Below are 230,686 nucleotides of genomic sequence, written 5' to 3'. Positions count from 1 at the left end.
AAGTGCAGATAATTCTTCTGCAATTTCAACTGAATCATTTTCACCAGACATTAAACCGTACTCAAAACTAACACGCCGACCTGTTTTTTTTGTATAGTAGCGAACAGCTTCCATTAATTCTTCCAATTTATACGCACGTGCTATCGGCATTAACTTTTGACGTGCCTCTTGGTTTGGTGCATGTAGCGATACAGCAAAGTTAATTTGTAATTGCTCATCCGCAAATTGATAAATTTTCGGTACGATACCTGATGTCGATACTGTAATATGTCGAGCGCCAATATTTAAGCCTTTTTCATGATTGATGACTTTTAAGAAGTTCATCATCGCATCATAATTATCAAATGGCTCACCGATACCCATAATAACGATATGACTTACACGTTCGCCAACTTCATCCAACGTTTGTTGTACTTTCACGACTTGCTCAACGATTTCACCTGCTAATAAATGACGCTTTAATCCACCTAATGTAGACGCACAGAACGTACACCCAATACGGCAACCTACCTGCGTTGTGACACAAACGGAATTACCATATTCATGACGCATTAAAACTGTTTCGATTGAATAGCCATCTTGTAGTTGAAATAAAAACTTAATGGTACCATCTTTTGATTCTTGTTGAATAATTGTTGATAGTGTTGTTAAGGCAAAACTTGCCTCTAGTTTTTCACGTAAACCCTTTGATAGGTTAGACATTTCTTCAAAAGTTTTTACACGTTTATTGTATAACCAATCGAAAATTTGTGCTGCACGGAAGGGCTTTTCTCCATTGTCTTTAAGCCATTCTTCCAATTGCATCGGTTGCAATGAATAGACCGATTCTTTTAAATCTTCTTTTTCTTTTTTCGCACGTCTAACAGGCTTGTCTTCTACTTCTTCAACTAAGTCGTTAATACGTTCATTAAATTTCTCTTGATCCAGCATTACTGGGATTCTCCTTTTTTACGAAAAGCAGCGACGAAGAAACCATCACTACCAAAGTCTTGCGGGAAGACTTGAAGCATGCCATTTGCCTGCTTTTCCGCTAATTTTGTAGGTAAAGATTCTAGTTGTATTGCTTCCATTTCAGGATGCTCTCTTAAAAAGGCTTGTACTGTGCCTTCATTTTCTTGTTTGTCGACTGTGCATGTACTGTATACAAGTTTCCCTTCTTGCTTCAATACTTTTGACGCCGCATCCAAAAGCGCTAATTGGATTTTTTGCAGATTTTCTAAATCTTCCTCACGTTTTGTATATTTAATATCTGGCTTACGGCGCATAACACCTAAACCACTGCAAGGTGCATCGACTAACACTGCATCAAATGATGCCAATTGTAAGAATTCTGGTGCTTTACGTCCATCAATGGGTGCAGTCTCTACTATATTAAGGTCTAGACGTTCTGTATTATGGTCGATTAAATCTAATTTATGTGGATGTAAATCTGTTGCTAAAATGGAACCTTCATTATTCATTTTTTCGGCTAAATGTGTAGTTTTTCCACCGGGTGCTGCACACATATCTAAAACTCGCATACCTGCAGTTGGGTTTAAAACATTCGCTGGGATCATTGAACTCTCATCTTGAATCGTTATAAGTCCGTCTTTAAATGCTTGCGTGCGAGCAGGCTGGCCATTTGTTACATGTAAACACTCAGGTATAATGTCGCTTTGCTTTGCTGTTAAACCTTCTGCTTCTAGGCTTGCAATCGCTTGGTTCACTGTCGCCTTTGTTGTATTAACACGTACCGTTTGCACTGGCGGCACATTATTTTCATGGAGCATTTCTGTAGCTACTGCCATACCGTAATTTTCGACAAAGCGCTCTACTAGCCACTGTGGATGACTTGTTTCGATTGCAAGACGCTCAATTGGGTCTTTAATCTCGCTTGTAGGCTGCACGCCTTGTCGTAATATAGAACGTAAAACACCATTCACTGTAGATGCAATACCTTGGTGTCCACGACGTTTTGCAATTTCTACCGCTTCATTGACTGCAGCATGTGGTGGAATACGTGTTAAATAATGCATTTGGTATAAAGATAATCGTAATAGCCAGCGTACCCAATGATCTAATGTGCCGCGTATAAATGGTTCTAAATAAAAGTCGAGCGTCATTTTATATTGAAGTGTTCCATACGTAAGCTCTGTTAAGAGAGCACGGTCCTTCGTGTCTATTTTATGTCGCTTAATTGTTTCATGTAAAAGTAAATTACTATATGCTTGGTTTTTATCAACTGCTAATAAAATGGATAGTGCTGCATCACGCACATTACCATCCCAAATAACTACGCTTTTTTTACTCATTCAAACTGGTCCCCGATCTGTAATTTTGAACCGGTACCACGCAAATATTCCTCGGCAGTCATGCGTTTTTTACCAGCTGGTTGTACATCATAAAGTGCAAGTGCTGTTCCGTTCCCAGCCGCAACATCAAAATGGTCCTTTGCAATAGCTACGACAGTACCCGGTTTGACATCATGCATTGTTTGACCTACTTGGGCCCACCAAATTTTAAAATTACCTTCTTCAAATGTAGTATAAGCAACTGGCCACGGGTGAAGTCCTCGTACTTGGTTAAATAAAGACCTTGCATCCTTTGTCCAATCAATACGCTCTTGTTCACGCGAGATATTACTTGCAAATGTTACCTGTGCCTCGTCTTGTACTGTACGATTATTTGTACCATTTATAATAGAAGGAAGTGTATCTTTTAATAAATTACTTCCTACTACGCTTAACTTGTCGAATAAACTCCCCGTATGGTCATCCTCTTCAATTGGAATGGTCCTTTGTGAAATTATATCACCTGCATCCAACTTCTCAACCATATACATAATTGTGACACCTGTTTCTTTTTCACCATCAATAACTGCTTGATGAATTGGTGCACCACCACGATATTTCGGCAAAAGTGAGGCATGGACGTTTATGCATCCTAGGGATGGCGCCTCAAGCAAACTTTTCGGCAAAATTTGTCCAAATGCTGCCGTTACAACTAAGTCTGGTTGTAATGCAAGTATTTGCTGTAATTCTTCCGAACCACGAAGTTTTTCAGGTTGAATAACAGGTAATCCTAACTCTACTGCTGTTGCTTTCACTGCAGGTGGCGTTAACACACGTTTACGCCCAACTGGACGGTCTGGTTGTGTTACGACAGCCTTGATGTCATAGCCTTCATCATAAAGCATTCGTAATATTGGAGCGGAGAAATCAGGCGTGCCCATAAAAATAATTGACGTCATTTTATTCCTCCTCTTCAGCATACATTGCTTCTAGTTCTTCCTCTGTTAGAATACGTTTGATTTTTGTATCGAAAAGTATTCCATCTAGATGATCAATTTCATGTAAAATTGCTCGTGCATCGAAGCCACCAGCTTCTAGCTCATAAACACGACCCTCACGGTCACATGCCTCAATTTTCACATATTCTGGACGCTCAACTTCTCCATAGAGTCCAGGAAAGCTTAAACACCCTTCAATATCTACTTCGGCACCATCGGTCTTAATAACCGTTGGGTTAATCATTTCTAATATATCACGTTCCTCACCAAGCTCCACAATTGCCACACGTAACGCAACATCAATTTGCGGTGCAGCTATGCCAACACCATCATATTCCACCATCGTGTCATATAAATCATCTAGTAATGCAATGATGTTTTCGTTAATTTCCGAAACTTCCGCACATGGTGTTGATAATACTTTCGCTGGATGTTCTACAACTTTTTTAATCGCCATTTCCGTTCCTCATTTCTGCATTTAAGGCTCTCTTCGCCTTTTCTATATAGTAGACGGGTCTAAATCTACCGTCATTAAGATACCTTGTTTAATCCATTCCGCACGATACATCGCGAGTAAACGTTGTAATACCGGAATCAGATTTGGTTCAATTTTATATTTTATCAAACATTGATAGCGATATCTATTTTGGAGTCGACTGATGCTTGCCGTCGTTGGGCCAATAATCGCTACTTGATTCGACAAATTCCCACGAAGCCAATCCCCTGCTCGCCCTGCATACTCAGCCGCCATCAAAACGTCCTCATGTGATACTTGTACAAGTGCCACAAAATAATACGGAGGGTAGCCAGAACGACGTCGTAAGAACATCTCTCGTTCATAAAATGGGTCGTAATCTTGTGTTTTCGCTAATTCAATCGCATAGTGCTCGGGTGTATACGTCTGAATAATGACTTCCCCAGGCTTTTCATGACGCCCAGCTCTTCCACTTACTTGTGTCAACAGTTGGAATGTGCGCTCAGCTGCCCGATAATCTGGTATATGCAGTGATGTATCTGCACTTAGGACACCAACAAGCGTAATATTAGGAAAATCAAGTCCTTTGGCAATCATTTGCGTACCAAGCAAAATATCTGCTTGTCCTTCCCCAAATGCTTGCAAAATCTCTTCATGTGCCCCTTTATGCTTGGTCGTATCAACATCCATCCGTAATACTCTCGCCTCTGGAAAAAGCTTATATATTTCTTCCTCTACTTTTTGTGTCCCTGTGCCAAAATAACGAATATGCTCACTTTGACATTGTGGACATATTTGTGGCACTTGTTCTTCATAGCCACAGTAATGGCATTTCAGCTTTTCCGTTGTTCGATGATAGGTCAACGAAATATCACAATTTGGACATTGCACTACCGTACCACAATCACGACACAGTACAAATGACGAGTAACCTCGACGATTTAGAAACAACACCATCTGCTCTTTCCGCTCAAGTCTCATACGTATACCTTCTACAAGCTGTTCAGAAAACATTGAGCGATTACCTTTTTGAAGTTCCTCTCGCATATCAGCTACAAAAACAGTTGGTAATGCTTGATTCATAGCTCTTTGCTTTAATGTTAATAGTGTATAAACTTCTTTTTTGGCACGTGCAAAAGATTCAAGTGCAGGTGTTGCACTGCCTAAAATTACAGGACACTTGTAATATGCACTTCTCCAAATGGCTACGTCTCTCGCATGATAACGTGGGGAATCCTCTTGTTTGTAAGTTGATTCATGTTCCTCATCTAAAATAATGAGTCCCAAATTAGTAAAGGGTGCGAAAACGGCTGACCGTGCTCCAACGACTACACTCACTTTGCCTTGCTGAATTTTACGCCACTCATCATACTTCTCACCAACAGATAAACCACTATGCATCACAGCAACCATTTCACCAAAGCGACTACGGAAACGCTCCGTCATTTGGGGGGTTAAAGAAATTTCAGGCACTAGCATAATCGCTTCTTTGCCTTCTTCCAATACTTTTTGAATCGCCTGCAAATATACCTCTGTTTTCCCACTGCCGGTTACCCCTTGTAGTAAAAAAGTCGTTGCAGTTGGTGCTTCCATAGATTTTGTAATCGCATGTAAGGCAATAGCTTGTTCCTCAGTAAGTGTTAAGGAATGAGTCCGTGTAACATCCTTCGTAAAAGGGTCGCGGTAAACTTCTTCTTGGATAAAGCGAGCAGCACCCTTTTCAACCACAGACTGCAATACTGCGGAGGATACACCTGTTTCCTCATAAATTTGCTGAGGCTTTAATACCTCACCAAGATGTCCACGCATCCAATCTATAAGGGTACGTTGCTTAACAGCTCTTGTAGCCTCACGTAATGCTACATCCAAATTTTGTATGTCGTCTGTGACTTTCACCATACGAACTTCTTTCACATTTCCTTGTTGCTTAACGACATTGTCAATTTTCACGAGTCGATTTTCAATAAGTTCCTTTAATAACGGTAGTAATCCAAGTTTTTCAAACTCCTTGAAATTAACCTGTCGACGCTTACCAAAAATCGCTTGTGCTTCTTCCGGTAATATAGCATTGTCGTCCTGCAAATTGACGATTTTTTCATATTTTGCACGAAGGGCAGACGGGAGCATGACTTGCAAAGCATCAATCTCGTAGCATATTGTTTCATTTTTCAGCCACTTTGCTAAGGACAACATTTCTGCCGTTAATACAGGTTCCATATCTAAAATATGAGAGATTGGCTTTATCTTATTTGCTGGCACATCCGTATCATTTTTTAAGCCCACTACAAAGCCTAGAACATTTCTTGGGCCAAATGGGACCTTCACGCGACTCCCCGCTTCAATAACATTGGCCCATTCTGTAGGTACCGCATAGTCAAACGGTCGATCAACATGATAGGTCGGAACATCGACGATGACCTCTGCAACAGAAAAACTCATTTGGCCTCACCTTGTAATACGTATGTCCACAAAGATTTGGCAAATTGCTCTGCATTCGTCACTACCATTACCTGTCCACTTACTTCAGCCTTGTCACTAAAATCAATCCAGTCCTGTGATACGACTGTCAGTATCGCTTTACCAATAACCTCTTGTCCAAAAGTAACTGCTCTTGTTCCTTCAATAGACAATTTAGGCGTCCCCTCAATAGTAGGTGTATTTGCCGCATGAATAAAAAATGCATCTGGATGTTGATTCTTATAATGTTCTAGCTCATCAATAAGTTCATATATATCCGCTCCATGCTCGCCTACTAGGAATGCATTGGCGCCAAGTGCTTTTGCCTCTTCAACTAAAGCCACACCTATTTTACCGTTGGCTTTAGTACGAATAACATGTTGATTATCCATTGAAACAGAGACAGCACCAGCAGTCACGAGCACTGTTTTACCTGCAAGCGGCTGTGATTTAGGAGAAAAAAAACCTTTGACAAGCGCTGTAATTTTTTCTGGCTCTTCTAAACGACCTCTACCGACATAACCACATGCTAAAAATCCTTCCGACGGTTCAATAAATTGATAGCCATCTGCCGCAAGTTGTGCCAAATTCCGTTTTACGGCGGGATGATCGTACATATGCACATTCATAGCTGGTGCAATCCACACAGGGGCAGTTGTTGCAAGTAAGGTCGTAGTGACCATATCATCTGCGATACCATTCGCTAATTTACCAATGACATTTGCTGTTGCAGGTGCCACTAAAATTAAGTCTGCCCAATCCGCTAGATCAATGTGGGCAATCACATGTGAATCTTTTTCATCAAATGTATCGAAAAAGACATCATTTTTTGACATGACCTGAAAGCTCAATGGATTGACAAATTGGCGTGCCGACGCTGTCATCATCACCTTCACATTTGCACCTGCCTGAGATAGCTTACTAACAAGTGCTACCGCCTTATAGACAGCAATCCCACCTGAAACACAAAGTAAAATGTTTTTATTCATATACGATGTCGTCCTTTCAAACGATAAGCTCCCAAAGGAGGATTCCTCGGGAGCTCTCGGCGTTCTGTATAAAGAAAAAATTAAATCAGAGGACGATGCGAATGTTGCGATTTGGCAACACCATTTTGCAATCCCTCCATCTCCTCCGATTATTTGATGAGGCCCTCCGGATACAAATCACACTTTTGTTACCACATTAAACTTAAGTATGTGTTCGTTAATCGGGCACAAATGGGTGCTGAGTATCTCACTGACACGCCCATTGTATGGCTGTGGCTATTTTGGCATTCGTTGATATAGAATACCTGAAAACTCCTGAGTCAGCATTAGATTTCGTCTTCGTACACAGCCGACTCGTCTTGCGATACTTTTGTAAGTACACCCGCAGCTACTTCTTCAAGCGCTTTTCCTACATATTTATAGGATACGTATTTGTGTAAACGTTCTGTACCATCTTCCTCTTGCATTTGGCGAGCGCGTTTAGAAGCTAAGCTCACTAAAGAATACTTTGAATCAATTTCTTTTTTTAAGGCATCTACTGATGGGTATAACATAGGTTTATTCTCCTCTCAACATTGACAAATATCTTTTTTCGACACGTTCTCTACGACAATGTTCTGCTTTAATTATAGCATTGATGCGGTCACAGGCATTTGTTACTTCATCATTCTCAACAACATAATCATATAAACTCATCATTTCAAGTTCTTCGCTTGCGGTTGCAATACGCTTCGCAATAACATCTGCTGTTTCTGTCCCACGACCTACTAAACGATCCTTTAATTCCGTTAAACTTGGTGGTGCTAAGAAAATAAATAAGGCGTCTGGTGCCTTTTCACGAATTTGCGCAGCACCCTGCACTTCGATTTCTAAAAACACATCGCGCCCTGCATCAAGTGTCTCATTTACATAGGTTAACGGTGTACCGTAGTAATTACCTACAAATTCAGCATGCTCTAATAAGCCGCCTTGTTCAATTAACGCTTCAAATTCAACTCGCGTCTTGAAAAAATAGTCTACACCATCTACTTCACCTTCGCGAGGATTTCGTGTTGTCATCGAGATGGAATACTCATAATTCGTATTCGGCTGAGAAAATAATTCTTTACGCACTGTTCCTTTACCTACACCAGATGGGCCAGACAGAACAATTAATAATCCACGTTCTTTTATCATTTATTCTCTATATCTCCCTTAATTTATAACAGATGCAAGCGTATTATTCGATATTTTGAACTTGCTCACGCATCTTTTCTAAGATTGTTTTTGCTTGAACAACCGCCACAGAGGCTTCTGTTGATTGGTTTTTTGAACCAATCGTATTAATTTCGCGGTGTATTTCCTGCATTAAAAAGTCTAACTTCCGACCAACCGAAACCGTTTCAATTAACGTTTCTTCCAACTGTCCAAAGTGGCTGTCTAATCGGTCTAATTCTTCGCTAATATCCACACGTTCTGCAAATATTGCTACTTCTGCAAGCAAACGCTCTTCTAGCAATGCTCCATTCGCTACCTCTGCAATTCGTTCCAGTAACCGCGTACGATATTTTTCAACAGCAAGTGGGGCGTATGAACGTATTTGGTTCACCTGTTCCATTAACTGTTCTTTATATTGTAAAACGACTTCTTGCAACTCTTGCCCTTCGCGCTCGCGCATTTGTAACAGCTGATTAATGGCTTCAGCAATGGCCTCTTCGACAGCGCTCAGTAAATCCTCTGGCGTTAGCTGCGGTTTTTCTTGTACTAGAGCTTGCTCAAGCGATAATAGCTCTTGCATCGTCCATTTCTCTTCAAGTGGTACTTTACTTGCTAATTGTTCTTTTGCCTTACGATACGCTTCAATTAATGACCAATTAATTTCAATAGATTGCTCGACGTTTTCCAAGTCTTTCACATTCACCATTACGTCAATTTTGCCGCGTGACAAAGCTTGTGTAATCAATTTTTTCGCAAAAATTTCTGCTTCAAGCCATTCTTTCGGAAATTTTGCATGGATTTCTAAAAAACGATGGTTGACCGAGCGCATTTCTACGGTTAATTGAAAGTCTCTTGTTGTTGTGACACCTCTGCCAAAACCAGTCATACTACGCACCAAGGTTCGTCACACCTTTCTTTGCATACTGGGATTATTATAACATAAGCTCTGCCATTTATGACGTCTCACCATAAAAAATTACATCAATTTCGCCTTGGCGTAATTGCGTCCAGATTTTGAATTGTGCGGGCACAATTCATTCCTTTCAAAATCCGCGACATCCGCCGGAGGCTCTATCTTCATTCAGCAGGTGTTTAGACACCCACTGAAAAGGAACCACATCCGGATTCATCTCACCACCTTTAGAGGTGAGAGTCTTCTGCTGAATGAAGATAGAGCAAAAGGTAATTCTACCACATTTGTAGCTATAATTTAATATTCACCTAAAAAATGCTATGATAAACATACGAAAAGAGCATCCTTACCGCTTATGGCGGTTACATTGTCTTTTACGCTGGACAAAGTGCATGCGACAGATACTTGTGAACACAAAAGGATTGGCAATTCAGGTCACCAGATGACCTATTCGCTAGTCCAAGAGCACTCAGTTACAGCAAGCACCGGCACCAAAAAAATCACAAAAGAAATACAATGATGTTTTGCATCATTGGAAAGAGGAATTCATATGGCATTTGATGGCTTATTTACGTATTCGATGACAGCAGACCTTCAGCAATTAGTGGCAGGTCGCATAACTAAAATACATCAACCGAACGCTCAAGAGGTTGTCTTACAAATCCGTGCGAATGGTGGAAATCACAAATTACTGTTTTCCATTCACCCATCGTATGCACGTATCCACCTTACTGGGCAGACGATAGAAAACCCTGCAGAACCCCCTATGTTTTGCATGCTTTTACGTAAGCATCTTGAAGGTGGTTTTATTGCTTCTATTAAACAGCATGATTTTGATCGCATTATTATAGTAGAAATTGAAAGTAAAAATGAAATTGGCGATCCAATTGTACGTGAACTGCATGCGGAAATTATGGGCCGTCATAGTAATTTGCTATTAATAGATAAGGAACAGAAGAAAATTATTGATAGCCTAAAACATTTATCTCCTTCCATGAATAGTTTTCGAACGGTATTACCAGGACAGCCCTATATCGCACCACCTGCACAAAATAAATGGCATCCTTTAACAGTTACGGATGAACAAGTAACAGCGTTTTTCTCCGAACAGCTAACAGCAAAGGATGTAGTTTCTCAATTTGTCGGCTTCTCTCCGTTACATGCTGAAGAATTATTATTTCGTATCACAGCATCACCAAATGTAGTAACGTGCTTCAAAGAGTTTATGGCATTATTTAATGATGGTGGAAATGAACCAATGTATGTACTAGCCAATAACAAAACTTATTTCTCCCCGATTGCGTTAACACACTTGCAGGGTGAAGCGACAGTATATCCGAATGTACACGAACTATTAGACCGTGTTTTTTTTGCACGTGCAGAACGTGACCGTGTTAAACAACAAGCAGGTGATTTAGAACGTTGGCTACAAAATGAAATTGATAAATTAACTTTAAAAACGAAAAAATTAAATAAAGATTATGAGCGTGCCTCAAAACTAGATCAATTTCAATTGTATGGCGAACTGTTAATGGCCAATATATATGCCTTTGAAAAAGGTGTAAAGGAAGTAACTGTCACAAACTATTACAGTGAAACTGCCGAGCAAATTACCATACCTATCAGTGAGCGTAAAACACCGATTGAAAATGCACAAAGTTATTACACAAAGTATACAAAAGCAAAAAATGCACTGATTATGGTCAAGGAACAACTGGAAAAAACAAAAGAGGAAATTGCGTATTTTGAAATGCTTGCACAGCAAGTACAACAAGCTTCACCTGGAGATATTGAGGAAATACGAGAGGAATTAGCAGAACAAGGTTATTTAAAAATGCGTCACGCTAAGAAAAAGAAAAAACAATCGAAGCCAGAGCCGGAACGTTATATATCATCAACAGGTGTGCAAATCTCTGTCGGAAAAAACAACAAGCAAAATGATATGCTGACATTTAAAATTGCTAGACGTACAGATATCTGGCTGCATACTAAAGATATACCTGGCTCTCATGTCGTTATACATGCTAGCGAGCCAGATGATACGACCTTACGAGAAGCAGCAACACTAGCTGCATACTTTTCAAAAGCTCGAGACTCCTCATCAGTGCCGGTAGATTACACAGAAATACGACAAGTGAAAAAACCAAATGGCGCTAAACCTGGTTTTGTTATTTATTTTGAACAGAAAACACTATTCATCGATCCAGATGAAGCTGTCATTTTACAGTTAAAAAAACAGTCTTAAAGTGTGAAAATACGATGCATTTTGCATCGTATTTTTCTTTTTAATTAACGCCTATGTAATCAGCACTAGACAACTATTTAAAAATAGATTCCCTTATGGTTTCCTCAGTCGTTGTTTCCTAATTGATATTACGCGCAAAAAAAATTGTGAACAATCTGCACTGTTTATGCAAACCTTTATTGACTTAACCTCTTGTCAAAGCTAAATTTAATTCAAATTAGTAATATAAGAAAGGGCGTATACAATATGTCTGTAGGCAAAAAATTAAGCTTAGGTTTTTTCTCGATTATACTCACTTTATTTATTTCTTTAGTTATTCTGTTTTTACAATTTTCAAATATCGAGAGAAAAGTAGAAAATGCACTAGATAACCGTGTTGCCCTCGTCGAGCTAGCAGATAATATCCAATTTGAGCTAGCCATGCAAGGACTATTCATTCGTGCAATGTTTATTGAGGATACGGTCAACAATAAAGAGAACTTTGAAAATTACTCAACTATGTTGGATAAACACGTTGCAGAGATGATGGAAAAATCCGATTCTGCTCAAATGGACGTATTTGCAAAAGATCTCAATACATACAATGATGCCTTTAATGAAGCGGCTGATCAGGCCATTAATCTACATGATGCTGGTCGATTAGATGAAGCTTTACAAATTGTAAATGGTGGTGCCCAACTAGCAAACAAAGGACTATTAGAGGTGTCAGATGAAATAGTAACTTACCAAAAAACCCAATTAAGTAAGGTAACTGAAGCGTCTAAACAAGCAGTAAAAAGTGCTCAAATAATTTCGGTTATTGCACTTGTAATCGGAGTAAGTCTTGGATTATTCCTTGTCTTTTTTGTACAACGCACGATTTCTCGTCCTTTAAAAACAGTTGTAGCCGCTGCCAACAATATCTCGAATGGTGAATTATTCCACAAAGATATTTCCTTCCAATCTAAAGATGAAATCGGCCAACTCGCTGTGGCTTTTAATTCTATGAAAGGTAATTTACGAAGCCTATTAGCACATATCCAAGGTAATTCAGAGCATTTAACAGCTTCTGCTGAAGAACTCACTGCTTCTACAGAAGAAATTGCTGCGACCAACGATGAGGTGACAGTACGCATTGATGAAACAGCCGAAGCTGCGGCGACTGCTACAACAGCAGCCAATGAATGTGCACATGCAATGGATGAAACGGCAACAGGTGTACAACGTATTGCTGAAGCAACCCAACAACTTCACACTAGTGCAGTTGAAACATCTGAAGTGGCGAACATTGGTAATACAGCAATCGAAGAAGCACAGCAACAAATGAACGTAATTTATGATTCTACGCAAATTATTAATAACCTCGTACAAAAGTTGAGTAAGCAATCCGAAGAAATAAGCAATATTACAGCAGTGATTACTGCAATTACCGATCAAACCAATTTACTTGCACTAAATGCAGCAATCGAAGCTGCACGTGCCGGTGAACACGGGAAAGGCTTTGCTGTCGTAGCTGACGAAGTTCGTAAGTTAGCTGAAGAATCGAAGCAATCAGCTAATCAGATTGTTGCGTTAACTCAAGATATTCAACAGGATACGCAAAATGTGGAAAATGCAGTAAGTGACGGTCTCCAATCTGTAACAGATGGTGTGAAGATTATCAGCAATGCTGGTCAAGCCTTTGAATCAATCGTCACAGCGATTAGTTCTATGACAGATCAAATTGAAGATATTTCCGCCACATCCGAAGAAATTTCCGCCAGTGCCGAACAAGTGGCTGCATCTGTCGCTGAAATTGCACACGGAGCTTCTACAAGTGCAAGCCATACACAAATTGTTGCGGACGCTATGAAAGAACAAGCCGATACAATGCAACAAGTAAACTTCGTTGCAACAGATTTAAGTGAAAAATCTTTAGATTTACAAAGCCAAATAAATCAATTTAAGCTTTAAGCAAAAAAGCTGCGCATTTCATCCAATGAAATGCGCATTTTTTATATGATGTATGTTAAAAATACCCCCTCCAAATTATTTCAAAAAAATATAATTTGCTATTTCCCATCTTTAAATAATGTATTTTTCCTTAAAAATAGTACGTTTTTTTCTTATATTTTCTTTAATCTCCTTTTTTATCATTTTAAAAGCATAATCCTAGATAAATACAAAACAAGATTCTTATATATCATTAATAGATAATATTATTCAGGTTTTTCGATAAGGTGTTACAAAAAAATCCGCAATAAAAAAACCAAAAAACTTAGTTTTACAAAGATTTTCTACAAAACTATATAAATTTCTTAAGGTATTACAACCGTGACTTTTGATTCATTTTTCAAACAGTGATAATATTATCAAAAAAATAGGAATTTTCCGTATAGTAAGTCATTTTTTCGTTTTTATTTTATTTTTGATATTTGAAGTTAGAATTTATCAAATTTTCATCATTTAATCACTTTCGTTCATTAAAGTGGTAAATCGAAGAAAATTATTATTCTTGGCAATGTCAGATAATACTATATAAATTTGAATCTTTTTTATTTTGTACACAATGACTTTTTTGGTATATTAAATAGGAGCTTCACAAAAGGCTTAAAAATTGTATAAGGGGGATTCACATGAATAAGAACAAAAAGTTTTTATTACTAACAGTCCTTGCAGTGTTTTCTTTAGTACTTGCTGCATGCGGCTTCGGTGGAGATTCGTCAGATAATTCAAAAGACGGTAAAAAAGATTCTGGTTCATCAGAAACTGCTTCTTCTAAAGAGTTAAATTTAGTTGTAGCTTCTGAACCACCATCTTTACATCCACAACTTGCAACAGATTCTACATCTAGTGCAGTCTTAATTAATGTATTTGAAGGTCTAACTCGTTTAGATGCTGATGGCAAACCAACTCCAGCGATTGCTGAAAAATGGGACGTAAGTGAAGATGGTTTAACTTACACTTTCAATTTACGTGATGCAAAATGGACAAACGGAGATCCAGTAGTAGCTGGCGATTTCGTATATGCTTGGAAATGGGCTTTAAATCCAGAAAACTTATCTGAGTACGCTTCTGTATTTTACCCAATCAAAGGCGCTGAAGCTTATAATTTAGGCGAAGGTTCTGCTGATGATGTAGCAATTAAAGCTGAAGATGATAAAACTTTAGTTATTACTCTAGCAAACCCAACTGCTTACTTCTTAGAATTAACAGCATTCAAAACTTACCTACCTGTTAACCAAAAAGTTGTAGAAGGTAATGACGAGTGGTACACAGATGCTGGTGAAAACTATGTAACAAACGGTCCTTTCACGTTAGATGATTGGAAACACAATGATTCATTAGTACTTAAGAAAAACGCTGATTACTGGGATGCTGCGAATGTAGCATTAGAAACAGTAAATATCGGTATGGTTGAAAACGAATCAACTGCTGTTACAATGTTTAAAAAGGGTGAAATCGATTATTTAGGTTCTCCTTACCAAACTGTAGCTCTTGATGCTATCGACGGTTTCAAAGCTGATAAATCTTTACAAATTGCTGACTATGCAGCGATTTACTGGTACAAATTCAATACAAAAGATAAAATTACTGGAAACGCTAACATTCGTAAGGCGTTAACTTTAGCAATCGATCGTCAAGGTTTAATTGACAACATTACTAAAGGTGAACAAAAACCTGCATTAGGTATGGTTCCAGCTGCGATCTCTGGCTTTGAAGAAGACCGTGGTTATTACAAAGATAACGATATGGAAGGTGCAAAAGCTGCACTTGAAGCTGGTATGAAAGAGCTTGGCATTACTGATCCAAGTCAAATTAAAATCAATGTTTCATTTAATACATCTGAAGCACACGCTGCTATCGCTCAATACATCCAAGAAGGATGGAGCAAAAACTTAGGTATTACTGTTGGTCTTGATAACTCAGAATGGCAAGTTTACTTAGAGAAACTTAATGTTCTAGATTACCAAGTTGGTCGTATGGGCTGGATCGCTGACTACAACGATGCATACACATTCTTAGAAATGTATGACACAGCTGAGAACGGTAACAATGATACTGGTTGGGAAAATGCTCAATACAAAGATTTATTGAAACAATCTGTCGCTGAAATTGATCCTGCTAAACGTCTTGAACATTTAAAACAAGCAGAAGCAATTGCTATGACTGAATTACCAATTGCACCAATTTATTACTACACTAACCTTTATGTGAAGAATGATAAGGTACAAAATATGGCTCCTGACCGCATTGGTAATATCCAACTTAAATCAGTTGACATTAAATAATTCAGATTTTTTAAAATTAAGTATTATTTTGTAAAGCTCTACAGCGAAGAGCTGCCTCGTAGTCGACTTCGACTAGCGGGTCAGCTCTTTTTAAAATACGAAGGCATATATTTGTCTGAAAATTGACAAATAGAAGGAGGAGTTTCATGTGATTAAATATATTTTGAAAAGGCTGATGTATATACTTCTCGCGCTTTTCGTCATCGTAACGGTAACGTTTTTCTTAATGCGCCTTGCACCTGGTAGTCCATTTGCGAGTGAACGTAATTTCCCACCTCAAATTGAGGAAAAGTTAAACGAAACGTATGGATTAAATAACCCTTGGTATATTCAATATAAAGATTATTTAATCGATACGGCCACTTTCAATTTCGGTGAGTCTATGAAGTATAAAGCGCGTTCTACAAATGATATGATTTCTGAGAGCTTCCCTGTTTCTTTAACTTTAGGGATTGAAGCTATGCTATTGGCAGTTGGATTCGGTGTATTAATAGGCGTAGTTTCCGCGCTTTATCATAATAAGTTCCCGGATTATTTGGCAACGTCCTTTGCGGTGCTCGGCATTTCTGTACCATCATTTATTTTGGCTGGATTAATGCAGTATTTCCTAGCATACAAACTTAATTTATTCCCGACCAGTGGATGGAATGGCTTTATATATAGTATATTACCTGCTTTAGCCATTGCATTCACTCATATGGGCTTTATTGCTAAATTAACTCGCTCAAGTATGCTTGAACAAAACAATAGTGATTATGTAAAAATGGCACGTGCCAAAGGTCTTGGTAAATGGACGGTTGTCTTCCGTCATACATTACGTAATGCCCTTTTACCTGTCGTTACTTATTTAGGTCCATTAACAGCTGGTGTTGTTACAGGTAGTTTCATTGTGGAACAAATCTTCGCAATCCCTGGACTTGGTAAGCACTTCGTTCAAAGTATTACAAACCGTGATTATACAGTTATCATGGGAACGACAGTATTCTACTCAATCATCCTTTTATTTGCGGTTCTCATCGTAGATATTTTATACAGTGTAATCGATCCGCGAATTAAGTTGAAGGGAGCGAAAAAATAATGACGCAACAACAACCAATTGACAAAGATATGTTTAAAATTGTCGGTGGAAATCATGAGGCAACTGAAAGATTAGCAGATAAATCCGTTTCCTTCTGGAAAGAAGTTTTTATCCGTTTTTCACATAATAAAATGGCGATTTTTGGTTTAATCGCGTTAATTATTATTATTTTGATGGCCATTTTTGCCCCAATGTTATCTCAATATAAATACAGTGATCAACTTGGTGTTTATAATGCCCCACCATCTGCTCAATTTTGGTTCGGAACAGATGATTTAGGCCGTGATATTTTTGTTCGTATTTGGGCAGGTGCTCGCATTTCCCTTTTCATTGGGATTACTGCTGCCGTTATTGACTTAATCATTGGCGTGCTTTGGGGAAGTATTTCAGGTTTAGCTGGCGGTCGTGTTGATAATATTATGATGCGTATTGCTGACGTATTAACCGCTGTTCCTTACCTACTAGTTGTAATTGTTTTACTTGTTGTTTTACAACCAGGTTTAGTTCCTATGATTATTGCCCTTTCGATTACAGGTTGGATTAACATGGCTCGTATCGTTCGTGGTGAAGTATTATCCATTAAAAATCAAGAATACGTACTGGCTGCCCGTACTTTAGGTGCAGGCACAGGTCACTTAATCTTAAAACATTTAATTCCAAATGCACTTGGTGCTATTTTAGTAACGATGACATTAACAATTCCATCTGCTATTTTCACAGAATCATTCCTAAGTTACCTTGGTCTTGGGGTTCCTGCTCCGAATGCATCTTGGGGAACAATGGCATCGGAAGGGAATAAAGCGATTGCTAATGCTCCATGGCGTTTGATTTTCCCAGCAGTGTTCATCTCACTGACAATTTTTGCATTTAACGCAGTCGGTGATGGCTTACGTGATGCACTAGATCCTAAACTACGTAAATAAGGAGGTGGCTAAAAATGAGTAAAAAAATATTAGAAGTAAAAGATTTAAAAGTAAATTTTAAAACCTATGCAGGTATTGTACATGCCGTACGCGGTGTAAACTTTGATTTAAGTGAAGGTGAAACATTAGCGATCGTTGGAGAGTCAGGTTCTGGTAAAAGTGTTACGAGTAATGCGCTAATGAAACTAATCCCACAGCCACCTGGTATTTATGATTCAGGACAAATTTTATTTAATGGCCGTGATTTAATACCGTTAAGCGATAAAGAAATGTCAAAAGTACGCGGAAATGAAATAGCTATGATTTTCCAAGACCCAATGACAAGTTTGAATCCGACAATGAAGGTCGGACGTCAAATAACTGAAGTTATTTTACAACACAAAAAAGTTTCGAAAGACGAAGCTAAAAAACGCGCAATTGAACTTTTAACTCAGGTTGGTATCCCCTTCCCTGAAAAACGTTTTAACCAATACCCACATGAATTTTCAGGCGGTATGCGACAACGTGTTGTAATTGCCATTGCATTGGCAGCAGATCCAAAGCTACTTATTGCCGATGAACCAACAACAGCACTTGATGTAACAATTCAAGCGCAAATTTTAGAATTGATGAAAGAAATTCAAAAGAATTCTAAAACATCTATCATCTTCATTACACATGACTTAGGTGTAGTGGCCAATGTCGCTGACCGTGTTGCGGTTATGTACGCTGGTCAAATCGTAGAATATGGTACTGTGAACGATATTTTCTATAACCCGAAACATCCTTATACATGGGGATTACTTGGCTCAATGCCTGACTTAGATAATAATGCAGATGAGCTATTACGTACGATTCCTGGCTCACCACCAGACTTAATTCACCCGCCAAAGGGAGATGCGTTTGCGGCTCGTAATGAATTTGCAATGGCCATTGATTATGAACAAGAACCGCCTATGTTCCAAGTGAGTGAAACACATTTTGCAAAGACTTGGTTATTGCATCCTGATGCGCCAAAAATTCCACTTCCAGATGCTGTTGCTAAACGTATCGAGGGCTTTTTAGCAAAGGAGGAACAATTCAATGGCTAAAACCGGAGCAAAGAAAATATTAGAAATTAAAAACTTAAAGCAACACTTTGGAACGCCAAATAACCCTATTAAAGCAGTCGATGGCATTAGCTTCGATGTATATGAAGGCGAAACACTAGGACTTGTTGGTGAATCTGGTTGCGGTAAATCAACGACTGGTCGCTCTATTATTCGTCTATATGATATTACAGATGGCGAAATTATCTTCGACGGTCAAAACGTTCATGGGAAAAAGTCTAAAAATGACTTAAAGAATTTCAATCGTCAAATGCAAATGATTTTCCAAGATCCATACGCGTCATTAAATCCTCGTATGACAGCTGGTGAAATCATTAGTGAAGCTTTTGATATTCACGGTCTTTACAAAAACAAAGTAAAACGTCGTGAAAAAATCACCCAGTTGCTTGAAGCTGTTGGATTAAACAAAGAGCACGCTAACCGTTATGCGCACGAATTCTCAGGTGGTCAGCGTCAACGTATTGGAATCGCGCGTGCACTAAGCTTAGACCCTAAGTTTATCATCGCAGATGAACCAATCTCAGCGCTTGACGTATCCATTCAAGCACAAGTTGTTAACTTATTAAAACAACTACAAAAAGAACGCGGCTTAACGTATCTTTTCATTGCCCATGACTTATCCATGGTAAAATACATTAGTGATCGTATCGCTGTAATGTACCGTGGTCAAATCATGGAAATCGGTAAAGCAGATGATATTTATAATCATCCTGTGCATCCATATACAAAATCATTATTATCAGCTATTCCACTGCCAGATCCAATGTCTGAAAAACGTCGTCAACGTATTCCATATCAGCATACAGAAGTGGACGAGAGTGCAACATATCATGAAGTTGGTGAACAACATTATGTTTATGGTACCGCTGATCTTGTAAAAACTTGGATTGCTAAAAGATAATACAATATCCATCCTTCATTTTTGTTGGATGGATTTTTTATTTTGTTTTTGGCACAGCAAGTCTTGTAAAAAATGGGTAGTATAAATCAATAACGATTACTCGACATTTTGGGTATCCAGAAGACCACCACTTCTTAGATATCCATTTTTCTATATGGCTTCAATTCCTTCGGATATATGGCTCCCTTTATATACTTTATTTAATTATTTTGAGACTATTGATTGTTCCTTTGAACAAATCCTGCATAAATCGTTTTTTACCCATGGATTTTCAAATGTTATCTCCGAAGTCAAAAAGTTAATAATTGCCTTTTTTCCTAAAGAAATTGGCTCTGCTATCTGGAGATGTATTCGTAAGAATTCTGTTGTTATCATAGATGCAAGCATACTAATATTAGGAAGTATGGCTGCATTATAATCTATATTAGAATTTTCATAAGCTTCTAGGACTTGGCTATACTGATTTTTAATAAATGAATAATAACATTCTAAGCAAGGTGTTACTGATGGGATAATTGAGTAGAAGCTCCCACAAGTTAAACCTACCCCCCCTGAAAGAAAAGGAACATTATTTTTATTACAAATTTCATTTACCCAAGAATTTATAACCATGGGAGGATTATCAGCTGCACAGAATACAAAATCAATATCTTCAGTAATAACATTTTCTAAATCCTCAGGCGAATTTATTCTTTTATCAACCACTTCATAATTAATTGATGTATTAAAATCACTCAATCTATCAAAGCCTACTTTAGTTTTTCGATGCCCGATATATTTTTCCGAATAGAGTACTTGGCGATTTAAATTCTTTAATTCAACTTCATCGCAATCGAGAAATTTAATATTTCCTACTCCTAGCCCCGATAACTGCATTAAAAGATTACTACCTAATCCCCCCATTCCCAGTACTAGAACCTTTGTATCTATAAGTTTTTTTTGGTAAAATACACTATTTTGCCTTGTATTACTAAAAATATTAAAAAATTTTAGGTTGTTATTATATCTGATATGTTGCCATTCATTTAATTCTTCACTACTTTCGAAAGAACAATCTGTAATTAGACCAATTTCGTCCAACGTTTCAATAATATTTTTGAAATCTGAAAAATTTAAGGAAGGTTCATTAATCAAGTCAAAAATTTGTTCTGTATTCAGCTCACCATTTAATAAAGGTATGAGTTTGGTGACTATACCATCTGGATCGTTAATTTCAAAGGCATTATTAGGTTCATCACCAATTTGAATCGTTTGTTCATCTATTAATATAATTGGATAAAATTCTTTAAATTTCGGTTTCATATTAGTTCTCCTTTTATGTCAGCATTTTGTAAAAATAAGTTGAACTACAAATATACAAATAAACACTTAGAAGGCGATTCCTCAGTTAAAATCCTAAGTTAGATGATTAAGCCTTAGTTCTCTCAAGATAAAAGCATAAAATAATCATGTATAATTTTTCATCATAGTATTCAGTTGTTCTTTTACAATTAGAGCCTCATTCATCTTATTACCTTCTTGATCTAGCTGAAAGTATAGACGGCCCAGAAAATTCCTAACATTTGATATAATTATATATTCTTCATGCCATACCTCTGTTTTTTCCCAAAGGATAAAACTACATATCCATTGCTTGAACACATCTGAAGTAAATGTATTATTTTTCAAGATAGTCATCACAGCTGTTATTAGCCTTTCATCTTCTAAATTGGTATAAATCGTTTCTTTTGTACATATCGCTTTTTTTATAACATTTAAAAGCTCTAATTGATCTTCCATAGGTAGATTATATTTAGCTAACTCATTTAATGCATCTGCTGCATGGGCCAATGCATGTGCCCACCCTTTCTCATCTACATAGCCTCTTAGATCCTTTTCAGAATGGATATAACATATAATTCTTTTTTTAATAATTAAAATATCTTCAGAGTTTAGAAATTTGTTTTTTTGATCTGCCATGAGTATTAGAGGAATAAGCAACATAGAAAAAGATCGAGTAAATACTGAATCTGAATTTGATTCCCCAATATTATAAAAAAGGTGTTTATCTAAAATTGTTTCTAATATAATCTTAAGTAAATTTGGTGATACAAAATCTTTTAGTATCCAGTGAGAAAAAGTTGAGTAAATTAGATCATCTCTTAGTTCACTATCTGTAGATCCAATATTATCTAACATTGCTTCTATATAATTTCGAAGTACTGAATCATCAACTATTTTATACTCACTATCTTTTATATTCATAAGTTCTTTTTTTAGTAACATATTAATAAAACACCTCTATTCAATATAGGATAGTTCTTAAATACAAGCTAACAAGTACTAAAGTACAAGAAATAGAAAGCAAAATATAAAACACAAAAATAAACCCTTTTTTTAACTCCATAATTAAAATCCCCTAACTATTACGTTGTAGTAATCTCTCTTCTTAAAAAAATATCCTATTCAGTATTAGTGCACCTATATATTGCCTTTAACTGTCCTTTTTCTTAAATCTATTAATACATAGACAATTAAAATAACTATAGGACACAGTGTTAGAGTTCCCATCGCAATGCCGTCCCAATAAGAAATAGAAAATAAAGGATCTCTTAATGTTTTTTCGAGTGTTTGTTTGACCGAATATAAAGCAATAGGTATATCAATAACAAAAAATAAATATAATGAAACTAAGATTCCTATTAAACTACAAACACTATATATTTTCACAACTTTTCTTTCTTTAGCAGATAGATTGTTAAGCTTTGTACTTACCTTATGGAATTGTAAGGTTAAAACATTTTTAAAGATATATTTCATTGATTCATTCAGATCATCTATTTTTAAAAAATTGATAAGTACATAATATAAATCTGTGCGTAAAAATAGTAAAGTTTGAAAAACAATAGTCTGTAATTGCATCAAAATCGCAAACTTGAGTATTTTGATTACAAACTCATTTAAAAAATAAAATTGCATTAATGCACAAAATAATATTAATATACTCGTCCATGCTATACCTGCTAAGTAAATACCGTACCTTTTTCTTCTTGATACTGACCAAATATCAGCCACTTCAGTTTCAAGTACAAGAAAAACTAATCTATAACCCCATTTAACTTTTGCTCCAATGCCGACACTTTTAGCGGCACAGATATGCCCATACTCATGAAAAAAGATAACTATCCATGTACTTATTATTATGATTAAGATTGAAATAATTCCCGAATTACTAACAAAAAAATCCGACCCTTTAGGTCGTAAGGTTTCAAAGGTAAAAAACAAATATAAATTTGCAAACATTGAAAAAATATAAATTGTCCAGGCCACCTTTCCAAATATTAAACTGTAAAATTTAGAAGGTTCAACATTCAGATTTGGATTATCAGTCAAGCTCTCAGATATCTTTTGGCCATCAATAGTTTTTATAAAACCTGCATCAAGTAACACATCAACAAATTCTATAATGTCTTCTATTTGGTAATCATGATCACTATTTATTAAGGCTAGTTCAGCTATTGATTTATTTGAGGAGAAGCTATTATAAAGATTCAAAGTGTTTACATCAAATAATAAATAATCTGAGGTTCCAATACGTCGAATAGTAATTGAATCGTTATCGTTACTTTGATAAGTCTCAATATTATGTACTTCAACTATGGTATCTCCACTAATTTTCATTTCACTCATTGAATTGACTCACCCTTTTCTTCATTATTCCTACTTACCTCACTAAAATGCCTGCTTTTAAGAGCGAAGGCCCGCTTTAGAAGCGGACCTTTTCTATTTATATATCATGTAGTAGCTCGGTTAGCTGGAAGACCTACTTTCGGCAATACTTTCACTTTAATTTTAGCCATTTTTTCACCTCCTATATGTACTAGTCTACTTAAGATCATGTTGTAGCTCGGTTAGCTGGAAGGCCCACTTTCGGTAATACTTTTACTTTGATTTTAGCCATTTTTTTCACCTCCTATATAGTTCTAGTAATCTTTGTCTCATGTTGTAGCTCGGTTAGCTGGAAGACCCACTTTCGGTAATACTTTTACTTTGATTTTAGCCATTTCTTTCACCTCCTATAATTCTAGTAAACTTAGAATCCTGTAATAGCTTGTTAGATAGAAGACTTACTTTCAGCAAGACTTCAACTTCGACTTTAGCTATTTTTCAAATAATTCATTTATTCACTAGATTCTATAAAAAAGGAAATGTTTTAAAATATTTATTGAATTTATTTCCATAAATACCAAACATTAACTAATTACTATAATAATCCATAAATAGTAAAATGTAAACATTATTCTGAATAATAAAAGTTATCGGACTTAGACAATAAAGATACGTTTTAAAGAAAAAAAACAAGAGAATTTCCAGATTTTATTCAACCGCAAAACAAGCTGTTCGTTCCTCGAAATGAATTTGCTGAGTGAGGAAAGTTTCACTATGTTCCAAGTGAATGAAAAAACGTTTCAAATATTAGTTGACGCTTTTAAATGCAGTTGCTAAACGTTGGAGGCTTTTAGCGAAGTGAACAATTCAATGATTAAACCGGGTACAAAAAACTCTTGAAATCAAAAATTTTAAGCAATATTTTAGATCACGAAGGAATTCTATTAAAGCTGTTAATGGAATCTGTTTCTATGTATAGAAGAAAAGAAACACTTAGGGCTTGTAGGTGACTCTGGTTAAGTAAATCGATGACTGGTCATCTAATTATTCGAACTTGCAATATTGTTAGTATAATTTTATATATATATAGATATTTTTTACATAAAAAGCGATAATTAGAGCCTCCTAAGTCTTAACATTGGAGGCTCTAGTGCTTTAAGAAAAAACAGTCTTTCTCCACTGAAGAAAGACTGCTTTACTAGCGTCAGCTTATTTTAATGGAGCATCTGCTGTTAGTTCGATATTTTGCAGCTCTGTTTCATTTGCATAATCAACATTGTAGTTTTTCACACGTTTGTTTACTGGAATGATTTCCGTACGGAAGAATGTTGGGAATACCATTGCCTGTTCAGCCATATAATTTTGCCATTTACTAAATGCTTCTGCACGATATTCTGGCTTCATTGCTTTGTCAGAATCAATATCTTTTAACATTTCTGATAATTCAGGCGAAACAAAACGGCTAAAGTTAAATTCTGCACCTTCACTATATAACCCTGCTGGAGATGGGTTTGTTCCAGTTCCCCAAGCCGCCATATACATATCGATTTCAGGATCATCAGCCTGTACTTTATCGTAGAAACTATTAAATTCAATTAATCTTCCTGTCGTTAATTGAACATCTAAACCAACATCTTTCCAGTTTTGACGATAGTACTCTACAATTGCTTCATCCGTATCTGAACCCGCCATACTCGCAAGACGAATTGTGAATTTTTTGCCATCTTTATCTTCACGAATACCATCACCATCTGCATCTTTGTATCCTGCTTTATCTAGTAATTGTTTCGCTTTTTCAGCATCATAGTTATAGCCCTTTAAAGTTTCATCATAGTATGATGCAAATACTGGTGGAATCAATGAATTTGCTCGTACTCGTAGACCTTGATAGAATTTCTCTGTAACCGATTCAATATCCATCGCATAAGCCATTGCTTGGCGTAAATTAATATCATTCATTTTTGATTTCTCATCAAAAATATTTATACGATTTGCTTTATCATATTTCCCCAATTTAAATCCAACATAAGAGTATGCTAATTCAGGTCGACCTAAAATCGCTACATTAGAAAGATTTTTCAAACCATCATATTGATTTGTTGGGAACGATGTCGCGATATCATATTTTCCAGTTTTTAAAGCTTCACCGATTGATGTTGAAGGCACCACTTCAATAACTACTTTATCAATCTTAGGCTTCCCTTTGAAATAATGTTCATTTGCCACAAGTTGTATGGACTCACCATTAACAATTTTATCAATTTTGAATGCACCTAGTGTAACAGGGTTTTTACGTACTGCATCTGAAGAAATTAATTCTTTCATAGGAATAGACCCTAGCTGATGCTTTGGTTCTGCATAGCCCCACAAACCATCACCAAGTGAGTAGATTGCTGGTGATACTTTCTTGAACGTAATTTCAATCGATTTTTCATCTAATTTTTTAATACCTGAAATAGTGTCTGCTTTGCCATCATGATATTCTTCTGCACCAACAATATTTTTGAAATCATCATCATATCGTACACCCTCATAATCTGGATGACCAATAATTTCATATGGATAAATTAAGTCATCAGTAGTTAATGGCGTACCATCGGACCACTTAACATCTCCTTGAATTGTTATTTTTGCTTTATTATTTTCTGCATCGACTTCTAGTTTTGCAATGCCTGTATCTTTCACTAAAAAGTCGCCATCAAGCTCATAAAGAACATTTGAAGCATATTTCATTATTTCGGAATCATAGGCATCCTCATATAATTCCCAGTTAAAGATCCCTTGGAAAGGTGAATCCGTAACAAGAGCTACCTGTAACGTTCCCCCCTTAATAACATCCCCTTCATTTGTTATCTCCATCGGTATTGAGTTCGTATCCACCTTGTTATCATCTGTTTGAGCTGGTTTATCTTTGTTGCCATCATCCGTTTGTGCAGTATTTTTTTCAGCACTATTGCAAGCTGTTAATACAAGCATCACTGCAAAAATAACGGACAGCATTAACCAATTCTTTTTCATAGTAATTCCTCCCTTTTATCCTAATCTTTGTTTTGCGTCAGCTGCACGACGAAGTGCTTGACCGACGTAATTTATACCAAGCATCAATATTAAAATCAATAGAGATGCAGGTAACCATACCCACCATTTTTCTGATAGTACTAACGGATTTCTTGCATAGTTTACCAATGTTCCTAAACTTGGCGTTGAAGGGGGTAATCCGAACCCTAAAAAAGAAAGCCCTGTTTCAATACCAACGTTCCCTGCAAAGCTAAGGGTCAGATCTACAATTAAAATAGAGCTTAAATTAGGTAAAATCCCTTTAAACATTATGGAAAAATCACTTGTTCCCATCGTTTTTGATGCACTGACATAATCACGCCGCCCTTCTGAAAGTGCTTTACTCCGTACTAAGCGTGCAGTACCCATCCATTGAAATATCGTAATAATTAAAATCAACTCAATAACGCCATATTTAGGAATAATTGTGACCACTACAATGATGATCATCAATGTTGGCAATGTCATGAAGAAATCAATAATACGCATAAATAGATTATCAATAAAACCTCCATAATATCCCATGATAATACCTAGCGCTATGCCCGCAATACCAGCAATTACAGTAATCGAAATAGCGATTAAAATGGAATTCTTTGCTCCAATAATTAACTGTCCAAACATATCACGGCCTGCTTCGTCTGCCCCTAGTATATATCCATTTACACCAGGTTCAGTGTAACGCTCTAACAGCTTAATTTTCAAAACCTCTTCTTGATTGAGAATCATTGCTGCAATTAGAAGGGCTATTATCAGAAGTGTTATTCCTATAAATGAAAACATTGCTAGTTTATCTTTTTTAAACTCTCGTAAAACGACTTGAATTCCCGTTGGAGGAGAGCTTTCAAATTTGACTGCTTCTTTGTTTTGTTGTTCCATTTGAATTCACCTCTCCTTACACATTATTTTAGTAGTTAGTCTATGCGGATACGTGGATCAACAATGCTCATAATAATATCAGACAGTAGACTACCTAATAATGTTAAGAAGCCAAAAAGCATAACTAGCGCAGTAATAACGCTATAATCTCGACTCATTACTGAGCTGACAAACAAATTACCCATGCCCGGGAAACCGAAAATGGTTTCAATGAAGATAGCCCCGCCCAACAATCCGGTTATTGTAAACCCTAAAAATGCTGCAATGGGTAGCAACGAGTTACGGAAAATATGTCGAGTGTATACTTTACGCATAGGAATTCCTTTGCTACGCGCTGTTTTCACATAATCCTGAGTTTTTGAATCAATAATTTCGGAACGCAAATATTGAATAATGCTTGTTGTACCTAAGATAGCATACGTTATAGCCGGTAATAGCAAGTGATATATCTTATTCCAATAATATGCTGTTGTGCCTGGTTCAAGTCCTACATCGACGGTCCCACTGGTTGGGAACCACATGAGTCGATAACCAAAAATGAATAAGAAAATTAGTGATAAAACGAATGTAGGAATGGCATAGCTGATAAAACTGTATAGTATAATGGATTTATCTAAAAATGATTCTTGGTAGCGTCCAGCCAGCATCCCTAGTGGAATTGCAATCAAATATACAAGGATTGCACTGAGTAGAGATAGCCAAAAAGTATTTAAGCCACGTTCACCAATCAATGTGGACACCGCAATTTTATATGTATAGCTCTGTCCAAAATCTCCTTGTAGCGCATTCGTGATCCAATGGTAGTATTGAACATACCAAGGGTCATAGAAACCAGCTTGTATACGTAATTCCTCAATTCTTGAAGGATCTGTCTCAGGTGTAATAAGACCTGTAAACGGATCTCCTGGCATTTGCTTCGCCAAAATAAAAATAAAGAGACTTAACACAAACATTTGTGGAATCATCATCAACACACGTCTTAAAATTGTTTTCCACATACTATAAACCCTCCTGTTCAATCTCAGACATTGCTACTCTATGTGTTTCTGAGATAGATTTTAAGGGGTATACTTTCCCGTGCTCATCATAATATTTATGTTGTTCTTCATGATACTTCACTTCGACATCTTGGCGTTGTATTTTTCGCTCCATGCGAGTCTCAGGTTCAATATTCGGAATAGCTGACAATAAGCGATTTGTATAAATATGCTGTGGGTTCACGTAAATATCATTTCTAGTACCCGTTTCGACAAAGCGTCCCTTATACATAATAGATATGTGATCACACATATGTTTAACAACGCCTAAATCATGCGAAATGAATAAATAGCTAAGTCCAAATTCACTTTGAATATCTTTCATAAAATTAAGTACCTGTGCTTGTACTGACAAATCGAGTGCTGATACAGGCTCATCAGCAATAATCATTTTGGGATTACATGCAACAGCACGCGCAATACCAAGTCGCTGCTTTTGACCTCCAGAAAATTCATGAGGATATTTCAAAAGTACGTCCTCTGACATACCAACAATCGCTAATAGTTCTTTAATCCGCTTGCGCTCCTCCTGGTCGCTAAGCTTCATAAAGTTTCGAATTGGCTCGGCTAATATATCAAGTACCCGCTTTCTAGGATTCATGCTTGAATGAGAATCTTGGAAAATCATTTGGATATCTCGGTTATACGCTGAATTACGTTTTCGGCGCTGATTCGTTACGTTGTCTCCTTCATAGATGATTTGACCCGATGTTACTTTTTCTAAACCGATAATTGCCTTACCAGTTGTAGACTTACCAGAGCCCGATTCACCCACTAATCCATAAGTTTTTCCTTTTTCAAATTCCATCGTAACACCATCAACTGCATATACTTTATCGGTAATTGTATTAAAAAAACCCCCACGTATTGGATAATGTACGTTCAAATCTTTAATTTGCATAAAACTCATACAGTCCCGCCTCCTTCTTCACCTTCGAAATGAAAGTGTTTCCAGCAGGTACATCTAACAAAATGTCCTGGTGCAATTTCATGTAATTGTGGTTTTTTTTCATGTAAAGATTCATTAATCCATGGAATACGAGCTGAAAATCGACACCCTTCACGCGGCAAATTCATGAGTGATGGTACCATACCATGAATAACCTCTAGCTTGTCATTTTCATCATGCGTTTGCGGAATAGAATTTAAAAGCGAACGTGTATAAGGATGTTTAGCATTTCTAAACAACTCTTGGACAGGCGCTTCTTCAATTACTTGTCCTGCATACATCACAGCTACTCGGTCTGCCACTTCTGCTACCACACCCAAATCGTGGGTAATTAAGATAATACCTGCTTCTGTTTCGGACTGTAACGATTTTAATAAGTCTAATATTTGAGCTTGTATCGTCACGTCTAGAGCTGTCGTCGGTTCATCTGCAATAATGATCGACGGCTTACCAGATAATGCAATAGCAATCATGACTCGCTGTCGCATCCCGCCGGACAATTGATGTGGAAATTGTCTTGCTACTCGATTCGGATTAGAAATGCCCACTTGATTTAGAAGCTCTAATACACGCTCTTCACGTTGTTGTTTTGTTAGCTTTGTGTGATAAAGAAGACCTTCAGCAATTTGTTCACCAATACGCATTAATGGGTTTAAAGCCGAGAGTGGATCTTGGAAAATGAATCCGATATCATTACCACGTAAACGATTAAACTGTTCTTCACTTAATTGTGTTAAATTTTGATTATTATAAAGAATTTCTCCCGTAACTTTTGTATTGATTTCATTGTGCAAACCTACAATCGTCGTTGCTAATGTACTTTTACCACATCCAGATTCACCAACAATTGCTAAAACTTCATTTTTTCGAAGCGACAGCGAGACTTCTTCTACAGCAGCGTGATATTCGTCTTTAATACGAAAACTCGTAGTTAAATTTCTAATTGTTAATAAGTCCTTCGCTGTATTCAAACAACCTCTCCCCCTATTTCAATATTCTGAAAAATAATTACGTGTAGTCCTAATCTTATTTTAGAATTATATTAGCAAAAAAAATTATTAACCTCCTTTATTGTATTTGTTAACAAATTAATAATCTCTTTATTGCTCTTAATGTAAAAATAGCCATTTAATTACTGAAAGAATTATCTGACAATTAATTGTAGTTTTATTTTATCTAGAAATAATGCATTAAATCAAGTATATTTTTCAAATTATTACAATAAAAAATAAAATCCTACCATACATCTATTTAAAAAGAATTTCTAATTTTATATTAAAATGCTGTTAATTTTTTATCTTCATTTTTATTACTTTTCTAAAATGATAATATTTTGTTATTTTAAAATAATAAAAAACAAAGTAAATAACTAAAATTTTCAGTACAATTAGTTACCTTCTTACTATACCCATCATTATTTTGTGTATTTAAAAGTGTAAAAACTAATATTTCTATATTTACTAATAGTTCGATTTGCAAGCAATTGTTATTAATATATAATTTACTCAATTAATGTGTTACTAATTCAAATCATATTTTTCTACTCTATGAAAATTTTTACTTATTAATTAATCATACATACTTCTCCTCTCATTTATTTTATGCGTTTGCACAATATTTATTCCAAAAATTTCTATAAAAATATGTAATGGCTACATATATATAATTTCTTCAATAACTTATGAAGGTTTTAATAATTGAAATTGAATTTCTTTAATTTATTTATGAAATAAGAAATTAGAGCATGGAAAATTAAAATCTCTTCCCTAATCTATGATAATTCAAAATAAGGGGGCTATCATTTTGATTAAAAGGTTCTCACTGAGGTAGAATCAAAATATACCCAATAAAAGGGAGTGAAAAATGTGGTCAATATTATAGATACTTGGTTTACTGTAAAAGAAATTGACAAAAATACATTTGCAATAAGTGAATATGGGCATTGGGAAAAAGTCCATTCATTTTTGTTAATTGGAGAAGAGAAGTCAGTTTTAATTGATACTGGATTAGGCATTGATAATATAAAAAGGATTAGCAATCAATTAACATCATTGCCTATAATCGTCCTAACGACACATGTTCATTGGGATCATATTGGTAGTCATGGGGAGTTTGAAAATATTTATGTGCACCAAGAAGAAGTAGATTGGCTGAGAAATGGTATAAAAAAATTATCTATTACGCAAATAAGAAAAGATATAAGTCGCGATATTACACTACCAACTCCTGAAACATTTAAACCGGAAACATATCTACCATTTCAAGGACACCCCACAGGTATCTTACAGGATGGGGATATGATTGATATTGGAGACAGAAAATTAACGATCTTTCATACGCCCGGACACTCGCCAGGGCATATTTCTATTTGGGATAGAAAAAATGGCTATTTATTTACTGGTGATTTACTTTACGATAAAACACCTATTTATGCATTTTTTCCAACAACTAATCCAGTTGATTTAGTTAATTCCTTAGAAAAAATATCGAATATTCCGAATATAACTCGCGTATTTGGCTCACATAATACATTGGGACTTGATTCTGCCATTTTAATAGAAGTAAAAAATGCAGTTGAAACATTAAGAAAGAATGACCTTGTTAAATTTGGGACAGGAATTCATAAATTTAAAGGATTCAGTGTACAGTTTTAATGAAAATTTTTAAACTGTGTTGAAGCGAGGACGATTCGTTCATAACTACAAAAGCGTGGTACAAAAACAACTGTTTTCGTACCACGCTTTATTAAGCAATTTTTATTCACTTATTTGCTGTAATTTATTTCTCCATCCAAAACTATCTGATATTTTAATTCTTAAATAGAGAATCAGGTTTCAGGTTTATAGTTCCCCTGCTTTTAATTTCGCGTGCCAGTCTTTTAAGAATGGAATATCTTCTTCTTTAATAGCGCCTGATTCGTTTGCTGCTTCAATTAAATAATCGAAGTTTGTTAATGATACATATTGAATCCCTGCTTCATCAAAGGCTTGCTCAGCACGTGGTAGATTGTAAGTGTAGACACAAACAACGCCTAATACTTCACAACCTGCTGCACGTAAAGCTTCAACTGCTGTAATCGAGGAACCACCTGTCGAAACAATATCTTCGACAACTATAACTTTTTGACCTGCAGCGTATTTACCTTCGATTTGGTTGCCACGACCATGCTCCTTTGCTTTAGAGCGCACGTAGACCATTGGCAAGTCTAAAATATCACTTACCCATGCTGCATGTGGGATACCAGCTGTTGCTGTGCCCGCTACAACTTCTGTTCCTGCAAAATTTTCTTTAATTAGCGATGCAAGACCATTTGCTAACTGCTTGCGGATGACAGGATCAGAGATTGTAAGACGTGTATCACAGTAAATCGGTGATTTAATGCCTGATGCCCATGTGAATAACTCTGTTGGATTTAATTCGACCGCGCCTACCTTTAACATGGCGTGTGCGATTTCGTTTTGTAATGTTGTCATATTTATGCCTCCCATAATTCGCTTACGATTTTATATGCTGCCACTGGATCTTGTGCCCCTGTTACGGCACGACCGACTACGATTAATGATGATCCATCATGTTTTGCACCATCTGGTGTAGCGATGCGTTTTTGATCATGGGCATCACCACCTGCTAAACGAATACCAGGTGTAACACGTAAGAAATTTTCACCACAAGTTTCTGCAATCGCTTTTGCTTCATGCACCGAGCAGACAACGCCATTTAAACCAGCTTGTTGCGTCAATCTTGCATAGTGTAATACGGATTCCTGTAGTGATAAAGCAATTTTTTGCTCTGTCTGCATTTGCTCTTCAGTTGTCGATGTAAGTTGTGTTACTGCAATTAATGCCGCGCGTTCACGTCCTACAGGTGTACCCGCTTCAAGACCTTCAATGGCAGCTTCCATCATGGGACGCCCACCTGCAGCATGGACATTTACTAAATTTACACCTAGTTTCGCTAAACCCTTCATCGCAGAGCCAACTGTGTTTGGAATATCATGGAGCTTTAAATCCAAGAAAATATCATGTCCTAATTCCTTCACTTTTCGCACAATATCTGGACCTTCCTGCATATATAATTCCATGCCAATTTTCACGAAAAGTGGCTCATTAAAATGTTTTAAAAACTTGAAAACTTCTGCTTCCCCTGGAAAATCAAGTGCAAGTATTGGTTTGTTATTCATTAACGGTGGCTCCTTCCGATAATATCTGAAATATGCTCTACACCCAATGCGTCAAGTTTTGCTGGTAATTCCTCAATAATGTTCGGGCATACGAAATGATCTACAAAGTTAGCTGTCCCAACTGCAACTGCCGCTGCTCCTGCTGACATAAAATCAATGACATCCTGTGCTTCGCTGACGCCACCCATGCCAATGATTGGAATATTGACTGCTTTATATACTTCATAAACCATACGAATAGCAACTGGCTTCACTGCTGGACCTGATAAACCGCCTGTACCATTTGCAATTACAGGCTTTCCTGTTCGTTCATGTAGTCTCATACCAATTAGTGTGTTAATCATTGTAATACCATCTGCACCGCCTGCTTCAACTGCCTTCGCAATATCTACAATATTCGTAACGTTGGGCGATAATTTTACGTAGACAGGTACTTCAGATACGGCCTTCACCGCAGCCACAAGCTCACGTGCTGTTTGCGGATCGGTCCCGAATTGAATACCTCCACATTTCACATTTGGGCAGGAAATATTAAGCTCAAGCGCTTTGACATTTGGCGCAGCTGAAATACGGCGTGCCACTTCCACATAATCTGCGGTTTCAGTACCAGCTACATTCGCAATAATAGGTACATCATAGCCCTCTAAAAATTTTAATTCTTCATTCATTACTTTATCAATACCTGGGTTTTGTAAGCCAATTGCATTAAGCATACCTGCTGCTGTTTCCGCTACACGCGGTGTAGGATTGCCTGGTCGCGTTTCTACTGTTGTTGCTTTAATCATAATAGCGCCAAGCTTTGATAAATCATAAAGTTGAGCATATTCACGCCCGAAGCCGAAGCACCCTGACGCTGGCATAATTGGATTTTTTAAATCTAAGCCTGGTAACTGGATATTTAAACGACTCATAATGCCACCGTACCTTTCGGGAAAACTGGACCGTCAGAACATACTTTGACATAGTCTTTTTCAATTTGATTTGTTGTTTTACATACACATGCGAAGCAAGCACCAATACCACAGCCCATACGCTCTTCAAATGATAAATAGCCTTCTTTTTCAGGGTAGAAACCTTCTAATGCTTTTAACATAGGTAGCGGACCACAAGAATAAAATACATCAAATTCAGGTGCACGTGACTCTAACACAGTTGTGACAAAGCCTTTTGTACCTTTCGAGCCATCCACTGTCACATAGTGTGTTTCACCTAGTGCTGTGAATTCCTCCTCATAGAAACAAACATCCTCCGTTTGGAAACCTAACACATGAATTGTTTTGACACCGCGCGCATTTAGTTGTTTTGACAGCTCATGTAATGGAGGTACACCGATACCACCACCAACTAACAGTGCCGTGCCACCTTCTTTCACCGCATCTACAGGGAAGCCATTCCCAATCGGTCCAAGTACATTTACTAGCTGTCCTTCACGGTTTGTCGCTAAAACTTTAGTGCCGCGACCTTCCGCACGATAAATCATTGTAAATTCACTGCTGTCTTTGTCTATGTTAGCAATACTGATTGGTCGACGTAAAAGCGGCTCCAATGAATCAGACACCTTTACATGGACAAACTGGCCAGGAGTCATATCCTGCACCAGTTCTCCATGAAGGGTCAATTCGAAAATGTTTGTCGCAATTTGCTTTTGAGAGACGACCGTCATTTTCTCTTGACGAATCATATTAGTGTACTACCTCCGCTTTTGGCATTTGTTCTGCTGTGAATGTCATCGATTCGATAACACGCAGCATTGCTTCTGCTGTATCGAGTGAAGTTAAGCAAGGTACGCCGTTTTCTACAGACTCACGACGGATACGGAAGCCATCACGGGCAGGTTGCTTACCTTTTGTTAATGTGTTTACGACTAACTGTGCTTCACCATTTTGAATTAAATCTAGTAAAGTTTGTCCTTTTGCACCGATTTTACCAACTACATCCGTACGCACACCAGCTGCTTCAAAGCTTAGTGCTGTACCTTCTGTTGCCACGATGCGGTAACCTACTGTTGAGAAACGTTTTGCCAGTGCAATTGCTTCATCTTTATCTTTGTCGGACACTGTGAATAACACGGTGCCTTCTGTACGAATCTCCATACCAGCAGCAACTAAGCCTTTATAAAGAGCTTTTTCTAATGTTGCATCTTTGCCCATTACTTCCCCTGTTGATTTCATTTCAGGGCCTAATGTAATGTCAACGCGGCGTAATTTTGCGAATGAGAATACTGGTACTTTCACAAATACACCTTTTTGCTCAGCCGCTAAGCCTGTTGGGTAGCCTTGTTCCACGATGGATTTACCAAGAATCGCTTTAGTGGCAATATTGGCCATTGGAATATTTGTAATTTTACTTAAGAATGGGACTGTACGAGATGAACGTGGGTTAACCTCGATTACGAACACTTCCCCTTGTGAAATGACATATTGTATATTCATTAAACCTACAATGCCCAGACCTTTAGCTAGACGTGTTGTATAATCCACTAATGTATCTTTTTGTGCCTGTGTTAATTTTTGTGGTGGATAGACAGAAATCGAGTCACCCGAGTGAACCCCTGCACGTTCGATATGCTCCATAATCCCCGGAATTAACACATTTTCACCGTCGCAAATTGCATCAACTTCGATTTCATTCCCTGTTAAATAACGGTCTACAAGTACAGGATGATCTGGAGATGCTTCTACTGCATTTTCCATATAGTGTTGAAGTTCTTCTTCGTTATAAACAATTTCCATTGCACGTCCACCAAGTACATAAGAAGGACGAACAAGTACTGGGAAGCCAATTTCCTTGCCAATCACAAGCGCTTCCTCAGCTGAAGTAGCTGTTTTACCAAGCGGCTGTGGAATGCCAATTTCATGTAATGCTTGCTCGAACTTATCACGGTTTTCAGCACGATCGATGTCTTGTAAAGTTGTACCTAAAATTTTCACACCGTTTTCTTCTAACTTGTCAGCAAGATTAATTGCTGTTTGACCACCGAACTGCACGACAACCCCAATTGGTTGCTCAAGATCAATGATGTGCATTACGTCTTCGATTGTTAATGGCTCGAAGTATAACTTATCTGAAATCGAGAAGTCCGTTGATACGGTTTCTGGGTTTGAATTGATAATAATAGCTTCGTAACCAGCTTCCTGAATTGCCCATACAGAGTGTACTGTTGCATAGTCGAACTCTACCCCTTGCCCAATACGGATTGGACCTGAACCAAGAACGATTACTGATGGCTTATCAGATTTGATAGATTCATTTTCTTCTTCGTATGTGCCGTAGAAGTATGGTGTTTCCGATTCGAATTCTGCTGCACATGTATCAACCATTTTGTAGACAGGAATTATGCCGTTTTCTTTACGATAAGCGTAAATAGTTGCTTCATTTGTATCCCAAAGTTCCGCGACTTTTTTGTCCGCAAAGCCAAGACGTTTTGCTGTGCGTAATACCTCTTTATCGTTTTTATGGTCAGCAAGTGTTTGCTCCATATCTACGATGTTCTTGAATTTATTTAAGAAGAATAAGTCAATGGCAGACCATTCATGAATTTGCTCGATTGTCACACCACGACGAAGTGCTTCCCCAATGAAGAATAAACGCTCATCACCTGCTTTACGGATACGTTTTTCAATCCAAGAATCCGAATTGTCTTCTGCGTGTTTCAGCTCTAAATGTACTTGACCTGTTTCAAGAGAACGAACTGCTTTCAGCATCGCTTCCTCAAATGTACGGCCTAGTGCCATTACTTCGCCAGTTGCTTTCATTTGCGTACCTAGATTACGTTTTGCTGATTCAAATTTATCGAATGGCCAGCGTGGAATTTTCGCTACGATGTAATCAAGTGCTGGTTCAAAACAAGCGTAAGTCGAACCTGTTACAGGGTTTTTAATTTCATCTAATGTTAGGCCAACAGCAATTTTTGCCGCAAGTTTGGCGATTGGGTAACCTGTTGCTTTTGACGCTAATGCCGAAGATCGTGATACACGTGGGTTTACTTCAATTACATAGTAATTAAAGCTATATGGATCAAGAGCTAACTGTACGTTACAACCACCTTCGATTTTCAATGCACGAATAATATCTAGTGAAATATTACGTAGCATTTGGTTTTCACGGTCTGATAATGTTTGTGTCGGTGCCACTACGATAGAGTCACCTGTATGAATACCCACTGGGTCAACGTTTTCCATGTTACATACGACGATGGCATTATCCGAAGCATCACGCATTACTTCATATTCAATCTCTTTATAGCCAGCGATTGATTTTTCCAGTAAACATTGTGTTACTGGAGAATATTTCAATCCTGATGTTACAATTTCCTCTAGGTCTTGGTCATTGTAGCAAATACCGCCACCTGTACCGCCAAGTGTAAATGCCGGACGTACGATTACTGGGTAGCCAATGCGCGCTACTAATGCTTTTGCTTCTGTCATGTTATGGATAATGTCTGACTCAGGTACTGGAGCACCAAGTTCATACATTAAGTTACGGAATAAATCACGGTCTTCTGCTTTATGAATGGCATCTAATTTTGTTCCTAAAATTTCGATGTTCAATTCGTTTAAAATACCCGATTCGTCTAACTCGATGGCCATGTTTAGACCTGTTTGACCACCAAGCGTTGGCAGGATTGCATCTGGACGTTCTTTACGTAAAATACGTGATACGAATTCAAGTGTAATTGGCTCGATGTATACTTTGTCTGCAATTTCAGTATCTGTCATGATTGTCGCAGGATTTGAGTTAATTAAAATAACACGGTAGCCTTCTTCTTTTAATGACAGACAAGCTTGTGTTCCAGCGTAGTCAAATTCTGCTGCTTGTCCGATTACGATTGGGCCTGACCCGATTACTAAAATAGTTTCTATATCTGTACGTTTAGGCATGTTGTTTCCCCTTCCCTGCTTCTACTTCCATCATTTCGATAAATTCATCAAATAAGTGATTTGAATCTTCTGGACCTGGTGATGCTTCTGGGTGATATTGCACTGTGAAGATTGGGTATTTCTTATGGCGAACCCCTTCACAAGTACCATCATTTAATGCGATATGTGTTAATTCTAAATCTGTGTCTTTTAAAGAATCGATGTCGACTGCATAGCCGTGATTTTGCGATGTTAAATCTGTACGTCCTGTACGTAAATCTTTTACTGGATGGTTACCTCCGCGGTGACCGAATGGTAATTTGAATGACTTCGCACCACTTGCTAATGAGAAGATTTGGTGACCTAGGCAAATACCGAACATTGGCACTTTTCCGATTAAATTGCGCACTGTTTCGATGCCTTCTTCAACATCCTCTGGGTTACCAGGGCCGTTTGACAGCATAATACCATCTGGATGCCATGCTAAAATTTCTTCTGCTGGTGTATTGTAAGGTACAACAAGTACGTCACAGTCGCGTTTATTTAACTCACGCAGAATACCGTGCTTCATTCCATAGTCGATTAACACAACACGCTTGCCACGACCTGGTGATGGATAAGCAGCTTTTGGTGTAACTTCACGAACATGATGTGTAATCGCTGGTGTAGCTTGAAGCTTTGCTACGATTTCCTCAACATTTACTTCTTCGTCCGCCGCAGTCAAAATAGCTTTTACTGAACCTTTGTTACGAATAATACGTGTTAATTTACGTGTGTCGATGCCTTCAATCCCAGGAATATCCTTTGATGTTAAGTACTCATCTACAGTTAAATCACATCGGAAGTTTGAGGGTGTTTTTGCTAACTCACGTACAACGAATCCGCGAATTGCTGGTGTAATCGATTCGAAATCATCACGGTTGATACCGTAGTTACCGATTAATGGGTATGTTAACGTTACAATTTGTCCGTAGAACGAAGGATCTGAAATTGTTTCCTGATAACCTGTCATGCCTGTCGTGAACACAACCTCTCCTTGTGAAGCGCGCTCACTACCGAACGCTGTACCTGTGAATACTGTGCCATCTTCTAAAATAAGTAAACGTTTTTTCATTACTCTGCCTCCTGGTATACGATATTACCTTCAAAAATTGTTACAACCGGCCAACCCTTAGCCGCCCAGCCATTGAATGGTGTATTACGGCCTTTTGATACAAAACCTTCTGCATCAATTGTTTGTTCTTTCGTTAAATCAATTAAAATCATGTCTGCAGAAGCACCCACTTCTAATGTGCCATATGGTAAGTCAAAAATTTGTGCTGCCTTGACAGTCATCCAATCGATCAATTGCTTTAATGTCCACTTACCCGTTTCTACAAATTGTGTGTAGAGCAGTGGGAAAGCTGTTTCAAAACCTACAATACCAAATGGTGCACCCACCATGCCGCAGCATTTTTCTTCTACTGTATGTGGTGCATGATCTGTTGCGATGCAGTCAATCGTGCCATCTAGTAACGCTGCATGTAGGGAGTCTTTGTCATCTAGTCCACGTAATGGTGGGTTCATTTTCCAGTTTGCATCATCTGATGGGATGTCCATTTCTTCAAGTAATAAGTGATGCGGACAAACTTCTGCTGTTACGCGTATACCCGCTGCTTTTGCATCACGTACTGCGCGCACAGATTCCTTCGTTGATACATGACAGACGTGATAACGTGCACCTGCTGCTTCTGCAAGGAGAACGTCACGTGCAATTTGTACAGATTCACAAATCGACGGAATTCCTGGTAAACCTAGTTCAACATTGCGTTTTCCTTCATGCATAACGCCGTCATAAATCAGTGAGTTATCTTCACAGTGTGCCACTACGACCATATCGTGCTTTGCAGCCTCTTTCATTTGTTCATACATTGTCGAAGCTAGTTGGATGCCTACACCATCATCGGAAAATGCTACAGCGCCTTGAGCTTTTAACTCCTCAATGCTGGTACGAACTTCACCTGAAATATCCTTTGTTAAGGAACCATATGGTAATACGCGAATTATTGCGCTTTCCTTAATTAAGCCGTTAATTAGTTGCATATTTTCAACTGAATCAGGTACAGGCTTCGTATTTGGCATGGCACAGATTGTTGTGAAACCGCCCTTCGCTGCTGAAGCCGAGCCTGTTGCAATTGTTTCCTTATGTTCAAAACCTGGCTCTCGCAAATGTGTGTGAACATCGACAAATCCTGGTGCTACAACCAATCCATGTCCCTCGATGATTGTTGCGCCGTCTACATTTACATTTTGTCCTATTGCAGTAATTTGCCCATCAGCCATGGCGATATTTACTGTTTCAAGTTCGCCCTGTTCGTTTAACATTTGTACATTTCGAAGTACTTTTGCCATATTATTCTCTCTCCTTTAAAATGGTTTCAACAATTGCCATTCGAGTGAATACACCGTTGCGCACTTGATCAAAAATTCGAGAACGCTTGCACTCTACTAGCTCTGACACTATTTCTACATCGCGATTAACTGGTGCTGGATGCATAATAATCGCTCTATCTTTCATTTGTTTTTCACGTTCAATCGTTAAACCATACTTTTCATGATATTCTTCTTTTGAAAAGCTTTTGTTAACCTTATGACGCTCATGTTGTACACGAAGTAACATAATGACATCACTTATTTCGATTAAATCATCCCAAGAGTGGTGGGCTTTAAAGCTACCTGTCCATTCTTTTGGACATAGGAAGTGAACATTTGCTCCTAAACGCCGTAATGCAGTAGCATTTGATTTTGCAACGCGGCTATGTGAGATATCACCAGCAATCGTAATATTCAACCCTTCAAAAGATCCAAACTCTTTTTTTATTGTGTAAAGGTCAAGTAGTGATTGCGAGGGATGTTGGCCTGCGCCATCGCCTGCGTTAATAATCGCAACGTTAATGCCTTCAAGCAGTTCATTGTAATACTCATCCTCTTTTGCTCGAATGACCACTGCATCCATACCAATCATTTCCAATGTCTTTACTGTATCATACATTGTTTCTCCCTTTGTTACGCTGGAAAAGCTAGCATCAAACGGAATAACTGTACAGCCAACTTTGCGCTCTGCCATTTCAAAGCTCGTTTTCGTACGCGTACTTGGTTCAAAAAATAAGTTTGCTACGTTGTAGGTGCGAGATAACGATGATGCTTCTCCATTTTCAAAAGCATGCGCACGATTTAGGATATTGTTAATTTCTTCAGTTGTTAAATGTTCCATCGATAATAAGTCCTTCATCATGTACCTCCGTAAGGTTGTGTGTCATGAACGCCTATGTAGGACGTTCTTCATTATCCTACTCGCTGAATAACCTTCCAATTTGCCTCGGCGTATTTGAACCCACATCATAAATCTTCTTTGCATAATTAATGACTTTTTTAATTTACTTGGGTCCCTACGTTTTTGCGTAAAAATTATTCAGCAAGATGAATAATATAAAAGCCCCGCTGATGTCATCAACGAGGCATAAGGAGGCGTGACAAGTTAAAGTTAGAACGCATTCAAACTTTTACCTTGTCCACATCTTCCCCTTTTTTGCCTCTCTGGACAATTCATTAAAAGGTACTGCTTATTTAATTAATCATAGTTCGCAACTTCTTTATCTCGTCCCGGTAATGCTAGGTTTAAAATGACACCTATAATTGCGGCTAATGCCATACCTTCAATGGCGAAGGAATCAGTAAATTTAAGCGCCGCGCCGCCTATTCCGACTACTAAGATCACAGATGCAATAACCATGTTACGATTATTACCAAAGTCTACGTTGTTTTCAACAAGCATGCGTAGACCACTAGAAGCGATAATACCAAACAATAAGATTGAAATCCCACCAAGAACTGCTGTCGGTATTGTCGAAATTAATGCCATTGCTTTCCCGAAGAATGATACGACAATCGCAATGACTGCTGCCCCCATGATAACATATACGGAGTAAACACGAGTGATTGCTAACACACCAATATTTTCGCCGTATGTTGTTTTTGGTGGCCCACCGATAAAGGAACTTACTAACGTTCCTAAACCATCCCCTAAAATTGAGCGATGAAGACCAGGATCTTTTATATAATTACGGTTAACGACTTTCCCTAAAACTAACTGGTGCCCAATATGTTCAGAAATTGTCACGATAACAATCGGTACCATTGCAAGTAAAATTTTAGCTGTAATATTGAATTCATAGTCCACGCCAGGAATTAAGAAGTCCGGTAAAGCGAAAAATGCTGCTTCTTTTACTGGTGTGAAATCAATAATTCCGATGATGACTGAATAAATATATCCCACAATAAGTCCCATCAGGATTGGCATCGCACTTAAAATATTCTTGAAATATACTGTGAAAATAATGGCTGCAAATAATGTTACAAGCGCTGCTGTGAAGTGAAGGAAATTATATTCCCCGTCCACGTTCATCGCCATATTTACTGCTGTACCCGACAAGCCTAAACCAATTACGATTATAACTGGTGCTACTACGATCGGAGGCAGTAAGCGCATTAACCACTTATACCCTGTTTTCCATATTAATAAAGATACTATACCGTACACTAAGCCGACCGCCATTGCGCCTATCATCGCGTTTCCTGGACTTACACTTGCACCATCTTCAGTTAAACCATTAGCAGCAATTAAAATCGGTGAAATAAAGGCGAATGATGAACCTAAGTAAGCTGGTACTTTAAACTGCGTGACTAATAAGAATATAAGTGTTGCAATCCCACTTGTTAAAAGCGCAATTGCTGGGCTAAGTCCTACAAGTTGAGGTACTAAGATCGTTGACCCAAACATGGCAAACATATGCTGGAAACTTAATGTCACCAATTGTATGGGGGTTGGTTTATCATTAATATCTAATACTGCCTTTGACATATGGTTTCCTCACTTTATAGTTAATCTTCTTTATAAATTGTGACGCAATCTTCTCCATCTACCTCTTGTAAATGCACTACGATACGTTCAGTACCTGAAGTTGGTACATTTTTTCCAACATAGTCTGCTCGAATCGGTAGTTCTCGGTGTCCTCTATCGATCAGTACTGCTAGTTGAATTTGTGCAGGTCGTCCTAAATCCATTACTGCATCGAGTGCAGCGCGTACTGTACGTCCTGTATATAAGACATCATCGACTAAAATAATTTTTTGATTTGCTACAACGTATTCAATATCTACCTGTTCAACATGTGCCTGTTCGTTCTCATGCTTTGTCGATAAATCATCACGGTATAAAGTTATATCTAGCTCCCCTGTACGGATAGCTTTACCTTCAATTTTTTCAATACGTTCTGCTAAGCGTCTTGCTAGAAAAGCTCCACGCGTTTTAATGCCCACCAAAATACATTCATCAATACCTTTATTACGTTCAATTATTTCATGTGCAATGCGTGTTAATGCTCTTGTCATAGATGGGCCGTCTAATAACTCATTTTTTGTCACTATTGTTTCCTCCCCTCTTCTTATGTATTGTTGGCCATGTGTCCATTAACGAAACTTACATTGTCAGGAATTCTTTTTCATCCTGCCGATTATCATTAGTTAACAAATCAGGGTTTCGCGTTTGTTGCACGGAATTAAAAAACCTCTCGAGGCGAATAGCCTGAGAGGGTTATATACGTGTTCAAATAGCATGTTGAAAAATTTGCAGCACAAATTTTTGCAACACTATCACATGTACCTTCTCAGCCTCTCTGGACTGTTCTTAAAGGTGAATATTTAGTTAAGTTTTCATTCACTTTCGTTAGTATAGACCTTCTTTAAATATCCGTCAATGGTTATTTCTTAATTCAGCTAATAATTGCACATAATCAGCAGGAAGTGGTGCTTCATACTCCATATACTCACCAGACGTAGGATGATCAAATCCTAGTATACCCGCATGCAATACTTGTCCACCAAAATCAATGGTCTTTTTCGGTCCATATTTTGGATCTCCAACAAGGGGGTACCCTATATATTTCATATGCACACGAATTTGATGTGTTCGCCCTGTCTCTAGGCGACATTCTACAAGCGTGTAATCACCAAATCGTTCAGTTACTTGGAAATGTGTCACTGCATGTTTGCCATTATCCACAACCGCTTGTTTCTGTCTGTCTTTTTGGTCACGTCCGATTGGAGCATCGATTGTCCCTTTATCGTGTGCGATATGCCCATGTACAAGGGCCGTATATTTACGAGTTACGGTTTTTTTCACCAGCTGATCAACTAATGATTCGTGTGCCGTATCATTTTTTGCAACCATTAATAAACCCGATGTGTCCTTATCGATTCGATGCACAATGCCTGGACGCATTACACCATTAATGCCCGATAAATCTTTGCAATGATACATCAATCCATTTACGAGTGTGCCTGTCAAATGACCTGGTGCCGGATGAACGACCATCCCCTTCGGCTTGTTGACAACAAGTACATCCGCATCCTCATAGACGATATCAAGGTCTAAGTTTTCAGCTATTACATCTAAAGGCTCTGCCTCTGGCACAGTAATTTCGACAATATCGCCTGCTTTTACTTTGTACTTCGCTTTTACTATCTCACCATTTACTTTGACAATACCTTCTGAAACCCAATTGCCAATTTGTGTACGTGACCATTCTGTTTGCACAGTTGAAAGCGCCTTATCAATGCGCTCTCCCTGTTGCTGTTCTTCAATTGTATATGTTACTTGCGTCATTGTTTCACCTGTTTCTTTTCTTTTTTATCTTCGATGATTAAACCAATCATTAGGACAACTACAGCAACTGTTAATGCCGCATCTGCAATATTAAAGATAGGGAAATTATAATTCATCACTGGGATTAATACATCAACAAAATCGACTACTTCACCTCTAAATAAACGGTCGATAAAGTTACCTATAGCTCCGCCCAGCAATAGCATTAAGCCCACTTGGAAAATCGGTTTTCCCTTAGCTTCTTTGTGATAAAAGTAAATGATGGCAATAATAACGCCCACTGTCACAATCGTAAACAACCACATTTGTCCTTCTAACATTCCCCATGCTGCCCCTCTATTTCGATGAGATAGAATACCAAACCAAGGGTCCCACACAGAAATACGCTCACCATACTCCATATTTTTCACAATTAGCCATTTTGTCCATTGATCTAAAAGAATCACAAAAGCGGCCAATCCATAATATTTATACACAGCCATTCCTCCGTTCGCTCAACATCTTACCTATTCTACCATAAGAGCCTATATAGGAATAACTAATATATCATGAAAATATTGTTGAAAAAACAATAGGAGCAAGGTCAGCAACGCTCGGGGAGTCTCAAGCATCGCTCGGGTCTAGGTCAGCTACGCCCTTCTGTTTCACGATAGCCTTTGTTGACGCACTGCCTCTGCTAAATAATAGAGCTGCGCTATATAGGAGGTAATGTCATTCGCATTGTAAAATTTATCCTGCGAGAAGGCATATAATTCATTAATTTCTTCAATGGAAATCTGCGTTGCTTCCATAATTGCCAGAAGCTGTAGTTGAAAAGCAGTCACTTCCGACATCGTTTGATTCGTTGCCTGTTGAATGGCAGACATATTGGTAAATAACAATTGTTCTGATTGCTCGATTTTCTCAAAAAAGGTCATTGTATAGTTCGCCATATTTTGTGTTTCGCTAACAACTTGCGCCTCATGCTGCATTGTCGTAGATAGTAGCTCCATTCGTCCCACGATATCAGTCACTTTTGTCCGAATATGTACCAAAGCATCTTTACTTTGCTCAGCCAATTTCCGCACTTCTTGTGCCACAACCGCAAAACCTTTACCATGTTCATCCGCACGTGCAGCTTCAATCGATGCATTTAATGCAAGAAGGTTCGTTTGATCAGCGATATCACTAATCATTTTCGTAAATGCCATAATATTATTTGTTTCTATTTGAACATCTTTCAATGACTGTTCTAACCGATTGAACACAGCCATTACTTTTTCCATTTGTCCAAAAAGCTTCGTCATATTGTTATTGCTTTCTGCCACTAGACGGATGTTCTCCTTGCCCTGACCTTCTACATCTTTTGTGATTTCATGGACATGCTCTGTCTCGCTGACTATTCTCTCAGCACCTTCGCGGGAATCATTTAATGCTTGCTGTTGTATTGCAAGTGATTTCTTAATACCTGTTATCTGTTCGATAAATAAACTATCAGCTTTTGCATTTTTTTCGTTGGCTGTACTCAATAATCCGATTAAATCAAACATACCGTTTAAAATCATATCGCGCTCTTCTTTTTTTAAGCCATTAATTTCTAGTCTAAGCGCTTCTTCATGATGTTCGTCTTTAGGACGTATGAAAAATTGTTTTAGCATCTTCTTTCTCCCGTCATCATTTTCCAAAACCAATCAATATTAAGGTTTGGTTGATTAATGATTTATTTAACTGTTCACCGTAGCTACTAAATCCTGCGAGGTTCGGTAGTTGGCTTAATTCACTATTAAGCGCTGGAAATAACCGCTCCTCTTGAAACTGTAATTTTCGCAAAATACAATTACATGCAAGTACACCTTCAAGTCGATTAAATTTGTTAGTAAATGTAGCTAATGTCGTTTGTAAGGTTTCAACTGGATCCCTAGGTTCTAACAATTCCACAACAGCATCTTGGTACACTTGACAATAAAACGCAATAGCTCCATTGGATTCAACTCGGAATGGAGAAGCAATTAATAATTCTTCATTAAAGCAACGTCCTAGTGGATTTTTCATAAAATAACGAGGTAATTGTTGTTCACTCACGCCTAATGCTCTTGCATAAACTCTTGCCGCAGACTCATTATTAATTTCATAGACGATACGTTTTTCTGGATCAGCCTTTGTAATTTTCAATTCGATACCTGTACTTTTAAAAATATTCTCTTTTTGGATATAGAATTCGAGGTATGGTTTGATAAAAACAACGACTCCTCCTTTATCAGTTTGTTGACCGTTTAAGCTTACGATGGTTTTTTCAAATTTTTCATCATCGCCTGCTGTCCCACCAAAAATCGGAAAACCATCATGATGAAAAATGGAATTCACAATTGACAGCATTTTTTCTTCCCCTGCAACTAAGCCCGTTGGAAAAATAAAAGCCAGCCCCTCCTTGTCAATTTGTGGACTCTCTAGACGAATGCCTAATTTTTTTGCACTTTGTAACACCTTAGTACGATCAAAAATCGGGTACTTTTCAATATTGTTCATCAGCACAGCTTGTACTTGTCCAAAATCCTTGCTGTAACTTTGTGCACTTAAACTATGTTGTGAAAATCCTTGTGGACCAATTTCACCAGTCGTAGTGACACCCACCACATCACAATTCGAATACTTTTCGTTGAAATAGGAAGTTAATTGTTCAAAGGAATGGATTGTACTCGTAAAAAACAAAACGAGTGAAGGCTCTTTATGTAATTGTGCACTGACTTCTCTAAATGCCTGTGCAGTATCTCGTGTTGTAGATAAAGCTGAAAGTATATCTGACATTGGACATGTCTCCTTCTAGCATAATTTGTAAATATTACATAAAATAATACTACTATAATAAATAAAAAGCTATTTCTATCCTTTGACAAGTGATAGAAATAGCTTACATATCTCTTAAATAGTTTCAGATTCTTTTGCGTGTACGCGCTTCATGAAATCATTTACATCAGCTGGTACTTTTCTATCTAATAAAGACACTAAAATAACAGATAGGAAACCAACTGGGACAGTCACAATACCAGGGATTTTAAATTGTAAAAAGCTTGGTAGCGTTCCCGGAAGGAAGATCATCCACATGGATACACCCAGACCGATTATTAAGCCTGCTATTGCTCCTTTTTCTGTCATACCTCTCCACCAAATACCTAAAATAAAGATTGGTGTAAATGTACTCGCAGCAACTGTAAACGCTAATGCTACTAAATGACCAATCGAGGCATCTTTCACGAGTAAACCAAGCGCACCATAAAGTACACCTAAAATCACAATCGCAACCTTCCCTGCAATCACTCGTTGCTTTTGAGTAATATTTTTTTTCATGAAAGTTGCATATAGATCATGAGCCAATGCACCAGAGCTTGTGATAAATAGTCCCGATAAATTCGAGAAGATAGCTGCAAACGCCCCTGCAATAACAAGACCAAGTAACCAATTTCCTCCAAGTGCAAGCGCAGTCGTTGGTATAACCATATTATTCCCACCGAGTACTAAATCTCGCATTACCTCTTCACTTGCCGAACCAGAAATGAAAATTGCACGACCTACAACACCTAAGTATACCGCTAGTAAGAAGAATGCACTTGCAATACCAATTGCCATTAATGCCGATTTACGAGCTGCCTTCGCACTAGGGTTTGTATAAAAGCGCAATAAAATATGTGGAAGACCAATAGTTCCTAACGCTAATCCTATAGTCATACTAATTGTTTGCCAGAAAGTAGGGAAATAAAAGCCTGTCCCTGTCCATGCGGCACCGTCAAAATTAACATCACTTCCATCTAAAGCATATGGTGACGTCCCTGTAATAGGGCCACTGAAAGAATGAATGGCGGTTAAAATTTTATCGTAATGTAAACCTCCGTACATCGCGGCAATCAACATTACTATAAACGCACCAAGACGAATCCAAAGTTCTAATGCTTGGTTGATAGTCGTTCCTTTCATACCACCTATCCCTACATAGAAAATCATAACAATACATGTAAATATAATACCGAATTCATAGGAAGTCCCAAAGAACATACTTAATATTTGTGCCGCACCTAATAGCTGAGGTGCTGCATAGAATCCCGAAATTGCTAATACTACTAGAACAGCCGCTAGGCGTGCTCTTTTGCTATGAAAACGATAAGCTAAAAAATCTGCTACTGTAAATGCACCAAAACGTCTTAAAGGACCTGCAACAAAAATAGCTAAAAGTGTTAAACCAATAGAGAAGCAGAATGCATAATAGGCACCATCATATCCTAGTTGAAAAGTTAAACCCGCAATTCCAAGGAAAGTAGCGGCGCTTAAATAATCACCTCCAATTGCTGAACCATTTGTAAACCATCCGAAGCTTCGTCCCCCAACAAAGAAATCAGATGCAGTTGTATTTCTCTTTGTTAAATACGTAATGTAGACAATTGTCCCCATTAGCGCAATTGTTAACAGCATTTTCGGTTCTAGTAAAGCTTCAATCATTCAACATACCCCCTTTGGTCAAACTATTTATTTGTCATTTCGTACTTCTTTAAACGCTTTTCATACAATGTCGTATGCACGTATGCAATAACGAAAGCCATTGCCATCATCACAACTGTTGTTACAAACCAAGTGACTGTCATCCCGCCCCAAATTTTCTTAAAAGCGAAGTCAGGTGCAAACCAGTTCATAACCGGAATGCTAAAAATAAAAATGAAATAAAGTACAGTTAAACCCAAACCAGTTGTAAACTCATCTTTCATAATTTTATTTGTCGTCGAATCCAATGGTGGTAAATCTTTTACATCAACCGTTCCAGCTTCAACATAATCGTAATCATGACTCCCAGCCATATTTCTAACCCCCTTTTGTATACGTGAATAATTATCTGAAATTTCAAATTATTATTCACTACAACTATTCTATTCTATTTAGAAAATAATATAATTACAAAATATTGCTGTATTAGTACAAAATAGTACTATATTAAGTTAAAATATTTCTAATATTCCTTTTTCATTTTTGCAGTTAGAAAGGGGCAGTTGATCATTTTAAACGTTGTATGGTACGTTGAGAATTCAGTTGAAAAACAGCACATGATGGGTTGGCTAGAGGAATTTCTCCCTAATACGTTTGTTGTTTGTGAAGAACGAGCTGCTAACGAAGTGGCAATTTTCGTCTGCGAAATTAACCGCTTATTTGATTGGGTGAAGGTAAATCGTTTAAAGAGAAATTATCCTAACAGTATCATTGTCCCAATTGTTGCAGTACACTTAACCTATTCAACCGGCATTGCCATTGAATTAAATTTACAGGCACTTCTCATAAAGCCTTTGCAGAAGCAAAAATTTTTACGAATTGTAAAAAAGCTCTTTACATCCTTTAAGGAAAAGCAGGCGCATACACTTACCATGCTTGAACTGTCACAGCAAATTGCGCAAAATCATACGTCTCCATTTCGCGAAGCTTTTTTGAGACGATTGATTCGTGGTGAAATCGAAAACGAACAAGAGATTATACAAGCTTCCTCGTTTGTATCAACGGACTGTATACCAAATCTCGTCTTTTTGATTCAAGGTTATATTGATGTGAATCATAATCGCCCAGTACCTGAAGATGCAAGTAGTGTAATTACAAATGTCTTTCGTCAGTATTTTGCCGATAAAGCACCGCTGTCTTTTTTAAATTTTGAACGTTACTTATTGCTATTGATGCGTATTCCCAATGACTATACTTCATTTAAACATTGGGCTGAGGGCGTACTTTGTTTGCATGAGGTTATAGAAGTTTTGAAAAAAGACCATAGTATTCATCTATTTATAGGGATTGGTGGGGTATTTCACCAATCCCTACAAGTCAAGGAATCCTATAGTCAAGCAAGAAAAGCACGAAGAAAACCACCAGTTGATAATATTCATATCCGATTTTACGAGGATTTAACAAAGCATGAACAGCTTCAAAAAGCCCTCCACTATATAGAGGAGCATTATGATAAACAAATAACGATCAGCGATGTTGCTAATTACATTAACTTTAGTTCCACCCATTTTAGCCGGTTGTTTAAAAAAGAAACGGGACGCAATTTTGTAGATTATGTGGCCTTTACACGTATCATTAAAACACTCCCCTTTTTGCGAAAATACGATTATACTATTGAAAAGATTTCCGCAAGTTCTGGCTTTAATACACCTAATTATTACAGCCTTACTTTTAAAAAATACGTTGGACTTTCACCGACTGAATACCGTAATACCAAGGAAATTTTATTTAAATAAAAAGTTCTCTGTAGCCGATAATATTCGCGTCATTGCCCCCACAAAAATAAATTACTTCTTTTGCTCGAGGGTTTAGACCTTGAGCTTAAGACGCGAAGTAATGAAACAACATACATAAAAAAATGAGCAGCCGATTATAACATCGAGCTGCTCATTCCATCTTTTAAATGGACAATTTCATCCTGTTAAGGGACTGTTATCTTAAGGATGATTGTTGTATTTACTTTAGCTTATTATACGTAATACTTTTCCACTACTTCTGCACAACGTGCACAAACTGTTGGATGTGCTTCGTTCGAACCGACTGTTGGTGAAATTGACCAACAACGCTCACATTTTTCACCTGTAGCTTTCTCTACAACGATGGATGCATGCTCAAAAGCCAATGCTTCAGCAGTAGCCGCTTCAAATGGTGCTACCTCAAAGTCAGACACGATTGATAGTTGTGCAAAGTCAATATTTGCATCGTTCAATAATGCTGAAATATCTTCTTTTGCATATACTGTTACTTTTGCTTCTAGAGATTTACCAATTGTTTTGGCATTACGTGCTTCCTCTAATGCTTTTAAAATGTCATCGCGTACGTCGATTATTGCTTCCCATTTTGTGCGCAGACTTTCAAAGTTTTCTTGCTCCTCAACCTCTGGGAAATCAGTTAATTGAACAGATACTTCTTCTACCAAGCCTTGCTCGAATAAATAAGACCAAATCTCATCTGTTGTATGCGGAATAATTGGTGTCATAACTCTTACTAATGTCATTAATGTATCATAAATAACGGATTGCATTGCACGACGATCTTTATTGTCATGACCTTCAATGTATACTACGTCTTTCGCGATGTCTAAGTAGAAAGAAGATAACTCAACAGCGACAAAGTTATTGATTGCATGGTATACAGCTGCAAAATCATAACGGTCATAAGCCGCGCGCACTGTTTTTAAGATGTCTTGCAAGCGCATGTATACATATTGGTCCATTTCACGTAAATCTGTATATGCTACGCGGTCAGTCTGTGGATTGAAATCGGCAATATTCCCATGTAAGAAACGGAATGTATTACGGATTTTACGGTATACTTCTGAAACTTGCTTTAACATATCCATTGAAATACGTACATCGGCCGTGTAGTCAACAGATGCTACCCACAAACGTAAAATATCTGCACCATATTGATCCATCACTTTTTGTGGAATAATAACATTGCCAAGTGATTTACTCATTTTACGTCCTTCACCATCAAGCACAAAACCATGTGTTAGTAGCCCTTTATATGGTGCATAGCCATTAATTGCTACTGAAGTAATTAATGAAGAGTTAAACCAGCCACGATGTTGGTCAGAACCTTCTAAATAAAGATCAGCAGGATATTTCATTCCACGTTCTACTAGAACACCTTGGTGAGACGAACCTGAGTCAAACCATACGTCCATAATATCGTTTTCTTTTGTGAACTCACCATTCGGGCTTCCTGGGTGTGTGAACCCTTCTGGTAGTAACTCTTTTGCCGACTTTTGGAACCAAATATTTGAGCCATGCTCACGGAACAGTGCAGAAATGCGTGCGATTGTTTCTGGCGTTATAATTGGCTCACCATTTTCAGCATAGAAAATTGGAATTGGCACACCCCATGCACGTTGACGAGAAATAACCCAGTCCCCACGGTCGCGAATCATGTTATAAAGACGTGTTTCGCCCCAAGCTGGTGTAAATGTTGTTGATTTTACAGCTGCTAGTAACTCATCGCGGAATGCATCGATTGACGCAAACCATTGTGGTGTAGCACGATAAATAACTGGTTTTTTCGTACGCCAATCATGTGGATAAGAGTGCGTAAAGAAATCTAATTTTTCTAGTGCTCCGACTTCTGCTAATCGCTCAGTCACCATCTTGTTTGCATCATTATAGAAGACACCTTCAAAACCTGGCGCTTCATCTGTATAACAACCACGATTATCAACTGGGCTAAGAATTGGTAAATCATATAATTTACCAATATTATAGTCATCTTCCCCGTGTCCAGTAGCTGTATGAACACATCCAGTCCCAGCTTCAGCAGTTACATGCTCGCCCACCATGACAAGTGATTCTCGGTCATAGAATGGATGTTGTGCTACCAGGCGATCCAACGCTTCCCCTTTTACTTCCTGGACAACTTCATATGTTTCCCACTCAAGCTCTTTTGCAATTGTTTCCAATAATTCTTTCGCAATAATGAATTTTTTATCTGCAACTGCTACAACTACATAGATAAATTCTGGGTTTAACGAAATCCCTAAGTTTGCCGGAATTGTCCAAGGAGTTGTTGTCCAGATGATGAATTTTGCATCAGCTGGTACAATACCTTTTGCATCTTTAATCGCAAAGCTTACATAAATAGAGGCCGATTTTACATCCTTATATTCGATTTCTGCTTCTGCAAGTGCGGATTCAGAAGAAGGTGACCAATATACTGGTTTTAACCCTTTATAAATGTAGCCTTTTTCCGCCATCTGACCGAATACTTCAATTTGGCGAGCTTCAAATGCTGGCTTTAATGTAATATATGGGTTTTCCCAATCACCACGAACACCTAAACGACGGAATTGTGCACGTTGGTTGTCAATTTGTTCATAAGCATATTGCGCACATAATTCACGGAAATCTGCAACTGACATTTCTTTACGTTTAACACCTTTGTTTGTTAACGCTTGCTCAATTGGTAAACCATGTGTATCCCAGCCAGGAATATAGTTAACATGGTAGCCTGTCATAGAACGATGGCGTGTAATCATATCTTTTAACACTTTATTTAAAGCATGACCGATATGAATATCTCCATTTGCATAAGGAGGACCGTCATGCAACACATACTCTGGACGACCTTCTGTACGCTCCATCTGTAGTTTATTGATGTCCAATCCATTCCATTTATCTTGCATCTTCGGTTCATTTGCCGGTAAATTTCCGCGCATTGGGAAATCCGTTTTCGGCATTAATAAGGTTTCTTTATATTCAACCATGTGTAATTCCTCCTCTATTTTTTTGCAAACAAACAAAAAAGCCCCTCAATCCCTAAAAAGGGACGAGAAGCTTTGACTCGCGGTACCACCCTAGTTGCAGTACATAAAAGTACTGCCTCTTGAATGCACGTTAACGTCATGCGCCCCGAAATAACTTACTAATCGTTCAGTTATTTAGCTCAGGAGTGATGTTCTTTGTTAATTGATTGTTTGAGCTCCCACTATCCCCAAATCGCTTCACTACGCCTAACAAATACTGTCTCCATCTTTGCCTGTATGCATATCTGTTCAAAATAATTACTATTACAATAGTATATGAAAATCCATCATTGACGTCAAGTCTAACTGATTTATTTAGTAAATGATTACCAACTCTAAATTGCGGATAAATATCGCCAGTGTGGATTTGTCTAAACTTCGTCAGATTCCTGCGCTTCTTCAACAGACGATTGAATTTCTGTTAAATCAATATCATATTGTAACAAATGATCCCAATCATCTGCATTTAATAGATCAAGTTGTGCTTCCACAAGCATTTTAAATCGATTACGGAAAACCTTTGATTGTTTTTTCAGCTCATCAATTTCAATTGTCACTTTACGAGCTTTTGTTAAAGCCTCATTGATAATGCGATCGGCATTTTTCTCTGCTTCTTTGACAATTAGTTTTGCTTCTTTTTGTGAATTTCTTCGGACTTCATCAGCGGCCTCTTGAGCCACCACAATAGATTTTTGTAATGTTTCCTCTAACGAACTGAAATATCTTGCTTGTTCTAAAGACATTTCTAGCTGCTTGTCGACTTCCTTTTTTTCTCGCAATAAAATTTCATAATCTTTGATGATCTGATCTAAAAATTCATTTACTTCATCTTCTGCATAACCTCTAAAAGATTTTGTAAACTCCTTATTATGTATATCAATAGGTGATAATGGCATACAATCCTTCTCTCCTTTACATGTACATTCGTTCTTCCTATTATACAATTGTTCCAACAACTTAGCAGTATAAATTAATGAATTTTACTTGATTTTTAGCTTTTTTGGGCCAATCGACCGATTTGCAAGCGAATTTTATCTTTTTTTGTACGGCCTTCTGTCATAAGTATTTTCACACGACCACTTCCTCGTACTGACAATATATCGCCTTCTTGTAATTCGAAAGCAACTGACTCTCGTTCCGTCCAATTTACTCGTACTTTCTTTCCTGTTATAAGTGCCTGTGCCTTTTGGCGAGACACCTTTAATACACTAGCAATAATGACATCTATACGCATGGAAGAAACCGTATATGACTCTTCCACCCATTCATCCTCATTTTGAATGAGGGGTTCTATCTCTTTCATCGACTCGACATGTACTTTAACCTTACCAATGCCCGTTAAATGAAGACGGACATAATCTGCAACCTCATCGGCGACTACAAATTGTACTTGATGTTCATTCACGCGAATATCACCAAATTTAGCGCGATCTAGCCCTAATGACAATAGTGCACCGAGTACATCTGGATGACGTAATTGTATGAACTTAGCAGGATAATGAATGGTAAAAACCGTTAGTTGATAGTCCTCTAATTGCGGTTCAAAATAAGCTGGAAAGATAAGCATACGTTGACGTTCTGCCTCATGAAAAAGACCGGCACTCATGGTTTTTAGCGCATCGCCTTGACCAATAATCGACATCACTATAAAACGTTGTCGTGGGTCTAGAAAATCAGTCAGTTTTGGAGCATAACGATCCTCTACCTCACGTTGCCAACTTACTACCTGTTCGATGAAAGGCTGCTCGTCCTTTCTAAAATGTTGTATTAAATGCTCCATGTATTCACCTCATTTATCCTTTTACTACTGATGCTAAACTTAGTATTTCCCAGTTAAACAAAAAATCCCCACCAACTGTGAGGATTTTCGTCTAAAACATTAAATATATTTTTTGAATCACAATGAAAAGACCATTTTGAATAAAATTCAACAGGAAAATTGCCACAATTGGAGAAATATCAATCATACCGATTGGCGGAATAAACTTCCTGAAAATCCCCAAATACGGTTCACACACTTTTTCAAGCATACGACCAATTGATGAGTTTTGTGCCGCTGGTATCCAAGACATTAAAATATATGCAACTAGCATAAAAGAATACACCTTAAATGCTATTGACACATAATACATTATTACATATAAAGTCATATAAACTACAATCCTCGCTCTTTAATTATCGTCTAAAATAAAATTTGAAATTTCGCCAGATACTTCTACATTATCCGGTGTACAAAGGAATATATCTTTTCCGATGCGTTGTATATCACCGCCAAGTGCATAAACGGTGCCGCTTAGAAAATCGATAATTCGTACACCTTGCTCACGATCTATACGTTGTAAATTGACAATTGTAGCACGTTTGTTTTTTAAGTTTTCCGCAATATCCTGGGCCTCGGCATAAACTCTTGGTTCTACTAATACAACTTTTGCACCTTTCGAATTCATCGCTGCTTGTAAACTGACAATATTATTATTGGCAGAGGCACTTTGTGGAACAATTTCATGAATCGGTGCCTTACGTTCTTTTATGATCTTTTTAGATTTAGCTGCATGAATCGGTTGTTGTTGCACGGGTTGTTGCTGTTGAATAGGAGCTTGCGTGATTTCTTCTTCTATTTCTTCTTCAAGATAAAAGAAGTTTTTAATTTTATTTTTCATGCTCATCCTGTTCCCCTCTTTCATTTCCAACAAGAGCCGTTCCGACTCGAACGAATGTAGCTCCTTCCTCCACCGCTATTTCAAAGTCATTAGACATGCCCATTGATAACTCGGTACAAGGTGCGTGTGCGAATCCCCGTTCGGCTATTTGCTGTTGACATTGTTTTAATTGCTTAAAAACAGAGCGAATCATTGTTTCATTCTCTGTATTTGGTGCCATTGTCATCAAACCAACAACTTGAATTTTCGTAAAGTTTTGTAAAGATTCGATAAAAGATAGAGCCTCTTCGGCTGTTAAACCATGTTTTGATTCTTCACCTGATACATTAACTTGTACAAAACATTTTACAGGCTTGTTTGCTCTTTTTTCAATTTCTTCAGCTAAGCTCAATCGATCCAATGAATGTAAATAATCAATATCATTAATGACCTGTTTAACTTTGCGTGTTTGAAGTGAGCCAATATAATGCCAATGTACATCAGCTTGAATCGCTTCAATTTTAAGTTTTAAACCTTCAGGGCGATTTTCTCCTACATGCACGAGCCCTGCTTCAATTGCTTCTTGCGTTCTTTCAACAGAAACCTCTTTTGTCACAGCGATCAATTCAACATTATCTTGTTCACGATTTGCACGTTTTTGTGCTGCTTGTATTTGTTCTTTAATTTTGGATAAATTTGTTAATATTTTCGTCACTTTTTTCCCAACTTTGCAACATTAGTTTCTTTTATTGTAACAAGCAACGCTTTATTTATCAATGAATAGCCTGACCTATTAGTGAAAGTACATTCGCGTTGTTCTTCCGCAAGTGAAGCAAAGATAGTCTCATATTGGCTATTTTAACGCACGAGAAGCTAGGGCTACGATAGAGCCTTCACAAGTATAACATCCTTACCAACAACCAAGACATCCTTCATATAAACTTTTCTAACTGAATCTTCTCCTCTAAAAAAACCAAGATACTTACGAGGTTCTGCTATCATAAATGCAGTTACATAGCCTGTTTCCTTCGAAACCTCTGCATCTACAACAAACCCTAAAAAACGCCCATTTCCAGCTTCGATTACTTCTTTTTGCTGTAAATTTGAGAAACGCATTCTATACCCCTCCTAAATCAATGACATTATACATAATTGTACATTTTACGGTCCTTCGGTTAGCGTTTTTCTAACTGAATGAAGATAAAATGCGCACCGAAATCTCGGGTGCGCATTGTCTACTTACTTATAATCTTTCTGCATCGTTTCTATTGCATTTTTTTCTAGTCGTGAAATTTGCGCTTGAGAAATCCCCAGTTCCTTTGCAATTTCAGTTTGTGTCTCACCAAAATAAAAACGCTTTGCTACAATCATTTGCTGACGTACATCTAACTTTTGCAAACTTTCTTTTACCGACACGTAGGCAACCCATTGATCTTCCGATACATCATCATCACGTAATTGGTCCATCATATAAACAGCGTCCCCGCCGTCTGAATAAATGGGCTCTTGTAATGAAACTGGGTCTTGAATGGCATCTAAAGCGAATAAAACATCTTCCTTTTTCATGTCAATCATTTCAGCAATTTCTTCAATCGTTGGTTCTCGCAAATTATCGGTTATCCATTGCTCCTTAGCCTGCATCGCCTTATACGCAATATCTCTAAGTGAACGAGAAACACGTAGTGCATGATGATCACGCAGATGGCGACGAATTTCACCAATGATCATTGGTACAGCATATGTTGAAAATCGTACATTATGCTTTAAATCAAAATGATCGATGGCTTTCATGAGGCCAATACAGCCTACCTGAAATAAATCATCTGCCTGTTCACCCCTATAGGCAAATCGCCCGACAATACTGAGCACTAACCTTAAATTGCACATTACAAGCTCTTCTCTAATCTCGGTTTCTCCTGCTTGTAAACGGATGAAGAGTTCCTTCATTTCCTCGTGCTTTAAAATTGGCAAAGTCGATGTATCTAAGCCGCAAAGATCTACTTTTGTTCGCATATTCGATTCCTCCGGATGTTATTCTCTGACTAAACCGTTACATCAGTTTGTCCGAGAGAATCGAGAATATGCAGAAAAATTACGACCAATTTTAGGTAGGATAAATTTCCCTAACTATGATATTGGTTGATTTAAATTTTCCCGTAAATCCTGAATAATTTTCTTCTCTAGGCGGGAAATATATGATTGCGAGATGCCTAAATGATCAGCTACTTCTTTTTGTGTCATTTCTATTTTTCCGTTTAAGCCAAAACGACATTCCATAATATATCTTTCACGTGCACCTAGTAAATTAATGGCATGGAACATATGTTGACGTTCAATTTTCTTTTCTACATTATCTAAAATAATATGTTCCTCTGTACCTAAAATATCAGATAATAGTAATTCATTTCCGTCTGCATCCGAATTTAATGGTTCATCAAGCGAAACCTCACCCTTCATGCGACTTGTCTTACGCAAATGCATCAAGATTTCATTTTCAATACAACGTGATGCGTACGTTGCAAGCTTAATATTTTTATCTGTATTGAACGTTTCAATCGCCTTAATCAAGCCAATTGATCCAATACTAATTAAATCTTCAATCGGCGTACCCGTATTATCAAAACGTCTAGCAATATAAACAACAAGACGTAAATTCCGTTCAATAAGTGTGTCTCTTGCTCGTAAATCTCCGTTCATAAAGGATGCAATGACTGTGACTTCTTCTTCTCGACTTAGTGGCACTGGCAATGAATCATTTCCCCCTATATAGTACGTTTCACGACTCCGAAACTTACCCCATAATTTTTTCAAGCTAGCAAGTAGCCTAAGAAGCAATAGTTCTCCCCCTCTATGAGTTATTTGAAAGCGCTGAAAAATGTAAAATTGCTGCTGTGCTATGTGGAAAATTTTTAGCTTTTTTCGTTAAAACGATATATTCATCTGCCTTCACTTGTGACGTCTCCCCTTTTATAAGCCACTCATCAAAGCGAAAGCCTAATACAACTGTTTGTTCCTGCACTGTATTTACATGAATAAATCGAATAAGTCGTTGATAATCTGCTGAAAACATTGATACATCGTACGGATCGGATTCTTGCCATTCAGATAATGCTTTTCGCATCGCTATTGGTAAATGTGGTCGTAACGCTGTATAAGAGACAAAATGAACAGGCTTTCCAGATAAAGGCTCGATGCATTGATTTCCCGTATCAACAAATGCCGAAAGAGGTATCGCTACATCAAAAATCTTTAACGTCGTATCAAAAACAAACTGACCACTTACACGCTCCAACTTCACAAACCCCCATTGTTTATAAAAAACAGCAAGATAACCAATGGCAAGTACTATGCAAATTAACATAAAATGAATGACAGAAAGATTCTTTAAATACGGTTGTAACGCTGTTAATAGCCCGCCAATAACAATTGTTGCTACCAGTACTATTGGTCCTTGTTTTTGAAAACTTCGAATCTTGAAGTGAAATGCAATACCAATTAGCACAATAAAACTTAGCAATATGATGATTAGCTTTTGACCACCGATTACAGCTATCAAACTACTACAAATAGAACTCATTAATAATCTCGTATTCTTTACATGAACCCGTGTTACCTTTGCCGTAAACGTGAGTATCGCTAGATTATAAAGCGTATTAATGAGCACCAGCCATTCTCCATACATAACAGCCGCCTCCTACTTACAAAGTTATCACGCCGCAGTCACAAATATTGTCAAACAATCGCATCAATTCCTTAAAATGTTTTGACAAAATACATGCTTTCCTTACACAATTGAACATAATAAAGAAAATTAATTTCAATATAGGCAAATTATAGGCAATCACTAATCACTTCAAATGATTAAAAACATCAAAGCAAAAGAATAGTTGCTCCGCAACCAATATAAAAAGCTCGTATTTTACATAAGTAAAATACGAGCTTTTAAGAAGTCAAAGTTTTTTTGTTATCCCCGATTTTTACGATTACGTAAAAATGCAGGTACCTCAAGCATATCATCCTGTGCATAATTCTGATGATTTTGACGTGGTTGTTCTTGCTGCACATGAACTTCTTGACGTTGCTCACGAATTGGTGCTTGTTGTTGAGGAGCAGCTTGTCGATTAGTATTTAACGCTGGTCGTACAGATCCACGTTGTTGTTGTAAAGCTTCTTCAGTAAAACCAGTCGCAATAACTGTTACAATAATTTCATCTTTTAAATTCTCGTTAATAACAGAACCGAAAATCATATTCACTTCTTCATCAGACGCTGAAGCTACGATATCTGCTGCTTCTTGAACTTCAAATAAGCTAAGGTTTGAACCGCCTGTAATATTCATAAGAACACCTTTTGCACCATCAATAGATGATTCAAGTAAAGGACTCGAAATAGCTTTTTTCGCTGCTTCTGCAGCACGGTTTTCTCCTGTTGCAATACCAATACCCATTAATGCAGAACCTTTATTAGACATAATTGTTTTAACGTCTGCAAAGTCTAAGTTAATAAGTCCAGGTGTTGCGATTAAATCTGAAATACCTTGTACACCTTGTCGTAAAACATTATCTGCTTCACGGAAGGCTTCTAGCATTGGCGTAGATTTATCGACAATTTGTAATAGCTTGTCGTTCGGAATGACGATTAATGTATCAACCGCTTCCTTCATGCCGCCAATACCACCGATTGCTTGTGTTTGACGCTTACGACCTTCAAATGTGAATGGTCGAGTTACTACACCTACTGTAAGTGCACCTAAATCACGTGCGATTTGCGCAATAACTGGTGCAGCACCAGTGCCTGTACCGCCACCCATTCCAGCCGTTACGAATACCATATCCGCACCGCGAAGAACTTCTTCTAATTGTTCACGACTTTCTTCCGCAGCCTTTTTCCCTACTTCGGGATTAGCACCAGCACCTAAGCCTCGTGTAAGCTTTGTACCAATTTGTAACTTTATTTCAGCCTTCGATAAATTTAAAGCTTGTGCATCTGTATTTACTGCGATAAAGTCAACACCTTGTACACCATGTTCTATCATTCGGTTAACAGCGTTGTTACCGCCGCCACCGACACCAATGACTTTTATAACTGCAAGTTGATCAACACTTGTATCAAATTCTAACATACTTTTTTTCCTCCCACGGTAACTCGACTCTGTATCATTCATTACGCATTCAAGTTAATCAAAAAATTTATCAAATAATTTTTTTGCTCTCCCGATTACGCTTCCCTTAGACTCTGATGGTGCAACATATTCTTGCTTCTTAGGTGTCGCTGATTGAGCTCCTACAACCGCATATTCACTAGGTTGCGTATTCGTACTTTTTCCGTAAAAATCATCTTCTAAATAGGCGTAACGAATTAGTCCGACTGCCGTCGTAAATGAAGGCTCTCTAACGCCAATATAATCAGGTATATATATTCTAACACGCGTTTGCAATATTTGGCGCGCCAGTTGCGCAATACCATCAAGCTTTGCAACTCCACCTGTTAAAACAACTCCACCTGGTAAATCTCGCACACCTAGTCGCGCTAACTCATCAATTACAAGCTCGAATAATTCTTCCAAGCGAGCACCAATAATTTCTGAAATAAAACGCTGGCTGTACTGATCTCTTGAATCTGTACCTACAATCGGCACTTCAAAGAGTTCTTCGTCTGATGCATCGTCGTAAAAGGCATGTCCAAATTGGTGTTTGATTTGTTCTGCTTGCTCTGTTGGTGTTTTTAAGACAATTGAAATGTCTTTTGTAATATGATCTCCACCAACTGGTATCACACCCGTATGAGTTAACAGACCTTCTTCAAATACTGCTATAGTTGTTGAACCGCCTCCTAATTCGATGAAGGCAGTACCTTGATTTTTCTCATCTTCCGTTAAAGCGAAATAACCAGCTGCCAATGGTTGCAAATAAATTTCTCTAATGCTTAAGCCTGCTCGTTCTACACAACGAAGTACATTGTGTAAAAGTGTTTTAGAGGTTGTAATCATCGTTGCATCCATTTCGAGACGAATACCAATCATACCGCGAGGATCTTTGATTTCGTCTAAATTATCCACAATAAATTGTTTTGGAATAATGTTAACTAATTCACGTTCAGGAGGTATTGACATGACCTGTGCAGATTCTACCACTCTGTCTAAGTCATCATCTGTAATTTCTCTATTTTCACTATTTACAGCGACAACACCCTTAACTAGCTGTAACATCGTCTGGTTTGCTGGAACTCCTAGCACGACTTCATCGATTTGATAGCCGGTCATTCGTTCTGCTTGTTCCACTGCCTTTCGAATAGATTGAACTGTTGCATCAATGTCAACAATCGCACCTTTTCGAACTCCATTCGATTTTACATTTCCGACCCCAATTACATGTAATTGTCCGTCGCTCATTTCACCTATTAATACTTTGATAGAGGATGACCCAATATCAAGTGATATATATAACTCTTGCTGATTCAATTCGCTGCACCTCCTTGAAAAAATGCTCTTAATTTCATTCTATTGTAAATCTAGCGTAATGTCTAAGCAAATCGAGTATTTTAGGCAATTTTTCTCTTACTCTATGGAATTTTTGTTCTTCTTGTGACGTTTTTCATCCAACCGAGTTAGTAATATACGCCTAATGATTGCTATATTCTGGAACAAACGTACTCCGAAAGCAAAAATGGCTGCTAAATACAAGTCCACCCCTAAATTCACACCTAAGAAGGCGAGTCCTGCTGCCAGAACTATATTAAAAAAGAAACCTGATACAAAAACTTTATCATCATAAACTTGCTGTAATTGAGCTCGTATGCCGCCAAATAATGTATCTAACGCTGCCAAAACAGCTATTGAAAGATAATTTTCATAAATAGAGGGTATCTGGATATTTGTTAATAAGCCCAAGGCAAGTCCAAACACTAAGCCTAAAAATGGTAGCCACATATATTAATCTCCTTTTTTGCCCTCTGTTAAATAATCGTTTGTCAATGGATGATCAAATGCTGGGATTGTTAAATACTCAGTCGGCTCTTCTATTACTAAATTAAAATTATCTAAATAAAACGAGTCGATAAATGTGGAAGCTTGAATCGAGCTATACATTTTTTGCGCTTCCTTAAATGAAGTTGTCCCAACATAAATTTCGAATGGTGGCGAAGACAGTGGTACACTATTCACCGTTGTTTTTCCATTTATGTCTCGAATGGCTGTCGTATGTACAATGCGGTTCCCATCAATGGCAACATTTGCAGCATCGTATTTAAACAAGGCATTCAATAATTGAGTCAATAAATCAGGAGAAATTTCTTCAATGTCATAGCCCATTGCAACTAATTCAGGCGCTGGTTCCACGCGAAGTATAACGCCTGGTCCTGTGACAGCTGTTAGTCCTGCCTGCTGTTTTAAACGATCCAATGTTTCATTTAAAATAGATTGTAAATTTGTTTTTTCAGATTGCTCATAGCGACCCACTACATCATTAAGTGAGCGAATATCTGCTAATAATGTGGAATGCCTTTTTTTCTCTTCTGCTAATTCTTCTCGTATGGCCCAAATATCTCGTGTATCTCGCTCAGCTGGTTTCTGAATGGTATTGTATTGTACCGCTATCATCAAACCGATAATAAATAGCACGATCGTTATTCGGGTGTACATATTTTTTTTCAAAATAGCCCCTCCTAGACGTATCGTTAACGCCTCTGCGTCATTGCGTTCAGACTCGTGCAAGGAGCTGTTACAGTAACCGTAGGCTTGTCCTATATCCATCTACAAAAACTAGATATAGTTAACTTTCTATTTTTACATTTGGCATTATTAATTTTTGATTTTCTTCTAGTGATACGACAATATTGTCATTTAATAGCTGGTCTACTACACCTCCACTTAAGTTTAATGAGGCACTGAGTGTTGACGAATCGCCTACTGCCTCAATAACAAAAGGTGCTGGGTGTTGCTTGCCATCAATCGTGATAACAGGCCCATTACAACGAATATAGGAATTGGCCGTAATCCGTTGTCCATTAATAGCAATTGCCTGTGCACCAGAAATTTTCAGCTCATTTAACAGCTTAAAAACATGACTTTCATGCACAATATAATCATTAGGATTGACTGATTTAGGGTCATAATCTCCATCTTGAAGGGTAATACGTATTCCTTTTCCTTCTGAATTTAAATCACCCAATATTAAACGTAAATCTTCTGCTTGTTCAACAAGCTGTTTGTAATCCTTTTCACTAGATGCAAATTGTTTTTCATATTTGCGAATTTTCTCTTGTAAAGCACTAGCCTCTTCTGTAAGCTCTTTATTGCGCTCTTGCTGTTCAATTAACTCTTCACGGTAGGAATCTTCTTGCTCAAAAAGCTGTGAATTAATAGCACTGGATTCTCGATTATCCTTCGCCTGATTGTAGGAGTAGCCGATGATAAAGCCTGTTGTCACACAAACGATGAGCAGCTCAAATTGTTTTCTTGAAAAGAAATTTCCTTTGCTATTCGTTTTCTTGTTGTTCATCTTCAGTCACTTCCTGGTTGGCCGTTTCTCCATCTGGATTTTCTACCATGTCAATACTTACTTGGTTGTACTCATCATTAAAAGGACGATAATACGAGCCGACCTCTAAATCGATAACACCTTTTTCTAAATTTGCAATTTGAGCCACAATTGAAGGGTAATAATTTAGCTTTTCTGCTAAAGTCTGAATAACAGCTCGCACCTCATAGCCATCATTCATATAAAGCTTGACCGCATTTGGATTGGTCTCATTACCATTCGTATTTACTTGTGAGATTAAGGCTAAAACTTCTGGTTTTAAGCGTGCTAACTGCTCTACAAGCTTTTGAATTGTTTTTTCCCCTGTTATGCCTATAAAGACAGGTGCATCAATCGGAATGTTGTCTTCAGCCTGCTCAAACCGTTTACCATTCTCAAGTAAAGGATAGTAGGTACCATCACCAGCTAAGTACGCAACTTTTTTCCATTCCTTTATATCAATCGTTACGCTTCGTGGCCAATTACGCTTAACTTGTGCCTTTTGTACCCACTTATCCTTTAGTAAGGCCTTTTCTACATCTTCTTCTTTAAAGCTCCACATCGACTTTCCAAGTGCTAATTTACTAGCTTGTAAGTAATATTGCTCGTCTGCTAATTGTGCACCATTTACCGTGATCTTTTTGATATCACTGTAAGGAGATTGAAAATAAAGGAGTACTGCTAGTACTAAAAAGAAAAGTAATATTAGCACTATAAATTTGCGATTCGTACGCTTTTTTCGTCGCTTCTTAAGCGTAGGTATGCGATCTTCTATATCAATTACTTTCTCCAAAAAAGTACTCCTCCTTTATATTTATTTCGCTAATTGATAAATAATACCTATTATTAACCACATTGTTACTAAAGATGTCCCGCCGTAGCTAATAAAGGGTAATGTGACACCTGTTACAGGCACCAAGCCAATAACTACCGCTATATTTAAAAACGCTTGCACAGTTAACATCGTCACAAGTCCAATAATGGCGTAATAAGATGTTCTGTTCTTAGCCTGTACAGCGAATTTATAGCCAGCATATATCGTCAAGACAAATAAGGCTAAGATAATGAGCCCACCAAGTAATCCCACTTCTTCTAGAATAATCGCATAAATAAAGTCATTTTGCGGCTCAGGTAAATATAAAAACTTTTGTCTACTCTGACCAAAACCATGTCCAAAAATACCTGCCGGTCCAATCGCCATTAATGATTGCACCGCCTGAAAGCCACTCCCTAATGGATCTACCCATGGGTCAATAAATGCTTCAATGCGCTTTAGCCGATATGGCGCAGTGACAATTAGTATCCCTAATCCTACGATACCCGCTACCATAAACATCGCATATAACTTTAGCGGATACCCTGCTACAAAAAACAATAAAAACACTGATACAACAAGTATAAATACGGAACCAAAATCCGGTTGCAACATAATTAGGACAACAGGTAATAACAAGATTAAGCCATGCCGCCAATTGACAATTGGCTTACCGGTTTTATGTTGCGCTAAAATATGACTCATGTACACAATGACTGTAATTTTCGTTAGCTCTGCAGGTTGTATTGTTAATGGTCCTACTCCAATCCAACTTTGAGAACCATTCCTGACGAGTCCAATACCAGGTATCAGTACAAGGACTAGTAAAACTAACGAAAAGATATAGGCCATTTTCCAAAAGGACTGCTCCCTCAAAATATTCAATCGAATGGTAATTAGAAACACTACAATGGCTACGACAAAGTACAAACTTTGCTTCATATAAAACGGCATTTTTCCACTATAATGAACGGCACTCCAATAGGTACCTGCAGAATAGACGAAAATAATGCCGATTATTGATAGCATCAAAGTTGTGACGAGCAATAAATAGCTTTCTTTCCCTCTCAGTAATGCCATCCTTCCAAGTCAAGTATATTCTAAAATAGTTACAGGCTCATTACAGCTTCATTACAGCATCAATAAAAACGTCGCCTCGAATTTCAAAGCTGTCATATTGATCCCAACTTGCACATGCTGGCGATAGTAGAATAACATCCCCCTCAGCAGACAAAGGTGCAGCATAATGGACTGCATCTTCTACGTTTTGAGCAATTACTGTGTGTTGTACACCACAGGATTTCGCAAATTCTACAAAACGTAAGCCTGTTTCACCAAATGCAACAACACCTTTTACATGGTTCATGCATGGACGTAACTCTTCAAATGAATGTCCACGATCTAAACCACCAGCTAGTAAAATGATAGGTGCCTGGAATGCACCCAAGGCACTTTTCGTTGCTAAGCAGTTTGTCGCTTTGGAGTCATTGTAAATCTTTCGACCTTGCCATTCACGGACAAATTGAGTTCGGTGACGTACGCCCCCAAATTTCGCTAAGACTTCTTCCATTTTTACTTTGTCACAACCGACTAATATACAAGCTGCTACTGCTACTAAAATATTTTCTAAGTTGTGCTTACCTGGAAGAGCAATATTTGCTCGTTCCATATACGGCTCACCTTGCCAGTAGATGGTTGTTTCATCTGCGCTAATACCTTCATCTGTACGTCCTTTTGAGGTAAACGGCACTTTTTTTGCCTTAGATTTTGTTGCATAACCAACTACAATTGGTTGATCGGCATTATAAATGAAATAATCGCTTTCATCCTGATTACGTGTTACCCCAAATTTTGCCTCTACATAATTATCAAAAGTACCGTGATAATCAAGATGGGCATCGTAAAGATTTGTTAAAATAGCAATTTTCGGCTTAAATGTTTTTGTCCCCATTAGTTGGAAAGAAGAAAGCTCAGTGACAATCACATTATCTTTCTCCGCTTCTCGAGCTACACCACATGCAACTGTACCAATATTCCCTGCAATTAACGGTTTTTTTGCTCCGTTTTCTAGCATTTCAAAGATTAGTGTAGTAGTTGTAGTTTTGCCGTTCGATCCTGTAATGCCAATAAATGGCGCATCACTTATTAAATATGCCAACTCAATTTCTGTCCATACAGGGATTTCACGATTTAATGCATCTGCGACAATTTTATTGCTATAAGGAATTCCTGGGTTTTTTACGACCAGTTCAAAACCTTCATCTAATAAATCTTCTGGATGGCGTCCACAAATAACCGTAATACCCTTCTGAAGTAAGCCTTGTGCGTCTGGGCTTTCATCGAAGGGCTTTGAATCATTGACCGTCACGAATGCTCCAAGCTCATGTAAAATCTCAGCTGCTGCCACACCACTTTTTGCTAGACCTAGAACAAGAATTTTTTTATGTTGTAAATCTGTATAGTTTCTCATTAGAACGCCTCCGATAAGACTGCTATCAATGCTACTGCTAAAGCAGTTGACCAAAAGACAAGTACTACCTTCCATTCTGACCAACCAGATAATTCAAAATGATGGTGAATAGGACTCATTTTAAAAATACGTTTTTTACGAATTTTAAAACTCCCCACCTGCAAAATAACGGATAATGTTTCGATTACAAACACTAATCCAACTAAAACGAGTAAAAACTCTTCTTTTACTAAAACAGATACCATTGCAAGTGCCCCGCCAAGTGCAAGTGAACCCGTATCCCCCATAAACACCTTCGCTGGATTTGCGTTAAACAGTAAAAATCCAAGAAGGGCACCCGTTACCGCAAATGAAAATAAGGCGATATCTGCTTGATCCTGGAATAACGCGATAACACCAAATGCAGCAAATGCAATAGATGCTGTTCCTGCTACAAGGCCATCTAAACCATCTGTTAAGTTCACTGCATTTGAGAAGCCTACTAACCAGAAAATTAAAAAGGCTACATAGAAGATACCTAGATCAATCGTCCACTCTGTAAACGGAATGGCAAGAGTTGTGTCAAATGAACCAACATGCAATAAGAAATAAGCAAGTATGGCAATCACAATTTGGCCAATCAGTTTTTGAATCGATGTTAATCCTAAATTACGTTTGAAAATCACTTTTAAACCATCGTCTAGAAAGCCTATCAATCCAAACCCTGCCAAAACAAGTAATAAGACCACTGTTTGTGTCGTGAATAAATCTAAATAGCTACCAATTCCTACAGTCGTAAGGATAATGGCTATTAGGAAGATTAGGCCACCCATTGTCGGCGTACCCGCCTTTTTCATATGGGATTTTGGCCCTTCTTCACGAATACTTTGCCCAAACTTCAGTCGACGCAGAAGCGGAATACTAATTGGTGCCAGGATAACTGTTACTAAAAAAGCAATAGCTAAAATGGTAAGCGTTGTTGCGAGTTTCATTGAAAAATCTCCTTTAAATCTTGTTTCCCTTTCTTCATTAAGAAAAAAGTACAAACTTTCATATATTTATTACTACCCTTCATAATAATAGTGGTTCTTTCCGTTTTTTTAAAGGTAAAGTTACTTTAGTTTTCTAAATATAAATGTATTGTGCCATCTTGTTCGATAACGCTATCCACTTCAGGTAACTGACTACCAATTTTGGTACCTTCCCCATGCCATTCAATACGGAATGGATAATGTTGCTTGGCAATATCATCCTTTGTTTGACCAATAAAACTTGGTACCTTCACAGTAATTGGGTCACCCCATCGATAATCTTTTTCAAGCTGTTCTTTTGATTTTTCAATGCCAATAAAAGGTGCAACATCCTCTATAATTTGACCAACAATTGGCGCTGCCACAACGCCACCAAATTGTGTCGTTTTTTTCGGGTTATCTACCGCTACATACACCACGATTTGCGGATTATCCGCTGGTGCAAAGCCTATGAAAGATACTATATATTCGCCAGATTTATAACGGCCATTTTCTACTTTTTGCGCTGTACCAGTTTTGCCGCCAATACGTAGGCCATCTCGATAAGCTTGACGTCCTGAGCCCTTGGCAACAACAGATTCTAACGCACCGCGTACTTTTGCAGAAGTTTCTTCACGAATAACCTGTCTTTTAACGACTGGTTGTGTTTCTTTTATAACTTCCCCGGTATTTGGATTAAAAACCTTTTTTACAACGTAAGGCGTATAAAGCTTGCCCCCATTCACGGCAGCGGCAACTGCCTGTACCTGCTGGATTGGCGTTACGGCTACACCTTGCCCGAATGAAGTCGTTGCCTGTTCAACGGGGCCAAATGCTTCTTTTGAAAATAATATACCTGATGCTTCACCAGCGATATTCGAACCTGTTTTTTCTCCAAAGCCAAAGTCTTTAACATACTGAAGTAATTTTTCATTACCGATACGCTGTCCTAATTCAATAAAACCTGGGTTACAAGAGTTTTCTACCACTTCTAGAAAAGTTTCATGTCCATGACCTTCACGCTTCCAACAGCGTAGTCTAGCTCCCGCCACCATTGTATAACCTGGGTCATAAAAAGTATCATTTTCTAAATCCACTACATTTTCTTCAAGTGCCGCACTTAGTGTAATAATTTTAAATGTTGAGCCCGGTTCATATGTCATCCACACTGGTAAATTTCGATTATAGATGGTTGGCTCCACTAATTGATATTCTGCTGGATGAAAGGTTGGGTAGGAAGACAATGCTAATATTTCCCCTGTGTTGGGGTTCATCGCAATAGCCATCGCTTGGTCTGCCTCATAGCGTTCCATTGCCTGTGACAATTCACGTTCAACCACCTGTTGTACATCCACATCAATCGTTAGCTCTACCGTTGCACCATCTTCCCCAGACTTCCATGCACTCGCAACATTGGGCAAATTATTGCCTCTAGCATCTGTAAAGAGTCGTATAGCAGAAGAATTTGCCTGTAATAGCTTATTATATTCATATTCGATACCTGCTAGCCCTTGCGCATCGTAACCTGTAAAACCAATGAAACGTGATAGTAACGTGCCGTAGGGATAATCCCTTGAATAATCTACGCCACTATATAGTCCTTCAATTTGCATACCTTGTAATGTAACAGCTTTCTCATAGGAAATATTTTTGCCTTCAGGTGCTAGCTTTACTAGGTATTCTTTTTTCTTCATTTTTTCTAAAAGTTTTTGTTCATCTACTTCAAGTACTTGGGCAATTTTTGCGGCCGCACTTTCAATATCGTTACTTTGAGAAGGCATAAAGTATAATGTAGGTGCTAGCTTATTTGTCACAATACTATTACCTTTGCGGTCCGTAATATGTCCCCGTTCATTCGCAAACGGAATTTCACGATCCCAGTTTTCTTCTGCTTTTTTTGTCAATTCCTTTTGATCAAACACCTGTAAAAAGAACAGACGAATCACAATTGCCACAGCTACACACATAAACAATACATATAAAATACGTAAACGCTTTTTTGAATGGATAGAAATCCACTTCATTCGACATCACACCTTGTTTTTTACAACGTATGAAATAAAGTGGACTTCTATTCAGTATCTATTCATCCTCTGTTTGTTCAATTTCGCCTTCGGATGAAGCCTCTACATCTTTCACAAAGCTTTCAGCAGGTGTTTTCAGCTTAACAACAATCGGTGCATTATCTGAAATAACGGTACCTGCGGATACACTTTGACTAGCAGCAAAGCCCTCTCCGACAACCTCGATTTGTAGACCTGACATCGATTTGAAGACAAGTACATTTCGTAACGACCAATTTGTAAAGTCTGGCAATGTAATAGCACCTGCTGTTTTTAAGAATACCGTACTACCTTTTACAAGTTTTTGCTTATCCTTAGGGTATTGATCGATAATTTCACCACCATCACCTATTATTACTGGTTGCAAGCCATCATTCGCTAGCTCCACTTGAACCGCTTGTGCATTTTTGCCGGTATAATTTTGGACAGTTCCATGATCAACATGCTGTACATCCTCTGGATTAATGTTTAAATGTTTTAAACTGTTTTGCATAACCGGCTTAAATATTTTTGAGACTGGTACAGAGCCAAGTTCATTTTTAAGCTTTGGTTTTGTTATCGAAACATACATAATAAGCTGTGGATCATCTACCGGTGCCATACCTAAAAATGAATACAAGAACTGGTTCGCTCCCCAAGAATATGTGCCATCAGCCTTTGGGATTTGGGCAGTACCCGTTTTCCCCGCAACTTCATATTCTTCAAGTACAAAATCTTTCGCCGTCCCATACTTAGACGTTAACGTTGAAGCGAGAATTTCACGGACCTGCTTCGCTGTGTCGGCTGAAACTGGTTGTCCCTTTTCAATCGGCTCATGATTTTGAATCGTTTTTCCTGTTGAAGAATCAACGATACGATCAATAACATACGGTTGCATCATTTTTCCGTCATTTGCAATCGCTGTCATTGCTTGAATTAACTGAATTGGCGTTACCGTAGAGCCTTGACCATAAGTTGTTGTAACACGTTGAATTGGGTATTGCGATAAGATAGTACCTGTTGCTTCATTTGGTAAATCGATACCTGTTTTTTTACCAAAACCAAATCTATCTAGATACTCAAGGAAATTATCGTCACCAATTTTCTTTAAAAGATTAGCCATCGCTGTATTAGATGAACGTTGAAAACCTTCTAAGTAAGAAATCCAATCCCAACCATATTGATTATGATCTCGAATAGTTCGGTCAAGAATTGTATATGACCCCGATTTATAGAACTCATTCGGTGTCCATGTCCCTGTATCAATAGCTGAGGCTAGCGTGAATGTTTTCATCGTCGAGCCTGGTTCAATCGTCTCCTCAATAACCTCATTCAACCATTTCATATTTTTACCTTCACGTGTATCAGGATTAAAGGTAGGTCGCTGAGACATCGCCAAGATTTTACCTGTTTTTGGATCTGCAATAACTGCCGTCATTGATTCAGGATTATATTCCTGTTCAACTTTCGTCATCGCTTCCTCTAAGAAACTTTGAATTGTTTTATCAATTGTTAAAAAGATGTCGTCACCATTTTTTGCCGGCGTTACCATCTTCTCGCTTTTCGGCAATAAATAACTAAAAGCATCTGTTTGGTACTTCACTTTGCCGTTTTCACCTGTTAACTCTTTATCATACGTGTATTCAAGCCCCATCTTGCCTGTTGTTGTTACTGAGCCGTCTTTATTATCTTCTTTGATAGCAAAACCAATTAAGTGTGAGGCAAAAATACCATTTGGATAGTAGCGTTTTAAATCACTGACAAATAAAACTCCTGGTAAATTTTCGTCTTTAATTTTGCTCATGATTTCATGGTTAATGCCGCGACCAGCACTGCCAAACTCAACTTGATAAGGCTTTTTGCCGTCAGCCTTCAATTTTGTAAGTTGTTTGTATATTGCCTCTTCATCCATTGCAATGTACTCTGCTAAAACCTTGGCCGTCTTTTTCGCATCAACGACATGACGAGGTTTCTCTGCATTCACCGTCGCACTTTCATTAACAACCGCTATTAAGCGATAGCTTAGCGTATCTTCGGCAATAGTGTGTCCGTTTCTATCATAAATTTTCCCACGGTTCGCAGTAATCGCACTTTCTTTTCCATACTTAGCTGCAGCCTTTGCCGCAAGTGCTTGTCCCTCTGCTTCACCTGTCGCCTGTAATGTAACCATTCTAGTAAATAATAGGAAAAAGAGCCCTCCATAAAAAATCAATAATAGAAAGGCTCCCCATTGGAATCGAAATTTCTTTTTTTTCATTTTCCCGGCACTACCTTTACATTTTTCTCATTTTGAGTTAAACCGAGTTCTTCTGCTTTTTTCCATATGTTTTCGTATGTAGACAGTTCACTTACACGGACTGTCAAGTCAACATTCTGCCTTGCAATCTCATCTGCCTCTACTTCGATTTTTTGAATATCCATGCTTGTCGTTTGTATAGCTGCTTGTTTATTTAATACTAGTACGGCTAGTACAGCTACAATGCTAACTAGAACAATTAGCATTGTCTTTTCAAACTTTTGTTTCGTTTTTTTACGACGTATGATAGTGGGTTGTGGACTAGGTGGTGTTATCGGTTGTTGCACATGTTGCTGTTGGTGCTGCCTTACACGAACTGCTGCCATTTACTCACGCCCTTTGTCGTTAATTTTCTCCACCACTCTAAGTTTCGCTGAACGCGCACGGTTGTTTACTTCTAATTCTTCATCGGAAGGAACAATCGGCTTTCTCGTTACAAGCTTTAAAGTTGGCTTCATGTCATCTGGAATTACCGGTAAATTTGGTGGTAAATCCGGTAATGATGACGCTTCCTTAAAAATGGTCTTGCATAGGCGGTCCTCCAATGAATGGAACGTAATGACACTAATGCGCCCACCTACGTTAATCATATCAATCGCATCGACTAGTGAGTCCTCTGCTGCGCCTAGCTCATCATTGACAGCAATTCGAATTGCTTGAAAAATACGCTTTGCAGGATGTCCACCTTTACGGCGAGCCGCTGCTGGAATACCCTCTTTAATCAGTTCTACAAGTTGTCCAGTTGTTTCAATCGGTGCCGTTTTACGCGCCTCTTCGATTTTACGAGCAACTTGCTTCGAAAACTTTTCTTCCCCATAGCGGAAGAAAATACGGACTAAATCCTCATATGCCCATTCATTGACAACATGAAATGCTGAAAGCGTTGCCGTTTGATCCATACGCATATCGAGCGGTGCGTCATGATGATAACTAAAACCTCGCTCTGGTGTATCTAATTGTGGAGAAGACACGCCAAGATCATATAAAATGCCATCTACCTCTTCAATACCAAGTGCTAATAATTCCTCTTTTAAGTAACGGAAATTCGAATGCACAAATGTCACGCGCTCTATATAAGGCGCTAATCGAACTTTCGCGTTGTCAATAGCGATCGTATCTTGATCAAAGCAAATAAGACGACCTTTATCAGATAATTGTTGTACTAAATATTCACTATGCCCTGCTCCGCCAAGCGTACAGTCCACATATACACCATCAGGATCGATGTTCAACCCATCAACAGTTTCTTTTAATAACACGGTTGTATGATCAAACATACCACTCGCTCCCTTCAGGCCTTAACTCCATTTAATTAACGTATAAACGTCCAATACAAAAGTTAAAAATCAAAGCCAATCATATTTTCTGCAATTTCATTAAAAGATTGTTCTGACTCATTAAAGTAAGTTTCCCAAGCATCTTTAGCCCATATTTCAATTCGATTTGAAACACCCAACACAACACATTCCTTCACTAGGTGTGCGTGTTGGACAAGGGTTGAAGGGATGTTAATACGTCCCTGCTTGTCTATCTCAACTTCTGTCGCACCGGAAAAGAAGAATCTGGCAAATGCACGGGTATCCTTCTTTGTCATCGGTAAACCTTTTAATTTTTCTTCGAGTTTTCGCCATTCATCCATAGGATAGCCAAACAAACAATTATCGAGACCGCGTGTCACAACAAACGTTTCGCCTAAGGCTTCACGAAATTTTGCGGGCACGATTAATCGTCCTTTCGCATCAACAGAGTGTTGATATTCTCCCATGAACATGCTATTCACCCCACTTTATTAAATAATGTACCACATCCCCCCACTTTCCTCCACTTTTTTTAAAAAAAACTTGACATTTTAACCTTTAATGTGAAATTAGACCTTTAGTGGATAATTCGATTTGTGCTAAATGACATAAATAAAGAGCTACCCGTAGGAGGGTAGCTCTTTATTTTACCTTTAAGTCGACAAATTCCCTCATAATCTATAAGTAACACAAGATTGTGTAGGCAGAAAGACTTAATCGTTATTTTTAAAGATACAGCATATAGTGGTGATTTCCAATACTGTATGTTTTCTTTAGCATTTCATCAATTAGTTTAGGTCCAAACTCATTGATATATTGATAAGGATTATAAGATCGTTCTTGGTATCCGTCATTTGGATATAGCTCATTTTGAAGTTTCGTAAATTTTCGGATTGTAGTCTCATGTTTACTAAGCACCGTTTGCTCAACTTTTTGTTGCATGTACTCAAATTGTTTTAAATGATTTTCCTTATTTTTCGCAAGAATTTTTTCAAGCGATATTTGTTGCTCAGTTAAGTATGCCTCAAAAGCCTCATATTGTTCTAACAGTAGACGCTGCATTGTTTGAATTTGTTTTTTGGCTTCCTCATCTTGTACATCAGCGATAAATTGATTTTTCAGTTGCAATGCCTTACCTTCCCAGACATCCTCAACAGTCAGACTATATTCGCACAATAATTGTTCTACTTGGCGTGTGATAATCGTAATATTGAGACGTGGTGCAAAAATTGGCATTTGCAAGTTCAATGCCGCAAAGGCATCCTTCAACGTTGCCCAGTAAGCAAGCTCCCCAGGTCCTCCTACAAACGCTAAGACCGGCAGCGCCATTTCTTGCATTAACGGACGCGTGACAACATTATTACTTAATTGTTCAGGATGTTTTTCTGCAATTGCCAATAACTCCTCGCGAGACAACTTAATATTGGCTGCTAAATTAACAAATTGATGATGTCGTCTTTCTAATAAGTGGCGTTCGCCATCTTTCACATAAAATAGATTAGCCGCTTCATTCGTTGCGAATATCGGCTTATCATATCCAACACGCTCAAACTCATTTTCTTTCTCTGTTACTAATCTCGCAATTTCCTCACTATGATTTATGATTTGCGCAAAGTACTCGCTTTCGTATTGTCGGAAACCAACGTCAGCTGCATCAATCATCAGTAAACCTTCTTCTTTAAACAATTGATTCATTAATCGAGCAAAGAAGTCGGTAAATGTTTCACTTTTGTTAAGTGCATCTACTAGCTGTTTGATGAGACCCTCAGTGTATACTGTTTCTCCAAAATCTTTCACAATCGTATTAATTAATTGTGTCATAGATTCTTTGTTTAAACTTGTAGTAGATGCCATTGTTTTACGTCTTGAACGCTCACTATAAGCGCGCTTTTTGAGCTCTACCCCGTGCATTGTATAGGTGTGGTTAATTTCTTCTAAGTCATGGTCTTCACCAGCTATCCAAAACACAGGTACGACTGCTCTTTGAAGTTTTTCACTTTGCTCTTTCGCTAATGTTATAACTGAAATTGCCTTATGAACTGAGTAAAGAGGACCTGTTAAGACACCCGCTTGTTGCCCACCGACAACTGCGACAGCTCCTTGCTCTAATTGCTGTAAATGTTCCTTCGCTTTTTCTGACAAACCCAGCGGCTCCATATATCGACGTATTATTGCTGTTAATTCTTTTTGATCACGCGCTTGTTGTTCTAAATATTTCACTCGCTGTTTAAACGATTCATCACTATATTCGTATTCAAAAAAAGTATGAATGGCAGTATTCGGTGACCAATAATCTGCTAGCACACGATTTTTAACAGGTACTTGGATTGACTCCAGTTTCATTTAACATAAACTCCTCTACTCACTAAATCATCAATTTCCTAATAAACTTTTTAATGCTTTTTATTTTAACGCTTATGGCTTCAACATGAAAAGAAAATGCTTATACAGATTGTAAATATTCTACAACAGATTGAATCAAACCTACTAGACAAACAAGAAAATATGCTGAACTTAGCACTAAAAATAAAAAGCGCCAAATTTTGCGTAATAGCGGTTTCACTTCCAGTTCCTTTTTTGTACGCCATTCAATATATGTAAAAACCATCGCTAGCATTATTGCTAGCATCACAAGCAGAGCACCAATATTAACTCCCCATAGCCCACCTATTGCCAATGGTACTGAGAAAAATAACCAAAATGTTGTAACATCCGAGGCTGCACCAAAAGCATGTGTCCCTCGAATATTAACCTTTCGACTAATTAAATAGACAATGATAAATAACACTAAGGGACAAAAAATAATGATACTAATAATGATATGTAAAAGATCTTTCACTACCGTTCACCGCTCTCTTCAATCGCTAGCATTTGGTTATATAACGTACGCAGAGTAGGTAAAATATGACCGTTTGTTAACGCTTTTTGCAAAATCGGGGCAACAATCGTGTCAATTTCACTTTTTTTTCCAAGCATACGGTCTGCTAACATAGACGACGTATTCGCTGCGGTTTTTTCACATAAGGCAGTCACCGCTGAAAAAGGTATAGTATATTCTAAATTCACAAAAGCCTCCGCTAGCTCTTGATAGATTGTTTGCATTAATATAAAAGCATGCTTATTCGTCAATAGCTCTCCATTCTTCACTAGTAAAATAGCTGTTAATGGATTAATGAGGCAGTTAAATACAGCTTTCTCAAATAACATCCGCTCCGGATTTTGTACAAGTTCAACCGGAAACAAAGGATTTTCCATTCGCGAGAGCTTTTTAAAAACCAAATTATTACCACGCGCAACCGCGATTTTACAGGTACCAACACCTCTATGTTGAACGGTTGTATCATTAATTACCTGAGCGCCAAAAGCAACAGAGCTAAAAGCAATATTGCCCTGTGGTAAGCGCAACGCCTCATCGAAATGCGCTAAGCCATTTTGCATAAACAATAACGGTACCTCACTTGGTAACATAGATATTCGATCATAAAGCTCCTGAAGTTGGCCATATTTAACAGCAACTATAACCAAATCCTGCTGAGGCAATTCACCTAACTCTGTTATTGACACGACTCGATGAGTAGTTGTTGTACCATCAACATTTATTCTCGTTAAATGTCGGACATTTAGTTGGTCAGCTTGCTCACTTCGCCTTACAACTAACGTTACGTGCATAGCAGCCTCGGCTAAATAGCTTGCCGTTAGCTGACCGACTGCCCCCGCACCAATAACCACTATATTCATAACGTTCCCCACCTTCCTACATAATATAAAAGGGACTATCTAAAAAGGAAACAACAAACCTTTTAAACAGCCCTTTCAAAGTAACAAGCACTTCGTGTTCCTCATGCTTCCGCCTTATTAAACGCTCTATATTCTGACTTTCCTTACGCTCAGAAGGAGGTGCCTCAGAAACATCTCTGAGACACCCCCTTTGCAGGTGCTTCTATTATACAGGATTGGCAGGTTGTTTACGATACGAAATAGCTAATTGCTTCAACCGATGTTGTCTATAATAATATGAGCTATAACTATTTTGTCCATTTTCCAAAAACACCTTACTCTACTCAAGGTTAAAAGTGTTATCTAAGATAAAAAATAAATAAATTCTACTTACCAACTTTACGTTTCGAAACCTTTAATCTTTCATCAGAGAGTAGCCTTGCTGTAACCATTTCACTAGCTTTTCATGCTCATTTTGCAATTCACGGTGCTTTATTTCCAAAGTTTGATAGGCCTCTGTTAATTCATCAAAACTTGTCAATGCCAATTTCAAATGGCTTCGCATAGATTGCTGCGGTTGATTTCTTACAGCTAATAGGGACTGACTATATTGACCACGTAACGTTTTATTCCATCGGAAACCACACGCTTGTTTTGTACGACCTAGTTCCTGAGCCGCCATTTCAAAAGCCTCTAGCTGCGTTTTGCCATTTTGCACATTATGCAACACAATTTCCGCTAATCTTTCATCATCTTCCTTTGTCCATTGGTCTTTTCTTTTTTTCAGTTCCATAATCTATCACCCTCACATTTTTTACTACTATATGCTTTAGCGAGCAAAATAGAATCACGGATAAAAAAAGACAGTGATTATGTTTTTCAATAATCACCGCCGTTATACACTATTTATTATTCTTTTTTGTCAAAAAATTATTAACAGCCTCGTGATGAGCCTCGCTTTCCCAAAGTTTCGCACATGTGCGTACTTCTTCCATAACACGCTCATACATATTACGTTCTCGCCACTTACGAAGCTCAATTTCTTTATATGCCTTGTGCACCGAAGGGTGAATTTTTCGCATATGCTCAATAAAATCATTCAGCGCATCCTCTTTTGCCCCTTCAAAGACACGCATCGCCCAACCAATCTCATATAGTAATTCCGCAGGATAGGGCTTCGCGTCCACTAGCATCTTCATTGCACGGTCGTGGCGCAAACCTCGTTCAAATAAGTATGTACCACCGCCCCAGCCACTCGTAATCGCTAATGTCCCTTGAATGAAACCACACTTCGCATGACTTGCTACTAGGCGAAAATCACATGCAGTTGCAATCTCACAACCACCCCCAACGGCAGTCCCATTAATTAACGCAATTGTCGGCACTGGTAAAGTTGCAAGATCATATAATATTTTTCCCATCTTGCTTAACATCCCAAATGCTTCATCCTCTGTTTCAAGTGAATGAAACTCCGACAAATCACCACCAGAGCAGAAAGATTTCTCACCCGCACCCGTTACAACTAAAAAACGAACATCATCATGATTATGAATATATGTAATTACTTCTTGAAGACCATCCATGACCTCGTCATTAACGGCATTACGTTTCTCTTCCCGATTAATCGTAAATGTCATGATGCCCTCTTGATTGTCAATTGTATAGGCCATTCCATTTCCCCCTTTGTCCCAATGGATAGATTGTATCACAATATTATTATAGCACTATATATGTTAACGGAAAATTCCGTCTCTTTTAACAAATAAAAAGGCTAGTAAAGAGCCATGGTCTCTCTACTAGCCTTTTAAGTGAGCAAACACTGAATTATTTGCTTACTACTTCTTTACCTTTGTATTGTCCGCAAGCTTTGCAAACACGGTGTGATAATTTTGCTTCACCACAGTTTGGGCAAGCTACCATACCAGGTACAGATAGTTTGAAATGCGTACGACGCTTTCTTTTTGCAGTTTTAGAAGTTCTTCTAAATGGTACAGCCATTGATGGCACCTCCTTACAGATCGTCTATTCGTCTGTTTGATCAAAATACTTAGCTAAAGCAGCTAGTCTTGGATCCACTTTTGGTACGTCAGCTTTTTTGTGTAGTTCAACGTCTTCATCCGTTGCGTAAGACCAGTCTTTACCACCATGCACTTGTCCTTCGGTATTCTCTTTGAATACTTGCATTGGCACCTCAAGAAGCACTAGCTCCTCAAGAACTGGCTTCATGTCGATTACTTCACCATCAATATAGTGAATGTCTCCGCCATCTTCCCCTCGTTTTTCATCATCAACCCAGCTGAAAATTTCAACTGTCTCAATTTCGATAGGAAACTCAACATCTTCCCACGTGCGTGCACATGGAAGTGTCAACGTTGCCGCCACAGTCAACTGACATGTCATTTGCGATGCACCGAAAGTACATAGCCCTTTTACATGAACGGGCGAAATTGCTCGAATATCCTGGTTTCGCTCCATCACCTCGTCCAACTGTACATAGGCATCAATTGGCATTCCGTCTTGGCGGTATTTAGATAATTGATGAATTGACCATTTCATTCGTTTAATCACCTCGAGACAACACTGTTGATTATATAATGTGTAAAAATAGATGTCAAGATAATTTCTTGTCACCACTGTAAAACCCACCTATAATTATACTTAAATAAAAGCACATTCGTACCCGTCCGCATTTGCATCATCAAAATTGCACTAATGCGTGACATGAATGAAGGGGGTTTTACGTAATGCAAGCAGTCGGCATTGTTGTTGAATATAATCCATTTCACAATGGGCATGCTTACCATTTGGAACAGGCGAAAAAAATAGCACAAGCAGATATCGCCATCGCTGTAATGAGTGGATCATTTTTACAGCGCGGTGAACCAGCCATGGTCGATAAATGGACGCGCACAAAAATGGCCCTCGCTAGCGGTGTCGATATTGTTATTGAGCTACCTTATGTCTATAGTACCGCACCAGCAACAGATTTCGCAAAGGGAGCGATTTCATTATTATCCGCAATTTGCTGCGATTCTTTTGCCTTTGGAAGTGAGGATGGCTCTATCCAACCCTTTTTGAACACCTATCGCTTGATAGAAGACCATCGTAGCGAATATAACGCACTCATCAGAGAAAGCCTACAAACAGGTGTTAGCTACCCGAAAAGCCTACATTACGCCTATGAACAGCTTACTCAAAAATTCCCTTCAACATACATTAATTTGGGACAACCAAACAATATTCTCGGTTTTCATTATATCGAATCAGCAAACATGCTCGGTAGTGGCATTAAACCACTGACGATACCGCGCATTGCAGCAGGTTATCACGATGCATTCCAAGAAGGGGCATCAATTGCTAGTGCTACAGGTATTCGCAAAGCACTTGCAACGACAGGCACGCTGCAAAGTGTGCGAGATGCTCTCCCTAACGCTACCTATGAATATTTACATGACTGGCACAATCATTTTAGAAAGTTTGCCAGCTGGGAGACTTTTTGGCCTTTATTGCAATTTACTATCGTTCGGCATACTCCTAGCGAATTAACACGCTATGCTGAAGTAACAGAAGGCATCGAGCACGCACTGGTTAAGGCTGCTAAAACAAGTGATTCTTTTCAAAGCTTCATGGAAAAAATCAAATCAAAACGGTATACTTGGACACGACTTCAACGTATGCTGACACATATTTATACCGGCTTTACAAAGGAGCAACTAAAAAGCTTTGAAAGTCCCTCTACCATTCGATTGCTTGGTATGAGTTCACAAGGTCAGGCATACTTAGGACAGCGTAAAAAGGATTTTACATTGCCACTCATAAGTCGTGTTGCTGCTACGAAAGACAACATGCTAGCTGTCGATATTCACGCTGCAGAAATTTATAATTTAAGTATAGAACAGGGCACACAACAAGAAAAGCTACCAAAAGATTTTCAAACCCCTCCTATTCGTTTTTAGTTTTGATATTTTCTGTACACGCGCCATCCATCAAACGAGCAAAGAAAAGAAGAATAACGCAATCTTAATTGGCACTACTACATTTCCAAACCTTTGATTTTTTCTGAGGTATTTCTTTTAAAGGCATATTCGTTTATAAAGTCACGCTCATTTTGTAAGTTTTTTAATATGACCTTATGACTTTCATTCAAGTCCACAAAAAGCTACTTGCTTTCAACGGCCGAGCTCGCTCGAGACAGCTATATTTATTGTAAAAAAGACCGTAGACAAACTCGCAAAAATTCCGAGTTTGTCTACGGCCCCAAATGCCCCGCAAAGTGGCATTTATTTTGGTTGTAATTGCTTTAAATAAGCAATCGCATCGTCGACGGTTTTGACAGGTACAATTTTCATTTTCGTACCTATATCTTTAGCAGTCTTCACTGCCGTAGTGTAATTAGATTCTAATTCAGGATACTTTGCTTTCATCTGTGCTGAGATTTCATCATCTGGCGCAAAGAATATCTCCATTCCATCTCGATCCGCTGCGATGACTTTGTAGTCAATTCCACCTATTCTTCCCACTGATCCATCTATCAGCATTTCACCAGTTCCTGCAATCGCATAACCTTTTGTTAGATTTTCATCTAATAGCTGATTCAAAATTTCAAGAGTGAACATAAGGCCTGCTGAAGGACCACCGATATCCTCAGTTTTCATCGTTACATTGGGATTTGTTTCAATTGATTTACTCTCCGCATACGTTATACCTAAACCAGCCCGCTTTTCTTCCGATTGAGGAATTTCCTTCAAGGTAACCGTTTCTTGTTGTTCTTTTTTATCACGAACAAACTGAATCGTCACTTCATCACCTAGTTGCTTCTCTTTCAACAGTTCAACAAGCATTTGTTGATTACTAATTTTTTGACCATCTACCTGGATAATTTCATCACCAGCTTTTAATAGACCATCCGAAGCACCACCATCTAACACATTTAATACAAAAACACCTTCGAAATGAATCGTCACCTCAAGCCCAGCCCTTTGAAAGGCTACATATTTTGCATTAAATTGTGAGTCAGACATTAATTTAAGTTGCCGAATATTGTATTCCTCATCATCTTCTAATGGGTTTCTTACCTGATTAATATCCATTAACTTTTGATATTTTTGAGTTTTTGCCCATAGATACGTGAACGGTGTTGCTTGCTGCATGGCAACTGTCATTAAACTCATTGTTCCTGCTTCATCTATATCACCATCTGAGACAGTTACAAACTTACTAACATCGTACGCACTACCAGGCTTCATAATATACGCGTCTAGTCGGTATAACATTAAAAAACAAATCACGACTAAAAACACTGCATAAATACTTATTTTTTTCTTCATTCGGATGGACACCTCCTTAGACGCACGCAAACCACTGGTTCATGTTTTTGCCTTTCTTACATATATTGATTTTAGCATTTGCCTATGTGAATGACAAAAAGTTGAAACGAGATGATAACATGTTTGCGACAATTCAAATAGCGCTCTGTATACTTCTTATTCTATTACTCTTGTTATTCCCACAAACTGCTCATACTGGTACTGATTTAGGCCTAAATCTTTTTATGGAGGCGCTATTCCCGTATTTACTGCCTTATCTAATTTTAACGCAATGGCTACTTCGTTTAACTGCTCCCATGCGTACGAAAACGAAAAGGGCTTCCTTGTACGTACAAGCTTATCTTATTAGTGCACTGGGTGGTTATCCAACCGGTGCAACAACGGTCGTTTATTTAAAAAATAGCGGACAACTACACCCTAAAGAAGCAAATTTTTTATTGGCTGTTTGTCATGCACCAAGCCCACTTTTCGTACTTGGTTTTGTGAGTCTTGATTTATTACACAGTAATACGTTCGGCTGGCTGTTTTTATGTTTACTACATAGTTTTAATATTTGCTGCTTAGTAGTTGGTTATTTTTTATTTCGAAAAACCGACCCACCTACCATTTCTTTACACAATTCAACCTTGTATGCAGCCCCGTTTTCAGAGAGCATTAAAGAAACAGCGCCAACTATTTTGCTAGTCGGAACAACTATTATTTTTTTCACTACTATCCAAACAATTGTGCAACAAGGTTTAGACAAAATGCTACCTAGCCTCCCCCAAACTGCAGAACTTTCGATAGCAGCAATTCTCGAAGTAACAAATGGATTGAAAATGACTGTCACAGCCTTACCTGATTTTACGTATTTACCATTACTAGTGGTTATATTGTTAACGATGCAAAGTATAAGTATCCATTTACAAGTTTTCGTTATTGCCAAATCTGCCAAGCTTTCCGTACGTCCATATATAAAATTCCGCCTTCTTAGCATAATCATTGTTCCAACTTTTTATGCTATATTCTTCTTGAAATAAATAAACCAGCGACTTCACTTCGTTCGGAGCTTACGCTTTTTTGTTAGGTCCAAGTTCAAGCTCTGCTGCACAAAGAAGAGGATGTCTCCAAAATAAGACATCCCCTTCACATTAATTGGCAAAGCCGTATTTTTCTTTTAAAGCCTGTTCTACGCAAACAGGCACAAGTTCATGGACATCGCTTCCATACTTTGCTACCTCTTTTACAATGCTAGAACTTAAGAATGAATATTGGTTTTTTGTCATGATGAAAAATGTTTCAATCGTTTCATCAAGAAAACGGTTCATTGAAGTTATTTGCATTTCGTATTCAAAATCCGAAACTGCCCGTAAGCCACGGACTATAGCTTTTGCATTTTTTTCTTTTGCATAATCAATAAGAAGACCAGAAGAACTTTCAATACGAACATTCGGCAATGTTTTCGTAACCTCAGCCATTAATGCCATACGCTCTTCTACTGAAAATAATGGATTTTTCGATGAATTATTTAACACAGCAACATAAACAACATCAAATACATCTGCTGCACGTTTAATAATATCTAAATGACCAAACGTCACAGGATCAAAACTTCCAGGCACTACAGCAATTTTTTCTGACACCTTACTCTCCCTCTTCCCCTGCACAACGATAAACTGAAATAATCGTTCCGCCATATATTTCTTGTCTCTGTAATATAAAGGCTCCAAAACTATGTGGTAATGCTACCTCTTTCGCATGTTCACATAAAATAATGCCATCACGTTGTACTTTCTCATTGTCGACAAGCACTTGTACTAAATCATAGTACTCCTTGTGATGATAGGGTGGGTCTAGGAATACAAGTTTAAACGAGAGATCACGTTTTAAGAGCGCTTTCACAGCACGTTTAGCATCGATACGAAAAAGCTCAGCATAATCCTCATAGCGACATTTTTTTATGTTTTCTTGCAACACTTGAAATGCCTTCACATCCTTTTCAATAAAAACAGCTTGCTCTGCTCCTCGGCTTAAGGCCTCAATACCTAGCCCTCCACTCCCAGCAAATAAATCAAGTGCTATACCTCCATCAAAAAATGGACCAATGATATTAAAGATTGATTCCTTTACTTTGTCGGTTGTAGGTCTCGTCGTATTTCCTGCAATTGCCTTTAACGGCATTCCTTTGCGTTCTCCTGCTACTACTCTCATAAGATGCTTGTCACCGTACTTTCTTTAACATATAAAAAGATTTTTGCAGCGAAAGGGTTTCCTCCGCTGCAAAAAATTATTGTTGTTCTTGTGTTAACACTTGGATACGACCATCACTTTTTTGTAATTCTACTAAAAATAAACGCTGTAACCAAGCTTCTTCTACATAATAATGGTCCGCAATTTTAATGATTGGTTCTGAAATTGTGGAATATCTACGTTGATTAAACACATAGAATCCTGGCTCTTTCGGGAAACGGAACGTACGTTTATCACTATTTACGTAATAGCCATTTTGTCCTTCGCCCGCAGTATAGTCTAGGTGCGGTAGCAATGTATCAGCTGTATATAATGTTTGCCCTTCATAGAAAATAACCTTAACATCTTTTTTGATTAAGCCATCTACATAAACACTACGGTCATCCTCAAATAATAATGGGTACGTACCGTTTTCTTGTGCAGCATTTAACTTAAAATAAGAAGTTTTGGCATCTAATACGTTTGTTAAAAGATCATCCATTACCGTAGGGGAAATCGGTTCCTCTCCCAGAGTTTCGATAGCTTCTTGCCATGCTAACTCTTGATTAGCTGTCATAAACTCTTTTAAGGTTTTAACTATTTCTTTAGTTTTATCTGAGCCAATAGTTTCTTTCACTAGGTAGGATGCCACAACTTCTTGCAACCATGCTGGTGAATCTTCAAACGTAAATTGCGATTTAATTTGTGAAAGTACAACTTCTTGCTCTACTGCTTGGGCAGTTAGGGTCGGTAAAAATAAAAGTCGATCATCGTGCTCAGCTACTGGACTTGTTTCCTGAATAATGGAAATATGTTCGTTATTTAAAAACTTCAGTGTTTCCAGTGATTTTAAGAAATCTTTCGAAATAGCCTGTTGTGCATAAATGGATAAAACCGGCGTCTGTTCCTGAACCTTAAGATTTCCTGCCTGCCAATAAATATCACGAACTGTGCCATTACCACTAAACATTGTATAGTTGACGAGTGATAATTGTTGCTGTCCTACTAATGGTAAACCAGTTATCCATTGGCCGACTGTTTTACTATCTGTCGAAATATGCATAACAGTATAAGATGCTCCGCCGTTTGTTAATGTTGCGAAAACGTTCTGAATAAGCATTTTATCTTTTAAGCCGCCCTCGATTGGGATTATGTACGAAACAGACTGGGATTTAGTATCCCCTTTTTCATAATAAGACAATTCTTCTGATAAACGATTACAACTTTTCTCATTTTCGATAAAGCAGCTTGGATTTATCGCATTTTCTGGCCACTTAATTTTCACTTTTTGATTGGGCAAGTTTTTAAAATGCTGTCGGATATCTAAGCTGTTTTCACGATAGACAATTTCAATTTCCTGCGAGTAATGAAATTTTCCATTTCCCGTTTCTAAATCAGATGAATACCCTTGGTACTGGAAAAATATTGTTCCAGTAATAATTAGTGCTAGAATGGTAAAAAAACTCATTGCAAATTTCATGTGCTTGACCTCCCGCAGCATGATACTATGTGTATTGGAAAGGATGTGCAAGTTTAAATGCCACAACAATTTATTGAATTAGGTGAAGGCTACGGCGATGTATATGAGCTACTTGAAATTATTAAAACCAATCAAGAGCGCTTTCATCAAGCCTTTATCCTAACGTCCACAAAAGAAGAAAAAAAGGTTGCCTCTTTAGCAGTCGCTTTAAAACCAGTAGGTGAAAGTAAATTCTTGCCGATTTATATTTGTCGTGAAGGCATTCCTTTTAATGAGGAAAAGCCATCCAAGCGTCAAATCATGTTCGAAGAAAATATAGAACAACTAGGTCGAAAAGCCGTTGTTGTAGAAATAAAGCACTCATCTATATTTTCGGAGCCAAAACTATTTTATCAATACTTAATTGGAATAATGAGACTCCATCACTATATTCCAGCATTAAACTGATATTATAGCCCCGTTTTATAGTCATATTCCTTCGCTTTATCTGGCTTAGCATTTTCGAACTCAGTTTTAACGAATGGACGGTAAGATTCCACAACGTCTTTCACAAAAGGAAGGCGTTGTAGCTTTGTTGTCATCATTTCAATGTCCTCTCGATCGCAATAAAGCACTACGTATTTTTGCTTACGAGAAATATAATGAACATGACCATATTTTCGAAGTGACTTTGCATGTTTTAATTGATGGACGTAAACGATTAGCCCTTGTCGTTCGTTCATATAGTTTTCCCTCATTTCTTACATAAAAGAATACCATAGACCGGAAAATGATAGCAACAGAGTTTAGCTGACAGAACGCTCGTTTTTCCGTTATAATGGAAAAGCATAGCACGTTTATCGACAGAATCCAATTACTAAGGCTGGATAAAATTACTTATGTCTAGCAATTTACTTGCTTCTCATCGTCAGTGAATCTCGATTTGAAATGGGTTTAGACAAGCGTGTCACATATCAGTTATCCTTATTCTTTAGGAATGGGATGTGTTTAGGCTATCCCTTCAACATTTAAGACATCAGTAGGAGCTTATAACTAACTGAATTTTGGTTCACAGGGTCCGTCATCGCACAAATAATTTACCTTAGAGTAAAGCGGTCCTTGTCAGAGTTCCTCAGATTCATCCGGTGCTTGAACATCAATTGAATCAAGATAAAAAACAGTGAATTCGCCAGTACCTTTTATATTAATTTAATTGTTAAGGAGGACGAATATGGGTAAAAAAACGAATATAGCACTTGCAATTGCTGCAGCTAGTGCAGCAGCTTGGGCAGGTAGCAAAGCTATTTCTAAACCTCAACAACGTGAAGGAAAACAAGCATTACAATTTGATCGACCGATTATTATCGCACACCGTGGTGGAGCTCATTTAGCACCCGAGCATACGATACTTGCCTTTGAAAAATCAGCACAGCTAGGTGTAGACGGCTTTGAAATAGACATTCGCTTAACAAAAGACGAGGAAATAATCGTCTTTCATGATGCTACGGTGGAACGGACAACTGATGGCTATGGAATAGTCGCAGACATGACATTAGCTGAAATTAATGCTCTGAATCATGGCTATCAATTCCAAGATTTAGAGGGGAAGACCCCATACCGAGAAGAAAAAACAAATGTTGTTACACTACGAGAATTACTAGAACGCTATCCAAATATGTTAGTAAATATTGATATTAAAGATGCTCCTGATACGTATGAAGGTAGCTTAATGCCATCTAAACTTTGGCGTTTGATTGAAGAGTTAGGCGCAGAAAATCGTGTGGTTGTTACGAGCTTTTACGCAGAGCAGATAGACCGCTTTAATTTATATGCACAAAACCAAGTGGCATTAGGTGCAGGTGAATCGGATGTACGCAAAGCATTCACCGCGTTTTCTAGCCAATTTGGTCATTTATATCATCCAAAAGTAGATGTGTTTCAAATCCCTCCAAAATCAGGTGTTGTCACGCTAGATTCACCAAAATTTATTCAGTTTTTAACCAACCTGAACATCCCCGTTCATTATTGGACGATTAATGATGTGGTGACTATGAATAAATTAATTCACAACGGTGCAAAAGGGATTATTACTGATCGCCCTGATATTGCTGTGGAACTTTTAAAAACGCAAGAATAATTGAATGTAGATTTTCATATTCATTCAATTTTGTACAAGAGGTAAAGGCTCTTTATAAATGGCCTTACCTCTTGTTTTAACCTTTAAAATAAGACTTAAAATCTCTCCCAATATAATTTGCAGGAACAGGATGTAAAGCTATTTCTCTTGCCCAGACAGAAAGTTGCCCCATATGATGAATTTCATGGACTATGATATGATGTAATATGTCGTTTTTTGTATATTCATTTTCATCCCAAGCCACTGTCACAACCTCATCATTAAATTCTTTATGGGACGTTAAAAATTCAAGCAATTCATTCCGCAGTTTTGTTGACAGCATTTCAATCTTTTCAAGCGTTTTATAATCTTCAAAACTAAATATTCTGTCTTCTTTGCGTTGAATACCACGAATCCAGCTATACTCTACATCTATAATATGAAATAACGTGTATAAAATACTTCCAGCTCCACCAGTACGACGCTTCAATAATTCTTCGATACTCAGCTGTTGACACCACTGAAACCATTCATCTCTAACTTGCCAATTATACAAAAAGAAATTTATCATAAAGTTTCCCCTTCCTATACTTCTATCTCTAGAACATTGCACATAATAATTCCGATGGTTTCTCTGCCAAAATAGCGTTCATTAAAATTTGTGCAATTTTGACGGAATCAGGCTGCTGTGATTTAACTATGTAATTATCATTTATCACTTTATTACCAACTATCGTTAATGCATTTAAACATGATAAAATTGCTAATAACACAATGTTGCGATTTTAATATTAATCGTTTTTACATATTTTTTTGATAGTCAGTATCTTAGTAATTATTATAATTACTGCCTTTCTTTCTCGAAAACTAACAAGACCGTTAAATGAACTTAAAAAAGTTGCAAAGGAAATTGGTGAGTTGGATTTTAAACAGGCTGAAAAGATAATAATTATGAAGCTACCCTATATTAAAATTATAAAACATTAACAATGTTGCATTATTAGTAAAAAAAACAAATATCACAACATTGTTTTTTTATTTCATAGTTGTATCTTTGTAGATATGTATTTAAAGAAATAAGCCTGATTTATTTTGAATAAATTAATAAAAAGTCTTGATAGGGCCATTTTATCAATGACTTGTCTAAATTGTAGCTTACAGAGACACCAGAATAGTTGAATAAGCGAGAGTCTACATTATCAAGCTTCTCGCTTAATTAACTTATATCAATTATGGTGTATATGTAGTGTTACTGTCTCTTTTCAACAAATAACAAAATTAGTGTTGCCAATGGCCCTAATACAAGAGAAAGTAAAAACCAATTTAACCCGGTTCTATTCTTTCCTTGTGCAAGTGCAGCATTTATCAACGCCAATGTACCCCAACCTACGAAATATTGGTTATCCATCTTCTGCCCCCTATTTTACTTAACCATACTGCATCGTTAGTGTATATTTCTTCACAAATTTGATCATAACACATCCGAATAATATGCTCCATAAGGTGTCAATACTGTTAAGTCACTTATAATCTATAACTAAAAGTCATCTTATTTTTAAGATGGCTTTTTTACTGGTGGGCTAAGCCAACCTATAATTATGTTCAATATATAATTACGTGCCATTGCACAAATATACAAAAACCCCTTCGTATCAACGAAAGGGATAAAAATTATTATTATGTACATATAAATTTATAGAGATATCCCAATTTTTTAAGCAACGACTTTATTGTAAATGATGTAATACTGCATCTGTCACATCTTGTAATGTCGCTGTTCCTCCCAAATCTCCTGTTTTAATTCCTTGCGCTAATGTTGCTTCTATTGCATCCAATACTTTTAGGCCAAGCTCTGGATAGCCTAAAAAATCTAGCATCATTTTCCCTGTCCATATTTGTCCAAGTGGATTAGCAATACCTTTTCCTGCGATATCAGGTGCAGAACCATGTACGGGTTCAAACATTGATGGATATTTGCGTTCAATATTTAGGTTTGCCGCCGGCGCAATACCAATACTCCCCATAATAGCGCCACCTAAATCGGTTAATATATCCCCGAATAAATTCGAAGCCACAATAACATCAAAGTTTTCTGGCTTCATCACTAGGAATGCGGCTAATGCATCGATATGATTGGATACTTGTCCAATCTCCACATAGTCTCTGCCAACCTCAGCAAAAACTTCATCCCAAAAAGGCATACTATATGTTAATCCATTTGATTTTGTAGCACTCGTCACGTGCTGACGTCGAGATTTTGCCATTTCAAAAGCATAACGCATTGCACGTTCTGTACCTTTTCTTGTAAAAATTGCATTTTGAATTGCTACCTCTTCCTGTCCACTATGAATACGACCGCCACTCTCAGCGTATTCTCCTTCTGAGTTTTCACGAACGACCACAAAATCAAAACCATTAGGATTGCGCAGCGGTGAAGGTAATCCTTGTAGTAATTTCGCTGGACGTACATTAATCGATTGCTGCATTTCACGACGAATTTTAATAAGTAGGCCCCATAATGAAATATGATCAGGTACCAAAGCAGGCATACCAACTGCACCTAAAAAGATTTGGTCATAGCCTTTTAATATTTCGATTCCATCATCAGGCATCATTTTCCCTGTCTCTAAATAATAATTGCAACTCCATGGGAAAGTAGCCCATTCAAATTGAAAACTCCCATCTACCTGTGCTACTTTATCAAGTACTGCCATTGCCGCTGGGACAACCTCTTTTCCAATACCATCTCCAGGTATAACCGCAATTCGATATATCTTCATCTGTAGTACCCCCTATTTCTTACTTTACTTACACAGTCACTATACAATTTTTCACAAAAAAAAAATAGAAGAAGTGTCGTTTGGACACTTTTTCTATTTTAGGCCGAGCAGGAGCAAGAGCCCCCCGAGCCACAGCCACTTCCGCATGATGAACCAGATGCAAAGAAGGGGTTACTTACTGGAACCTTTACCGCTTCTGATACTGTTTTTCCGATAAGTAAGCTTATTTCATCAAGTAAATCTTGAAAATCATTTTCAGCTAACTTTAATGCTGAAACTTTTTCATTTAAATCGAGTTCGCGCTTTTGCTGACGAATCGATTTCATTATTGTATGATAGTCCGGATGATATTTTCCGAAACGTTGTACATCTTCGTATTGCTCCTTCATACGGCCAAATGCGTGAATAGCTTCCACTAAATGCGCATCGTTATATACCGCTTTATACGCCTCTTGTAGCGTATTTGCAGGTTCAGAGGACAGAATCATCTCACAAAGCGCATCGGTCTCATCCAAAATGATTGCCCATTCAGAGGTCATCATCATTTTTAATTCCCCCAATCTCTTACCCATCATAACAGATTTTATGGTAATTTTACATTATTGATATTTCTATAATAAAGGAGTTTTTTTACTTGGTACCATCATCTAAAGAACTAATAGAAGATTTACTAGCAGATGTTTTACAAAATAGCACAATGGAAGATGAAGAAGTTTTACTACATTTGTTAAGTGGACTTCGCGACAAGCAACAAGGTATTCATCGCCGTTACATTAACGCTGCCTTACATATGGTGGGCACATTTGAGCCAGAGGTTAGTGAAGTGCGTATGCCCATTACACCGGTTATTCATAATACCATTAAAGTGCCACATGGAGGGATTATTGCAACTATTGCTGATGCAGCGATGGGAGGTTTAGCTTCACGCTCTGTTCCAGAGGGCTTTAATGTTGTGACGACTAATATCAATATTTCTTATATAGCAACAACCACAAATAAAGAACTAATTGCACGAGGACGTTTCGTACATAAAGGACGACAAACGCTTGTGATGGAATGTGATATCGAGGATGAAACAGGTCGGAAACTTGCTATTGCCACCGCTTCTTTCTTCGTCATTCAACGTCGCCAGTCTTAAGACTTGAAAAGTAATCTTGAATACATTGTTGATCGGAAAAAGGGAACTTATGATTTTTTATTTGTTGCGTCTGTTCATGCCCTTTTCCGGCAACAAGGACTATATCTCCCTTTTTTGCCTTAGCCAATGCCTGATGAATCGCAACCTTTCGATCCAAAAAAATTTCATAATATTGCTGTTCAGAAAAACCAGCAATAATACTTTCATTAATTAAAATGGGGTCCTCATCGCGCGGATTATCGGTCGTTAAAAAAATTATATCTGCATACTTACTAGCCACTGCTCCCATCGCAAAGCGTTTGGCCTTGTCTCGATTGCCACCGCAGCTAAAAACAAGGAATAGCGTCTTCTTGCTATCAAAAGTTTGTAAAACTGCCTGTAGTGCCTCTGCTGTATGGGCATAATCTACATATACATCTATCCCAAGTGGATTCTCAATTTTTTCGAGTCTCCCTTCAGGCAATTTTAATGCCCACATATGCTCAGTTATCTCTTCAATTGAATAACCAAGACGCCATACAGCCATTAATGCAGCTACTGAATTTTGCACATGGTACTTACCAACAAAAGGAATAGCTACGATATGCTCACTTTTAGTTGTTTGCACGCAAAGTATGGTTTTCCCTCTTGATTCACTCACAATTTGAATATGTAAATCATTGTGATTGTCAAAACCGAATGAACACGCTTTTTTCTTATCATAAATACCGACTGAACGGCAAAAATTGTCGTCTCCATTTAACACAAGTTTTTTCGACAAATCTGCCAACCTTTTTTTTGCTCGTTTATATGCCTCTAATCCACCATGATCTTCTAAGTGATCCTCTGATAAGTTCAAAAATACGCCACAATCAATATCACAATGATCAAGTCTATGTTGTTGTAAACCCATCGAAGAGGCCTCTAACACAACATGTGTCACTCCCTGACGTACACATTGTTTTAGTATTGGCTGAAGTTCCTTTGCTTGTAAAGTTGTTAACTGCTCATACGATGTTTGTTGCCTTTGCCCATTAATAAAGAAACCAACTGTACCAATAACTGCTACATTATTATGTAAAGCTCTTAGTAATTGACTAACAAAATGACTCACTGTTGTTTTACCATTTGTTCCTGTGATCGCAACAACTGTTAAAGCCTCTGCTGGAAAGGCAGCGAGTTTAGCACTCGCAAATGATAAAAACAATGCAGTATTTGGTACCCAAACGAAAGGAATATTTTGTTCATTGGCGGGTAGTGAAATACTTTCCTCAGATACAATGGCAGCAGCACCTCTGGCTATTGCTTCTTTTACAAATCGGCTCCCTGAAGTTTTCTTACCTTTACGCACAATAAAAATATCCCCAGGTTTCACCGCTTGTGCGTAATCCTCTACACCAGTAATACTTGTTCGAATCGATCCACCTGTCACACTGCACGGCCAATCTTTTAATAACTCAGCTAATTGCATTGTCTCACTCCTCCTTTCAGTTCTCTATCATATGACGGTGTTTGTAACGTTGTGACGAAAAAAGCAGAGGGCTTAAGCTTCTCTTTCTACACACTTTTTACATCCAACGTCGCAACACTAAATGTTTAAATTTTCCACAAAAGAAATAGAAGGCATTAAAAAAGAGGTTGTCTTATATGTAAGACAACCTCTTTTTTAATAAATAGTAATAAACCATTGATTTCCTTTTCTGGCGTTCCCTTTCGGGTAGGCACGCTCAACTAATTTTTGCGCATATGCTGTTTCTGCAGGAGTGTCACGCCTGCCACACCCATCAACTTGTCTTGCATACAGATGAGGGATTACAATGGCCCATGCAGCGGTGCTTACTTTTATTTTCATGACATTGAAGAAGCTCTTAATCAGACATAAAATGGGAGTGTATTTGTAACGAATATTTCTGATAAAATTTCAAAAGGTATTCGCAATGTGATTATTGCGAATACCTTTTGTCTTCCATCCGAAAGATTGTCTTTTGCCACAACCTGTTTTTTTCTATTATTGAATGTTTTGATCTGAATCTGCGTCCGAAATGTCTTGCGGCTCTTCAATCTCCTCTATTTCCTCTATCTCACTATCCACATTGTTTTTCTCAGTCGGTTCTATAAATATTTGCGTATAGTAATTTAAAAAGACTCCCGAACCAACTAGCGAATATTTATCGTTTAAAATTATTTTACGATGTTCAGGAGAATTAAGCCAACCATGCATCGCTTCAACAGCGTCGAAATAAGCCGTTGCTAAATTTTCGTTCGCCTCATAATAGTCCGTTTCATATGCCTCTAATCGCTTTTTCAAATCTCCATTTGTGGGAGATTCATGCGAAAGAAAATTTTGCACCTTCATATCTTCACTATGCAATCTTGCTACCTCATCTAATGCATCATCCATTTCTAATGGTGCTACATCATGCTGAACTCTGGTTACATTTATTAAATCATCCAGCTGAGCTGCACTGGCCAAATTAATGTCTTGCTGTAAAAAGGAGGATGGTGGTGCTGGTATAACTAGCTCTCCTTGATAAATCATTTCATACGGTCGATGTAGTACCAGCGTCTCGCTATCTGTGAAGCGTACACCTTGTAATTTACCTGTTTCTCCATCTATATAGAGCTGAGCATAAAGTCCATCAAACTTCACAAGCAATCGCGTTTGCATATCTTCCTCACTCATTGAAAAAACAAAAATATTCTCACCCACATTGGCAGCCACTTCATAATCAATTATTGTCTTTCGATAAATTTCATCACGCTTCTGACCAATTTTAAATGGTGATGCATCCAAATGATCACCTGCTATGTATACTTGTGTCACAACATTATTTTGCACACCAACCATAAAAAATGAGGAAACACTGGTCTTATAAACCCACCATTGATAGCCAAATGACGATGGCTCTTTCCTTGCTGGTTCACCATATTGTTCCAGTACTACTTGTGCACCTTGTCCGATAAGTGTCGACATACCACTTTGTGGACGTGTCATCGCTCCCTCCTCAGGCTGCTTCAGTTCTGTCTTTGGAATAACATTAGAATTAGCATTTGGACCCTCAAGTGGTTCATTTTCACGTGCAGTATTAAAGAACATAAAGCCGATAAACGCAATTGCTGCACATACAATTAAAATGCGAAATAAAGCTTTCATACATGACCCCTTCTCATCACCATTATTGTAATTTATTATATCAATTGTAATCGTGTTGACACAATGTTGTCATTGCAACAATGTCGAATATGCTCTATTATAAAAATGAGCGTATACTTTGTACGAAAAGCTAAAGGAGGATTATTAGATGTATTTTGAAAATACTAACCTTGAAAATTTAACAGCTGACCAAGAACTAATCGAAAGCGTTATGAATAAGAACGGTCTTGAATGTGATGGTGGCTGGGATTACGAACGTATGACATTCGATCGTCGTTTCGATACTCGTGAAGGCCGTTACTACCTACGCGTATTCGCATATGCTAAATCTGGTGATGTTGGTGCACACGATGCAGTTTTAACTATTATGAAACCTGCACTTGGTAAATACTACTATCCACATGGTGTTGAATATGGGGAAGATGAAGTTTACCCAGCACACCTTGTTAAAAAATGTGAAGAAATCTTAAAAAAAGTAAAATTAGATTTAGAAGCTTTTGAAGTTCGCGTCTAATCTATATTAGGATAGACAGATTATTTACACTTATGTCGGTAAAAAGTAGCTATCATTAAACTATTTTCTAAATAAAAGTATAATAGATGCTATACCAACATTAGATTGGCCCGTGCGTGTATGACCTAGAAGCTTGAAAAGACTGGTGGTCCAGTCTTTTTTATTTTGAGTAAAATAATTTTTTCTCCTCATACTAACTATATCTTTCAAATGATGTAGGTGAATTTCATGATAGAATTTTTCAAAAAGCCCTTTTTTCGACATCCAATAATCGTCATCGCGATTGGCATCATTATACTGTGGTTCATGTCCTTATCTTTACCAGTCCTACTAGCCTACGTTACGGCATTACTATTAGAGCCTGTCATCATTCGTATCAGCAAACGATTTCGAAAAAAAAGAAAAATTATAGTTTCTATTTTCTTTTTGTTGTTTTTTTCCCTAACGCTTTTCCTTTGTATTCTCGCAGCATTTATCGGCTGGAAACAATTTTCATCTTTTTTACTCCATTTACCAGACTACCTCAACCAATTATCAGCTCTTTGGATACAAATTCAATCAAAACTTGCCAATTACACCTATCATCTGCCTTTGGAACTCGTTACACAAATTCAGCTTATCATTACACGTACATTAGCATCCATTGAAAAATTTGCGTTTTCTTTAACAAATTTGAATGTTTGGTCTTCATTAATTACACACTTATCTTCACGTTTGTTTGATATATTCGTGTATTGGATTGTTCTCTATATGCTACTGTTAGAATTACCTACTATTAATCAAAAACTATTGGCTCCAATTCCTTTTCATCATCAACAAAAAGTAATATTTATCGGCCAGCGAGTCAAGATTGCTTTATTTGGCTTTATGAAGGCACAGTTCTTTGTCGGTATTTGTATTTTTGCAATAGCACTAGCAGCCTTTTTTTTATTAAAAACGCCATTTCCTTTTATATTAGCACTATTACTCGTTATCTTGGATGTAATTCCTTTTTTAGATTCATTTATATTACTTATACCTTGGGCCATTTATAAAGCATTTACTGGAGAATATGTTTATGCTATTTCCCTGCTAGTACTAACTATTGTACTTTTTTTAGTGCGCCGGATGGTTGAACCGAAAATTATCGGAGATAAAATTGGACTTTCTTCCTTGTCGACATTCATTGCTATGTTTATCGGTTTCAAAATATTTGGATTTCTTGGCATTTTAATTGGCCCTTTACTCGTTGTCGTTGTGCTTTCACTATTTAATCAATCCGACATAAAAAATCTCCCTCCTGCTCAAGAGTAAGGAGGGAGATTTTTTTATTAAAATCCTAAAATTGCTTTGATAACTGACGTTGTTTCGCCTGGTTCAAACAGGATATACAATAACATGTACACCATAACACCTGTAATGGCTACGAAGAACCAAATAATACTCGTAATTGGTCCGATACGACGATGAAGTTTAATCTTTGTTTTCAAACCAGAAATAATACTAACAATACCGAATACTGCGCCCACTGTCGCTAGCGTAATATGGAATATTAAAAAGAATGTGTAATACGGTTTTAAATCCTCGCCGCCACCAAAAGCAGTATTTCCAATAAAGATTGTACGTGAAGCATAAATAATAAAGAATATAAGAGCAGCAGCACCAGCACCTAACATTACTTTTTTATGCGCTTCTACTTTCCCCTTCATGATTAAGCCCCAACCGATTGCTACTAGTACTGCACTAATAACGATAAATGACGTACTAATAGTAGGCAAAATTTGTAATTCCATGCACAAAACTCCTTATACAATGTAAATTTCTCTTTTTACAGCTGATGTTGATGCTCGCTTTCCCATTTCTCTTGGTGTGCCTTTAGTGCATCTGCCGTAATTTTATCAGGATCTTTTTGTTCTGAGCGATACCATTTTGTAAAAATAGAAGCAATTAAAACACCAAAGATTAGCTCTTGCAATATTTTCATAAGGACGCCGCCAAGTTGTTGATCCGCAACAGGTTTCATATCTGTAAATAACTCTGGTCCCGACAAAGACAAGCCAGACAATGTAGAAGCTGGTACACAAAGCTCCATCGCTTTTAGCCAAGCGTCACCATTTGTATACGTTTCATACATCGCGTTTGGAGCAAAAATAATTAAAGCACATGCAGGGGTAATTAATACCGCGTTTGCAATAATATAGGCTAACTTATACAGAGGCTTCATTTGAGAACTCTCTGGCATCTTTTGAATTAAAGGCCAGTACATTAAAACAGCAGAAACAAATAATACAAAGGTATATGTACTATGTAAAGTCTCATTTAATTTAATGTAGTCTAAGACAGAAGGCAAGTGATAAAAAGAAAATAGACCAATAAATACAAATATCGCAACGACTGGTAATGTTAAAACTCTAAACAAAGGTTTTACAACTGGTGCTTCAATGGCAACCTTCCATACCCACCATGGAATACCTTTAATAATGAAAATCGGTACAAGCAATAGTAATATAGCCATTTGCACCATATGCATGGTAAACATAATATGGGCCATTAAATCTATTGGAGACCCTTTAATAATATAAATCGTTACCATTGCCAAAACGAAGTATATGGCCTCTCCTCTTTTCAATGGCTCACTGACTTTAAAATCTTTGCGCCATTTCGTTGTTACTAAAAAATAGATAGTTGTTATAAAAACGAGAACCCCTATTAAATACGGGCTCCATAAAGCTTGGAAACCAAATATACTAAGTGGCATACAGTACGCACTCCTTTAAACTTCAGTACTCCTATTATAAAACGCTTACAGCTGAACTGCAATGAACGAAAGGTGAACAATTTACTATGACTTAGTCTATTCTAGTACCCAACGAAAAAAAGCACGTCTCTACTAAAAGTAGAGAACGTGCATTTTTGGTTTACCACCAAATGATTGTTAAGAATGCTAAGAAGAATGTAAATGCGATTAATATACCCATCCACATAAAGAAACCAATTACTCCACCGAAGTGAGTTTTTTTGTCTTCTAAGTGCATGAAAGCGTAAAGTTGAAGAACAACTTGAACACCAGCAAGCAATAAAACGAACGGGAATATTAAGTATTTAGAAAAATCAGCTGCAACTACTGCGAATGCGATGAATGTTAAGAAAATCATAATCGCAAAGTTGATTACTTGTTTACGCATATGAACGGCATTATGATGACGATCATACTCGTATTGCGCTTGAGACTTAGCAACTACAGGTGTATCGTGTGATGACATATTATCCGATCACTCCCATCAAGTATACTACTGTAAAGATAAATACCCAAACTACGTCGATAAAGTGCCAGTATAGGGCAGCAACGAAGAATTTAGGCGCATTGTACAGGTTAAGACCACGTTTAGAGTTACGGATAAGTAATGTAGTAATCCATACTAACCCTAATGTTACGTGGAAACCATGTGTACCAACTAGCGAATAGAACGCAGTGGCGAATGCAGATTGGTTAAAAGTAAAACCAAGGTGCACATAGTGATAGAACTCGTAAATTTCAAGGGCCAAGAAGCCAAGGCCTAGAAGTAAAGTGATAGCTAACCAAGTTTGCATTCCTTTATAGTTAAAGTTACGCATATGGTAAATTGCATAAACAGATGTAAGTGATGATGTTAAAAGTAACATCGTCATTGCAAAAGCTAACGGTAATTCAAATAAATCTTGTGTTGTGAACTCCATGCCAGCCGGCCCTTTGTTCTTAAGTGCTAGGTAAGTAGCAAATAAACTTGCGAAAAGCACAACTTCACAGGCAAGGAAAATCCAGAAACCAACGACCTTGTTTTTACCTTCTAACGTTGCTTGTTCAGGATGATCTGGCCAAGTATGAGGAGTAAATTTAGTATTGAAATCCATTATTTATTTCCTCCTTTGCCATAAAGTTGTTCTTCAATTTCAAGAATTTCTTCTTTGTGTAAGTGGAAACCGTGATCATCTTTAACAGAACGAACGATCATAGCACCAAATGTAATTGCAAGACCAATGATTAGTACATAGATTGACCATGGCTTATCTGCATCTGGATTATAAAGTGCACCGAATGCTGCGATAAACATACCTAAAGAAATAACGAATGGAATTGCAGAGTTGTTTGGCATATGAATATCACCAAGTGGCTCAGCATATGTCATACCTTCTTTGTTACCTTCTTGTTTTTCAATCCAATAAGGATCTAATCCACGAACAAGTGGCGTTTGACGGAAGTTATAGAACGGAATTGGCTGTGGAATAGCCCATTCTAATGTACGGCCATCGCCCCATGGATCGCGACCTGCTGGTTTACCTTTGATAGACATTAAGCAGTTGATTACCATCATGATAACCCCAACACCCATCATTAATGCACCAATTGTTGAAATATAGTTGAACTGATCCCAACCTTGACCTTCCATGTAAGTGAATACGCGACGTGGCATACCCATTAAACCTAAGAAATGTTGTACGAAGAATGTTAAATGGAATCCGATGAAGAATACCCAGAAAGTCCATTTCCCTAATGTTTCGTTTAACATACGGTTGAAGAAAATTGGCCAGTAGAAGTGCGCTGAACCGAATAAAGCTGTTACGATACCACCTACGATTACGTAGTGGAAGTGAGCAACGATAAAGTAAGAATCGTGTAATTGGTAGTCAAGAGGAGCAGATGCTTGCATTACCCCTGTAACACCACCCGCAACGAATGACGGGATGAAACCAAGTGCATAAAGCATTGGTGTAGTAACTTTAATAGATCCGCCCCAAATAGTTAAGATCCAGTTGAATACTTTCATACCTGTTGGAACGGCAATCGCCATTGTTGCAACAGCGAAGATTGCGTTAGCTGTTGGCCCAAGACCAACTGTGAACATGTGGTGGGCCCATACCATGAAGCCTAAGAAACCAATTAAGATTGTTGCGAATACCATTGAAGAGTATCCGAATAAACGTTTACGAGAGAACGCTGGAATAATCTCAGAGAATAAACCAAATGCTGGTAATACTAAGATATAAACCTCTGGGTGTCCGAAAATCCAGAATAAGTGTTCCCAAATAATTGTGTTACCACCCATTGTGTGGTCAAAGAAGTTACCACCGAACATACGGTCAAATAACATCATTAATAAACCGATTGTAAGTGGAGGGAATGCGAATAAGATTAATGCACTTGATACAAGTGCTGTCCATGTGAATAATGGCATACGCATGAACGTCATACCTGGAGCACGCATTGTAATGATCGTAACAATGAAGTTAAGACCAGAAATTAATGTACCTGCCCCTGAAATTTGTAAACCAAGTACATAGAAGTCAATACCATGTCCTGGAGAGTATAAAGATAATGATGCATAAGATGTCCAGCCCGCATCAGGAGCGCCACCCATGAAGAATGACAGGTGAAGGAATACTGCACCTAGGAAGAATAACCAGAACCCTAAAGAGTTAAGGAATGGGAATGCAACGTCACGCGCACCAATTTGTAATGGTACAAGCATATTCATAAATGCGAATAATAATGGAGTCGCAGCTAGGAATAACATCGTTGTTCCGTGCATTGTTAATAATTCATTGAAAAAACCAGCTGAAACGAAATCGTTATTCGGTTTCATTAACTGAATACGCATTAATAACGCTTCAAAACCAGCGATAGCGAAGAACAATGTACCGGCTAATAAATACATTACTGCTAACTTTTTATGGTCAACAGTTGTAATATAGTCCCAGATAGTTGCTCCAAAGCCCTTTTTCTGTGTGTATGAGCTCACAACTTTTACCTCCCTCAAAGTTTGTTACATAAAACTTAAAATTATTTCTCTACTGATAAGCCCATGATGTAAGTTGCAAGAGCTTGAATTTCTTCGTCAGATAAGTCGCCATAGATTGGTGCAGTACCATCTGGATTCATCATTAAGTTACCTGGTTTGTATTCTCCAGGATTCTTAATCCATGCTTGTAAGTTTTCTTCATTGTGCTCTAAGAAACCTGCAACACGGTTACGGTCACCAAATGTCGTTAAGTTAGGACCTAATCCACCTGTTCCGCCTACCCCTGATACAGCATGACAAGCTAAACAGCTGTTAGCAAATGTTGCTTCACCAAGATCTGTAGATGCTTTGTCAGCAGTTTGTCCTTCTGTAGCTTTCATTGTATCTACCCAAGCATCGAATGCTTCAGGGCTTAATGATTTAACTTTAAAGTCCATTAATGCATGCGAAGGACCACATAATTCAGCACATTTTCCATAAAATACGCCGTCTTTAAGGTCTTTCGATTCTTTATCGAATACGAGGTAGAATTTGTTTAAGTTTTCTACGTTTGTATCCATTTTACCGCCTACAGCAGGAATCCAGAATGAGTGCTTAACATCAGCAGCTTTTAAGTTAAAGTAAACTTTTTCGCCTGTTGGTACAACTAATTCTTGTGCAGTTACGATACCTTGGTTAGGGTATTCAAACTCCCACCAATATAATTTTGCAGTTACATTTACTGTAAGAGCAGTTTTATTACCGTTTTCGTCTACTTCGTCCATTGCAGCAACATCCGCAAATTTATAAGTAGCCGTCACAACTGGTACAGCAATAATTAATAATAAGATAATTGGAATAACTGTCCAAATCACTTCAAGTGTGTGACTTCCTTCTACTTGCTTAGGAATAACGTTCTCGCCGACTTTAGAACGACGGAACTTAACAAATGCAAGTAAATAGATAACTGATACTATTACTACTACTAGCGTCATAATTCCCGTAGTTAACAGTAATAAATTCAATTGTTCTTTACCTACTTCACCAGATGGTTTCAGTGCAGAAATGTATTCTTCACCACATCCAGAAAGGAAGACCATCATCACTGCTAGAAGTGAAAAAAGACGCCATTTTTTAAGCCCTTTCATCATAGCTTAATTAAACCCCTCTTTCTTTGTTGTATTTTCATGTGTACCTAGGACATTGGTTCTGTCTATATGAATTCTTTAGAGAAAAGAAAGAATTCCTAAAATTAGCTAAATACCGCAAATATTATGATGGATACAAATAGAATGGTCATATGATTCAACGAATAAATAAACATTTTATTTGCCCACTTTATATCATCTTTTGTGGTAAAGCCCTTAAGAGCTAGTATTACCCAACCCAAGTTCAATGCAGTCGCAAGTATTAAGAAGCCATTTCCTAGCTCTGTTAAAAGGAACGGTAACGGAAATAATAAAAGAATCCAGAAAACCATTGAGTACTTTGTTCGTTTAAACCCTTTTACAACAGGTAGCATGGGAATATTAGCCGCACGATATTCTTCTGTTCGTTTCATAGCAAGTGCATAAAAATGCGGTGGTTGCCATGCAAACATGATAAGAAATAAAGCAAGCGCTCCTGGACCAAGTGCAGGTTCAACTGCTGCGAAACCGATGATTGGCGGAATCGCGCCAGAAATACTTCCTACAACCGTGTTACTAACATGCTTCCTTTTTGACCACATTGAGTACAGAACGACATAAGCAAATATTCCTACTAGTCCCCACATGCCGGCAGCAAATGATGCCGCAAATAACAAAATTTCACCTACAATTAAAAATGAGAGGGCAATGGTCAATACAAAATTCGGCTTGAATCTACCTGTTACTGTCGGTCTTGCCTTCGTTCTTTTCATAATCGGGTCAATATCTTGATCAATGAAATTATTCATCGCACCCGAACCGCCGATAATTAATGCCGCACCCAGCATGGTGCAAAATATGACATCAAGCTCTTGCAAGAAATGTCTACCAGTAAACTGAAATGCCAGCCACATCCCTGTAAACGTTGTGACAAGATTCGAGTTGACGATTCCAATTTTTATTAGTGCTAAGAAATCTTTTACAACAGATGTTGTTTCTGGTTCAGTATTTCTAGTAACCGTCAGTGTACGACCGTTTGACATGATACCTCTCCTTTCATTTTTGTAAGCATATTCCGCTAACACTAACTATAGCGAAATTTGCGATTGATTTCTAGACGTTTAGTGAAATTTAGATGAAGTTGTAAAAATTAGCTTAGTCTAGAAATATAATTAAAAACAACATATCTATAGTAAAACATTTTCTAAAATGAATTGTGAAGGTTAAAGCACGAAATTATGAACAATTTGTGAAATGGAATCGACATCTATTACTCCCTTCTCTTTACAAGTTGTTTTTTAAACGTATTTTAGATATTATCTAGTAGCAGAAACATTACGTTCATGTAATGTTGATAGATAAAGTAGGTGACTCATTATATGCAACACAACAGGTATATGAAGTGGTTTGCTGTTGCTGCTACTGTGGGGATGCTCCTTATTTTACTGGGCGGGGCACTCGTTACCAAAACAGATAGTGGCTTAGGCTGTGGCCGAAACTGGCCCGATTGCAATGGTTCTCTAATTCCAAAAGAAATAACACCAGAAGTATTAATTGAATTCTCGCATCGTCTTGTTACAGGAGTCGTTTCAATTTCAATTCTTGCCTTAACAATATGGACGTGGCGTAAACTCGGTCATATTCGAGAAGTTAAATTTTTAGGTATCTTAGCAATGTTCTTCTTAATTGCACAGGCCCTTATCGGGGCAGCTCAAGTGCTTTGGGGACAAGGTGATTTCATTCTTGCTCTGCATTTTGGGATTTCCCTTATTTCCTTTGCAGCGGTTCTCCTTCTTTCTATGATTGTATTTGAAGTAGACCGGAAATTTGATGCTGATAACGTATTTATTGGCAAAAAGTTACGTTGGCATACGATTGCTGTCACAATTTATTCTTATTTAGTCGTCTATACGGGGGCGCTAGTACGCCATACTGATTCAAGCCTAATATGTCCTGATTGGCCGTTTTGTTACAATGAAACACCTTTTGCACTACCAAACAATATGTACGAATGGGTGCAAATGGGACACCGGCTTGCAGTTCTCATTATTTTCATTTGGATTACATACATAACGTGGCACGCTATAAAAGAATACAAAAATCAACGCGTTATTTATTATGGTTGGGTAATTGCCTTCATAATTGTAATTCTACAAGTTTTAGCTGGTATGTTAGTAGTCCTTACTAGATTAAATCTGACAGTCGCTTTATTGCATTCATTGTTTATTTCACTTTTATTCGGTCTGCTGTGCTATATGATTATGCTAGTAGCACGTAGTAATTTTAATGAGAAAAGTAAATGATTAAAGAAAAAGATTCGACACAATAACGTGCCGAATCTTTTCTCTATTTAAGCTTTGATTTGTCTTTTCGTTACTTCTGAACCAATCGCGCCTACAATTAAAATCCCAAATGACACAAGTGCAACATCTGTAAAAAATGTAGTAAATGGTATGGCGAAAAACCAACAAATTGCTGTAATAATACGCCCTGCTAATAATATTAAACCAATCATAAGCATCCAGTTAAATATACTTTTAAGCATGTTTTGTTTCCTCTACTTTCATTGCGTTCTTATAATTTCATTTATTTCTTCACTATACGACTGTGCTCCAATTGCTAGTGATCCCCCACCATATACTCACATATCGACCCTTGTCTCACTTTTGCCATCACATCAACGAAACGAATCTTAAAACATCCTTGAGCTTTTCCGTTTTCCAACACCCCGCATTACGCTATTAGTAGCAGTAGCGGATCATTCCCATCATCGCGTAGCTTATAATAATATGGCATAGCCTTTTCAGTACGTGCATAAAAAACAATTTTTAGCATGTCATATTATACTTAGGGTGTGTTGCTTAATAAGTAGTGCTCGCTTCGACAAAGCTAGCTAGTTGAACACTAGGCTCATCAGTTTCAAATGTTTCGTAACATAAGCTTTGCACATTGTTCGAGTAGTGCTTGTATAATTTGATTAATCCAATCTTGTCGGTCTGTGAAGTGATCGGAAACAAGTGTCGTACTAATGGAAGCCTGTTTTGCAATTTGAGCTAGGCTCGATTTGACATATCCGATATCATCGAATGTCACAATTGTTGCTTCAATAATTTGCTGTTTCCTCGCCTCTCTTATCAACTATCATAGACTCCACCTTTGATTAGTTAATCAAATTTATGTGCAAATATTATAAAAATAGAAAAAAGATTATTAGTACGCTAAAATAGCCGTCTAATAACCTTCTTTTTTAAATTATTCAATTTCTATTAATAGATCACCTGTTGAAATAGCATCGCCCGCAGTGGCGTATACCTCTTTGACCACCCCGTCCTTTGGTGCCTGTACCGTTGTTTCCATTTTCATGGCCTCGGTAATCAGTAGATGGTCCCCCCGTTTAACAGGGCTACCTTTGGAAACGACTACCTTCAGCACTGTCCCAGGCATCGTTGCACCTATTTGGTTCGGGTTGCTTGGGTCCGCCTTTAAGACGATACTGCCGTCTACTTCGACGGTCATATCTTGAATGACCAGTTCACGTGATTGGCCATTTAATTCAAAATACATGACACGTGTACCATCATGCTGAGGCTCACCAATCGAGACGAGCTTCACAATGAGGGTCTTGCCTTTTTCAATTTCCACTTCAATTTCTTCGCCTAATTTTAAGCCGTATAAGAACGTCGGCGTATCTAATACCGAAATATTGCCGAACGACTCGACTGTTTTCGCATACTCGTCAAATACTTTTGGATACAGGGCATAAGCGAGAATATCTTGTTTTGTGACCGGTCGCTGTAATTTATCTTCAAGCACGGCTTCTAATTGTGCAAAGTCTACAGGCGCTAATAGCTCACCAGCACGCACAGTAATGGCTTCACGATCTTTTAAGACTACTTGTTGGAGCGCTGGTGGGAAACCGCCATGGGGCTGTCCTAAATAGCCTTGGAAGAACTCGATGACGGAATCTGGAAAGTCAATTTGTTTTCCCTTTGTCAGGATATTGTCTTCATCCAGCTCATTTTGCACCATGAATAACGCCATATCGCCGACAACTTTGGACGACGGTGTAACTTTCACAATATCGCCAAATAACAGGTTGACTCGAGCATACATGCGCTTTACTTCATCCCAACGGTCGCCCAGCCCTACTGCTTTTGCCTGCTGCTGGAGGTTACTGTATTGACCACCTGGCATCTCATGCACATAAATTTCCGAATGCGGACTCATCATGCCACTTTCGAAATCTTTATAGTATTTCCGCACATCTTCCCAGTAGTATGATAGTTTTTCGAGTGACTCGATATCGGCACGAATCGCTCGTTTGCCGCCCTTCATGGCATAGTACAATGAGTTGGCACTTGGCTGTGATGTTAAGCCGGCCATTGACCCGAGGGCTGTATCAATGATATCCACCCCAGCCTCGATTGCTTTTGCGTATACATAAATCCCATTACCACTTGTATCATGTGTATGCAGATGAATCGGTAGGCTTGTCGCCTCTTTTAGCTCCGAAATTAAACGGTAGGCTGCTTCTGGCTTCAATAAACCGGCCATATCTTTAATCGCTAAAATATGGGCACCGGCCGCCTCTAGCTCCTGCGCCATATCTTTGTAATATTGCACCGAGTATTTCGCACGGGTATCGTCGAAAATATCCCCCGTGTAGCAGATGGCAGCTTCGGCGACTTTACCCGACGTACGCGCTGCATCTATCGCCACTTCCATGCCTTTTATCCAGTTCAAACTATCGAAAATACGGAACACATCAATGCCTGATGCGGCCGATTCGGCAATAAACGCACGGATTAAATTGTCTGGATAGTTCGTGTAGCCCACCGCATTGGCTCCGCGCAGTAACATTTGGAATAACACATTCGGTACTTGTGCGCGTAGTTTGGCTAATCGCTCCCACGGGTCTTCTTTTAAGAAGCGATACGCCACGTCAAATGTAGCTCCACCCCACATTTCAAGGGAGAAGAAATTGTGCATCATGCGCGCTGTTTCATCGGCAATTTGGAACATATCCTGGGAACGCACACGTGTCGCTAATAAGGATTGATGGGCATCACGAAACGTTGTATCGGTTAACAACACATCGTCCTGTGCAAGAATCCATTTAACGAGCCCCTCTGCACCTTGCGTCTCTAAAATCTGCTTTGTGCCCGTTAAAGGCTGACCATTCAAGTCTACTAATGGTTTAAGTGGCTGCGTGAAAATAGGCTTGGCCTTCTTTTCCACCCCTGGGAAGCCATTTAATGTGACATTGCCGATATAGGTCAGTAATTTCGTGCCTCGGTCTTGACGCACCGGGAAGTTAAATAATTCAGGCGTTGTATCAATAAAGCTTGTATCAAACGCACCTGAGATAAATTTTTCATGTGTCACGACATTATTTAAAAACGGAATATTCGTTTTCACGCCACGGATACGAAATTCTTTTAAATTGCGATCCATCTTCGCTGCGGCTTCTTTAAATGTCATGCCTGATGTTGAAATTTTCACGAGTAAGGAATCGTAATAAGGTGTAACCACGGCTCCTTGGAAGCCATTGCCGGCATCTAAGCGTACGCCAAAGCCGCCACTTGAACGGTAGACCATCAGCTTGCCTGTATCCGGCATAAAGTCATTGGCGGGGTCTTCAGTCGTAACACGTGCTTGAATGGCATAACCAAACAACGGAATAGCTGCCTGCTCAGGTATATGAATCGCTTCGCTATGCAAACCGTAGCCCGCCGCTACCTTGATTTGGGCATGCACAATATCAATACCTGTAATCATTTCAGTAATGGTATGCTCCACTTGGATACGAGGATTAACCTCAATGAAATAAAAATCTTCTCCCGCGACTAAAAACTCCACTGTCCCTGCATTTATGTACGAGACATTTTTCATCAGTTTCACGGCTGCATCGCAAATTCGATTGCGTAAATTTTCTGACAAAGAATTAGATGGGGCGATTTCAACGACTTTTTGATGGCGACGCTGGATCGAACAATCTCGTTCATATAAATGGACGATATTGCCGTCTTTGTCTCCGATAATTTGTACTTCAATATGTTTAGGCTGTAAAATACATTTTTCTACGTATACTTCGTCTGAACCAAAGGCAGCTTTGGCTTCTGATTTGGCGCGCTCGTAGGCTGATGTTGCCTCTTCCTGCGTGTGAACAACGCGCATACCACGCCCTCCACCACCTAAGGACGCTTTAATCATCAATGGATAGCCATATTGCGCACCAAATGTGAGCACTTCTTCGACCGAAGCCACTGGGCCATCTGTCCCAGGGATCACCGGAATATCTGCACGCACAGCCTGTTCGCGTGCCTTCACCTTATCACCGAACATATCGAGGTGCTGCGAGGTTGGCCCGATAAAAAGAATGCCCTCTTCTTCACAACGGCGGGCAAAGTCCACATTTTCAGATAAAAAACCATAACCTGGATGAATCGCATCAACACCTGCATCTTTGGCAATGGAAATGATGCCCTCGATATCTAAATAAGCATCGATTGGTTTCTTGCCAGCACCGACTAAATACGCCTCGTCCGCTTTATAGCGATGGAATGCCCCACTATCTTCACGCGAATAAATAGCCACAGTGCGAATGTTTAGCTCCGTACACGCACGGAAAATACGAATTGCAATTTCTCCCCTATTTGCTACAAGAATTTTGTTGATTGATTCCATTAGTATCCCCCTTATGATTGTGAACTTTTTCTTGCTACCTTTTCAAACATGGAAATATTCACTAATATTCCCATAGCTAAAGATAGCAAAATTATAGATGTCCCGCCATAACTAATAAAAGGTAGCGTTACACCGGTTAACGGGATTATCCCAGTTACACCCCCAAGATTAATAAACGTCTGCCATGCAATCCAGCATGATATACCAGCCGCAATCATGCGTGCTAACGGATCTTTCGTACGCAGTGCGATTGAAATACCTTTATATACGATAAATCCTAAACCACTTATGACAATCAGAACTCCCCAAATACCGAGTTCCTCCATAATAATCGCCATAATAAAATCTGTGTGAGGTTCTGGTAGATAACCTAACTTTTGAATCGATTGCCCCAGACCTCTACCTTCTAAACCACCACCACCAATTGCGTAATAACCATTTACAACCTGATGACCAATTGTATCCTCATAATCGAATGGATTAAAGTAAGATTGGATACGACCCATTCGTTTTTCGGTTAACACTTGCCCTTTAAAGGCAAAGAGTAGAGTTAAAATAATACCACCAAACGCCCCTAACACGCCAAAAAATTTCCAAAATATTTTAAATGGTATACCACTCGCTGCTACGACAGAAATAGCAATCCCACAAAGAATAATTACAGCTCCTAAATCGGTTTCAAAGGCAACACTGGCTACAACAAGTATCCAAAGAAATATCGGATAAAAAATCTCCGTTGGTTGCAGCTTTTCAAACGTATATTTTTGTGCTTTGCGATAAAATGCAGCAGCAAAATATAAAATTATAAATAGTTTCGCATACTCGGAAGGTTGGAAATTCCCTAATCCTGGAACAATAATCCAACTTTGCGAGCCTACCTCTTCAGCACCAAAACCCGCTACTTTTAACCAGGTAAAGAGCACCACTAATATAACCGTTAATAGCAACATTATATTTTTATTAGCATAATGCTTATACGGGAAAATTGCTGCTACTAAAAAAGCTAAAAATGCCACTGTTAGGTTTTTCACCTGTTTGAGATAAAAGTAATCTGGCGCTTGTCCCTCTCTTACTATCGCCACCATCATACTTGAACTATAAATCATCACTAATCCAAAGAGACTTAACAATAGGACCGTAAAAAATAATGGATAATCAAAATTTTGTGCATAGCGTTTTAGATATTGTTTCATTGTGAAAACCTCGTTCTAGAAAAAAAACTCAAATCGCAAGGAGCGTTTGAGTTTTTTCTTTTTATTTGTCTGTATACGCGTCATGTAGTACAGAAAGTTCTTTCTCGAGCGAGTCGAGAATTTCTTTGCCTTTTTCGCGTTCAATGAGTCCAAGCTTCACAGCAAAGTCTATTTCACGTGAAAGGCCGAACATTTGTGTATCTAATACTTCCTCATATAAAGGGCATTGTGGCATTGTTAAATGATCCATTTGTACTCGAATGAGGCGAGCAATTTTATCTGCATCAGCTACTAATAGCTCCAAAGCCTTCTCTTGAAAAGAAGTTTGTGATTTCGTATCCATGAGGACGCCCCCATTATCTGATATTTCTTCGATTCTATCTTAATAAAGTTTATCTTCTAGTCGTTAAAAATGCAAGTGTCTTCGTTGTAAAAAGACAATTCGAATTATATTTCTTTATTATCTCCTGTCATTAGCGGTATACTATTTCATGGATATACAAGATTTGAGGAGGATTTCTATTATGGAAACAATTATTCCTATCAAGGGTGCAGTTTCATATCAACTTACATTAGATCCAACTGTTTGGATTTTCGATGACCGTAAACTAGACTTAAACACATACTTCCACACAAAAGTAGACGAGGAAGATGCGGATACAAAATATATGCGTGAAGTTGGTGCTCACTGGTCACGTGAAATTATGGAAGGTGCTACTTTCCCACCAACATTAAAATCAGAACGAAAATTCGACCGTAAAGGAATGGAAACAGGAACTTTTGGTATCGAATTAAGTCATTTTTTGAAAAACGCTGACATTAAACCGGAAGCGACAAAAATCGTCATTGAATGTCAAGAAGGTCAAGAACATACATTTACCATTGAAGAAGCATATACACTTATTTTTAAATACAGCCAAGATGGTAAGCCGTTAAATGAAGATGGACCCGTTCATGTATTGTTCGGAGACGGCTCAAATGTAGACAATCCTATTAAAAATGTGTTAGCCATTCGTGCAGAATAGGGAGGGTATGCTATGCGCGTAAAATGTGTCATTTGCGATACGATTAACCAGTTAGATGATGATTTACCGTTAGCAAAAAAATTACGCAATCGTCCGATTCATACGTATATGTGCGACACCTGTCATGATCGTATTAAACAAAATACAGTAACACGAATAGAAACGGGTAACTTCCGTTTCTATCGTACGTCTCCACATATGGATAAAGAGTTTTAAGATTCATTAACAATACAAAAGGTTTCGGGTATGCTGGTCATTCTCGAAACCTTTTGATTTTTTTTGTGATTTTCATTCAAGTGGCGCCCCACTCTCTGGTTCAGCCGTAGTCATCTTGATTTCTTTTATTTGTTCTTTTTCAAACTTCACTATGGATCTTGTTCATTATTTATATTTTTAAGTCATCCTATCCATCGTCGCATCATTTTTAGACGTCTCGAATTGATTGGAGCGCAGGCTAGTGTAGCTGGCGGCATTGCCCTTTCACTACAGAACAAAGCTTCCTGCGGGAATAGCATGAGCTGAAGTTTCCGCAGAAACTTAGCGGCGAGACTGAAGCCATGCCCGCTACAAAGCGTCCGCCTTAGTGGAAATCAATGGGTCCATATAGATACTTCTATCTTTTAAAAAAAGATGGTAAACAAACTCAATCTTTTGAGTTTGTCTACCGCCTAAAAGGGGCTGGGACAAAACTTTAAATTTTAAGAAAGAAAAGCAAATGTATTATTAAATTTTTGCTATCTAAAATAAAGAAAAATTTTGACGTTCTTCCTTTTAGAATAAAAAAAATTTAGAAGAGTGCACTAGTTGATGGTAGCGAAGGCGGCGACTCCTGTGGGATTAGCATGACGCCTGAGACTACACGCCCCCGGAAAGCGTCCGCCGTAGTGGACATAACGTTCACAGCAAAAAAGTGTTAGATCGACATCAGTCAATCTAACACTTTTTCTCTTTTGTCCCAGCCTCTTGTCAATTAACCATTATTTTTTATAATCGCCTTCTCAATCAATTCGACAACTTGATACATAATAGTGGCAAAAAAAGCGATAATGAGCAGCGACATTAGCACAAGATTAAAGTTAAATACTTGGAAGCCATAAATGATTAAATAGCCAAGTCCTTTCGACGCCACTAAAAACTCGCCTACGATAACTCCGACCCATGACAACCCAACATTAACCTTCAATGTTGAAATAATTGTTGGGAATGATGCTGGTAAAATGACCTCTTTAAATGTTTGCCACCTTGTTGCTCCGAATGTTTGCAAAACTTTACTATAATTCGGATCAACTCCCTTAAAGGCGGTATAAACAACAATAGTTGTAATGATAATCGAAATCAGTGCACCCATGGCGATAATTGAAAAGTATCCTGGGCCGAGTGCAACGATTAGAATCGGTCCGAGCGCAACTTTTGGCATTGCATTTAAAATTACTAAATACGGGTCTAGTATCTTTGATAACATAGGTGACCACCAAAGTACTGTTGCGATTAACGTCCCTAGTAAAGTACCCGCAATAAAGCCAATAATCGTCTCCATAAGGGTCACACTAACATGTAAAGTTAACGAACCATCACTCACTTTTTCTATAAACGTGTGCCACACACGAGTTGGTGAACTAAAAATTAAGCGATCAATCCATTCAAGTCTTGAAAATAATTCCCACCCACCAAAAAATACGACTAAGATAATCAGTTGATATAACCGCACGAAACGTTTTTCTTTTTTAAGCAACTGCAAGTATTGTTTAAATTGTGTGTTATCCAAGGCTCTCCAGCTCCTTCCAAATCGTTTGGAATACTTCTGAATATGCCGGATGTTGTCTTACATCAAAAGGTGATAACTCTTGTAATTCTGTTGGTATTTCAAACACTTTATGCAAAGTACCCGGGTTTGCTGAAAAGAGAAATACTCGTTCACTCATTGCAATGGCTTCACCAATATCATGAGTCACGAGAATCGCCGTTTTATGATAGGCCTTTAATGTTTCAACGACTAAGTCCTCCAGCTTTAATTTTGATTGATAATCAAGTGCAGAAAATGGTTCATCAAGCAATAAGATTTTGGGGTTAACTGCCAGGGTTCTTGCCAAAGCTACACGCTGACGCATTCCCCCAGATAATTCTCTTGGATAACTGCTCCCAACATGCGGCAAACCAATTTCTTGTAAAAGTGCATTCGCTGTTACCTTATGTGATTTTTTGTTGCGTTCAATTAATTTTAAGCCAATTGTGACATTTTCTTCTATTGTTTTCCACGGAAATAAATAATCTTGTTGCAGCATATAGCCAATGAGTGACTGATTATGTGGGGAAATTTCTTCATTGTCAATAAACACCTTACCTTCTGTCGAACGAAATAATCCAGCAATTATCGACAATAGAGTTGTTTTACCACAGCCACTTGGCCCTATAAAAGATACAAACTCACCTTCTCGAATAGTTAAACTAATATCACGTAAAACTTCCTTTGCCTGCGTACTTGAAAAATAGCTGTGGTGAATATGTTCGAGCTCTAAAAACCCCATTACTCTGCAGCCTTTTTAGCAAACGTTGTATTTACAAGCTTTTCATAATCTACACGTTGAGGAAGTTCACCTGCTTCCTCCATTATCGTTTGTAGGTTATCCCATTCTGCTTCATCTAAAATTGCATCAGTTGCAAATGAGCCCTGAGATTTATAGCGCTCAACAACTGTTTCAATTACAGCTACATCGACATTTTCAAAATAGGGCTGAATAATTTTCGCAATTTCAGCAGAACTTTTTTCCTGCACAAAATCTTGCGCTCGCTTCAATGCATTTGTAAAGCTCTGAACTGTTTTGGCATCATCCTCTAAATAACTGCTTTTTGCCATAAATGAAGTATAAGGTAAGTGACCCGATTCAGTGCCAAATGAGGCAACAATATAGCCCTTGCCTTCTTTTTCAAATACACTAGCGGTTGGTTCAAATAACTGAACAAAATCTCCAGTTCCAGAGGCGAAGGCAGTAGCAATATTAGCAAAATCAATATTTTGAATGAGTGTTAGATCTTTTGTAGGATCAATGCCATGCTTTTTCAACACAAATTCGCCTGCCATTTGAGGCATTCCACCTTTACGTTGCCCTAGGAATGTAGACCCTTTTAACTCTTCCCACGAAAAGTTTTCAATCTTTTCACGCGCAACTAAAAATGTACCATCTGTTTGCGTTAATTGTGCAAAGTTTTGAATCGGATCATTTGAGCCTTGCGCCGTTACATATATAGATGTTTCTGAGCCAACTAAGGCGATATCAATGCCATCCGACAGTAACGCTGTCATTGTCTTATCGCCACCTGCTATTGTTTGAAGTTCAACCGACAGCCCTTCATCTTCGAAAAAACCTTTTTCAAGGGCTACGTATTGCGGTGCATAGAAAATCGAGCGCGTCACTTCTCCAACTTTGACTTTTTCGAGCTCAGCTTTATTACACGCCGCCAATGAAAGGAGCAACAAAGCAATACCACTAAATAAAAAACCTTTTTTAAGCCAACGCATTCCATTTCCTCCCTGATTGATGAAATAGCCTATCGACATTAACTTATTCACGTTAGAAGATTTCGGTGCCAACCATTTTACTTCGCGAAACACCATTGATTGAAATTAAGTGTGAAGGAGTTCTTTCCTATGTAGATTGCTAAAGACGTTAATACTTATCTCTCTAACCACAGAAAAACAGTCTTAGCAAATACATGCTAAGACTGTTTTATGCCATAAAAACTTAATGTAAGTTTCACAGGATAGGAGCCAAGCTACTCTCATTGATTGGCAGCTTGTTGCTCTTCTCTTTTTTCTCGCCACATTCGTGTTTTGTATATAATCAAAATTAACGCCGCTACGATGAGGCCTTCAATCATAGGTAGGAATAACGCGAAAAATGTCAACATAATACATCCCACAAATAGGAACACATAAATGACAATATTTTGAGATAGCTTTAACTTTTTTGCAAAGCCTAATTTATAGACAATTGCAGAAAGTACAAATACAAGAAGAAATACAACATAGCCTGCAATTTCATAGCTCGGTAAATTTTCATATAAAAATCTTGTTATACCAGCCATTCTCTCATAAACCCTTGTTGTCTCCTCTGCATTTGTTGATGCAGCAACTTGAATAACATTTAGTTCACCCAATAAAGCGGACTTTATATCCAAGACTCCTCTTCCTTTCATTGCAGCGGAAAATTATTGTTCTGCGTTACGTAATTTTTTCGCTGCTTTCTCACGTTCGTTTTTATCTAGAATTTTTTTACGAAGACGAATAGATTCTGGTGTGATTTCTAAGTACTCATCATCACCTAGGTATTCAAGTGCTTCTTCTAAAGATAAAATACGTGGTTTTTTAATAACATTCGTTTGGTCTTTATTTGCTGAACGGATGTTTGTTTTTTGTTTCATTTTTGTGATGTTTACAGTGATATCAGCGTCACGAGTATTTTCTCCAACGATCATACCTTCGTAAATATCTGTACCTGGCTCCAAGAATAGTGTACCACGGTCTTCAATTTGCATCATACCATAAGTTGTTGATTTACCAGTTTCCATTGAAACGAGTACGCCTTGGTGACGTCCACCAATTTTACCTGGTAATAATGGTTGGTAGCAATCAAACGTATGGTTGATAATACCGAAACCTTTTGTCATTGACATAAATTCAGTTGTATAACCGATTAATCCACGAGCTGGTACTAAGAACGTTAAACGAACTTGACCACTGCCGTTGTTCACCATATCAAGCATTTCGCCTTTACGAGTACCAATGGATTCAATAATTGAACCAACATTTTCTTCAGGAACATCGATTTGAACGCGTTCAAATGGTTCACATTTTACGCCATCGATTTCACGCACGATTACTTGCGGTTTAGATACTTGTAATTCGAAACCTTCACGACGCATATTTTCGATCAGGATTGATAAGTGAAGCTCACCACGACCTGAAACTGTCCAAGCATCTGGAGAATCCGTATCTTCAACACGTAAAGATACGTCAGTTTGTAATTGAGCACGTAAACGCTCTTCTACTTTACGAGAAGTAACCCATTTCCCTTCACGACCTGCGAATGGAGAATTGTTTACTAAGAAAGTCATTTGTAAAGTTGGCTCATCGATACGTAAAGGCGTAAGCGCCTCTTGGTGCTCAACAGGACAAACTGTTTCACCAACATTGATATCTTCCATACCTGAAACGGCGATTAAGTCACCAGCTTTTGCTGTCTCTACTTCTTCACGTTTTAAGCCGAAGAAACCAAAGATTTTTGTTACACGGAAGTTTTTCACTGTACCGTCTAATTTCATCAGTGCAACTTGTTGACCTACAGAAATTGTTCCGCGGAATACACGACCAATCCCGATACGTCCAACGAAGTCATTATAATCAAGTAAAGCTACTTGGAATTGTAATGGTTCTTCTGAGTTATCAACTGGTGCTGGGATAGCCTCAATAACTTTTTCAAATAGACATTTCATATTTTCTTCTTGTTTAGATGGATCAGCGTCCAACGAAGCTGTACCATTTACTCCTGAAGCATAAACAACTGGGAAGTCTAATTGATCGTCATCTGCACCTAGCTCGATGAATAATTCAAGCACTTCATCTACTACTTCTAGTGGGCGAGCTGAATCTTTGTCCACTTTGTTCACAACAACGATTGGTGTTAAGCGTTGTTCTAATGCTTTTTTCAGTACGAAACGTGTTTGAGGCATACAACCTTCATACGCATCGACAACTAGTAAAACGCCGTCTACCATTTTTAAAATACGTTCTACCTCACCACCGAAGTCAGCGTGTCCAGGCGTATCAAGGATGTTGATACGAGTTCCTTCATAGTTTACTGCTGTATTTTTAGCTAAAATCGTAATACCACGTTCGCGTTCAATATCATTAGAGTCCATTGCACGTTCTTCAACACGTTCGTTTGAACGGAATGTACCTGATTGTTTTAATAATTGGTCGACTAAAGTAGTTTTACCATGGTCAACGTGGGCGATAATTGCGATATTGCGAAGATCTTGACGTAAGTTTGTCATTATTCCACTCCATATTCTTTTTTCGTATGTTTAACTGTGATATTATAGCACAAGAAGGATGTAAATGTCCTTATTAGAATTTCTATCATTCTAAAAAAAATATTTTTGAATCAAAAATTTATAATAAAATAGGAGGCTCGGCTATGAATCGTGCAAAATTCGTAATGGCCATTTATGCATTGGCGGCTATATTAGCAATGTGTGCTATCGGTTATTCCGTAGCAGCTCGTAGTGGATTTGGCATATTAGCAGGCATTGTGGCTACTTGTGTCATTTTCATGACAGCCTTTAAAATGAAACGTAAACTACGTGAACAAGGTTTACTATAATGTAATAACTAAGGTGGCGATTAAAGCTTAACAGCATCTATTGACGCCTGTGTTGTAAAATACTTTAGTCTACAAGGCGAAGGAGCTGTCCAAATAATGGACAGCTCCTTTCTTAGCGATAAGGCACAATATATTTGTCTAATAACTCTTTATGGATGGAAGGGTTTGCGATGATAAAAGTATCTTGATTTAGAAAATCAAAATCTTCTCCATGTAAATTCGTTGCAATTGCACCAACTTCCTTAGCGATAATTGTCCCCCCGGCGATATCCCATGGAGACAGTCGCATGGAGACATAAGCATCTAACTTACCACTTACAACAAAAGCTATTTCCATAGCTGCCGAGCCATATGAACGTGTACCACGAACTTTCCGAATCAATTCAATAACTTTTTCATGATGGATATGTCGATTTGGCGCCACCCAACTTGCATTAATACCAATCACTGACTCTTCAATTGAAACTGGCTGCAATTTACGTAGCGGTGAATCATTGTACCAAGCCCCTTCGCCAGCGACTGCATAGAATAAGTCTTCACGCATAACATCGAATATGTAACCGAGCTTACCAATACCGTTAATAAATATTCCAATTGAAATCATAAAGTGTCGATGTTGTTTGACAAAATTCATGGTGCCGTCAATTGGATCAATAATCCAAACAATACCATCTAACGATTCAACCTTCTCACCCATTCCCTCTTCGCCTAAGATTTTATGGGTCGGGTCAAACGTTTTAATTTTTTCTATGAAAAATAATTCTGTTTCACGGTCAATATTTGTAACAAGATCATTTGCATTAGATTTTGTTTCAATAACTAAATTGTAGGAAAATGCATTTCTAATGCGTTTACCCGCTTCAAAAATAATACTTTTCGCAAATTCATCGATTCGTTGTAAACTCATAATTACCCACCCTTCGTATATAAGAAAAGCGCATAAACGCCCATCAGTAAAACCACTATATCCTTTACTTCAGTATGCTACTGTCTTGTCAATATAGCCCCTTCTCCATCGCTAGGTGCTGGCTAAACAAAGGCACTACCTCCTACGATTACGCTACCATCGCATCCTACCGTGTAGTAGAGCCCACAACGTAAATAAACACAATAGACAATAGAAATACGCTTCAAACATGCGACAGCACCTTTAGACAGTGTTAAACACACCTCTCTAAACAGAGCCCTAGCCACTACACTTTCTATTATGATATATTATCTATTTTACCCTTTATAACAACAAAAATCACCTGCTGTCGGAATATTCAGCAAGTGATTTTATATGGGTATGAATTTTTTTTTACGCATAGGCGTGCAAACTTTCAAGCTCCATCTGGATTTCTGCCAGACGTTTTTTACTTTTTTCAATCTCAAGCTCATTTTTTTCATTCATAGCAGAGAATAAGGAAGCTAATTCATAATCTAATTCTAATTGCAAAATGTGTTCATATTGCTTTTCAATGTCAACTTTTCGTATAATTTTTACGATCTGTTTCATAAAAATCACGTCCTTTTTTTATTTTGTTACAAAACCTTATCAGATTTCGTTAAAGTACTTGTTATAAGATTTTTTCCCATTTTCTTATTGAAATAAACCTTATAATCGAGAGGAGTTTTCAAAAATGCCGAAACTAAAATGGACTAACAAAGATTTCAATGTTTTTCAAATAAATGGTTTAGAACAAAGAATGGACGCTTTAAATTCCAATGTACGGCCTAAATTCAATAAATTAGGAGAAGATTTTTCCACTTTCTTTTCTAGCCAATTGGGAGAGGAGTTTTTCTCTCATGTTGCGAAACATGCTCGACGAACAGTCAATCCACCAAAAGATAGTTGGGTTGCCTTCGCTCCATACAAAAGAGGTTATAAAGCATTGCCTCACTTTCAGATTGGTCTTTGGAGCTCACATTTATTCATCGTATTAGCCATTATTTATGAAGCACCACAAAAAAACGTGATGGCGGAACGACTACTTGCAAAAAAATCATTGTTACAACAGCTTCCAGATGATTTCATTGTTTCTGGTGATCATATGTCGCCATTGGCTTTTCCGATGCAAGAAGCTAAAGAAGAGAAGCTAGAGGAGTTACTTATTCGACTGCGCGATGTAAAAAAAGGCGAGTTTTTAGTCGGGCGCCATATTTCACGCGATGAAGCTATAAAATTGTCTTCCAGTGAATTCCACAAATTAGCTGAAGAAACTTTCAACAGTTTACTGCCGGTCTATAACATCATTTTAGGAAAATAAAAAGTTTAAGCTTTAGACAAAAAACAGAAATAATAATCCGATTAGTCTAACAAAAAAAAAACACCATCATCTTAAATGATGGTAACAGCTATGGAACGGCCACAAACTTAGCAAGGTTGTATTATTACTTACTCCATTCGGTATTGCTAAAAGGGCGAAGCTCAAAGTTTTAAAGGTACTTGTTGAAAGTTACATGGCTTGCAAGAGGATGGAACATAACATCTACAGAGGGTGTAGCATGAGAACTTACGTGACATTATTATTTTGCGATGATGTCCATGAGACAAGCTTTCTAATGTCGATATTGATGTATTTTATGCAAAAACTTGATATTTAACACGGAATTTTTGTGAAGGCATAGCAAATAAGTCCTTGAAAGCCAAATGCCACAATAATAGCTAAATGCTGCAAGACAAAAAAGTGTGGACGTGAGTATTTCTCACATCCACACTTCTTTTTTTAACGTCGTTGCTTCGGTAAAACCTTTATGATTGTGCCATCTGCAGTTTCTTTTGTTTGCTTCACTACTGGATAACTCACATAGCCACTAGCATCTTCAAACTCACGAAAAATTGTTTTTTCCTCGGCCTGTGACGGTACAATCTCTTTAAAGCGACGATATTTCGCCATCATCACTTCGCGTTTAATGCCCTTTTCATAGGCCTGCTCGATGCCTTCAAAAAACTTAATAACATCAACTATTTCTTCAGTCGACCAATCAATTGAAAACGGATAAGAATATTCCATTTGGACATTACCACCTTTACATTACTGTCCCCATTTTACCCGTATACTTTCCGCTTCTGCAACCATTCTTGTTATAAGCCCTTCCACTGTTGGAATATCGTGAATCATTCCCGTAACTTGGCCTGCCCAACCAATACCATCGTTCTTGTCACCATCGTATATAAACCGTTTATTCGCTTTACCACTTATATAATCTTTTAATGCTTCATACGTAGGAGTTGTTCGTTCAATTTCTAAAATTTTCTCTGTAAATTCGCTACGAAGCGCTCGGGCCGGTGCACCAATGGAGCGTTTAATAACAGTTGTATCGGCTTCAGAGCTTGCGACCAGTGCCTCTTTATAAGCTTCTGAAGCATCAATACATTCTTGTGTAGCAATAAAACGTGTACCCATTTCTATTCCCTCGGCACCAAGTGCATGTGCGGCCATCCAGCCACGTCCATCACCAATACCACCAGAAGCAATGACAGGAATTTTTACGCTATCTACAACTTGAGGTACGAGTACCATTGTACCGATATCATCACGTCCAAGATGACCACCACCCTCTTGTCCTACTACCATTACTGCATCTGCGCCAAGCTCTTCAGCTTTTTGAGCTTGTCTACGTGCGGCAACGAGCACTAATTTCTTGATATCTGTCCCTGCAAGTAAATCAAATATTGGTGCCGGATTACCTCCTGTCATTGTCACAACAGGTACTTTTTCTTCGACTGCAACGCGCACCATATCCTCATAGCCCGTACCATACATTCCAATTGCAAAATTGACACCAAATGGCTTATCAGTTAAAGTTCGGACCTTATGAATTTCTGCGCGTAATAAATCAGCATCACGCAAGCTCATGGCAGTTATTTGTCCAAGCCCTCCAGCATTCGACACTGCCGCAGCTAAGTCAGCATATGCTAAATAAGCTAATCCCCCCTGAATAATCGGATATTGAACTTGCAAAAGTTCTGTGACACGTGTATTCCAATTCATCAAATCTCCCCTTTCATACGATACTATCTTCTCGTCATCCTCAAAAAATCCCTTTAATTTTTAATTAAAGTCTATTTTTTCATGTCGTTAGGTGCTATAATTCATTTGTTTTCTTAGATATTATAAAAGTGAGGTGGTACCTGCGTTGTCACAATTAGAGACTCCATTGTTCGACGTATTACTGAAACATCGGAACAGACATCCAATTCAGTTCCATATTCCAGGCCATAAGAAAGGGCACGGTATGGATCCTGCGTTCCGAGAATTCGTCGGCGACAACGTTTTATCAATTGATTTAATTAATATTGCTCCACTAGACGATTTACATTCACCAAAGGGTGCGATCAAAGAAGCGCAGGCACTTGCTGCAGAAGCCTTTGGTGCTGATCATACATTCTTTTCCGTTCAAGGTACTAGTGGCGCCATTATGACGATGATTCTGACCGTCGTCGGTCCAGGTGATAAAATTCTAGTACCACGGAATGTTCATAAATCCATTATGTCAGCGATCGTTTTCGCTGGTGCTATTCCAATTTTTATTCACCCTGAGGTGGACAGCGAATATGGTATTTCTCATGGTATTTCAGCAGAAGCTGTAGAAAAAGCATTAAATGCTTACCCGGATGCAAAGGCTGTTCTTGTTATTAACCCAACATACTACGGATTTTCAGCAGATTTAAAACGTATTGTGGAAATTGTCCATAGTCGTAATATTCCAGTTGTTGTTGATGAGGCACATGGTGTTCATATTAAATTCCATGATGAACTACCTTATTCCGCTATGGAAGCTGGCGCCGATATGGCTGCAACAAGTGTGCATAAACTTGGTGGCTCCATGACTCAAACATCGATTTTAAATGTGCGTGAAGGGCTCGTCTCTGCAAAGCGTGTACAAGCTGTATTCTCGATGCTAACAACTACTTCGACTTCTTATCCATTACTTGCATCTCTCGACACAGCACGTCGTCAGCTTGCAATTCATGGCTATGATTTAATAGGTGATGCCCTTCGTTTAGCAAAAGATGCGCGTAAACGCATTAATCAAATTCCGCATTTAAAATGTGCAGGAAAAGAAAAGTTACACTCATCTGCAACATTTGATATGGATCCGTTAAAACTGTTAATTAGTGTAAAAGATTTAGGTATTTCCGGTCACCAAGCCGAAGAATGGCTTCGTTACAATGCGAATATTGAAGTAGAGTTATCGGACTTATATAATATTTTATGTCTTGTGACAGTGGCTGATACGAAAAAGGAAATTAATCTCCTAATAAATGCATTAAGTCGTATGTCAAAAGCTTTTGATTCAGAAGCGGCTATTACCGAAACAGTTGTAAATGTGCCAGAAATTCCTGCGCTTGCAATGTCACCTCGTGATGCATTTTATGCAGATACAGAAGTTGTACCACTTGCCGAAGCAGATAATTGTATATGTGCAGAATTCATAATGGTATATCCACCTGGTATTCCAATTTTTATTCCCGGGGAAATAATTACTGAAGAAAATATTCGTTACATTCAGATGAATGTTGAAGCTGGCTTACCTGTTCAAGGTCCAGAAGATTCAACCTTAAAAACAATTCGCGTTATTAAAGAACGTAGAGCTATCATATAAACGCAAATAAGCTGTCTCAAATGAGACAGCTTATTTTTATACTACAACAACTATTACTAATATTGTAAAAAAAGCATGCCCAACATAGGGGAAATAATCCAACAATTATTCTATAAATATCCGATTTATTTCTGATTAGCATTTTTCGGTCGATCGATAACCTCATTTTTTTTGGTATTCTTCTTCTCCTTGAATAAGTTTATCTACTGAAATCTCCTACAAATCACTTAGTCTAATAAGGTTCTCCATGTCCGGATAACCTTTTCCTAATTTCCACTTAGAAACAGCTTGTCTGGATATATTTGGTAATTACGCAACATCATTTGTGAATATTAATGTTGTTCTCTCATTCTTTTAAACGATTTTCTATGTACATTCCACTTACCCTCCATACTTTATGATTATGTATAAATCATAAAATTTTCAACCGTATTTCACTCGAAGTTATTATTTGTCATTTCGTAACTAATAGTTGCATACCTTAAAAATCTGTTACCTCTAAACTTTAAAGAAATTTTTCTACCTTATTGAATGAGCATTGAACAAAAAACTCGATTCCACTGGACACTTTATTTACAATAAGAATGAAGGAGTGATTAAATGAATTCATGGGACAAACGATTTCAAACAGTAGAATATGTTTATGGTGAACAACCAAATACCTTCATAAAAAATTATGCAGATTACCTGAAGAACTACACAAATATAGCTGCTTATGCAGAGGGCGAAGGTCGTAATGCCGTCTTTTTAGCGAGCGAAGGGCATACGGTAACTGCCTTTGATTACGCACAAAGTGGGCTACAGAAAACACAACAACTTGCGAAAAAATATGACGTTATTGTGGAAACTAAACTCACTGACTTGCTACAAGATGAATTACCGGTTGAATTCTTTGATGCAGCCATCATGGTCTTTGGCCATTTTCCGGTAGAACAGCAGTATGAAGTACTTAAACGCATCATCGATTCTGTGAAACCAGGCGGACTAATTATGATGGAATTATACTCTATCTACCAACTTCCCTACGCATCAGGCGGTCCAAAACAACTTGAATTTTTATACGACCCAATTGATGTACTCGCTTGGTGTCAATCGCATAAAATTATGCACTTTTTTACAGGAGAACAAGTAAGAAATGAAGGTATTTTGCATACAGGGCTTGCTCATACCATCCAATTTATTATTGAAAAAAGTTAAAAAAGACTATATACAGATTTTTGAACTGAACCCCGAATAGTGGACACTTTAAAAAGTGACCCTATTCGGGTTTTTTTGTTCATTTCACTAAAAAACCCGTTATACTGAACTATACGAAATTAAGAACGGGAGAAATTAGCATGAGTAAAATCATTTTTAACGTATATCAAATACGACAAATAGAAGCAAATCGATTTGTAGCATCTGTATCAGATCGTTCTATTCAATATACACCGGAATTTAAAATTTTTGCGGTCAAAGAAAATCTAGCTGGAAAGGGACCAGTACAAATCTTTAAAGAAAACGGATTTGATTTAGAAGTGATTGGTGTGGAAAAAGCAAGATCATCGATTAAACGATGGAGAGCATCTTTTAAAACTCATGGAGAACAAGCATTTTCGGAGGAAAGACGCGGAAAAGGAGGTTCTGGTCGACCAAAGAAAGAAAACCTATCGGCTGAAAAGAAATTAGAAAAAGCAGAGGTACGTATTCGTTTACTTGAAGCTGAATTAACACTGTTAAAAAAGCTAGACGAGATGGAAAGGCAGGCAAAGAAACGGCAATTTTAATGCCAAGGGAAAAGTATCAAGCAATTAATGATACCATTCGACTGTATCAGTTGAAAAATATGACACGTTATTTATGTTATTTGGCAAATGTAAGCCCCAGTGGTTATTATAAATGGCTCCAAAATAGTGAGAAACAAGCGATACGTGAAGAAGCAGATTTTCAGGACTACGTCCTATTAAAAAAGATTTATGATGCGTCAAAAGGAAAAGTGGGTTATCGAGGACTTTACATGGCACTAGAAGAACTACTTGAAGTCCCGATGAATCATAAAAAAATTCTACGATTAATGCGTAAATTCAATCTATATTCGAAAGTAAGACGTGCAAACCCTTATCGAAATCTTGCCAAAGCTACAGAAATCCATCGTCAAGTACCTAATCATCTAAATCGTGATTTTCATCAAACAGAGCCAGGCAAAGTGTTTTTAACAGATATTACGTATTTACAATACCGTGGCGGACAAACAGCGTATTTATCGTGTATAAAGGATGTTGCAACACGAGAAATCGTTGCATATGACGTATCGACAAGTTTACGCATGGAGTTTGTTTATCGTACGCTAAAGAAATTAGAAGAGCATATCAATGACAATTTACATCCAGAAGCGATGATTCATTCAGATCAAGGTTTTCATTATACACACCCAGCATTTCAAAAATGCGTCAAAGAAATGGGATTACTTCAGTCAATGTCTCGCCGAGGAAACTGCCTAGATAATTCGCCAATGGAATCATTCTTTGGGCATTTTAAAGATGAAATAGACTATAAAGAAGCTGAAAGCTTAGCAGAATTAGAATATATGGTAGATAATTATATGGAGCACTACAACAATACAAGAAAGCAATGGACATTAAAAAAAATGACTCCGGCAGCATACCGAAGTCATCTAATCGCTGTTTAATGTAGAGAATGGTCTTTTATTAAACTGTCTACTTTATAGGGTTCAGTTCATTTCTTCTGTATATAGCCTTTTTCATAGAAGTAAATAGACAAAAAGCGGGCACAGAAATGCGCCGATAATCGCCGTTAAACCCATCGACAAGGAACCGACTGATAATTCCTGCTCCCCATAATCTTTTAATTTCACTAGTCCTACCCCGTGTGAGGCACTTCCTACTGAAACACCTCGACTAACAGCAGATTCAATTTTGCCATACTTAATAACGAACGGTCCGATAATGGCGCCTACAAACCCTGCTATCATTACAAACACAGCAGTTAGTGGTGGAATACCGCCTATCGTCTCACTAACTTGCATGCCAACAGGTGTTGTCAATGACTTAGGTATTGCCGTTAACATCCAACTTTCACTAACCCCAATCCATTTTAACAACATAAAAACTGTTACTAAACCTGTGACCATTGCAATGACAATCCCCGACAAAATCGAAATCTTGTACTTCATGATAATGTCACGCTGGTTGTAAAGCGGGTAAGCTAGTGCTACTACAGCAGGTCCTAACATTTTCTGAAGCCACTCCCCACCTGCCATATAAGTAGGATATGGAATATCGAAAAGCAGTAAAATGACTATACTGAGTAATGTTGTCGTTACTAATGGAATCATTAAAGGATATGGGAAACGCTGATAAAGTTTTGTCAATAAAAAGAATAAAGTAATTGTGCCCACTACGACAATTATTTCAGTCAACGGTTAATTCCCCCTCTCCTTCTTCTACAATCGCTTCTTTTTTAGCTGCCTCTTTTTTCTCAATAAGTTGGCTAAGCAACCCAGTAATATAAATAGAAACCAATGTACTAGCGATAATAGCTAAAATAATAAGCAAACCAGTCTTTGATAACAGCTCCGGATAGTCGATCACCCCTACTGTTGCCGGGATGAAAAACAATGTTAATATACCAATTAAAAAACCAGCGCCATCTTGAATGTATTCTACTTTAATAATTTTTAAATTGAGTGAAAGTGCTAATAGCAGTAACCCAATTACACTCCCTGGAAGAGGCAGATGCAAGAAAGTCACAATTCCAACGCCCATATAATAAAAAATATTTAGTATCCCAATCTGGACAATAATTCGCACAACTCTCATTAACACAGTAGCAATTTTTTCGTTCAACATTTACCACTTTTCACCCCCTCACGTTCATTGTACATGTGCCGAAATTTTCTGTCTATTATAATTTCAGAAAAACAATAGAAAAAAACCTACCTCAAGTACAATATTTAAACAAACTATAATCTTTAAGCTAAATTTCACTTTTTCACTATTTTTCTATACGAAAAAATTAAATATCGTGCAATTCAGTGAAAATATGCATTGTCACTTCCTTTTTTGTAATTTTTTTAAACAACCATAGATTATCTAACATAATAGCTGTTAATATAGATTTACTATTTTCAATTTTCTTATTATTGATGGAAGTGGGATGATTTCTTATTATAAAGCCATTAAAATTACAAACACGATTTGCCTACTATAGTAGCTTTTTCATTTTAATCATTGTAGTCTTTGCCGGCTTACTATTTTATTTAACAATTTCTGATGCACTACAAACACAACTAGGCAAACGGGCCCTCTATTTGGCAGAAACAACTGCCAATCGTGGTGATGTTTTAGCTGCTTTTAAAACAGACAATCCAACTGAAGCACTGCAAAGAATCAGCACCAATATTATGATGACAACAGACGCTGCCTACGTAGTTATTGGCAACGAAAATGGCATTCGTTACACGCATCCGATTACTGAACGAATTGGCAAACCCATGGTTGGTGACGACAATGCGCGCGCATTATTAGATGGAGAATCCTATATATCCATTGCAAATGGCTCTATGGGTCAGTCTATTCGGGGGAAAGCACCTGTATTCGACACCGATGGGACGACGATTCTCGGAGTTGTTTCAATTGGTTATTTAACTAGTGAGCTAGACAATTTATATTTACAATATCTCGACAATATTTTTTATATTATGATGATTGCCTTATTCATTGGTATCCTTGGCTCCATTTTCTTATCTCGTAGCATCAAAAAACAAATTTTCAACCTTGAACCAAATGAAATAGCCAATCTTTTCACAGAAAAAAATGCATTAATTGAATCTGTACGAGAAGCAATTATAACTGTTAATCACAAAGGTGAAATTACAACTTTGAATAATGCTGCAGCTAAAATCTTACATTTATCTGACAAAGATTCCGTAATTGGAGAAAATATTGAACATCATGTTCCAAATACTCACTTACTGGAAGTTCTTACTTATGGGAAAAAACAACACGATAAACCAATGATTATTAATGGAAATGAAGTAATTGTGAATCGTGTACCCATAAAAATGAACGGGAAAATCGTTGGGGCTGTTGCTAGTTTTCGACTGCAATCAGAAATTGACCAACTGGCGATTGAATTATCTCAGGTTAAACAATATACCGAAGCATTACGTGCACAAACGCATGAGTTTAATAATATTCTCTATACTATCTCTGGACTAATTCAATTGAATGCCTCTGATGAAGCATTATCTATTATTCATAAGGAAGTACAAGGTCAATCCTCATTAACTCAGTTCATCACTAATCGTGTCAAAGATCCATTTTTAAATGGGCTTATTATTGGCTTCTTCAATCGGGCACGTGAATTGAAGGTCAAACTTATTTTCGATGAAGACAGTTATTTAGAAACTTTGCCAGATAACATCGAAAAAAGTCTCATTATCTCTATAATGGGGAATTTGTTGACAAATGCTTTTGAAGAAGTTGAGAAAAACAAGGATCGTCCGCCGATTGTTAGACTTTTTGTTTTTGATAATGGTGAAGAAATAATAATAGAGGTTGAAGATTCTGGTAATGGTCTAGCACAGGAAAAGCTAGAATTACTTTTTTCAGAAAATATTTCGACAAAAGATGCAAAATTCAGAGGTTATGGTTTACGAAAAGTTATTTCAAGTGTGCAAGAATTGAACGGCAAACTGGCGCTTGAAAAGGGAGATTTAAGTGGTGCATTATTCATTGCGTCTATTAGCAAAGGGGGAATGTAGGAGATGCAAAAAATTGAAGTATTGATTATAGAGGATGATGTACGAGTTGCAGACGTGCATCGTCGTTTTTTGCAAAAAATTGAAGGGTTTCAGGTAATTGCCTGTGCCCATACCGGTGAAGAGGCGCTAGATTGGCTTCTGTCTTTTTCACCACAGCTGATTTTACTAGACGTGTACTTACCTGATGTTCTTGGCATTGATTTAATTGATAAAATCCAAGCAATTCGACCAAACACCAACATTATTTTAATTACAGCGGCAACTGAAGCACATATTGTGCAAGACGCCTATCGAAAAAATGTCACGGACTATATTTTAAAACCCTTTACTTTCGAGCAATTAAAAGAAAGTATTGAAAAATACCGCATGAAACACTTTATTCTACAAAATGATGAAAAATTCACACAAGAAAAAATTCAACAGCTCTGGCCAAAAACGCCAGCACATGAAAAAGTAGAATTATCATTATTACCAAAGGGTATCGATCCAACTACAATGAATCATGTAATCAATCATTTAAATACAATCGAAGACGGTACTACTGCTGAGGTACTAGGAAAAAATATTGGCGTCAGCCGTTCTACAGCTCGGCGTTATTTAGAGTATCTCGTTACACAAAAGCAAGCACATACTGAGCTGATTTATGGTTCTGTGGGACGTCCTGAGCGTAGATACTTCATTACCCATAAACTTTATGAACAAAATGAAACAAATTAACATTATTATCATAACATTGTGATTGTCTGAATTTACGGTAAATTTATGGTAGCGCTTGCAATTGCAGTGCTACCATTTTTCTTTACAAGGGGGATTTCTTATGTGGAAAACATTGACGAAATTTGCAGCAGCAACATTTTTATTAGCTGGTTTAGCAGGCTGTACATCAACAGCTTCTTCTAGTGCTGGGGACACAGAAAAAACGACAGCAAGCAATTATCCAAAAAATAATATCACAATTGTTGCTCCTTCTGGTGCTGGAGGAGGCTGGGATTTAACAGCCCGTGCAATTTCTAAAACGATGAATGATACAAAACTTATTGAAAAGCCGATACAAGTTGAAAATAAACCTGGTGGCGGTGGCGCAGTATTTATGGCCACTTTTGCAACTAAAGAAGCTGATAATGACTATATGCTAATGGTCAAATCACCACCTATTTTGATTAATAATGAAAAGGCTGAAGGAAACAGTAAATTTGGTTATAAGGATACAACTCCATTAGCACAATTAACGCGTGATTATGGTGCAATAGTGGTTAAAAATGATTCCACTTACAAAACGCTAGATGATGTGTTAAATGACTTGAAAACGAATCCACAGGACGTAACACTAGCTGGAGGTTCTGCCCCAGGATCTATGGATCATCTGGTAGGTATTATTCCAGCATTTAAATCAGGAATTGATTTAAAAACAGTAAAATACGTGTCTTATGATGGAGGTGGTGAAGCAGTTGCCGCATTATTAGGCGGGAATGCCGATGTCATTGCGACAGATGCCTCAACTATAGCAACTTATGTTAAATCAGGGGATGTTCGTGTATTAGCGGTCAGTTCTTCAGAGCGCTTAGAAGGTGAATTAGCTGATGTGCCAACTTTTAAAGAAGCGGGTATTGATGAAGAATTTACAATTTGGCGCGGTATTTTTGGGCCCAAAAATATGTCTGACGATGCTGTAGCATACTGGTCTGAAAAATTACAAGCAATGGTAGAAACAGATGAATGGAAATCTGAAGTAGCACGCAATGGCTGGCAAAGTGAGTACCGCAATGCAGAGGAATTCACTAAATATTTAGATGAACAAAACAACACAGTTGTCGAACTATTAACAGCTTTAGAGATGCAAAAATAAAATATAAAGAAAAGCGACTTTATCAGTCGCTTTTCTTCATAGGAGGTGCGCAACAGTTGAGTCAAACTTTCGATAAAATCTCAAGTATTGTATTTTTTATCATTGGAATTTTATTTGTCGTACAAGCAACACAAATTTCAGATAGCGCATATGGTTCTACAGTAGGACCGAAAACATTTCCATTAGGCTTGGGAATAATTCTAGTGTTATTGAGTTTACGGCTCTTATACGAAACATGGAGACAAGCTGTGAAGGCAAGATTAGCAAAAGGTCCACAATCCCCTTCAAAAACATTTTCCATTGAAATAAAAAAATTTTTAATATTATTTATTAGCGCGATAGCCTATGTATTTTTCCTTGAAATAGTAGGATACGTGATAACAACTTTTATCTTTTTATTAATTGGCTTCCAAACGATGGAACGAGGAAAAGTACTATTTTCTGTCATTATTTCTGCTGCTTTCTCCATCGGCATTTATTATTTATTCTCAGTTATTCTAGGAGGCTCGTTACCTAGCTTTCCTACTTTTTAATGTAAAGGAGTGAACATATGTCAACATTGCAATTTTTAGCTGACGGCTTTGCAGTAGCTTTTCAATGGCAAAATTTGTTATTCGCTTTCGTCGGCGTTATAATTGGCACTGCAGTCGGGGTGCTTCCCGGAATAGGCCCAATGAGTGGGGTTGCTCTGCTCATCCCAGTTACTGCTACACTTACCTCTGGACTCCCTACGGAAGCCGCTGCCGCAAGTTCTATCATTTTACTTGCAGGGGTATATTACGGCGCTATGTACGGTGGCTCCACAACTTCGATTCTGTTAAATACGCCTGGTGAATCTTCTTCTGTTGTGACAACACTCGATGGTTATCAAATGGCTAAACAAGGTCGTGCCGGTAGTGCTCTTTCTATCGCAGCGATTGGCTCGTTTTGTGCAGGCATCATTGCATTACTTGGCCTTGTCCTATTAGCAAAGCCATTATCAAGTGTTGCATTAAAATTTGGTCCTGCTGAATATTTTTCATTAATGTTGCTAGGACTAGCGGCAGTTAGTGGACTTGCAGGGCGTTCAATTACAAAAGCGTTAATCATGACTGTGCTTGGTCTAATGCTAGGTACTGTCGGCATTGATGCAGTATCAGGTATTGAACGTTTTACATTTGGTCAACCAATGTTATTCTCAGGCATTGAATTTTTGACAATAGCGGTTGGTTTATTTGCCCTAGGAGAAGTATTCAAAACAATCCTTGAAAAAAGTGATGATGACGGGCAAATTGCCAAAATTAATCGCATTTTACCAACTAAACAAGATTTAAAAGATAGTGCAGTGCCAATTGCACGTGGCTCATTTTTAGGGTTCTTCATCGGTGTCTTACCAGGTGCTGGTGCTACTCTTGCCTCGTTCTTTTCTTATATTACCGAGAAAAAATTTAGTAAAACGCCAGAAAAATTCGGCAAAGGTCATATTGCTGGCGTAGCAGGACCTGAATCAGCAAACAATGCAGCTTCAGGTGGTGCCATGATTCCACTTCTAACTTTAGGTATCCCGGGTTCTGGTACTACCGCCATTTTAATGGGAGCGCTCATTATGTACAATATTCAGCCAGGTCCGTTATTATTTGATGAGCACCCTGAGGTTGCATGGGGTTTAATTGCCAGTATGTTTATTGGTAACTTAATGTTATTAGTTTTAAATATGCCACTTGTTCGTATTTTTGCAAAAGTAATTGAAACGCCTAAAAAATATCTTTTGCCTATCATTATCGCTATATCTTTCTTCGGTGTTTACGCAGTTCAATATACAACATTCGATTTATATTTATTACTCGCTTGCGGACTACTTGGCTATCTCTTTGCTAAAAAAGATTACCCAGTAGCACCTCTGGTACTTGCTCTTGTCTTGGGACCTATGATTGAAAATAATATGCGTCGTGCTTTAACTATCTCTAATGGGGATTTTTCAATTTTCATGACAAAACCATTATCATTACTATTTTTAATAGTTGCCGTGTCTTGGTTACTAATACCACTATTTATGAAGATGCGTGGCAAAAATGTCATAATAAATGAAGAAGAATAAAAAGAGTGGAGAGAACTTATTTCTCTTCACTCTTTATGTATCTATAATGCGTGTCCTGAACCACCATCGATATTAACGGACGTTCCTGTCACATAGCTTGCTGCATCTGATACTAAGAAAGTAATAACATTCGCTGCTTCCTGGGTGTCTCCGACACGGCCTAATGGAATGGATTGACCAACTTTCCGAGAATAATCTTCCCATGATAGTTCAGACGCTTCACTTTTCCAACGATTCTCAATTTGATCACTACGAATTAATCCAATACAAACTGAGTTTACACGAATATTATCTTTTCCTAAGTCTTTGCTCATAGCCTTCGTTAAAGCAAGACCTGCGGCACGACTTACAGTAGTCGGGAGCGAACTTGCTGGTGGCGTTTTTGCCATAACCGCTGTTACATTGACGATTGCTCCCCCACCGACCTTACGCATATGTGGCACAGCATATTTCGAACAGTTAATGGCACCAAACACTTTTAAGTCTAAATCAGACTGCCATACTTCACCACTAACCGCTTCAAATGGATTGGCTGATGCTGTACCAGCATTGTTAATGACAATATCAATGCGTCCATAATGCTCCACTGTTCGCTCTATTAACCTCTTACAATCTTTTTCTTTCGTAATATCAGTAGGTATGAATAAAACATCTTCGCCCGTTTCGTTTTTAATACAACTCGCTGCTACTTGTAGCTGTTTTTCCCCTCGTGCACATAGTACAACTTTTGCACCTTCTTTGACTAGCTGCATCGCAGTATAATAACCGATGCCTTTACTTGAACCTGTTATAACTGCTACTTTGCCCTCTAAGTTTAATTCCATTTCTTCATCACCTCTATATTATTAGAATATTCATTATACATAGTTACTGTATCAAAATTACATGTATTATACAAAAAAACGACTATAAAGCGAATATGCTTTATAGTCGTTTCAACTGTTTCTAATTATTTTTTAGCTAAAATATGGATTGGGTTGCCTAGTAAAACTTCAGCAGTTTCCATTGTGATTTCACCTAATGTTGGGTGAGCATGAATAGTTAATGAGATATCTTCAGCAGTCATGCCGCCTTCAATTGCTAAGCCCATTTCAGCGATCATATCAGATGCACCAGCACCAACAATTTGAGCACCAATTAATAAGCCATCTTCTTTACGAGCAACTAGCTTCACGAAACCTTCTGATTGATTTAATGCAAGAGCACGACCATTTGCTGCGAATGGGAATTTCGCTGCAGTATACTCGATACCTTCCTCTTTAGCTTGTTCTTCATTGTAACCAACAGTTGCCATTTCTGGATCTGTGAAGCATACAGCAGGAACAGCTAAATAATCAACGATTGATTTTTCACCAGCGATTGCTTCAGCCGCAATTTTACCTTCATAAGAAGCTTTATGTGCAAGCTGAGGACCTGCTACGATATCACCGATTGCATAGATGTTCGGAATATTTGTACGACATTGTTTGTCGACATTAATAAGACCACGTTCACCGAATTCAATACCGATTTCAGCAAGACCCATCTCATCTGTATTTGGACGACGACCAACAGTAACTAAAACGTAATCAGCTTCAACTTTTTTCTCTTCTCCGCCTACTTCGTATGTTACTACTACGCCGTTTTCTGTTTCTTCAACGCCTTTTGCAGATGCGTTTACTTCAATTTCAACGCCTTTCTTTTTAAGGCCTTTTTTCACGATTTGTGTCATTTGTTTCTCGAAGCCAGCTAAAATATCTTTGCCGCCTTCAATAATTGTAACTTGTGAGCCAAGGTTAGCAAAAGCAGAGCCTAGCTCTGTACCAATATAACCGCCACCAATAACGACTAATTTACCAGGTACTTCTTGTAAAGAAAGAGCGCCAGTGGAGTTTAGTACACGATCAGTGAATTTAAATGTTGGAATTTCAACTGGACGAGAACCTGTTGCTAAAATCACATTGTTAAATGTGTAAGTTTGAGCAGATTCACCATTGATGATACGCACTGAATGAGCGTCTACGAAATAAGCTTCACCTTGTACAATTTCAACTTTATTGCCTTTAAGTAAGCCTTCAACACCGCCAGTTAATTTTTTAACAACGCTGTCTTTAAATGCTTGTGCTTTTGAGAAGTCTAATTTCACGTCAGAAGCGACGATACCCATGTCATCTGAATGCTTAGCTTGTTCAAAACGGTGCCCTACTGAAATTAATGCTTTTGATGGGATACAACCAACGTTTAAGCACACACCACCAATTACATCTTTCTCAACGATTGTTACTTTTTGGCCAGTTTGTGCTGCACGAATTGCTGCTACATATCCTCCAGGTCCTGAACCAATGACAAGAGTATCTGTTTCGATTGGGAAATCTCCTACTACCATTTTTGTTACGCCTCCATTAATAATAATTCTGGCTCACTTAACAAACGCTTTAAGTGATTTAAAGCATTTTGCGCAGTGGCTCCATCGATCATACGATGATCAAAGCTCAATGATAATGCTAACACAGGTGCAGCTACAATTTCACCATTTTTTATTACAGGTTTCTCTGAAATCCGACCAATACCTAGTATTGCGACTTCAGGATGATTAATAACAGGTGTGAACCATTGTCCTCCAGCTGAGCCAATGTTCGTGATAGACATTGATGCACCTTTCATTTCATGTTGAGCAAGCTTGCCATCACGAGCTTTTGTCGCTAGTTCATTAATTTCATTTGATACCGCAAATACTGATTTACGATCCGCATGTTTAATGACTGGTACAAGTAAGCCTTTTTCTGTATCTGCTGCAATACCAATATTGTAGTAATGCTTTTGAATAATTTCTTGTGTTGCATCATCTAATGAGCGGTTAAATTCAGGGAACTCGCGCAAAGTTGAAATAAGCGCTTTTACTACATATGGTAAGTACGTTAATTTCACACCTTTTTCAGCAGCGATATCTTTGAATTTTTTGCGATGAGCTACAAGTGCTGTCACATCGACTTCATCCATTAGTGTAACATGAGGAGCCGTTTGTTTCGAGTGTACCATCGCTTTTGCAATCGCTTTTCGAATACCAGACATTTTTTCACGTGTCTCAGGGAATTCACCCTCAAGAACCACTGGAGCTGTTGGCACTGATTGTTGTTGAGCAGTTGCTTCATCTTGTGCCACTGGCACTTCCTCAGCCTGTACTGCTCCACCACCATTTAAGAAATTCTCGATATCTTCTTTTAAAATACGACCATTTTTGCCTGTACCTGCAACTTCACGAATATTTACATCATTGTCTCGTGCAAATTTACGAACTGAAGGCATTGCAATAATACGCTTAGTACTATCAGCAGCTTCTTCTTTTACAGTCGTTTCTTCTTTTACTGGCGCTTCTTCCTTAGCAGGTGCTTTTGCAACACCTTGACCAGCCTCAGCAGTTGCCTGTACTTGTGCTTCTGTTTTAGCATCGGACTTCGCTTCTGCATGGTCGTCACCTTTTAATTTTAAATCTTCGTAGCCAGGAGCATCGAAACGAATTAATACATCGCCAACAACAGCTACTGTACCTTCTTTTACTAATACTTCCTCTACTTTACCTTCAACTGGTGACGGGATCTCTACGACCGCTTTATCATTTTGAACTTCACAAAGAATATCGTCTTCTTTCACTGTATCCCCAGCTTTAACGAACCATTTTACGATTTCTCCTTCGTGAATACCCTCGCCAATATCTGGTAATCTGAATTCAAATGCCATGTGTACCCATCCTTTCTCTTTGCTCTTCATCAAATTTGCAAGCTACTTTAGAATGTTAAAACTTTTTTCGCTGTTTCCATTACATCTTTATAGTTCGGTAACCAAACACCTTCAGCTTGTGGGAATGGGTACACTGTATCTGGTGCTGCTACACGAAGTACAGGTGCTTCTAAACTTAAAATTGCACGCTCTGTAATTTCAGCTACAACATTCGCAGCAATACCTGCTTGTTTTTGTGCTTCTTGCACAACAATTGCACGACCTGTTTTTTCGACTGAAGCAATGATTGTTTCAATGTCGATTGGTTGAATAGTACGTAAATCAATAACTTCTACAGAGTGACCTTCTTTTTCAAGTTCTTCTGCTGCCTTTAAGCTTTCATGTACCATTAGACCATATGCAACGATTGTTAAATCTTTACCTTCACGTTTTACATCAGCTTTTCCTAGTGGAATTGTGTATGCTTCCTCGGGTACCTCTTCACGGAACGAACGATATAATTTTAAATGCTCTAAGAAAATAACTGGATTATCATTGCGAATAGAAGAAATCAGTAATCCTTTAGCATCGTATGGTGTGGATGGTACAACAACAGTTAATCCTGGTTGTGCTGTCATTAAGCTCTCTAAACTATCTGAGTGCATTTCTGGCGTATGTACGCCACCACCGAATGGTGAACGAATAGTTACAGGAGCATTGTATACACCACCACTACGGTAGCTCATACGCGCTAATTGACCGCTGATTGAATCCATAACTTCATAGACGAAGCCGAAAAATTGAATTTCAGGAACTGGTCGGAAACCTTCTAGAGAAAGACCAATCGCTAAGCCACCAATACCAGACTCTGCTAATGGTGTATCGAATACTCGATCAACACCAAATTCTTTTTGTAGGCCTTCAGTTGCGCGGAATACCCCACCGTTGACACCTACATCTTCTCCGAATACAAGAACGTTTTCATCGTTCTTTAATTCTGTGCGAAGTGCATCTGTAATTGCTTGAATCATCGTCATTTGTGCCATAGGTTATTTCGACTCCTTCTCTTTGTAGATTTCATACTGTTCTTTTAAATTCGATGGCATTTCGCCTTTATACATGTTTTCCATTAACTCTGTTACTTTTTGTTTTGGAGCAGCATCAGCCTTTTTGATAGCCTCTTTTATTTCCTCTTTTGCACGTTCAATGACCGCTTCCTCTTTTTTCTCATCCCAAAGCTCTTTAGCTTCTAGATATTTACGGAAACGTACAAGCGGGTCCTTTTGTGCCCATTCGCTATCTGTATCAGATGTACGGTAACGTGTTGGATCATCCCCAGCCATTGTATGTGGACCATAGCGATAACACATTGTTTCAATAAATGTTGGACCTTCGCCATTTACTGCGCGCTCACGTGCATCACGTGTTGCTACGTATACTGCAAGTGCATCCATACCGTCTACTAAAATACTTGGCACGCCAGCTGCTACACCTTTTTGTGCAATTGTTTTTGCTGCCGTTTGTAATTCACGAGGTGTAGAAATTGCATATTGGTTGTTTTGCACAATGAAAATTGCTGGAGATTTAAATGCGCCAGCGAAGTTAATGCCTTCATAGAAATCACCTTGTGATGAACCACCATCACCTGTATATGTTACAGCCACAGCTTTTTTACCACGTTTTTTAAGACCAAGTGCCACCCCAGCAGCTTGAATGTATTGTGCACCAATAATGATTTGTGGTGCTAATACGTTTACACCTTCAGGAACCTGATTCCCTGCAAAGTGTCCACGAGAGAATAAAAATGCTTTCTCTAAAGGTAAACCATGCCATACAATTTGAGGTACATCACGGTAGCCTGGTAAAATCCAATCTTCTTGTTCTAACGCAAAGTGAGAAGCAAGTTGTGACGCTTCTTGACCAGCAGTCGGTGCGTAGAAGCCTAATCGACCTTGACGGTTAAGTGAAATAGAGCGTTGATCTAAAATACGTGTATATACCATACGCGTCATCAACTCTACTAACTCCTCGTCTGATAATTTTGGATCCGCCTCTTCATTAACAATTTCGCCTTCTTCATTCAGAATTTGGAACATTTCAAACTTATCTTCGATTTCAGTTAGCGTTTGTTTTGGATCAAAAATATTATTGTTTTTCTTACTCATTTGTCACATCTCCCTTTCAACTGTATTAAAATAAATCACTTTTTAACTAGTACAACTTATCCTTAGGACTCAGTATACTTAATAAAATATCGTCGGTCAATCATATATTACGGCTATAAACTAAGAATTTTCCTAACATAATGTCTTAAGCGAACTGTGCTATACTGTATCATTTACAATCAATCACTGTATTACAACAACTTATTTCAAGCGCACTGACATAACGTTTTCCTTCATAATTATCAATAGTAGAATACCCTAGTTCGTGACAATCTAATAGCAACAAAAAATAATTTTAAGTTTATGCAAATGATGGCTTTTTTCATGTGCATGTACTGAGACGTGATGTATACTTGTAAATAAAGTTATACAAAGTGATTGAAAGGAAGATTCACACATGATTTTAATGGATGATATTATTCGCGAAGGCCATCCCACTTTACGCACAAAAGCTGAGGAAGTTAAATTCCCTTTATCTGAAGAAACACGCAAGCTTGCGGAAGACATGCTTCAATACCTAAAAAACAGCCAAGATCCTGAAATTGCGGAAAAATATAATTTACGTGGTGGCATCGGTCTTGCAGCCAATCAAGTAAATAGTTTACATCGCATGTTTGCCCTACACGTGAAAGATGATAATGGCGAACAATTGAGCTTCACAGCGATTAACCCTAAAATAGTCAGTCATTCAGTGGAAAGCACATATATGACCGCTGGTGAAGGTTGCCTATCTGTTGATCGCAATGTACCTGGTTATGTGCCACGACATGCCCGCATTACGGTGAAGTTCAAAACAATTGACGGCGAAGAAAAAAAATTGCGCCTTAAAGGACTGGCAGCTATAGCATTCCAACATGAATTAGATCATCTAAATGGCGTCATGTTCTACGACCGCATTAACGAAAAAGATCCATTTGCTGATATTCCCAATTCCGTACCTTACGAGCGTGACTAAAAACGCAATGCAGTCTACCGTTGTAGGCTGCTTTTTTAATTTCAAACCATCACTTTCTGCATCCTATCCTTCACTTTGTCATTTCTATCCGTCGCATTTTCAGTTCTAGCCGTCACTTTGTCTGTTCTATCCGGCTAATATTTATATACCCTAATTCATAAGAAGTATTTGCCGAAAATGAAAAAGCCTTCATTGATATGCGGCAAGCATCCTAGGAAGACTTTTTTAATAGCTTTTAATTTACGCTAACACGGTTTCTTTTGTTAATCGTTCATTAATCTGTTCTATTAGTGTTGGCAATGCCTTCATTGTTTGAATAGTATAATGTGCACCCGTTTCTTCAAAAATTCGCTTTGTTTTTGCCATCACGCTCTGTTGTTCCTCATCAGATAAAGCCATAAATTCTTGCACAGATAATCCCATTTCCGAGCTACCGATGATAACACCAACAGCCCACACGCCTGCATTTAACGCTTCATGTATATCTGATGTTGTATCACCAACTTTAATAACTTGCTTTGTTGACTTTGTACCGAGCTTTTCCATATTTCTAAAAATCATATACGGATACGGACGCCCTATATTCCCAACTTGATTGGCCGTTACCAAAAAATCCGGTTTATATCCTTTAATGGCTGCTTGGCTAGTCACTACATCCATCATCGAATCCGTATATCCAGCAGTAGACCCTATTTGGATACCTGCTAATTTTAGTTGCTGAACCATATCTAACACATGTGGAATGGGATCTGTGTAGGTCGCTAATGATGCCATTAACTTCGACTCAAACTGCCCATAAAGCGCCTGCACATCCCCGTCCGAAAACGCACGACCATATACTTTTTTCCATTCCTCACTTACTCTTGGCATCTCAAGCATTGTACGAATATGATCAATTTTCAACATGCCCATTGGCTTGCGTGCCTCTTCAAGTGACACGGATACACCAGCGTCTTCAAAAATAGTAAGAAAAACATTTACAGGGGCAAAGCAACCAAAAACAACAGTTGTACCAGCCCAATCTAATATTACAGTTTCAATTTTCTAGATGACAAAGCCGGCTTTTTTCATTTCCCGGTAAAAATGGTCGAATGAAAAGTGCAATACTTCTAGCTTTCCCTGCACACTGTTCTAATGCATCAATTTTGGCAATAACAAAATTCATCTACAGGATGGTTATTAGTTCAAGTAATCATTAGCGGATATGGGGAAAAAGAAGGGCAACAAGTATTAGCTGATAGAGACACGTTGTTTTTGACCACCCGACAACTCATGAATCTTTTTATGTAAGTGTGGCGTTAGTTCTAAAGACTCTACATATTCCTAAACTTCTGATTTTGACATTTTTTCTTTTTTATTCTTCAATCCATATACGATGTTGTCATAAGCTTTCAAATGTGGAAACAATGCAAAATCTTGAAAGACAATATTAAATCCTCGCTCTTTAAGAAAGAGGAGCAAAGGTATTATTAAATTTTCGCTATCTAAAATGAAGAAAAATTTAGACGTTCTTCCTTTTGGCATAAATAAAAATTTAGAAGAGAGCACTAGTTGTTGGTATCGAAGGTGGCGACTCCTGTGGGATTAGCGTGACGCCTGAGACTACAGGCTTAGGCCACGCCCCCGGAAAGCGTCCGCCGTAGTGGACATCAACGTTCACAGCAAAAAAAGTGTTAGATCGACATCAGTCAATCTAACACTTTTTCTGTTTTTCCAAAACTATTCCATTTTAGATATCTACGCTACCATTAAATTATTTTTAACAGTCGCATTATTTTCGCAAGTCCATCTTCATCTACATGATCGGCAATATGCGTTGCAGCTGCCTTTGCTTTTTCATGTCCATTCCCCATTGCTACACTCGTACCAACAGCTTGTAACATTTCTATATCATTTAGGCCATCTCCAAAAGCAATGGCATCCTCTAGTGTTAGCCCCATTTTCACCAGCAACTTGTCAATTCCAGCCGCCTTCGATCCACCTTTTGGCAAAATATCACAAGAATATTGATGCCAGCGTACAAATTGTACATTAGGGAATGTCTCACAATACAATGGTTCATCTTTTTCCTCCATAAAGATGAGTGTTTGATAAACATTGTGCTGCATATAATAAGATGAGTCTAATGCTGGGTATGGATATTTTAATGTATTCAAGCTCGCCGCTACCATCTCATTATTTCCGACCGAAGCAATCATTTGTTTATCATCTAAAAAAACAACTGGTTCATTGCGGGCTTCCCCAAAGGCAATAATATGTGCAAGCTCTTCTTTCTCAATACCATTTGCATAGACAACCTCACCACGATAGACAACATATTGTCCGTTAAACGTCACGTACGTGTTGATATCAAGCTCGTCTAACAATGGTTGAATCATAAATGGAGCGCGTCCAGTCGCAATGGCGATTTCATAACCTTTCCGTCGAGCTTCTAATAACGCTTCTTTCGCAGAAGCAGGCAACAACTTATCACTGTTGTAAAGCGTACCATCTACATCAAAAAATAAAATTTTTTTCATTATATAATTCCTTTCATTATGTATGGTCATGCAAAGGTTAAGTACTTTACACAAGCATCGTTTTTAATTATAATGATCCTAAGGAGTGATGTGCCATGCTGAAGAAACTAAAGCAAAAATTGTTGAAGCAACTTCGCGGCCTACTCGGAAAAGGAAAAAAATCAATTGCCTAACATTTGCCCTTCATTATTTGAAGGGCTTTTCTTTATTTTAAAGTAGCTGCGTGATAATATATAGGAAATGCATTTATTTGGCTATGCGCAACCACTGTCTCATTGCTTTTCATGAATAGTGCAAGATTGAAGTTCTGAGATACAAGAAAGTCAAACGCCCATTTCTCCATTAGTATACTAGAAATTTGCGATTTTTTCTTGTAGTACGTGTGTGGTAATAGACAAAGGTGCAATAATAATGTACGCAATCAAAGGAGAGCAAACTATGATTTACAAAGTTTATTATCAAGAAAAAGCAAATGAGATTCCAGTTCGCGAAAACACTAAAAGTCTATACCTTGAAGCTGCTTCAGAACGTGAAGTACGTCAAAAGTTACAAGACCGACATTACAACATTGAGTTCGTTCAATTGCTTGAAGGTAATTATTTAGCCTACGAACAAGCTAGTCCGAACTTCATCTTGGAGGAAATTTAACAAACATGAAGTTTGTTAAAAATGACCAAGCAGCTGTTTTCGCGCTCGGCGGACTGGGCGAAATCGGCAAAAACACTTATGGCGTTCAATTTCAGGATGAAATAATCTTAATTGATGCTGGTATTAAATTCCCGGAAGATGACCTACTCGGCATTGACTATGTTATTCCAGATTATACGTATTTAGTACGTAACGTCGATAAGATCAAAGGGTTATTTATTACGCACGGACACGAAGACCACATTGGTGGTATTCCGTACTTACTGCGTCAGGTAAATGTTCCTGTTTACGGTGGTAAGCTTGCACTTGGCTTATTGCGCAACAAACTAGAAGAACACGGCTTACTACGTACTACAAAACTGATTGAAATTAAAGAAGAAGATGTTATTAAATTCCGAAAAACATCTGTTAGCTTCTTTAGAACAACGCATAGTATTCCTGATGCATATGGTATCGTCGTAAAAACACCACCTGGCAACATCGTGCATACAGGTGACTTTAAATTCGATTTTACACCTGTTGGTGAACCTGCAAACTTAACTAAAATGGCAGAAATTGGGCGTGATGGCGTACTTTGCTTACTATCTGATAGTACAAATGCTGAAAAACCTAATTTTACAATGTCTGAACGTACAGTGGGCAAAAGTATCGATGAAATTTTCCGTAAGGTCGATAGTCGCATAATTTTTGCAACATTTGCGTCTAACATTCATCGTTTACAGCAAGCAACTGATGCTGCGATAAAATACGGCAGAAAAATCGCTGTCTTTGGACGTTCTATGGACAATGCCATTACAATTGGTCGTGAATTAGGTTATATTAATGCACCAAAGGACACATTTATCGATGCCCAAAGCATTAACCGCCTTCCGGCAAATGAAGTCATGATTCTATGTACAGGCTCTCAAGGTGAACCAATGGCAGCCCTTTCTCGTATTGCCAATGGTACGCATCGTCAAATTCAGATTCAACCAGGCGATACAGTTGTATTCTCTTCTTCACCAGTACCAGGTAATACAGTGAGTGTAAATAAAATCATCAATTTACTTTTCCGTGCAGGTGCTGAAGTTATTCATGGCGCACTAAATAATATCCATACATCTGGTCATGGTTCCCAAGAAGAACAAAAACTAATGTTACGTTTAATGAAACCTAAGTTCTTCATGCCAATTCACGGTGAATTCCGTATGTTAAAAATGCATACACATTTGGCTGAAAACTGTGATGTACCGCTTGAAAATACATTCGTGATGGAAAACGGTGATGTCTTAGCGCTAAGTGCTAACGAAGCACATGTAGCAGGGCGTATCCCTTCTGGCGATGTCTATATTGACGGTAATGGTATTGGAGACATTGGTAATATTGTGCTACGCGATCGAAGAATTCTGTCAGAAGAAGGCTTAGTTATTGTTGTTGTGAGTGTGGATATGGAGCATCAAAAAATTGTTTCTGGTCCTGATATTATTTCACGTGGCTTTGTTTACATGCGTGAATCAGGTACGATGATTAACGAAGCACAAAAAATGCTAAATCGCCATCTCAATGAAACAATCCAAGGGAAAACACCGCAATGGACAGAGCTTAAAAATGATATTACAGACGTTTTAGGACCTTATCTATTCGAAAAGACAAAACGTCGTCCTATGATTTTACCTATCATTATGGAAGTATAATCTAACGTATTAAGTAGCTATGCAAAATCATATAGTTTCAGCCTGTAGAAAACTCGAGCATTCGAGTTTTCTACAGGCTTTTTACTTGTGGACGCTTCTGTCACAGTTAAAGATAAAATTTCATTTTCTTTTAAAATTCCGAAACCTCTTTTAAAATTTTTCGTATATAGTAGTACTACTTCAAAGACGGTCATTTTTAGGCTCAAAACGCTGCGAATGTGAAAATCTATCGGCATTGATCCAAAAAAAAATAGAATTGTTCACTATCGTCAGTGAGCAATTCTATTGCAATACTTAAAATTTAAAGTATTTATTTATTACATAAGCAACCCATTGACAATCTTGCCTTAAACGTATATTTTCAATCAAGCCTTTAATTATTGGTCTGCTGTATGTTGTATGCCCTACTTGGGCTTTTAATAGCTCCAGTGACTCACGTTCAATAGACTCTTCTAACATTTCTATAGTCTGTTCAATTAAATGTATTAATGATTCCTTAGTGATTATTTCCTGCTCACAAGGTTTATTGACCAATTGAATGAGCTCTTCTGTAATAAAAGGAATGGTTGTATGACGCGCAATAATATCCGTCTTTTCCGCTAAGGATTTAGCTAATTGATCCAAGTCTAGCGGAATATTTGAAAAAATAAAAAGTTGTGCATAGCTTTTCATAAACCCTTTTATACAATACATCACATCATATTTATTCTTTTGTAGTGCCTCACCATATAGCTGTTCAAGCATATAAATGATCGATTTCGACATATCGATTTCATAGGCATTTACTTTATTAAATAATTCTTTTTTTTTCGCAAATACTTTTTCATTAAAAAACACGCGAGCAGTGGCTGAATGTTTTTTGAACGCTTGAAAAATGCTTTTGTAAAATTCAACGAGTAAAACTTCTTTGGCAAACGAGCTTCTGACTACATGGTCAATATCAGCAATAAACTGCTGCAAAAAGTAGTCCACCATTGACAAAACAAGTTCATCTTTAGTTTTGAAGGACAAATAAAACGCCCCTTTTGAAATCCCGCAACGTTCCGTAATTTGTTGAACAGATGTAGCTTCAAAGCCTTGTTCAGAAAACAGCTCTAATGCCTTCTCCATAATAAGTTGCTTTTTTAACATATTTTTTATTCTCTCCTAGCGTATTTCGTTGACAAATGACCGAGTAGTCATTATTATAAATAATTGAGTCTAGTAAGTCAATAAAGGGTAGGTGTGAAGGTGAAAGGTTTAGTTAATTTCGTATTAAAAAACAAACTCGCAGTATGGTTACTAACAATAATCATCACTGTCTCAGGTATTTATTCAGGCACACGCATGAAAATGGAATCTATTCCAGATATTTCGATACCATATCTCATTGTTATGGGCGTTTATCCTGGCGCAACTCCTGAACAAGTTATGAACGAACTGTCCATACCATATGAAAAATCCATTGAAAGTTTAGAAGATGTAAAGGCAGTTTACTCCACTTCCTCTTCAAACATTGCACAAGTACAAGTTGAGTATGACTATGGCATCGATATGGATGAGAAAAAACGTCAGTTAGAGTCAGCATTAGATAATGTGAAACTACCTGAAGGTGCACAAGAACCTACAATTATGGCCATCAGCATGAACATGATGCCAGTTGTCGCTTTATCAGTAAGTAGCTCTGATGAAGATATTGTTGAGCTTACATCAACAGTGGAAGATATATTACTTCCTAAAATTGAAAAAATTGATGGTGTTGCTTCAGCAACCATTACAGGACAGCACATTGAGCAAGTTTCGTTTAATTACGATGAAGAAAAAATGGCTGCACTTGGCCTTACAGAAGATGCTGTAAAGCAAATGATACAAGCAAGTGACATGGCATTATCACTTGGTTTATATGAATTTACTGTTGGTGAACAGGCAGTTTCTGTTGATGGCAAAGTCCAATCAATAGAACAATTGGAAGAGTTATTAATCCCTGTAACACCTTCAGCTACACAACCTTCCCCATTCGTTCGTTTAGGTGATATCGCAACGATTGAAGTCGAAGGTAAAGTACAATCTGTTTCACGTACAAACGGTAAAGATGCAATAGCAATTCAAATCGTAAAAGGTCAAGATGCCAATACAGTAACAGTTGTCAATGCCGTAAAAGACCTTATTAAAGATGAAGAAAAAGCAATTGATGGCTTAAAAATTGACATCTCACTGGACCAAGGTGCTCCAATCGAAGATTCAGTGTTCACAATGATTGAAAAAGCCGTGTTCGGTGGCGCCATTGCTGTATTAATCATTTTACTATTCTTACGTGATTTTAAATCTACCATTATATCTATTATATCCATACCTGTTTCTATTTTCATGGCATTACTTTTACTGAACTGGATGGATATTACGTTAAATATTATGACACTCGGAGCAATCACAGTTGCCATTGGCCGTGTAATCGATGACTCCATCGTTGTTGTAGAAAATATTTATCGACGCATCCATTTAAAACAAGAAAAAATGACTGGTCGCGCTCTTATTCGTGAAGCGACAATCGAAATGTTCAAACCAATTCTTTCTTCTACATTAGTAACAATTGCAGTATTTGCTCCGCTTATTTTTGTAGGTGGTATGGTTGGTGAATTATTCATGCCATTCGCACTCACAATGTCATTCGCTCTAGGCGCATCATTATTAGTAGCGATTACAATTGTACCAGCGCTATCTCATTACCTATTCCGTAAGAAATTATACGGTGAAAAAACAGAAAGCCAGCATAAAGAGGTTGGTAAACTAGCTATTTGGTATAGAGGTATCCTAGAAAAAGCCTTAAATCATAAATTCATTACTTCTGCTATCGCGATTTTAATGCTCGTTGGATCTCTTGCATTAACGCCATTAATCGGTTTTAGTTTCATGGGTTCACAGGAAGAGAAGGTTATGTATTTAACATACACGCCTGCTACTGGTGAGCTAAAAGATGAAACAGAAGCAAATGTGGCAGCAGTCGAAAAAGAATTAATGAAACGTAAAGACATTGATATTTTACAAGTATCCATAACAGATGCTGAAAACGCAGATCCTGCCGCAATGATGATGGGTGGCGGTGCTGGTGGTGCATTAATGTACCTTATCTTCGATCCAGATATGAAGGATTTCCCTGAAGCACGAGAAGACGTTGAAGACTATATATTTAACGTCGGTCAATCAGGAGAATGGAAAACTCAAGACTTCGCCTCTATGTCTATGTCTTCTAACGAAGTCAGCTACACATTATATAGTGAAAATCTAGAGAACCTTCGTAAAGCAGTAAAAGAAGTAGAAGGTGCACTAAAAGATGTGGACGGTTTAGAAGATATTAAATCGGATAATGAAGATCCATATGTAGAGAACGTTTTAAAAGTAGATCAAAAAAATGTCTTACAATATGGTTTAACAACCGCACAAATAGTGATGGCTTTAAATACTACATCATCACAAGAAGTGTTAACAACTGTTGAGCACGATGGCGCGGACATTAATGTAATCGTGCAACGTGAAGCAAAAGCAGCAGCATTGTCACTGGATGATGTATTAGCAACTGAAATTAAAACAGCCTTAGGCACAACAATGACAATCGGTGAATTGGTGGAAGTCGAAGAAGGAACTACATTAAATTCATTATCTCGCTCTAAAGGTGAATACTTTGCGACGGTTTCCGGTACAATTATCGGCGACGATATTTCAAAAGCTTCATCTGCAGCAGATAAAAAGATCGATGAGTTAGACTTACCTAAAGGCGTAACAACTGGCGTTGCTGGTGTTGCTGCTGATATGGCAGAAACATTTACACAACTTGGAATCGCTATGCTAGCAGCAATCGCTATTGTTTACTTCATTCTTGTTGTAACATTTGGTGAAGGCTTAGCACCGTTCGCCATCCTATTCTCATTACCATTCGCTGTTATTGGTGCATTTGTTGGTCTATATGTGACAGGTCAAACAATTTCCGTATCCGTAATGATGGGTCTGTTAATGTTGATTGGTATCGTCGTAACCAACGCTATTGTACTTGTAGATCGTATTATCCACATGGAACGTGACGGACTACAAATGCGTGAAGCGATTTTAGAAGCGGGGGCAACTCGTTTACGTCCAATCTTAATGACTGCTATTGCTACAATTGGTGCTATGCTACCAATGGCATTCGGTAGTGGCGGTAGTGGACTGATTTCTAAAGACCTTGCTATCACTGTAATCGGTGGTTTATTATCTTCAACATTATTAACATTGGTAGTTGTACCAATCGTATATGAAATGCTATCAAAAATGTTAAAGAAAAATCGTAAAGATATCGAAGAAAATTAAGCAGTAGACTCTTCTACAACATAAAAATGAGGTCATTCCGTAAATGGGATGACCTCATTTTTACTTATCATCAAATAGGCAACGAAGCGTTTATTTTTATTTGCCAATACTTACAGACCATGCTACTATTAACATAACTTTTAAGAAATGGAGGTTTTCCTAACGATGCCAGGTAGATTTCGATTCCATAATTTGAACCGTTAATTGAATACGTTCAAAAGCTTTGCCTGCTGTGCAGAGTAAATGGGATTGGTCTTCCTATTTTTAGGAGAATCTTCGTTTTACGTTTATGTAAAAAGAGGGCTAATCGCCCTCTTTTTGTTGTCTTTAAATTTAAAATGAATGTTTATAAAAAGTGAACCTGCAATTTAGTGGAAGTTTTCCAACTCCCACAGATTGTTAGTTGAACCAAACGGGCTTTACGGTCAGTTGTTCGCCCTCCTAGGGGCCTCGTTCTCACCTTTAAAATTGAGGTGAGCGCCTTACTAACCGTTTATGCGAGATAATTTTTGATTGAACGACTTCGATGTAGAAAAGTTCAACGAATTTTATTTTAGGTATAATTTGTTACTGATGAGACCAATTTTTTTGAGTGACAAAGCATTTTTTCATGGTTGACATGATTAAATCCTTTCAAGGTACCTTTCACGCAATCTCCCCCACTTACTCTTAGCACAGGCCAATCCCCTGTGTTTTTTTATTTAATTGAAAGGAATGATTTTTGCATGACACAAACAAATGCATCAACAACTGAACATTGGAAAAGGAATATTATACTTTTTTTGGGGAGCCAAACTATCTCACTTTTTGGTTCTTCACTCGTACAATATGCGATTACGTGGTACATCACCTTAAGCACACAATCGGGTGTCATGATGACAATCTCTATCATATGCGGTTTCTTACCCACTTTCTTCCTTTCACCTATTGCCGGTGTCTGGGCGGATCGATATAATCGCAAATGGTTAATCATTTTGGCTGATGGCATGATTGCCCTGTCCACACTACTGTTAGCTATTTTATTTTTACTGGGCTACGATTCACTTTGGTTACTATTTGGCATTTCAGCCATTCGTGCAATAGGAGCTGGTATTCAAACACCAGCTGTTGGAGCAATTCTTCCACAAATTGTACCTGAAGATAAACTAATGAAAGTAAACGGCACAAATGGTAGTATTCAAGCGTTTGTGATGATTATCTCTCCAATGGCTAGCGGCGCATTATTGACACAAGCTTCGCTCGAATCGATTTTCTTTATCGATGTGATTACAGCTGCAATAGCAATTAGTACGTTGCTGTTCTTTTTGCATATTCCTGTTCATGCCAAAGCAGCACAAAAGCAAACTACAGGCTATTTTAATGATATGAAACAAGGCTTTACGTATATTAAAGAACATAATTTTTTGAAAAGATTCTTCTTGTTTTTTGCATTTTTCATGATACTTGCAGCACCTGCCGCATTTTTGACTCCATTACAAGTGACACGAAGTTTTGGAAATGATGTTTGGCGTTTAACCGCTATCGAAATTACTTTTGCCTTAGGTATGCTGATTGGTGGGATATTGATGGCATCATGGGGTGGCTTTAAAAACAAAGTGCATACCATGACATTTGCGACATTAATATTTGGTGCCTGCACGGTTGTACTCGGTATCATTCCTGTTTTTTCATTGTACCTTGTCTTCATGGCGATTACAGGTATATCCATGCCCATCTTCAATACACCTGCCACTGTTTTGCTGCAAGAGAAGGTTGAGGGTGATTATTTAGGCAGAGTTTTTGGTGTGCTTGGGATGATTTCAACATCTATGATGCCTTTAGGCATGCTAATTTTCGGCCCAATTGCAGATATAATTGCTATTGAATGGTTACTGATTGGCACAGGTATCTTCTTATTTATCCTAGGATTTTTCTTACTTGGCAGTAAGGCATTACTCGCAGCTGGCAAACCGACTTCGAATAATACAAACGACTAAAAGCTTGTTCTTTTATTGCTATTTACTTCATCTAGCATGTTTAAACTCTATTAAATGAGTGAAAGATATGGGTAAGAGGTGATCGAAGATGGATGAGAAAAAACAAGCCAAAACACGCCGTACAAATAATCCAGATGTATTAGATACGGACAAAGAAAGTATTTTTGACAAACATGAAGATATGAATACTGTGGATCCGATACCTGTTGAAGAATTAAATGAAAAGGTCAAGGATGAGAAAAACAAAATAAAAACAAAAGATACATCTGCCACAGATAAGCGTTATTAATCATAATAAAAAAATTGCCCTATAAAGTCTGTTCCTACAGCACTCTATGGGGCAATTTTTCATGCAAGGGAAATATTAAATGTAACCTTCCAATCAATACAAAATAGAAAAAGGTGGTTTGCCAAAAAGATGCACGATCTATAAAAATACTTTGCGAAACAGTATGTTATGCGTATTTCGGTTGCTCCCATCTACAGCCATTTTTCCGTGCAATATACCTTTTTTGCTGTGGCATCCAATTTTACTTTTATTCCTATTGCTATGGGATGCATAGGATGTGTATGGCATATATCAAAATCTGCTAGAATCGGTATATCAATACCGTCTATTTGCTCTACTAATACTTCATAAGGTTTACGCGCTGTTCCCAAATCATCATAGCATTCATGTTTTCCTAATAGGATGCCACTTACCTTTTCAAAAACGCCATGAAGTTTTAACATGGTAAAATTTTTTTCCACAATTGCTATACTTTTTGAACAATCTTCAATAAGTAAGATATTCCCTGTTGTTATTTGAGGAAAATAACATGTACCAATAAAACCATACATTGCATTTATATTTCCAGCTATTAATCTTCCTTCAGCAACTCCTTCTTTTACTGTCAGCCATTCATTTTTATATAGCTTTTTCTCAGCAATTTTTTCTAACCAATTTACTGGTTCGTCTGACCAATATTCCGGCATAGGAATTTCATAAGGTAGTTTCTGTGGTTTTATGAAGTATTCTTCAAAAAATGTATATGTGTCATTTATTAATGGTTCAAATTCCCCAAAGGAAGGGACTAAAGCAGGGCCATAATAAGTTGAGATACCTGTTTTTGCGTAAAGAGCAAGTAAAATAGCCGTTACATCTGAGTAACCAACAATTATTTTAGGATTACGCCTAAACGCTTCATAATCGATATAGGGCAACAAACTATTTGAATTGGTTCCCCCTATTGTGGAGATAATTATATGAATGTTTGGGTTACGTAATAATTCATTTAATTCTTCAGCACGTTCCTTAGGTGTTCCCGAACGATACGTGTCAGATTTACCTGTTAAGCTACCTTCGATAATTTTCAAGTTCTTTTGTTCAAGAAATGCCTTTGCTCGCTCATAGCGTGGTAATGCTGTGACTGAAGCTGGTGATGAAGGTGAGAAAATTCCAATGCAACGATCATTTTTATTATTAGGCATCTTAGCAAAACCTTTCTAGATTTAGCTTGGCAAAAATTTTGCCATATAATATTCATCAACATAGCTACCATTGACACGTAAGGAATGCCGCTTTGTTCCTTCAATCTCGAAGCCCATTTTTTTATATAATGCAATGCCGACTGTATTATCTACCATAACCGTAAGTTCCAGACGATGTATGCTCTTGTCTTTTGCCCAATCATTTAACTTGCTAAATAATGCTGTACCTATCCCTCTACCTCTAAAGTCACTGTGGATACCAATTACAATATAGGCACGATGGGCAATTCTAGAGGGTGTATCTCCTTGAACAATTAAATAGCCTACAATATTATCTTTCACTTCAGCAATGAATATTGTCGAATTGAACTGATACCTCATTTTTTCTATGAATACAGCAAATTGTTTCGATTCTAGCTGTCGTTCACCAGGGCCGAACAACATGAAATTAGACTCTTCCGCATTTTTCATCACCGTAATTAGTCCTTCAGCGTCTTCTAGTCTCGCTTCTCTGATTAACATGTGTAAGTCTCCTCTCAATCTTATACTTTATTCATCTGATTGAACGTGGTCTCAATATTATTCACCCATATATGCAGATGTATCGGTTGAGAATTCACAACCTGATAGCGCAAATAAATTGTTTGTTATTTAGACCTGAACCTTAGCTCTTCTTAATACATAAACCGCTTGTTTATAACCGCATCTTCCTAATACTTTTATTTATTATCACAAAACACTAATGGGAAATCAATAAATCAATGGTATTTTTTGTATACAAACTATCCTCCAAGCTTATAAAAAAGAAGAAGTCGTCATAGTCATGATGACGCTTCTTCTAAAGAAATTATTGGTGGACAAGCATAGCATACATAGGCCAAATAACTTGCCCACATTGATATTTACCAACATTTTTTATGACTTATTTTCGTTTACTGCCAATTAACAGCGTGATTTGTGCCATGGTAAATGTTAACGAAGATTTTTTTCGATATGCTACATACTTGGGTTGCCAAATATCTGCGTATTTTAATTTAAAGTTTTTTAAACCTTTGAAATGATAGAAGTGCTGACCATGTAAAAATATTTGTGCAGCAATTTTTTCGCTTAAAAAAGAATACCTAGACTGACCAACATTTGATAATGGTGACATCCCGAGATTGAAGACACGATATCCTTCTTGTTTTGCCCATTCGAAGAGCGATAAGAAAAGAAAATCCATTGTTCCAGATGGCGCTCCCGGTCTATAACGCATAAGATCCACCGAAATTTTTTCACCATTATCATACATTGGCATTAGACTAGCAAAGCCAATAACGCCTTGTGTTCCCTTTAACACAGCTATCTTTGACATGTTCAAATAGTTTGTATCAAAAAAACCAAGGGAGTACCCTTTCTCTGCACGTCCTTGTAGCCATTTCGTTGACACTTCTTGTAGTTCGTTCATTACTTTCAATGAGTGAGGGGGATGCAAGACATCCACTGTATAGTTCTCACGTTCAAATTTATTTTTGATGGCTCGATATCCTTTCATCACCTTTCCTGAAAATGTAAATTCTCTTAAATCAACAAAGGCTTCTTCACCGAGCTTAAAAAAACTATATCCATGCTCATGTAACGAAGGGAAAATTTTATTGTTTATTTCATAAAAAACAGGCGTATAGCCATGACTATCTGCTAATTCAAAAAATTCCTGTATCGCTGCAGAAAAATCAGTTTCTTTCCCCACTGGATCGCCAAGTACAACTATTTTATCTGCAAAAATTTGATAAGAAAACAGAACTGTGTCATTTTTATTCCAGTGAACGAATTTATCATGTAGGAAGATTAAATGCGAAAACTCTGTCCCTTTATAGGTCATTAGGTGCTTTTGGATCTTTTCTTCTTGCTCTATTGATAATAGTTTTATCATCTTCTTTGGTGTACGGATAAAATAGCCAAGATAAAAGATCACAACGGCAATTAATAGACCGATAATGGCACTAAAAAATAAATCACGGTAATCCGTAATCAAATAATCATGCACAACAGTTGGAATATGAATTTTTGCTGTAGGTAAGTTCACATAACCAATGAATAAATACATAGCTGTTATGAATGACACAGCAGCAATATCAAACAACACAATGCCCCACGTTAAAACATAACTCTCACGGTAAAATTGTTTTTTGGATGCAATAAGTAACCCTGTAACAATAAGTAAAAAGATAGCTTCTTCATAATCAAAGCTTTTACTAATAGAAAACATAGCAGAACTTATTAAGACAATAATTGCAAGCTGATAGGCTCTTTTTACTTTATATTTAATGCCCCTGCATAATCCCAAAAGAATAAAACCTGCAGCAACAGTCAACTGATGAGATACATTCATTATGGGTAATGATAAAAATTCCTGCACTATTTTTAATCGACTTAAAACTCCTGGGACCGATGCCGAAAGCAATAACACAATACCAGAGACAAATACTAAAATTGTTAATAGTGTATGACTAAGCTTTTGAACAATAACATTTGGCAAATCGTCCCAAGATCGATTCCAACGCTCCCAATACTCTTTTGTAAATAAAAGGGAGGAAATCAAAAATGGAACAACAAAATAACCAAGCCGATACAAAATTAATAAAAAAAGTACTTTTCCATCAGCAATATCTAAACTTTGAGTGCCCCACAGAAAAACAAGGTCAAATGAGCCCACTCCTCCAGGTATCATACTAACTATTCCCGCACAGGAAGCTATTAAAAAAATGGGTAACAATGCTGAAAGTTCAATCGGTATCCCCAATATAAATGTTAATAACCAAATAACTAAAAAGACCGCTAGCCATTCTGCTACTGAGGTAGCAATCAATAACATAGAATGCTTGGCATTTAACGATAGTAAATTCCTGTTTTTAAATCGAACAAGATGCACAGCAACAAAAACAGGAAAATATAAACTGACAATGATTACGGCAATCGATAACCACCGTATTTCTTGCAAAATCGGAAAGTCCCAATAGAACATATACATCATCCATGTTAATAAAGAGATGCCTGTAAGATAAAAAAGCGTAACGGAAGCTATGCTTTTTAGTAAACCTTCTTTATCTTCATTAGACTTAGAGTAGAAGTAATTACGAAGAAAAATTCCAACAAGTCCACCAAAGCCAATTAGATTTGAAAAGGTATTTACAATAAAAGAATTCTTTACCAATACTCTTTTTCTTATTTTGATACCCACAATCTTTACTAAAATAACATCATAGAAAATCATTGGGGTGATTGCACAAATCATCATGATAAAGATCAGCAAGAGTTCCCATATTTGCAGTTGACTTACTTCATAGCGAAGTAAATTAACATCTACACCACTTATTGTTTTTTTTATTTCATACATAGCTATCGTTAACAGTACTATTGGAAATAGAATTTTCACAAACTTTAACAATGGCTCTTTCCGAAAACTGAACATGTGCTAAACCTACTCCCCATATGCTTTCTGAAAATAAATCATAGTGTCACCAATGACTTTTATGATGACAATTTTAACTAATTGGTAGCGTTGAAAAGGTGGAGAATTGTAAGAAAACTACAAGATTCCACCTTTTTTTACTCTCTCATCGCTTTTTTCACAAAACGGTTAATATCAACGTCTGCCCCAATAAGAAGCATAATATCGCCTAACAAAATTTTATCGCTCGCTTGTGGTGATACTATAATGTCTGTTCCACGTTTAATACCAACAATGTTGATGCCATACTTCGCACGAATATCAAGATCCATGATGGAATAGCCTGCAATCGCGTCATTCGCTTTTAACTCCATAATAGAATGCTCATCAGATAGTTCTAAATAATCCAGTACAGTATTTGATAACATGTTATTAGCAATACGAATGCCCATGTCTCGCTCAGGGTGAACGACAAAATCTGCCCCGATTTTACGTAGTACTTTTTCATGATAGTCGTTTTGAGCTTTTACAGTTATTTGTTCTACACCTAGCTCTTTTAAAATAATGGTCGTCAAAATACTTGCTTGAATATCCTCACCAATGGCCACTATAACATGCTCAAAATTACGAATGCCTAATGAATTTAATACAGATTCATCTGTTGAATCTGCAATGACAGCTTGAGTGGCAATCGCAGCAAACTCATCCACGCGCTCTGAGGAGTTATCAATCGCCATTACTTGTGCTCCTTGACTCATTAATTCACGAACAATACTACCACCGAAACGTCCCAGTCCAATGACAGCAAACTCTTTTTTCATCATTAAAAATCCCTCCGAAAACTACAATTATTTTTAGTGTAACGTATTCTTTGTCATATGTATCGTCAAAACTGGAGACGATTCGTCAATCTATGTATTCTAGCTGTCATTTTCGACATTTTAATGAGAAGACTTCACTTCAAAATAAATATGCTAGATGTTTATCGAGGACGCAGTACCCTTTACCTAAGTTCCATAAATAATTTTATATTTAACTTCTTTGATTTAAAAAAGACGAGGATTTTAATATCCCCGCCTTCAAAAATAATATGCTTAAGCGTTACGCATTTCATCTAGAACACGATTTACGCGCTTTTCTAACATTTTCATACCGCTTCCACCAGCTTGCATATGTCGCAGTTGACCATCTTTATCAAATACGAAATACGCTGGTACGTATTGGTTTTCGAATGCATCTGTTAGCTTCAATTCGCTATCTACAAAGATTGGTTGCACGATGTCATGTTCAGCAGCTACTGCTTTAATCGTTTCTAAATCAGTATCAGCCTCAGAACGCGGCATATGCACAGCGACAACATTTAGCTCATCTTTGTACTGATCACGGAAATTGTTCACGTCTGGCATAGCTTCTTTACATAAATGACAACTAACTGACCAGAAGTGAATTAATGTTGGTTTTTCGCCCACTAAATCTGCTTTTGTCACTTCACCATTTAACCAAGTTGTGGCACCTGCAAGTTCAGGCATTTGTTCACGAAGTTTCATCAAAAATCCTCCCCTTTTGTATCAAATACGGTCTCAGCGTAATTGCGACCGGATTTTTCTCGACCCAACTTGCATTCGAAAAAATTTCACTAGGGATACATACGATTCCCTCTAGATAGTAGAAATCCTCAAATCTTCCTAAGAAACGACAGATTTCTACTGATAAAGAATAAATATCCCCACAAACATGTCGTGGGGACCTACTATTCATTTTAAAATTAAAGAGTAGCTTGACCTGGACGCCAGTTTGCCGGGCAAAGACCACCAGTTTGTAAAGCTTGAAGTACACGTAAAGTTTCATCTACGTCACGGCCGATGTTATTATCGAATACTGTTTGGTATTTTAATTCGCCTTGTGGATCAATGATAAATAAACCACGTAGTGCGATACCTTCTTCTTCAATTAACACACCGTATTCTTTTGAAATTGTGTGGTTTGTATCTGCAGCTAATGGATATTTTAAATCACCAAGACCATTTTGAGTGCGGTCAGTGTTAATCCAAGCTAAGTGTGTGTGAATTGTATCAGTTGAAACACCGATTACTTCAGCATCTAAGTCTTCGAACTCATCATAACGATCGCTCATTGCAGTAATTTCTGTTGGACATACAAATGTGAAGTCCATTGGATAGAAGAATAATACAGTCCATTTGTCTTGTGCTTTAATCTCTTCTAAAGATACTTTACCAAAAGATTTGTCTGGAAGTACTGCTTCCATTGTGAAGTTAGGTGCTTGTTTGCCTACCATACGTTCTGCCATTGTTAATCCCTCCGAATAAATATGTAGTTAAATATTCCATTCGCACATGCGAACTCGTCTTCTACGATAGCAAAGAAGTCGCAGTTTTTCAACGAAGTGCACTTCGCCATGCGATTCATTTCAAGTACGTTGACAAATATTTGTCAAATACCCAAACATAATCATTCCTACATCTTATTTATTCGCTACTTTTGGCAATTTTATTCTGGAATAAACAAAAATTTCAGGCTTAATTTATATGCTAATTTTTTTAAGAAATAGCATGTTTTTTTCAGCAAAAATGATTGCAAATTTTTTATTATTATGTATAATAGTAATGTTTTTAGTAAACTAAAAGTTTCGTTAAAGTAAACTTCATTTTCTGAAAGTTTATGATTGCTAAACTTCTTCTAGGAGGGAAAAGATGCAAATTGGAGGAAAAATTAAAGCACTTCGTTTGAAAAAAGGTCTCACCCAAGAAGAACTTGGAGAACGTACAGATTTGAGTAAGGGCTATATCTCACAATTAGAGCGTGATTTGAACTCACCTTCTATTGAAACCTTATTTTCATTATTAGAAGTTTTAGGATCAACGCCTAAAGAATTTTTCGATGATGAAGCACCTGAACAAAAGGTTGTATATACCGAAGAAGATCAATCTATTTACACGGACGAAGAAAAAAAATATGAAATTCAATGGCTTATTCCCACATCAAACGAAAAAGAAATGGAACCTATTTTCCTGACACTTGCTGCTGGCGGTGAATTCAAACAATTCGAGCCGTCGTTAGCGGAAACATTTATATATATTGTCAAAGGGCGTATTCGTCTCGTTTTGGGGAAAGAACAATATATAGCTAGTGAAGGCAATGCGCTCTATTTTGACGCTGCAGATCATCATCAAATTTTTAACGCACATGACGATGAAACGAAAATTTTACTCGTCGCAACGGATTCATACTTATAGCTTAACTTAAGGAGGCGCATCAATGACTACGAATTCAATTATCCGCTTTGAAAATGTATCTAAATCATATAACGACGGCACTGTCGTCTTAAAAAATATTAACCTAGAGCTTGAAAAAGGTAAGTTCTATACGTTACTCGGCCCATCTGGTTGTGGCAAAACGACTATTTTACGAATTATTGCTGGTTTTACCGAACCAACAACAGGCGATGTGTTCTTCCACGATAAAAAAATTAATGCTGTACCAGCAAATGAACGCCAAGTAAATACGGTATTTCAAGATTATGCACTATTCCCACATTTGAATGTTTTTGAAAATGTAGCTTTTGGTTTACGTATAAAAAAGCTACCTGAAAATGACATTAAAGAACGTGTTGCAGAAGCCCTAAAGTTCGTCAACTTAGCGGGCTATGGTAACCGTGAAATTTCAGAGATGTCAGGTGGTCAACGCCAACGTGTAGCAATTGCGCGTGCCATTGTCAATGATCCAGAGGTCATTCTACTCGACGAGCCCCTGTCTGCATTAGATTTAAAGCTACGTACAGAAATGCAATATGAGTTACGTGAGTTACAGCAACGTCTTGGTAAAACTTTTGTCTTCGTTACGCATGACCAAGAAGAAGCTTTAGCAATGAGTGATGAAATTTTTGTGCTAAGTGAAGGTCAAATTCAACAATCTGGTACACCTGTAGACATTTATGATGAGCCTATTAACCGCTTTGTTGCTGACTTTATTGGCGAATCAAACATCGTGCCGGGTGTAATGATTGAAGATTTTAAAGTTGAGTTTACTGGGAAGGTTTTTGAATGTGTTGACCAAGGTATGAAACCAAATGAAAAAATCGATATCGTCATCCGTCCAGAGGATTTGGAAATGACGACAGTCGAGAAAGGCAAATTAATCGTTAAAGTAGATACTCAATTATTCCGTGGGGTACATTATGAGTTGTCTACATACGATAAAGACGGCAATGAGTGGCTAGTGCATTCACTGAAAAAAGCTGAAGTAGGGACAGAAATCGGTTTAGACTTTGATCCGGAAGCAATCCATGTCATGCGCTTAAATGAGACAGAGGAAGAATTCGATAAACGACTAGAAGCCTATGGAGATGACGAAGATGCAAACTAAGACATCAAAATCTGCGTTATTTCCATACGTCTTTTGGATTGCATTATTTGTCATCGCACCGATTGCCCTCGTCGTTTACTATTCCCTACTCGATTTACATGGCAACATCACGCTTGATAACTATAAAGCATTCTTTACGTCTGTTTATTTAAAAATGACACTTAGCTCGTTTTGGTATGCGTTTTTAATTACATTCTTCACATTATTAATTTCCTATCCGACTGCTTATTTTTTAACGAAAACAAAGCATAAGCAACTTTGGTTATTACTCATTATCATTCCATCTTGGATCAATCTTTTATTAAAAACTTATGCATTTATCGGGATTTTCGGTTTATATGGCCCCATTAATGCATTTATAGAAGTATTTGGTTTTGATCCACAACAGATGCTTTTCACAGATCTTAGCTTTGTGTTCGTATCCGTTTATATTTTTATTCCATTTATGATATTACCGATTTTCAATTCATTGGATCGTTTAAATCCAACATTGATTTATGCAGCACGTGATTTAGGGGCTTCTGCCATTACAACTTTCCGTCGTGCCGTGTTACCCCTTACGTTGGATGGCGTTAAATCGGGTATTCAAGTTGTCTTTATCCCAGCATTATCACTTTTCATGATTACACGCTTAATCGCGGGGAACCGAGTAATTACACTTGGTACAGCGATTGAACAGCAATTCCTGGTGACACAAAACTGGGGAATGGGCTCAACAATTGCTGTATTCTTAATTTTATTTATGGTCATCATTATGTTAATTACAGGTCAAAAGGATAAAGGAGGTCGTGTACGATGACAAAACTATCTACATCAGCGAAGGTCTATTTAGCAATGGTTTTTATTGTCTTATATGCGCCTATTCTTTACTTGGTCTTCTACTCATTTAATAGTGGTGGCTCAATGAATAATTTCGAATCATTTACATTAGAGCACTATAAAGCGGTTTTCGAGGATTCAAGACTCCTTGTAATATTAATTAATACAGTTATTGTGGCCTTACTTTCGGCGTTAATCTCTACAATTATCGGCACATTAGGTGCAATTGGCATTGTTACCGTAAAAGATGCAAAAATGCGCAATACATTACTTTCGTTAAATAATGTACTAATAGTAAGCCCTGATGTTATTATCGGTGCAAGCTTTTTAATACTGTTCACAATGGTTGGCATTAAATTAGGCTTTGCTTCTGTATTATTAGCACATGTAGCGTTTAGCGTACCGATCGTTGTACTGATGGTCTTACCGAAATTGCTAGAAATGAATAAATCGTTAATCGATGCTGCATTAGATCTTGGCGCAACGAAAAAAGATATCATGATGCGCGTTATCTTACCATATATTCAGCCTGGTATTTTTGCAGGATTCTTCCTCGCTTTAACGTATTCACTGGACGACTTTGCAGTAACATTTTTCGTGACAGGTAATGGCTTCAGTACATTATCTGTTGAAATTTATTCGATGGCACGTGCTGGTATCTCCTTAACGGTAAATGCTATTTCAGGGTTAGTCTTTTTCGTCACTGTTTTCGTCGTTATCGGCTATTATTTCATTACAAGCCGTGCTAGTAAAAGAACGGAGGGACAACAATGAAGCAATTAATTCAAGCTACAATCGCGATCCTTGTCGTTTCCGCCCTGTTAATGTATGCTGCAAATGCGATGAGTGCTGGTGGTGGTAAAAGTGGTAAAAATACATTGACCATTTTTAACTGGGGAGAATATATTGACCCTGATTTATTGAAGCAATTTGAAAAAGAAACTGGCATCCATGTCGTTTACGAAACGTTTGACTCAAATGAAGCCATGATGACAAAAATTCAGCAAGGTGGTACAGCTTACGATATTGCAGTACCTTCTGAGTACATGATAGAAAAAATGAAAGAAGAAGATTTACTCATTCCTTTAGACAAAACGAAAATCCCTAATATTAAAAATATAGACCCGTATTTTTTAGATTTGCCATTTGATGATAACAATAAATATTCTGTGCCATATTTTTGGGGAACAGTCGGCATTGTCTATAATCCAAGTCTTGTTGGCGATTTAGACTTCTCCTCTTGGGAAGATTTATGGGATTCTTCGTTAAAACGTAAAGTATTTTTAGTAGACGGTGCACGGGAAGTAATCGGTATGGGCTTAAATAGCCTCGGCTACTCTCTAAACTCTTTAAATGATGACGAATTGCGGAAGGCTACTGATAAGCTTATAACCCTTGCTCCAAATGTCAAAGCAATTATTGGCGACGAAATTACGCCACTCATGATTAATAATGAGGCGGCTGTTGCCCTTACGTGGTCTGGTCAAGCGGCAGATATGATGTACGAAAATGAAGAGTTAGACTTTGCTGTACCTGAAGAAGGATCTAACTTATGGTTTGATAATATGGTTATCCCAAAAACTTCAAAAAACATGGAGGGAGCACATGCATTTATCAACTTTATGTTGGATGCGGACTCTGCTGCTACAAATGCCGATTATGTAGGTTATTCGACGCCTAATATTGCCGCGATGAATTTAATAGATGAAGAAGTGGTAACTGATGAACGTTACTACCCTTCTGAACAACAACGTGACACATTAGAAGTTTATAAAAACCTAGGCCCAGATTACTTAGGGAAATACAATGAACTGTTTTTAGAATTTAAAATGAGTATACGTTAAGTTTTCGTTTATAAATGAAAAGGTGATAAAAAACAAAAAGTTAAAAAAGTTTTCATCGCCACAGCCTATAGACCAATACCCCGAGAATTTCATTTCTCAGGGTATTTTGTCTTTTTTGAAGGCAGTTGAATATAAATCCCCCTGAATTTTATGGATGAATTGTCTCTAGTTTTTATGTCCTATTAGGTAGCTTGCCATGTCCAAGTGGCAAGCTATTTTTAATTCATCACAGCTATAGTAATTAACTCCTCAGTAGAATTGTCCAACGCATACCATCTTTCATATCCCCATATACACGTTCATTTGTTGGTATTTCTGGCTTTTTACGATCATTGATTTGATATTTCTTCATCTCATTTATTATCACCTCAAGAATTCTTTTCTTAGCAGGCTAGAAGCAGAATAGGATATCAATAAGCAGTACAAGTTGATTGGCATGGAAGGTGGTACATTCCTGCAACAACAGCACGTGCGGAAAGGAAGCGCCTGGAACGGGAATCAACAGATTCATATAGATACTTCTATTTAAAAGAAAAAAACAAACTCAATTTTTTGAGTTTGTCTACAGTAAGGAAGGTGATGAAAAAAATATTTTTCATCACCTTTTTTGCGCAAAAATTGTAACTTGCAAACCTGAAAAAATTGCTGTACTTTCAAGAATTCTTAAAAGAGTTTATCTAGGTAACCAGGATGATGATTTTTGTAAAACATCCGATTTATCAGAACCGTTAATAACTTCCTGAATAATACTTAACTCTGAAACTGAAATATCCCCAACCATTTCCATTTTACCGAAATCTACTTCTTTATTGGAGCATAAAAGCATTGAATGAACTATTTTCATTATCATAGTATTCCCTTCCTTTCAATTTCTTTACAATTATAATACTATAAAAGAAGTAAGTAATAACCGCAAATATATTAGAGATAACCGCAAATTTTTTATTCTGGGAAGGATTAAAAATGATGAATGAAAAAAGAAAAATCCTTGTTTTACAGTTTATATTTTTAACGGCTCATCTTTTTTTAATTTTCACCATGCTCTCACCCTATATAGGAATAGCAATACACTTTAACAGTAATGAGGAAGTTGTCGTTACTAATGTATATGATAATGATGGTTGGGCACGTTATACGAATCTTTCACCTGGAGACGTCATCTTAGAAGTAGATGATAAGGAAATTAGCTCAATAAAAACTTATAACTATAATAATTGTTTTGTTCATGGTTCCTCAATAAAAATTAAACGAAATAATGAAATGAAATACATTCAAGCTCCAACTAATTCACTTAAAGATACTTTTCAGGAAATTATAATTCCAAGTATTTTTTCCTTAACCGTATTTGTCCTTACTTTATTTATTTATCAACAAAATAGTAAAGTTGCTTTCTATTTAATAGGATTTCTTTTATCAGTATCTCTTAGTTTTTTTGCCTCTACAGAATCTGGACGAGGGGATATTGTATCTAGTATTTTAATATGTGTTTTTTTCCCTCTTGGTTCCCTTTTCCTTACACTTTTCATTCATAGGTTGTTACTGGAAAAAGGAATTATTAAAAATAAATGGCTAACTTTTTTTAAAATCAATAGTGTCATTTGCCTGTTCGTTATTTTTCTAAAATTAGCGACACTTTTGCAAAACAATTTACTGGATGTTATCAGCACTGGACTAATGTTAAGCTACTTTTGCCTCAATATTTGTTTTTCAATTATGCTCTTACTTTATTTTTATGTAGCCACTAAAGGCTCTCATCATGAAGTCTTTTTTAAATGGTTAATATTAATTCATGTCTGTGCCTTTATCCCATTTATTTTTTTACATGCTGTACCATTTATTTTTAATCTTCCCTATCTACAAGATGATGTAGCAGCTTTTACGTTATTTATTATTCCTATAGGTTATTCTTACATTGTATTGACTAACCGCTTAATAGACATAAATTTTATTTTAAAACAAATTCCATATTATACATTCTTAACATTTATCCCCACGTTAGTGTTAACTATTCTAGTAATAAGCGATAGATTTTATACAGAAAATGGCGTTGTGTATTTTATTATCTTATTTTTAGCGATACTAATTATTAATATTGTTACATTATTTTTAAAAGAAAAATTAGATTTTCAATTAAAAGATAGTTTTCTTTATAAACAATCCTATTTGTCCAAAAATCTAAATGAATTTTCACAAAAATTACCTTCAGTTATGAAAGAAAATGATTTAGAAAATTTACTGCTTAATCAAATTACAGAAATATTAGACCCTCAGATTCTTTTATTAATACGGCTAAATAAAGAAACACTAGAATTTCAAAGCATAGATTATAAAAGCAATTCACAAAGTATGCTTACTGATTTCATCAAGAAAAAGTTAAAAAACACTACTACTGATACTTTAATTGGCAACCCGAATTATCTTGGAATTGAACTTTATCAAACTGATAGCTATGTCACCTATCTATGGGTAAGCCAAAAAAGAAATAATACCACTTTTAATATGCACGAAAAAATGTGGCTAATTAATATTGTAAAGTATGTGAGATTAGTTCATGAAAATTTAAATATCGTACAAAATATTATAAAGTCAATAGAAAAAAGAGATACTACTAATCATCAATCATCGAATACTCTTTCTAGATTTTTATTGCAATTAGGCGAACAAGAACGAATAAGACTGGCTTCTGATTTACATGATTCTGCCTTACAAGATCAAACGATTTGGTATCAAAAATTAGATAAAGTAATACAAAATTCAAGTAGTACCTTGCAAGAAGAAGAATTAGCCACATTAAATAAAATAAAAAATGGGCTATTGGATGTTATTAAACAGCTTAGAGAAACTTGCAGTGAGCTTCGTCCCAATTTTATGCTGAATACAGATTTTACTGCTTCGTTAGAAGAATTCTGTAAAAAAAAGCAAATGAAAGTTAGTTATAATTTGAAATATGAATTTCATAATTTTTCCGATTACTCTAATAATTATAATTTAACTATTTCCATTTATCGGGTACTACAAGAACTCCTAAACAATGCGGAGAAGCATGCTAAAGCCTCTGTCGTTTCAGTGGAGATGTGGGAAGAAAATGATTATATTTTTTTAGATTATAAGGACAATGGTGTAGGAATGAACAATTCTATCGAAAAATATAGTGAACACCATATTGGACTCATTGGAATAAAAGAAAGAATTCATATTCTAAACGGTGACATTGAATTTATTTCTGAAGTCAATAAGGGATTACAAATTCTAATAACAATACCGAGGTGAAAGTAATGATACAAATATTAATTGTGGATGACCATCCAATGGTTGGTCTCGGTACCAAAAATATACTGGAGGAAGTAACAAATTTTGATATTACCTATCTATTAGATAGTCAACAGGTTATACAAGCCATTAAAAAAAAATCTTTTGATATTTACTTACTAGATATTAATATGCCCAACTGTTCGGGAATTGAATTATCCAAAAAAATCTTAAATACTCATGCGGATGCTAAAATCATTTTCTATACAGGTTTTGATTACTCTTTTCAATTTAATACGTTAATTGAATTAGGTATTTATGGCATCATAAGTAAATCAGCTTCCTATCAAGTTTTAGTTTTGAATATACAGGCTGTGCTAAACGGTTATGTGTTAGTCCCAAGAGAAATGCTAATCAGGTCAACCCCTTCAAACTTTTCACAAGGTTTATTCAGTGCTGATCATCGTCAAGTGTTTTCCCAAAAAGAGCTAGATATATTGGGGAGTTTAGCAAAAGGTTCCAGCAATAAAGAAATTGCAGATGAGCTTTTTATGAGTATTCGTGCAGTTGAATATAACCTAACAAAAATCTATAAAAAGTTGTGTGTCACTTCTCGTTCCGAGGCAGTCGCAAAAGTATTAAACAATAGTCAAATATAATTTTCACTACTGAGATCACGAGTTTTTGGTATATGGAGGAATTTATAAATGGAGACACGCAACAACAGTCAATTACATGAAGAATTAATATTCATAGCAAATCAACTAATTGAGACTGCTTTTACAGAGCAACACTTGCACAATCTTGCCCAAAGTTATGTACGGTTTAAATTTCATCAAAGTATAAACTTTGCCTTACTAACTGAGCTTCATTATTCCATCTTTAGAGAGCAGCAGACCCTCAAGGAACAAAGAGAGCTGCAAGTCGTGATGGAGTTAATTATTTTAGCGGCCGATATTTTAGATGATATTCAAGACAAAGATGCATCTATTTATCCTTGGTCAGAGGTCAACTTTGAAGAAAATTCAAATATCATTATTGGTTTATTACTCACAGCATTCAATAAAATTACTTTATTAGACTGTTGTTTCGAGGTCAAAAATTTCATAAGCCAGCAAATTCATTGCTTATTGCTGCAATCCATTAATGGACAGCAAAGAGATCTTAACAATCGAATCACGACTGAAACCGAATATTTAGAAATGGCTAGCTTGAAATCAGGTTCCCTCACGCAATTGGCCTGTGTACTAGGGGCTGGCAATGTCTCAGAAAAAACTTTAAATATTATTAAAACCTATTCAAACTATATAGGCATCATTGCTCAAATCCGCAATGATGTGCATGATTTGTTAACAGAGCACCAAATAAGTGATTTACATATAAAAAAGATTACTTTACCAGTCCTTTACTATCTTTGCATAGATGATGACGATTTTCTCCCTATAAAACATTACTATAATAGTGAGCAAATCTTTATGCATTTAACAGATTCAGAAAAGGATCATTTTATGAAAGTCATACGACAGGGCGGGGCTATTCAATATTGTCATGCAGTAGAAAAAATTTACTACCGTAAATTTATAAATTGCATTGAAGGTTTACCTATCTCGAACATAGCACGCGAGCAACTATTAACTCTAAAATTTTAATATCATATAGTGTAGAAACTGGAGTCTACATGCATTTAATCCTAAGCAAGTAGACTCATTTTTTATCCTTATTTAAGACTACTGATTTCTCAATATATCCAATCTTCGGTTAATTTTTTTCCTTTTTCTATTAAACATTATCCGCTTTAGTTTACTCCCCGTATTGTTATACTTTACAAATAATTCATCCGGGTTATTAAAAATCCCTAAATCATCTGTTATTGAAAAGCTCTGTACATATACACTTTCACCAGTCCAACATAGATTTATGTTATCCTTATCTTTCACAGAAATTCCATATCCGATAAAACCATCATTAAAACTGCAAAGTCTATTTTTTACTTGCTTTAAATAAGAGTCATCAATAATTACACCTTCAAGGGCAATCCATTCATCGTTTACATTCACTTCCGTCCAAGCGTGTACAATTTTATTGGGCGCTAATAGGTATGTGATACCCGTTAAAGCACCCTTTTGCATTTTTTTATCAATAAAAAAACCATGAATCCTGCAAGGAATGCCAACAGCTCTTAGTAAAGCCATTAAAAGTGTACTTTTTGTATTACATTGCCCATAGCCGTCTTGCAATACTTCCGAAGCAGGTATATCATCCCCTCGGTTATACCCGAACTTAATTTCATTTCTGACAAAATCATAAATCTGCTTGATTCTATCTTCATAATTTAAGTTACCCCAGCCTTTTTGTCTTATTAGGTGCTGAAACATTTCATCATTAAAGTTTAACATTGCTGTCGGCTCCAAATATTTTTCCATCTTTTCTCACCCTTTTCAGTTATCCTTCACAACGATTCCTTTTAACTTTTTCTATATATTTACTATTATAACTAATATCATCTGTATAAAATATGGTATCTTACTACTCATATTTCCTCTTACTCACTTTGAATTATGTATGGAAGTTAATTGAAACATTGTGCATGGAATAATGACTATCTACACTTCGAAAATGCAATTTTAATCGGTAGGGATTTACTTATCCCTACCGATATCTTAAAGAATTTCTTCGACTTGTTTCTTCCTTAAAAAAATTAATGATAAACTAAAAAGACAGGTTAAAAGTAATCCACACCAAAATGCTTTCGTCATCGCCTCAACAATAAAACTTTGTGCATCACTGCGGATAGTATTTTGAATATTATTAACTTCCTTCTCTATATTTTCTATTTCTACATTTACCATCGCAGTTACTTTCTTTTCGATGTTTGGAGTAGCATTAACTTCTACTACTTGAGGCATTTCCTTTAACGTTTCCTCCAATTTCTTCGCAACAAATTGATCTTGCATTTCCTGTGGAATTTCAAAACTCTCTTGTTCTCCTTCACCTTCGAATAGCGTATCCTTTTTTCCTTGTAGATTCTCAATTGCAATGGCTTTTACAGCTTCAGGCATATTACCATTTTCAAAACGTGCCACCCCATCTGCAACAACATCATCCGCATATTGATTTAAAAAACTTAATGTAATTGATACAAATAAAGATACACCAAGAGCGCCTCCAAGATTTCGTGCAGTGGCAAAAATACCAGACCCTAAGGATACATGCTTTTCTGAAACGGAAACCGTACAAACAGTTACACTTGTCACCATGATGATGCCTAACCCTGTTCCGAGAAGGGACATCATGGTAATGAGCATTGAAAATTCTGTATCTGGTGTTAATTTTAATAAGAACACAAAACCTATCACTGTAAATACATAACCGAAGAACATTGGAATTTGATAGCCAATTTTATCAATTAATCGTCCAACAATTGGTGCAACTACTAACATGACAGCCGATAAAGGTGTTATTAAAAACGAAGCGTGTAATGTAGAAAACTCCTTCACCTGTGTAAGATAAATTGGCAATAAAATTAACGTTCCCATTAACAAAATGCCGCCTAAAAAGTTTGAAAGAATACCACCTAAATAATGTTGATTTTTAAATATTGTAAAATCAACTAAAGGTATATTTGTCCGTTTTTCTATAAAAATAAATAATAGAGTGGCAATTAAACTAATAGTGAAATACATATAGATTGTTGTAGAAGTCCAGCCTAGTTTTTCACCCTGTAATATGGCAAATGTTAAAAAATAAAGCGCCATACTTACGACGATCACGCCTAGTACATCCAATTTAAAGGGTGATTTAACGTCTTTACTTCCTTTAAATGCTACTATAATGAATGGGAAAGCGATCATGATAACTGGCACATTTATATAAAAAATCCAACGCCAATTAATAAATTCAGTTACAACTCCCCCAAGACTTGGGCCAATGGCTACTGCAAGCGCACCAACGGCTCCCCAGATGCCCATTGCCAGCCCTAATTTTTCAGGTGGCACAGCAGTTCTTACGAGCATCATACTAGTAGGTATAATCATAGCTCCACCAATTCCCTGTAAAACACGAGCAGCTATTAACACTTCTACCGTTGGCGCCATACCACACAATAGGGAGCTAATCGCAAATACAATAATCCCAATTAAAAAAATTCTAATTCTCCCAAAGAAATCTGCTATTTTTCCTAAAGTAATTAACAAAATCGCAAGCGTCAGTACAAAGGAATTGATTATCCAAGAAGCTAAATTCAAATTAATGTGATAATCATTCATTATGTTAGGGAGTGAAATATTGACCACTGTACTATCTAAAAATACTAAAAACAAACCTAAACTAACCGCTAGTACTTGCTTCATACCTCCATATTTAGGCGCTGTTTGATTTGTCATTTTCAACCCTCTTTCATCCATTACATGAAATATTGACTCAACTACAACTGGGTAGGCACATCCAATACAATCTTTCCGATTAATTCTTTTAACACATCTGGCGTTGGTCCCATGACTGTTCCCGCCATACTGTCTCGGATATATCTCTCTATTGGTGTATTTGCTGAATAAGCATGACCTCCGCAAACTTTTAAGCCTATTTCTGCAACACTTAGCACCATTTGACAAGCCATTACTTTGACCTCTAGTGTGCTAACCATATCTATTTCTTTATTTTCCATCCGTTGCACAAAGGCATTTAAAGCTGTTTCCGCTTGGTCACATAGTACCTTCATTTCTCCAACCATTTGTTGAATACTTTGAAAGTCCGAAAGATTCGTATTAATATGTGTATAAAATCGTTTCTTGACGTAGTTTACGGACTCATTATAAATTGCCTTTGCAATCCCAATATTTACTGCTGAAATACCAATTTGCCCCATCGGAAGCAATGCTTCACGCGTAATTTTAAAGCCTTCTCCTTCTTCTCCAATAAGCATCTCTGGATTTAAATAGGCATCTATATTTAATGGGGCACTTTGATTACCTCTCAGGCCCATGCCTTCCCATGTACCACCTACTTCAATTCCATCATAATTACTCGAAACTGCGAAAAAGTTACTTTGCATAGAATTTTTAGCAAATGTTGCTTTTGAGTTTATGACATATAAATCTGCCACGCCTGCGCTTGTCACCATAATTTTATTAGTTTTTAAGCGAAGTCCATTGTCAGTGTTACGTACTTGGCTTACAGGTAAAAAGAAATAGCAGCCCGAACCCGCTTCACTAAGTGCAATGGTTGTAAGACAATTCCCTTGTGCAATTTTACTTAAAATTTTTTTTATATAGTCACTATCTTTTCCATATAATAAGATAGAAACGGCCGACATATGTTGCACATAGACAAGTGCAGTTGAAGCACAAGCTTGAGCTAACCTAATAACTGTTTCTTTATATAAAGATAGAGGAGCCTCTAAGCCGCCCAATTGCTGTGGAATTAGTAAGCCTAATAAGCCATTTCTTCCGATTTCGTTTATATTTTCTCTCGGGAATGCTCTTTCTCTATCAATATGAGCCGCGTTAGGTGCAACGAAATCCACTATAATATCATCCAATTTTGTTAAAATATCTTGCGTCAAGCTCTTCTCCTGAATATTACTCATTTTATTGCCTCCTCTTTAAGAAGTATTGGTGAAAATCTTGCATCATCGCACAATGAATCCACTTCAAATGCTATACTTTCGTTGTGCCGGTTACTATCCTGGACAACAATATTTCCATATATCAGTAAGTTCCCCATCTTCTCTCTACTTTCTTTGGAAATCTTTACTGTTACATCCTCAAATCGATTCCATCGTTCTCTCGGCTCGATTATAATGCCGTTATTACATAAATGCTGGCAATTTCCTACTGGTTCATTATAAAGTCTTAATGTATGGCAGGACCTCGAAGTCGATACCATTGGGTAATGTAAAAAGCCATTTACTTTTATCCCTTCATCTCTGAGCATGTTTACTGAATGCTCCATGTAAGCATGAATATCTGCATCTATTTCTGTCACACCATATTCTTTTAAAAGTTTTATCATTGCAGGATTACCAAAATTCAATTGCAAGTAATTCTCTTTAATTGTCTGATCTTCGTACTGTAAAATATCTTCATACCACGGGCAGTTTCCATAACTAAAAGCCAATTGTCTGCCTACCGATAAGGACACTGTTGAGGGGAGTTGCTGTTGTGCTAAAAAACGCATAGTTCCCCAATCATTCACGATGAAATTTATTTCATAATGAAAAAAACGCTGCATTTTAGTAAAAAATCCGTTCATAGCTGCTTCAAATAAAATAGGCATTTCGACTTTCACCTTTTTGTCTCGTTCCAATAAATAATGGATATGTTGCTCTTCAATGCCATTCATTTTATAGTGGCATCCTGAATGTCCTAAAGAAACAGTTTGATAATTCCCTAAAATTTCTTCGGTTAATTCATATAAATGTTCGTGGTGAATCCGTAGTTCTTTTAATGGCGTTTTCAACTAAGCACCACCTAAATGTATGTTTTTGTAATAGCAGTTGATTTGTAAGTACATCGGCATTTTTCACAAAAGCGTGGCACCCATTTCATAATCCACATTAACTGCTCCTGCTCCATGACTTTCATTTTTTGTTCTACAGAGAATCCAGAAACCCCCATCTCTTTCCATTCATTAAACATACTGACCACCATGGCTAATGTAACAGGATTAGGTGCTTCCCTACCGATAAATTTGATAGCTGTCACCCCAGCAGAGACTAAATCTTCTAAATTACACAAACTACAATCCGTTGCACTATCTAAAATATGATGCTGTTTTAGTTGATTGTTTAATGGAGACAGTATTCGATAGAGTGTTCTTACACCTTCTCCTATTTCACCATTATTTGGGCTTTCCCATAAACGACAACAATTAGCTATGCTTCCTGTTCCAAAATTGCCTGTAATCATCAGTTCAACATCTAAATCATGAAGTGACTGAATTTCTTCTAATGTCATGGACTGTGAAACGGTTATACGGCTTACGCCTAATTCTGTTAACATTTCTGCCCCATATTTATTGACTGGCGCTAATTGCGAACCCGAAATAATCTGAGTATCCCTCTCTACATTGGTTAGAAGATTAAGAGCTTGCATAGAGGAAATTGTGATAGCATCTACACCTTTCTCAAGGGCTCTATAAACATGATGTTGAAAACTTGTCTCTAAGTTGTTGGGAATGAAAGGTGTATTTGCCATGAATATTACTTTCATCTGATGCGTTTTAGCCATGGACATTATGTCGTCTAAATCTTCCCAATCAGAGAAGTGGGCAGGGTAATCAGCTACTGTTTGAAACTTATTATCAAATGACATCTGCTGAAAAAGTGGATTAGAGACGCCAAAATAGATTTCATTTGCACCCGCCTCTATCATTTCTTCCATCATAAATTTTGAGCGCACTGGTGCTACAATGTTTAATTTATCCATTTTATTTTTCCTTTCTATCCTACAGGGAGAATACTTCTTAGACGGGTGACAGCTTCTTTCAGACTGTCGACAAGGTAATCAATATCTTTGTAGTCTGTATAAAGGCCAAAACTAATACGTATAGAAGATTTAATTCTTTCTTCAGACAGTCCGAGAGCAAGCAATACATGGGAAAGCTCAGCTTTTTCTGCACTACAGGCAGAACCGATAGACACCGCAATGCCATATACTTGACTTAAAAGAACCGACAGCGCTTCTGCTCTAATATTCGTAAAGGATATATTAAATGTATTTTGTAAGACATCCCCTTCTATTTCAGGACTATTCATCTCAATTTGTTCAATGGCATATTTTATTTTTTCTAAGAAATAGTTTCTTAAGGCAACTGTATTGTGTTTATGTTGCAATAACTCTTCCGTCGCTAAAGCACAAGCTTGACCAAATCCAATGATACCCAATAGGTTTTCAGTACCCCCTCGTAGGCCGTTTTCTTGCCCACCACCATGAAGTAGCTGAACTAACTGTTGGTTTCCTTTTTTTAAGTACAATGCGCCCGTTCCCTTAGGACCATATATTTTGTGCGCCGCTAACGATAGCGCATCTACTTCTAAATCTTGAACATTTATAGGAATTTTCCCAAGTGCCTGCACAGCATCTACATGAAAGAAAATATCTCTATTTATTTGCTTAATGGCTTTTGCCATCTCTTTAATTGGTTGAATGGTACCAATTTCATTATTCGCGTACATGATTGAAATTAATGCGGTATGTTCATGGATAGCATTCACTAAATCTTCTATAGCTATAAATCCATTAGCATCTACAGGTAAATAGGTAATTTCTGCACCTAGTGAGGCTAAATAATGACACAGCTCTAAGGTCGCCGAATGTTCAATTTTAGAGGTAATGATATGAAATGGTCGCTTATCACAGGCAAAGAAAAAGCCTTTTAAAGCCGTATTGATTGACTCTGTACCGCCAGATGTAAATAAGATTTCTGAGCTATCTGCGTTAATTAATGCTGCTACTTGTGATCGTCCCTCCTCTATTTTTTCTTTCGCTAATTGACCAAAAGAATGACTGCTTGAGGGATTACCAAATAACAATAAATTATCTACCAAAATAGAAGCCACTTCCTCACGAAGAGGGGTAGTGGCATTATAGTCAAAATACTTCCCTAACATAAAAAACCTCCTATGCTTCACTAAGTATTTGCTCAAATAAATCATGTAAAATATTTAAACAGTGCATTTGTGGAGGTTCTAGTTCTCCCAGCATACTATCAATTTCATGCGCTAACAGTTGAGCTATTTCAGCTAAGGATTTACCGATAATATAATCTGCAAAAATATCAGCCGTTGCCAACGACGTCGCACAACCGTATGCCTTATATTTTGCATTTACTACCCTTCCATCTGTGACTTTAATTTTCATGAAAATGGTATCTCCACAAACAGAATTACCAATTTTCAATTCTCTATTGGCATCAATCACATCTCCTGAATGCCTAGGTTTGCTGAAATAATCAACGATGATAGAATTGTACATGTTGATACCTCTCTTATACTTCTGTCATTTGACTTTTTTCTTCAGCCGCATCCATATGCTTCTCTAAATTAATAGCACAACAGCCAATCTCTGCCCCTGCTACCCTTGATAAATAAACGACTTTTTGACCGTTTCTTCCACATTCACATGTATTTTCTTTCTTTAAATACACTAAATCCTCTGTTTGAATAAATCCTGGATATGAAAGTGAAGTAGGGTCAAATATTGCTAAGACACCTCTTTTTCCTTGCGGTACTTCTTCAGCTAAATTTTTGGGATTTCTTAAAGAAAAATGAACCCAAGGTGGCACATGCTTCGATTGTTTCTCGCACTCTATGGCTAAAATATTTGATTCAACTAAGCCATACATATCTCTAATATTTTCTTCTGGGATACCTAAGTATTCAGCACATTCTTTATTGTATTGTTCGCGTGGTATTTCCATACCGGAGAATCTTTTCCAACCTCCTAAATTAATAATCATTGTCTTATTATCTAGTTTTAAATGTATATTATTCGTTTTTAGGTAATTTACTAATTTATAAATTAAAAATGGCGGCCCAATAATGTGACGCGTATGAATATTTTGCCATTTTTCCAATGTTTCAATTGCCTCTTTAGGTTTAAAAGAAGCTCTTTTCACAAGACATCTTGTTGCATCAAATAAACCTGAAAGCATATTTAGCACTTTAACCATGCCCATCTCTGGCATTTCTTCAGGGGATGGGAATAAGAACAGTCCAGCTCCTCTAGAAAAGGCAAACATTTCTCTATACATCGCATATATACTAAAGACACAATTGTTTAATGTTTCAGCATCTCTTCTAGATATACTTGGTATGCCACTTGTACCAGTACTGCGCATTTCAAATTCAATATTTTCTAAAGAGGTTGATAAAAGTAAATGTGAGTCAGGTCTTTTAAAGCTCGTTACCGGAATTAATGGTATTTTGTGTAAATCATCCAAACTTTGAATATCAGCTGGTGTAACCCCACTATCTTCACAAAGCATTCGATAAAACTTATTGTTTTCGTAATGATGTTGAAAATTTTGAGCAATTAAATATCCTTTTAGTTCATTGACCTTTGCTTCATCCCAATGAAATAATTGTTGTGTTGCCCCAATCGCTGTAGTTACGGGGTTAAATCCTAATTCTTTTAAATTTTCCATAGCCGTTTGCATAGATACCATCGTACATTTTCTCCCCTTTTTATTATCTTTTAATAGAAGCTATAAAGACTGCTAATGGTTGACTATTAGCAAAAAGTCAACTACGATAATTTACTATTATTACAAAAAAATTGAAATAATTATCGATATAAGAAGATTAACATAACTATCAACGTTGTAACCCCTAATCCAATACCAATAAAAAAGTAAATCCCGCAAAAATATGCGGGATTTCCTCATCGAACAACAGTAGAAAAAACACAGTCGAAACTATTATTTGCAAAATAAAATGTCAACTTTTAATTGATGTGCTTCTCATACTTTAATCCAATAGCCAAGCCTCATTTCTTTATGATAGACTGTAGTATATTTGATTAGAAAAAGGGGGGCTATAGATGACCCAGCAGAAGTCGAATAAGGCGGCTTTGTATATTTTAATGTTTAATATGTTTATCGCAATGGGGAGTATTGGTATTATTATTCCTGTTATGCCTGAGTATTTGAAAATATTTGGGGCTGCAGGACAAGTTCTTGGCATGCTTATCGCAACGTTCGCCTTGGCACAATTTGTATTTTCTCCAATTGCTGGGAATCTTTCCGACCAGTATGGTCGAAAAAATCTCATTATTTTTGGCCTCATCGTAACTGGTCTTGCACAAATTTCATTTGGGCTTTCAACGGATGTTTGGATGCTCTTCCTCGCACGTTTTTTTGGAGGTTTAGGTTCTGCCTTCATCGCACCTCCTATTATGGCATTTGTAGCTGATGTGACAACATATGAGGAACGAGGCAAGGGAATGGGTATGTTAGGGGCAGCAATGTCTCTTGGCTTTATGATTGGTCCGGGTATAGGTGGCTTTTTATCGAAGGTTAGTCTGCACTTCCCGTTCTATACAGCTGGATCTGCAGCGATTTTAGCAGCTATTCTATCATTCTTTCTTTTACCTTCTTCAAAACCAAGCACATCCCAAAAGGCGCAAAAACAAGACAATCTTGCGAAGCAGATGGTACGCTCTGTCCAAATGCCTTACTTTGTAATGCTCATCATTATGCTTGTGTTCTCGTTCGGAATTGCTAATTTCCAAACGACTTTATCATTATTTGTTACAAACAAATTTAACTACACACCTACTGATATTGCCATTTTATTGGTTGTTGGTGGTGCGTTTGGTGTTGTTGTACAAATGTTTATAATTACACCTCTTTTTAATCGTTATGGTGAAATGAAAGTTGTGTTAGTCAATTTATTTATTGCAGCCGTTTCTATTTACTTAATATTATTTGTCTCTGGCTTTGCACTTATTTTAATAGTAGCTACAATTTTCTCCACTGCGACGACATTGATTCGACCAGCAGTCAATACGCTAATTTCTAAACTCGCTGAAAATGAACAAGGTTTTGCCGCTGGTCTTAATAATGCCTATATGAGTTTAGGTAATATGATTGGCCCTGCTTTAGCAGGTATCTTATTCGATTGGAATATGAACAGCCCATATATTTTTGGGGCAATTATATTAATGGCCTGCTTCTTCCTTGCCCTCATCTGGACATTGAAAAAAGCGCCACATCTTATGCACCCTGATTCGAAATAGTCTGAAAAATATTGACTATTTTTAGTAGTATGTTACATTATTAGGTGAAAAGCGCATACGCGAAATAACAACATCAAGCATATCACTGAGAAAAGTCATGGATAGCAAAGTATATACTTTCTTACCTATAAAAATTAAATCGTTTCAAAACCACTAGGGGAGTCTTTCTGACTGAGACGTGTATGTAACCACGGACCCTTCGAACCTGATCTAGTTCACACTAGCGTAGGGAAGTGGCGACACTTGCTTTTTTTAATATGTAAATGCAAGGCCGCTTCCTTTCGTTGTGAGGAAGCGGTTTTTTTGTGTTCATTTTCGACAGATTGTGCTTGAAGTGATGTTAAGTAAGCTTTCAGCGATATTTTGCATGCTATCCGTGATTTCGTGTGAGTTATCAGGGATTTTCTCATGCTATCAGCGTTTTCGTGTGAGTTATCAGCGATTTTCTGCATGCTATCAGCGATTTCACATGAGTTATCAGCTATACCAGGTTCTATTTGTGGTTAGAGAGCTATCTACCAAAAAGGAGTGAAAAAGGTGTCAATTCGAAAATTAACTATTATGGCTTTATTTGTCGCCATTGCTGTAGCTGGCTCTACTTTTGTCTCAATTCCAACAGGGATTGCACGTGCCTATCCTATACAACATGCCGTTAATGTTATTGGAGCCATTTTTCTTGGCCCAGTACCTACTGTTATAGTAGCCTTTGTCACAGCTATTATTCGAGTTGTTACAGGAACAGGCTCTCAATTAGCGATTCCAGGCAGTGTCATCGGGGCTTTGTGTGCAGCTCTCGCCTATAAATATAGTGCTAAGGCTTGGCTCGCAGGTGTTGGTGAAATGTTTGGGACAGGTATCATCGCATCCCTTATAGCAGTGCCTTATGCACATCTTTTAATGGGTACCTCTGTTGCTGCATTATTTTTTATGCCTGCTTTTTTAACATCAAGCATTATTGGAGCAGTTCTGGGAATTATCGTTGCCAGCAATCTGCGGAAAACCGTACTTATCAAAAGCTTTATATGACCACGTTATTAGCGAATAGAACTTTATTGATTTCAAATAACACAAAAACGCAGTGCAAAATTTTGCACTGCGTTTTAAATTTAAAGTATTCAATTATTATTGACGTTTCTTCATGCCCTTTAATAGCTGTGCTACATTTGTATCCTCAGCCTGTACTGGTGTATCATTTGCAATTTGCTGTGTTTGCTTCGCCTTTGTTAAGAAACTCCAGCCAAAACGTCGGATTGTAATATCTATGAAGAATAGTAACATCCCTGCTAATAGCAGCCAGGTTGCAATATTTTGGCGCTCTGCCCCTTTTTGCGTGAAATCACGGAACACTTCCTGTGGTTCTTCTAACACACTACCACCTGTTTGCTTTGTAAGGTCTTCCACTAATTTTTCATTTACTGGACGTAGTTCATACTCGGCACTATACGGAACACTTAGACCAGCCTGATAAATTGCCTGTTCTTCATCGGCAATGCGGAAAAAGATAAGACCTGGTTGTGCTTGTACAGTCGCCCGAACTTGCGAGGCAGATAATGTTTCGAGCTGCATTTCTAGCTCTTCTCCTGCCTCATTGACAGCGACGATTTCTAAAAATGCCGCTTCATTTGTCGGGTCAGTAATAACAAAAGTGCCATCCATATCTAAACGTACGTCATAGGCTACATCATTATAACTTGGTAGCATTTGCGAAATCATCGTTTGCCAAAATGTGCCCCATTCCTGCCATCTTGCCCAGTCTCCTGTCCATTTCCCTGTGGAATCTGATGTGAAAGCGAATGTTTTGCCTAGTCCATATTGCCACTGTGCTATCACTGGATCTTGCTTCTCGCTTTCTGCGATTACAGAAGCGCCCTGCTTCGGAGTTGTACCTATATACGCATTCATTTGTGGCACGCCATTTGCAAATAATGAATGCCAACCCGAGGCATTATAAATCGTTGGATAGAAAGGATTATCTTCAATATATGTGCGTGAAATCATCGCTGTCTCGCGTGATAATATGGAAGGAATGGTCTGTTCATCAATAACATCATAGAAACGTCCACTCCCCATTTCACTTAAAGACTGAAGTAAATGGCCATCCGCATCTTGTCCAATCGCAACTGTCGATAGTGTAACCCCATTCTCTTTACCAGTTGCAATTAAATCCTCATAATTCCCTGATTGTGATTGTCCGTCAGTTAATAAAATAATATGCTTACGTTGTAATTTTTGATCGGCCAAATTTTCATATGCCTTTGCAAGGGAGCTATATATTTCCGTACCCCCACCAGGAGTCACAGATAAAATCGTATCGACTGCTTCTTCTTTATTGCCAAGCGGTCCGGTTTCGATAATTTCCCAAGGGCGATCATCAAAGGCAATAAAGCCAAGTGTATCCTCGTCACGCAACATCTCAACTGAACGTGCTGCCGCTTCCTTAGCAAGTTCTAACTTTGTACCATGCATACTTCCTGAACGATCGAGCACGATGACCAGACCTAAAGATGGTAATTGTTCCTTACCTTTAATCTCCATTTCAACAGGTAACAATGTTTCGATTGGTGTTTTAAAATAGCCACCCAAGCCAAAGCTATTTTCGCCACCGACCATTGTAAAACCGACACCAAAATTTTTCACTGCCTGCTCAATAACGCCCATTTTGGCCTCACCAACCAAATGCCCTGGAACATTATCAAAAATTATTGCATTATATTGTAAATAACTTGATAGCTCATTTGGCAAACTGCTTGCATCTACGACATCATAGGAAATTGACTTCGTGCCCAATGCCGCAGCAATTGGTGATGCTGTATCATAACCGTTCACTATCAGTAAGTGAGGCTCACTTTGTACCATCGTGACACTCGTTAATTTATTATTTTCAAATATGGCATCTTGGTCTACTTGAACAAGTGCCTCGTATTTGACCAGTCCTTCGGCAGTTGCCGTATGCTTGTAGGTAAATACATTCAATCCTTCGGCAAGTGCCACTACTTCTCGATGAATAAGCGCATCATTTTCGTATAGCAATAATTCGCCCTGACCTGCTGCTGTTGCATTCACTTCAGTGACAAGTTGCTGTTGTTCGCCTACATAAGCAATCTGTGGTGTCACAAAGCTTTTAAGCGATACATCATTGGCAACGGCCTGACTGAATGGCACAACGTCTACGCTAATATTGGAGCTTTTTAATTTGGTAGCAAACTCCAATGCATCACCTTGTGTTTCATTCGCGTCCGTTAATAAGACCAACCTTGTAGCTTTTTTCGGATTGACAATACCAGTAGCTAATTGAAGACTTTGCTCAATATTTGTTTGATCCGTTTCTTTTATAGTTGTAAATTTCGGTACTTCCTTTAATGAATTCGATAAAATCGTTTCTGTTTGTAATGTCGAAGAAAAAGAATAAATCCCTGCAAGCTGCTCATCCTTTTTTGACTGCAAACTTTCCTCTATAAAACTAGCCATCTCCTCTTCTGTACCCTTCATGGAAGCGGAGCGATCGACTAAATACAGTACCTGTTCTTCCTTAATTGGTAACAAAATATATGGTGCTGCGAGAGCAAAGACTAAAGTGCTTATTGCCATAACCCGAATACCAAGTACAACGAGATGGCTGTTTTTCAGACGTTGACGTTCACGCCAATAAGTCCATGCAAAATACGCAAATAACGGTAATAATAACAATAAAGCTAGTGGCGTATCAATTCGTAAATCCACGACGTCGTTGCACCTCCCACTCTGACACCAGTAATACTAAAATAATGAGTATGAGCCAAGGCACAAATGAAGTCTTGGATACCTCTTCCTTGCCACTTTCTTGTAATTCTCCAAGTGTATAACTCGTGCCTTTTTCGATCACACGCTCCTGTGCCTGAAGTTGCACGATGAGGCGTTTTTCCTCACTATTAGAGCGTGCTGTGTAAACTCCCGGCTTCATCGGCGCTGTTAATAAACCATTTGTAACCGTCGATAAAAATTCATCATCCTGTGCATAAACACTCCACTCTCCTTGCGCTAAAGCAACTGAGCGCTGTTCATTTGGCGTAAAAATCCCCAGTGAACCAATTGATTCAGCTAATTGTTGTTGGGCACTCCATAAGAATAGTGGGAATGAGGGATGCAATGGCCAATCGGTATCGGCTATATCCGCTAGTATGATAATATCTCCTTCTGTTGAACGCTGAATAAATGGTTTATCTCCAACAGTGGCAATTGTTTTATAGCCATCAAATGCAGGATAAAGTGCACTTACATAAATATCTTTTAAATCACTGAATGCAAATAAAGCGTCATTCGTGGTTTTCACGACACCATTCATTTCAATCTTTTCGCTATCATCACGTCCAAATAATACAATCGGCTTGACCATTTCTTTCAGCAAGGCTGTTTGATTTGTCACCACGGTAGCATCTTGACTGTCTACCATTTGTAAGGGTGGAACAATCTTTACGCCACTGTTTATTGTTTGGAACCCCTTTTGAATAAGTTGATGCATATTTTGATCAACAACTACTTTGGAAGTGGCTGTTTGTAACAATACCGATTGACTATTATCGATGGCATAATCGTCTTGCACATCAATGATCGCAGTCATCGAATCCACCAACGGTAAGTCTTTAAACGTTTTAGTCACTGCTTCGTTTGCTGGTATTGTGACCTTCTCTGTTATAACTTCTTCACCCTTAGCATTTTCTAGCGTAAGAGTCAGATTATGCTCTTTGCCTGTATCATTTTGCAACTGTACAAGTGCCATCGTTGCTTTTCCGTCTGTTGTAGCAGCAAACTTTGTAATGGCTATATTGGTTAAATCCTTCGCTGATCCTTGGACAATCCATTTCACCGAATCCTTTTCCATCGGTAATTGCTTCTTGTCGAGTGTATCTGTAAAGACATAAATCGATGTCGGTGTCTCACCGACAAAAGCTTGCGCCACATCAAGTGCTTTATTCATTTGCGCACTTTCATATGTCACTTGCAAATCCTGGACAGCTTTCTCAATATCTTTAGCGTTTGTTTCTTGCTGTAAAACGGCCTGCGGAGTATTACCTGTCGTAATAAGTGTCACAGGTCTTCCATCAAGCTGATTGACTAACGACAACATTTCCTTTTTATGTGCATCAAATGTTGACTGCTCTTTCCCTGCTAGCATTGTCGCAGATGTATCAACAATGAAAATGGTTTGTGCTCCTGCAATCGTTGACTTTTTTACATATGGATTCATCAGCGCGAGTACTAGTAGAAGAAGTGCTAACAGTTGCAAATAGAGCAAAGCATTTTTTTGTAAATGCTTTAAGTATGGGGATACACGTGTCTCCTGCATAATTTCCGACCAGAAGAGTGTTGAAGACACACTTTGATCGGTATATTTTTTTCGAAAGAAATAATATAGTAGGACAATGACCGGGATGATGGCCGTCCAGCTAAAAAGTATTTGACTAAAGCCCAATACGGCTCACCTCACCTAATCCAATGTGCTTTTAATAATTGTTGAAAGACGGCATGCTGAAGTCCATCTTCCACCTTCAGTTGTAATTTTCGAACACCGAAGCGTCGACAAATTGCCTCAAACTCTTCTTCATGTAAACGTCTTCTTGCCTCATACGTATCAAGTACCTTGGATGACATCGTAACATTCACATCACGACCCGTTTCACGATCAAGTAAACGAACATCCCCACTATAATTTGGAGATAATTCTTCCTGTGTAACGATTTGTAGAATGCGCACATCCCCTGCAAAACGTGGCAACCTTTTCAATAGCTGTTCCCATTCTTCGATTGCTTCTAGACCATCTGTCACTATAAATAGCACCGTGCTGTCTTTAGGCATTGCTTTTAATGCTCCCTGTGCAAAGCTACTAGTATATGTCGCATCTTCAATGTCAGTCACTATTTGTAAGAAGGCACGCCGATACATTGCACCTTTTCGACGAAACGGTGGCTTCATGTCTTCTTGAACAACTGAAAATGATAATCGATCATCACGACCAAGCACCATTAAGCCAAGTGACGCAACAATTTGCCGAGCAAAAGTCCATTTTGCTTGCTCACCCATAGATTTGGTGGTGTCTAATAAAATGTGAACACGCATCTCTTGTTCATCTAAAAAACGTTTAATGAAATATTTATCAGTTCTCGCAAAGACGTTCCAATCCACCTGTCTTACATCATCACCTAGGTGATATTCACGAAAATCCGAAAAATCGAGCGATGCCCCGAAACGTTGCGAACGGTGCGAGCCCTTATGTTGCCCACGTAATTTGGAGGCCGTCGCCACTTGGAAGCGACTAATTTTCGCTAGCCAATCTTCGGGCAATAATATTCTCTGAGTCACCCGCTAACACCTTGCTGTACTTTTTCTAAAATAATGTCTATCACATCATCTGCCGTTTTCCCTGAAGCCTCCCCTTCATAGTTCAGCAGCATACGATGACGTAGTACAGGCTTCGCTACGGATTTAATATCCGCAACTGAAACATGGAAGCGTCCATTCATCAGTGCTCTTGCTTTTGCTAGTTTTATTAAACTTTGTAAGCCACGAGGACCACTACCATACATGGCATATTGCTTCACTTCATCTATGGCATCCACTCTTTCAGGATGTGTTGCCACAACAAGATCAGCTGCAAATTCAAGCATTTCATCTGCGACAAGTACTTCTTTCACCATTTGTTGTGCGAGCAGGAGTCCTTCTGTATCCATTATTTTTTGTAGGGTGATTTCCTGTGCTCCAGTTGTTCGTTTCATGATGTCCATCAGTTCACTTTTCTCTGGATACGGAACGAGAATTTTGCAAAGAAAACGGTCCATTTGTGCCTCTGGTAATGGATATGTCCCCTCCATTTCAATTGGATTTTGGGTAGCTAGCACAAAGAATGGTTTTGCCATTTTTTTCGTATCCCCTAAAATTGTTACGGTTTTTTCTCCCATTGCCTCAAGCAGTGCACTTTGTGTTTTCGGTGTAGCACGGTTAATTTCATCTGCTAATACCATTTGGCTAAAAATTGGCCCTGGCTGGAACGTAAATTGTTGTTTACCATCTGCTGTGCGCTCAATCATACTCGTTCCTGTAATATCGGCAGGCATTAAATCAGGCGTAAATTGAATACGCGAGAAAGATAAATCCAACACCTCTGATATTGTGCGAATTAGCATTGTTTTCCCTAAGCCTGGTAGTCCCTCTAACAGCGCATGACCATCTGCAAGAACAGCATACAATGTATAATCAATCGCTTGCTCTTGACCAACTATAAAGCGATGGATTTCCGCTTTGACTTGTTGTAAATTCGTACTCATTTCCATATATTGTTGTTCTGTAAATGCCATTTCTTTTCCTCCTACTGCGACTCAATTGACGTGAAATAAGATTGCACGACATTTTGTAAATCCTTCGGTAATTGTAAACGCTCTGAGCTTTCTAAATAACTGTCTTTATAAGAGCCTAAAACTTCATCATATGGACGAATCGAACCTTTTGTAATCGGTCCATTTCCTTGCTGCTCCGAAACATGTGAGCCGTCTCCTAATGATCCTCCATCTACAGTGGTTTCACTTGAACCACCTAACCGCTCAGGCATTGTTAAGAGGTTTCGGCCACCTTGTCCTGTTCCTGCACCGTTTCCTAAACCTGAACCCTGACCAGAGCCACTGCCTTGACCTTGACCTTGACCCTGGCCTTGTCCTTGTCCTTGTCCTTGACCATTGCCCTGTCCTTGTCCTTGCTGATTACTTTGACTAGACCCTTGCGCTTGCCCATTGCTATTTTGCCCCTGCTGCCCACCTTGTTGATTGTTTGACTGCGCATTACCAGCAGGATTTTGATTGGTATTCGCATTGGTGCTGTTTTGTTGATTGCTATTTGCGCTATTGGCACTTGCAATGGCATTTTGTAATGAATTACTTGCTGGCTTGCCGAGCTTACTCATTGCTGTTTGAGTAGTATTCGCATTTTGCGTTAGCTCTTGCTGCATTTGAGCAAGCTCCTTCAATTGTTCAAGTTGTTCTTTAGATAAGCCTTGCCCCTCAGATGCACCGTCTTCACTAGCCGTTTGCTTATCCTTTAATTGTTGTTCCTTTAACGCAAGTTCTTTTTGCTTTTTCACGACTTCACGTAGTGCTTCTTCAGCTGTATCTGTCTCTTTTAATATATTTTGTAATTCTTTTATCTGCTCTTTCACTTCTTTTGTTTCTGCTTTTTTTTCTAATTTAGCAACTTCTTTTTTTATATCCTCGATGACCGCCTTTTCTTTTTCTACCTCTATCGCTTCAATTTGTGTAGTAGCTGGGAACATATAGAGCACCGCTAACACAACAGCTGTTGTAAATAGTCCAATAAATGCTGGAGGTCGAAACAAAGCTTTCTTTCGAACTTTAAATTCAGAGAATGCTTTTTCTGCCTTTTGGACTGCTTTTGCAAGTAGTGATTGAACCAATGGATCTTCATCTTCTTTAAATGACAAAGCTGTAACCAGTTCATTATGCGAGAAATAATAATCGAGTGTGTGTAATGCCTCTTTCTCACTTACACGCTTCCACCACATGATGACAATTGTTGCAATTATCCCAACTAGAAAGACAACCAATGCCGTTTGACGGTAATACGGCCAGACAAATAGCCTAGAGATAAGGATGAGGGAAGCACTAGAAAGCAATGCCAAAAACAAGCCGTACTGTGCAATAGGAATGCTTTTTTCGAATGTTAGACTCGTTTTTGCACGCTGTATATACTTTTGTAATTGCTTACGACGCTCCATAGGGTTTCCTCCTCATCGATTGCTTTTCATATTGGCACGTAATTTTTTAATAGCAACTGTTAAGCTAAGAATAATAATGACTACATACACTAGTAAATAAGTAATCCACACTGGGAAATCCACACCTGAAAGCTCTGCTAAAGCGTTCCCCATGTCTGAAGAAATAAGTGTCAACATTAATGCACCTGGGTTTATGGATGCCCAGAAATACGTCATATAGGAAACACTCGTCCCTATGGCATTCCCCATTTGATGAAAGGCCATTGTTAAAAAGAAGAAAAATGCAGTGATCCCGCCTAAAAAGATTATCGAGCCATACGTTGCAATCATTGCAACTATTGTTTTTTTTGTAATGGTAGAGAACATCACCCCGATACTACCAATCGCAATGACAGTCACTAAGTAAAATAAAAAGATAGCAACTAATTGAGAAGGCGATACCCCACCAAATAAAAACACTAAACTATACAAAGGTAGTCCTGCGATTAACATTAGCACTAAAAATGCCACCGAAGATAATAACTTTCCAATCACAATTTGTGTTGAACTTTGTGTTGTAGTCAATAAAATATTTAATGTTTGCTTTTCGCGTTCACTACTAATAGCACCAGCCGTTAAACTTGGTGTGATAAATAGAACCAGTGCCATTTGCAATATCGTTAACACAGCAAACATCATAAAGCTTATCTCAGGTCTAAAGAAACCCTTGCCTGTAAATTCAGTTGTCAGTAGTAAAAAACCTGCGATAAAAATACAAATAACTGCTAAATAAAACATCAAACCTGAAAAGCTTTTAAAAGAACGGAAGCGTAACTTCAATTCTTTAACGAGTACGGGATTATAAAATCGCTCCATCATTGATTGTCCGCTCCTTTCGTAATCGCCATAAAGACGTCCTCTAAATCCTTTTCTTCTTCACTTAGTGCATAAATCGGTAAATCTGCAAGGATTGCTGTTTTCAGTAGTGTTACTTGTTGCGCATCAGTTCCACGGTAATTAAAGGCTATCTCTAAGCGATTATCCATTACATCAATGGAAGAAATAAGGGGATCTTCTTCTAAAAATGCACGTACTTCGCTTAAACGTTCCGCTACCTTAATGACAATGCGCTTCTCTCCCTGTAATTGCGCTTGTATTGTTGCAACATTACCATGAGCGATTAGTTTCCCATTATCAATAACACCTATTTCATCACACATTTCTGCAAGTTCAGGCAAAATATGTGAGGAGATTAAAATGGTTTTTCCCATTGATTTTAAATTTCTTAAAATATCTCGCATTTCTACGCGAGCACGTGGATCAAGTCCTGATGCCGGTTCATCCAATATCAATACTTTTGGATCGTGAATCAAAGCGCGTGCAAGACATAAACGTTGCTTCATGCCTCGTGATAGTAAATCTACATAGTCAAAACGCTTATTTGTTAAATTCACAAGCTCTAACAACTGTGGAATTAATACTTTACGCTCCGTCGCGCCAATGCCATAACTCGCACCATAAAAATCTAAATATTCATCTACTTTTAGTTGATCGTATACACCAAAGAAATCCGGCATATAACCTATTTGCTTGCGTACTTCCTTTGGTTCTTTGATAACGCTTTTTCCATTGATAAGGGCATCGCCAGAAGTTGGTGAGAGTAATGTTGCTAAAATCGAAAATGTTGTCGATTTCCCAGCACCATTTGCGCCAACAAAGCCGAACACAATTCCTTCCTCAAGTGATAGGTTTAAATGGTCTAACGCTGTAAAGGAGCCATATCGTTTTGTTAAATCACGAATTTCAATCATTCCTTCGCCACTCCTTTCAGCTCAATATTTGGTAACTTTGTTTGCTCACCTGTTTGATCCGGTCCAAACTTAATTTGTACGCGTAGTTCACCATTTTCATTTACGTATTGCATAATATTGTCCGTAAACGTTTGCTTTGTATCAACCATAGGCTCAAAGATGTTCGTTTCATTATTCCAAAGAGCAAGTTGCATGCGCTTGACATCCAGATTTGAAATAACAAGTTCATTTAATGATTGAACAGATGCCATAAAATTATCTGGCATAGCCATTGTAACTTCATATAAACCGTCTGATAGGTACCAGTTATTTAGTTGTTCGTCTATTTTGTCAAAATAAGCGTTCGCTGATTGTGGACTCACTGTATAAGTAAAGTTTGTACGCTTCATTGTAAATGGACCTGTTAAATCCACTTTTCCTTCAAATGGCTGTATGAAATATGAAATAGGTGACATGTTAGCACTTGTCTCAAGTTCTACCCCGACAACTGCTTGTTCTGCCCAAGCAGCAATTACTGGTTGCTTGTCTTTTTCTGCAAGCGGCAGTGCGAACGATTTCATACGCTCGATACGAAGAGGATCTACATCTTCTTTCTTCTTTGGATAATTATAATTATAATTATTAAACGAAGATGGCTTTTGCAGTACCGTTGACTTCAGTTCCTTGTCCACTTTTAGTGTGCCGTTCGGCTCGATATCCCCAAGCTTTACTTCTTTAATTCCTGAAATTAGCGTGACATCTTTTAATTCAAACGGGAAATTATTCTTAATTGTCCCAGAGAGCTTTTCATTTTTAAGTGTAATATCGATATCCATCTTACCGATGTCTTTTGCAGTTGTTTTCCCCGCAAATGATTGAACAGACCAATAGCTTAAATTTCGTAATGTTAATGTCGAGCCATTAGCGTGTTCCTTAATATACGATGTTTCATGTAAATCGCCTACCGTACCAGTGATATTATTATTGTTCCGTAATGCCAGTGCAGTTGTATTTTTATCTGCCTCTACAACAAAATCTCCACTACGATTCGTTAAAATCGATTCAACATAATAGCCATTTATACTACTATCCTCATTTACTTTATAGAAGGCTGATTGCTGTACTTGTGGTTGTACGATACGATCTTTAGCGCCAAAAATAAAGAGCGCAATCGAGATTGCAACTGAAATAGCTGGTATTAACCACCACGCATGTTCACGTTTATCCATTTTTTTCAGGACAAAATAAAGAAGAGGTCCGATAATTAAAATATACAAAATGATGACGATTAACATATAGCTAACAGACACTTCAAATGAGGGGAATAATTCATTAATGGAACGCAGTTCATATGAAATTTGATCCATTGTGGATTGTCCTTGCATCATCCCTTGTTGGGACAAGATTTGGATATTTAACATTTTTGCAGTTAATGCGGCGTATCCATCCATTGATGCTAAAGGCTGATCTCCTAATGAGAATGTTGTTTGTACAATTTCCCCACTACCAAGCTTTTTCTTTGCAGCTAGAGTTGTGTCATTTTCTTTTAAAATAGCAACGCTTCCTTGATTATCGGTTGCTGTATAAACGGAAATATCTTTTGTAAAGATACCTCCACCTGATAATTTTGTTAAACTTCCTGCTGAAACCGTCTTCATTTGTTGTGATAATGTCAGTGGTAAATAATCTTTAAAGATGCCCGCAGTTGTCAGTACTTGATCAGAAGCACCAAGTAATAAAGTACCTCCATCCTGTACCCATTTCAATAAAGCTTCCTGTTGATTTTGAGATAGGTCGGCAATAGAGTTTTCATCGACCGCAATAATATTCGCCATCGCATAGCCTTGTGCATCCTCCGGCAAAGTAAAGTCTTTTAGTTGATTCAAATTAAAAATTTCAACATTACCAGACGAAGAAAACTGTGATAACCGTAAATAAGCAGATAAGCGGTCACTTTTATCCGTTAATGTATAGATAAATGTTGTGGAAGGATCTAAAAAGTTTGCTTGTAAACGTTTTGTTCCTTTATAAGCAACCTTTTTTCCTTTTTCAATGCTCCCCTCATAAAAGGCAAACAAATCTGCTTCTGAATAGCTATAATCTGCTAGTCCATCCAAATATAGCTCAATTGTTTTTTCTTCACCTGCTGCTATATCTAACGGTAGTACAAGCGCTGATGCAGCCTCAAAGGAACTTGACGCATTTATCGCCATGTCTCCTGAAAAATCAGCTCCATTATTTTTCACTGTTACTTGTAATGGCACAACAGATTGATATTTTGCTTTTCCCGCCATTCCCGCATTGGCTTGCACTTCTAAGGTTGGTGCGGCGCTTGCCTGCGATACAGGTAGCATAAAGCTCATAACAAACATTAATAGAACTATAAGTGCCGTTATACTCGATTTTTTCAAAAACTCAACCCCTTTTTTTACTTAACATATAGATGATTACATAATTATACGTTTTAAATTGCATTTTGTTCCATTTCTTATGATATCTTCATGAATATTCATAAACTCTTAAGATTTAGACAGGTCAACAACAAAAAGGGCAAACCTACAAGTGATGGATGGATCACTTGGGGTTGCCCGTGTTTTTTGGGAAGCTATATCCTATTTTGTATAATCAAACAGGCAACGCGCATGATCTTGTACTACTTCTACAAAAGCCTCTACCTGTCGTAACTCAAAAGAAGATTCGTAGCCTATTAACCACGTATCACGCGTTAAGCCAAATTCTTTTTCATTGTTAGTCAGCGCAATTTTATTTATGCCATCATGCTCGTTTAATGTGATGGAAGGGAGAATGGCATAACCAATCCCATTCAAAGCCATCTGTTTACACGTCTCAATTTGATCCACCAAAATTTGTCGTCTCGGATTCGATGCAAAATGTCGTTGCCACCATTGTTGAATTTCTTGATAATAATTCGAATCACTCTTGAATTGAATAAATGGTCGATTCGTCGTAAGTACGTCTTCAATAGTTTTCAATTCTTGATCGACTAAGTAAAGGGTGTCACGGAAAAGATGAATCTTTTCCCCCTTCCAATCAACCTGTCCACGTACAATGCCAATGTGTGCCTCACCCTCGTACAAGGCTTTGACAATTTCCGAGCTCCAGCCAGTCATAAGCGAAATTTTTGCTTCCGGGTATTTAGACACAAAATCCTTTAATATTTTAGGAAGCCAATTTTGCCCGACAATGGATGCACAAGCAATTTTGAGTGTTCCGTTTACTTTTGTTGTTAATGATTGAATCGTTTCGAAAATTTCTTCTTTTTTTGCTAGCATATCTATTGCATAAGCAATAACTAGTTCTCCAGCAGGTGTCGCAGTTAGTCCCTTCTGTGAACGAATAAAAAGCTGTGCACCCCATTCTTTTTCAATCGATTGCAACCGTTGAGAAAGCGCTGGCTGCGATAAAAACAACCGTTCGGCTGCTTTCCGCATATTACGTTCCTCAGCTAATATTTTTAATATTTCTGCTTCCGTTGCCATCAATTACCTAAACCTCCAATACAAGCAAAGGGGGCCTCACGATTTACACCTGAGTCCCCTCTTAAACTACTTTTCTGTTTGATAAATATATTTTTTCAATTGTTTTAATATAACTCGTCTCGTTAAAATTCCTGCAAATGTACCTTCATCGTCCACTACACATAAAAAGGCATGATTAATGACTAAATCTAAAGCACGTTGAAATGTATCTGTCAGCTTGATAACAGCTAAATTTTTATCCATTATCGAATCCACTTTTATATCAGGTAATTTTTCATATTCAATGTGCTCGAGCCCTAAAATCGCTTCTGTAATCATTTTTATACTGAGTAACCCTTGAAGTCGATATTTCAAATCTAGTACAGGAATTGATGAATATCCTGTACGTGTCAGTACAAGGAGTGCATGTTCTGCACTATTTCCAATCTGTACATGTGCAACCTTTTCGGATGAAATAACAAATTCACTAATTGGCATTGCTAATAAGTCTTTGCTGTTAGTTGAAATCATGAACTTCTTCTCCTTTTCTGTCCTTGCTTTGCAGAACAGGATGCTTCCCTTTTATCATATCATAATTTTTCCGTATATGACCACGACAAGGTCGAGAAGAGTTTTTGAAGAACAACGAATTATTTTAGCATTTTAAACAAAAACTAAGTATCAAATCTGCTCACGCAAATTTGATACTTAGTTTTTAACTCATACATTTAATACCCTGCCTGACTCCAGTAGTAAAAAATAACAATGCCTAAAAAAAGTAAGAAAATAGCATACACCCAAACAATTGGATTCAACATTGTTGCATATTCTTCCACAGTTTCTGAAATTGGTGTATCTTTTTCTGATTTTCGTTCCGTGGTCATTTTAGCAATGCGTAAAGTGGAAACGAAGGAAATGACAGCAATGATGGTTATCGCAATAAGAGCTGGTATTAACCACATACCCATAAGGCAAGACTCCTTTCTTTACCCTTAGTATGCGTCAATCCAGCTCCTCATTATGCAAAAAAATTATTGATTAAAATGGGTGTTGATTTAACCATTGTCCACCATCAAGTGTGACACATTCACCATTCATATAGCGTGACTTATCCGACATCATAAATGTTGCTAAGTCGGCCACTTCCTCGGGTGTACCAATTCTACCTAATGGTACAGAATCAATTGTTCGAGCAGCCGCCGCTTCTGACTCCCACAATTTATCCGCTCCGCCTGTGCGTTCGATTGGACCTGGAGCAATTGCATTTACACGAATTCCATATTGTTTGCCCCATTCGACCGCTAACGTTCTTGTTACTGATAATACACCTGCTTTTGCTGCTGCAGAATGGATAACGCCAGCGCCTGCATTCCAAGCATAGGTTGCAACCATATTAAGGATAGAACCTTGACTCTTGTTTTGAATCCAGTACTTACCAACTGCTGATGAACAATAGAATGTACCATTTAATACGATATCTACTACGGCTTTCCAACCGTTAGGCGTTAAATCCTCTGCGCGAACAATAAAATTACCCGCAGCATTATTTACAAGCCCATCAATTTTTCCAAATTTTTCAACAGCAAACGCAACCATCGCTTCTGCATGTTCTGGCACTCGCACATCCATTTGGAATGTTTCAATTGTCGTACCAGATTCTAATATAAATTCTTTTGCTTCTTTCAAACGCTCTTCATTACGGCCTGTAACAATTACATTTGCCCCTTCTGCAACGAATTGCTTCGCCATATACAGCCCCATCCCACTGGAGCCACCTGTAATAAGTATTGTTTTCCCCTGCAACATACTATTTCCCCCTTCACAAAATGAATAAGCATTCATTCATAAATTCTACTATATTTTCTCGAAAATGTCATATAAATTCTACAAAGAGAAAACTTCAATTAGTTGGCGTCATACTGACCGCTTGCGGGATAAAGTAAAACTTCCTACTCTTCAAACAACGCAATCAATCAAAAAAGCGACTATTCAACGCAACAATCATCAAATAACTCACATCTATGCACGTCGAAAAGAGACGATTGATCGTGTATTTGCGATGCGTAAGAAAAACCATGATATACGTTGGACCACCTTACGATGGATTAAAATTGTCCATGCTGGCGCTGTTTATTTTTGCTGCCATGTATTTGACGAGGTAGCTAATGGCAACGTCCAAAAATGGCAGAAAATAATTGCTCGTAGCGTACTACTCTTGTTAATAGGGGCTATTTGAAACTTCTATTTCTGATAAAATTCATATAGCACGTTCAATGATTTTCCGATGTCAGCAGATGTCGCTTCAATTATTTATAGACGACCACTAATTAACTGGAGCGCAGGCGGCGACTTCTGTGAGAATAGCATGAGCTAAAGGCCCCGCAGGAGCTTAGCGACGAGGAGACTGAAGCCATGCCCGCGAAAAGCGGTTGCCGGTAACGAAAATAACGGATTTATATAGATACTTATACTTCTATGTTTAAAAGAAAAAAGACAGTAACCAAAATCATTTTTTTAGTTTGTCTACTGTCTGAAAGATATCATCTTTTTTAGGACCTTTCTAAAATTCATAATGATAAGCCATTTTATATAGCTCCATTAACTCCTCATATGTTGGCACTTTCGGATTATTCCCTGGGCTACCACTTGCAATTGCATCCACAGCCATTTTTGGAATGGCCGCATAGTATGCATCGTTTTCTATACCCCATTGCTGTAAATTACCAATGTTCATTCTCTTACACAATTCCTTTATCGAAACAATGGCTAAATCGGCAAGTTCTTCTTGTGTTAAATACTTTCCTTCTTTATTAAAAAAATTACCAATGTCAGCTAATCGATCTACACAGGCATCTTTTGAGTACTCTAGTACAGCGGGTAGTAACATTGCATTAGAAATTCCATGTGGCACATGGAATAGTGCCCCGATAGGACGAGACATGCCGTGCACTAAAGCGACAGAAGCATTTGAGAACGATAGGCCTGCTTGCATAGAACCAAGTGACATAGCCTCACGGGCATCAATATCATCTCCATGTTCATAAACTTTTAGTATGTTATTGACAATTAACTCCATCGCTGATAACGCAAGTACATTAGAGTAGGGATGTGCTAAGCGTGATAAATAACTCTCGATTGCATGACTCAGTGCATCGATACCAGTAGCCGCAGTGATTGCTGATGGCGAAGTGATGGTCAAAATAGGATCAACAATTGCAATCGTTGGCATAAATGCCGGTTGCTTAATCATCATTTTCACTTCATTTGTCGTGTTTGTAATCACAGTTGCATCCGTTGCCTCAGATCCTGTCCCGGCAGTTGTTGGTATCGCGATATGTGGAATAGGTGTTTTATCAGCGACTTTTTGCATTTTCATGTAGTCCCCAATATAACCACCATTTGTTGCGACAACTGCAATGGCCTTCGCTGTATCAATGCAGCTTCCACCGCCTAGTGAAATGATGACATCACATTGTTGCGCTTGCAAAACTTCAAGCCCTTCTTTTACAAACGAATCAATTGGTTCAGTTGTTACCCCTAAATATGAAACCGTTTCCAATCCTTGCATTTTCAATAATAAGTTGCATTGATTGACAAATCCTAAACTATCCATGATGGGATCACTAATAATCAATGCTCTCGTCCCTAATTTTTTTGCATGAACCCCTACTTCTTCAAAAGAATCCCGTCCATAAATCATCGTCCCTGGAGAATTTACTGTGAAAATTGTTTTAGTTTGAATCATTCCGTCTCCCCCTTAACTATTGTGCAGTATAGCCGCCATCCAATACAATCGCTTGACCCGTTAGACCTTTTGCCACATCACTTGCTAAATAGAGCGCTAGTCCTGTAATTTCAGATACATCTAGCAAACGCTTTTGTGGAACAAGTGGATAAAGAACTTGTTCAAGTACTTCCTCTACCTTGATACCTCTTGTCTTCGCTAAGTCTATAAACTGATTACGTACCAAATCTGTATCAACGTAACCTGGACAAATAGCATTTACCGTAATGCCTTCATTTGCTACCTCAAGCGCAGCCACTTTTGTTAAACCTATTACCCCATGTTTAGCTGCATTGTATCCTGCCTTACCTGCAAATCCAATAACCCCATTAATGGACGCCATGTTAATAATACGGCCAAAGTTATTTTTCTTCATATGTGGCAATGCATATTTCATCGTTATAAATGGTGCAGTTAGCATCACTTTTTGCATTAGCTCAAAAGTATTTGTCGAGAAATCCTCAATGAATGAAACATGTTGGAATCCTGCATTGTTCACTAAAACATCTATTGTCGCGAACTTTTGGATTGTGAAATCTATCGCTTCACGAATCGCCCGCTCATCCGTTACATCACAGGTATATGCCGTTAATAAAGGATTTTGTTCAACTGCCGCGATCAAACTTTTTTCATTTATATCCGTAATCACTACATTCGCACCTTGTTCAGCAAATGCTTGTGCTAACGAGAGCCCAATTCCACGTGCCGCACCGGTAATAAATACTGTTTTTCCATTCACGTTATATCCCTCCTACGTACCAAGCAAGAATTGTAGTATTGCAATAATGACGGCCAATGCACCAAATAGTAAATAAGCAGCTTATTATTTTTACAAACAGAGGTAATCGTTATAGCCCCACGTGGCAAAGAAGCCCAATGTTATCGCAATTATGCGATGTATACCTACATATCAACATTCATATCAATCCCATGGGGTGCTAGTAAAGGCATTGCACTCGTTTGACCACCCGATACTAATTCTGTCATAACTAAAGTGCCACCAATTTATAACAACCGAAGCATAGCAAGCCTTTGTAAAAAAAAGCTGTACTCATTAATCAAGAGTTACAGCTTCTTCTATTAATTAGTCGTTATTACTTGGGAATGCAAATGTTGATGCTGTGGACACATTACTTGTCATCCAGCGTTCTGAAATGGTTTTCGTTTTAGTAAAGAAACGTGCTTGATCTGGACCAAACATATGACCTTCGCCAAAACGAGACCCTTTAAATCCTGCAAAGTTGTGATAACCCACTGGTATCGGAATCGGTACATTCACCCCAACCATTCCTACATCAATTTCAGTTGTAAATTTACGAGCTGCAAACCCATCATTCGTAAAGATTGTTACGCCATTTCCAAGTTCATGGTGGTTGATTAATGCAATCGCTTCATCTAAAGAATCGACACGAACAATGTTACGAGCAGGGCCAAATACTTCTTGTTCATAAATCTCCATACCCGGTTTCACATTATCCAGTAATGTTGGACCTACAAAAAAACCTTTTGATTCTTTAACTATTGCTAAGTCACGACCATCACATACGACAGTCGCACCTTCAGACTCTCCGCGTTCGATCGCTGCTAAAATGTCATCTTTGGATTGTTGGGAAATTACTGGGCCAAAATCAGTATCAGGCTCCGTATATGAACCCACTTTTAATGCAGAAATTTTTTCCTTTAAAATAGCAACAAGACGATTTGCAGTGTCTTGCCCTACAGGCATAATTGTAGAGATGGCCATACAACGTTGTGAAGCGGCACCGTAAGCCGCTCCAATAAATGCGTTGGCTACTTGTTCTAAATCTGCATCGGGCATTACGACCATATTGTTTTTACCACCACCAAGTGCAGTAACACGTTTACCGTATTTTGTTCCTGTTTCATAAATGTATTTAGCAACCGGTGTTGATCCTACAAATGAAATTGCTTGTACTGTCGGGTTTTCTAATATTTCATTTACTGCATCTTTATCACCATTTACAACTGTCCAAATACCATCTGGTAAGCCAGCTTTTTTCCATAATTCACTGACATACAACGAAGTCATTGGTACACGTTCAGATGCTTTTAACACAACAGCGTTCCCCACTGCAATTGCCATACTTGTTTGCGCTAACGGTACCATAATTGGGAAGTTAAATGGCGAAATGGCCGCTACAACCCCTAGTGGATATTTAGCTGAATAGGCGTTTATTTGACCTCCAACGTTGACAGAATACTCACCTTTAACCAAATGAGGTACACCGATAGCTAAATCTACAGATTCAAGTCCTCTTGTGATCTCACCTCTTGCATCCTCTACAGTTTTTCCACTTTCTCTACAAATAATTTGTAATAATTCATCCATATTGTCAGTGATCAAATTACGAAATTTTAAAATAATCTCCGCACGTTTAGATACTGATGTATCACGCCAATCTGGAAACGCTGACTGTGCCTTCGCAATGGCTTCACGTGTCTCTTCTACTGTTGCTAAGGGGACTTTTGCGATAACCTCACCTATTGTTGGATTATATACTGAACCGTAACGACCACTTTTCCCCTTCGTCATTTCACCACCTATAAAATGCGTTAATGTTTTTACTTCTTGTGCTGTTGTCATAGTTTTTTCCTCCTTCAAAGTTGTTTAATGTAACATTTTCCTTTTAAACTTAAATATGCAGCTGACATATCATTTCTCCATAACCCGCTATTGAAATATCACTGTAAAGATTCACTAATTGTTCGCCAATACCAAGTGGGACACCTGCTTCGTCTGCCAAGGTTTTAGCTGATTTCAAATCTTTTAATAAACGATTTGTTGAGAAGTCAGGCTGATAGTTTTCATTTTTCATATATCCAAGTAATTGCGTTCATAAATTCGACTTTGACCATAGCTATTACTTAACACTTCATAAAGCGTATCTGCTGTAATACCCATTGTTTCCCCTAACACGATTGTTTCTGCTACTGCCTCTGTATAGAATCCTATCGCGGGTACCAACGCAAGGAGAAGTACCAAGATAATAAATATTTTACCAACTATTCTGAAAATTCAAGATCCACTTTGATAATCTTCGCGCTCTCTTCCTACCATTATTGTTCGCGTTGCACGAGTAGCACCAATGACACTCCCACTTACAGGTGCCAAGGTAGCGTAACCCCAACGATCGCGCTTCTTTATGTAGCAAATCATTTAATTGGGGATTCACCGTGCTGAAGTCAATCAGATAAAGTTCCTTGTTTCGCATGTTGTAAAATCCCATCTTGTGCTTTGTATACTTGCTCGACTGCTTGTGGGGTCGGCAAGCTTGTCATAATAACATCACTCTGTTTAATGACATCCTGTAAAGTTGCTAAACCAACTCCATCTTCTGCGATGAATCGGTCTATTGCCTTAGCATTTATGTCGAAACTAAATACCTCATAACCTGCACGTAGGAAATTTATCGACATCGGTAATCCCATATTACCTAAGCCGATAAACCCTAATTTCTCTTTCATTCGATATCCCCCCGTTTCTTAAAAATTCACAAATAAAGCTGAATGATACACTAGCCAACTTCATTTTTTTGTCGTAACATCAATAACGAGATAAATTAGGCGACTACGGTCATTGACTGCGGTCATTTAAATCATAATCAAACGCAATCTATCTCGTCAATTAAAAATTTTTTATTTTCTGAAAAAATAGAATTAAAATTATTAGAGTATATCTATATTTGGAGGAAAAGGAGTATGAATTCATTAACAACTCGCCAAAAGAAGGCATTAGAGACTCGAGAAAAATTACTAAAAACATCGCTAGATTTATTTAATAAACATGGATTTGAGCATGTATCAGTCGAACAGATTACCAAGGCATGTAATGTCTCAAAAGGGACATTCTATACACATTTCCCTTCTAAATACGATGTTATTTTAGAAAAATTTAAAGAGCTCGACAATTTTTATAGCACCGTGGAGAAAAGTATTGATGGCAACATGCCGGCAAGTGAAAAAATACTATTGCTTTACAGAGAACAAATGCTGTATTTAACAAACATCGTTGGCAAGGATTTATTGCGTACTGTATATACGGCTGCAATGACCAATCAAGTGGAAAAAGATCATTATTTAATTAGCCCCCAGCGTAAAATTTTCCAAATCCTTAATACATATATTGAGGAAGGAATTAAACTAGGAGAGTTTCGTAAAGATTTACAAGCAACACAAATGCAAACCATTATCAAACGTTGTATGCGAGCAAATGTGTATGATTGGTTAATTCATAATGAAGATTTTGATTTAGTAGCAGAGATGGCACACTTTACAGCAGTTGTATTAAATGGCATGAAAGTTGAAGCAACAGACGAAGTAACATGAAAACAACAGTAGCACTCCTCCCATGCTGTTTGGTGAAGTGCTACTGTTATTTATGTGTATTAACTTACAAAATATTTTTTAACTATAGATTCTACAGGCAATGGCTTGTTATATAAATATCCTTGCCCCTTTTGACAATGATGTCGTTTTAAAAAGGCAACTTGTGATGGTTCTTCAATGCCCTCTGCGATAACCTCAAGCCCTAAATTATGAGACATTGAAATAATAGCCTTAATTATCGCTTCGTTTTTATCATCTTTTTCAATGTCGGCAATAAATGACTGATCTATTTTTATAATATCAATTGGATACCGTTTTAAATAGCTAAGTGACGAATATCCTGTGCCAAAATCATCCACCGAAACAAAAACACCTAACTGCTTCAATTCCGTTAAGATGGAAAACGTTTCATGGACATTTGTCATTGAGCTTTCCGTAATCTCTACCTCTATTAACTCAGGCGATACATTATACTTCTTTAAAGTTGCTTTAATTTTCCGTGCAAAGTTTTCTTTTCTAAATTGTTTCGGTGAAATATTAATGGCAATACGTACTGGACGATACCCTTTCATATGCCACTCTTTTTGATAGCGACATACCTCATCAATAATCCAATCACCTATCTCTATTATTAAGCCTGATGCTTCTGCAATCGGGATAAACTGTGCAGGTGAAACAAAACCAAATTTACGATTGTTCCATCGTAACAATGCTTCAAAGCTATTGATGCTATTATTGTTTAAATCCATTTGTGGTTGTAAATGGATACTTAACTCATTAAATTCAATAGCGCGGCGTAAATGCGCCTCCATCAATGCCTCATTTGGAAAAACAGTTGTCATATCTTCTCGATAGTAACGGAAATGTGAACGTCCATGCTCTTTAACTGAAAATAGTGCTTGATCTGCTTTTCGAACTAGTGTTTCTATATCTTTTCCATCCGCTGGGCTAAGTGAAATACCGATTGAAACGCTAATAAAGTATTCTTGGCCATCAATCATGAATGGTTGTTTTAACACCTCTAAAATTGAATTCGCTATATGCTCAATTTTACTAATCGACGCATCTTTTAGAATGAAAATAAATTCATCACTATTATAGCGATAAAGCGAACATTTTGAGTGACAGAGCTCACTTAACCTTTGGCTGAACTTGCGCATAAGCTCGTCGCCTTTTCCCTCACCAAGAGATTCATTGAACTTTTTAAAACGATCTATGTCCACTAAAATAAGTGCTGCTTGCCTATTCTCATTCTTCTTATCGTTCAAATGAAGGAGCCAGTGTTCTTTAAATGCCTTGCGATTCCAAATACCTGTTAATTCATCCATTAGTGCAAGATAATAGAACGCCTCTTGCTCATTTATAAATGAATTCGCATCTTTCACAAATAAGTGCACACCAACTATTTCACCCTTATAATACGTAGGGTGCGTACGTAAATAAAATGGTTCGTTACTCAACATTTGATCCTGAAATAAACATTTTGGCATACCAAAAGCAGAACCCCTAATAGTTTTCGAAAATAACAACTTAAATTCGTTTAAATACTCACTCTCTACTAATGAAAAAATATCTAATCCTATCAGGCAGTGGTGCTTATTTGGCAAGAGGGAAGTAGCCGCAATATTTTGATGAATAATACGACCCTGTAAATCAGTCGTTAGCACTGGACTTACATGCTGTTCTACAAATTGCAAATACGGCTTAGAATCGTTCTGTTCTTCACGTAGTATAATCGCGACAATTTTGTCCGCTAGTTGTTGTACACTAACTGCAAATGTTTTTGATTTGCATCCCGTATAGTGGTCCAACGTTCGAACAACATTAAATTCTTGTTGTAAAATATTCAATAATTGCTGCCAGCTTTGCTCTGTAAAAAAACAGTGTGCTTGTATGGCATTTGCATCCTGTAGCTCAATAAAAGACGATAGTTTGTCATTATAATCTACGATTTCATACGCTATTGTATCAACTTTTCTCAAGCATACTACTGCATCAAATGGATTGAGCTGTAACACTTGATGATAGCTTGCAAATTGCGCTACATTCTCTTTATTTTTTTTCATTATATCCCTCACTAAGTAGCGTGTTTGCTCTATTCAATATCCAAAATGTAAGTTATTCTTCATCTAGCGTTGGCTTTAATGCTTCCTTTAAAAATATTTCCTGGCTGTTAATGGGGTCCTCACCGCGGTCAAACTCTTTATAATGATATTTTCCATTCGAGTCTTGAATACGTGATTTTGCCGTATCCACCAATTGTTTGTTCATAATGTCAATAATACGAGCTTTTGCTTCACTTGCATATACAGGGAATAAAATTTCTACACGCTTAATCATATTACGCGTCATCATATCCGCTGAAGACAGATAAACCTTGTTCTCCCCATTATGGTGGAACCAATAAATACGCGAGTGTTCAAGGAAACGACCAACAATACTTGTTACGGTTATGTTATCACTAATTCCTGGAATGCCAGGTCGAATACAACAAATACCTCGAATAATGAGCTCTACTTTCACCCCTGCAATAGATGCCTCATATAGCTTCATCATCAAATCCTTATCCGTTAATGAATTCATTTTCGCGCGGATAAAACCGTTTCCGTATTTCTTATGGCAAGCAATCTCCTCATCCATTAGACGAATAAATTCATCTCGAATATCAAATGGCGCTACAACTAAATGATTAAAGGTTGGCTTCTCAGTATAACCGCTTAAATAGTTAAAGAAATTAGTTGCATCAATGCCAAATTCCTTATCCGAAGTTATTATGCCCATATCTGTGTAAATTTTTGCAGTTGCATCATTATAATTCCCTGTACCAAGATGTACAAAGCGTTCTATTTTCCCGTTTCGTCGGCTGACAACAAGCGTTATTTTGGAGTGCGTCTTTAAATTGTTCATACCATAAATGACCAGACATCCAGCTTGTTCAAGTTGCTTCGCCCAGTGCACATTATTTTCTTCATCGAAACGTGCTTTTAGCTCTACTAACACAGTCACTTGCTTACCATTTTCCGCCGCTAGCTTTAATGCCTGTATAATCGGAGAATTTCCACTCACACGGTATAATGTTTGTTTTATCGCTAATACATTGGGATTGACCGCAGCCTCCGTTATAAAATCTACTATTGGTGCGAATGACTCGTATGGATGATGGAAAAAAATGTCCTGCTGTAATGCTTTTTCAAAAATATTTTCATCAGACTGTAAATCTAATGGCGGTTGTGGGATAAAACTTTCATATTCTAAATGTTCACGCCCTACAGCAATACCTTTTACAAACGAGAACATAAACGTTAAATCTAACGGGCCATCAATATGAAAAACATCTGTTTCTTCAATTTCAAATTCCTCTAATAAGTAAGCGAGTACCTCATCATTCATTTCGCCTACGCGTACTTCTAGACGACTTCCTAAACCCCATTTACGTTTCTTTAACTCTTTTTCTATTTCTACCAGTAGGTCCCGTGCGCCTTCTTCGTGAATTGTTAAATCTGCATTACGTGTTAAGCGGAAAGCTTGTGCTGACTTGACACTATAGCCATAGAATAATTTTTCGATATGCGCTACAATAACATCCTCAAGTAATACAACGACTGTTTCACCTTCTGAAGAGGGTACTTTAATATAACGATCTAAAACAGATGGGACTTGTACAATCGCTACTCTTTCATGATTTTCTGCATTTGACTCATCTTGCTCTAATAAAACAAGTAAATTTAATGTCTTCCCTAGAAGCGTCGGGAACGGACGATATGCATCCACAGCTACCGGTGTTAACACTGGGAAGATTGTTTCAGCAAACATTTCATTGATGAAGGCCTTTTGTGTATTTGTTAAATCCTTCATGTCTGCAATATGTACATTATGTTGTGGTAGTAAATCATAAATTAAATGTCGGTATACTTCAGTTTGTCGACGAACTAAAGCTTGCGTGCGCTCCGCTATCTTTGCTAATTGCTCTTTTGGTGTTAAGCCAGATTTATTTTCAGGCTTATGAAAACCAGCTCGGACCTGATCCTGAAGACCCGCCACACGTACCATGAAAAATTCATCTAAATTCGAACTAAAAATCGCCAAAAATTTCAAACGCTCTAGCAGAGGATTATTTTCATCCTCTGCCTCTTCTAAAACACGTTCATTGAATGCAAGCCAGCTTAATTCCCGATTATTGTAATATTGAGGTTTTGCAATTTCCTCTAATAATCGGTTATATGTTTCTGAATGTTCTTCTTCATGTAAGCGATCGTTCGTTACTTCAGTTGTCATTACTTTTCCACCCTTCTTCAATAAAATTCACTTTGATAGGTATCTTTAATGTACGCTCTAAATGCTTTTTATGGCGATTCGCTTGATATTTTTCGGCAGCAGCATTATTTTTCACATAGACATCAAGTTGTGCAAAACTTTCCTTTTTATGCAGCTCAATTGCGTGTACGATATTACGTTTTGATACATTTAATGAATAGACGAATTTTAAAAGCGCACCTAGTTCACGTATTTTTCGATATTCCTCACGGCTCATCCATTCTGTAAATGGCGCAGCAAATCGCTGATAATAATCTTTATTTTTATATGAAGCTAAAAGGGCTAATTTTACACGTTCTTTATGATTCAAACCATCAATCGATTGATTGGCAATTAAATAAAAAGTATGTTGGCTAGCAGAACTTAATTCTATATATTCTCCAATATTAAATACCTTTGCTGCTTTCCTTAATAATTGCAAGTCCGTACCGTCAAATTGTAAATAACTTAAATGGCAGCACTCACGGTACAATTGATCTGCCAAATGCATTAAATAATCCACTTCTGCCTCGGTGCGCCCATATTGCCTTGCTAACCTTCTAGCGTTTCCCTCAAAAACATTGTTTTTATCAAAAGCACTTTCATCAGTTTGTAAAATACGGTGAATAATTAGCCCTTCTCGTAAACCTTTTTTTGTTAGCTGAAACACTTCACTGCCTACAACTTCCATTAGTACACGGAATACTTCCAATGCCGGCACAATAATATCGGCACGGTCAGAGGATAGTCCATCTAACTGTTTCAATTCATTAAAACTTAAATTTCCTAGATACATACTTAGCTTTTCTAAATCCTGCTTTGGTATTTCATAGCCATGCACACTAGCGATAGGATATTCACGCTGTTGTTGATGGATTTGAGCGATGTTTCGCGCACTACCACCAATTGCTATTATCGGCAAACCTACCTGTTGAATCCAAGGTAGCGATGTGAACTGCTCCTTCACAAACGTAATGAGCTCTTTCTTTTCACTGCTATTCAAAATGTCTCCTTTTACGAAACGTTGTTTTAAAGACACTGTGCCAAATGGAAAACTAAATGTTTTTTTGAGCTGTTTATGTTCAAAGAGGGTTATTTCCGTACTACCGCCACCAATATCAATGGTCACTGCAGATTGTGTTCCTATGGAATGTACGACAGCAACATAGCCATAGTAAGCCTCTTCTTGCTCAGACAACAGCTCAATTTGAATGCCTGTCCGTTCCAGCATTAAAGTAATAATGCTCTCTCTATTTGTGGCCTGGCGAATTGCCGCAGTAGCAGCAGCCTTTACATCGACAACCTCAAAATCGTCAAGCATTGCTTTAAAGGTCAATAAAGTTTCTGTTAATACCTGAATGCCCTCTTCTGACATTTCACCTGATGGTTGCAAATATGTACGTAATCGAGCAACCGTTTTTATATTTCCAAGCTCACGCAGTCCTTCCTCATTATCATATTGATAAAGGACTAAACGAATGGTATTCGAGCCAATATCGATAATTGCCGTTTTCAAACCATCCAAATAATACACTTCCTTTACGCGGAAAATCATCCTAGTTTTATTATCATGTGTTAGAAATACCATGATCTATACAAAAAAGTCGGAACCTAAAAGGTATCCGACTTACTTTTGTTTATTAATATACTTTCAGGATACCCATTATTAAAATTGTGAAGTATCTTTTCTCCAACTCTATAAGATGAGTTGATCTACGCGTAAAATAAGCTCTGCAATTTCTGGTTTACTAATTTGGTCTTCTGCCCCAACTTGGTCACCTTTATGACGAAGGTCATCGGTAATTAAACTTGAGAAGATAATAACAGGTAGTTTTTGCAAGTCTGGATGTTCTTTAATTTTACGTGTTAAATGATGACCATCCATTTGTGGCATTTCAATATCCGTTACAACTAATTGAATATGCTCCGTTACATCATTACCACTTTTTGCGAGTGATTCCAAGTAATCATAAGCATCACGGCCATTTTCGAAGAACTCGACATTCACATAGCCTGCTTCATTCATCGTATCGAATAATAATTTACGTAGTAAAGGTGAATCCTCAGCAATTAAAATACGTTTTTCTGAACGATCTCGTTTACCCAATTTTTTCACTGAATCTACACTAATGCCTGAATCAGGGTTGATATCCACCATAATTTTCTCAAAATCAAGTAATAGAATCATTTGTTCATTCTGCTTAATGACACCGATTACTTGTGAAGTACCTCCCTGATACATATCTGAAGGTTTTTCGATTTGATTCCATGAAATACGGTGAATTTGCGTTACATTATCTACATGGAATACAACGCGTTGTTTATTAAATTCAGCAACAATATATTTTTGTTGCGGATTCCGTACTGCATTTTCAATGCCCAGCACTCGCAGCATATCTACAACCGGTAATACCTCACCTCGTAATTGTATAATTCCTTCTACATGCGGGTGCGCGTGTGGAATAAATGTTACTTGAATGGGTTGAATAATTTCTTTCACTTTAATTACATTAATACCGAATTTATTGTTAGCTACTTCAAATTCAACGATTTCTAGCTCATTTGTGCCACTTTCTAATAATATGCCTTTATGTTCCAAAGCAACCCCGCTCCTTTCTGTTCAACTTCTATTAATAATTCAATTGTATCATAGGCAATACATTTCTCCTACTTGCTATTTCCATTTTTATCATTAACTTTTAGATGAACCAATAGCCCAATTACCGTCATTAAAATTAATGTCGACAATGCAACACGGCTAGCTAAAGTACCGTAGTCCTTCATCCATAGTGTGACCGTTCCATAGACAACTGGTCCTATAATTGAGGATACTTTACCCGAAAAAGCAAACAATCCGAAAAATTGCCCACGTTTCTCAATCGGTGATAGTTCAATAATATATGTTCTAGATGTTACCCACATTGAGCCTAACGATATACCAAACATACTGCCTGCGATCCAGAACATCCATTGTTCTGTAGCAAAGACAGCAAAGACTAAAGCAATAATCATTAACAGTGCTACCAAAGTAATTGCTCGTTTAGCACCAATCGCTTTCGTAATGTAACCAAATGCCAGCGAGCCGATAATTGTAGACAACGTAGATACTAAATAGAGTATGATAAATTGGCCGGAAGTAAAGCCAACAATCGTTGTTGCATAGACAGCCATCATAGCAATAGTCGTGGCAATGGCATCATTTATAAAGAAGTAAGCAATCATAAAAGTAAAAATCGCTTTATATTGTTTCATATCCTTAAAAGTTTGGATAATTTCCTTATAGCCATCGATAAACTTAATTTTTTTGCGCTGTTCTTTTGGAATTGGCGTATCTTTATTAATAAAAAATAATGGCAATGAAAATAATAAATACAAAATCGCCGTTGGAATAAATGCACGATGGAAATCACTACTACCAACATATAAATAAACGAGTAAGCCAAATACTGTGCCTAAATAACCTATTGCCACTCCATAACCAGAAATAAGTGGCATTTCTGCTTTTGTACCCAAATCACCCATCATCGAATCATAGAATACAAGACTAGAATTAAAAAAGAATTTCGCAATGACAAAACTGGCTACAACTAAAAATAAACTAAGCGGTACGCCCGAAAAATTCGGGGTCAATTGTAAATTAGCAAATATACCCATCATAAAGGTAAAGAAAATAGAGATAGAGGCAAACCACACGATAAATCTTTTTTTATAGCCTGTATTATCAATCCATACCCCGAATAATGGTGAAAACACCACAAGGAAAAAGCTTGCTATGGCATTGGCATAAGAAATAAATGTGCTGGTCACTTGTTGCATCACTTCATTTGTCCCTAAAACCTCATCCATATAAAATGGGAAAAATATAGTATTTATATTTGAAGAAAATATCGTATTAGCAAAATCATAAAATGCCCAAGATAATATTGGCAATGATAAATAGAGTGCTAGCTGACTTCGATGCTGTGCTTCCCCTGCTGGCCTCTGCTTCATTAAACTCCTCCTTTCTTTTCTTATAATATTAAATTAATTCCACTATGAATTAAAAAATACCTTTTGTTTAACTAAAATTAATATTATTTACAATATAATAAGGTTTGTTATTTACCGAATTTTCAAAATTCAGTAAATAAAACTTTTCCTGTTAGAAAGATAGCTACTGAAAGTCTGCATTAGGATTTACTTTTATTAACAATTAGTCTTAAACATTTAGTAAGTCATTAGCTTTGGGAAATGTGCCATTATGCTTTTATAAAGATTATGTCTGACACCTTTGTTTTAGCAAGGCCGTAAGCTTTAAATATTTTATGATGATGACTTCTTAAGAAAAAAGATATCCAAGACCCCTTCACTTGGATATCCTTTGCACTATTCATCCGTGTCAATCCACATAGAAGACCATTGTTCAATAGCTTGAAGAACTGGTGCGAGTGCATGTCCTTTTGCTGTCAGCTCATACTCGATCACTACGGGAGTGGATGGAATAACTGTACGTATCACGATGTGCTCAATCTCTAATTCTTTTAATCGCTCCGTTAACACCCGACTGCTAATATTCAATTTACTCTTAATGTTTGAGAATCGTTGAGGACCCTCTAATAACTGATAAATAAGCAAGGTATTCCAACGGTGATTTAATATTTTTAATGCCTTTTCAAATCGTGGACAAATTTTTCTTTGCTCCAATTTACCTGCCTCCATTTTATTTTGTTCCTATATAACAGTATATCATTTTTCCGAAAACCATTCCCGAAAATAAAATTTAGTTACTTGACAAAAGTTGTTTTTAAAAATAAACTAAGTTACGAAATGTAAGTCTAAAAACAAAAAGGAGTTAATCACTATGCAAAATATCGGTTCAACTATTTTACGTGTCGTACTTGGCATTATCTTTGCAGTCCATGGATTTCAAAAGTTTCAGGGGGGTATTGGATTCACAGCAGATTATTTTGATGTGATTGGTATACCTGGCTTTATGGCTTATATAGTTGCCATTATAGAACTTGTCGGAGGTATTGCCATTATTTTAGGATTAGGTACAAGAATTTTTGGCGCTTTACTGACAATTACAATGGTTGTTGCAATCTTTACAGCAAAACTTAGCGTTGGCTTTATTGGGGCAAATGGCTTGGCTGGTTATGAATTAGATTTAGCTTTAGCTGCAATGGCTTTATACTTTGCACTTGCAGGGGCTTCTAGTTATTCTTTAGACGCAAAACTGTTTGATAAAGAGTAATGCTTCTTGTAGCTCGCTATTTTCTGTGTGGTAGTGAGTTGCTTTCTATATAAAAACCCGAAGCATCCCTCTTCGTTTGAGATGATACTTCGGGTTTTAATTTATTGTATTAAAATCTAACTTTAATATATGTGATGAACGTGCGAAGATCCTTCATCGCTAACTTTCAGGCATTTATCTATAAGTCTTTATTAGCGTCTGTGTGCCATTGTCACCATAACCTGCTTCAATTAGCTTTTCATACATGTCATAAGCAAGCGCTAAGCCCGGTAACATAATTCCCATTTTTTGTGCTTCGTCTAAAGCAATTTTCATATCTTTTACAAAATGCTTGATATAAAAACCTGGAGCATAATCTTCCTGAATCATACGTGGTGCCAAATTACTTAAAGACCATGATCCAGCGGCACCGGAAGAAATCGACTGTAATACTGTTGGTAAATCAAGCCCAGCCTTTAAACCGTAAGCAAGTGATTCACACACACCAATCATGCCAGAAGCAATAACGATTTGGTTGCACATTTTTGCATGCTGTCCAGCCCCTGCTTCACCTTGATAAACAATATTTGCACCAAAATGGCTCATCACTGGTAAAACACTATTAAATGTAGCCTGATTCCCGCCTACCATAATCGACAATGTACCATTTTGAGCGCCAATGTCCCCACCAGAAACAGGTGCATCTAATGCCTCGACGTTTAGGGTCTGTGCATGTGTAAAAATTTTCTTGGCAAGCGTCGGCTCTGAAGTAGTCATATCAATCATAATATTGCCCGCCTCAGCAGTTTGAAATAAACCATTGTCTCCAAAATAAACTTCTTCAACATCTGTTGGATACCCTACCATTGTTAAGGCAATATCCATATCTTTAAATGCTTCGGCAGGCGAACTTGCCCATCTAGCGCCTAGTGCTACAAGTGGCTGTGCTTTTTCTTTCGTTCGCGTATAGACGGATACTGCATGACCATTTAGTAGTAAATGCTTGATGATGCTAGCACCCATAACACCAGCGCCAATAAATGCAATACGTTCTTTTCCCATATGTAATAACTCCTTTGAATGCTATTCGACAAATTCCCAGCTCTCGACAAATCTCAGAAACAATCGAATTAGCAATTTTTATGTGTTTTTAGTGTAGTTGAATTAGTGCAATAATTCAAACTCTTCACATTGACTTGTACTAAAATTTTTGCGTTTTGCATATATACCGAATAAGCAAAAAAAAAAGAGAGCAGGTGATGGGTTATCACTGCTCTAAAGGGGGAAATGAGAATGTTGCTGTGTTCAATATATTTATTCCCCAATAAATGCTTTTTAAACATCTTATTTAAAAAGTTTTTTTACTCTGAATACTGAAACAAATCATCATGGTCTTCATTTTCTTCAAATGCTGTCTGTCTATAATAAGTATTCATTAACTGATCTAATCTGCGGCTCAGTTGAATGGTTTTTGCATTTTGTAACCCGTTTTCTACACCGGAGCGAATCATCATCTCACGAGTTTGTTCCATTTGTTTCAAGAGTAGATTGACCATTCATACAACCCTCCAACATACAAATAATCATACCATTATTATACATTTATATTTCATTTCTTACAGCATTAACTTACGACAATGTTCGACAAATTAACTTCTAGGTATTTCCAAATACGTGTATATTATTCGTCCATTTTGTTTCGCATCACCTCTAAAATGTTTAAAGAAAGGGTGTTTAACAAGTACTTCACGAAACTCATAAAACGCGTCCTTATCAATTTCGATACTGTCTATTTCCCCATTTTGTAATTGTTTAAGCATATTTTCATATTTATCCATTTTTACTATTCCCTTCTTATTTCTTATTTTGTGTAATTAATTATGAATTATTCAAAAAAAGCTTTACGTTTCCCTTTTTTTGATGCAAACTGTATATTATTAGTCGATGAAGGAGCTGACTGTCTGTGAAAATAGCTGAAGTTGGAAATATTATCGAGTTTAAAAATGGTTTACAAGGTATTGTTGAAAAAGTAAATGAAAATTCGGTGATCGTTGATTTAACATATATGGAGAATTTTGATTCCCTTGAAATTGAAGAGAAGACGGTCATCAACCATAAACGCTACAAAATCCTAAATGCAAGTGAAGCCTAATAGTCTGAATAGTCCCTTTTTGTCTTAATAGATGATAAGGGACTTTTTTTTTGATAATATTAAAGTATGGAGGTCGAATTATGCTTACAAATTCGAAACAAACAATAATACTTCTCCTTTCTTTATTATTCGTTTATGGCATGCTTGCTTATACTTTTGCTAACCCGGCTGTATTTTGGTACTTATATGCATTCACCTTACTCGTATGCATTGCCATTGCTATTCTTGCTGGTAAAATTGAAGATCAGTTACCTACTTGGCAATTTTTACTTTTTGGTATCGGATACGGCACAATCACATATGGCATTATACGATTTGGTTATTGGCTCGCTCCATTCATAAATGACCAGTTAGTAAAGTCCGTACAAAAGTTTTTAACGATTTATGGCCCACAAAATATTTGGCATTACATTTTACTTGTATTCATTGTAGCCATCGGTGAAGAACTATTTTGGCGTGGTTATGTACAGCAACAAATTAAACGCTTTATGCGTCCTAGTTTCGCTGTGCTATTAACTGCATTACTATGTGCCATGTCCTTCGCTTTAAGTGGCTTTATGCTTGGGATGATTGCGTCACTTGTAGCCAGTCTAATCTGGGGCTTTTTATATGAATGGCGTAAAAGTATGCCGTTAGTTATTGTCGCTCATGTCGTTTTTGTACTATTATTGTTTTTGGTGTTGCCTTTAACATCATAACAAAAAATTTAGGAAACATTTTATCTTTTACCAACGTTTAATATAGAAAAGGAGGGCTTTTCATGCAAAAAAAATTATTTTCAATGATTGCATTATTACTAACAGCCGTTTTATTTGTGGGGTGTAACACTACAGATAAAACAGAGGAATCAGATGCTGCACAAAATGAACCAGCAAACACAGCGACTGAACAAGAACCTACTGAGAGTGGAACTGCAGACAAAGAGCAAGAAACGCCTACTACAGATGACTCAAAAACAAATGCAGAGGCTAAAGTAGAACAAGAAATTAATTACGTACAAAAAGGTGTAGACAAATCAGCAACTGCAACTGAATCAAAAAGCGTTGACCAAGGCTATAAATTACAACAGTTACCAGGATTTACACTTTCACAAGAAGAACCAGGTAAAGATATGCTAGTGTCAAACGAAGATGATGAAGTATTTATGCGCGTCGAAACCACTACTGCATCTGAAACAAGTTATGATGCTGTGAAAACATCTATGCAAGACTACATGAATGCAGTTGGAACTACAGTAGCATTATCTGCTGAAGAACTTGCAGTTTTCAAAGATGTTAAAAACATTGACAGTTATGTTGTAGACTTTGATACAGAAAAAGTAATCGGTGTTGTGTTCGAGAAAGATGGTCTTATTTCAAAAATTACGATTCATGATAATGATGAACAAGACTTAACAGCCGCAATGCTTGCCATGGCAGCTACTATATCTAAAAAATAATATGCAAACCCTGTGAGGTCTTAGAAGTCTTTCTAAGACCTCTTTTTTTGCTTTGTATGGAAAATTACCCAATGGCATTGTTACATGCATTTTAAGACCTTCTAACGTGTTAAAAATGGATGCTAACGGACATTCCAAGTGAGTTATGAGTTATCACCATCAATACATTGTTTGTTTGAACGCATACTAAAAGAGTTGCCTCAAAAGTTCATTTGAGACAACTCCTGTTAATAAGACAAATCTTTAATCGATAAACCCAATTTTTTTAATAATGCAATGGCTTCATCTTTTTCTTCTTCTGACAGTGCACTCATCAATTTATGCAAATGCCGTTCATGCTCTGGGAATAATTCGCCCATAAAAGTTTCTCCCTTAGCAGTAATTTCTGCATAGGTAACTCGGCGATCTGATGGACAAGAAACACGCAATAAATAACCTCTTTTTTCAAGCTTATCAATTACATACGTAATCGAACCACTTGCAAGTAGTATTTTATTTCCTATTTGCTGTAACGGTTGTCGTCCTTTATGATAAAGAAGCTCTAAAACCGCAAACTCAGTAGGATTTAATCCATTTGCTTGAAAAAAGTGATTAGTTGTTTCAGTAATTGCTTTATGTGCACGTGATAATACAATAAATAATTTTAAAGATTGCTTTAAATCTTCTGACGTCATAGCCTTTTCCTCTCAATTCGCACTTTATAATTGCCATTATAGCGACTTTAGAAAAGTATTGTCAAAAGCTTCATCATTTCATATCTAGTTAGTGCCTATACAAACATTATTACTTTCACTATGTTACTAAATAAGCAGAATCTTTTGTAGAAACTTCTAACGAATCAATTTGGTTGAATGTGTAAATTGGAAATTGCATATGGAAGCATGTCCCCTTCTGAATTTCACTGTTCACATCTATAACACCTTCATGCTCTTCAACCACTTTTTTCACGAAAGCAAGGCCCAGACCTGTCCCTGTTGATTTTGTCGTGTAAAAAGGTTGAAATAAATTTTGAATCGTAGTGCTATCCATCCCAATTCCTTCGTCTTTAATCATTAATTCAACGATTGCACAGTCTATAGTATTCATTTCTACCGTTATTGTTCCGCCGTTATGCATGGATTCCATCGCATTTTTTATAAGATTCATAAATACTTGCTTTAAGCGATTTTCATTACCACCAATATACACTTGAGTAGATGAGGAAATATATTGAATCATTATTTTCTTCATAAGTGCATCTGGTAACATAAATTCTATTACTTGTTTCACAATATGGTCTAATTCGATTAACTCCACCTTCATACTAGTCGGCTTGGACAATACCAACAGCTCCGATAAAATTTGTTCCATCCGTTGTAACTCACTATCTATTACAGATAAATACATGTGTGATTCTTCATCTGCATTGAGCTTTAGCAATTCCGTAAAGCCTTTTAAAGAAGTTAACGGATTACGAATCTCATGAGCAATGCTAGCTGCCATTTGACCAACAACATTTAAAGCTTGTTGATGTTCAATTTTATGCTGTAATTGTTTCTTTTCAGTTTCATCATTAATTACTGTGACAATAATGTTGTTATACTCGTCAAAAATGCTGGAGATTTCATAGTAGCAAGTGCTACCCACTTGTGTTTCATCTACAACATGGATATTGGCATGCTTCTCCCCCATAAGCTTGGAGAGATAAGTTGTAATTTGCCCATTCTTCATTGAAAATGAATCGAATATATGTTGATGAGCTTTATGCAAAAGCTGAGATTTTTCTATTTTTAAATACATTTCAGCATACTTGTTTAGCCCAAGAATAATACCGCTAGCATCACTCACAATAACAGCATAGGGTAAGTGATCATAAGCATTGAAAGATTGTGACTTTTCCTGCTCTTGACTAACATATAATTCGTGGGCCATATCATAATTTAATGTAGAAATTTGTGCGACAATTTCTTCTGTGTTCGGATCATAAAAACATTTAAAGGACATCATTTCAAAATCATTACTAGCCGTTCGAATATTAAATATTTCTTCTGATCTTAAATCACTTTGTAGTTGGTTGACGAATTTTGCCCATTTTAAATTAGATGGCTCGTCCATTGATAAATAGCCAATATAGGTTAAATTAAGATTAAAAAGTTTAATAGCAGCCTCATTCACATTTAAAATTTTTCCTGCTTTATTAAGAATAAGTGTTGGTGACGAAGTACTTTTCATAAGATTTCCAAAACATTGATTCATATCATTTTGCTTCAACTTTCTCACCGAACCTTTCACAAGAGTAAAAAACCTCTAATTCCAAATTTGAGCCTTTACTATACTTTATGACTGTACAATTCTATTATTACAAAATTTAGTAAATTTAAGTATTTAAAATTATTTCACGAACTGTTCACAAAATAAATAGGCAAAAAGGATTATATTGTTTGTCAGCTATTTGACTGTTACAATTAGAAGTTGAAAAGGAGATAAGTGCATGAATACTATTTTAACTACATTGAACGCAAAATATATCCACACAAATTTAGCCTTGCGTTATTTAAAAGGTGCTGCTTTACCAGAATTTAATCCCATAATTGCAGAATACACAATTAAAGACCCTGCTTTTAACATTGTATCAGATTTGTTTCAAAAAAAACCTGATATCGTGGGATTTAGTTGCTATATTTGGAATATTGAAGAAACTATCCACGTAATTAAAATGTTAAAAACAGTGTGCCCGAATGTTAAAATTTTGCTAGGTGGGCCCGAGGTTTCTTATGATTCCCATCATTGGTTACGTCGTATAGAAGAAGTTGATTTCATTGTGATGGGGGAAGGAGAAACTTCATTTAAACAATTACTACGCCATTTAAATGGAGAAATTGCTTTGGAAGATGTACCAGGCATTTGTTATTTAGAAGATGGCAAAGTACGAATTCACGCACAAGCACCAAAAATAGATTTACGTGAATTACCGAGTCCGTTCCGTTTTGAAGAGGATCTTCCACATCTTAGCAAGCGTATCCAATACATCGAAACAAGTCGTGGCTGTCCATTTAGCTGCCAATTTTGTTTATCTTCTATTGAAGTAGGTGTGCGCTACTTTAACCGTGAAAAAATAAAAGAAGATATTCGATTCCTAATGAATAACGGTGCACGAACTATTAAATTTGTTGACCGTACCTTTAATATTAGCCGTAGCTATGCAATGGAAATGTTCCAATTTTTAATTGATGAACATCAGCCAGGCGTTGTATTCCAGTTTGAGATTACCGCCGATATCATGCGACCTGAAGTTATCCAATTTTTAAATGATAACGCACCTGTAGGCTTGTTCCGCTTTGAAATTGGTGTACAGTCGACAAATGATTTAACGAATACGCTCGTACAACGACGCCAAAACTTTGAAAAGCTAAAGCGCACGGTGACGATGGTCAAAGAAGGCGGAAAAATAGATCAGCATTTAGATTTAATCGCTGGTCTACCGGAAGAGGATTATACAAGCTTCCGCCAAACTTTTAATGATGTCTTTGCGATGCGCCCTGAGGAGTTACAGCTTGGTTTCTTGAAATTATTACGCGGTACTGGACTTCGTTTAGAGGCTGAAAAGTTTGGCTACACATATGTGGATTTATCACCATATGAAATTTTCTCAAATAATGTTTTAACCTTCGATGATATTGTTCGTATTAAGCATGCAGAGGATGTGCTAGAGAAATATTGGAACGCTCACCGCATGGATCATACGATTGAATACTTAGTGACAACAGTCTTTGAAACGCCATTTGATTTCTTCCAAAATTTTGGGACGTATTGGGAAACTAAGGGATGGTCACGGATTGGACATCAACTTGAGGATCTATTCCAACGTTTACTTGAGTTTTTAGACACTGTGGACAATGCTGATTTGCAAATTATTCAAAGCTTAATGCAACTTGATTATTTAAAAGCACAACAATTTCAGCCACGAAAATTGTGGTGGAAAGAACGGCCTTCTGAGGAACAACAAAAAGCTATTTATAATGCTTTACGTGAAAATCCTGAAATCGCCGGCGAAGAATTTGCTAACTTCAAACTATCTGAGAAAGAATTATTCAAACATACACTTGTTATCCCGCACCACTTAGATTACCATAATTTTACAAAAGGCAAAATAATACAAAAACATGGATACTTATTAACCTACTTCCGTCATGGTCAGGCTCCATACTTTGCAACAATCCATTCACTTTAATTTGAGAAACGCTATTCCCATAATAAATAAAGGGAATAGCGTTTTTTTATATGTTATTCATATATTATTCATAAACTTTACAATTCTTTAAAGCAAGCATAGCTAAATATTGTTTCCGAAATTAAACCTTATCATCCTAAAAATTCCTTTGTAGAGGTTCTTACTATACTAAAAAAGCTTAGTGCAAAATCCTTAACGCGATAAGGTGTATACATTGTAAATAATACCCATTAAAAGAAACCACAATCGGGAATTATGCTGTAAAATTTTTTAAATTTTTAGAAAATTATTTATCAAAATTGATCATCGGGGGATTGCACCATTGTTTCTGCTACTGATTTTTAAATATAGAGCTGCCACTTTTAAGTAAAAAATGAACCACAAAATGCATTTTGACCGATTAAATACAGTGAGTTACCCCCCCACTGAATTTTAATCTACTTCCTAAAAGAAATAGAAAAATCAATGCAAATATTTACTGAATAATGACTCTTATTTTAGCGAGGGATTCTTATGTATTTTTTGCGTATTTCATTAATGAAATCAATTTATTATTTTTTTGTTTAATAGCTTTCGTTAAGTTTACTATAGAGGGGCAATTCAAGAATACACCCCCCACAAAATTCTTTTTACCAATGATTTAGGCTTTTACCCAATAATGACTCTTTCCTTAGGATAGTGGTAACTTGATTTTTTTGCTCTTCCGCCACCACCGAGTGTATAAAGGAAAGATATTAAACCGACTCGGCCAATAAACATTAAAATAATAATAATAAATTTACCGATTACCGATAAATCTGAAGTGATTCCTAAGGACATCCCACATGTTCCAAACGCTGAGGTAATTTCAAAGATAATTTGAATAAGTGTCGCATGTGGTTCCGTAATCAGTAAAACAATTGTGGCAGTTAACACCATAAAGCATGCCAATAAAATAACGACAAATGAGCGAAAAACATCGATTAGATGGATTTCACGGCCAAATACTTGAATATCCTCTCTTCCTCGTGCAAACGTGATTAAGAATAAAATCGCAATGGCAAAAGTCGTCGTTCGGATGCCTCCCCCAACTGAACTTGGAGACGAACCAATAAACATTAAAAAGCTCATAAAAATATCCGTAGCTTCACTAAAAGATGTAACATCATACGTTGTCAGTCCTGCTGAACGAGTCGAAACAGAATGATACATTGCTGAAAAAATAGCCTCATGCCAAGGCATCCCCTTAAAGGAATGGAATGACTCCAGCAATAAAATAACTAGCGCTCCCACAACAAATAAAATCGCATATGTCGATGTTGTAATTTTTGTAAATAGGCTAAATCGGAAATTTGGGTGTCGATTGAGTAAAAATGTTTTCACTTCAATTAACACTGGGAATCCTATTGCTCCACAAACAATCAGCACCATCGTTACCAATTGCACAAAATAGTCATTATGAAATGGCTGTAAACTCATCCCCGTAATATCAAAGCCACCATTCGTAGTAGCTGAAATCGAGGCAAAGACACCGTGAATAAGTGCTTCCTCAAACGTATCGAAATAATTCATAAAATGAGCCGTTAAGATAATAGCTCCTACTAATTCAATACCAATTAAGATTTTCAAAATTTCCCGAATAAGCTGGACAACACCTGATAAATTGTACTGATTATGATCGATCATAATCAATTGACGCTCACGCATCCCAATTTTTTTCCCTACAAGCAACCAAACAAAGGTACCGAGTGACATAATTCCAATTGCACCTAGTTGCAAAATCACAAGAACCATGACAAGGCCAAATGTTGTGTAGGTTGCTGAAATATTAAATGTCGTCAAACCTGTCACACTAACAGCACTCACTGCCGTAAATAAGCTATCTAGTAGTGAAACATCCACACCAGCTTTATGTACGCCAGGAAGTCTTAATAACAGGAAGGAAATCGCTATTGCTATAAAATAATAAGAAACAAGTACCTGAAACGGTGTCACGAGTTTATTCGATGATTTTTTCCACGGCACCTCACCACCCCTTCCACCTCTTGATGACAAACTTGATATTAGTATAGAAAAAATAGTCATAAAAAGAAAGGGCTGTCCTAAAAGTAAAAATAGTATGCTAAGAATACACATAGCATGCTGCTATTTTTAGCCAGAGACTCTGTGGGCTCGTGGATTGCCGATAGAAAGCGAGCAGCACCCCTTAGAGTTTGGCGATTTTTGGGACAGCCTCATAACATTATTTAGTTACCTTTTTTATTTCGTACCCCTATTAAGTATCCACCTAATGCTATTGCTATTAAAACAATCCAGAAGGTTAATTCCCATGCTGTTGAATGTGGGAAATCGGCCGGTAAAACACCCACATTTTTATGCGCTAATGTTAAAACAACAAGCTTCACACCTACCCAACCAACAATTAAAAATGCGGCTGTTTCAAGTGAAGGATAATCATTTAATACTTTCACAAACCATTGTGCTGCAAATCGCATCATAATAACCCCAATAAAGCCTCCAAGTAACATGACAATAAATTGTCCGCCATTAATGCCCCCTATATCAAAATTACCCAAATGTGGCAATGTCACAGCTATCGCCACTGCAGCTAGCATAGAATCAATGGCAAAAGCTATATCTGCTGCTTCTACTTTAATAACAGTCATCCAAAAACCAGAACCCTTTTTTTTAGGTTTCCCCTCATCTTCTTCTTCAGGCTCGTCTTTGTGTTTTTTCAAGTCATAAATATTTTTGGCAGACATGAATAGTAAATAGGCTGCTCCTACTGCTTGGATTTGCCAGTAATTTACCAACACTGTAATAACAAACAGGGCAGAGAATCGGAATATTAATGCCCCAAATAATCCGTAAAATAATGCTTTCTTTTGTTGTTCATGTGGTAAGTGTTTTACCATTACAGCCATTACAACCGCGTTGTCTGCTGCTAATAATCCTTCTAATACTACTAGTACAATGAGTACCCAGCCATATTGTAATAATATTGCTTCCATTAAATGTGCCTCCTTTAAGCTTTGTATACCCTAATAACTCACAATTACTATAGATTGCAAAAGAAAAGGAAGCTCCTAATAAGCCAAATGCGATAAATGTTAGCTGTACCAATCGGGCTTTTACGGTCAGTCAATCGTCCCCTAGCTAACTAGGTTTTTCTTGTTCAGCTTGAGGGGTACCTCTCCCGACCGTTACTATGCAGAGTATATTTTGATGCCCATGATAACTAGGCCATTTTAGTACATCACTATGTCCGCCGCACAGAAGGAGGTGTCTCAAATGACTTTGAGACACCTCCCTTGCTAAGCAATTTATACCTGTTACTTCGCTTTTAGTGCATAAATCTCCACTATTTGTGGGTTTTATATCTTCACTTCAGTCATGTGCTCTCACACCCGATGGTTTTCACCTTCTGTTGACGAATGTGAATCTAGATACATCACTCGCATCTGCTCGCTACTTCTCTTTGACAAATGTCAAAAGGTTTTCTTCTGTCGTGTTTATTATAGCACTATCATTTATTGCTGACAAAAATATCTAGCATCATTTAATCTGTATTTGAAAGCTTTCATCTTCTTTATGGGCTAAATAAAAATCAACCATCTTTGGCATAGTCTGTATAAAGTCAGGGCATGTTATACCGCCCTTTTGTAAAATAGTAACGGCTTCTGTTGTATCAAATAGAGCATTCCATGTTAAATAATCTAAAGTTTCTTGCTCAACGCCTAACTTTTTGCGAACATATGGTACTCGCAACGATTTTTTTGCAAGAAACAGGGGTATCGTCCCTTTGGATAGTGATTCGTCACTAGTTTTACCATTGTACGATACACTTCCTGTACAGGATGAGGATTAGGGTCTGTCAAATGCAAGGTTTTCCCTTCAGCGCTTTTTTCATCCATTATAAATATAGAGGCTTTTAAAATATAATCCACTGGTACGACATTTATCGATGAATTAGAATTTCCGATATACGGAATGAACGGTAAACATTTTAACTTATCTACCATATTTAAAAAGAAATACGGGCCATCAAATTTAATCGTTTCGCCTGTTTCAGAATGTCCTCGTACAATGCCAGGGCGAATAATTGTTATGGGAATTTCCGATTTTAAATCTTCCACACGATGTTCAGCCTCAAATTTTGTTTCCTCATAATAGTTTTTAAAAGCACGCGGTCGAATTAGCTCATTCTCACGTAAAACCCCTTCTCGTGACCCCGCTACATATGCCGTACTAAAATACATATAGCGTTTTAAATTGGGTAGTATCCGCACAAAATCATTGACCATCGCAGTTCCATGAACATTTACCTTCCAGGCTATATCACGTGGTACTGCTAAATCGTATATAGCCGCTAAATGCCACATCACGTCAATTTGTGGTAAAATCTCCTGCATTATTTGATTTTCAAGCCCAATGTTTGGGAGCGTAATATCCCCTTCTATCAGCCGAATCGAGCAATTTGGAAAGTCTGCCAGTATATCATTTTTTTCTAGATCAGCCTTTGGTAATTCTCCTGTTAAGACTATAGCGATGACTTTTTGTGTTTTATTTTTTCGAAATAACTCACGAATTAACTGACTTGAGATGAACCCTGGAAAGCCTGTAAAAAAATGAACACTCATCTCCCATTCCCCCTTGTCTCTACTGCATTTTTCTTGTTTCTTTATCGATCAAGCTATAAACAATCGGCACAATGTATAAAGTCAGCAAAGTGGATGTCACAAGTCCCCCAATGACAGCGATGCCCATCGGTTGATTCATCTCTGCTCCTTCACCAATGCCAAATGCAAGCGGTAGTAACCCTAGAATAGTTGTAAGTGCAGTCATTAATATTGGGCGAAGGCGATCTTGGGTGGCAAGTAAAATCGCCTCATAGGGAGCCAATCCTCTGTCCTTTTGCTGATTGATATAATCGACTAGTACAATCCCATTATTCACGACAATGCCGACAAGTACTAAGATACCTATCACAGATGTCACACCGATTAATGTGTTCGTAGCAAACATCGCAATCGTCACACCAATAATCATCAATGGCACCGTGAACATTATGACGAATGGATATTTAAAGGATTCAAACTGCGCAGCCATGACAATATAAACTAGCACTACTGCAAGTGCAACCGCTAAAAGCATATCATCGATGGCACTATCATAAAGCTCTCGATCCCCACTAAAGACAATTTGAGTTTCAGAAGGTAATTTAGCTTTCTCCAAAGCTGCATCAACCTTATTTGATATGCTGCCAAGTGACTCCTTCGTTTCATAGTCAACAAAAAATGCTACTGCAGCCGCTTGATCGGAACGTCGAATGGATATCGGTCCTTCCTGCACTGACACTGATGCAATATCCTCTAGTTTGACAAAAAGTCCTGCAGGTGAACGAAGTTGCATCGCCTTTAATGAGTCGACACTGTCATTAAAAGCCTGTCCAAAGCTTGTAAAGATTGATAATACTGCTCCATCCTCAGCAATCATTTGCGAGGTAAATTGACCTTTTGTCATTTGATTAACGGTTTGTGCAATTTGTGCCGGTAAGAAGCCATAGTCCTTTGCCTTTTCACGATCGACTTCAATTTGAATTTCTTGTACCGTATTATCCAAATCAGTCATAACATTTGTAACTGGCTCAATTTTCAAGAGCTCCTTCTGTACTTTTTCAACCGCTTCATGAAGACGCTGCTCATTTGAATCCGTTAAACGGAACGTTAATGTATTCGGCGATGAGCCGGAAGTCGTTGATACATTGAAGGTGATATCAGCTTGCGTTCCAAGCTCTGTTTTTAAATCTTTCTCAACCTCTTCAACAAATTCAAAAATTGAGCGTTGTCGATTTGCCAGTGGCACCAGTTTCACATACATTTCTGCTTGGTTGGCACTTGTCTGTCCTCGAGATTGCGATTGTTGGGTACCACCAATTAGGCTGACATATACATCAACATCTTGCTCTTCTTTCAAGCGATTCTCGATTTTAGCAACAACCTTTTCTGTTTCTGATACTGCGGCTCCTTTTTCAAGATTCACGTTCACAGATACAAACCCTTCATCTGTTGCTGGTAAAAACTCGGTACCGATTTTCATTAAACCAAATAATGATAAGGCAAAAAGAAAAATAGTCGTCATTAGTACAAGTATTCGATGCTGCAATACCCATATAACGGATGCCTTGTAACGCTTATAAAATGAAGATTCTTGACGAAGCTCATTAATATTTTTGATTTTCTTGGTTAAAAAACGGCTTGCCAGCATCGGTACGACCGTTAATGCGACCGTCAATGAGGCAATTAGGCTAAAGGAAATTGTAAGTGCAAATTCCGTAAAAATTTGTCCAATTAAGCCTTCAATAAACATAACAGGAATGAAGACAGCTATTGTAGTCAATGTAGATGCAGTGATTGCTAACGCCACTTCCTTCGTCCCTTGCTTAGCCGCTTCTATTGGCTCTTTGCCAAGGCCTAAATGGCGTTCAATATTTTCAATCACGACGATGGCATTATCAACTAGCATCCCAATACCGAGTGCTAATGCTCCTAACGTCATAATATTAAGTGAGAAATTGGCAAAAAACATTAAAACAAATGTAACGATAACCGAATACGGAATAGCAATCCCAATAATAATTGGGCTTTTCACACCACGTAAAAAGACAAACAAAACAAGCATTGCAAATAGGCCACCAACTAGCAGTGAAGTGCTTATATTACGAATTGCTGCATCCACATAATTACCTTGATCTACTAACACATCGGCTACTACATCATTATATTTTTCTTGCGCGAGAAGGTCTTCTAATGCCTGTTGAAAGGCTCTTGACACTTCAGCAGTATTGGCGCCTGATTCTTGTAGAACGGACATTAATACTGCTGGATGATCATTAGCGCGTGTTTCTGTGATAGATTTTTGTTCTGTACGTTCAACCGTCGCTACATCTCCTACTGTTAAGGACTGTCCGTCTATGGGATTTACCGAAACGATTAAATCAGCAATAGTTTCCGGTGATGTTAATGTACTAATAATTCGTGTCGTCAGCATCTTTCCATCTGCAGTCGATACCGGTTCACCTGGAAGTGAAATATTATTCATTTGAATAATTTGAATAATATCTGCCTGCGTTAAACCTCTTTCCTTCAGTTTCGCTTCATCTAATGTTACTTGTACTTCTTCTACCAGCTTACCTGACACATTTACACTGGCAACCCCTTCTGTACGACGAAGCTCTTTTTCCAAAGCATCCGCCAAAACGCGCACGTCCACATTGTCATTTTCAGCACGTAAAGAAAGCTGGATTATTGGAAATTGCGACGGATCAAATTTTAGAAAGCTTGGTTTCTCTGCATCATTTGGTAGTGGTGTCATATCAATACGTTGCAAAATATCTAGCTGAACATCCTCTATATTTGTTGACCAATTAAACTCTAGTACAATTAAATTTGTCCCTTCCTGTGAGGTAGACTGAATTTTTTTTATACCTGGTAAAGTAGCCAATGTTGTTTCTAGTGGCTTAGTTATTTTTTCATTTACCTCTGTTGGGCTTGCGCCCGGATAGGTTGTGACAACGACACCAATGGGTGGATTTAGCTCAGGTATAAGCGTGATTGGTATTTTTAGTAATGATACGCCTCCTAAAATAATAACGAGCAACATCGTAACGATGGTGAAAACTGGCCTTTTAATCGAAAAATCACTAATGTTCATGTTGTATAAACTCCTTTTTCTTCTCTTCCTTATTACTATTGCCGAAAAGGAGAATTTTTTATAAAGTGAAATTAAAATCGGCGGAGACATTGTAAATAGTTAGGAACGTTAAGTACGTCCCACATGCCACTGTTGTGAAGCGAAGAGTTAATGTATGTATTCTATAGTAAGCACTTATAGGTAATGGAATCTTCATGTATCTTGTAAGTTGAAGATTGGCACCCGATAGGTTTTCCTAATACTGTATATATTCAACACATATCCCCTTTTTTCCTTGTAAAAAAACACGAATCGCTTAAATGTCGATTCGTGTTGTTATTTTACAATAGACTATACAATTTAATGTGCTCGTTTTTATCAGCGAACCAACGCATAGCAAATTCATTTTCAAATAAGAATACATAATTGTCAAAGCGATCTTTTACAAGCATAGAACGTCCTGAAGACATTGACTCTTTGACCTCGTCCTCGTTTTCAATCCAGCGTGCAATTTTTGAACCAATCGGCTCCATTTTTACTTCAACATTATATTCGTTTTTCATGCGGTGCTCGAATACCTCAAATTGTAATTGACCGACTGCACCAAGAATAACTTCTTCTGTATGCAACGTTTTATAGTATTGAATCGCACCTTCTTGCACTAATTGTAGAATCCCCTTATGGAATTGCTTCGATTTCATGACGTTTTTCGCCGTCACACGGACAAATAGCTCTGGTGTAAACTGTGGTAATTTTTCAAATTGGAATGTTTTCTTGCCGCCTACGACTGTGTCACCAATTTGATACGTACCTGTATCATACAAACCAATGATATCTCCAGCCACTGCTTCGTCAACTGTTTCACGGTCGTCCGCTAGGAATTGTGTAGATTGTGTTACTTTGAAAGATTTACCTGTACGGGATAAGGTCATATTCATACCACGTTCAAACTTCCCTGATACAATACGTACGAAGGCAATACGGTCACGGTGTGCAGGATTCATATTGGCTTGAATTTTGAAAATGAAGCCCGAGAATTCCCCATACTCCACTGGATCTATAAATTGCTCATCCTCAGTGATACGTGGTTGTGGTGTTGGTGCAAATTGTAAATAGGTCTCTAGGAATGTTTGTACCCCGAAGTTCGTCAAGGCTGAACCGAAGAAAACAGGTGTTAATTCTCCACGTCGAATTTTTTCTTCTGAATATTCATTACCCGCTTCATTAAGTAACATGATATCGTCCATTGCTTGAGAGTAATAGGAAGTGACTTTCATCGGGTGATCCACAGCTAGAGCGCCTTCCTCATCGATTGGCAGGAATCGGTCTCCCTCTTCTGTACGGAACTGCTCGATACGCTTATTATAACGGTCATAAATACCAAGGAACTCTTTCCCCATACCAATAGGCCAATTCATAGGGTAAGCATGAATGCCAAGTACCTCTTCTAGCTCTTCAATCAGCTCAAGTGGCTCTTTACCTTGACGGTCCAATTTATTGATAAAGGTAAAAATAGGGATACCGCGCATTTTACAAACTTTGAATAGTTTTAATGTTTGGGCCTCAATCCCTTTTGCTGCATCGACAACCATGACAGCACTGTCCACTGCCATTAATGTACGATACGTATCCTCTGAGAAATCTTGGTGCCCTGGTGTGTCCAAGATATTCACTCGTGAGCCACTATAATCGAATTGCATAACTGAAGATGTTACCGAAATCCCACGTTGCTTCTCGATTTCCATCCAGTCAGATGTTGCAAATTTCCCTGACTTTTTCCCTTTTACCGTCCCTGCGTCACGAATCGCACCACCAAATAGTAAAAGTTTTTCTGTAATCGTCGTTTTCCCTGCATCCGGGTGACTTATGATAGCGAACGTTCGTCTTGATAATATATCTTTTTCTAAATTTGAAGTCATCTCGTCATTCTCCTTTTTTCATACCTACTAATAATAAAAGAAGACTTGCCTTTCGTACAACCTTTTTACATGAATTCTCCAAAAAGAAAACCTCTTAGTCACTAACTAAAAGGTTTCGAAAAAAATTCAAAGGCGTTAACAAAAAATAATTGGCGTCCTCTGCTCACTGCATCTGAACGAAATAGCATTAGACAAATTTCAAACGTCCTGCCTCTACAGCAATTTCAGCATCGCTATGTGGAAATTTTGTATTTTTAATAATTTGATAATCTTCATGCCCTTTTCCAGCAAAAATAATTATATCACCAGGTTCAGCTACAGCAATTGCATGACGGACTGCTTCAGCACGATCACCAATACATGCATAATTCTTATGTAGCATTCCTTTTGCAAGATCCCCAGTAATGCTATCGTAATCTTCATAGCGAGGGTCATCAGTCGTTAAAATCACATAATCTGCTGCTGATGCTTTCTCCGCCATCGCTGGACGTTTTGACTTATCTCGATTACCTCCTGTGCCAACTAAGAAAATCAACTTGCCTTTTTTATAAGGCTCAGCCGCTGCAATCGCTTTTTCAATAGCGTCAGGAGTATGAGCGTAATCAACAAAAATTTGTACGGGTAAATCTGAACAAACTTTCTCCATTCGTCCTTTAACTGGTGGTAGTTGTTCAATTTGCTCAATAATTGTTTCCATAGAGTAGCCACGACCATAAAATGCAACCATCGCTGCAAGTACATTGTATATATTAAACTCACCAAGCAATTGCATTTTGACAGGGAATGTGCCTTCAGGCATTACCACGTCAAAAGAGGTCATGTAGTCATGATACTCACAGTTAATGGCATGAAAATCGGCCGTTTCATTTTTTAGACCATATGTCCATACTGGGAAAGGTGTCATCGCTGCATAGCGCTCAGACCAAGAATCATCAGCATTTAACACCACATATTTATTCTTTTCTAAATCTTGTCCAAGTTGAGAAAATAATAAGCCCTTTGCATGGCCGTATTCCTCCATCGTACCATGGAAATCAAGATGATCATGTGTAAGATTCGTAAAGATAGCTACATCATAATCGACACCGGCTAAACGTCCAAGTGCTAAACCATGCGAAGAAACTTCCATCGTCATTAAACGACAGCCCTCCATTTTTGCACGGAAAATCATTTGTTGCGTCGATAATGCATCGCTCGTCGTATTTGCAGATTCATATAAAATACCATTTAAATTAAAACCAATTGTTCCAGATAGTGCAGACTTCTCGCCCATACCATGCATGATATTTTGAATTATTCCCGTCACTGATGTTTTACCATTTGTCCCTGTCACACCAATCATTGTGATATCTTTCGAGGGATAATCAAAAAACTTAGCCGCTAGTAAGCCAACTGCCCGTTCCGTGTCTTTTACAATAACTTGTGCAATGGAATTCGCTAACGGTAATTGACGTTCCGTTAACACAATCGTTGCGCCACCTTCTACAGCCTTCTCAGCATAGTCATGACCGTCT

206 protein-coding genes, 3 pseudogenes, 1 riboswitch and 1 other annotated feature (2 of these 211 only partly in view) are annotated in these 230,686 nt (G+C 37.5%); of the genes and pseudogenes, 52 read left to right on the top strand and 157 right to left on the bottom strand.

Annotated elements, in window-relative coordinates; all coding sequences use genetic code 11:
* The 9 genes from rlmN to C9J31_RS05295 all read right to left on the bottom strand — a co-directional run.
* Positions 1–930 carry the 5' portion of a dual-specificity RNA methyltransferase RlmN gene (gene rlmN, locus C9J31_RS05335; RefSeq protein WP_153062511.1) on the bottom strand. 213 nt of this gene lie to the left of the window's left edge, so only the first 930 of its 1,143 coding nucleotides appear in the window; its start codon is at positions 928–930; its stop codon lies off the left edge, out of view.
* Positions 930–2,291 carry a 16S rRNA (cytosine(967)-C(5))-methyltransferase RsmB gene (rsmB, locus tag C9J31_RS05330; protein ID WP_107923114.1) on the bottom strand — a complete coding sequence of 454 codons (1,362 nt, stop codon included), beginning with the start codon at positions 2,289–2,291 and terminating at the stop codon, positions 930–932. Before rsmB ends, rlmN begins: the two co-directional genes overlap by 1 nt.
* Positions 2,288–3,229, bottom strand: a complete 942-nt coding sequence (gene fmt / locus C9J31_RS05325) for a methionyl-tRNA formyltransferase (RefSeq protein ID WP_107947713.1) — start codon at positions 3,227–3,229, stop codon at positions 2,288–2,290. The genes rsmB and fmt overlap by 4 nt, the downstream gene beginning before the upstream one ends.
* 1 nt (position 3,230) lies before the next feature.
* On the bottom strand, positions 3,231–3,725 hold the full coding sequence (def, locus tag C9J31_RS05320) for a peptide deformylase (protein ID WP_107923116.1): 495 nt from the start codon (positions 3,723–3,725) through the stop codon (positions 3,231–3,233).
* Positions 3,726–3,767: 42 nt separating this feature from the next.
* Positions 3,768–6,182 carry a primosomal protein N' gene (gene priA, locus C9J31_RS05315; protein ID WP_107947711.1) on the bottom strand — a complete coding sequence of 805 codons (2,415 nt, stop codon included), beginning with the start codon at positions 6,180–6,182 and terminating at the stop codon, positions 3,768–3,770.
* Positions 6,179–7,189, bottom strand: coding sequence for a bifunctional phosphopantothenoylcysteine decarboxylase/phosphopantothenate--cysteine ligase CoaBC (gene coaBC, locus C9J31_RS05310; protein ID WP_107923118.1), 1,011 nt, complete (start codon positions 7,187–7,189; stop codon positions 6,179–6,181). Before coaBC ends, priA begins: the two co-directional genes overlap by 4 nt.
* A gap of 326 nt (positions 7,190–7,515) precedes the next feature.
* The gene (rpoZ, locus tag C9J31_RS05305; protein WP_107923119.1) at positions 7,516–7,743 is read right to left on the bottom strand and encodes a DNA-directed RNA polymerase subunit omega; all 228 of its coding nucleotides are present in this window, start codon (positions 7,741–7,743) and stop codon (positions 7,516–7,518) included.
* 4 nt (positions 7,744–7,747) lie between these two features.
* Positions 7,748–8,365, bottom strand: coding sequence for a guanylate kinase (gene gmk / locus C9J31_RS05300; protein WP_107923120.1), 618 nt, complete (start codon positions 8,363–8,365; stop codon positions 7,748–7,750).
* Between the two features lie 43 nt (positions 8,366–8,408).
* A complete protein-coding gene (locus tag C9J31_RS05295) occupies positions 8,409–9,284 on the bottom strand; it encodes a YicC/YloC family endoribonuclease (protein WP_107923121.1) in 876 nt (291 codons plus the stop codon).
* A gap of 565 nt (positions 9,285–9,849) precedes the next feature.
* Here C9J31_RS05295 and C9J31_RS05290 point away from each other — a divergent pair.
* The 7 genes from C9J31_RS05290 (at position 9,850) to C9J31_RS05260 (ending at position 19,784) form a co-directional block, all read left to right on the top strand.
* Positions 9,850–11,544 (top strand): Rqc2 family fibronectin-binding protein, encoded by a 1,695-nt coding sequence (locus C9J31_RS05290; protein ID WP_107947709.1) that lies wholly within the window; start codon positions 9,850–9,852, stop codon positions 11,542–11,544.
* Between the two features lie 246 nt (positions 11,545–11,790).
* The gene (locus C9J31_RS05285; protein ID WP_107947707.1) at positions 11,791–13,476 is read left to right on the top strand and encodes a methyl-accepting chemotaxis protein; all 1,686 of its coding nucleotides are present in this window, start codon (positions 11,791–11,793) and stop codon (positions 13,474–13,476) included.
* 662 nt (positions 13,477–14,138) lie between these two features.
* Positions 14,139–15,794 carry a peptide ABC transporter substrate-binding protein gene (locus C9J31_RS05280; protein ID WP_107947706.1) on the top strand — a complete coding sequence of 552 codons (1,656 nt, stop codon included), beginning with the start codon at positions 14,139–14,141 and terminating at the stop codon, positions 15,792–15,794.
* Between the two features lie 148 nt (positions 15,795–15,942).
* A complete protein-coding gene (locus tag C9J31_RS05275) occupies positions 15,943–16,872 on the top strand; it encodes an ABC transporter permease (RefSeq protein ID WP_054767120.1) in 930 nt (309 codons plus the stop codon).
* Entirely contained in the window at positions 16,872–17,795 is a 924-nt protein-coding gene (locus C9J31_RS05270) for an ABC transporter permease (RefSeq protein WP_107923125.1), read from the top strand. Before C9J31_RS05275 ends, C9J31_RS05270 begins: the two co-directional genes overlap by 1 nt.
* Before the next feature lie 14 nt (positions 17,796–17,809).
* On the top strand, positions 17,810–18,865 hold the full coding sequence (locus C9J31_RS05265; protein ID WP_107923126.1) for an ABC transporter ATP-binding protein: 1,056 nt from the start codon (positions 17,810–17,812) through the stop codon (positions 18,863–18,865).
* Complete coding sequence (locus C9J31_RS05260; protein ID WP_107947704.1) at positions 18,858–19,784, top strand: ABC transporter ATP-binding protein; 927 nt, start codon at positions 18,858–18,860, stop codon at positions 19,782–19,784. Before C9J31_RS05265 ends, C9J31_RS05260 begins: the two co-directional genes overlap by 8 nt.
* Positions 19,785–19,988: 204 nt before the next feature.
* Here the strand turns inward: C9J31_RS05260 and C9J31_RS05255 are convergent, their stop codons facing one another.
* From C9J31_RS05255 to C9J31_RS05220, 8 genes are all read right to left on the bottom strand, one after another.
* The gene (locus C9J31_RS05255) at positions 19,989–21,086 is read right to left on the bottom strand and encodes a ThiF family adenylyltransferase (protein ID WP_107947702.1); all 1,098 of its coding nucleotides are present in this window, start codon (positions 21,084–21,086) and stop codon (positions 19,989–19,991) included.
* 144 nt (positions 21,087–21,230) lie between these two features.
* Positions 21,231–22,049, bottom strand: a complete 819-nt coding sequence (locus tag C9J31_RS05250) for a DUF2785 domain-containing protein (protein ID WP_107923129.1) — start codon at positions 22,047–22,049, stop codon at positions 21,231–21,233.
* 195 nt (positions 22,050–22,244) lie between these two features.
* Positions 22,245–23,453, bottom strand: a complete 1,209-nt coding sequence (locus tag C9J31_RS05245) for a hypothetical protein (protein ID WP_107947700.1) — start codon at positions 23,451–23,453, stop codon at positions 22,245–22,247.
* A 1,188-nt stretch (positions 23,454–24,641) separates the two neighbouring features.
* Positions 24,642–26,450, bottom strand: a complete 1,809-nt coding sequence (locus C9J31_RS05240) for an oligopeptide ABC transporter substrate-binding protein (protein WP_107947698.1) — start codon at positions 26,448–26,450, stop codon at positions 24,642–24,644.
* Between the two features lie 15 nt (positions 26,451–26,465).
* Entirely contained in the window at positions 26,466–27,368 is a 903-nt protein-coding gene (locus C9J31_RS05235; RefSeq protein ID WP_107923132.1) for an ABC transporter permease, read from the bottom strand.
* Positions 27,369–27,403: 35 nt separating this feature from the next.
* Positions 27,404–28,366, bottom strand: coding sequence for an oligopeptide ABC transporter permease (gene opp4B, locus C9J31_RS05230; RefSeq protein ID WP_054767211.1), 963 nt, complete (start codon positions 28,364–28,366; stop codon positions 27,404–27,406).
* A gap of 1 nt (position 28,367) precedes the next feature.
* Entirely contained in the window at positions 28,368–29,315 is a 948-nt protein-coding gene (locus tag C9J31_RS05225; protein ID WP_107923133.1) for an ATP-binding cassette domain-containing protein, read from the bottom strand.
* A complete protein-coding gene (locus C9J31_RS05220) occupies positions 29,312–30,325 on the bottom strand; it encodes an ABC transporter ATP-binding protein (protein WP_054767114.1) in 1,014 nt (337 codons plus the stop codon). The genes C9J31_RS05225 and C9J31_RS05220 overlap by 4 nt, the downstream gene beginning before the upstream one ends.
* Positions 30,326–31,219: 894 nt before the next feature.
* Here C9J31_RS05220 and C9J31_RS05215 point away from each other — a divergent pair.
* On the top strand, positions 31,220–32,008 hold the full coding sequence (locus C9J31_RS05215; protein WP_107947696.1) for an MBL fold metallo-hydrolase: 789 nt from the start codon (positions 31,220–31,222) through the stop codon (positions 32,006–32,008).
* Positions 32,009–32,194: 186 nt separating this feature from the next.
* Here C9J31_RS05215 and pyrE read toward each other — a convergent pair whose 3' ends face one another.
* The 16 genes from pyrE to C9J31_RS05135 all read right to left on the bottom strand — a co-directional run bounded on the left by pyrE (position 32,195) and on the right by C9J31_RS05135 (position 49,916).
* Positions 32,195–32,827: an orotate phosphoribosyltransferase gene (gene pyrE / locus C9J31_RS05210; RefSeq protein WP_107947694.1), complete on the bottom strand. Its 633-nt coding sequence runs from the start codon at positions 32,825–32,827 to the stop codon at positions 32,195–32,197.
* 2 nt (positions 32,828–32,829) lie between these two features.
* Entirely contained in the window at positions 32,830–33,534 is a 705-nt protein-coding gene (pyrF, locus tag C9J31_RS05205; RefSeq protein WP_107947692.1) for an orotidine-5'-phosphate decarboxylase, read from the bottom strand.
* The gene (locus C9J31_RS05200) at positions 33,534–34,445 is read right to left on the bottom strand and encodes a dihydroorotate dehydrogenase (RefSeq protein ID WP_107923136.1); all 912 of its coding nucleotides are present in this window, start codon (positions 34,443–34,445) and stop codon (positions 33,534–33,536) included. Before C9J31_RS05200 ends, pyrF begins: the two co-directional genes overlap by 1 nt.
* Positions 34,442–35,215, bottom strand: a complete 774-nt coding sequence (locus C9J31_RS05195; RefSeq protein WP_054767112.1) for a dihydroorotate dehydrogenase electron transfer subunit — start codon at positions 35,213–35,215, stop codon at positions 34,442–34,444. Before C9J31_RS05195 ends, C9J31_RS05200 begins: the two co-directional genes overlap by 4 nt.
* Before the next feature lies 1 nt (position 35,216).
* Positions 35,217–38,414: a carbamoyl-phosphate synthase large subunit gene (gene carB, locus C9J31_RS05190; RefSeq protein ID WP_107947690.1), complete on the bottom strand. Its 3,198-nt coding sequence runs from the start codon at positions 38,412–38,414 to the stop codon at positions 35,217–35,219.
* Entirely contained in the window at positions 38,407–39,507 is a 1,101-nt protein-coding gene (locus C9J31_RS05185; RefSeq protein ID WP_107947688.1) for a carbamoyl phosphate synthase small subunit, read from the bottom strand. Before C9J31_RS05185 ends, carB begins: the two co-directional genes overlap by 8 nt.
* Positions 39,507–40,784, bottom strand: coding sequence for a dihydroorotase (locus C9J31_RS05180; protein ID WP_107947687.1), 1,278 nt, complete (start codon positions 40,782–40,784; stop codon positions 39,507–39,509). The genes C9J31_RS05185 and C9J31_RS05180 overlap by 1 nt, the downstream gene beginning before the upstream one ends.
* Before the next feature lies 1 nt (position 40,785).
* Positions 40,786–41,664 (bottom strand): aspartate carbamoyltransferase catalytic subunit, encoded by an 879-nt coding sequence (locus C9J31_RS05175; protein WP_107947685.1) that lies wholly within the window; start codon positions 41,662–41,664, stop codon positions 40,786–40,788.
* A 339-nt stretch (positions 41,665–42,003) separates the two neighbouring features.
* A complete protein-coding gene (locus C9J31_RS05170; protein WP_107947683.1) occupies positions 42,004–43,293 on the bottom strand; it encodes a solute carrier family 23 protein in 1,290 nt (429 codons plus the stop codon).
* A gap of 20 nt (positions 43,294–43,313) precedes the next feature.
* The gene (gene pyrR / locus C9J31_RS05165; protein WP_420798406.1) at positions 43,314–43,856 is read right to left on the bottom strand and encodes a bifunctional pyr operon transcriptional regulator/uracil phosphoribosyltransferase PyrR; all 543 of its coding nucleotides are present in this window, start codon (positions 43,854–43,856) and stop codon (positions 43,314–43,316) included.
* 328 nt (positions 43,857–44,184) lie between these two features.
* Positions 44,185–45,096, bottom strand: coding sequence for an RluA family pseudouridine synthase (locus tag C9J31_RS05160; RefSeq protein WP_107923142.1), 912 nt, complete (start codon positions 45,094–45,096; stop codon positions 44,185–44,187).
* On the bottom strand, positions 45,093–45,572 hold the full coding sequence (gene lspA, locus C9J31_RS05155) for a signal peptidase II (protein ID WP_107947682.1): 480 nt from the start codon (positions 45,570–45,572) through the stop codon (positions 45,093–45,095). The genes C9J31_RS05160 and lspA overlap by 4 nt, the downstream gene beginning before the upstream one ends.
* A gap of 168 nt (positions 45,573–45,740) precedes the next feature.
* On the bottom strand, positions 45,741–46,733 hold the full coding sequence (locus C9J31_RS05150; RefSeq protein WP_107947680.1) for a methyl-accepting chemotaxis protein: 993 nt from the start codon (positions 46,731–46,733) through the stop codon (positions 45,741–45,743).
* A gap of 16 nt (positions 46,734–46,749) precedes the next feature.
* Positions 46,750–47,880 (bottom strand): FIST signal transduction protein, encoded by a 1,131-nt coding sequence (locus C9J31_RS05145; protein ID WP_107947678.1) that lies wholly within the window; start codon positions 47,878–47,880, stop codon positions 46,750–46,752.
* Between the two features lie 114 nt (positions 47,881–47,994).
* Positions 47,995–49,563: a sodium/solute symporter gene (locus tag C9J31_RS05140; RefSeq protein WP_107947676.1), complete on the bottom strand. Its 1,569-nt coding sequence runs from the start codon at positions 49,561–49,563 to the stop codon at positions 47,995–47,997.
* Between the two features lie 23 nt (positions 49,564–49,586).
* Positions 49,587–49,916 carry a hypothetical protein gene (locus tag C9J31_RS05135; RefSeq protein WP_054767106.1) on the bottom strand — a complete coding sequence of 110 codons (330 nt, stop codon included), beginning with the start codon at positions 49,914–49,916 and terminating at the stop codon, positions 49,587–49,589.
* Between the two features lie 189 nt (positions 49,917–50,105).
* On the opposite strand from C9J31_RS05135, the gene C9J31_RS05130 reads away from it, so the two are divergent.
* On the top strand, positions 50,106–51,338 hold the full coding sequence (locus C9J31_RS05130) for a helix-turn-helix transcriptional regulator (RefSeq protein ID WP_238601998.1): 1,233 nt from the start codon (positions 50,106–50,108) through the stop codon (positions 51,336–51,338).
* A gap of 233 nt (positions 51,339–51,571) precedes the next feature.
* On the opposite strand, the gene ileS is transcribed toward C9J31_RS05130, so the two are convergent.
* From ileS to C9J31_RS04975, 31 genes are all read right to left on the bottom strand, one after another.
* Complete coding sequence (ileS, locus tag C9J31_RS05125) at positions 51,572–54,340, bottom strand: isoleucine--tRNA ligase (RefSeq protein WP_107947675.1); 2,769 nt, start codon at positions 54,338–54,340, stop codon at positions 51,572–51,574.
* A 55-nt stretch (positions 54,341–54,395) separates the two neighbouring features.
* Positions 54,396–54,618: a binding site (T-box leader), on the bottom strand.
* A gap of 132 nt (positions 54,619–54,750) precedes the next feature.
* A complete protein-coding gene (locus C9J31_RS05120; protein WP_107923147.1) occupies positions 54,751–55,275 on the bottom strand; it encodes a DivIVA domain-containing protein in 525 nt (174 codons plus the stop codon).
* Positions 55,276–55,370: 95 nt separating this feature from the next.
* Positions 55,371–56,159 (bottom strand): YlmH family RNA-binding protein, encoded by a 789-nt coding sequence (locus C9J31_RS05115; RefSeq protein WP_107923148.1) that lies wholly within the window; start codon positions 56,157–56,159, stop codon positions 55,371–55,373.
* 91 nt (positions 56,160–56,250) lie between these two features.
* On the bottom strand, positions 56,251–56,529 hold the full coding sequence (locus tag C9J31_RS05110) for a YggT family protein (RefSeq protein ID WP_107923149.1): 279 nt from the start codon (positions 56,527–56,529) through the stop codon (positions 56,251–56,253).
* Between the two features lie 21 nt (positions 56,530–56,550).
* Positions 56,551–57,045 carry a cell division protein SepF gene (locus C9J31_RS05105; RefSeq protein ID WP_107923150.1) on the bottom strand — a complete coding sequence of 165 codons (495 nt, stop codon included), beginning with the start codon at positions 57,043–57,045 and terminating at the stop codon, positions 56,551–56,553.
* Positions 57,029–57,733 (bottom strand): YggS family pyridoxal phosphate-dependent enzyme, encoded by a 705-nt coding sequence (locus C9J31_RS05100; protein WP_107947673.1) that lies wholly within the window; start codon positions 57,731–57,733, stop codon positions 57,029–57,031. Before C9J31_RS05100 ends, C9J31_RS05105 begins: the two co-directional genes overlap by 17 nt.
* Before the next feature lie 164 nt (positions 57,734–57,897).
* On the bottom strand, positions 57,898–58,134 hold the full coding sequence (locus C9J31_RS05095; protein ID WP_010858343.1) for a PRC-barrel domain-containing protein: 237 nt from the start codon (positions 58,132–58,134) through the stop codon (positions 57,898–57,900).
* 123 nt (positions 58,135–58,257) lie between these two features.
* Positions 58,258–59,031: an RNA polymerase sporulation sigma factor SigG gene (gene sigG, locus C9J31_RS05090; RefSeq protein WP_107923152.1), complete on the bottom strand. Its 774-nt coding sequence runs from the start codon at positions 59,029–59,031 to the stop codon at positions 58,258–58,260.
* Positions 59,032–59,145: 114 nt separating this feature from the next.
* Positions 59,146–59,853, bottom strand: coding sequence for an RNA polymerase sporulation sigma factor SigE (gene sigE, locus C9J31_RS05085; protein WP_024362133.1), 708 nt, complete (start codon positions 59,851–59,853; stop codon positions 59,146–59,148).
* Positions 59,854–59,866: 13 nt separating this feature from the next.
* Positions 59,867–60,700, bottom strand: coding sequence for a sigma-E processing peptidase SpoIIGA (locus tag C9J31_RS05080; RefSeq protein WP_107947671.1), 834 nt, complete (start codon positions 60,698–60,700; stop codon positions 59,867–59,869).
* 282 nt (positions 60,701–60,982) lie between these two features.
* Positions 60,983–62,140, bottom strand: a complete 1,158-nt coding sequence (gene ftsZ / locus C9J31_RS05075) for a cell division protein FtsZ (protein WP_107923154.1) — start codon at positions 62,138–62,140, stop codon at positions 60,983–60,985.
* 54 nt (positions 62,141–62,194) lie between these two features.
* On the bottom strand, positions 62,195–63,478 hold the full coding sequence (ftsA, locus tag C9J31_RS05070) for a cell division protein FtsA (RefSeq protein ID WP_107923155.1): 1,284 nt from the start codon (positions 63,476–63,478) through the stop codon (positions 62,195–62,197).
* Between the two features lie 96 nt (positions 63,479–63,574).
* Positions 63,575–63,946 carry a small basic family protein gene (locus C9J31_RS05065; protein WP_107923156.1) on the bottom strand — a complete coding sequence of 124 codons (372 nt, stop codon included), beginning with the start codon at positions 63,944–63,946 and terminating at the stop codon, positions 63,575–63,577.
* A gap of 3 nt (positions 63,947–63,949) precedes the next feature.
* Positions 63,950–64,669: a DUF881 domain-containing protein gene (locus tag C9J31_RS05060; protein WP_107923157.1), complete on the bottom strand. Its 720-nt coding sequence runs from the start codon at positions 64,667–64,669 to the stop codon at positions 63,950–63,952.
* Between the two features lie 118 nt (positions 64,670–64,787).
* Complete coding sequence (locus C9J31_RS05055; RefSeq protein ID WP_107947669.1) at positions 64,788–65,516, bottom strand: DUF881 domain-containing protein; 729 nt, start codon at positions 65,514–65,516, stop codon at positions 64,788–64,790.
* Positions 65,494–66,327 (bottom strand): cell division protein FtsQ/DivIB, encoded by an 834-nt coding sequence (locus C9J31_RS05050; RefSeq protein WP_107923158.1) that lies wholly within the window; start codon positions 66,325–66,327, stop codon positions 65,494–65,496. Before C9J31_RS05050 ends, C9J31_RS05055 begins: the two co-directional genes overlap by 23 nt.
* Before the next feature lie 21 nt (positions 66,328–66,348).
* Positions 66,349–67,428 (bottom strand): putative lipid II flippase FtsW, encoded by a 1,080-nt coding sequence (gene ftsW / locus C9J31_RS05045; protein WP_107947668.1) that lies wholly within the window; start codon positions 67,426–67,428, stop codon positions 66,349–66,351.
* Between the two features lie 40 nt (positions 67,429–67,468).
* Positions 67,469–68,818, bottom strand: coding sequence for a UDP-N-acetylmuramoyl-L-alanine--D-glutamate ligase (gene murD, locus C9J31_RS05040; protein ID WP_107947666.1), 1,350 nt, complete (start codon positions 68,816–68,818; stop codon positions 67,469–67,471).
* Positions 68,818–69,789 (bottom strand): phospho-N-acetylmuramoyl-pentapeptide-transferase, encoded by a 972-nt coding sequence (gene mraY, locus C9J31_RS05035; RefSeq protein WP_107923161.1) that lies wholly within the window; start codon positions 69,787–69,789, stop codon positions 68,818–68,820. The genes murD and mraY overlap by 1 nt, the downstream gene beginning before the upstream one ends.
* 125 nt (positions 69,790–69,914) lie before the next feature.
* Positions 69,915–71,831 carry a stage V sporulation protein D gene (locus tag C9J31_RS05030; RefSeq protein ID WP_107947664.1) on the bottom strand — a complete coding sequence of 639 codons (1,917 nt, stop codon included), beginning with the start codon at positions 71,829–71,831 and terminating at the stop codon, positions 69,915–69,917.
* Between the two features lie 58 nt (positions 71,832–71,889).
* Positions 71,890–74,106: a penicillin-binding protein gene (locus C9J31_RS05025; RefSeq protein WP_107947663.1), complete on the bottom strand. Its 2,217-nt coding sequence runs from the start codon at positions 74,104–74,106 to the stop codon at positions 71,890–71,892.
* Positions 74,103–74,471, bottom strand: a complete 369-nt coding sequence (gene ftsL2 / locus C9J31_RS05020) for a cell division protein FtsL (RefSeq protein WP_107923164.1) — start codon at positions 74,469–74,471, stop codon at positions 74,103–74,105. Before ftsL2 ends, C9J31_RS05025 begins: the two co-directional genes overlap by 4 nt.
* Positions 74,472–75,422 carry a 16S rRNA (cytosine(1402)-N(4))-methyltransferase RsmH gene (rsmH, locus tag C9J31_RS05015; protein ID WP_054767102.1) on the bottom strand — a complete coding sequence of 317 codons (951 nt, stop codon included), beginning with the start codon at positions 75,420–75,422 and terminating at the stop codon, positions 74,472–74,474.
* A gap of 62 nt (positions 75,423–75,484) precedes the next feature.
* Entirely contained in the window at positions 75,485–75,916 is a 432-nt protein-coding gene (mraZ, locus tag C9J31_RS05010) for a division/cell wall cluster transcriptional repressor MraZ (RefSeq protein WP_010858326.1), read from the bottom strand.
* 253 nt (positions 75,917–76,169) lie between these two features.
* Positions 76,170–77,786 (bottom strand): bacillithiol biosynthesis cysteine-adding enzyme BshC, encoded by a 1,617-nt coding sequence (gene bshC / locus C9J31_RS05005; RefSeq protein ID WP_107947661.1) that lies wholly within the window; start codon positions 77,784–77,786, stop codon positions 76,170–76,172.
* A 100-nt stretch (positions 77,787–77,886) separates the two neighbouring features.
* Complete coding sequence (locus tag C9J31_RS05000) at positions 77,887–78,282, bottom strand: DUF3397 domain-containing protein (protein ID WP_107947659.1); 396 nt, start codon at positions 78,280–78,282, stop codon at positions 77,887–77,889.
* On the bottom strand, positions 78,282–79,181 hold the full coding sequence (locus C9J31_RS04995; protein ID WP_107947657.1) for a ketopantoate reductase family protein: 900 nt from the start codon (positions 79,179–79,181) through the stop codon (positions 78,282–78,284). The genes C9J31_RS05000 and C9J31_RS04995 overlap by 1 nt, the downstream gene beginning before the upstream one ends.
* Positions 79,182–79,575: 394 nt before the next feature.
* Positions 79,576–79,953: a transcriptional regulator gene (locus C9J31_RS04990; RefSeq protein WP_107923168.1), complete on the bottom strand. Its 378-nt coding sequence runs from the start codon at positions 79,951–79,953 to the stop codon at positions 79,576–79,578.
* Between the two features lie 109 nt (positions 79,954–80,062).
* Positions 80,063–80,830: an enoyl-CoA hydratase/isomerase family protein gene (locus C9J31_RS04985; RefSeq protein ID WP_107947655.1), complete on the bottom strand. Its 768-nt coding sequence runs from the start codon at positions 80,828–80,830 to the stop codon at positions 80,063–80,065.
* 154 nt (positions 80,831–80,984) lie between these two features.
* On the bottom strand, positions 80,985–81,158 hold the full coding sequence (gene rpmF, locus C9J31_RS04980; RefSeq protein WP_010858320.1) for a 50S ribosomal protein L32: 174 nt from the start codon (positions 81,156–81,158) through the stop codon (positions 80,985–80,987).
* Between the two features lie 24 nt (positions 81,159–81,182).
* Positions 81,183–81,716 (bottom strand): YceD family protein, encoded by a 534-nt coding sequence (locus tag C9J31_RS04975; RefSeq protein WP_107923170.1) that lies wholly within the window; start codon positions 81,714–81,716, stop codon positions 81,183–81,185.
* 188 nt (positions 81,717–81,904) lie between these two features.
* Between C9J31_RS04975 and C9J31_RS04970 the strand changes: the two genes are divergently transcribed.
* A complete protein-coding gene (locus C9J31_RS04970) occupies positions 81,905–83,116 on the top strand; it encodes a nucleotidyltransferase (RefSeq protein WP_107947653.1) in 1,212 nt (403 codons plus the stop codon).
* 324 nt (positions 83,117–83,440) lie between these two features.
* Here C9J31_RS04970 and C9J31_RS04965 read toward each other — a convergent pair whose 3' ends face one another.
* The gene (locus C9J31_RS04965) at positions 83,441–84,487 is read right to left on the bottom strand and encodes a SepM family pheromone-processing serine protease (protein WP_107947651.1); all 1,047 of its coding nucleotides are present in this window, start codon (positions 84,485–84,487) and stop codon (positions 83,441–83,443) included.
* 119 nt (positions 84,488–84,606) lie between these two features.
* On the opposite strand from C9J31_RS04965, the gene C9J31_RS04960 reads away from it, so the two are divergent.
* Positions 84,607–85,506 (top strand): hypothetical protein, encoded by a 900-nt coding sequence (locus C9J31_RS04960; RefSeq protein WP_235616167.1) that lies wholly within the window; start codon positions 84,607–84,609, stop codon positions 85,504–85,506.
* A 111-nt stretch (positions 85,507–85,617) separates the two neighbouring features.
* Here the strand turns inward: C9J31_RS04960 and coaD are convergent, their stop codons facing one another.
* The 3 genes from coaD to C9J31_RS04945 form a co-directional block, all read right to left on the bottom strand.
* A complete protein-coding gene (gene coaD, locus C9J31_RS04955) occupies positions 85,618–86,109 on the bottom strand; it encodes a pantetheine-phosphate adenylyltransferase (protein ID WP_107923174.1) in 492 nt (163 codons plus the stop codon).
* Position 86,110: 1 nt separating this feature from the next.
* Positions 86,111–86,677, bottom strand: coding sequence for a 16S rRNA (guanine(966)-N(2))-methyltransferase RsmD (gene rsmD / locus C9J31_RS04950; RefSeq protein ID WP_107923175.1), 567 nt, complete (start codon positions 86,675–86,677; stop codon positions 86,111–86,113).
* A gap of 76 nt (positions 86,678–86,753) precedes the next feature.
* Complete coding sequence (locus tag C9J31_RS04945; RefSeq protein WP_107947650.1) at positions 86,754–88,175, bottom strand: RNA polymerase II; 1,422 nt, start codon at positions 88,173–88,175, stop codon at positions 86,754–86,756.
* Between the two features lie 57 nt (positions 88,176–88,232).
* On the opposite strand from C9J31_RS04945, the gene C9J31_RS04940 reads away from it, so the two are divergent.
* Positions 88,233–88,622: a DUF7147 family protein gene (locus C9J31_RS04940; protein ID WP_107947648.1), complete on the top strand. Its 390-nt coding sequence runs from the start codon at positions 88,233–88,235 to the stop codon at positions 88,620–88,622.
* Positions 88,623–88,624: 2 nt separating this feature from the next.
* Here C9J31_RS04940 and C9J31_RS04935 read toward each other — a convergent pair whose 3' ends face one another.
* Entirely contained in the window at positions 88,625–88,897 is a 273-nt protein-coding gene (locus C9J31_RS04935) for a YlbG family protein (protein ID WP_054767099.1), read from the bottom strand.
* A 488-nt stretch (positions 88,898–89,385) separates the two neighbouring features.
* Between C9J31_RS04935 and C9J31_RS04930 the strand changes: the two genes are divergently transcribed.
* Positions 89,386–90,291 (top strand): glycerophosphodiester phosphodiesterase family protein, encoded by a 906-nt coding sequence (locus C9J31_RS04930; RefSeq protein ID WP_107923178.1) that lies wholly within the window; start codon positions 89,386–89,388, stop codon positions 90,289–90,291.
* A 76-nt stretch (positions 90,292–90,367) separates the two neighbouring features.
* On the opposite strand, the gene C9J31_RS04925 is transcribed toward C9J31_RS04930, so the two are convergent.
* The 4 genes from C9J31_RS04925 to C9J31_RS04910 form a co-directional block, all read right to left on the bottom strand.
* Positions 90,368–90,841, bottom strand: coding sequence for a DinB family protein (locus C9J31_RS04925; protein ID WP_107947646.1), 474 nt, complete (start codon positions 90,839–90,841; stop codon positions 90,368–90,370).
* Positions 90,842–91,519: 678 nt separating this feature from the next.
* Positions 91,520–91,678, bottom strand: a complete 159-nt coding sequence (locus tag C9J31_RS04920) for a hypothetical protein (protein WP_167395904.1) — start codon at positions 91,676–91,678, stop codon at positions 91,520–91,522.
* 319 nt (positions 91,679–91,997) lie between these two features.
* A complete protein-coding gene (locus C9J31_RS04915; protein ID WP_107947642.1) occupies positions 91,998–93,050 on the bottom strand; it encodes a tartrate dehydrogenase in 1,053 nt (350 codons plus the stop codon).
* Positions 93,051–93,148: 98 nt separating this feature from the next.
* Positions 93,149–93,595 carry a YlbF/YmcA family competence regulator gene (locus C9J31_RS04910; RefSeq protein ID WP_107947641.1) on the bottom strand — a complete coding sequence of 149 codons (447 nt, stop codon included), beginning with the start codon at positions 93,593–93,595 and terminating at the stop codon, positions 93,149–93,151.
* Positions 93,596–93,684: 89 nt separating this feature from the next.
* Between C9J31_RS04910 and C9J31_RS04905 the strand changes: the two genes are divergently transcribed.
* Positions 93,685–94,188, top strand: a complete 504-nt coding sequence (locus C9J31_RS04905; RefSeq protein WP_107947640.1) for a PaaI family thioesterase — start codon at positions 93,685–93,687, stop codon at positions 94,186–94,188.
* Here C9J31_RS04905 and C9J31_RS04900 read toward each other — a convergent pair.
* The 3 genes from C9J31_RS04900 to C9J31_RS04890 form a co-directional block, all read right to left on the bottom strand.
* Entirely contained in the window at positions 94,166–95,638 is a 1,473-nt protein-coding gene (locus C9J31_RS04900; protein ID WP_107947639.1) for a UDP-N-acetylmuramoyl-L-alanyl-D-glutamate--2,6-diaminopimelate ligase, read from the bottom strand. The genes C9J31_RS04905 and C9J31_RS04900 overlap by 23 nt on opposite strands.
* Positions 95,639–95,833: 195 nt before the next feature.
* On the bottom strand, positions 95,834–96,019 hold the full coding sequence (locus C9J31_RS04895) for a hypothetical protein (protein ID WP_107923182.1): 186 nt from the start codon (positions 96,017–96,019) through the stop codon (positions 95,834–95,836).
* A gap of 156 nt (positions 96,020–96,175) precedes the next feature.
* Positions 96,176–97,321: a CAP domain-containing protein gene (locus C9J31_RS04890; RefSeq protein WP_107947638.1), complete on the bottom strand. Its 1,146-nt coding sequence runs from the start codon at positions 97,319–97,321 to the stop codon at positions 96,176–96,178.
* 148 nt (positions 97,322–97,469) lie between these two features.
* On the opposite strand from C9J31_RS04890, the gene C9J31_RS04885 reads away from it, so the two are divergent.
* Positions 97,470–97,835 (top strand): YugN family protein, encoded by a 366-nt coding sequence (locus tag C9J31_RS04885; protein WP_107923184.1) that lies wholly within the window; start codon positions 97,470–97,472, stop codon positions 97,833–97,835.
* 228 nt (positions 97,836–98,063) lie between these two features.
* Positions 98,064–99,128 (top strand): sporulation integral membrane protein YtvI, encoded by a 1,065-nt coding sequence (gene ytvI / locus C9J31_RS04880; RefSeq protein ID WP_107923185.1) that lies wholly within the window; start codon positions 98,064–98,066, stop codon positions 99,126–99,128.
* Between the two features lie 17 nt (positions 99,129–99,145).
* Here the strand turns inward: ytvI and C9J31_RS04875 are convergent, their stop codons facing one another.
* The 7 genes from C9J31_RS04875 to cyoE all read right to left on the bottom strand — a co-directional run bounded on the left by C9J31_RS04875 (position 99,146) and on the right by cyoE (position 105,740).
* Complete coding sequence (locus C9J31_RS04875; protein ID WP_107923186.1) at positions 99,146–99,607, bottom strand: DUF420 domain-containing protein; 462 nt, start codon at positions 99,605–99,607, stop codon at positions 99,146–99,148.
* A gap of 35 nt (positions 99,608–99,642) precedes the next feature.
* Complete coding sequence (ctaG, locus tag C9J31_RS04870; protein WP_107923187.1) at positions 99,643–100,572, bottom strand: cytochrome c oxidase assembly factor CtaG; 930 nt, start codon at positions 100,570–100,572, stop codon at positions 99,643–99,645.
* Positions 100,573–100,732: 160 nt separating this feature from the next.
* On the bottom strand, positions 100,733–101,077 hold the full coding sequence (locus tag C9J31_RS04865; RefSeq protein ID WP_107923188.1) for a cytochrome C oxidase subunit IV family protein: 345 nt from the start codon (positions 101,075–101,077) through the stop codon (positions 100,733–100,735).
* A 1-nt stretch (position 101,078) separates the two neighbouring features.
* The gene (locus C9J31_RS04860; protein WP_107923189.1) at positions 101,079–101,705 is read right to left on the bottom strand and encodes a cytochrome c oxidase subunit 3; all 627 of its coding nucleotides are present in this window, start codon (positions 101,703–101,705) and stop codon (positions 101,079–101,081) included.
* The gene (gene ctaD, locus C9J31_RS04855; RefSeq protein WP_054767095.1) at positions 101,705–103,591 is read right to left on the bottom strand and encodes a cytochrome c oxidase subunit I; all 1,887 of its coding nucleotides are present in this window, start codon (positions 103,589–103,591) and stop codon (positions 101,705–101,707) included. The genes C9J31_RS04860 and ctaD overlap by 1 nt, the downstream gene beginning before the upstream one ends.
* Positions 103,592–103,632: 41 nt before the next feature.
* A complete protein-coding gene (gene coxB / locus C9J31_RS04850; protein ID WP_107947637.1) occupies positions 103,633–104,721 on the bottom strand; it encodes a cytochrome c oxidase subunit II in 1,089 nt (362 codons plus the stop codon).
* 101 nt (positions 104,722–104,822) lie between these two features.
* Positions 104,823–105,740, bottom strand: coding sequence for a heme o synthase (gene cyoE / locus C9J31_RS04845; protein ID WP_107947636.1), 918 nt, complete (start codon positions 105,738–105,740; stop codon positions 104,823–104,825).
* 336 nt (positions 105,741–106,076) lie between these two features.
* Between cyoE and C9J31_RS04840 the strand changes: the two genes are divergently transcribed.
* The gene (locus C9J31_RS04840; RefSeq protein ID WP_054767093.1) at positions 106,077–107,000 is read left to right on the top strand and encodes a COX15/CtaA family protein; all 924 of its coding nucleotides are present in this window, start codon (positions 106,077–106,079) and stop codon (positions 106,998–107,000) included.
* Between the two features lie 47 nt (positions 107,001–107,047).
* Here C9J31_RS04840 and C9J31_RS04835 read toward each other — a convergent pair whose 3' ends face one another.
* From C9J31_RS04835 to C9J31_RS04815, 5 genes are all read right to left on the bottom strand, one after another.
* Positions 107,048–107,242: a hypothetical protein gene (locus C9J31_RS04835; RefSeq protein ID WP_107923191.1), complete on the bottom strand. Its 195-nt coding sequence runs from the start codon at positions 107,240–107,242 to the stop codon at positions 107,048–107,050.
* 374 nt (positions 107,243–107,616) lie between these two features.
* Positions 107,617–107,835, bottom strand: coding sequence for a TetR family transcriptional regulator C-terminal domain-containing protein (locus C9J31_RS23540; protein ID WP_235616168.1), 219 nt, complete (start codon positions 107,833–107,835; stop codon positions 107,617–107,619).
* Positions 107,836–107,949: 114 nt separating this feature from the next.
* Complete coding sequence (pyc, locus tag C9J31_RS04825) at positions 107,950–111,384, bottom strand: pyruvate carboxylase (RefSeq protein ID WP_107947635.1); 3,435 nt, start codon at positions 111,382–111,384, stop codon at positions 107,950–107,952.
* A gap of 11 nt (positions 111,385–111,395) precedes the next feature.
* Complete coding sequence (locus C9J31_RS04820; RefSeq protein WP_107947633.1) at positions 111,396–112,577, bottom strand: FtsW/RodA/SpoVE family cell cycle protein; 1,182 nt, start codon at positions 112,575–112,577, stop codon at positions 111,396–111,398.
* 61 nt (positions 112,578–112,638) lie between these two features.
* The gene (locus C9J31_RS04815) at positions 112,639–112,920 is read right to left on the bottom strand and encodes an Fpa/YlaN family protein (protein ID WP_004224778.1); all 282 of its coding nucleotides are present in this window, start codon (positions 112,918–112,920) and stop codon (positions 112,639–112,641) included.
* A 181-nt stretch (positions 112,921–113,101) separates the two neighbouring features.
* Between C9J31_RS04815 and C9J31_RS04810 the strand changes: the two genes are divergently transcribed.
* Together C9J31_RS04810 and C9J31_RS04805 are read left to right on the top strand one after the other, a co-directional pair.
* On the top strand, positions 113,102–113,602 hold the full coding sequence (locus tag C9J31_RS04810; protein ID WP_107923194.1) for a molybdopterin-binding protein: 501 nt from the start codon (positions 113,102–113,104) through the stop codon (positions 113,600–113,602).
* Between the two features lie 12 nt (positions 113,603–113,614).
* On the top strand, positions 113,615–113,818 hold the full coding sequence (locus C9J31_RS04805) for a YlaI family protein (protein ID WP_010858286.1): 204 nt from the start codon (positions 113,615–113,617) through the stop codon (positions 113,816–113,818).
* A gap of 754 nt (positions 113,819–114,572) precedes the next feature.
* Here the strand turns inward: C9J31_RS04805 and C9J31_RS04800 are convergent.
* The 5 genes from C9J31_RS04800 to typA all read right to left on the bottom strand — a co-directional run bounded on the left by C9J31_RS04800 (position 114,573) and on the right by typA (position 119,653).
* On the bottom strand, positions 114,573–115,367 hold the full coding sequence (locus tag C9J31_RS04800; protein ID WP_107947631.1) for an ABC transporter permease: 795 nt from the start codon (positions 115,365–115,367) through the stop codon (positions 114,573–114,575).
* Positions 115,360–116,127: an ABC transporter ATP-binding protein gene (locus C9J31_RS04795; RefSeq protein ID WP_107947630.1), complete on the bottom strand. Its 768-nt coding sequence runs from the start codon at positions 116,125–116,127 to the stop codon at positions 115,360–115,362. The genes C9J31_RS04800 and C9J31_RS04795 overlap by 8 nt, the downstream gene beginning before the upstream one ends.
* Positions 116,127–117,119 carry an ABC transporter substrate-binding protein gene (locus tag C9J31_RS04790; RefSeq protein WP_107947628.1) on the bottom strand — a complete coding sequence of 331 codons (993 nt, stop codon included), beginning with the start codon at positions 117,117–117,119 and terminating at the stop codon, positions 116,127–116,129. The genes C9J31_RS04795 and C9J31_RS04790 overlap by 1 nt, the downstream gene beginning before the upstream one ends.
* Positions 117,120–117,379: 260 nt before the next feature.
* A complete protein-coding gene (locus tag C9J31_RS04785; protein ID WP_107947626.1) occupies positions 117,380–117,778 on the bottom strand; it encodes a YlaH-like family protein in 399 nt (132 codons plus the stop codon).
* Positions 117,779–117,808: 30 nt separating this feature from the next.
* On the bottom strand, positions 117,809–119,653 hold the full coding sequence (gene typA, locus C9J31_RS04780; protein ID WP_107923200.1) for a translational GTPase TypA: 1,845 nt from the start codon (positions 119,651–119,653) through the stop codon (positions 117,809–117,811).
* A 143-nt stretch (positions 119,654–119,796) separates the two neighbouring features.
* Here typA and C9J31_RS04775 point away from each other — a divergent pair, with 143 nt between their 5' ends.
* Positions 119,797–119,982 carry a DUF5325 family protein gene (locus tag C9J31_RS04775; RefSeq protein ID WP_054767091.1) on the top strand — a complete coding sequence of 62 codons (186 nt, stop codon included), beginning with the start codon at positions 119,797–119,799 and terminating at the stop codon, positions 119,980–119,982.
* Between the two features lie 112 nt (positions 119,983–120,094).
* On the opposite strand, the gene C9J31_RS04770 is transcribed toward C9J31_RS04775, so the two are convergent.
* Complete coding sequence (locus tag C9J31_RS04770; RefSeq protein WP_107923201.1) at positions 120,095–120,889, bottom strand: inositol monophosphatase family protein; 795 nt, start codon at positions 120,887–120,889, stop codon at positions 120,095–120,097.
* Between the two features lie 393 nt (positions 120,890–121,282).
* Positions 121,283–121,480 (bottom strand): hypothetical protein, encoded by a 198-nt coding sequence (locus C9J31_RS04765; RefSeq protein ID WP_107923202.1) that lies wholly within the window; start codon positions 121,478–121,480, stop codon positions 121,283–121,285.
* A 124-nt stretch (positions 121,481–121,604) separates the two neighbouring features.
* On the opposite strand from C9J31_RS04765, the gene C9J31_RS04760 reads away from it, so the two are divergent.
* Positions 121,605–122,231, top strand: coding sequence for a YktB family protein (locus C9J31_RS04760; RefSeq protein WP_107947625.1), 627 nt, complete (start codon positions 121,605–121,607; stop codon positions 122,229–122,231).
* A 459-nt stretch (positions 122,232–122,690) separates the two neighbouring features.
* Here the strand turns inward: C9J31_RS04760 and C9J31_RS04755 are convergent, their stop codons facing one another.
* Together C9J31_RS04755 and C9J31_RS04750 are read right to left on the bottom strand one after the other, a co-directional pair.
* Entirely contained in the window at positions 122,691–122,978 is a 288-nt protein-coding gene (locus tag C9J31_RS04755; protein ID WP_107923204.1) for a UPF0223 family protein, read from the bottom strand.
* A 21-nt stretch (positions 122,979–122,999) separates the two neighbouring features.
* Positions 123,000–123,959 (bottom strand): NAD(P)H-dependent flavin oxidoreductase, encoded by a 960-nt coding sequence (locus tag C9J31_RS04750; protein ID WP_107947623.1) that lies wholly within the window; start codon positions 123,957–123,959, stop codon positions 123,000–123,002.
* A gap of 145 nt (positions 123,960–124,104) precedes the next feature.
* Here C9J31_RS04750 and C9J31_RS04745 point away from each other — a divergent pair, with 145 nt between their 5' ends.
* From C9J31_RS04745 to C9J31_RS04735, 3 genes are all read left to right on the top strand, one after another.
* The gene (locus C9J31_RS04745; protein WP_107947621.1) at positions 124,105–125,574 is read left to right on the top strand and encodes an aminotransferase class I/II-fold pyridoxal phosphate-dependent enzyme; all 1,470 of its coding nucleotides are present in this window, start codon (positions 124,105–124,107) and stop codon (positions 125,572–125,574) included.
* A gap of 600 nt (positions 125,575–126,174) precedes the next feature.
* On the top strand, positions 126,175–126,771 hold the full coding sequence (locus tag C9J31_RS04740) for a class I SAM-dependent methyltransferase (protein WP_107947619.1): 597 nt from the start codon (positions 126,175–126,177) through the stop codon (positions 126,769–126,771).
* A gap of 140 nt (positions 126,772–126,911) precedes the next feature.
* Positions 126,912–128,242, top strand: a protein-coding gene (locus C9J31_RS04735) for an IS3 family transposase (protein ID WP_211634920.1) whose coding sequence is annotated in 2 segments (ribosomal slippage) — positions 126,912–127,290 and positions 127,290–128,242 — 1,332 coding nt in all. Because the reading frame shifts where the segments join, the coding sequence is not laid out codon by codon here.
* Positions 128,243–128,314: 72 nt separating this feature from the next.
* Here the strand turns inward: C9J31_RS04735 and C9J31_RS04730 are convergent.
* Both C9J31_RS04730 and C9J31_RS04725 read right to left on the bottom strand, forming a co-directional pair.
* The gene (locus tag C9J31_RS04730) at positions 128,315–128,992 is read right to left on the bottom strand and encodes an LrgB family protein (protein ID WP_054767088.1); all 678 of its coding nucleotides are present in this window, start codon (positions 128,990–128,992) and stop codon (positions 128,315–128,317) included.
* A complete protein-coding gene (locus C9J31_RS04725; protein WP_238601981.1) occupies positions 128,985–129,422 on the bottom strand; it encodes a CidA/LrgA family protein in 438 nt (145 codons plus the stop codon). The genes C9J31_RS04730 and C9J31_RS04725 overlap by 8 nt, the downstream gene beginning before the upstream one ends.
* Positions 129,423–129,739: 317 nt before the next feature.
* Here C9J31_RS04725 and C9J31_RS04720 point away from each other — a divergent pair, with 317 nt between their 5' ends.
* The 5 genes from C9J31_RS04720 (at position 129,740) to C9J31_RS04700 (ending at position 135,261) form a co-directional block, all read left to right on the top strand.
* Positions 129,740–131,338, top strand: a complete 1,599-nt coding sequence (locus C9J31_RS04720; RefSeq protein ID WP_425312819.1) for an ATP-binding protein — start codon at positions 129,740–129,742, stop codon at positions 131,336–131,338.
* Between the two features lie 3 nt (positions 131,339–131,341).
* Complete coding sequence (locus C9J31_RS04715) at positions 131,342–132,055, top strand: response regulator (RefSeq protein WP_107923207.1); 714 nt, start codon at positions 131,342–131,344, stop codon at positions 132,053–132,055.
* A 100-nt stretch (positions 132,056–132,155) separates the two neighbouring features.
* Positions 132,156–133,184: a tripartite tricarboxylate transporter substrate binding protein gene (locus C9J31_RS04710; protein WP_107947167.1), complete on the top strand. Its 1,029-nt coding sequence runs from the start codon at positions 132,156–132,158 to the stop codon at positions 133,182–133,184.
* Positions 133,185–133,240: 56 nt separating this feature from the next.
* Positions 133,241–133,717 carry a tripartite tricarboxylate transporter TctB family protein gene (locus C9J31_RS04705; protein ID WP_107923209.1) on the top strand — a complete coding sequence of 159 codons (477 nt, stop codon included), beginning with the start codon at positions 133,241–133,243 and terminating at the stop codon, positions 133,715–133,717.
* Between the two features lie 17 nt (positions 133,718–133,734).
* Positions 133,735–135,261 carry a tripartite tricarboxylate transporter permease gene (locus tag C9J31_RS04700; RefSeq protein WP_107947169.1) on the top strand — a complete coding sequence of 509 codons (1,527 nt, stop codon included), beginning with the start codon at positions 133,735–133,737 and terminating at the stop codon, positions 135,259–135,261.
* 41 nt (positions 135,262–135,302) lie between these two features.
* Here C9J31_RS04700 and C9J31_RS04695 read toward each other — a convergent pair whose 3' ends face one another.
* The 5 genes from C9J31_RS04695 to pdhA form a co-directional block, all read right to left on the bottom strand.
* Positions 135,303–136,085, bottom strand: coding sequence for an SDR family NAD(P)-dependent oxidoreductase (locus C9J31_RS04695; RefSeq protein ID WP_054767087.1), 783 nt, complete (start codon positions 136,083–136,085; stop codon positions 135,303–135,305).
* Between the two features lie 125 nt (positions 136,086–136,210).
* The gene (lpdA, locus tag C9J31_RS04690; RefSeq protein WP_107947171.1) at positions 136,211–137,626 is read right to left on the bottom strand and encodes a dihydrolipoyl dehydrogenase; all 1,416 of its coding nucleotides are present in this window, start codon (positions 137,624–137,626) and stop codon (positions 136,211–136,213) included.
* A 5-nt stretch (positions 137,627–137,631) separates the two neighbouring features.
* Positions 137,632–138,978 carry a dihydrolipoamide acetyltransferase family protein gene (locus C9J31_RS04685; protein WP_107947173.1) on the bottom strand — a complete coding sequence of 449 codons (1,347 nt, stop codon included), beginning with the start codon at positions 138,976–138,978 and terminating at the stop codon, positions 137,632–137,634.
* A 47-nt stretch (positions 138,979–139,025) separates the two neighbouring features.
* Positions 139,026–140,003, bottom strand: a complete 978-nt coding sequence (locus tag C9J31_RS04680) for an alpha-ketoacid dehydrogenase subunit beta (protein WP_010858261.1) — start codon at positions 140,001–140,003, stop codon at positions 139,026–139,028.
* A 3-nt stretch (positions 140,004–140,006) separates the two neighbouring features.
* Positions 140,007–141,122 carry a pyruvate dehydrogenase (acetyl-transferring) E1 component subunit alpha gene (pdhA, locus tag C9J31_RS04675; RefSeq protein ID WP_107947175.1) on the bottom strand — a complete coding sequence of 372 codons (1,116 nt, stop codon included), beginning with the start codon at positions 141,120–141,122 and terminating at the stop codon, positions 140,007–140,009.
* A gap of 397 nt (positions 141,123–141,519) precedes the next feature.
* Here pdhA and def (C9J31_RS04670) point away from each other — a divergent pair, with 397 nt between their 5' ends.
* The gene (gene def, locus C9J31_RS04670) at positions 141,520–142,077 is read left to right on the top strand and encodes a peptide deformylase (protein ID WP_107923214.1); all 558 of its coding nucleotides are present in this window, start codon (positions 141,520–141,522) and stop codon (positions 142,075–142,077) included.
* Positions 142,078–142,317: 240 nt separating this feature from the next.
* Here the strand turns inward: def (C9J31_RS04670) and phnX are convergent, their stop codons facing one another.
* The 3 genes and pseudogenes from phnX to C9J31_RS04660 form a co-directional block, all read right to left on the bottom strand.
* Positions 142,318–143,118 carry a phosphonoacetaldehyde hydrolase gene (phnX, locus tag C9J31_RS04665; RefSeq protein WP_107947177.1) on the bottom strand — a complete coding sequence of 267 codons (801 nt, stop codon included), beginning with the start codon at positions 143,116–143,118 and terminating at the stop codon, positions 142,318–142,320.
* Between the two features lie 302 nt (positions 143,119–143,420).
* Positions 143,421–143,520 (bottom strand): annotated as a pseudogene (locus tag C9J31_RS24205) (ABC transporter ATP-binding protein); the annotation flags it as partial.
* A 305-nt stretch (positions 143,521–143,825) separates the two neighbouring features.
* A complete protein-coding gene (locus tag C9J31_RS04660) occupies positions 143,826–144,596 on the bottom strand; it encodes a Cof-type HAD-IIB family hydrolase (RefSeq protein ID WP_107947179.1) in 771 nt (256 codons plus the stop codon).
* 438 nt (positions 144,597–145,034) lie between these two features.
* Between C9J31_RS04660 and C9J31_RS04655 the strand changes: the two genes are divergently transcribed.
* Both C9J31_RS04655 and rnjA read left to right on the top strand, forming a co-directional pair.
* Positions 145,035–145,244: a DNA-dependent RNA polymerase subunit epsilon gene (locus tag C9J31_RS04655; protein WP_054767210.1), complete on the top strand. Its 210-nt coding sequence runs from the start codon at positions 145,035–145,037 to the stop codon at positions 145,242–145,244.
* 5 nt (positions 145,245–145,249) lie between these two features.
* Positions 145,250–146,917 carry a ribonuclease J1 gene (rnjA, locus tag C9J31_RS04650; protein WP_107923216.1) on the top strand — a complete coding sequence of 556 codons (1,668 nt, stop codon included), beginning with the start codon at positions 145,250–145,252 and terminating at the stop codon, positions 146,915–146,917.
* A gap of 294 nt (positions 146,918–147,211) precedes the next feature.
* Here the strand turns inward: rnjA and C9J31_RS04645 are convergent, their stop codons facing one another.
* On the bottom strand, positions 147,212–148,048 hold the full coding sequence (locus C9J31_RS04645; protein ID WP_107923217.1) for a TetR/AcrR family transcriptional regulator: 837 nt from the start codon (positions 148,046–148,048) through the stop codon (positions 147,212–147,214).
* Positions 148,049–148,147: 99 nt separating this feature from the next.
* Here C9J31_RS04645 and C9J31_RS04640 point away from each other — a divergent pair, with 99 nt between their 5' ends.
* The 3 genes from C9J31_RS04640 to C9J31_RS04630 all read left to right on the top strand — a co-directional run bounded on the left by C9J31_RS04640 (position 148,148) and on the right by C9J31_RS04630 (position 153,502).
* A complete protein-coding gene (locus C9J31_RS04640; protein WP_107947181.1) occupies positions 148,148–151,237 on the top strand; it encodes an efflux RND transporter permease subunit in 3,090 nt (1,029 codons plus the stop codon).
* A gap of 725 nt (positions 151,238–151,962) precedes the next feature.
* Positions 151,963–153,213 carry an MFS transporter gene (locus C9J31_RS04635; RefSeq protein ID WP_107923219.1) on the top strand — a complete coding sequence of 417 codons (1,251 nt, stop codon included), beginning with the start codon at positions 151,963–151,965 and terminating at the stop codon, positions 153,211–153,213.
* A gap of 88 nt (positions 153,214–153,301) precedes the next feature.
* Positions 153,302–153,502: a hypothetical protein gene (locus C9J31_RS04630; protein WP_107947183.1), complete on the top strand. Its 201-nt coding sequence runs from the start codon at positions 153,302–153,304 to the stop codon at positions 153,500–153,502.
* 191 nt (positions 153,503–153,693) lie between these two features.
* On the opposite strand, the gene C9J31_RS04625 is transcribed toward C9J31_RS04630, so the two are convergent.
* From C9J31_RS04625 to C9J31_RS04600, 6 genes are all read right to left on the bottom strand, one after another.
* On the bottom strand, positions 153,694–154,683 hold the full coding sequence (locus C9J31_RS04625; protein ID WP_107947185.1) for a S66 family peptidase: 990 nt from the start codon (positions 154,681–154,683) through the stop codon (positions 153,694–153,696).
* 21 nt (positions 154,684–154,704) lie between these two features.
* Positions 154,705–155,205, bottom strand: a complete 501-nt coding sequence (locus C9J31_RS04620; protein WP_107947187.1) for a GNAT family N-acetyltransferase — start codon at positions 155,203–155,205, stop codon at positions 154,705–154,707.
* A 400-nt stretch (positions 155,206–155,605) separates the two neighbouring features.
* On the bottom strand, positions 155,606–158,134 hold the full coding sequence (gene mprF, locus C9J31_RS04615) for a bifunctional lysylphosphatidylglycerol flippase/synthetase MprF (RefSeq protein WP_107947188.1): 2,529 nt from the start codon (positions 158,132–158,134) through the stop codon (positions 155,606–155,608).
* A 137-nt stretch (positions 158,135–158,271) separates the two neighbouring features.
* Entirely contained in the window at positions 158,272–158,934 is a 663-nt protein-coding gene (locus C9J31_RS04610) for a potassium channel family protein (RefSeq protein WP_054767209.1), read from the bottom strand.
* A 273-nt stretch (positions 158,935–159,207) separates the two neighbouring features.
* Positions 159,208–159,660 carry a TlpA family protein disulfide reductase gene (locus C9J31_RS04605; RefSeq protein ID WP_107947190.1) on the bottom strand — a complete coding sequence of 151 codons (453 nt, stop codon included), beginning with the start codon at positions 159,658–159,660 and terminating at the stop codon, positions 159,208–159,210.
* Between the two features lie 218 nt (positions 159,661–159,878).
* Complete coding sequence (locus tag C9J31_RS04600; protein WP_054767079.1) at positions 159,879–160,421, bottom strand: peroxiredoxin; 543 nt, start codon at positions 160,419–160,421, stop codon at positions 159,879–159,881.
* 403 nt (positions 160,422–160,824) lie between these two features.
* Between C9J31_RS04600 and C9J31_RS04595 the strand changes: the two genes are divergently transcribed.
* Genes C9J31_RS04595 through C9J31_RS04575 form a run of 5 tightly spaced genes read left to right on the top strand, consistent with a single transcriptional unit; the run spans position 160,825 to position 165,159 of the window.
* The gene (locus C9J31_RS04595) at positions 160,825–161,367 is read left to right on the top strand and encodes a helix-turn-helix domain-containing protein (protein ID WP_107923223.1); all 543 of its coding nucleotides are present in this window, start codon (positions 160,825–160,827) and stop codon (positions 161,365–161,367) included.
* Between the two features lie 22 nt (positions 161,368–161,389).
* Positions 161,390–162,496, top strand: a complete 1,107-nt coding sequence (locus C9J31_RS04590; RefSeq protein ID WP_107923224.1) for an ABC transporter ATP-binding protein — start codon at positions 161,390–161,392, stop codon at positions 162,494–162,496.
* The gene (locus C9J31_RS04585; RefSeq protein WP_107947192.1) at positions 162,486–163,295 is read left to right on the top strand and encodes an ABC transporter permease; all 810 of its coding nucleotides are present in this window, start codon (positions 162,486–162,488) and stop codon (positions 163,293–163,295) included. The genes C9J31_RS04590 and C9J31_RS04585 overlap by 11 nt, the downstream gene beginning before the upstream one ends.
* Positions 163,292–164,089, top strand: a complete 798-nt coding sequence (locus tag C9J31_RS04580; RefSeq protein ID WP_107923226.1) for an ABC transporter permease — start codon at positions 163,292–163,294, stop codon at positions 164,087–164,089. Before C9J31_RS04585 ends, C9J31_RS04580 begins: the two co-directional genes overlap by 4 nt.
* Positions 164,086–165,159, top strand: a complete 1,074-nt coding sequence (locus C9J31_RS04575; RefSeq protein ID WP_107947194.1) for an ABC transporter substrate-binding protein — start codon at positions 164,086–164,088, stop codon at positions 165,157–165,159. The genes C9J31_RS04580 and C9J31_RS04575 overlap by 4 nt, the downstream gene beginning before the upstream one ends.
* Before the next feature lie 673 nt (positions 165,160–165,832).
* Here C9J31_RS04575 and C9J31_RS04570 read toward each other — a convergent pair.
* Positions 165,833–166,009 carry a hypothetical protein gene (locus C9J31_RS04570; protein WP_167395905.1) on the bottom strand — a complete coding sequence of 59 codons (177 nt, stop codon included), beginning with the start codon at positions 166,007–166,009 and terminating at the stop codon, positions 165,833–165,835.
* 113 nt (positions 166,010–166,122) lie between these two features.
* Between C9J31_RS04570 and C9J31_RS04565 the strand changes: the two genes are divergently transcribed.
* Genes C9J31_RS04565 through C9J31_RS04555 form a run of 3 tightly spaced genes read left to right on the top strand, consistent with a single transcriptional unit; the run spans position 166,123 to position 170,057 of the window.
* Entirely contained in the window at positions 166,123–168,429 is a 2,307-nt protein-coding gene (locus C9J31_RS04565; protein WP_107947196.1) for an ATP-binding protein, read from the top strand.
* A gap of 5 nt (positions 168,430–168,434) precedes the next feature.
* Positions 168,435–169,067: a response regulator transcription factor gene (locus C9J31_RS04560; protein ID WP_107947198.1), complete on the top strand. Its 633-nt coding sequence runs from the start codon at positions 168,435–168,437 to the stop codon at positions 169,065–169,067.
* A gap of 48 nt (positions 169,068–169,115) precedes the next feature.
* Positions 169,116–170,057: a polyprenyl synthetase family protein gene (locus C9J31_RS04555; RefSeq protein WP_107947200.1), complete on the top strand. Its 942-nt coding sequence runs from the start codon at positions 169,116–169,118 to the stop codon at positions 170,055–170,057.
* A 78-nt stretch (positions 170,058–170,135) separates the two neighbouring features.
* Here the strand turns inward: C9J31_RS04555 and C9J31_RS04550 are convergent, their stop codons facing one another.
* The 8 genes from C9J31_RS04550 to C9J31_RS04515 form a co-directional block, all read right to left on the bottom strand.
* Positions 170,136–170,831: a transglutaminase-like domain-containing protein gene (locus C9J31_RS04550; RefSeq protein WP_107947202.1), complete on the bottom strand. Its 696-nt coding sequence runs from the start codon at positions 170,829–170,831 to the stop codon at positions 170,136–170,138.
* Positions 170,832–171,068: 237 nt separating this feature from the next.
* The gene (locus C9J31_RS04545; RefSeq protein WP_193766958.1) at positions 171,069–172,790 is read right to left on the bottom strand and encodes an MFS transporter; all 1,722 of its coding nucleotides are present in this window, start codon (positions 172,788–172,790) and stop codon (positions 171,069–171,071) included.
* A 41-nt stretch (positions 172,791–172,831) separates the two neighbouring features.
* Positions 172,832–173,992 (bottom strand): acyl-CoA dehydrogenase family protein, encoded by a 1,161-nt coding sequence (locus C9J31_RS04540; RefSeq protein ID WP_107947206.1) that lies wholly within the window; start codon positions 173,990–173,992, stop codon positions 172,832–172,834.
* Entirely contained in the window at positions 173,989–174,864 is an 876-nt protein-coding gene (locus C9J31_RS04535; RefSeq protein WP_107947208.1) for a hypothetical protein, read from the bottom strand. Before C9J31_RS04535 ends, C9J31_RS04540 begins: the two co-directional genes overlap by 4 nt.
* 11 nt (positions 174,865–174,875) lie before the next feature.
* Positions 174,876–175,832, bottom strand: coding sequence for a peptidase U32 family protein (locus C9J31_RS04530; RefSeq protein ID WP_107947210.1), 957 nt, complete (start codon positions 175,830–175,832; stop codon positions 174,876–174,878).
* A gap of 14 nt (positions 175,833–175,846) precedes the next feature.
* Positions 175,847–177,016, bottom strand: a complete 1,170-nt coding sequence (locus C9J31_RS04525) for a cysteine desulfurase family protein (RefSeq protein WP_107947212.1) — start codon at positions 177,014–177,016, stop codon at positions 175,847–175,849.
* Between the two features lie 10 nt (positions 177,017–177,026).
* Positions 177,027–177,380, bottom strand: a complete 354-nt coding sequence (locus C9J31_RS04520; protein WP_107923236.1) for an iron-sulfur cluster assembly scaffold protein — start codon at positions 177,378–177,380, stop codon at positions 177,027–177,029.
* A gap of 13 nt (positions 177,381–177,393) precedes the next feature.
* The gene (locus C9J31_RS04515) at positions 177,394–178,551 is read right to left on the bottom strand and encodes a LuxE/PaaK family acyltransferase (RefSeq protein WP_202973808.1); all 1,158 of its coding nucleotides are present in this window, start codon (positions 178,549–178,551) and stop codon (positions 177,394–177,396) included.
* Positions 178,552–178,946: 395 nt separating this feature from the next.
* On the opposite strand from C9J31_RS04515, the gene C9J31_RS04510 reads away from it, so the two are divergent.
* Together C9J31_RS04510 and thiW are read left to right on the top strand one after the other, a co-directional pair.
* A complete protein-coding gene (locus C9J31_RS04510; RefSeq protein WP_107923237.1) occupies positions 178,947–180,143 on the top strand; it encodes an MFS transporter in 1,197 nt (398 codons plus the stop codon).
* Positions 180,144–180,288: 145 nt separating this feature from the next.
* Positions 180,289–180,392: riboswitch (TPP riboswitch) on the top strand.
* A gap of 288 nt (positions 180,393–180,680) precedes the next feature.
* The gene (thiW, locus tag C9J31_RS04505; RefSeq protein WP_107947213.1) at positions 180,681–181,169 is read left to right on the top strand and encodes an energy coupling factor transporter S component ThiW; all 489 of its coding nucleotides are present in this window, start codon (positions 180,681–180,683) and stop codon (positions 181,167–181,169) included.
* Between the two features lie 96 nt (positions 181,170–181,265).
* On the opposite strand, the gene C9J31_RS04500 is transcribed toward thiW, so the two are convergent.
* The 12 genes from C9J31_RS04500 to fadH form a co-directional block, all read right to left on the bottom strand.
* Complete coding sequence (locus tag C9J31_RS04500) at positions 181,266–183,863, bottom strand: VWA domain-containing protein (RefSeq protein WP_107947215.1); 2,598 nt, start codon at positions 183,861–183,863, stop codon at positions 181,266–181,268.
* Positions 183,847–185,592, bottom strand: coding sequence for a vWA domain-containing protein (locus C9J31_RS04495; protein ID WP_107947217.1), 1,746 nt, complete (start codon positions 185,590–185,592; stop codon positions 183,847–183,849). Before C9J31_RS04495 ends, C9J31_RS04500 begins: the two co-directional genes overlap by 17 nt.
* An 11-nt stretch (positions 185,593–185,603) precedes the next feature.
* Entirely contained in the window at positions 185,604–186,479 is an 876-nt protein-coding gene (locus C9J31_RS04490; RefSeq protein ID WP_107923241.1) for a DUF58 domain-containing protein, read from the bottom strand.
* The gene (locus tag C9J31_RS04485; protein WP_107923242.1) at positions 186,476–187,471 is read right to left on the bottom strand and encodes an AAA family ATPase; all 996 of its coding nucleotides are present in this window, start codon (positions 187,469–187,471) and stop codon (positions 186,476–186,478) included. Before C9J31_RS04485 ends, C9J31_RS04490 begins: the two co-directional genes overlap by 4 nt.
* 11 nt (positions 187,472–187,482) lie before the next feature.
* Complete coding sequence (locus C9J31_RS04480) at positions 187,483–188,898, bottom strand: hypothetical protein (RefSeq protein ID WP_107947219.1); 1,416 nt, start codon at positions 188,896–188,898, stop codon at positions 187,483–187,485.
* 12 nt (positions 188,899–188,910) lie between these two features.
* Complete coding sequence (locus C9J31_RS04475) at positions 188,911–189,756, bottom strand: ABC transporter permease (protein ID WP_107947221.1); 846 nt, start codon at positions 189,754–189,756, stop codon at positions 188,911–188,913.
* Entirely contained in the window at positions 189,753–190,688 is a 936-nt protein-coding gene (locus tag C9J31_RS04470) for an ABC transporter ATP-binding protein (RefSeq protein WP_054767064.1), read from the bottom strand. Before C9J31_RS04470 ends, C9J31_RS04475 begins: the two co-directional genes overlap by 4 nt.
* A complete protein-coding gene (locus C9J31_RS04465) occupies positions 190,685–193,078 on the bottom strand; it encodes a hypothetical protein (protein WP_107947222.1) in 2,394 nt (797 codons plus the stop codon). Before C9J31_RS04465 ends, C9J31_RS04470 begins: the two co-directional genes overlap by 4 nt.
* Positions 193,079–193,279: 201 nt before the next feature.
* The gene (locus tag C9J31_RS04460; RefSeq protein WP_107923246.1) at positions 193,280–194,167 is read right to left on the bottom strand and encodes a transcriptional regulator CcpC; all 888 of its coding nucleotides are present in this window, start codon (positions 194,165–194,167) and stop codon (positions 193,280–193,282) included.
* A 66-nt stretch (positions 194,168–194,233) separates the two neighbouring features.
* Positions 194,234–194,677, bottom strand: coding sequence for a cyclic-di-AMP-binding protein CbpB (cbpB, locus tag C9J31_RS04455; protein ID WP_107923247.1), 444 nt, complete (start codon positions 194,675–194,677; stop codon positions 194,234–194,236).
* Between the two features lie 197 nt (positions 194,678–194,874).
* Positions 194,875–195,114, bottom strand: a complete 240-nt coding sequence (locus C9J31_RS04450; protein WP_107923248.1) for a short-chain dehydrogenase — start codon at positions 195,112–195,114, stop codon at positions 194,875–194,877.
* Positions 195,115–195,184: 70 nt separating this feature from the next.
* The gene (gene fadH, locus C9J31_RS04445) at positions 195,185–195,952 is read right to left on the bottom strand and encodes a 2,4-dienoyl-CoA reductase (RefSeq protein ID WP_054767062.1); all 768 of its coding nucleotides are present in this window, start codon (positions 195,950–195,952) and stop codon (positions 195,185–195,187) included.
* Between the two features lie 202 nt (positions 195,953–196,154).
* Here fadH and C9J31_RS23535 point away from each other — a divergent pair.
* Positions 196,155–196,308 (top strand): annotated as a pseudogene (locus tag C9J31_RS23535) (IS5/IS1182 family transposase); the annotation flags it as partial.
* 398 nt (positions 196,309–196,706) lie between these two features.
* Here C9J31_RS23535 and C9J31_RS04435 read toward each other — a convergent pair.
* From C9J31_RS04435 to C9J31_RS23525, 5 genes are all read right to left on the bottom strand, one after another.
* Complete coding sequence (locus C9J31_RS04435; RefSeq protein ID WP_107947225.1) at positions 196,707–197,891, bottom strand: iron-containing alcohol dehydrogenase; 1,185 nt, start codon at positions 197,889–197,891, stop codon at positions 196,707–196,709.
* Positions 197,892–197,907: 16 nt separating this feature from the next.
* Entirely contained in the window at positions 197,908–198,669 is a 762-nt protein-coding gene (locus tag C9J31_RS04430; protein WP_107923251.1) for a 3-hydroxybutyrate dehydrogenase, read from the bottom strand.
* Positions 198,670–199,014: 345 nt separating this feature from the next.
* Positions 199,015–200,535 (bottom strand): CoA-acylating methylmalonate-semialdehyde dehydrogenase, encoded by a 1,521-nt coding sequence (locus C9J31_RS04425; RefSeq protein ID WP_107947227.1) that lies wholly within the window; start codon positions 200,533–200,535, stop codon positions 199,015–199,017.
* Positions 200,536–200,584: 49 nt separating this feature from the next.
* A complete protein-coding gene (locus C9J31_RS23530; protein ID WP_238601984.1) occupies positions 200,585–200,767 on the bottom strand; it encodes a hypothetical protein in 183 nt (60 codons plus the stop codon).
* Between the two features lie 367 nt (positions 200,768–201,134).
* Complete coding sequence (locus tag C9J31_RS23525; RefSeq protein WP_238601986.1) at positions 201,135–201,416, bottom strand: NAD(P)-binding domain-containing protein; 282 nt, start codon at positions 201,414–201,416, stop codon at positions 201,135–201,137.
* 234 nt (positions 201,417–201,650) lie between these two features.
* On the opposite strand from C9J31_RS23525, the gene C9J31_RS04415 reads away from it, so the two are divergent.
* Positions 201,651–202,277, top strand: a complete 627-nt coding sequence (locus tag C9J31_RS04415) for a TetR/AcrR family transcriptional regulator (protein WP_107923253.1) — start codon at positions 201,651–201,653, stop codon at positions 202,275–202,277.
* A 59-nt stretch (positions 202,278–202,336) separates the two neighbouring features.
* Here C9J31_RS04415 and C9J31_RS04410 read toward each other — a convergent pair whose 3' ends face one another.
* The 6 genes from C9J31_RS04410 to C9J31_RS04385 all read right to left on the bottom strand — a co-directional run bounded on the left by C9J31_RS04410 (position 202,337) and on the right by C9J31_RS04385 (position 211,253).
* On the bottom strand, positions 202,337–204,343 hold the full coding sequence (locus C9J31_RS04410; protein ID WP_107947229.1) for a putative bifunctional diguanylate cyclase/phosphodiesterase: 2,007 nt from the start codon (positions 204,341–204,343) through the stop codon (positions 202,337–202,339).
* 52 nt (positions 204,344–204,395) lie between these two features.
* Entirely contained in the window at positions 204,396–206,552 is a 2,157-nt protein-coding gene (locus tag C9J31_RS04405) for an RNA degradosome polyphosphate kinase (protein ID WP_107923255.1), read from the bottom strand.
* Positions 206,542–208,095 (bottom strand): Ppx/GppA family phosphatase, encoded by a 1,554-nt coding sequence (locus tag C9J31_RS04400; RefSeq protein WP_107947231.1) that lies wholly within the window; start codon positions 208,093–208,095, stop codon positions 206,542–206,544. The genes C9J31_RS04405 and C9J31_RS04400 overlap by 11 nt, the downstream gene beginning before the upstream one ends.
* Before the next feature lie 171 nt (positions 208,096–208,266).
* Complete coding sequence (locus tag C9J31_RS04395; RefSeq protein WP_107923257.1) at positions 208,267–209,169, bottom strand: chemotaxis protein; 903 nt, start codon at positions 209,167–209,169, stop codon at positions 208,267–208,269.
* A gap of 68 nt (positions 209,170–209,237) precedes the next feature.
* Positions 209,238–210,560: an MFS transporter gene (locus C9J31_RS04390; protein ID WP_107947233.1), complete on the bottom strand. Its 1,323-nt coding sequence runs from the start codon at positions 210,558–210,560 to the stop codon at positions 209,238–209,240.
* A gap of 375 nt (positions 210,561–210,935) precedes the next feature.
* The gene (locus C9J31_RS04385; RefSeq protein WP_054767061.1) at positions 210,936–211,253 is read right to left on the bottom strand and encodes a winged helix-turn-helix transcriptional regulator; all 318 of its coding nucleotides are present in this window, start codon (positions 211,251–211,253) and stop codon (positions 210,936–210,938) included.
* Between the two features lie 157 nt (positions 211,254–211,410).
* Here C9J31_RS04385 and C9J31_RS04380 point away from each other — a divergent pair, with 157 nt between their 5' ends.
* Positions 211,411–211,803, top strand: a complete 393-nt coding sequence (locus C9J31_RS04380) for a DoxX family protein (protein WP_107947235.1) — start codon at positions 211,411–211,413, stop codon at positions 211,801–211,803.
* 174 nt (positions 211,804–211,977) lie between these two features.
* Here C9J31_RS04380 and C9J31_RS04375 read toward each other — a convergent pair whose 3' ends face one another.
* From C9J31_RS04375 to C9J31_RS04365, 3 genes are all read right to left on the bottom strand, one after another.
* Positions 211,978–212,844 (bottom strand): NAD(P)-dependent oxidoreductase, encoded by an 867-nt coding sequence (locus C9J31_RS04375; RefSeq protein WP_107923260.1) that lies wholly within the window; start codon positions 212,842–212,844, stop codon positions 211,978–211,980.
* A 299-nt stretch (positions 212,845–213,143) separates the two neighbouring features.
* A complete protein-coding gene (locus tag C9J31_RS04370; RefSeq protein ID WP_010858200.1) occupies positions 213,144–213,338 on the bottom strand; it encodes an aspartyl-phosphate phosphatase Spo0E family protein in 195 nt (64 codons plus the stop codon).
* A gap of 93 nt (positions 213,339–213,431) precedes the next feature.
* Positions 213,432–213,620 (bottom strand): hypothetical protein, encoded by a 189-nt coding sequence (locus C9J31_RS04365; RefSeq protein WP_054767060.1) that lies wholly within the window; start codon positions 213,618–213,620, stop codon positions 213,432–213,434.
* Positions 213,621–213,745: 125 nt separating this feature from the next.
* Between C9J31_RS04365 and C9J31_RS04360 the strand changes: the two genes are divergently transcribed.
* The 3 genes from C9J31_RS04360 to C9J31_RS04350 all read left to right on the top strand — a co-directional run bounded on the left by C9J31_RS04360 (position 213,746) and on the right by C9J31_RS04350 (position 215,372).
* On the top strand, positions 213,746–213,934 hold the full coding sequence (locus C9J31_RS04360) for a YkvS family protein (protein WP_010858198.1): 189 nt from the start codon (positions 213,746–213,748) through the stop codon (positions 213,932–213,934).
* 80 nt (positions 213,935–214,014) lie between these two features.
* Positions 214,015–214,632, top strand: a complete 618-nt coding sequence (locus C9J31_RS04355) for a CPBP family intramembrane glutamic endopeptidase (RefSeq protein WP_054767059.1) — start codon at positions 214,015–214,017, stop codon at positions 214,630–214,632.
* 62 nt (positions 214,633–214,694) lie between these two features.
* A complete protein-coding gene (locus tag C9J31_RS04350; RefSeq protein WP_107923261.1) occupies positions 214,695–215,372 on the top strand; it encodes a hypothetical protein in 678 nt (225 codons plus the stop codon).
* A 227-nt stretch (positions 215,373–215,599) separates the two neighbouring features.
* On the opposite strand, the gene C9J31_RS04345 is transcribed toward C9J31_RS04350, so the two are convergent.
* Positions 215,600–216,046, bottom strand: a complete 447-nt coding sequence (locus C9J31_RS04345) for a MarR family winged helix-turn-helix transcriptional regulator (RefSeq protein ID WP_107923262.1) — start codon at positions 216,044–216,046, stop codon at positions 215,600–215,602.
* A 118-nt stretch (positions 216,047–216,164) separates the two neighbouring features.
* Positions 216,165–217,607 carry a PAS domain-containing sensor histidine kinase gene (locus tag C9J31_RS04340; RefSeq protein WP_235616175.1) on the bottom strand — a complete coding sequence of 481 codons (1,443 nt, stop codon included), beginning with the start codon at positions 217,605–217,607 and terminating at the stop codon, positions 216,165–216,167.
* A 235-nt stretch (positions 217,608–217,842) separates the two neighbouring features.
* Here C9J31_RS04340 and C9J31_RS04335 point away from each other — a divergent pair, with 235 nt between their 5' ends.
* On the top strand, positions 217,843–219,582 hold the full coding sequence (locus C9J31_RS04335) for a B12-binding domain-containing radical SAM protein (protein WP_107923264.1): 1,740 nt from the start codon (positions 217,843–217,845) through the stop codon (positions 219,580–219,582).
* 648 nt (positions 219,583–220,230) lie between these two features.
* On the opposite strand, the gene C9J31_RS04330 is transcribed toward C9J31_RS04335, so the two are convergent.
* The 6 genes and pseudogenes from C9J31_RS04330 to C9J31_RS04305 form a co-directional block, all read right to left on the bottom strand.
* Positions 220,231–221,586 carry a TrkH family potassium uptake protein gene (locus C9J31_RS04330; protein ID WP_107923265.1) on the bottom strand — a complete coding sequence of 452 codons (1,356 nt, stop codon included), beginning with the start codon at positions 221,584–221,586 and terminating at the stop codon, positions 220,231–220,233.
* 221 nt (positions 221,587–221,807) lie between these two features.
* Positions 221,808–222,572: a TerC family protein gene (locus tag C9J31_RS04325; RefSeq protein WP_107947237.1), complete on the bottom strand. Its 765-nt coding sequence runs from the start codon at positions 222,570–222,572 to the stop codon at positions 221,808–221,810.
* Positions 222,573–223,116: 544 nt separating this feature from the next.
* Positions 223,117–224,201 (bottom strand): annotated as a pseudogene (locus C9J31_RS04320) (SDR family oxidoreductase).
* Positions 224,202–224,220: 19 nt separating this feature from the next.
* Positions 224,221–227,274 carry an efflux RND transporter permease subunit gene (locus C9J31_RS04315; protein WP_107947239.1) on the bottom strand — a complete coding sequence of 1,018 codons (3,054 nt, stop codon included), beginning with the start codon at positions 227,272–227,274 and terminating at the stop codon, positions 224,221–224,223.
* 320 nt (positions 227,275–227,594) lie between these two features.
* A complete protein-coding gene (locus C9J31_RS04310; RefSeq protein WP_107923269.1) occupies positions 227,595–229,172 on the bottom strand; it encodes a peptide chain release factor 3 in 1,578 nt (525 codons plus the stop codon).
* 187 nt (positions 229,173–229,359) lie between these two features.
* On the bottom strand, positions 229,360–230,686 hold the 3' portion of the coding sequence (locus C9J31_RS04305) for a UDP-N-acetylmuramoyl-L-alanyl-D-glutamate--2,6-diaminopimelate ligase (protein ID WP_107947241.1). It continues 140 nt past the right edge of the window; the window shows 1,327 of its 1,467 coding nt (coding positions 141–1,467); the start codon falls outside the window, past its right edge — the gene reads right to left on this strand; it ends in the stop codon at positions 229,360–229,362.

The organism is Lysinibacillus parviboronicapiens (assembly GCF_003049605.2).
In the GTDB taxonomy this organism is placed as follows: Bacteria; Bacillota; Bacilli; order Bacillales_A; family Planococcaceae; genus Lysinibacillus; species Lysinibacillus parviboronicapiens.
Note: the sequence above shows the minus strand (reverse complement) of the source record. Positions and strands in the feature narration are given on the sequence as shown.

Bases quoted from the DNA above. Each gene is read 5' to 3' on its own strand.
- rsmB (WP_107923114.1), bottom strand. From the start codon at position 2,291: ATGAGTAAAAAAAGCGTAGTTATTTGGGATGGTAATGTGCGTGATGCA.
- fmt (WP_107947713.1), bottom strand. From the start codon at position 3,229: ATGACGTCAATTATTTTTATGGGCACGCCTGATTTCTCCGCTCCAATA.
- def (WP_107923116.1), bottom strand. From the start codon at position 3,725: ATGGCGATTAAAAAAGTTGTAGAACATCCAGCGAAAGTATTATCAACA.
- priA (WP_107947711.1), bottom strand. From the start codon at position 6,182: ATGAGTTTTTCTGTTGCAGAGGTCATCGTCGATGTTCCGACCTATCAT.
- coaBC (WP_107923118.1), bottom strand. From the start codon at position 7,189: ATGAATAAAAACATTTTACTTTGTGTTTCAGGTGGGATTGCTGTCTAT.
- rpoZ (WP_107923119.1), bottom strand. From the start codon at position 7,743: ATGTTATACCCATCAGTAGATGCCTTAAAAAAAGAAATTGATTCAAAG.
- gmk (WP_107923120.1), bottom strand. From the start codon at position 8,365: ATGATAAAAGAACGTGGATTATTAATTGTTCTGTCTGGCCCATCTGGT.
- C9J31_RS05290 (WP_107947709.1), top strand. From the start codon at position 9,850: ATGGCATTTGATGGCTTATTTACGTATTCGATGACAGCAGACCTTCAG.
- C9J31_RS05285 (WP_107947707.1), top strand. From the start codon at position 11,791: ATGTCTGTAGGCAAAAAATTAAGCTTAGGTTTTTTCTCGATTATACTC.
- C9J31_RS05280 (WP_107947706.1), top strand. From the start codon at position 14,139: ATGAATAAGAACAAAAAGTTTTTATTACTAACAGTCCTTGCAGTGTTT.
- C9J31_RS05270 (WP_107923125.1), top strand. From the start codon at position 16,872: ATGACGCAACAACAACCAATTGACAAAGATATGTTTAAAATTGTCGGT.
- C9J31_RS05265 (WP_107923126.1), top strand. From the start codon at position 17,810: ATGAGTAAAAAAATATTAGAAGTAAAAGATTTAAAAGTAAATTTTAAA.
- C9J31_RS05260 (WP_107947704.1), top strand. From the start codon at position 18,858: ATGGCTAAAACCGGAGCAAAGAAAATATTAGAAATTAAAAACTTAAAG.
- C9J31_RS05255 (WP_107947702.1), bottom strand. From the start codon at position 21,086: ATGAAACCGAAATTTAAAGAATTTTATCCAATTATATTAATAGATGAA.
- C9J31_RS05250 (WP_107923129.1), bottom strand. From the start codon at position 22,049: ATGTTACTAAAAAAAGAACTTATGAATATAAAAGATAGTGAGTATAAA.
- C9J31_RS05245 (WP_107947700.1), bottom strand. From the start codon at position 23,453: ATGAGTGAAATGAAAATTAGTGGAGATACCATAGTTGAAGTACATAAT.
- C9J31_RS05240 (WP_107947698.1), bottom strand. From the start codon at position 26,450: ATGAAAAAGAATTGGTTAATGCTGTCCGTTATTTTTGCAGTGATGCTT.
- C9J31_RS05235 (WP_107923132.1), bottom strand. From the start codon at position 27,368: ATGGAACAACAAAACAAAGAAGCAGTCAAATTTGAAAGCTCTCCTCCA.
- opp4B (WP_054767211.1), bottom strand. From the start codon at position 28,366: ATGTGGAAAACAATTTTAAGACGTGTGTTGATGATGATTCCACAAATG.
- C9J31_RS05225 (WP_107923133.1), bottom strand. From the start codon at position 29,315: ATGAGTTTTATGCAAATTAAAGATTTGAACGTACATTATCCAATACGT.
- pyrE (WP_107947694.1), bottom strand. From the start codon at position 32,827: ATGACAACATTACAAAACGAAATCGCACACGCCATGTTAAAGGTAGGC.
- pyrF (WP_107947692.1), bottom strand. From the start codon at position 33,534: ATGAATAACAAACCAATACTTGCACTTGATTTTCCAGGGGAAGCAGAA.
- C9J31_RS05200 (WP_107923136.1), bottom strand. From the start codon at position 34,445: ATGAGTCGTTTAAATATCCAGTTACCAGGCTTAGATTTAAAAAATCCA.
- C9J31_RS05195 (WP_054767112.1), bottom strand. From the start codon at position 35,215: ATGATTCGTCAAGAGAAAATGACGGTCGTCTCTCAAAAGCAAATTGCG.
- carB (WP_107947690.1), bottom strand. From the start codon at position 38,414: ATGCCTAAACGTACAGATATAGAAACTATTTTAGTAATCGGGTCAGGC.
- C9J31_RS05185 (WP_107947688.1), bottom strand. From the start codon at position 39,507: ATGAAAAAACGTTTACTTATTTTAGAAGATGGCACAGTATTCACAGGT.
- C9J31_RS05180 (WP_107947687.1), bottom strand. From the start codon at position 40,784: ATGGCAAAAGTACTTCGAAATGTACAAATGTTAAACGAACAGGGCGAA.
- C9J31_RS05175 (WP_107947685.1), bottom strand. From the start codon at position 41,664: ATGAAGGACTTATTATCGATGGAACATTTAACAACTGAAGAAATTAAC.
- C9J31_RS05170 (WP_107947683.1), bottom strand. From the start codon at position 43,293: ATGTCAAAGGCAGTATTAGATATTAATGATAAACCAACCCCCATACAA.
- C9J31_RS05160 (WP_107923142.1), bottom strand. From the start codon at position 45,096: ATGACGCAAGTAACATATACAATTGAAGAACAGCAACAGGGAGAGCGC.
- C9J31_RS05150 (WP_107947680.1), bottom strand. From the start codon at position 46,733: ATGCTAAAACAATTTTTCATACGTCCTAAAGACGAACATCATGAAGAA.
- C9J31_RS05145 (WP_107947678.1), bottom strand. From the start codon at position 47,880: ATGTCAGATATACTTTCAGCTTTATCTACAACACGAGATACTGCACAG.
- C9J31_RS05140 (WP_107947676.1), bottom strand. From the start codon at position 49,563: ATGATTGAAGCTTTACTAGAACCGAAAATGCTGTTAACAATTGCGCTA.
- C9J31_RS05135 (WP_054767106.1), bottom strand. From the start codon at position 49,916: ATGGCTGGGAGTCATGATTACGATTATGTTGAAGCTGGAACGGTTGAT.
- ileS (WP_107947675.1), bottom strand. From the start codon at position 54,340: ATGGTTGAATATAAAGAAACCTTATTAATGCCGAAAACGGATTTCCCA.
- C9J31_RS05120 (WP_107923147.1), bottom strand. From the start codon at position 55,275: ATGCCATTATCACCTATTGATATACATAATAAGGAGTTTACAAAATCT.
- C9J31_RS05115 (WP_107923148.1), bottom strand. From the start codon at position 56,159: ATGGAGCATTTAATACAACATTTTAGAAAGGACGAGCAGCCTTTCATC.
- C9J31_RS05110 (WP_107923149.1), bottom strand. From the start codon at position 56,529: ATGACTTTATATGTAATAATGTATTATGTGTCAATAGCATTTAAGGTG.
- C9J31_RS05105 (WP_107923150.1), bottom strand. From the start codon at position 57,045: ATGAGCATGAAAAATAAAATTAAAAACTTCTTTTATCTTGAAGAAGAA.
- C9J31_RS05095 (WP_010858343.1), bottom strand. From the start codon at position 58,134: ATGCGTTTCTCAAATTTACAGCAAAAAGAAGTAATCGAAGCTGGAAAT.
- sigG (WP_107923152.1), bottom strand. From the start codon at position 59,031: ATGCGAACAAAAGTAGATCTTTGCGGCTTAGATACATCGACTTTGCCA.
- C9J31_RS05080 (WP_107947671.1), bottom strand. From the start codon at position 60,700: ATGTATGGAGAATGGCTGGTGCTCATTAATACGCTTTATAATCTAGCG.
- ftsZ (WP_107923154.1), bottom strand. From the start codon at position 62,140: ATGTTAGAATTTGATACAAGTGTTGATCAACTTGCAGTTATAAAAGTC.
- C9J31_RS05065 (WP_107923156.1), bottom strand. From the start codon at position 63,946: ATGTGGCTACCATTTTTAGGCTTAGTGTTTGGACTTGCCTTGGGCTTA.
- C9J31_RS05055 (WP_107947669.1), bottom strand. From the start codon at position 65,516: ATGAACAACAAGAAAACGAATAGCAAAGGAAATTTCTTTTCAAGAAAA.
- ftsW (WP_107947668.1), bottom strand. From the start codon at position 67,428: ATGGCATTACTGAGAGGGAAAGAAAGCTATTTATTGCTCGTCACAACT.
- murD (WP_107947666.1), bottom strand. From the start codon at position 68,818: ATGAGAAACTATACAGATTTACAACATAAAAAAATTCTTGTTCTAGGT.
- mraY (WP_107923161.1), bottom strand. From the start codon at position 69,789: ATGAAACTCGCAACAACGCTTACCATTTTAGCTATTGCTTTTTTAGTA.
- C9J31_RS05030 (WP_107947664.1), bottom strand. From the start codon at position 71,831: ATGAAGTGGATTTCTATCCATTCAAAAAAGCGTTTACGTATTTTATAT.
- C9J31_RS05025 (WP_107947663.1), bottom strand. From the start codon at position 74,106: ATGAAAAAAAAGAAATTTCGATTCCAATGGGGAGCCTTTCTATTATTG.
- ftsL2 (WP_107923164.1), bottom strand. From the start codon at position 74,471: ATGGCAGCAGTTCGTGTAAGGCAGCACCAACAGCAACATGTGCAACAA.
- rsmH (WP_054767102.1), bottom strand. From the start codon at position 75,422: ATGTTTGATCATACAACCGTGTTATTAAAAGAAACTGTTGATGGGTTG.
- mraZ (WP_010858326.1), bottom strand. From the start codon at position 75,916: ATGTTCATGGGAGAATATCAACACTCTGTTGATGCGAAAGGACGATTA.
- bshC (WP_107947661.1), bottom strand. From the start codon at position 77,786: ATGAAACTGGAGTCAATCCAAGTACCTGTTAAAAATCGTGTGCTAGCA.
- C9J31_RS04995 (WP_107947657.1), bottom strand. From the start codon at position 79,181: ATGAATATAGTGGTTATTGGTGCGGGGGCAGTCGGTCAGCTAACGGCA.
- C9J31_RS04990 (WP_107923168.1), bottom strand. From the start codon at position 79,953: ATGGAACTGAAAAAAAGAAAAGACCAATGGACAAAGGAAGATGATGAA.
- C9J31_RS04985 (WP_107947655.1), bottom strand. From the start codon at position 80,830: ATGGCCTATACAATTGACAATCAAGAGGGCATCATGACATTTACGATT.
- rpmF (WP_010858320.1), bottom strand. From the start codon at position 81,158: ATGGCTGTACCATTTAGAAGAACTTCTAAAACTGCAAAAAGAAAGCGT.
- C9J31_RS04975 (WP_107923170.1), bottom strand. From the start codon at position 81,716: ATGAAATGGTCAATTCATCAATTATCTAAATACCGCCAAGACGGAATG.
- C9J31_RS04970 (WP_107947653.1), top strand. From the start codon at position 81,905: ATGCAAGCAGTCGGCATTGTTGTTGAATATAATCCATTTCACAATGGG.
- C9J31_RS04965 (WP_107947651.1), bottom strand. From the start codon at position 84,487: ATGAAGAAAAAAATAAGTATTTATGCAGTGTTTTTAGTCGTGATTTGT.
- C9J31_RS04960 (WP_235616167.1), top strand. From the start codon at position 84,607: ATGTTTGCGACAATTCAAATAGCGCTCTGTATACTTCTTATTCTATTA.
- rsmD (WP_107923175.1), bottom strand. From the start codon at position 86,677: ATGAGAGTAGTAGCAGGAGAACGCAAAGGAATGCCGTTAAAGGCAATT.
- C9J31_RS04945 (WP_107947650.1), bottom strand. From the start codon at position 88,175: ATGAAATTTGCAATGAGTTTTTTTACCATTCTAGCACTAATTATTACT.
- C9J31_RS04940 (WP_107947648.1), top strand. From the start codon at position 88,233: ATGCCACAACAATTTATTGAATTAGGTGAAGGCTACGGCGATGTATAT.
- C9J31_RS04935 (WP_054767099.1), bottom strand. From the start codon at position 88,897: ATGAACGAACGACAAGGGCTAATCGTTTACGTCCATCAATTAAAACAT.
- C9J31_RS04930 (WP_107923178.1), top strand. From the start codon at position 89,386: ATGGGTAAAAAAACGAATATAGCACTTGCAATTGCTGCAGCTAGTGCA.
- C9J31_RS04925 (WP_107947646.1), bottom strand. From the start codon at position 90,841: ATGATAAATTTCTTTTTGTATAATTGGCAAGTTAGAGATGAATGGTTT.
- C9J31_RS04920 (WP_167395904.1), bottom strand. From the start codon at position 91,678: ATGGATAACCAATATTTCGTAGGTTGGGGTACATTGGCGTTGATAAAT.
- C9J31_RS04915 (WP_107947642.1), bottom strand. From the start codon at position 93,050: ATGAAGATATATCGAATTGCGGTTATACCTGGAGATGGTATTGGAAAA.
- C9J31_RS04910 (WP_107947641.1), bottom strand. From the start codon at position 93,595: ATGATGATGACCTCTGAATGGGCAATCATTTTGGATGAGACCGATGCG.
- C9J31_RS04900 (WP_107947639.1), bottom strand. From the start codon at position 95,638: ATGCAATTAGCTGAGTTATTAAAAGATTGGCCGTGCAGTGTGACAGGT.
- C9J31_RS04895 (WP_107923182.1), bottom strand. From the start codon at position 96,019: ATGAAAATAAAAGTAAGCACCGCTGCATGGGCCATTGTAATCCCTCAT.
- C9J31_RS04890 (WP_107947638.1), bottom strand. From the start codon at position 97,321: ATGAAAGCTTTATTTCGCATTTTAATTGTATGTGCAGCAATTGCGTTT.
- C9J31_RS04885 (WP_107923184.1), top strand. From the start codon at position 97,470: ATGTATTTTGAAAATACTAACCTTGAAAATTTAACAGCTGACCAAGAA.
- ytvI (WP_107923185.1), top strand. From the start codon at position 98,064: ATGATAGAATTTTTCAAAAAGCCCTTTTTTCGACATCCAATAATCGTC.
- C9J31_RS04875 (WP_107923186.1), bottom strand. From the start codon at position 99,607: ATGGAATTACAAATTTTGCCTACTATTAGTACGTCATTTATCGTTATT.
- ctaG (WP_107923187.1), bottom strand. From the start codon at position 100,572: ATGCCACTTAGTATATTTGGTTTCCAAGCTTTATGGAGCCCGTATTTA.
- C9J31_RS04865 (WP_107923188.1), bottom strand. From the start codon at position 101,077: ATGTCATCACACGATACACCTGTAGTTGCTAAGTCTCAAGCGCAATAC.
- C9J31_RS04860 (WP_107923189.1), bottom strand. From the start codon at position 101,705: ATGGATTTCAATACTAAATTTACTCCTCATACTTGGCCAGATCATCCT.
- coxB (WP_107947637.1), bottom strand. From the start codon at position 104,721: ATGATGAAAGGGCTTAAAAAATGGCGTCTTTTTTCACTTCTAGCAGTG.
- cyoE (WP_107947636.1), bottom strand. From the start codon at position 105,740: ATGTCAAACGGTCGTACACTGACGGTTACTAGAAATACTGAACCAGAA.
- C9J31_RS04840 (WP_054767093.1), top strand. From the start codon at position 106,077: ATGCAACACAACAGGTATATGAAGTGGTTTGCTGTTGCTGCTACTGTG.
- C9J31_RS04835 (WP_107923191.1), bottom strand. From the start codon at position 107,242: ATGCTTAAAAGTATATTTAACTGGATGCTTATGATTGGTTTAATATTA.
- pyc (WP_107947635.1), bottom strand. From the start codon at position 111,384: ATGGAATCAATCAACAAAATTCTTGTAGCAAATAGGGGAGAAATTGCA.
- C9J31_RS04820 (WP_107947633.1), bottom strand. From the start codon at position 112,577: ATGAAACAATATCTAAAACGCTATGCACAAAATTTTGATTATCCATTA.
- C9J31_RS04815 (WP_004224778.1), bottom strand. From the start codon at position 112,920: ATGGATACGAAATCACAAACTTCTTTTCAAGAGAAGGCTTTGGAGCTA.
- C9J31_RS04810 (WP_107923194.1), top strand. From the start codon at position 113,102: ATGGAAACAATTATTCCTATCAAGGGTGCAGTTTCATATCAACTTACA.
- C9J31_RS04805 (WP_010858286.1), top strand. From the start codon at position 113,615: ATGCGCGTAAAATGTGTCATTTGCGATACGATTAACCAGTTAGATGAT.
- C9J31_RS04795 (WP_107947630.1), bottom strand. From the start codon at position 116,127: ATGGGGTTTTTAGAGCTCGAACATATTCACCACAGCTATTTTTCAAGT.
- C9J31_RS04790 (WP_107947628.1), bottom strand. From the start codon at position 117,119: ATGCGTTGGCTTAAAAAAGGTTTTTTATTTAGTGGTATTGCTTTGTTG.
- typA (WP_107923200.1), bottom strand. From the start codon at position 119,653: ATGACAAACTTACGTCAAGATCTTCGCAATATCGCAATTATCGCCCAC.
- C9J31_RS04775 (WP_054767091.1), top strand. From the start codon at position 119,797: ATGAATCGTGCAAAATTCGTAATGGCCATTTATGCATTGGCGGCTATA.
- C9J31_RS04770 (WP_107923201.1), bottom strand. From the start codon at position 120,889: ATGAGTTTACAACGAATCGATGAATTTGCGAAAAGTATTATTTTTGAA.
- C9J31_RS04765 (WP_107923202.1), bottom strand. From the start codon at position 121,480: ATGAAACAGATCGTAAAAATTATACGAAAAGTTGACATTGAAAAGCAA.
- C9J31_RS04760 (WP_107947625.1), top strand. From the start codon at position 121,605: ATGCCGAAACTAAAATGGACTAACAAAGATTTCAATGTTTTTCAAATA.
- C9J31_RS04755 (WP_107923204.1), bottom strand. From the start codon at position 122,978: ATGGAATATTCTTATCCGTTTTCAATTGATTGGTCGACTGAAGAAATA.
- C9J31_RS04750 (WP_107947623.1), bottom strand. From the start codon at position 123,959: ATGAATTGGAATACACGTGTCACAGAACTTTTGCAAGTTCAATATCCG.
- C9J31_RS04740 (WP_107947619.1), top strand. From the start codon at position 126,175: ATGAATTCATGGGACAAACGATTTCAAACAGTAGAATATGTTTATGGT.
- C9J31_RS04725 (WP_238601981.1), bottom strand. From the start codon at position 129,422: ATGTTGAACGAAAAAATTGCTACTGTGTTAATGAGAGTTGTGCGAATT.
- C9J31_RS04715 (WP_107923207.1), top strand. From the start codon at position 131,342: ATGCAAAAAATTGAAGTATTGATTATAGAGGATGATGTACGAGTTGCA.
- C9J31_RS04710 (WP_107947167.1), top strand. From the start codon at position 132,156: ATGTGGAAAACATTGACGAAATTTGCAGCAGCAACATTTTTATTAGCT.
- C9J31_RS04700 (WP_107947169.1), top strand. From the start codon at position 133,735: ATGTCAACATTGCAATTTTTAGCTGACGGCTTTGCAGTAGCTTTTCAA.
- C9J31_RS04695 (WP_054767087.1), bottom strand. From the start codon at position 136,085: ATGGAATTAAACTTAGAGGGCAAAGTAGCAGTTATAACAGGTTCAAGT.
- lpdA (WP_107947171.1), bottom strand. From the start codon at position 137,626: ATGGTAGTAGGAGATTTCCCAATCGAAACAGATACTCTTGTCATTGGT.
- C9J31_RS04685 (WP_107947173.1), bottom strand. From the start codon at position 138,978: ATGGCATTTGAATTCAGATTACCAGATATTGGCGAGGGTATTCACGAA.
- C9J31_RS04680 (WP_010858261.1), bottom strand. From the start codon at position 140,003: ATGGCACAAATGACGATGATTCAAGCAATTACAGATGCACTTCGCACA.
- pdhA (WP_107947175.1), bottom strand. From the start codon at position 141,122: ATGAGTAAGAAAAACAATAATATTTTTGATCCAAAACAAACGCTAACT.
- def (WP_107923214.1), top strand. From the start codon at position 141,520: ATGATTTTAATGGATGATATTATTCGCGAAGGCCATCCCACTTTACGC.
- C9J31_RS04660 (WP_107947179.1), bottom strand. From the start codon at position 144,596: ATGAAAAAAATTTTATTTTTTGATGTAGATGGTACGCTTTACAACAGT.
- C9J31_RS04655 (WP_054767210.1), top strand. From the start codon at position 145,035: ATGATTTACAAAGTTTATTATCAAGAAAAAGCAAATGAGATTCCAGTT.
- rnjA (WP_107923216.1), top strand. From the start codon at position 145,250: ATGAAGTTTGTTAAAAATGACCAAGCAGCTGTTTTCGCGCTCGGCGGA.
- C9J31_RS04645 (WP_107923217.1), bottom strand. From the start codon at position 148,048: ATGTTAAAAAAGCAACTTATTATGGAGAAGGCATTAGAGCTGTTTTCT.
- C9J31_RS04635 (WP_107923219.1), top strand. From the start codon at position 151,963: ATGACACAAACAAATGCATCAACAACTGAACATTGGAAAAGGAATATT.
- C9J31_RS04630 (WP_107947183.1), top strand. From the start codon at position 153,302: ATGGATGAGAAAAAACAAGCCAAAACACGCCGTACAAATAATCCAGAT.
- C9J31_RS04625 (WP_107947185.1), bottom strand. From the start codon at position 154,683: ATGCCTAATAATAAAAATGATCGTTGCATTGGAATTTTCTCACCTTCA.
- C9J31_RS04620 (WP_107947187.1), bottom strand. From the start codon at position 155,205: ATGTTAATCAGAGAAGCGAGACTAGAAGACGCTGAAGGACTAATTACG.
- mprF (WP_107947188.1), bottom strand. From the start codon at position 158,134: ATGTTCAGTTTTCGGAAAGAGCCATTGTTAAAGTTTGTGAAAATTCTA.
- C9J31_RS04610 (WP_054767209.1), bottom strand. From the start codon at position 158,934: ATGAAAAAAGAGTTTGCTGTCATTGGACTGGGACGTTTCGGTGGTAGT.
- C9J31_RS04605 (WP_107947190.1), bottom strand. From the start codon at position 159,660: ATGAAACTTCGTGAACAAATGCCTGAACTTGCAGGTGCCACAACTTGG.
- C9J31_RS04600 (WP_054767079.1), bottom strand. From the start codon at position 160,421: ATGGCAGAACGTATGGTAGGCAAACAAGCACCTAACTTCACAATGGAA.
- C9J31_RS04595 (WP_107923223.1), top strand. From the start codon at position 160,825: ATGCAAATTGGAGGAAAAATTAAAGCACTTCGTTTGAAAAAAGGTCTC.
- C9J31_RS04590 (WP_107923224.1), top strand. From the start codon at position 161,390: ATGACTACGAATTCAATTATCCGCTTTGAAAATGTATCTAAATCATAT.
- C9J31_RS04585 (WP_107947192.1), top strand. From the start codon at position 162,486: ATGCAAACTAAGACATCAAAATCTGCGTTATTTCCATACGTCTTTTGG.
- C9J31_RS04580 (WP_107923226.1), top strand. From the start codon at position 163,292: ATGACAAAACTATCTACATCAGCGAAGGTCTATTTAGCAATGGTTTTT.
- C9J31_RS04575 (WP_107947194.1), top strand. From the start codon at position 164,086: ATGAAGCAATTAATTCAAGCTACAATCGCGATCCTTGTCGTTTCCGCC.
- C9J31_RS04570 (WP_167395905.1), bottom strand. From the start codon at position 166,009: ATGATAATGAAAATAGTTCATTCAATGCTTTTATGCTCCAATAAAGAA.
- C9J31_RS04565 (WP_107947196.1), top strand. From the start codon at position 166,123: ATGATGAATGAAAAAAGAAAAATCCTTGTTTTACAGTTTATATTTTTA.
- C9J31_RS04560 (WP_107947198.1), top strand. From the start codon at position 168,435: ATGATACAAATATTAATTGTGGATGACCATCCAATGGTTGGTCTCGGT.
- C9J31_RS04555 (WP_107947200.1), top strand. From the start codon at position 169,116: ATGGAGACACGCAACAACAGTCAATTACATGAAGAATTAATATTCATA.
- C9J31_RS04550 (WP_107947202.1), bottom strand. From the start codon at position 170,831: ATGGAAAAATATTTGGAGCCGACAGCAATGTTAAACTTTAATGATGAA.
- C9J31_RS04545 (WP_193766958.1), bottom strand. From the start codon at position 172,790: ATGACAAATCAAACAGCGCCTAAATATGGAGGTATGAAGCAAGTACTA.
- C9J31_RS04540 (WP_107947206.1), bottom strand. From the start codon at position 173,992: ATGAGTAATATTCAGGAGAAGAGCTTGACGCAAGATATTTTAACAAAA.
- C9J31_RS04530 (WP_107947210.1), bottom strand. From the start codon at position 175,832: ATGGATAAATTAAACATTGTAGCACCAGTGCGCTCAAAATTTATGATG.
- C9J31_RS04525 (WP_107947212.1), bottom strand. From the start codon at position 177,016: ATGTTAGGGAAGTATTTTGACTATAATGCCACTACCCCTCTTCGTGAG.
- C9J31_RS04520 (WP_107923236.1), bottom strand. From the start codon at position 177,380: ATGTACAATTCTATCATCGTTGATTATTTCAGCAAACCTAGGCATTCA.
- C9J31_RS04515 (WP_202973808.1), bottom strand. From the start codon at position 178,551: ATGGAAAATTTAAAAGAATTAGGATTTAACCCCGTAACTACAGCGATT.
- C9J31_RS04510 (WP_107923237.1), top strand. From the start codon at position 178,947: ATGACCCAGCAGAAGTCGAATAAGGCGGCTTTGTATATTTTAATGTTT.
- C9J31_RS04485 (WP_107923242.1), bottom strand. From the start codon at position 187,471: ATGGCATTTACAGAACAACAATATATGGAAATGAGTACGAATTTACAA.
- C9J31_RS04480 (WP_107947219.1), bottom strand. From the start codon at position 188,898: ATGGAGCGTCGTAAGCAATTACAAAAGTATATACAGCGTGCAAAAACG.
- C9J31_RS04475 (WP_107947221.1), bottom strand. From the start codon at position 189,756: ATGATGGAGCGATTTTATAATCCCGTACTCGTTAAAGAATTGAAGTTA.
- C9J31_RS04470 (WP_054767064.1), bottom strand. From the start codon at position 190,688: ATGATTGAAATTCGTGATTTAACAAAACGATATGGCTCCTTTACAGCG.
- C9J31_RS04460 (WP_107923246.1), bottom strand. From the start codon at position 194,167: ATGGCAACGGAAGCAGAAATATTAAAAATATTAGCTGAGGAACGTAAT.
- cbpB (WP_107923247.1), bottom strand. From the start codon at position 194,677: ATGATTTCAACTAACAGCAAAGACTTATTAGCAATGCCAATTAGTGAA.
- C9J31_RS04450 (WP_107923248.1), bottom strand. From the start codon at position 195,114: ATGGGTATGTGGTTAATACCAGCTCTTATTGCGATAACCATCATTGCT.
- fadH (WP_054767062.1), bottom strand. From the start codon at position 195,952: ATGTTGCAGGGGAAAACAATACTTATTACAGGTGGCTCCAGTGGGATG.
- C9J31_RS04435 (WP_107947225.1), bottom strand. From the start codon at position 197,891: ATGATTCAAACTAAAACAATTTTCACAGTAAATTCTCCAGGGACGATG.
- C9J31_RS04425 (WP_107947227.1), bottom strand. From the start codon at position 200,535: ATGACAACAGCACAAGAAGTAAAAACATTAACGCATTTTATAGGTGGT.
- C9J31_RS23530 (WP_238601984.1), bottom strand. From the start codon at position 200,767: ATGAAAAATGAAAACTATCAGCCTGACTTCTCAACAAATCGTTTATTA.
- C9J31_RS23525 (WP_238601986.1), bottom strand. From the start codon at position 201,416: ATGAAAGAGAAATTAGGGTTTATCGGCTTAGGTAATATGGGATTACCG.
- C9J31_RS04415 (WP_107923253.1), top strand. From the start codon at position 201,651: ATGAATTCATTAACAACTCGCCAAAAGAAGGCATTAGAGACTCGAGAA.
- C9J31_RS04410 (WP_107947229.1), bottom strand. From the start codon at position 204,343: ATGAAAAAAAATAAAGAGAATGTAGCGCAATTTGCAAGCTATCATCAA.
- C9J31_RS04405 (WP_107923255.1), bottom strand. From the start codon at position 206,552: ATGACAACTGAAGTAACGAACGATCGCTTACATGAAGAAGAACATTCA.
- C9J31_RS04390 (WP_107947233.1), bottom strand. From the start codon at position 210,560: ATGAAGCAGAGGCCAGCAGGGGAAGCACAGCATCGAAGTCAGCTAGCA.
- C9J31_RS04380 (WP_107947235.1), top strand. From the start codon at position 211,411: ATGCAAAATATCGGTTCAACTATTTTACGTGTCGTACTTGGCATTATC.
- C9J31_RS04375 (WP_107923260.1), bottom strand. From the start codon at position 212,844: ATGGGAAAAGAACGTATTGCATTTATTGGCGCTGGTGTTATGGGTGCT.
- C9J31_RS04370 (WP_010858200.1), bottom strand. From the start codon at position 213,338: ATGGTCAATCTACTCTTGAAACAAATGGAACAAACTCGTGAGATGATG.
- C9J31_RS04365 (WP_054767060.1), bottom strand. From the start codon at position 213,620: ATGGATAAATATGAAAATATGCTTAAACAATTACAAAATGGGGAAATA.
- C9J31_RS04355 (WP_054767059.1), top strand. From the start codon at position 214,015: ATGCTTACAAATTCGAAACAAACAATAATACTTCTCCTTTCTTTATTA.
- C9J31_RS04350 (WP_107923261.1), top strand. From the start codon at position 214,695: ATGCAAAAAAAATTATTTTCAATGATTGCATTATTACTAACAGCCGTT.
- C9J31_RS04345 (WP_107923262.1), bottom strand. From the start codon at position 216,046: ATGACGTCAGAAGATTTAAAGCAATCTTTAAAATTATTTATTGTATTA.
- C9J31_RS04340 (WP_235616175.1), bottom strand. From the start codon at position 217,607: ATGAATCAATGTTTTGGAAATCTTATGAAAAGTACTTCGTCACCAACA.
- C9J31_RS04335 (WP_107923264.1), top strand. From the start codon at position 217,843: ATGAATACTATTTTAACTACATTGAACGCAAAATATATCCACACAAAT.
- C9J31_RS04325 (WP_107947237.1), bottom strand. From the start codon at position 222,572: ATGGAAGCAATATTATTACAATATGGCTGGGTACTCATTGTACTAGTA.
- C9J31_RS04315 (WP_107947239.1), bottom strand. From the start codon at position 227,274: ATGAACATTAGTGATTTTTCGATTAAAAGGCCAGTTTTCACCATCGTT.
- C9J31_RS04310 (WP_107923269.1), bottom strand. From the start codon at position 229,172: ATGACTTCAAATTTAGAAAAAGATATATTATCAAGACGAACGTTCGCT.